This window comes from Chitinibacter bivalviorum, from assembly GCF_013403565.1.
GTDB lineage: Bacteria > Pseudomonadota > Gammaproteobacteria > Burkholderiales > Chitinibacteraceae > Chitinibacter > Chitinibacter bivalviorum.
Genome location: NZ_CP058627.1, coordinates 2,131,564 through 2,362,249 on the forward strand (window position 1 = coordinate 2,131,564; position 230,686 = coordinate 2,362,249).

Sequence of the window (230,686 nt, forward strand, 5' to 3'; positions counted from 1 at the left end):
ATCAGCCCTGATTGATACACCACACCAACCTTACTCATTAAAATACAAATACTTAATTTAATTTTCCAATCAATAAAGCACCGTATTTCCAGACAACATTCGTCACACAAACACAAAAAAGCATCAGAAGAAAAATAACCGAATTGATATTAAACACATTAGACAAACAAGACCACACGGATATGTCGAACAACCTTTACAATGTTGCGGAGCTTTACTCATTTAGATTATTTTCAATCCTACCGCAGCCAAACATGCCGAACGATCACTTTCTACTTGTACCGGGGTTCGTTTGATTGGCTTTTGTATTTTTTCACAGGAGGCATTAATTGTAGTGGCTGCTCGACGATCTGCATACTGAAAACAAAGTTCAGGATAAAACTGCCCTTTTTTTGACAATGCGACAAAGCAACGAAGTAGCCGCAGTGGAATTGTTTTGGTAGGATTTAACCGATAATTCTCGGCAACTTCATCCAAAATTTGCTGTCGAAGATCACCATCAACCTGCGCTATTTGCTGCTTAATTACATAAACGGACGCTCTAGGAAAGCAATCAGGGATAATCAGTTCTGGATTAGCTACTTGCTGCGCTTGTAGTTGTGGTGGTTCAAATGATGGGTAATTGATGGTTATTGGTACGTCACTGATGTCCATACCCAACGTCTCAGTTGACACATCCGGATAGCCAATTTGAGGGTACGTCATTTTGTCCTCCCCAGATCAAGATGATAATAGTTAGAGGTTTGTGAACCATCCGCCCTTGTTCGTTTCTCGACACGAATTAATCCCGCGCCAGAAAGACGATTTAAAACTCGCTGAACAGATCGTTGTGAAATAGTTGCGCGGCGAGCTATATATTTTTGGGAAGGCCAACATAAACCCGACTCATCCGCTACATCCGCGAGTACCAGTAGGGTCAATTTATCGACCGGAGCCAGTGAGAGGTCAAACACAATTGACATCAACTTAACACTCATCTTGAGTATCTCCATTTAATAGTCGAGCAAGATCATCTACTCGCCAAGCCAGTCTTCCATGAATCCTAATTGGTCGGATCGGACCATTCTCATGGCAAGCCCATTTACGCAAAGTTTGCGGCCGTCGGCTGATAGAAGCCGCAGCCTCATTAGTTGGAATAGTATCCCGCCCACACGCAATCGCTTCTAGCCCTTGTGGTATATAAATTGCATTCCTTTTCATGTATAACCTCCCCCCTTAATTGAGAGTTGTTGATGGCATGTAGATGTTGCAATATTTGATTACTCACAGTTCTCTGATGTCCTCAGTTTCTTCGTCGTGTCCCCAGTTTCTTCGTCGTGTCCCTAGTTTTACTAACTCCCACAACGACAACAAAGCCATCATGCTGACTTACAGAGTTCAATCAAGTACAGCTCAAGCAAAACCCTCCAGTCAAACTTAGTCACTAAACAAAGAACATAAAAAAAAGCCACCAAATATCTATCGGTGGCTTATTGGCAATAAAACATCTTAATTTCGTATAATACTCTTATACCTAAAAAGAGTTTTCCTCAAAGATTCCATATAATATTTTCTTTCCTCTGAATTCTTTGTCCTCCAACTAACTCCATAATCAACATCTAAAGGAGCAATTAAACAGTCTGGCTCAACACCATTCTTAGCCCAATTCCTTAATCTCTCCATGACGCTTTCCGCACTTGGAACGACGCCATCTTCATTAAAAATCTGCACCGCGGCCTTGATTGCCAATTTTGTTATGGAGATAATTTTTTTGTTCTGCAATAAAATATCAAAACCTTCATTAACAACCACACCACGTACTTCGTCAAAGGTTGAAATATCAATAGCACCGCCTAATATCAATAAATAAGAGTAAAGCTCCTCTAATTTAACTTTCAGATCTTTAAATTCTACACACCTAAAAGACTTCTCTGGATTGAACTCATCGCCTTCAGCACTGATTACATAATCAGCAATCGCAAGACCATCACTTTCTATTTCCAACAAATAACATTGTGGTATTTCATATAGACCACTAAGTCTTCGATTCGATATTTCATTAATGCCATACTTATGAATTTTGTTCTCACTCAAAAGTCTTCTGTAAATAGTCGTAGAAAATCCATTACAATCGAAAAATGCACTAATCTTTATATTTCCAACAATTCCAGCACTCAGCAATTGTTTAACAGAAACATTTCGACCAGACTTCATCAAATATGCCGAAGCTTCATCTAGGCTAAAAATATATTTTTCATATGATTTATTAATCATAGATCACCTGTTCACAGTCTATTTTAGCCTGTGTCAGGATCCATTTCTCAATTACCACATGCCATTTACGAAGCAAATCCAAAGGTCTTCTCCGATAATGTTTTTCAGCAATTGCACTTGGCTTATGCCCCATAATTTGCGCAACAACTCCGGTGGGAGCTTCTACCCATTCAGCAAGTGTGCCAAAGCTCCGACGTAAACCATGCAACGTTAAATGAGGCAGCCCCGCATTTTCAAGAGCTCGATAATGCGCAGATGTTGGTTCAGTTAATTGTCCATTTGCAGAGGTTTTGCTACTAAAAACCCATCCATTTATCCGAGGCAATTGGGAAAGTATTGCTGCAAGATAAGGTGTTAATGGAATAGTCCTTGCACCTTCAACTTTGTCCCGAATAGTCAAACTATTCCATTGAAAATCGACATCGCTCCAGCGCAAGCCAACCAACTCACGTCTGCGCGCACCAGTTAGAAGCAACGCTTGCAAGTACGCGGAATGAATTGGATTACTCAAATGAATTACAGCGGAAAACCAAGCTTGCAATTGCTCGCTCTGCAAACAATCACCATCCTTTGCTTTCTTTGCAGGAACTTCTTCTTTCACTTGCCTGGCCTTGCATGCGCCAGAAGGAACCAACCCTGCATACTCTTCCATAGAGTCGCACCAATTCACAAAAACGGATAACAAACGAAATGCAAGTGCTGCCTGTGTTGGCCGAGCATCGGTCTCGGAAGCAAGCCAGGTTGAAATTTTATTGGCGCAAAGCTCGGTTAATTTTGTTTGTAATAGAGGAGCAAGGGGTCCGGGCTCGGTTAATCCTTTCCCGCGGATCTTTTTTACTCCACCTGGATGAACTACTCGTTCGTGATCCCTGATATGCCAATCGCTCCACTTTTCACGCCTAGCTGCAAGGTACTTCGGCCAAACATCACCTAGGGTAATTTCAGCTCGACTCATTTCCAATTTACGCGCAGTCTGAGCCTTTAGCTTTGAAGCTTTTTCCTCTCTTGGATCTAAACCGGCATCAATTAAAGTCTGCAATCGCCTAGCCTCAGCAATTGCATCCCCAATGCTCCAAACACTTGGCGAGCCTATTGTTAGTCGAATAGATTTACCTGTTAATAACCGACTCTCCAAGACATACTTTTTGCTACCGCCAGGTGAGGCTTTCAAGCCAAACCCAGAGCAATCCGAGCTCCAAAGAAATGCTGACGCACTATCCACCGGACAGAAAAAATCAGCCACCCTCTTTGCAGTAAATGTAACTCTCCCCTTACTAGCCATAGACGCACCGCTGTTTTTCAAAGTTATTAACCATCATATCAGTAGGCGGATAGTAGGCAAAACTAGTAAAAACAAATCAACAAAAAGGATACATCAACATGGCGGTTTAATTGATAAATAATTGATTTATATAAATATTTCAACAAAGATCAACACGAATAAACATCATTCAAATGGGATTGTGATTCCTGTTGTCGTGGGTTCGAGCCCCATCAGCCACCCCACAATAAGCACTAGCCCAGTCTTCGGACTGGGCTTTTTGCTTTTTACTGCGAAAAAATCAGCTCAGTTCCCGACTCCACATAAATACGCTCGGCATCAAAAAGATATCGAGCGAGTCTCAGCTAGGCAAATAGACTCAAATCACTGGCGTTGAAGTTACTCATCGTCGGCAATATTAAGTCTCGATCCGAATCGCTGGCGCCAAACCATTTGGCCAACTCCCATGCCAGCTGATCGGTGGCAAAGTGCGGAATAATGCGCCCCTGCCCAATATCAACCGGTCCATCAACAACGGGCTCAAGCAACGGCCCCCAGATTTTTCCGCCCTTTACCGCCCCACCCATCACCAGATGATGCCCACCCCAGCCATGGTCAGATCCATCACCGTTGGATGACAAAGTACGGCCAAATTCGGAAGCGGTGAAGGTCGTTACATTGTTTTGCACGCTCATCGCGGTCAGTGCATTTTGAAATGCCAGCAAAGCGTCATTGATGCTCTTTAGTAAAACGGGATGCTTTTGCACCAAATCATCGTGCAAATCAAAGCCACCAATTTGCACCATAAAGACTTGCCGCTGATTGCCCAGCGCACTGCGCGCCGCAATCATCCGTGCAACTGCCTTTAATTGATTACCTAGAGTGTCCGTCGGAAAGCCAGTAGCCTCGGGTATTCCTTTGTAAACATTAGCCAATGTATCTGAGGTAGATATACCCCTATTACAGATATCCGCATAGACATTCGCCATTTCATGATTTTGCTTTTGCGTCATCAGCGCCATCAGGTCATTACGAAAAGTATTGCTGCCAAAATTCCATTGGCTGCCACCCAATAGCTGCGTGGGGTTACTCCCTGTCCCAACTGCAAACGCGGAAGTTTGTTTACCACTCAAAAACACGCGTGAGCCGCCTGCCATAATGCAGGTCAAAGCTGAATTGGTATTGCTGCCCATGTATAGATCTGCAATACGACCGCCCCAACCTCGCCCCGCACCTTCCGCCGCACCCGAAAGCCAGACATTGGTTTGATCGTTGTGCGACATTAATTTTGGTGGCAATGGCACTCGATTGAATTTGTAATCATCTTTACTGGTTGGCACCACCAGCGGGCCAATATTGCTAATCACGCCCAAAGTACCAGCATCAAAATAAGGTTTTAATCCAACCCACTGCGGTGCCAGCGCCATTTGCCGACCATTAGCATCGGGCGAGCCCAGCAAGGTGGCGCTTAAACTGCTTTGGCTCACCGCCAAGGATTGGCGGATCGCGGCGTATTTGGCGTAATTGCCCGCATCGGCGGGGATTAAGACATTATGGCAATCGTTACCGCCCGCCATATAGACACAGACCAAGGCCTTGTAATCCGATGGCGCCGTTGCTGCAACGGCCTCACCCAAAATGGATAAATTGAGTGCCAGAGGGGCTGCGACACCCGCAATACCCAAAGCGCCAGCGCGTCGCAAGAACTCACGGCGAGAGAGATCATAATCCATGACTTTTCCTTATTTCAGCACTTGGGCATCAGGCGCCATCAGCACCATTAATATTGCTGCTTGTACGCGGTAGAGTAGCTTCTGCTGCAACTTCGCTGGATCAGTATCACTCACCGAAAACTTAGCCAGACTATTGTTAATCAGCAGCTTAGTCGTCGCTGATAATTGCCCAGCGGCCAAGAGCAGATTGAGATGTTCGATTAAGGCATCGAGCTGCGTCGCCATTGCGACTTCCGCACTCAAATCCAAGCTTAAGCCCGTCGTCTTAAGGTCTGAGTGATATGCTTTATTCGCATCCAGATAACTACGACGGGTAAACTGCGCCGCATCACTAAGCAAACTCTGATAAGTATTGGCCTGACTCAAAACAGTCTGCTCGCTCACAATTTGCAACTCTGGGGCGAGTTGATTGTTACTTGCCAAAGTGGTGTTGGGCGGTACATAACCAGGGCGGAAGAAATTAAAGACACTGGGCGCATCCAAAGGCCGCTGCCCAATATTATTCGCCCGAGTTAAGCGCCACTGCCCATCTGGACTGCTAAATTTGAAGGCGCGAAACAACGTCCCCACCCGCACCATAGGCTCAACAACCTTGCCCGCAAAACCATCCGCAGCAGCGGGCATTTTTCGCGCTTCAGCATCAAGCAACACCGCACAAATGACCGCCCGTAAATCGCCACGAACGCCCAAACCATTATTCGCAAAGCTGGCTGCAACCCGAGCCACATAAGCGGGAGAAGGGTTACTACACACAAAACGTTGAATCAATTGCTTGCCAATAAATGGCCCGACATTGGGGTGATTAAACAAAGTATCGAGTGCGATTTTCAAAGAACTCGGGCCATCCGTTCCGGCCGGAATGGTCACACCCAAGAATTTCTTCTCCAACAACGAATGACGCTTAGGATCATGCGACATGGGTTGACGCATCGGCTCTGCAGCAGGACTTGCGGAAGTAAAATCGAGCGGCGTAGACCAACCAGTAAACACTCTGGCCAAATTACTAACGGTCTCGATTGAATAAGTTTCCAGCGGCTGACCTGATGCATCTTTTTTAATGCTGCCGTCTGCATTAAGTTCGTACAAACCTATCGTAAAGAGCTGCATGACTTCGCGGGCATAGTTTTCATCGGGACGCCGACCCGTTTTAAGGTCTTCCTTTTGATTACCCAATGTCCCCAGCATCCGCCCCATGGGCACACTTAAAGTCACATCTTCCAAAAGTTGCCGGAAATTGCCAAAAGCCGACTTCTCCAGCAAATCCATATAGCCACACATGGCCTGCACTTTGATCGCCCCTGGAACATCTACACCCGAGTTATTGACGACAAATATTTCTGACAAAGCCAAAGCCATGCGCTGCCGTAATACATCGGGATAAGTTGCGATGCGCTTCCACAGGAGATTATCTATCTGCTCCCAAGAGACAGCGTATGAAGACGGGTCACTCGCTTTCAATGCAGTCGCTTCATCCCAGCGACTTTGTCCTTGCGGCATAGCCAATTGATCAATTAGCCATTTCTCCAAGCTTTGCGATATCACAACCTGACGATTCAAAGCATCGCCGCCAAAGCCTGCCTGCGCCAAAAATCGCGCGGCCTCTGCGTGCGACCCAACCCGAGTTTCCGTTGCCAACACCGGCAAGGGCGCAACGGCAGTTCCCGTTGATGACGTTCCCGTGCCCGCCCCTGCTCCTGATGTGCCTCCACCCCCACCACAGGCGGACAAAGCCCCAGCCGCAAGACCAAGGGCAACTAGAGTTTCACCGCTGATTGCATTAAGGCGATTTTCTTCATCCAACCCAGACAACTTTGACATAGACATCCCCGTTCCAATCGCAGGCTGCGTTCAAAATACGCCCATCTGCAAATAATTAGCAATTGATTATATTTCTCAATCCGATTGGCGGACAAAAGATAGTTTTATGAAAAAAAATGATTGTGATCCTTCCCACACACCAAGTTGAAAACACGGTGGCTGCGATAAACCGGCGCAACGCGCAAAAAGGTGATACACCACAATGCACAAGAGCAGCAAAAGCCAACGGTTTGCTATGTAGGTACGAGTTTTTATCATTCCCCCTCTTGAAATAGAGTCCCCCCGCCCCTACCATTTAGCACTCAAGAGCAAAGAGTGCTAAAAGCCCTGAGCTCCACTCAAATTCTGTACGAAGATCGTTTTTACTTAGGAGTTTTAACACCATGAAAATCCGTCCATTGCATGACCGTGTTGTGATCAAGCGCGTTGAAGCCGAAGAAAAAACTGCATCTGGCATTTTGCTGGCAGGCAGCGCAGCAGAAAAACCAGACATGGGTGAAGTGATTGCAGTTGGTGCCGGTAAAGTACTGGAAAATGGCAGCGTTCAAGCCCTGACGGTTAAAGTTGGCGACAAAGTATTGCTCGGTAAATACGCACAAAGCGTGAAAATCGACGGCGAAGAATTGGTCGTTGTACGCGAAGAAGAAATTTTCGCGATTGTTGAATAAGACCTTGAGTAATTCCTAGATTTCGGTGGTTTGAGTGCTGGTCACACCAGCCCTGCCACACCAGATGAATAAATTGGAGAATTAAGAAATGGCTGCAAAAGAAGTTCTGTTTGGCGATAGCGCCCGCGCAAAAATGGTAAACGGCGTTAATGTATTGGCTAACGCGGTTAAAGTAACTTTGGGCCCTAAAGGTCGCAACGTGGTACTGGAGCGCTCTTTTGGCGCGCCAACAATCACTAAAGACGGCGTGTCTGTTGCTAAAGAAATCGAATTGAAAGACAAATTCGAAAACATGGGCGCGCAAATGGTGAAAGAAGTTGCATCTAAAACTTCTGACATCGCGGGTGACGGCACGACCACTGCGACTGTATTAGCTCAAGCCATCGTACAAGAAGGCATGAAATACGTTGCAGCGGGCATGAACCCAATGGATCTGAAACGCGGTATCGACAAAGCCGTGGTGACTTTGGTGGGCGAGCTGAAAAACATCTCTAAACCATGCACCACGAGCAAAGAAATCGCTCAGGTTGGCTCGATCTCTGCAAATAGCGATGAAATCATCGGCGAAAAAATCGCTGCGGCAATGGATAAAGTCGGTAAAGAAGGCGTGATCACCGTTGAAGACGGCTCAGGTCTGGAAGATGAGTTGGACGTGGTTGAAGGTATGCAATTTGACCGCGGCTACTTGAGCCCATACTTCATCAACAACCCAGACAAGCAAATCGCTGCGCTGGACAACCCATTCGTGCTGTTGTTCGACAAAAAAATCAGCAACATCCGTGACTTGCTGCCAGTTCTGGAACAAGTGGCAAAAGCCGGTCGTCCATTGCTGATCATCGCTGAAGACGTGGATGGCGAAGCACTGGCTACTTTGGTAGTAAACAACATCCGCGGTATCTTGAAAACGGTTGCAGTGAAAGCCCCAGGCTTTGGCGATCGTCGTAAAGCCATGCTGGAAGACATCGCTATCCTGACCGGCGGCACAGTGATCGCTGAAGAAGTTGGCTTGTCACTCGAAAAAGCGGATCTGAGCCTGCTCGGTCAAGCTAAACGCATCGAAGTGGCCAAAGAAAACACCACCATCATCGATGGCGCTGGCCAAGAAGAAGCCATCAAAACTCGCGTTGCCATGATCCGCAAGCAAGTTGAAGAGTCAACGAGCGACTACGATCGTGAAAAACTGCAAGAGCGCGTCGCTAAATTGGCTGGCGGTGTTGCGGTAATCAAAGTGGGCGCGGCAACTGAAGTTGAAATGAAAGAGAAAAAAGCACGCGTTGAAGACGCGTTGCATGCAACTCGCGCTGCGGTAGAAGAAGGCATTGTTGCAGGCGGCGGCGTAGCCTTGCTGCGTGCTCGCTCGACTATCACTGAATTGAAAGGCGCGAATGCTGATCAAGACGCGGGTATCAAAATTGTATTGCGCGCGATCGAAGCGCCATTGCGTCAGATCGTACAAAACGCGGGCGACGAGCCAAGCGTAGTTGTAGCTAAAGTATTGGAAGGCAAAGGTAACTTCGGTTACAACGCGGCAACTGGCGAATACGGCGACATGGTTGAGATGGGTGTACTCGATCCAGCTAAAGTAACTCGTTCAGCCCTGCAACACGCAGCGTCAGTAGCGGGCTTGCTGTTGACCACCGACTGCATGATTGCTGATCTGCCAAAAGACGATGCACCAGCGATGCCAGATATGGGCGGCATGGGTGGTATGGGCGGCATGATGTAATTTGCCCTAGCGCAAACTCGACGCCACTTGCAATGCAGGTGGCGTTTTTTTTCGCTTGAACTCCTCCCTTACAATCGGTAGAGTAGATCGTCTTTTTTGAAAGTTTCCACTGAGGTTGTTGTGATATCAGCTCTGGCGGCTTTACTTGGCCCCGATACCGACATTTACCCTCATCAACTCGAAGCGCAATACCCAAGGATTTTGGACCAGATTCTGGCTTATTGGGGTAGCGAACATTTAGAGCCCTACATCTCTGAATTAGCCGTTGATGAACGCGGGGATCGCCAAGGCTTTCCTCCTGAAGTCGCGTCTGAGCTATTTAACCTCTACCGCTTTCATTGCGCCCAGCATGCGCCTGCCAGCAAAAATGAACAGGCTTGGGAGCATGTCAAAGAGCTCGGCACAGGCCTGAGTTACGGTGATATTACGGTCAGCAAAGCTGACTTTTTTTCATCGGCCGAGCGCGGCAATACGATGCGGGTGCTGATGTACCTCAAATCGGGCATCGATATTAATAGCTGCGATGAGTATGGCAAAACGCCACTGATCTGGGCTGCGACTTTTTCCCACTTGCCGCTGGTTGGCCTACTGCTATCCAGAAATGCCTCGCCAGAGGCTTGCGATCTGGGCGGTTACACCGCGCTGCACTGGGCGGCGGCCAATGGGCACGAAGAAGCGCTTGAATTACTGCTAGAACACGGAGCTAAGATCGATGCCTGCAGCAAAGTCGGGATTACCCCACTAATGCAGGCCGCCGCACGTGGGCAGCGAGGTACACTGCGCTTATTGCTGGAAGCTGGCGCACAAATCAATCTTGCAGATCAATCTGGCCAGACTGCGTTACTACATTCTTTGAAAAATAGTCACTATCGCGTTACCGAAACCCTGCTGCAACAACGCGCCAGTGTCGATGCGATCGGACCCGAGCAAAAGACGGCGCTGGCCATTGGCCTGGCTCATAGCGACCCAGCCATTAGGCAGCTTTTTACCAAGCACCGCTTTGATATTCACCTGCATTAGCCGCACTATTTTTTCATCAGGCGAATATCACGTCGCGCTTCAGCTTGCACCCAGCGTACCACTTCTTCTTCCGAACCGGGATGCAACGGGCTAATTTCCAAAGGTTTGCCATCGGCACTCATCGCTACCATCGTAAAATAGCAGCTATTGGTGTGGCGCTTGGTTTGCAAGCGAATGTCTTCCGCCACCACGCGGATGCCGATTTCCATCGAAGTGCGCCCGGTGTAATTGACGCTGGCAAGAAAATGGACGAGTTCACCCACATGGATTGGTTGCTTAAAGGTGACTTGATCCACCGACAGTGTGACGGCGTAGGCGCCAGCGTAACGACTCGCACAGGCATAGGCCACTTGATCGAGTTGCTTGAGCAAAGCACCACCATGCACTTTGCCCGAGAAATTCGCCATATCTGGCGTCATCAATACCGTCATTGCCAATTGATGCCGAGGTAAGTCACTCATATACCCTCCAGTGGTATTTTGCTATCCATCATATTATTGATATCTTTCGGGGCAATACCAATAAAAAACGGGGCTAAGCCCCGTTTTAACCACACGATGATGCCAATCATCATACGCCGGCGTTATGCGCCTGCTGATCTGCATGATAGCTAGAACGGACCATCGCGCCGACTGCAGCATGCTTAAAGCCCAGCTCATACGCGCGTTTTTCGAAGGCCTTAAATTGATCTGGATGCACATAGCGCAGTACGGGCAAGTGGCCGTTTGAAGGCTGCAAGTACTGACCAATCGTGATCATATCGATATCGTGCGCGCGCATGTCTTCCATCACTTGGTAGACTTCTTCATCCGTCTCGCCCAAGCCCACCATAATACCGGACTTCGTATTTACATGCGGGTACAGACGTTTGAATTCTTTCAGCAAATCCAGCGAGTGTTGATAATCCGAACCGGGTCGTGCTTGCTTGTAGAGGCGTGGCGCAGTTTCCAGATTGTGGTTCATTACATCCGGTAAAGCCTGCTGGAAAATATCGAGCGCAATATCCATCCGGCCACGGAAATCGGGCACCAGCACCTCGATTTGCGTCTCGGGACTTAGTTCGCGAGTTTTCTGAATGCATTCAACAAAGTGAGCAGCACCGCCGTCGCGCAAATCGTCACGATCAACCGAGGTAATCACGACGTATTTCAGTTTCAGCGCCGCAATCGTTTCGCCCAGATGGCGCGGTTCGTTTTCATCCAGTGGATTTGGGCGGCCATGGCCCACATCACAGAATGGACAACGACGGGTACAGATGTCGCCCATAATCATGAACGTCGCAGTTCCCTTGCCAAAACACTCGCCGATATTCGGGCAAGAGGCTTCTTCGCACACGGTATGCAGCTTTTGCTCACGCAGAATTTCTTTAATCTCGTAGAAGCGGCTGTTATGACTGGCGGCTTGCACGCGGATCCATTCTGGCTTTTTCAGCTTGGTTTCCAGTTGCACCACTTTGATCGGAATACGTGCGGTTTTGGCTTCACCTTTCAGTTTGACGCCGACTTCTTTCGCTGGTGCTTTAGTTTGTTCTGTCATGGTGTTCCCAATAACCGCATAGTTAATACGGTTAAAGCTTTGATTAGTTTACGACTTTGAGTTGTCGGGCAATATGGTCGGCCATTTTAACGGCTAAACTCGCGGGTGTCTCGCTGATTCCGAAATCAGCCATCCGTGTTACTTGCAAACCTTGATAACCACAGGGGTTAATCAAGTTAAATGGCGCCAAATCCATGCTGACATTGAGCGCCAAACCGTGATAGCAGCAACCATTCCGAATCCGCAATCCCAAGCTGGCAATTTTCGACTCGGTATATTCGTCTTTCACATACACACCGGGCGCATCAACTTTACCGTAGGCGCTAATCCCATGCTCAGCCAGAATACCGATCACACTGTTTTCCAGTTTACGCACCAGATCACGCACACCCAGTTTATGGCGGCGTAAGTCCAGCAACAGATAAGCCACCAGCTGGCCGGGGCCGTGATAAGTCACCTGACCACCGCGATCAATCTGTACCACTGGAATATCACTACTGGCCAGAATGTGCTCGGCTTTCCCCGCCTGGCCTTGGGTAAAGACCGGCGGGTGTTCAAGCAGCCAGAGTTCATCCACCGTCTCGGCGTTTCGCTCCGCAGTGAAACGTTGCATCGCTTGCCAAGTTGGCTCGTAATCCATTTGCCCCAATTGGCGCACGCGCAACACATGCTCAAACGGCTCAATGGGTATATCTATGAAATCAAATTCAGAAATAGTCTGCAGCGCAATACCATGCAGGGTATCTTCAATAACGCCCATTACAGAACTCGCAACACCAGCGGATGAGCCCGCAGCGCTGCATCCAGTGCGTAGACCTGATCAACATGCTCAAACGTCACCATCAAAGTCGCCGACAAGTAGCTGCCCGCGCTCGAAGCTCGGATCGTGATGTGTTCTTCCAGAAACACCGGCATCAGTTCACGCGTCACTAGCAAAACCGCTTCACGAAATTCGTGCTCGGCGATATTTTTTTGGCTGACCGCTTTGACAGGAATCAGTGCCGGAAAAGTCACCAGATCTTCGAGCTTTTGGTTAGGAATATCGATTAAAGCCATTGTTACTCCTCGCCCCGGCGCATCACCGTGGCTTTGTAATTTTGATAAAACGAAATCATTGCTTGGTAGATGGGGCCAGGAACGCCTTTTCCTACTACCCGTCCATCTAATTGGACAATCGGTAAAATCTCTTTTGACGACGAGGTCAGCCAGACCTCATCGGCATTGCGCAACATGGCCTCACTCACCTCACCCAAGACCAAAGGCAATCCATGGCTTTGGGCCAGCTCGATGACCAGCTCGTAGGTAATGCCAGCGAGCATATGCTCGCCAGTTTGCGGGGCATAAATCACGCCTTGCTGCACAATAAAAATATTGCTCGCCGCGCCTTCAATCATCAGACCATCGCGCAGCATAATCGTCTCGGCGGCACCAGCCTCTACCGCCTGTTGCTTGGCCAGCACATTGGCCAGCAGCGAAATCGCTTTGATGTCACAGCGTTGCCAGCGCAGATCGCGCGTCGTTACCGCAGCAACACCCAGCTCGTAGGCACGCGCTGGCGGTAGCTCCAAGGGGTCGGCCAAAGCAAATACAGTCGGAACTGTTTCACCCGCTGGAAATGCATGATTCCGCGGATAAGCCACACCCCTGGTGACCTGCACATACACGGATTGATCAGCAAAGCTTTGCTTGGCGACCAGATCAAGCACCAAGGCACGCCATTGCGCTTGCGTATATGGATTGCACAGCTGAATCGCGGCCAAACTATTGGTCAAACGAGCCAAATGCTCATCGAGTCGAAATGGCCGGCGTGAGTACACCGGGATCATTTCATACACCCCATCGCCAAACAAAAATCCGCGATCCATCACGGAGATATTCAGTTCGTTCAATGGCGCAAATTGGCCATTTAAATAAGCAATTAGTTGCGGTATGGGCATGCTCAGCACTCCAGTGGCAGTATTTTACTCTTTTGCTCGCTTTGCGGGCAGCGAAAAGCTTTCCTCATCACGACTATTGGCAAGCATCGTCGTTCGCGCCTATACTGAGCAGGCACTTTCAAACGACTGTTTTAATGGAGTTGTCATGACCGATTTAGCCCAACGCTTTCAAGTTGCTCAAAATGAAGTTGTCGAGCTTAATGAAGCACCCGATGTTCAAACCAAGCTGAAATTGTATGCCATGTTCAAACAAGCCAGCGAAGGTGACGTACAGGGCGAGCGCCCTTCTGCCATTCAATTTGTGGCCCAAGCCAAATACGACGCCTGGACCAAACTGGCCGGGCAAAGCAAAGAACAAGCCATGCAAGACTATGTCAATCTGGTAGAACAACTCAAAGCCAACGATGAATAATCGCTCAGCGCCAAAATACAAAAGCCACATTGAATGTGGCTTTTTTCGTTTAATAACTTGGCACGCTAATATCTGGCAATGTTAATTGCTTTTGCTCCATTAACAGCTTTTTGAAAGGCTCGGCCTGAATCGGCTTGCTAAACAAAAAGCCTTGAATCGAATCGGTCTCGCCCCGACACAAAAACTCCAACTGCGCCTCGGTTTCAACACCTTCGGCGAGTACCGACATACCCAGTGTTTTACCCAGCCCGATAATCGCCAATACAATCGCGGCATCATTGGGGTCTGAGCTGATATCACGCACAAAGCTCTGGTCCACTTTGAGTTTATCAAACGCAAAACGTTTCAAATATGAAAGGCTGGAATACCCGGTACCAAAATCATCGAGCGATAATTTAACCCCGAGCTGCTTAATACCGTGCAACATGGTCATCACGTGCTCGACTTCCTGCATCACAACCGACTCAGTGACTTCTAGCTCAAGATATTTGGCATCCAAGCCAGCAATATCGAGCGCTTCTTGGATCAACTCCAGCAAATTAGCTTGATGCAATTGCAGTGGAGAGAGATTCACTGCGACGGTAATGGGCGGCAGGCCATCGCGTTGCCATTGTGCGGCCAATTCGCAGGAGCGGCGCAACACCCAGTTGCCGAGCGGTACAATCATGCGAGACTCTTCGGCAATCGGGATAAATTTGCCCGGCGGAATCAGCCCTTGCTCAGGGTGATTCCAGCGCACCAAAGCTTCGGCACCGATGATTTTGCCGTGACTCAAACTCACTTGAGGCTGGAAATACACCTCAAACTCACCGCGCGAAAGTGCATCACGCATATTGGCTTCAATACTGAGGCGCTCGGATGCCCGCGCATTCATGTCTGCGGTGAAAAACTGATAATTATTACGGCCATTATTTTTGGCCTGATACATCGCCACATCGGCATTTTTGATCAGCTCATCGGCATCTTGACCATCATCGGGGTACACACTGATCCCGATCGAAGTCGAAGTGGCAAAATTGCCCGCCTCTAAATGAAATGCCTCACCAAAAGAGGACAAAATGCGATCCGCAACATCACCAGCGACCAGCACATTAGGCAAATCAGCCAGCACCAGTACAAATTCATCACCACCTAGGCGAGATAAAATATCTTGTTTGCCGACAATACTGCGTAAACGCGACGCTACCTGCGCCAGCACCATATCGCCAGCGGCATGACCCAACGAGTCATTAATGGTTTTGAAGCGATCCAGATCGAGAAATAGCAGCGCTAATTTGCGCTTATAACGCTCGGCCGAGGCCAAAGCCAGACGCAGCTCATCGCGTAATAAATTACGATTGGCCAAGCCCGTTACCGTATCGAAATTGGCCAACTCGGTGATTTTGTCTTGGGCTTCTTTGCGCTCGGTAATATCAGTCATCGTACCGATCAGGCGGCTTGGTTTGCCGCGCGAATCAAAATCGACAAACTTACCACGCGTCTGAAACCACAAATACTCGCCTGATTTAACCCGACGTCTGAAATCCACCGCAAATTGCGCCGAATTACCAACGTAATAATCGCGATAAGCCGACACCGCTTGCTCTCGATCGGTGGGATGCAGTTGTTCTTTCCACTTCTCAAACGTCTCGATCAGCTCACCGGGTTGATAGCCGAGCAATTTATCGTACTCAGGGCTAGTAACCGCCGTGCGGCGGCCATCAAGTGGCATATCAAACAGGCCTGTACTGGAGGCTTCGAGTGCCAAGCGCAATTGTTGCTCAGATTTAACGATGGCCTCTTCCGCCATACGCCGCTCGGAAATATCCCTGACAACGGCACAGTTATATTCCTGCCCTTTGAACAAAATGTAGTTGGAATACACTTCACTCGGGAATTCTTCCCCTGTGCGGGTGCGCAAAGTAATTTCGTCAAACAAATGACGATGATGGCGTAGACGCTGCCAAAATTTGGGCCAGGTTTCCGCTTTGAAGTTTGGGTTAATATCGCGAAAGCGCATTCCCAGTAAATCGCGTTCACCATAGCCTAGGCGCTTGCAACTCGTTGCATTAACGTAGCGAATATGACCTTGCGGGTCGAGCCACACCGCCATATCCGCGCCATTTTCAACCGCAACCTTGGTCAAATACAAATCCGCCTCGGTGCGCTCTAAACGGTGTAGTTGCTGTAACACGTAGAGCAATAAGCCCGCACCCGATAACAATAGCAATAAAGCGATGGCCACATTGACCATGGTTTCTTGCCGCCAAGGCGCCAGCACCAATTCGCGATCGATCCCGACTGAAACCCCCATCGGCCAGCCCTGTACACGCCGCCAGCCAAAAATACGCGTTACCTGATCGCTTTTACTGGTTTCGTAAAATACGCCGCTCGGGGTGTCGCGAAACACCTTGTCAAAAAAATCACGCTGCGAAATATCGCGCCCGATTTCTTCTTTAGCGACAGGAAAACGCACTAGCGAAATACCATCATCGCGGAATAATCGAATCACCAGACCGCGATTAAGATTGATCGAGTCATAAAATTGCTGGTAATAATCGGGATCAAGCCCCGCAATCAGCACGCCGGTAAATTTAGTTTGTTTATCAATCAGCCCAGTGGTAAATGGGATCGTATCGCGCATTCCGGTCGGATCGGGCTGCTGCTCGCCGATGTAATACGGTGACTGCGGGCGTGAACGTGTGGCACGGAAATATTGCAGGCTCGATAAATTATGCGGTGATACAGGATGCTGCAAATTGGAGGCGGCCAACTCACCATCGGGATACGCAAGCGCAATCGAATTCATTTGCGGATAGCGCGCCACGGTGCGCTGCATATAGGCATGCAGACAGGCGGCGTCTTTGGCGGCGACGCAGGAGTTAAACACCTCATCGCGCTCAATGCTATTGAGTGAGGATAAAGTCCCCTCCATCGTGCGGCCTACGTGCTCTTCCATCGTGCGGGCCAGCAGCAGCATTTCTTGCTCGGACTTCGCCAAGGTCTCGGAGCGACTACGCCAAATCGACTGGGCAAGAATCGCCAGTGCAATAAAACACACGCACAAAGACAAAATGACCAGCACTTTGCGGATACGACCGAATGAATATCCGGTTTCCTCCACCTGCTGGTTCAAACGATTACGAGGCACAGAGTGATTTCTCTTTTTATCAGCACAAGGACAAAGACGGCAAATGTACTCTCATTTTTATGACAAAGCGCCCTGATTGCAAGTAATGCGCTTAATTCGTCGCAAAACCAATCGCGATTTTTAATAAATGCCTTTATTTTAAGCAATGCAGTTGCAACATGCCCCAAGCGATTGCCGATCTATATAATCAGTTACTCATACAGGGCTCAATGAATATGAATTTTAATCTCTGGCTTATTTTTTTAGCGACCACATTATTTATCTCGGCGACCCCCGGCCCCAATATGCTGTTAATGCTAAGCCACGGTGTGCGTTATGGCTGGCAAGCCACTTTAGCCACGATGGCGGGCGCGATTACGGGTTTGGCCATTTTGATTGGGCTTTCAGCCCTTGGGGTCGGCGCTATTTTGGCGGCTTCAGTGACTTTATTTACCGCGCTGAAAATTGTCGGCGGGCTGTATCTGGTCTATTTGGGGGTGCAATGCTGGCGCGCAGGCGACACTTTGCGCTTGCCCACTCGTGAAGCCGATAGCGCCAAAGCCCGTTACCAGACGGGTCTGGCGGTGGCCTTATCCAACCCCAAAGCGATTTTATTTGCTGGCGCATTTTTACCGCAATTTATTGACCTTAATTTACCGCAAGGGATGCAGTGGGCTATTTTGCTCAGCTCATTTTTTGTGATCGAAGTGAGCTGGCAAATCGCCTACGCTTGGGGTGGTAATCGTCTGGCGCACTGGCTACAAGGCGCGGGGCGTATTCGCTTTTTTAATCGCAGCTGCGGTGCGGCATTCTGGCTAGTGGGTGGTATGCTGGCCTTTGCGCGTAAATAGATCCAGATACATACCCCACGTATTGCCATGAAGATATTAATTTTAAATACACCCAAAGCAATACCCAACAATAAAAAAGACCGCCGCAGCGGTCTTTTTTATTTGGTCACAGATGTTTATGCCGCAGCTTTTTTACGGCGACGGCCAAGCCATTGCACGAAGTCATCCACAAATGTGAATACCACGGGCACGACGAGCAAGGACAGGAAAGTCGAGGTAATCAAGCCACCAATCACAGCAATCGCCATTGGTGCGCGGAAACTGGCATCCACGCCCCAACCAATAGCAATCGGCAACATCCCCGCGCCCATCGCAATGGTCGTCATCACAATTGGCCGCGCCCGTTTACGACCGGCATCCATCAGCGCCTCAAAGCGGCTCATACCTTCACGACGCGCCACAATCGCGTATTCCACCAGCAAGATCGAGTTTTTGGTCGCAATCCCCATCAACATAATCAAGCCAATCAACGATGGCATCGCAAATGCACTATTGGCCACCAGCAGCGCGACAAACGCACCACCAATCGACAAGGGCAGTGCTGCCAAAATCGTCACCGGCTGCATAAAGTCGCGGAACAGCAGCACCAGCACCATATAGATACACAGCACCCCCGTCAGCATCGCCAAGCCAAAGCTGGCAAACAATTTGCCCATTTCCTCGGCGTCACCAAACTCGGCGCGCGTTACACCAGCGGGTAGATTTTTGAACGCGGGCAATTGCGCCACTTCCGCGCTCACATCACCCAAGGGGCGACCATTGAGCTCGACGTCAAAAATCACATTACGCGCTCTGTCGTAGCGACTAATCAGGCTAGGGCCACTCGAAATTTCCACATCGGCCACTTGGCCCAACATCACCTCACCGCCATTGCTCGCTGGTACGCGCAAACGCTTGATTTGCTCCAGATCGCTGCGGAATGAATCAGGCAAGCGCACCACGACGGGCACTTGGCGCTCGGGCAGATTGAGCTTGGCCAGCGCGGTATCAAAATCACCCACTGTCGCCACCCGCACCGTATCGGCAATCGCCAGCGAGGTCACGCCCATATCAGCTGCTTTAGCCATATCAGGGCGAATAATCAGCTCTGGGCGAACAAGACTGGCGCTGGATGTCACCGCACCAATCCCAGGCAAAGTGCGCAAGTCTTTTTCAGCATTCGCTGCGGCCAGCGCCAGTGCTTCAGGATCATCCGATTTGATAATCATCTGCAGCTTTTCGCCCGACTGCCCCAAGCCCACGGTCACGCGTGCGCCCGGCAAGACCGCCAAAGCATCGCGAATACTTTTCTCGATCACCGTTTTTTTCACCGGACGCTCTTCACGCGCCGCCAAGGTCAACGTCAGATTGGCCTTGTTCACGCCGCTGCTGCCGCCAGCAAACGGATCAGCCCCTGCTTTACCATCGCCAACCGCAGTGTAGATGCGGGTAATGTATTTCTGCTTTTCCAAAATATGGCGCGCCTGCTCGGCTACCGCAAACGTGTCTTTCAGCGTTGCGCCCGGTGGCAACTCGATTTTGACCAAGGTTTGCGATCGATCATCGGCCGGAACAAAGCCTTTGGGCAGTAAAGGCACCAAAGCGAGCGAGCCGATAAAAAACAAAATCGAAAATAGCGCGGTTAATTTACGGTGATTTAAGCACCATTCGGCCAAGCGCAAATACGCTTTCATCACGCGGCCTTCAGTTTCCTGATGCACTATCGGCTTGAGCAAATACGCCGCCATCATTGGCGTGAGCAATCGCGCCACCACCAAGGACGCCATCACCGCCAGCGCCGCGGTCCAGCCAAACGAGATAAAGAATTTACCCGGAATACCGCCCATAAAGGCCGTTGGCAAGAATACCGCCACCAAGGCAAACGTCGTTGCGACCACCGCCAAGCCAATTTCATCGGCGGCCTCCATCGCGGCTTGATACGGCGTTTTGCCCATCCGCAAATGGCGAACGATATTTTCAATCTCAACAATCGCATCGTCGACCAAAATCCCGACCACCAAGGCCAGTGACAGCAAGGTCACGGTATTGAGTGTAAAGCCCATCAAATACATACCGATAAAGGTCGGCAACACAGACAAAGGCAAGGCGGCAGCGGACACCAAAGTCGCACGCCAGTCGCGCAAGAAGAACCACACCACGATCACGGCCAGCAGCGCGCCTTCGTACAACAAGCCCATCGAGCCATCAAAGCCTTCTTGCACTGGCTCTGCCATGTCGTAAGCACTGGTGATTTCCAGTGCCGGATGTTCGGCTTTGAGCTTGGCCAAAGCCTTCATCACTTCCGCTTTAACGGCCGTTTCACTTGCACCACGCGAACGGGTGATTTCAAAACCCACCACCGGTTTGCCATCGAGCTGCGCAATCGAGCGGCGCTCGGCGACGGTATCTTCGATGGTGGCAATTTGATCAAGGCGCACTCGGCGACCATCGCTGAGCGAGATTTCCATTTTCGCCAGCTCGGCCACGGTTTGTACCGTCGCGATCGTGCGCAAGGCCTGCTCTGAGCCGCCCAAATCAGCACGGCCACCCGAGCCATCTTTTTGCGTGCGCGCCAATTGGCGCGAAACATCGCTGCTACTCACGCCCAAGGACGTCATGCGCTCGGGGTCGAGCTCGATCCGCACTTCGCGCGTGACACCGCCGACGCGGGCGACCTTGCCCACACCGGGTACAGAGCGCACCGCACGGGTGATTTTATTATCTACAAACCAAGACAATTGCTCTTCGTCGAGCTGCTTATCGGCCACCGTGTACACCAGAAACGGCACGCCAGAAAACTCGACTTTGCCAATCACTGGGTCTTTCATATCGGCAGGCAATTCACCGCGCACATTCGACACCGCATCGCGCACATCATCAACCGCATCGCTGATGGGTTTTTCCAGCTCGAATTCAACATTCAAGCTGACCACGCCATCGGTGATATTGCTGTACACATGCTTGACGCCTTGCAGCGCTGACACCGAGTTTTCGAGCTTGCGCGCAACTTCGGTTTCCAGCTGCGCCGGAGCAGCGCCATCGAGTACCGCGGTCACCGTGACCATCGGCAATTCGATGTCTGGGAAATCCTGCACCTTCATTTTGTGAAACGACATCAGCCCCGCCAATGACAGCAACACAAACAGCATAATGGCCGGAATCGGGTTTTTAATCGACCAAGCAGAAAAATTCATCATGAATCCTTCGCGAACATACCAACACAGGTATATCTACAGAGATATTGAATAGTAATGCCTACAGGGCAATACCCATTATTTCGTAACGACACGCACCGTATCGCCATCGGCCAAGAAGCCCGCACCGCTGGCCACCACTTGCGCATCGGGCGCAATGCCTTCGACTTCCATCATGCCTTCAGCCTGACGACCGAGCTTGACGCGCACTTGTTTGACCTTGCTGCCCGACTGCATCACAAACACATTGGCAAAACCGTCGCGCAGCAAAATGGCGCTACCTGGCAAAGTCAGCGCTTTGCCCTGACCTACCGCGATATTGCCTTTGGCAAACATGCCGGGCTTGGCAGCGCCTAGGCCGCTTTCGTCGTTTTTAATATCGACATAAACGATGACATTGCGCGTTTTGGTATCAACCGTCGGCGCAACCTGACGCACTTTACCGCTGAGCACCTTGCCAGTCGGTACTGCCAAGGAGACATCTTGCCCCACTTTAATGCGAGCGCTTTCGCTAGAGGTCACTTCAGCCTGCCATTCCAAACGGCCTTTGCGCACCAGTTTGAATAGCTCTTGCCCGGGCTGGCTCACCGAGCCCAAGGTCGCGGTGCGTGATGAGATCACACCATCATCTGGCGCGACAATGCGTGTTTGATTCATCCGCACGGTTGCGGTGGTCAGCTGCGCTTTGGCGGCCTGTACACGCGCTTGCGCCGTGCGCTCTTGGGTCATGGCCTGCGTAATTTGCTGCGCGCTGAGCGAGCCACTCGTGCCCAGTTGGCGTACACGATTGGCGTTTTCTGTCGCTTCATTGAGCGCGGCTTCCGCTTCGGCCACCGAGGCTTTGGCTTGCGCTAATTCAGCCTGCATCGTTTCATCGTTATAGCGCGCCAATACTTGGCCTTTTTTCACGACATCGCCCACTTGCGCATTCACTTCAATCAAACGCAAACCACCCACTTCGGTGCCAATTTGCGACTCTTGCCACGCCACGACATTGCCGTTGGCCGAAATATTTTGTGCCCATTCCACCGTTTTTGGCTTAATCAGCGACACGGTCAGCACAGGCTTGGCCGGCGCAGCTACGTCAGACTTGCCTTCAGATTTTTTATCTGTCGCCACGGCATAAGTGCCGACACCAGCAACGGCAAAAGCGGCCAATATCGTCACCAGAACTCGGCGGCGGTTTAAATTTGCTGGGATACGATCCAAAAAACGATTCATTACCCTACTCCAATCACGATTTAATTTTGAAAGCCCTGCGCCTGAGCGCGGCTTAATTCGACAGGGATGCTTGCAAAGCCGCTTTGGCTTGCTCGTCGAGCGGCCATTCGCCACCGACGGATTTATACAAAGCAATCCAGTTGGCCAATTGTTCACGCTGCAAAGTCACTAAGCGGGTTTCCGCTGAGAGCAAGAAGCGACGCGACACTTCCAGATCGAGCAAATTGACAGCGCCCGCTTTCCACATGGCCTCGCCCGAAGTCAGCTGTTTGCGATAGCCCGCGACTGAGCGCTGCATCGCTGCGACGCGTTTGGCGCTCGAATCGAGTTTCACCATATTTTCTTCGACTTCACGCACCGCCAAACGCACGCGGTTTTGGTAGCTCGCGACCGCTTGGTCATAACGCGCTTCGGCGGCGTCTTGCTCGGCTTTTAAGCGACCAGCATTAAAAATCGGCAATTTGATCACCGGGCCAAACGACCACGACGAGCCTGATAATTCAAGGCTGCCCGCTCTTTGCTCACCAATACTGATCGCGCCAAACAGGCTCAACGATGGCAAACGCGCCACTTCAGCCACGCCCACATCGGAGGCGGCCAGCCGCACTTGATCGGCCTGCACGCGGATATCTGGGCGCTGGGTAATCACTTCAATTGGCAAAGATTGCACGGTAAAGCCGACAGGCTGGGGCATGGCCGCTGGCTCGGAAGCCAAAATCTGCCGCACGGCAGCTTCATTCATCCCGGTGATCGCCACCAAAGCTTTCACCGCCAAGGCTTGGCCTTCTTGCATGGAGACCAAATCGGCGCTGGCGTCGGCGCTACTAGCGTCGAGCAAAGCGACATCAACGGGGCTAGCTAAACCAACGCGCTCTTTATCTTGCGTCAGTTGCAGACTGCGATTACGCGATTGCAGATCAAGCGCCACAATATCGACCATCGTTTGATATGCGCGATACATCACGTAGGCATTGGCGACTTCACCCGCGATACTCGCGCGCGCATCGTGCCATTCAGATTGACGGGCAGAAAGCTGCGCCACCAGACCTTGCTCAACCGCGCGAATCCCGCCCCACAGATCGATTTCCCACGATGCATCAAGACCCACGGAGCCATTGTTGGTCACCGAGCCGTTTTTGATCAGATTATTGTCGCTGCGCGTGGCATTGGCCGTCGCGCCCACCGTGGGCCACAAATAGGATTTGGCCGTATTGGCTTTGGCGCGCGCCTCGCGAATCCGCGCCAGCGCCAGATCCAAAGTCGGGTTTTCTAATTGCGCCGCGGCCTGGAGCTTGGCCAGCGCCGGGTCATTCCAAGATTGCCACCAGCTAGCCTGCTCGGCCAATTTTTCCGCCACCGGCGCACTAGCCTGCCAGCTCTTTTCCTTGGGTTCTAACTGGGTCGCCGTGGGTGCGGGCAGATTGACTGCACACCCAGACAACACCCCCGCCAGCATCAGCAAGGTGATCGTTAAACGAAGTCGCATAGCGCTGCGTTCCTCTTTTTTCACTCAGTAAAACCACGCCAATACATCAGCGACGATCGGCGGCGTGGTGCTTATTTTTGCTTTAGTGTGAATTATGCTATATTGACTGAACGGTTCGGTCAATACGCAGTTTAGATATTTTTTGAGACAAGATGATGAATGCAGTCAACGCCACCAGCAAACTTAACGAAAGCAAGCGCCAGCAAATCCTCGACGGTGCTCGTCAGGTTTTTATGGACAACGGCTATGCGGCCGCCAGCATGGAACGCATCGCCAAAACGGCAGGTGTCTCCAAAGGTACGCTGTACAATTATTTTGAAAATAAAGAATCGCTCTTTGTCTGCCTGATTCAAAGCGAATGCGGCAAATCCGAAGAGCTTAGCGCCCCCGTGCGTCAATATAGTGACGCGCCACCCGAACCCATCCTCAATCAAATCGGCCAACAATGGTTGATTGGCCTACTGCAACCGAATCAGCGCGCGCTCTTTCGCATCGTCTTGGCCGAATGCATGCAATTTCCCGAGCTCGGCCAAGCCATCGAGCGCAGCGGCCCGCAATTGGCGATGCAAGGCTTGGGGCAATATCTGGCGCACCTGAACCAGCGCGGCATCCTGCGCATCCCCGACATCGAGCTCGCCACCGAGCAATTTTTCGCCCTGTGCGATGCGGGCATCACGCGAAAAATGCATTTCTCGGTGAGTGAACCAACCGAAGCACAAATCATCGCGCACGTGAAAAGCGCAGTAACGGTGTTTTTGAATGGGTATCGGGTGTAGATACCTAGCAACGTATATCGCCAAGCGCATTTATTAATAAAGCCTTCATGGCAATACCTAGCGGCGTAGGGTGCAATAAGCGGAGCGCATTGCACCATCGGCGGTGGTATTTGCCTGCTACGCAGGCGGTAAATCGGCGGTTTCGCTGGGCAAACTAGAGACTTGTTGTACCTCGATGATTGCTTTGCCTGCTGCGCAGGCGGTAAACCGGCGGTTTCGCCCGCCGGACGAGCAAGGGATGGGTCTTGCCCCACTGCCGCGAAAATAAGCTAATTCTTTCATATTCAATCACTTGTAGGCTCGGTGATAGCGAGGCTTAATGCGACTTGGATTGCGTGGGGGGCCAGATCTATCGGGGCGTAATCGTTCGACTTGCTTGATTAATAAGACAATTATTTTATCGAACAAGGCACCAAACCGCTTAGGGTCACTCAACAAGCGAGGCAACTGGTGTCGCAGTTGCGAAGCGGCGTAACTTAAATTGGCATGAAATAAGGCCTGCTGCTCTGCAGGCAATGCTCGCAATGCATCTTCACAAGCTAGACTCGCCAGATTATGTAACAAAATGGCGGCATGAAACTCCTGTCGTACAGCCAGTGGGGTTTCACCACCAAATTGTTCCAGCTTTAAGCGGCACTTGAGATTGCGGAATGCCTCTTCAATTCGCCAACGACGGTGATAGAGCGCGGCAAATTCCGCGTGAGGATACTGCACTTCATTTAAGAGCGATGTGGCCAGTATTTCGATCATACCCGACTGAAGTATCACCTTAACCAGCCTGATTTTAAAGGGTTTAATGGCAATACCATGAGTATTGAAGGACTTATATTGCGCTCGATTAGGTGTAATGGTGATGACTTCGCTCATCCGATCTGAGCGCGCAAAGGCGGTGACCAGTGGATTGTAGGACGAGCTATAGAGTCGCATACAAAACGCTTGTTGGCGTTCAAGCAGCAAGGCAAACAGCCAATGCGCAGGATAGCCTCGATCAAGCACCAATAAATCGTCTTGTTTGAGGATGGGTAACTGCCGGAGCAGCAGCTCACGCTCGCTGACGCGATCGGCATCAAGATCCGCACACAGAATCAATCCAGTACTGGTTTCGCACAAGGCGGCAGCACGTGCCAAGGAATAAGGGGGCGCATTTGCGCCATCATAAACATTGAAGTGTTCAGGCTTGCGAATATCTGCATGGTTGGGCAAATACAAAGTGGTTGAGTCGGCGGCAATGATTCTCCAGCTATGCCAACGTTGAGCCAAATCGCTTGGTAAATCATGGTTGATTTGGTCGCGCAGCTCGATATAAGCAGACTCTTTGAGCTTCTTACGCGCCATTCGAAAGGCGTCGTCATTGGGTAAACGGCCATCAGGCAGATCCAAATGATCAAAGAACTGATCGACTTCGACTTGCAAAGATTGCTGAAGTCCAGCGAGCAAAATGCCCGCTACGCGTGGAAAGGTAAAAGTGGTGTTGCGAGTGAAATCTTGCGGGCGTTGACGGTGGCGGGAACGAAATTCAAGAGAATGAAGTAACTGCTGGATTTTATAGATTGATTTGGAATATAGGGAGGGTCGGATTCATAGTCTATTAGTTATATAAAACAATAAGATAACACATAATGCCATGATCGGGCGACCTGGGAAAGGCTTATTTTCGCGGCAGTGGGGTCTTGCCCCACCCCTTGCAACCCCAGCGCGCCCGATCGCCGCGAAACCCCGTCCGTCCAGCAATTGGCAAGGCGCCGCAAAACTCGCTGCGCGCTAGCGTCGCGCAGCTCAAACAGGTTGCGGCTTAAAACCTTGCCAACCGCCTCCCGAACGGCGCGTCTCCACGGGCAATCCGCCCTAATTAGAGCAGGGGTATTTCTACCAAAAACAATTCAAAATTAATCTTCAGAGCAATACCAAGGCATGTATATACACAAATCGTCGGGCGCATGATGTCCCCTGCATCAGCGCCGAGCGAGGAACAAGCGGCAAGGGGTTTCGGCGGGCTCTGTTTTGTTAAAGCCCGCCGCCTTGCCGATTGTCCGCAGCGAGGGCATCGGCGCAGCCGACGCAGATGCCGGGGTCGCCTTTCTTTGCTGACTTTCTTTGGCGAAGCAAAGAAAGTTAGTGCCGCGGCGCATAGCCGCCAACTACGATAAACTGGTGCATATCCTTCAATGTAACGAGCAATCATCGTGACACTTATTGATGTTTCTAACTTTCTCAATGCTAGTGGCTTGACCCAAGCGGTTCTGATTGGTTTTTTTGCATATCTATGCAAAGCACTGATCGAGAAATGGATTAGCAACGACACGGAAAATTACAAAGCAGATCTAGCGCGCGAAAAAACAATTTTTGAACAAGATCTTAAAAATATCTTCGAGCTTCAAATAGAAGCTTATAAATCCAGTCTGGAAAAAGAAAGAATTCGCTTACAGATATCTTATGGCGGTATTTTTGAAAAACAGGCTGAAGCCATCATCGAGTTACATAAGTTACTAATTGAAGTGGAGGCAACAATTAATGATGCCCTCTATGAAAACGACGACAATTCATCAAAGACACTTTTCTTAGAAAAACGAAATGCACTTAACAAGTTTTTAAATGAGAACCGAATAATAATCCCTGAAACCATTGACAATAAATTATATGGATTCCAGAGAACAGCTTATATTAGTGTAATGAATTACAGAACAGCACAAGATTATATTCAGCGCCAAACCACCAATCCCAACATCGTAGATCACATGATCGAAAGGCAACAAAAAGCTGAAGCAGACCGGAACAGCCTATTTGAACTTAAGGAAGAGCTAATTAAAGAAACCAGACGTTTAATGGGTATTCTTGATGAAGACATTAGCAAATAAAAAAGCGACCTTCCGGTCGCTTTTTTATTAATCAATCCAATTACATCTCTTCCAACACCGCAATCCCCAACAAACTCAACCCCGTCTTCATCGTCCGTGCCGTCAATGCCGCGATCGCCAAACGACTATCACGCACAGCGCCCTCGGCAGACAAAATCGGGCACGCTTCGTAGAAGCGTGAGAATTGCTGGGCCAAGGCAAACAGGTAGCCGCACAGTTGATGCGGCTGGCAGGCATCCGAAACCGACGCAATGATTTCGTCAAACTGCGCCAATTGCAGCGCCAGTTGTTTTTCGGCTGGCTCGGTAATGACAATCTCGGCGTTCGCGTTGTAGTCGCCGACTTTGCGGAACACCGAGGCCACGCGCGTGTAGCTGTATTGCAGATACGGCGCGGTGTTGCCTTCGAAGGCCAGCATCGTGTCCCAGTTGAAGATGTAATCGCTGGTGCGGTTTTTTGATAGATCGGCGTATTTGACTGCACCGATGCCGACCGCTTGCGCGATACTGCGGCGGGTATCTTCAGCTAGATCAGGGTTTTTGCTGCTGACCAGCGCATACGCCCGCTCAACGGCTTCGTCGAGCAATTCAACCAGTTTCACGGTATCGCCCGAGCGAGTTTTGAATGGCTTGCCGTCTTCGCCCATCATCGTGCCAAACGCGACGTGTTCGAGTGCCATGTCGCTAGGTGCGAAACCGGCTTTGCGGCTCAGCGTAAAGAGTTGCTGGAAGTGCAAGCTTTGACGCGCATCGACCACGTACACGACGCGTTTCAGGTCGAGCGTGCGGTGGCGATAGCGGATTGCAGCCAAGTCGGTGGTGGCATACAAATAGCCGCCGTCTTTTTTCTGGATAATCATGGCTTGCGGTTCGCCTTCCGGATTTTTGAATTCCGGCAGGAACACCACTTGTGCGCCTTGGCTTTCTTCGAGCAGGCCGACTGATTTCAAATCCGACACGACAACTGGCAGATCGTCGTTGTAGGCCGATTCGCCACGCACGGCAGCAAGGTCAAGACCGACGCCGAGTTTGTCGTAAACGGCTTGGCAATGGTGCATTGAGACTTCAACAAACTGCTTCCACAGTGCCAGCACTTCGGCGTCGCCGCCTTGCAGTTTCACCACATATTGACGCGCGGTATCGGCAAAGGCGGCGTCTTCGTCAAAGCGCACTTTCGATTTGCGGTAGAAGTTTTCCAGATCGGCCAATTCCAGATCGGCGTCGCCCGATTTGCGCGTTTCCACCAGATACGCGACCAACATACCGAATTGCGTGCCCCAATCGCCCACGTGATTGCAACGCTGAACGTCGTGGCCGGCGAATGACAAGACGCGCGCAATCGCGTCGCCGATGATGGTCGAGCGCAAATGGCCAACGTGCATTTCTTTGGCTAAATTGGGCGATGAATATTCAACCATCACTTTTTGGCTGGCCGGTTTGGCGATGCCCAGTGCGTCGTCATTGCGTGCGGCTGCAAGGCGCTGCGCGAGGAAAGCTGGCGCGAGGTGAATATTGATAAAGCCAGGGCCGGCGATTTCGACTTTGTCGGCGATGCCATCCAAATCGAGCGCGGCAACGACTTTGGCGGCCAGCTCGCGTGGATTGGTTTTGGCGGCTTTGGCTGCGCCCATTACGCCATTGGCTTGGAAATCGCCAAATTCAGGTTTGCTGGATGCTTGAATCACGGCGGGCGCGCCAGCAGCACCGGCGGCGGCAAGTGCGGCTTCAACGCGCTGGGAAAGTAATTGAGAAATCGTCATGGGTCTGCCTAGGGCTAATCTGCGGCGACTGCGACACCCCGGCTCATTCACAGGATGGCGGCGCCAAAAGCGCTATTGTACCTGTTTGGGCTCTATAGCTGAATCGCTTCGCGGCCAATGCCAAATTTATTCAGGGTATAGCGATAAAATTCAATAATTAAAATGATTTCATAGATATACCCCTAGGCAAAATAAAAGCACCTTGCGGTGCTTTTATAGTGAGCTTGGCCAAAGGCGCATTAATACACTACAGCGGGCTTATTTAGCCATACAACGCTGGAACTCTTGATTCGAGTTGGCGGTTCGGCGGCATTCATCTTCATAAGACTGGCTTTTATGTTTGCCATCGCAGGTACTTCAAATCTCGGCAATCGATATTTGCCATACCAAGCACACCCTCTGAAACCAGCGGGTAACTCAGCGATTGGTTTGGCCTTTGTATTTTCAGCGCAAATTAAAAATATGACTTGAAGTTATCGCGCCATACAAGCTTCAAAAGCTGAGCGTGTAGCAGATGATTTACCACAGCGTTGCTCTGCTGTTTCACGTCGATAACTGTAATTACCGTCGTTTTCACCGTATTTATATCTGCGGCAATCACGACGAACATCGAGCGACTCGAAACGATTGCAATCAAGATCGCGCTTATCGTAGCGTTTAAAATCGTTGTCGCGATAGTAACTTTTTTTGTCGCGGGAATCGCGATCGCCATGTTTATCGTATTTATTATCCGATTGATGTTTAAAGCAATTTTCCCGCGCTTGAGCATTTTTGAATTTGTAACAATCCGGTTCAGCCATGACCACTGAGGAGGCCAGCCCCAACACCGCCAACAGCACACAGATATTCTTCTTCATGTGATTCTCTCTTTTTGATATTTAGGCTTGAAGCGCAAAGCACAGCGCGGGATTCAAGCTGACAAACTTGCAAGCATTATGCCATTCAGTTTATGCCACCAATTGCAGTAAAGCGCAAAGTAATTGCTTTTTCAGCCATAAAAAAAGCGCCCGAAGGCGCTTTTTTTATGGGGCAGCGTACGCTTATTTCACCAATGCTTTCGCACGAGCAACCACGTTTTCTACCGTAAAGCCAAAGTGCTTGAACAGCAAACCTGCTGGCGCTGATTCGCCAAAGGTATCGATACCGATCACATCACCTTCGAGGCCAACGTATTTGCGCCAGAAGTCGCTCGTAGCCGCTTCAACGGCCAAGCGTGGCACGCCTGCTGGCAATACCGATGCTTTGTACGCGGCATCTTGTTTGTCGAATACATTAGTAGAAGGCATCGATACAACACGTACCGCTACGCCTGCGGCATTGAGTTCCGCAGCCGCTTTAACTGCCAGATCCACTTCCGAACCCGTCGCGATGATCACTACTTTTGGATTTGCAGCGTCAACGAGTACATAGCCGCCTTTGGCAATGTCAGCCAATTGTTGCTCAGTACGCGCTTGGAACGCGAGGTTTTGGCGAGTAAATACCAATGAAGATGGTGAAGTACGTTCGCCAATCGCCGCCGCCCAAGCCACGACCGATTCAACGGTATCAGCAGGACGCCATGTGTTCATGTTTGGGATGCAACGCAGGGTTTGCATTTGCTCTACTGGCTGGTGAGTTGGGCCGTCTTCGCCCAAGCCGATTGAGTCGTGCGTGTAAACGAAGATATTGTTCGTTTTCATCAATGCCGCCATACGCAATGCATTCAGTGCGTATTCGCAGAACATCAGGAAAGTACCGCCAAATGGACGGAAGCCACCGTGCAATACCACGCCATTCATGATCGCGCTCATACCGAATTCGCGCACACCGTAGCTGATGTGGTTGCCGCTAATTTGGCCGTTTTCTACTTTCAGGCTGGATGAGCCTTTCCAGTTGGTCAAGTTAGAGCCAGTCAAGTCAGCTGAACCGCCCAGCATTTCTGGCAATTGCGGAGCAAAAGCTTGGATCGCGTTCTGGCTTGCTTTACGGGTAGCGATGGTTTCAGCTTTAGCATTGGCTTCCGCAACCGCAGTCTTCACCATGTCTTGCCAGTTAGCTGGCAAGTCGCCTTTCATACGGCGGTTAAATTCAGCTGCTTCAGCTGGGAATTGCGCAGCGTATTTCGCAAACAAGCTATTCCACTCAGCTTCAGCCGCAGCACCAGCCGCTTTTTTATCCCAGCCAGCGTACACATCAGCAGGGATTTCGAATGGTGCGTGTGGCCAGCCAATCGCTTCGCGAGTCAATGCAATTTCCGCGTCGCCCAATGGTGCGCCGTGGCAATCGTGGCTAGCGGCTTTGTTTGGCGAGCCTTTACCGATGATCGTTTTGCAGCAGATCAGCGTTGGTTTGTTGGTTTCTGCTTTGGCAGCAGCAATCGCCGCATTCAGCGCATCAACGTCGTGGCCATCAACACCAGCAATTACGTGCCAGCCGTATGATTCAAAACGTTTTGGCGTGTCATCAGTGAACCAGCCTTCAACGTGGCCATCGATTGAAATGCCGTTGTCATCCCAGAACGCCACTAGTTTGCCCAAGCCCCAAGTACCAGCCAGTGCACACGCTTCGTGAGAGATGCCTTCCATCAAGCAGCCGTCACCCATGAAGACATAGGTGTAGTGGTCAACGATATCCAGACCTGGCTTGTTAAATTGTGACGCCAACAGTTTTTCAGCCAATGCAAAACCCACGGCATTGGTGATACCTTGACCCAGCGGGCCAGTGGTTGTTTCTACACCTGGGGTGTAGTGAACTTCTGGGTGACCAGGCGTTTTAGAATGGAATTGGCGGAAGTTTTTAACGTCTTCGATTGATACATCGTAGCCAGTGAGGTGCAGCAAGGCATATTGCAGCATTGAGCCATGGCCGTTTGACAGTACAAAACGGTCGCGGTTAGCCCAAGCTGGGTTTTGTGGGTTAAAGCGCATATTGTCGCCCCACAAAGCCAGACCGATCTCAGCCATGCCCATAGGCGCGCCTGGGTGACCTGAGTTGGCTTTTTGCACGGCATCCATTGCCAGTGCGCGAATTGCATTTGCTAAGTCAGTACGCGTTGCTGCCATCACAGTATTCCTTATCAATTGAAAACGAAGTCCTTGTCTTCCTACATTGCCTGCGCAATCGCAAAAACCCAAGGTGAATATTTGTTTTGCATTATCCCTAAGTCTGAAGCTAGGGCAAGAGGCGAACGAAAAAAAACGACACGCCCGCATTTTACCCATGCTGGCGTGTCGCTGATGTTGCTTAAGAACAAATCTGTTGCAATGCCCTGTTCCGCTTACTCAAGTACATAGCTGCCGGGCGCCGCGCACAGTTTGGCGTGTTTGCGGCTGGATAATTTGGGTTTCACTTGCGAGCCCGACACGGGGCGCAGCCATTCCACCCAATTGGTCCACCATGAGCCGGCCACTTGCGTTTGGCTAGCCAACCAATCATCGGCATTTTGCGCGGCGGCTGGCGATCCTTGCCAATAGCTGCGTTTGCATTTGGGCCCGGGCGGATTAATGATGCCGATGATGTGACCTGAGGTAGACAGGGTAAATTGCACCGGGCCTGAAACTCGCTCGACCAAAGTAAAGGTTTGCTTCCACGGCGCGATATGGTCTTCTTCAGCGCTAACCATATAGATAGGCTGCGTGATTTTACCCAAATCAATCGGCTGCCCCGCCAAAGTTAAAGCATCAGCTTGCACCAATTTATTTGACCAGTACAGCTCACGCAAATAGCTACGGTGCATTTTTTTCGGCATCCGCGTGGTATCCATATTCCAATACAGCACGTCAAACGCCATCGGCGTTTCACCGAGCAAATAATTGCTCGCCCAGTAATTCCAAATCAAGCTATTACTGCGCAGCATGCGGAAGCTCGCGGCCATGTCTTTGCCGTCGAGATAGCCTTTGCGATCCATAATTTTGTCTATGAAGTCGAGCCCGTCTTCGTCGATAAACACCTCAATATCACCCGGACGAGAAAAATCAGTCAGCGTCGTCAATAAAGTCGCAGTTTCTACCGGCACTTTCGACAGGACGCCAGCCGCTTTGGCACGATTGGCCCAAGCCAGATACGTCGTCACCAAGGTGCCGCCAATGCAGTAGCCGAGCAGGTTCACTTTGTCGCTCCCCGAAATCTCGCACGCCACATCAATGATTTGCGCGACGCCGTCGGTCAGGTAATCATCCAGACTCACCTCGGCCATGCTGCTATCGGGGTTTTTCCAGCTGGTGACAAAGACCGAGAAGCCCTGATCAACGAGAAACTTGATCATGCTTTTTTGCGGATTCAGATCCAGCACGTAATATTTATTAATCCACGGCGACACCAGCACCAGCGGCACTTTATGCACCGTGGGGGTATTGGCTTCATAATGAATCACTTCAAGGAGTTTACCGCGATACACCACGGAACCTGCGGTTGTGGCGAGATTTTCACCGACGGTAAATGCATCCAGATCGGTCATCGCAATATCGCCATTGGCCATATCGTGCATAAAATTATCGACGCCTTTGGCCAAGCTGGCGCCACGGCTTTCTAGTGCCGTCGCCAGTGCGGTTGGATTGGTCAGCAAGAAGTTGGTTGGCGCCATCGCATTGAGCATTTGGCGTAGCCAGAAAGCAGAAATACTGCGTTCCTGCTCGTCCAAGCCGGGCGTGGCGTACAGATTATTTTGCAGCCAGCGGGTATTGAGCAAATACCATTCTTTCAGGCTGTCCCAAAAGGGCGAGTCACACCAGATTGGGTCGGCAAAACGTGGGTCATCAGGGTGCGGCGGGATCACGTCGCTATCGGGCTCACCCCAGTAGCGGCGTAATGTGAAGCCCTGCAAACGCAGCAGATCATTGGCGTAGCTGGTGTAGGCTTGATAGAGCTTATCAGGATGACGCAGCCAAGCCTTTTGTGCTTTCAGTGTTGTTTCACCCAAACCGAACGGATCGAATGCTTGGCGCAATTGATGCTGCAATTGCTCAAAACGCTGGGCTTGCTCGGTATAAAACTGAGAATAAATCGTTTCTGGCATATCAATGCTCCCCGCAGGCGATATCTTTCAATCTACGCTGCGGTGCAACATTTTTCAATGCACTTTTCCCCTATTTCGCGATTTATTTCTCACGCGCAATCAAACCGTTACGCTCATTTGCGCGCGGGCGATCGCTCGCGCCATTTCGAGTCGCTCCACCGTCCCTACATCCAGCCACAAACCCGTGTGTAAAGACGCGCTGATCCGCCCCTGAGCCATTGCTGCTCGCAACAAAGGTGCCAGCTTGGCGGGCTGATGCGGCACGGTATGGGCAAATAACGCGGGGTGATAAAGCCCGATGCCGCTAAAGGTGTATTTTGTATCACCGTCGCTCAGCGCCTTACCTTCTTGCAGCGCAAAATCGCCCGCCGGATGCTGCGGGGGATTGGGCACTAGGATCAAATGCGCGAGCATGCCCTCACCCAGATTTTGCAAAGCAGGCTGGGCAAAATCAATATCGGTAAACACATCGCCGTTGACTACTAAAAACGGCACTTCGCCCAAGAATGGCAAGGCCGTCGCGATGCCACCCGCGGTTTCGAGCGCGGTATTTTCAGCAGAATATTGAATCTGCGCCCCGTAGGCTGCACCATCTTGCAGACTAGCCTCGATCTGCTCGCCCAGCCATGCATGGTTAATCACGACTTGCTCAATCCCCGCCGCGACCAGACGCTTCAAATGCCAGCCGATCAAGGGCGTGCCTGCGACGTCGAGCAAGGGCTTGGGCCTTACATCGGTAAGCGGGCGCATCCGCTCACCACGGCCTGCGGCCAGAATCATTGCTTTCATGGTAGTGATCTTTAATCTATCAATTAGCGGGTATAGGCATAAGCACTTTTAAATAAAGAGCGTTCAAACATATACCCATCAATATTAAAAACTAAAACCCGTTTCAACCGGCGTGCCGTGCAAATTGAGCAGCAAACGGCCCAACGGCGTCAGCTCGCGGTAGCGCAGGCAAATTTGGCGCACATATTCAAACACGCGGGGTTGGTCGGCCAGATATTGATCTTTGCCATCGCGGAAATTAAGTCGCGCAAAAATACCGAGAATCTTGATATGGCGCTGCACCCCCGCCCACTCGAACGCGCGGTAAAAATCGGAGAAATCCTCGTGAACTGGCAAGCCCGCATCGCGCGCCATTTCCCAGTAGCGAATAACCAAATCGAGCACAAACGCCTCGTTCCACGTGACATAAGCATCACGCAATAAGGAGACTAAGTCGTAGGCGATCGGGCCTTTGACCGCATCTTGAAAATCAATCACGCGCAAAGCAGCGTCTTTGACCATCAAATTGCGCGAATGAAAATCGCGATGCATAAACACCGTGGGCTGCTGCAACACTTCAGCCGTGATCAGCGCGCAAGCACGCTCCCAGATCGCCAGCTCTTTACCAGCCAATTCGGTTTTGAATTGCTGACCGAAATACCACTCGCGGCAAATATCTAGCTCGCGCTGAATAAAGGCGGCATCAAATGGTGGCAAGCCTTCATCAAGGGTATGCGCCTGCATTTGAACTAAATCATGGATTGCACGCAGATACCATGCCTTAGCATTCTCTTCTGTCAGCAAGCTCGCCAAAGTCACATCACCCAAGTCTTCCAGCGCCACTAAGCCTTGCGCCGCATCTTGAGCCAACACTTGTGGCACTGCCACACCTGCACCAGCCAATTGCGCCTGGCGCGCCAAAAAAGGCTGCACATCAAATTGGGCGGAGTCAAAATCCATCACAATCACGGTGTGATCGGCCCAGCTCGCACGCCAATACTGGCGAATGCTGGCATCGGCAGCAGCCACAACTAAAGCAGCGGGTGCTTCGGGTTGCCAGCTTTGCAACCAATTAGTAATTTGTTCATGACGGTTCATAAGAAGAATTACTCTCAAATCTGCTAAAATCGGTCAATTCTATCAGTTAGCTGACCAAGGCCACATGCGGGTGCATCAATCGCCACCATTTCACCTCACTATTTTAAAGCTCTCGCTGGCCGTGTTGCCTTGCTTTGTCGCTGCACAAGCCATCGCGCAAACGAGCGACCAGCCTGAGCCGCCCATCTTTATCGAATCCGATGAGGCCAGCGCACAGGCTGGGCAATATACCGAGGCCAAAGGCAATGTCGTGATCAATCGCGACACGCTGGAAGTGCATTCAGACTGGGCTAAATACAATCTGATTTCAGATACGGTGCACGCGGGCAATAAAGTCGTGATGACCAAAGATGGCGACACACTCACTGGCACACGTCTGGATATGTCGGTCGATACCCGCGAAGGTGAGCTGGAACAGGCCACTTATTTGATGGGCCAGGGTTTGGCGCGCGGCGAAGCAGTCAAAGTTTTATTTGAAGGCAAAGATAAATACCGCATCCAATCGGGGTCGATGACGACATGCACCCCCGAGCAAAACTCATGGGCGCTGCACGCGCGCGAGATGGATCTTGATTACACCCAAAATTACGGTCAGGCCTGGCATGGTTGGCTGGAATTTCAAAGTGTGCCGGTCTTTTATTACCCTTGGGTTGACTTCCCGCTCGATGGTGGCCGCAAAACCGGCTTTCTAATGCCCAATGTGGCGTACAGCAGCACCACGGGTTTGGAGCTGACTGTTCCATTTTATTGGAATATCGCGCCCAATTTTGATGCCACGATTACGCCGAGTTATTTTGGCGAGCGCGGCTTGATGCTCGGCGGCGAGTTTCGCTATTTACAACCCAGCTTTGGCGGCGTAATTCGTGCTGAAGGCATTCAAGACAAAGAAAGCGAAACCAATCGCTACAGCATTTTATTTCAGCACTCGCAGCAGCTAGCCGATCGCTTGCGCCTGGATATTAATTACCAACGTGTATCGGATGATCACTACTTTGTCGATTTTGGCGATCGACTTTCCGTGGCCTCGCAAGTCAATCTGCCGCAAGAAGCCATTTTGTCGTATAGCGGCAGCAATTGGTCGACCTATTTGCGGGCCCAGCAATATCAAACCTTGCAAAACACGAGTAGTCCAATCACCCCGCCGTACTCGCGTTTGCCACAATGGTACTTTAGCTATAACCCTGATCTTGGGGGCGGAACACAAACCAGTATCACAGGCGAATTCACCCGTTTTCGCAGCGACACACAAAATCAGGGCGATCGCAGCTGGATTTACCCGACGGTGAGTCTGCCATGGGCCAATAGCTATAGCTTTATCACGCCCAAAATTGGGGTGAATGCCACTTACTACAGCAATGAATCGGCCAGCGGGCAGGACCTTGGCACACAATCTCGCGTGCTACCGATTGCCAGTGTCAATTCGGGTTTATTCTTTGAGCGCGAAGGCACGTTACTAGGTAGCAATGTGGTGCAAACGCTTGAGCCTCAGCTCTACTACCTGTACATACCATTCAAAGATCAATCCAAACTGCCCAATTATGACTCAGGCAATACGGATTTATCATGGTCGCAATTGTTTGCCGAAAATAAATTCTCGGGTAATGACCGCATTAACGATGCAAACCAAGTTACCCTAGCTCTCAATACCCGCCTGTTTGACGATGACAGTGGTGTTGAACGGTTTTATGCTGGGATTGGTCAGCGCTTTTATTTATCGCAGCCCAAAGTCGAGCTCAATGGCACGGCGGCCAGTAGCAATCAATACAATAGCGCCTCAGACTTCCTGCTGATGATGGGTGGTAATTTACCCTACGATCTGCGCTTTAATTACACGCTGCAGCAAGATTTGAGCAACGGCACTACGCAACGTTCGGACTTGAACTTGAATTGGTCGCCCGGCGAATACAAGACCATCAATGCGCGCTATGCGGTCAATCGCTTGACTCATATTGAGCAAGGCAGCTTAAGTGGCCAATGGCCGCTGGGTGCAGGTTGGTATGGCGTTGCCAGCTATACGCATTCTTTTATCGACAATCAATCACTAGAGTCGCTCGCTGGGCTTGAATATAATGGCGGCTGCTGGGCATTGCGCCTGGCCGCGCAACGCTATGTAACGACCAATAGTGAATACAAAACCAATTACTTTATCCTGCTTGAGTTAGGTGGGCTGGCCGGTATCGGGATGAATCCGATTTCGACACTGCGTCAATCCATTCCTGGCTATGCCGATACTTACACTTCGCCCAAATTACGTTAATAGGCACCGTATGACATCTAGTCTGAAATTAGGTTTGAAATTGCGCACTCTGTTTTGCGCCATTCCTCTGCTCGCAGCCATGGTCAGCCAGCCCGTCTTGGCCGAAGTGGTGACCATTGACCGCGTGGTGGCGCTGGTGAATAAAAATGCCATCACCCAGCTTGAACTCAATCGCAAAGTAACTGCTATCAAAGCCAATCTGGAACGTCAAAAAGTAAAGTTGCCACCAGACAATGTGCTGCAGCAACAAGTCTTGGAAAAAATGATTCTGGACCAACTCCAGATCCAATATGCCGAGATGACGGGCTTGAAGGTTGACGACAAGCAACTTGAAAACGCAATTAATAATCTAGCCGAACAAAATAAGCTGACCGTCCCCGAGTTTCGCAAACGACTCGAAAGCAACAATATTCCATGGCGCCAATTTCGCGAAGAGATTCGCCAAGAAATCATCATGGCGCGCCTAAAAGAGCGTGAGATTGATTCGCGTGTTGTCGTTACCGAGTCGGAAATCAATGACTACCTCAAGCTTTCCGAGGGGAAAATGGGCATGGAATATTTGCTGGCACAAATTCAGGTCAATATTCCTGAAAACGCCAGCCCTGAAATCATTCAAGCCAAACGCGCACGCATTCAAGCGGCCCTAGAAGAAATAAACGCAGGCAAATCATTTGAAACCGTCGCGGCCAGCTACTCCAATGATCCGAACGCGACCAAAGGAGGCAATTTAGGCTGGCGCCCTGCCGGCTCACTGCCACCTGCGTTTACCAGCTTGCTCGAGAAAACCCCTATTGGCAGCATGACCGATGTCGTGCGTACACCCGTTGCCTTTCATATATTCAAATTGCTGGATAAACGCACGGAAGAGCAGCGCGTCATCATGAAGCAAACGCATGCGCGCCATATTCTGATTCGCAGCAATGAAATTGTGTCCACGGATGACGCTCGCACCAAACTCTTGCAAATCCGCGAGCGCATCATGAGCGGTCAAGACTTTGCCACCATGGCCAAATCCTATTCGGATGACATAACAGCAGCCAAAGGCGGCGATCTGGGTTGGCTTAGCCCAGGCGAAACCGTGCCGCAATTTGAAGAAGCAATGAATGCATTGCAACTCAATGAAATTAGCATGCCGGTGCAATCGCCCTTCGGTTTTCACCTTATTCAAGCGCTTGAGCGCCGTGATCAGGACGTAACAAAAGAACAAGCGCGCTTCAAAATTCGCAACGAGCTCAAACAGCGTAAAGCCGAAGAACAATACGACGACTGGTTGCGTCAATTGCGCGACCGTGCGCGCGTCGTCATTCGCCTGAAGGACGAGTAATGCAAACCACGCAGCCATTGGCAATTACCACGGGTGAGCCAGCAGGTATTGGCCCAGAAATCACAATTGCCATGGCTGCTAGCAGCATACTTCCACAGCGTATGGTGATATTGGCCGATCGCACGCTCTTGCTTGAGCGCGCGCAATGCGTCGGAGTTGCGCGTGAAATCATCGCCGCATGGCCCGATTACACGCCCGAATGTACTGCGCCCGTTTCAGTACTGCACACGCCCTTGGCAACGCCCTCCGTCGCGGGTCAACTCAATCCGGCCAACGCGGCCTATGTTCTGACTTTACTTGATCGCGCCATTGACGGCAGTACCCGTGGTGAGTTTTCCGCCATCGTGACCGCACCAATTCACAAAGGTGTGATTAACGAAGGCACTAATGGCGGGTATTTCTCTGGACATACCGAGTATCTTGCCGAAAAGACTCATACCCCACAGGTTGTCATGATGCTGGCGGGTGAATATGGCGATCAGCAGCAAATGCGCGTGGCATTGGCGACGACGCATTTGCCGCTCAAAGACGTCGCCAACGAGCTGACGACTGAATCACTGCAAACCACATTGCGCATTCTGCATGACGATCTGCAACACAAATTCGGCTTGGCTGCGCCACGGATTATTGTCGCGGGTTTAAATCCGCATGCAGGCGAATCGGGCCATATGGGGCGAGAAGAAATCGATGTGATTATTCCAGTGCTAGCGCAATTGCGCGCCGAGGGCATGAATCTGATCGGCCCACTACCAGCCGACACGCTATTTAACCCGCCCATTCTGGCGCAGGGTGACGCCGTCTTGGCGATGTATCACGATCAAGGCCTGCCCGTACTCAAATTTGCCACCTTTGGCGCAGGCATCAATATCACACTGGGTTTACCCATTATCCGTACTTCCGTCGATCACGGCACCGCCCTCAATATCGCGGGTACTGGTCAGGCCGATATCGGCAGCCTGATTGCGGCAACGAAGCTGGCGGCTCAATTAGCCGCTACCGCTCACTAAAATACGACAGCAGGACACCTTCATGGCTCATATCCCACGCAAACGCTTTGGGCAAAATTTTTTGCAAGACCAAGGCGTGATCGCCAGCATTATCAACGCGGTTGATCCACACAAAGAAGACGCGATTGTCGAGATTGGACCCGGCTTGGCGGCGCTGACGATTCCACTGATGGCGCGTGTGCCGCAACTGCACGTCGTTGAAATTGACCGTGACATCGTCACACATTTGTCGGCACGCTATAGCGCCGAGCAATTGGTGATTCACAATTGCGACGCCTTGATGTTCGACTTTGGCGCCTTAGCGCGCGAGATTGCACCTGGCGGCCGCATTAAGTTGGTCGGCAACTTGCCCTACAATATTTCAACACCGCTGCTGTTTCATCTGGCGAGCTTTGGTGACGTGATTTACGACATGCACTTTATGCTGCAAAAAGAAGTCGTCGATCGCATGGTCGCCGAGCCGGGCACTACTGATTACGGTCGCCTGTCGATCATGCTGCAATACCGCTATTTGATGGATCACATTATCGATGTGCCGCCAGAAAGCTTTGATCCTCCGCCCAAAGTGGATTCAGCCGTGGTGCGCATGGTGCCCTACGATGTATTGCCGCACCCCGCCAAAGATGAAGAACACCTGCGTAATCTGGTGCAAACCGCCTTTGCTCAGCGCCGCAAAACCATCCGCAATAATCTGAAAGGCATCGCCAACGATGACGCCTTGGCCGCCGTTGGTATTGAGCCTAGCTTGCGCCCAGAAAACATCAGCGTTGCTCAGTATGTTGCGCTTTCTAACGCCCTGGTGAAATAAGCGTGATTGACCCTAGGGTTTTCCCCGCTAGGCTTAGCAACAACTACACTGCAAAATCAAAGGCTTGATTGATGAATACGAATACCGCCATGATCCGCTTTAGCCAAGTCAATAAATGGTATGGTCGCGACCACCATGTATTAAAAAACCTCAACCTTGAAGTCAAACAAGGCGAGGTGGTCGTGCTGTGTGGGCCATCGGGCTCGGGGAAATCGACCCTGATTCGCACGATCAATCAGCTCGAAGCCATTAATGATGGTGAGATTTGGGTCGATGGCATTCAAGCCAACAATCCGAAAACCAACATCAACAAATTGCGCGAAGAAGTCGGTTTTGTATTTCAACACTTCAATCTTTACCCGCATTTGTCGGTACTCGAAAACATTACACTCGCACCGATTCAGGTCAAAAAGCAATCGGTCGAACAAGCCAATGCCAAAGCGCTGGAATTGCTTGAGCGTGTCGGTTTAGCGCACAAAAAAGACGCTTATCCGGGCAATCTGTCGGGTGGTCAGCAACAACGTGTCGCCATTGCACGCGGTTTAGCGATGAACCCTCGCGTCATGCTGTTTGACGAACCAACCAGTGCGCTAGACCCCGAAATGATCGGTGAGGTGCTGGAAGTCATGAAATCGCTGGCCGAGTCCGGCATGACGATGATGGTGGTCACGCACGAGATGGGCTTTGCGCGCGAAGTGGCCGATCGCGTGATCTTCCTAGATCAGGGTGAGATTTTGGAAGACACCGATCCAGAGGCCTTCTTTACCAGCCCGAAAACGGATCGCGCCAAACAATTCTTACGCCAAATTCTGGCGCCCATGCATCAGTAACACTAGGGTATTGATCCCAGACCCAATTCAAACAAGCTTTATAGAACAATACCCGTAGCGGGTTTGCTTCTGCTTGATGCTCGTCTACGATACTAATTGCAGATCGCAATCAGGATAGATGATGAAATCAGTATTGTTCTTGCTCTGTTTGATACTTAGCCCGCTCATTGGGGCTAGCGAAAAAATCACGATCTACAGCCAATATGATTACCCTCCATTTTGGTCTGAAGGTCATGGTTTGACTGCCGATCTCGCGCAAAAATTGACTGAGCTGAGCCAAGACAAATATCAGTTTGTCGTCGAAATCATACCCCGCAAACGGCTCGATGCCATGATGCAGTCTCCAAAATGGCAAGGCATAGTGCCCTGGGCCAACCCAAGCTGGTTTGGCGACGAACAACAAAGCCGCTTTATTTGGTCTTCGACCCTATTTATGGATGCAGATTTAGTCGTCAGTAATCAGCCCATCAATTTTGCAGGGCCAGAAAGCCTCTATGGGAAACGGCTAGGCGGCATTTTAGGGCATCGTTATATCGAGTTGGAACAGGATATTGCGGCAGGCAAAATCATCCGCGACGATGCCCCCAGCCAAAGCAATAATCTGAAAAAGTTAATGACACAGCGTGTCGATGTGGTGTTTATTCCGCATAGTAGCTGGATCGATTTGCAGCAAACGGCACCGGAGAGCATTAAGGGACTGTTTCTGGCAGCAACACCCAGAAATCGTTACGAACGTCGTTTGCTCATTAGCCCGAATAATCCGGCCCTAGCGCAATACATTAGCAAAACACTAGAGAGCATGAGCCGAGATTCAAGCTGGCAATATAAGATTAAAGCTTACAATTTTGGCGGTGCGAAATAGGCTGTGCAAACTCAGGTTTTACCCTGCAAACCCAAGCGCATCCACAGCTCAGCCACACCCGATGGCACCGGCTGGCTAAAGTAAAAGCCCTGCATATAATTCACGCCCAAGCCCTGCAAAAAGCGCACGGTTTCCAGGGTTTCAACGCCCTCAATCACCAAATCGAGCTGCAAAGCTTGCGCCATTTGCGCGATGGCCTGCATTACCCGACGGCCATCTTCGGTATGCAAGCGCTGCGAGAATGAAACATCGACTTTGAGCATTTGCGCTGGCATTTCATGCAACTGCGACAAAGACGAATAGCCAGTGCCAAAGTCGTCAATCGCCAGCACAAACCCAGCCGCACCGAGCTGGCGTAAATGCCGCATCTGACGCGCATAATCGGTGAGCGCCACGCTTTCGGTGATTTCAATAATCACATCGCTTGGCCGCAATTTAAATTGCGTCAATCGCTCAACCAAGGTCGTAACAAAGGTTGGCAAATATAGCTGACTGCGCGAGACATTGATCATCAGTTTTTGCGACAAACCCGATTCGCGCCAATCTCGCAACTTGGCAAACGATTGCAGCATAATCTGCTCAGATAATTCCTGAATCAGCCCGACTTTTTCTGCCATCGGAATAAACAACTCGGGGCTAATCCAACCGCTTTTATCATCCATCCAACGAGCCAGCGCTTCAACGGCAATGACCTCGCCAGTACGCGCATTTACTATCGGCTGATAGAAAACCTGCAAACCACCATGACGAATCGCACTCGAGAGTCGCGATTGAATCGCGACATGCTCACGACCCAGCGCCTTCAGATGCACAATATCGCTGTAGAAACACACGCTGTTACGCCCCGCGTGCTTGGCGTGGTACATCGTATGGTCAGCAGCAGAGAGCAGCTCATCGCCGCTTTCTGCATTATCGGGATAAATGGCAAAGCCCACCGACACCGTCGGCTGCGTTTCCATGCCATTTATCATGATGCTTTGCCGCGCGGCCAGGCGGAGCTGCTCGGCAATTTCAGCCAAATGCTTCTGGCTCTCCACCTCAGGAATCAGCGCGATAAATTCGTCGCCACCCCAGCGCGCCAACAAGCCATTTTCAGGCAACACTTCATTGAGCCGCTGAGCCAGCATCACCAGCAAATCATCGCCAGTTTTATGGCCAAAAGCATCATTGATTTGCTTGAAGTGGTCTAGGTCAATAAAACCCAAGGCGACCTTGCGATGTTCGCGCCGCGCTTCATCAATGGCACGATGCAATTCATTATCCAATAGCAGGCGATTAGGTAGCCGGGTCAGGCCATCGTACAGCGCCATTTGGGTGATATTTTGCTCGTTCAGGTGCGCCACCGTTACATCGCGCATCACACCACGCAAAGCAGTAACGCGTCCGTCAGGGCTAAAATGGGCAATCAGTCGCAACTCAACCCAAATAAAGTCGCCATCAGCGCGCAACAACCTAAAACGCTCGCTCGCTGGCTCTTTGGATTTCGCTTGTCGATCAATAATGTGGCTAACGAGTTTGATGTCTTCTGGATGCACCCAGCTAATCAAGGGTCGCCCAAGTTCGGCCGGCAAGTCGCGCGCTTCAATACCACGCAATTTTGACCAACCTAAAGTGGCCTCAGTCAAAACGCCGGTTGGCAATAAATCAACGATCGCTTCTTCCAATAAATTGAGCGTATCGAGCATGGTTTTTTTGCGCGCAGCATCATGCATCAGCGCCGAAATATCTTGCAGCAAGACCACGACGCTGCGTTGCTGCGCTGTGCCAACAGGCTGAACTCTGACCAACAGGCAAACATCTTGCTCGGGCAACATACAATTAAATTGCTGACTGCTCTGCCCTGCCAATATTTGCGGTAATAAACGTAGTAATTCACTCGCCAATTCATACGGCAACACCGTCGCCATCGGGCGATTGAGCATCACATCACCCGCTGGCAATGCGGGATGTCCAGACCAGACATGACGTACTATCGCTTGTGCATCCAGCTCAAACACCATGTCTTGGGTCGCCCCAACCAAGGCGCGTAAACGTTGCTGATTAGCGAGTGATTCGGCTTCCAGCTTGGCTTTACCCAGGGCTTGGGCCACATGATTAGACAACATGGCCAGCAAACGTAATGCGACAGAATCAGGCTGGCGCTCTTCGCTGTCATTCAAAAAAGCCAGAAAACCAAATAACTCGCCACCCTGCAATAAAGGAACGCACAACAAATGCCGAATCCCAACCTGAGCGAGCAACATTTGCTCGGCCAAAGGTAATTCGAGCAATGACTTATTCAGCACCATACCAACAGCAAGGGTATCTGCCAGCAAAGCATACTGATCATAATCTATAGACAGAAACGGTGCGGGGGTATATTCCAGCAGACTACAATCTTGATCCCGCCATGCAGCCACCAGCTTGGCACAACGCCCATGTTCATCATTGAGATACAAGCCAGTCATGCTGCTGCGCGATGCCTGCCCTAAGACTTGCAGCATATCAAGCAGATAGTCCGGCTCATCCGTGTGCGTGAGGATACTCACCACACTATCGAAGGCGTTGAAGTAAGTATGATAAGTGCCCAGCGCCTGCTGTTCATGCATCGCAAGGCTGGAAAAACCACTTGATTCAGAGAGCAACCCTTTTCCCCAATCCGCAAAACATCACAAGCCGAAACTGCTTCGGCGAAATCCATGGCTCAGGCGCCACAAAGCAAAACGGGAATTCAGCCTGGAATTCCCGTCTCACCACCTTACTCTTTCGCTGGAGGTGGGATCAGCACTTCGCTGTAACCACACTCTTTTTGTGGGCAAACCTTTTCGGTGCCACGACGCTTAGTGACCTTAATCGTCATGATCGGCCATTTACACTGAGGGCAGGCCTCGGCCACAGGCGGATTCCACGTCGCATATTTGCAGTCTGGATAGGTATTGCACGAATAGAACATTTTGCCGTACCGGCTCTTACGTTCAATCAAGCTACCTTTATGACATTCGGGGCATTCAATCCCAGTATCTTTGGGTTTTTCCAGCGGCTCAATGTGCTTGCACTTCGGATAGTTTGAGCAGCCAATAAATTTGCCGTAACGCCCCACCTTGATGTGCAACGCTGATTCACATTTTGGGCAAGTGCGATCTGGCACTACTTCCGGCTCGATTGGTGCGGCATTTGGATCATCACCAATATTGCGGGTGTAATCACATTCTGGATACGAGCTACAGCTAATAAAGCGGCCACGACGCCCCAGACGAATCGATAGTTTATGTTTGCCACATTTCGGGCAATCTTCATCCATCGCTTCGTGCGTCACTTCAGCACGCGATAAAGCCTGCTTTTCCTCGCATTGCTTGTGGAATTTCTTCCAGAATTCATCCAGCACCGGCACCCATTCACGCGAACCGGTTGAAATTTCATCGAGTTTATCTTCAAGCTTAGCGGTGAAATTGTAATCAACGTATTGCGTGAAATGTTCAGTCAGGAATTTATTCACCACCTCGCCAGTATCGGTCGGCGTGAAGCGCTTTTTATCCAGAATGACGTATTCACGATCTTTCAGCGTGTAAATAATCGACGCATACGTAGAAGGACGGCCAATACCAAATTCTTCTAGCGACTTCACCAAGCTCGCCTCAGTAAAGCGCGGTGGAGGCTGCGTAAAGTGTTGCTCACCGAAGATTTTCTCAACCGGTAGCGCATCGCCTTCGGTCAAGACGGGCAGACGAGCTTCATCTTCATCGTCTTCCACATCATCGGCGTCTTCCTGATACACAGCGATAAAACCGGGGAATACCAAAGTCTGGCCCGTGGCACGGAACAGATTTTCTGGCGAACCTACTGCAATATCTACTGCCACCGTGTCGAATTTCGCTGGCGTCATCTGACACGACAAGGTGCGCTTCCAGATCATTTGATAGAGCTTAAATTGCTCTGGCGACAGGAAGGTTTTAACCGACTCAGGCGTGCGCAGAATCGACGTTGGGCGAATTGCCTCGTGCGCCTCTTGCGCGTTTTTGGCTTTGTTTTTGTAGGTGATCGGGGCGTTTGGCAAATAGTCTTTGTCAAAATTAGCCGAAATATAATCGCGAATCTCAGCCAGAGCATCGTTAGATAAGGCCACCGAGTCGGTACGCATATACGTGATCAAACCGACTGTTTCACCGCCGAGATTCACACCTTCATACAGCGATTGCGCCGTGCGCATCGCCCGATCAGTGGTAAAGCCCAGTTTACGCACCGATTCCTGTTGCAAGGTTGAAGTCGTAAATGGCGCAGTCGGGCTGCGAGATTTCTTTTTCTTCTCTACCGCATGAACAACCGCTTCTTTGCCTGCCAAGCCATTCAGAATTGTGGTTTGCTCAGCTTCATTGGGAATATCAAATTGATCGAGCTTTTTGCCTTGCCAGGTCGTGAGCTTAGCGGCGACCTTGCTGCGGCCTTTTTTCGTATCAAGATGGATAGTCCAATATTCTTGCGCATTAAACGCACGAATTTCGTTTTCACGCTCGCAAATCAGGCGTAAAGCAGGGCTTTGCACTCGACCTGCAGACAAACCCGTCCGCACTTTGCGCCACAACAGCGGCGACAAGTTAAAGCCCACCAAATAATCGAGCGCACTGCGCGCTTGCTGGGCATTCACCAAGTTAAAGTCGATATCGCGTGGATTAGCGACCGCATTTAAGACCGCGGACTCGGTGATTTCATGAAACACAACGCGCTTAAATATTTTTTCTGGCTTGATTAGTTTTTTAGCTTTCAAGATTTCCAGAATGTGCCAAGAAATGGCTTCACCTTCGCGGTCCGGATCGGATGCGAGGTAGACATTATCGGCTTGCTCAACCGCTTCGCAAATGGCATCAACGTGTTTCTTATTTTTATCGATGACCTGATACTTCATTTTGAAGTCATTTTCAGGATCAACCGAACCATTTTTACGGACTAAACCGCGCACGTGACCGTAGGAAGCCAAGATCTGAAAATCTTTGCCTAAGTATTTTTGCAGTGTCTTCGCCTTAGAAGGCGACTCTACGATTAAGAGATTTGCGGGCATGGTTCCCCGTTAATTGATAATTACACAGGTTTTAACAATCTTTGGTGTGATCGGCGATGCTTAATGTAATGCAGCACCGTCACGACCAAAGAGCAGGTCTTCGATCAGGAGATTAGACAGCGCATCGCGCTTATGCCAAATCACCATCAATACAATTAATTTTATTCTCTCGCAGGTGATTTCACCCTCAGGTTCACGCCACACGCGATCTAATACTAATTCACGCTCGCCAATAGTGAGCGTTTTAGTGGCATCTAGCGCAAAAATAAACTCTGCGGCTTCATCACTAAAGCGCTCTAACTCAATCGGCAACAGGCTACGATGAGCCAAATTTAATCCGTCCAAGGCACGATACGGCGCCGCATCGAGCTGTTTGAGCTCACCTAACCACGCCAAGGCATCGTGAATATCTTCACCCTCAAAACCCGCCAACGACAGTTTTTTAGCCAATTGGGAAACATCAGGCAGGCCATCTGCGTTGTAAAACTGCTCAAAAAGGTAAGCAAGCACTTCAAGCATAATCGGGTTTACACAGCCCTCGCTAACCTTTGATAACGATTACCAGGCAAGCAAGACAACTGTCCTTCTAATTCCAAACCTAACAGAATCGCGCACAGCGCCTCGCTAGTCAAGCCAGTTCTCTCGACCAGCAAGTCAAAATCAACGGGATCCCAACCCATTTCGCCCAATACTGGATGGCTATTGTCTTCTTGATCAACCTGCTCTTTTGATGATTTTTTTGCCAGCGCAGGCACTGAAAATAACGACAATGGCGCAGATAACTCATCGAAAATATCCGCCCCAGATTCGACCAATTTGGCACCATTTTTAATCAAATAATGGCAACCTTTGGCGACAGGGGAATGTATCGAGCCCGGAATAGCAAACACCTCTCGCCCAAGATCAACCGCCTGACGCGCGGTAATTAAAGATCCGCTCCCTAAAGCGGCCTCTACCACAAGACAACCTAATCCCAGCGCCGCAATAAGACGATTTCGCCGTGGAAAATGCTCAGCCTTGGGTGGCGAGCCAATGGCTAGCTCGGACAAAATCAAACCTGCAGCGGCAAGTTGATGCGCCAAGGGGCGATTGCTCGCAGGGTAGACGCGATCTAAACCCGTCCCCACGACGGCGATACTCGATCCACGCCCCAACAATCCGCCTTGGTGAGCTGCCGCATCAATCCCGCTTGCCAGACCACTGATAATCGTGACGCCCTGCTCGGATAAGTGCTTTGCAAATGCTTGAGCATTTTGTATGCCCTGCGCGGTGGCATGGCGGCTACCCACAATCCCGAGCGCAGGGCAATCCAGTAAGGTCAAATCGCCTTTTGCATACAATACGCACGGGGGATCGGGTAAATCGAGTAATTTTTTGGGGTATCGATCATCAGCCAAGGTCAGAATTGAATGACCTTCGGCATTGAGCCAATCAACCGTAGTATCGATAAGGGCTGAGTTTTCGACCTGTGCAGCATCGACAATTGCCCGCGCCACACCTGGTGGTACATAGAGGCTTAATTGATCATAAGGCGCAGCAAAAATAGCTACGGGCTCACCCAGAGCCCGTAATAACTGAATTTGCCCTCGTGGCCCCAAGCCATTAACTAGACTCAGGCGTAACCACGGGATCAATTCATTCACATCTAGCAAGACTTACTCCGCATTCGCCGCTTCAGCCTTGATTAAATCACCCACATTGACTGGCTGGGTGCTATCAAGCACTAGACCATACGATAGATTTGGGAAAACACGATAAATAAACAAATTCGCATTTTTGATTGGCGGCGTGAGCAAATCTGGTTCAGAGCGATCTTCTTTTGTAATGGCTCGTGGCGCTTTGTAGGTAAAGAAAACAGTACCAACATCGACGCCATCCAAAGCACCTTTATTGATCGCAACCGTCATCAATGAGCCAACGTCAACAACTTCACCATAGGTCGAGGCAACTTTGCCCGTAATCGCTTGTGCTGGTAAATGTGGCGCATAATTGAGGAACGTTTTTTCTGGTGCTTTGACCATTCGATCGCCAATTTGGATTTCGCGTACCACAGAGCGCACCTGCAGCGTCGTCACATCACCAACTTTGCTTACTCGAACATCACCCAAGTAATTTACTTGCATACCCAGCACTTCTTTCGGGTTGTCTGGGTTCATGATGTCTTTGCCTTGCCGGAATACCTGCCAAGTTTCACCTGACTCAGCTTCTGGCATATTCACGGCATAAATTTGATCGCCTTGCGTATAGAGCACGCGATTATCGGGGCCAGCAGCAATACGGGGCGCGGCTTTAAATGTTGCCGCGTCCATAATCATCGGCTTGTACAAGAAGGGCTCAATTGAAGAGAGCGCAATACTTGGCGTAGCATCGCCATCTAAACTACTGATCCGAACACGTGGGCTTAACTTGCCACTACCGCCACGCCCGTCAGCTTTTGCGTTTTTCAGCAGACGCAAACGTGGCTTACCGCCTGTGCGATCAAGTACAATCACATCACCAGGGTAAATCCAATGTGGATTTTTGATCTCTTCTTTATTGAGTTGCCAAATTTCTGGCCAGCGCCACGGTTGCTTCAAGAATTTACCGGAGATACCCCACAACGTATCGCCTTTGACCACCGTGTAACTATCAGGTGCATTTTCGGCGAGTTTGAGCTCGTCGGCCAAAGCGGAACCTGCCATAAAACCGGCAACCAAAAGAAAGGATATAATTGATTTACGCATAGTGTGAGCCCGTTCTTGCCGTGATCAATGGCAAGTGAATTATCAATTCGGATAGTGGTGTAAAAACTTAACCCCTATTCAAATATCTATATGATGAATTAAGCTTTAGCAATAATCTAACGATTCTGCATCACAAACTTTTGGTCTAGCAAGCAAAGATGACAATTCTTAATATTTTGCACTACCCCGATGAGCGCTTGCACACAGTTGCTCAACCGATCACCGAATTTGATGCGGCTTTACAACGCATGATCGATGATATGGCTGAAACCATGTACGCCGCGCCAGGTATTGGCCTGGCAGCCAGTCAGGTTAATTTCCACAAGCGTTTGGTTGTCATCGATATTTCGGAAGAAAAAAACGATTTATTGGTTTTGATTAATCCGCAGATTATAGCGATGGACGGTATAACCACCTATGAAGAAGGTTGCTTATCCGTACCTGGCATTTATGAAGAAGTCGAACGTGCCCAGCACATTAAGGTAAAAGCCCTTGATCGCAACGGCCAGCCTTTTGAGCTGGAAACCGATGGTTTGCTGGCAATTTGCATTCAGCACGAACTCGATCACCTCGATGGCAAGATATTTGTCGAAAAACTCTCGCGCCTCAAACTCACACGAATTCTGCAGAAGATCAAAAAACGCAAAGCGATGTAAAAACCACAAAGCCGCATTCAATGCGGCTTTAATCCTTTCAATTTGATCGACGCCCATGGCCACTATGAAAATTATTTTTGCCGGTACACCTGACTTTGCCGCGAGCGCATTACAAGCCCTGATCGACGCAGGCCACGAAATCGCCCTCGTTTTAACGCAACCCGATCGCCCAAGTGGGCGCGGCATGAAGCTCACGGCCTCTGCCGTCAAAGAAGTGGCGCTCGCGCATCAAATTCCCGTCTATCAACCTGAAAAACTTCGCACAGAAGAACAGCAAGCTCCTCTGCAGGGTATAGGCGCAGACGTTATGGTTGTTGCGGCCTATGGCATCATACTCCCGCAAGCTGTTCTCGACTTACCCCGCTTAGGCTGCCTGAATATTCACGCGTCCTTGCTCCCACGCTGGCGCGGTGCAGCCCCAATTCAGCGCGCGATTTTGGCGGGCGATGCGGAAACGGGCATCACGATTATGCAAATGGATGCCGGTCTCGACACGGGCGATATGCTCTCAATCCACCGCACGCCGATTTTGTCGACCGACAATGCAACGACTCTGCATGACAAGCTCGCCGAACAAGGCGCACAAGCGATTGTTGCGGCACTGAATGAATTGCCTGCTTTGCAAAATGCGCGCCAAGTTCAGCCGACCGAAGGTGTGACTTATGCCGACAAATTAAAAAAAGAAGAAGCACTAATCGACTGGAATGCGAGCGCCACCGAGCTTGATCGAATGATTCGTGCCTTTAACCCCTTCCCTAGCGCCCAAACCAGCTGGCAAGGCCAAGCGCTGAAAATTTGGCAAGCATCGCTGGGCGAGGGCGCAGGTCAGCCGGGGGAAATTTTGGCCATTGAAAAAGACGCCTTGATCGTTGCTTGCGGACAAGACGCTCTACGAATTGGCGAGCTACAAAAAGCGGGCGGTAAACGACTAGGTACGCAAGCTTTTTTAAGCGGTAATACCTTGGCGGTTGGTGAAATATTCGGCCAGTAATTCTGACGAATAAATCGCGTCGGCAATAGAGCCATCACCGCTCTCACTCAAGAAAAACACTAGGTATGGCCATAAAGCCATTGAAATAATTAATACTCAAAGCAATACCCATCACAAAGATTTAATTTGGAAGCGCCATGTTACTCACGCAAACCCTCGCCTGTGAAACCGTCCACGCGGTGTTATCAGGTCAAAATTTAACCGAAGCACTGAGTACCACTTGGCGCCAAAATCCAAATATCACACCGCAACAACGCGGCGCGGTGCAAGACATTGCCTACGGCACTTTACGACATTTAGGCTTGCTTGAAGCCATCCTCAATTTACTCGCCAGCAAACCGCTCAAAGAGCTGGAATTAAAAGTTCTGCTCCTAACTTGCCTGTATCAATTGCAATTTACCCGCGCTGGTGCGCACGCCATTGTTGACCATGCCGTCAATGTTGCAGCTCAAATTGGTCAAGGAAAAGGCAAGGGCTTGGTCAATGCGGTACTGCGCAATTTCCTGCGCCAGAAAGATGAATTGGTCGCCACCGCGCAAAAAAATGAACGCGCCAAGTTCAACCACCCTAAATGGTGGATGACCGAAATGAAAAACGCCTACCCCAAGCAATGGCAACAAATTTTGCAGGCCAATAATCAACATCCGCCCATGACCTTGCGCATTAACCGCCGACACAGCGATGCAGAACACTATTTGGCGTTTTTAGCAGAAAAAGGCATTGCCGCCCGTCAGCTTGGCACTTTTAGCATCCAATTAGAAAAAGCACAGCCAGTTGATGCGCTACCGCACTTTTTTGATGGCTGGGTATCGGTGCAAGACTGGGGCGCCCAAGCAGCGGCACATTTACTTGAGGTACAAGATGGGCAACGCGTTCTGGATGCGTGCGCGGCGCCAGGCGGGAAAAGCGGACATATCCTCGAGCTCGCCGACGTCCAGCTCACTGCGTTGGATGCCGATGCAGGACGGCTTAAACGCGTAGAAGACAATCTGGCTCGCCTGCAGCAAAACGCCCGCATCATTGCCGCCGACGCGAGCAATCCAGCAGACTGGTGGGATGGTAAACAGTTTGACCGCATCTTGGCCGATGTTCCCTGCTCAGCCACTGGCGTGGCGCGTCGCCACCCTGATATTAAGTGGCTGCGTCGGCCAGAAGACTTTGCTGAATTTGCGCGTCAACAAGAAAAAATGTTGGATGCGCTTTGGCCACTCGTAGCGTCAGGCGGCAAACTGCTGTACGCTACGTGCTCTGTGTTTCCGGCAGAAAATCACCTCTCTGCGCAAGCATTTGCAGAACGTCACCCCGATGCTCGTCGCGAAGCACTGAGCAATGAACATATTCCAGCCGACCTCGCTGAAGGCCAGCTATTACCGAATTCAGAGCATGATGGCTTCTATTACGCGCTGTTCAGCAAAATCGCTTAACTGTTTAAGCAACTTTTCACTCTGGCGTCTCATTGGCGCCAGTGTGTTATTTCTATTGGCCATGCAATGCTCGGCGGCGATTAAAAACCTCAAAGCCGAGGCCGAAGTTCTGCCGCCTCGCATTGAGTTGTTCGCCCGATTCAGCGTCGGACTCAATAGCGATTTGGATGAAGCGCTCAAAAATGGCCTGACCTTGCCATTTATCTATGAATTCAAACTGACCAAGCCGCGTGCTTACGCTTGGTATCGGCAAGTAGCCGATGGGTTTGGCTCCAATGCCCAGCTCACCCACCGCCTCAGCTATCAACCCCTGACCAAACAATATCGTGTCACCGCTGGTGGCGTCGTGCGACACTTTTCGAATCTGGAAGATGCGCTAACGGCGCTGGGCATTATTCGTAACTGGTCCGTCCTTGAAGGTAGCGATATCGCAGCAGATGATTTTGGCGGACGAATTCGCTTGCGACTCGACACCTCACAACTGCCCAAAGCCTATCAAGTCAGCACCATCGGCAACGAAAATTGGCAACTCGACTCGGGTTGGAATGACATTCAATTGCGCCGATTGACCGATTTGGAGATGCTGCAGTGAAGCGCTGGCTCCTCGTTATCGGCCTGTTAGCAACCGTTTTACTTTTCTTGCTGGCAACCGCCTCGGGTAACACGTCCCATTTTTCCAATTATTACGGCCTGGTTCTTGGCCTCAATATTGCGCTGCTAATCGGTATGGCAGTCTTGGTGGGGAGCCGACTCACTAGGCTGATTAAACGCGTTAAACGCAAGGTATTTGGTTCGCGGCTGACACTGCGCATGGTACTGATGTTTGCCTTGGTCGCCGTACTCCCCGGAGCTCTGGTTTACACCCTCTCCGTACAGTTCTTAAATCGCTCGATCGAGGCTTGGTTTGACGTCCGGGTCGATAATGCACTGGATCGAGGCCTCAATCTTGGCCGCAATGCCATTGATTTTCAACTCAATGAGTTGGAGCGCAAGGCCACCGTCATCGCGTGGGATGTACACGATAATAGCGCAAGTACCCTACTCCCGCGCCTTTCCAAACTCCGCGAGCAAACTGGTGTCCAAGAAGTCACGCTATTTGATGACAACAATCAGCTCTACGCCAATATCGGCAATGAAAATGCGGGGCTCATCCCGCAACTCCCCTCGCGCGAATTAATCCGAGCCGCGCTGCGCGGCAGCTACAAAGACATCGAAAAAACCCCCGATAGTGGCTTAATGATGCGCGTCATCGTGCCCATGCCTGATGCTTCGATCGGTAATCGAACGCGCCTACTGCAACTATTACAACCCGTCCCGGCTCAATTGGCCCAAGATGCCGAGCTAGTCGAGCAGGTGCGTAGCGATTACAAGCAACTCTCCCAGTCTAGGCAGGGGCTAAAGATTATCTATAGCCTGACACTCACGATAGCCTTAACCATTGCCTTGCTAGGTGCGCTAGCACTGGCCATTTATCTATCGGATAAGCTAGCCGCTCCGCTGTCGGTACTGGCCGCGGGGACGCGCGCCGTCGCGCAGGGCGATTTTACGCAGCAACACCCCGTCATTAGCCGCGACGAGCTGGGGATATTGACGCACTCCTTTAATCGAATGACGCGACAGCTGGCCGACGCACGCGACAAACTCGAAGAAAATCAGGCCGAACAAGCCGAGGCCAAGGCTTATGTTGAAGCCATTCTGGGTTCTCTATCCGCCGGGGTATTGTCGTTTGATGAAGAATGGATGTTGCAATCCGCCAATCAAAGCGCCTTGCGTATTCTTGGTTTAGATCCAACGCGCATCCATGGCGAGCCACTTTCGCGCTGGAACGAAGCCTATCCTGCCCTCACGGCTTTTGCCGCGCATACCATACACGGTTTTTTATCCGACGAAGAAGTATGGCAACGTCAGATTGATCTGGCCGATGAAAAACGAGTCTTGCTGGTTCGCGGCACTCGCTTGACGCAAATTATCAACGGATCAGAAGACCTGCACGGCTATGTACTGGTGTTTGACGATGTTACCGAGCTACTGTCGGCACAACGCGATGCAGCGTGGGGTGAAGTCGCTCGCCGTTTGGCGCACGAGATTAAAAATCCGCTGACACCGATACAACTATCTGCTGAACGGATGGAAATCAAACTGGCCGATAAGCTGGATCAGGCGGGCGCGGAGTTCTTAACCCGCAATACGCAAACCATCATTAAGCAGGTCGCGGCACTAAAGCAAATGGTCGATGCTTTCCGTGACTATGCGCGCAAACCATCCGGCAAAAAGAAACCGCTCGACTTTATGGCACTAGTCAAAGAAGTGCTGGTTTTATATGAAGCATCCCCCGTGATGCGCGACTTTAAAGTACACGACTCCTTGATGGTCAACGGCGATGCAACCCACTTGCGACAGGTGATTCACAACCTGTTACAGAACGCACAAGACGCAATTGCCGACGCGGAGCAAAAACAGATTTGCCTTATTCTCGAAAAAGACGAAAAATGGGCACGTCTTTATATCGAAGACAGCGGCAAAGGCTTTCCGCCCGATTTATTGCCTCGCGTTTTTGAGCCGTATGTCACATCAAAAACCAAAGGCACAGGTTTGGGCTTGGCCATCGTGAAAAAAATTATTGAAGAACATCACGGGCGAGTGCAGGTGGGCAATGCCACCGGCGCTTACGTTCGGATTGAGCTGCCGCTCTGGGAGGAAAAATTAAGTGGTTAATCAAGAAATTTTGATCGTTGACGATGAAGTTGGCATTCGCGAACTCTTATCCGAGATTTTATTAGACGAGGGGTATAGCGTTGCACTGGCTGAAAATGCTGAGGCTGCACGCAAATACCGTAACCAAGCAGAGCCAAAGCTCGTTCTGCTTGATATCTGGATGCCCGACACTGATGGCGTGACGCTGCTCAAAGAATGGGCGCGCAACGGCCAGCTCACCATGCCCGTGGTGATGATGTCAGGCCATGCGACCGTTGATACGGCGGTAGAAGCAACCCGTATCGGCGCACTCGACTTCCTCGAAAAGCCAATTGGCTTGCAAAAACTATTATCGGCAGTGAAACGTGCATTTGCCCAACCGGCCAATTCAGTAAAGCCGACGCAGGGCCTGCAGAGCCTCGGCAATAGCGCGGCAATCAATGCGCTGCGCGAGGCACTTGACCAAGTTGCAAGCCAGTCCCTGCCGCTTATTTTGACCGGAGAACCTGGCTCTGGCTTTGAAGCATGCGCACGCCACTTAACCAAGTCTGGCGGCGGCTTTGTTTCGCCAAGCTCGAATGAAGAGCTCGCCCTTCCTCCTCAAGACATGCTCAATCGCGCGGCTGGCGGCACGATTTTTGTACGCGACATTGCTTGGCTCGATCGCAAAGCCCAAGTCGGTCTGCTCAATATTTTGCCAAAACTGGAAAAGCAAAAAATCCGCTTGGTTACTGCGTCAACTCGCCCACTTGATCAGCTCAATGCGCTGATCGAGCCAGAATTGATGCGTCAGCTGACCCAGATTATTGTGCCGGTGCCTTCGCTACGCGATCATGCAGAAGACATTCCTTCGCTGGCCGAAGCGCTATTAGCACAAACCGTCACAGCCAATAAACTGGGCGCACGCCGCTTTTCAAAATCGGCGTTGCAATTGCTGAGTCAGCAAGACTGGCCTGGCAATATTGATCAATTGGCCAATGTGGTGAAAAGCCTGGCTCTGACTGGGCGTGACGGCGATATCGATATTCTGCCGGTCAGCCGACTCTTGGCGCAATTATCGCCCGAATCACAAGCTGCAACCGCAGAAATCCAGCAAGCCATGCCATTGCCACAGATTGATCTGGATTTGCCATTGCGCGAAGCGCGTGATCAGTTTGAGCGCTTTTATCTGGAACGCCAGATCGAGCTCTCGAACGGCAATATGAGTCGCGTAGCTGAACGTATCGGACTGGAGCGCACGCACTTGTACCGAAAATTGAAACAATTGGGGATTCAAATGCCCCGTAAATTACGCAACCTCGAAGAAGCGTAATTCAAGCCTAACGCCGACGAAGCCTCCCATCGTCGGCGTTATGTCTTCTGCACCAATCTTTGACAGCTGGAGTGTTAATGCCCAACATCCTGATCCTCGGCGCAGGCCGGGTTGGCACTTCGGTGGCCGAACAACTGGTTCATGAAAACTACAATGTCACGATTGTTGACGACAACCCGCATAATTTACAGCCCTTAGCCGACAAACTCGATCTGCGCACCCTCGTTGGCCACGCCGCCAACCCGCTTACCTTAGAAGCGGCTGGCGCAGCAGATGCCGATTTACTGCTGGCAGTCACACCGTCAGACGAGCTCAATATGGTCGCCTGCAAAATGGCGCATATGCTGTTTAATGTGCCTACTCGGCTCGGTCGAATCCGCGATCAGGATTTACTCGCCCGTAGCCAATTATTTACCACTGACGGCTTTGCGGTCGATCACGTTATTACGCCCGCGCAAATTGTGACTGATTTACTGGCTCGACTAGTGGCTACCCCTGAGGCCTTACAGGTGCTCGATTTTGGACATGGCCGCGCCAAAATGGTCGCAGTCCGCGTTGAAGCGGGTGCGCATATGGATGGCAAAGATCTCGCGACGCTCGCGCAATACCTCGATAAAATCGACTGTCGGGTGGTCTCAATTTACCGCAAAAACAAACGCATCCCGGCAGATGGCAGCACCACACTCACGGTTGGCGATGAGGTGTTTTTTCTCGCCGCCAGCAAGCATGTCCGCGCGGTCATTCAGGAGTTGCGTGCCAGCGAACGCGCGATTAAGCGCATTACCATTTGCGGCGGCGGCAACGTAGGCTATCGCCTAGCCAAAACGCTGGAAAATGACTACCAAATTAAAATTATCGAAGTCGACCGCGAACGCGCGCAATGGCTAGCAGAGCACCTCCCCAAATGCTTAATTTTGCGCGGCGAAGCTACCGATGAAAACTTGCTCGATAACGAACAAATTGATCGCTGCGATTTGTTTTTAGCGCTCACGTCAGATGACGAAGACAATATCATGTCGTCCTTGCTCGCCAAGCAAATGGGCGCGCGCAAAGTCGTCGCGATTATCAATCGCTCGCGCTACGTCGATTTATTGCAAGGCGGCAAAATCGATGTCGCCATTTCACCCGCCCAAGCGACTATCGGCTCCTTGCTGGCGCACGTGCGCCAAGGCGATATTGTCGCCGTTCACAGCTTGCGTCGCGGCGAAGCGGAAGCCATTGAATTGATCGCACATGGTGACAAAAACAATTCGCGCGTCATCGGTCGCAAAGTCGAAGAAATCAAGCTACCGCAAGGCGCCAATCTGGCGGCCATTATTCGCGGCGAACACGTCATCATGGCGCACCATGACACGGTGATCGAAAATGAAGACCATGTGATTGTCTTTATCGACAATAAGCGCCATATTCGCGAAATCGAGCACTTATTCGCCGTAAAAATCGGGTTTTTCTAAATGACACTGACGCAACGCCTCCTTCCTACCGTCAATGTGCTGGCCCGTGTTTCGGCGCTGTTCTCGCTCTCAATCATCGTTCCTATCGTCGTGGCTTGGTTTAACCAGGATGCGGGGCTTTGGCCTTTTATTCACGCCTTGGCGGGGCTATTGGTCGTGAGCATTGGCACGATTGCGCTCACACATCGTTATAAACGCGAAATGCGCTCACGCGATGGTTTTGTCTTGGTTGTGGGCGTTTGGAGCTTACTTCCCGCCGTCGCCGCCGTACCGCTACTGCTGTTTAATCCAGCGACCAGCTTTACCGATGCCTATTTTGAAACGATGTCGGCGCTGACCACGACGGGCGCAACCGTTTTTACCGGGCTCGATCATCTACCAGCCTCGATTAACCTTTGGCGCCATCTACTCAACTGGCTAGGGGGTATGGGTATCATCGTCTTGGCAGTAGCCATCCTTCCACTATTAGGAGTGGGGGGTATGCAGCTATTCAAAGCAGAAACGCCCGGCCCGATTAAAGACGCCAAGCTCACACCGCGCATCCACGAAACAGCCCGAAATTTGTGGCTGATCTACGCCGGGCTGACCTTGCTATGTGCCCTATTATTGAAATACGTCGGCAATATGTCATGGCTCGATGCCGTCTGCCATGCCTTTGCGGCGCTTTGTCTGGGTGGCTTCTCCACGCACGATGCGAGTGTAGGTTACTTTAATTCGCCGTTAATCGAAGGCATTTTGATTGTCTTTATGCTCTTGGCCGCCACTAATTTTGCGACGCATTATTTCGCGCTATCTGGCCGCAAGCTCTCGGTCTACCTCAAAGACAGCGAATTTAAAGCCATGCTGCTACTCGTTACTGGCAGCACACTGACCTTGGCAGGCTATTTGTACTGGCAGCAGACTTACCCTGAATACCTCACCGCCCTGCGCCACGTGGCATTTAATCTAGTGTCACTGGCCACCGATTGCGGCTTTGCCAGCGTCGATTTTGGCGCATGGCCCATTTTTGTACCGCTGGTGATGCTATTTTTATCGTGTATTACCGCCTGTGCGGGCTCGACGGGCGGTGGGATTAAAATGATCCGCACCATTATTCAGGTGCGTGAAGTTGGCCGTCAGATGGTGACGCTGCTGCACCCTCAAGGCGTGCATCCATTGCGGGTCAATGGGCAAGTGATTCCCAACTCAGTGCTGTTCTCGGTGATGGGTTTTGTCTTTATCTACTTCGCCAGCATTGTCGGCCTGACCTTTATCCTACTGCTATCTGGGCTCGACTTTTTGACCAGTTTTTCCGCCGTGATTGCGTGTATCAATAATGCTGGCCCCGGCTTGGGCGAAGTGGGCCCGGCCAGTAATTTTGGCGGGCTGAACGATTTTCAGACTTGGGTTTGCAGCTTTACGATGCTGTTGGGCCGATTGGAAGTCTTCTCGGTGCTCATCCTGTTTACCCGCACCTTCTGGAAAAACTAATACGTATTGCCCTGTAGACAGCGTAAATAATTACCTACAGGGCCATACTCACCCCTCCTACTTCCCTAATATTCAAACCACAGCCCAAATTGTAAGCTAGGGTCTGTTGATTTTTGGTTCAGGTCAAAATCAGCATTAACGCGATCTGCCACAACCAAGCTTCATCTGCCCCTGATTATGGATACCTTTTTTACCGGCTTTTTACTGTCGATCTCGCTGTGCCTCGACATTGGCATCGTGAATGTCGCGATGATAGACGTTACCCTGAAATACGGCCGTAAAGCCGCGCTCTGGCTCGGCGTCGGCTCATGCTTTGGCGATTTGGTGTATGCCGTGCTGGCTTTGGCTGGAATGAGCTTTTTGCTGCAGTTTGTTTGGGTGCAGTGGCTGACCTGGCTTGGCGGCGGCTCTTTGCTACTCTGGCTCGCGTACAAAATGGCACGCGAAGCTTGGCAAGACGCTAGTCGCCCTGACACGGCTCATCCCGAGCTACCGAGCCGGCGTCATTTATTTGGCCGTGGGCTGACTTTGGCGATGGCCTCACCTTCATCCATCCTGTGGTTTGCCGCGGTGGGGGGCACTTTGATTGCCCAAGCCACCGATGGCACCTGGCTCAGTACGGCCGACTTTCTGCTGGGATTTTTCATTGGCGGCGTAGCTTGGACCACTTTTATCATCCTCGCGGCGCATCATGGCGGCAAGACACTCGGCTCGCGTTTTAAGCAAGGCTGCCACGTCGCCTCGGCGCTGCTCTACCTGTATTTTGCCGCGCTAGTGATTCGCAACGGCTATGTTGCACTGCTCAACTAGCACCCAAATGCGGACATAAAAAACCTCGCCAAGGCGAGGTTTTTTATGTGGTGAAAAATCAATCCGCCAGCTCGGTTTTGCTACGGCCACTGTTTTTGGCGCGATACAGCGCTTCATCTGCACGCAAGACCATGGCGCGGCCATTTTCATCGTCGCGCAATTGCGCGATACCGGCTGAAAATTTCACTTCAATACGTTGTGCATGATGCATATACGGCGTGCGGCCCGTCACCAAACGCAAGCGATCGATCACATACGCAGCGCCTTTGCTGTCTGTATCGACCAGCAAAATCAAAAACTCCTCTCCGCCATAGCGCACCAGAATATCCGACTCACGCAATACCGCCTTGGTCAGATTGGCCATATGCACCAAGACCTGATCACCAACCAGATGTGTAAAGCGATCATTGATGGATTTAAATTCGTCCAGATCGATCAGCACCGCCGTTAAGCGCGCATCATTGCGCTGCGCGCGTTTCACTTCACGCATCAGCAAATGATCCAGCCCTTGGCGATTGAGCGCGCCGGTCAGCGCGTCTTGCTCGAGCACTTTGCGGTTAAAGGCGAGATCTTCTTCGATATGGCGGATAGAGTCGCGAATCGTTTGCAAATCTGAATGTGACGTAGTGACCGTCGAATGTACATTGTGCGTGGTATTGATCACCACATTGAGCAAATCTTCCAGGCTGGCGTGCGTTTCTTCAGGGCTCGCTGCTTGCGAAACATGCGCTTCGCGTACTGCGTGCAAATTGCCGAGGCTCTCTTGCATCACCGTGGTTGAGCCAGACAAATTTGTCATCAAGCCATCGGTCACTTCGCCCATGTCATGTGCGGCATCGTCCAATTTATACAGCACCTGCCAAGCAAGCTGCATCTCGGTCGCCGTTTTGCTTTCTGGCGCTTTGATCGTCACGATGGCATTGTAAAACTGGGCGTAATTTTCGGGTGTTGGCGCCAAACCGCGCTCGGACAATCGTTTTAATGCAATGCGTGCAATTTCAACCGGATTAACCGGTGTTGCTGGGTTCATCTTGGACTACCTGAGTAAACGCTTATATTTAGCAGTCAATTGTAAGTGCTAGCGCAGACTGCGCCAAGCAAGTTCGCTACAATGATGCACGTTTTTATTCAATATCAATATTGCCGATTGCGCCAAGCTAGGCGGGCACTCGGCAGCTGGAAACAATATGCATATTCACATTTTGGGTATTTGCGGCACGTTCATGGGCGGCATTGCGGCACTCGCACGCGAAGCGGGTCATCAGGTCACGGGCTGCGATGCCAATGTGTATCCACCGATGTCGACCCAGCTCGAAAATCTGGGCATTGAATTGATCGAAGGCTTTGGCGCCGAGCAACTCGAACAATTGCCGAGCAAGCCCGATCTATTTGTGATTGGCAATGTGGTAAAGCGGGGTATGCCGCTAATGGAGGCGATTCTCAACGCTGGGTTGCCCTATACCTCTGGCCCACAATGGCTGGGTGAGCATTTGCTGCGCGATAAATGGGTGCTGGCTGTGGCCGGTACTCACGGCAAAACCACCACAACGTCGATGCTGGCCTGGATACTGGAAGACGCCGGTTTAGCACCCGGTTTTCTGGTCGGCGGCATTCCGGAAAACTTCGGTGTTTCCGCCCGCGCACCAGGCACACCACGCCAAGATGCCGCCAGCACGTCGCCGTTTTTTGTCATTGAAGCGGATGAATACGACACCGCATTTTTCGACAAACGCAGCAAATTTGTTCACTACCGCCCGCGCACGGCCATTTTGAACAACCTTGAATTCGATCACGCCGACATTTTTGCCGATCTAGCCGCGATCGAAACGCAGTTTCACCATCTCGTTCGCACTATCCCAGGCCAAGGCCGTGTAATTGTGAATGGCAAGGAAGACAGTCTACAACGCGTCCTCGAGCGTGGCTGCTGGTCGGAAGTTGAACACTTTGCCAAGCAGACCGGGGCAGATGGCTGGACTTTGGGTGAGATTTATAGCGACGGTTTTGATGTGCTTTTTAATGGCGAACTGCAAGGCCGTTTGGTCTGGAACTTGATGGGCGAGCACAATGCGCACAATGCGCTCGCCGCGATTGCCGCTGCACGTCATGTCGGCGTCACGCCGCAAGTGGCGATCGAGGCCTTAGGCCGTTTTGAAAACGTCAAACGTCGCATGGAAATCAAAGGCGTCGTCAATGACATCACCGTCTACGACGATTTTGCCCACCACCCAACCGCCATCACCACCACAGTTGCGGGCCTGCGCGCCAAAGTGGGCAAACAGCGCATTTTGGCCGTGCTTGAACCGCGCTCGAACACGATGAAACTGGGCACAATGAAGGCTGCGCTACCCGCCAGCTTAGCCGAAGCCGATCGCGTATTTTGCTATGGTGCCAATTTAGGCTGGGACACCGCCGAGGCACTCGCGCCTTTGGGCGACAAAGCCCAAAGCTTTACCGATTTGGATACTTTGATCGCAGCCATCGTGGTCGAAGCGCAATCAGGCGATCAGATTCTGGTGATGAGCAACGGCGGATTTGGCGGGATTCACGGCAAAATTCTTGCCGCACTTGCCTAGGGTATTGCCTTGAAGGCATTGATTTAAAATACTTTTAGACAGATACCCACAAAAAAGCCCGCAGTTGCGGGCTTTTTTCTTCCTTCGGCTGACCGCTTAGGCGTAGTAGCGTTTAGAAAACTCCAACATCCGCTCGATTGGCAAGCGCGCCGCATCCATATCAGCAGGCGTTAGGTAATCAATCACGGTACCTTGACCTGCTTGCGCGCGTTTGACCGCTTCGATGGTATTCATTTTCATGTATGGGCACGAATTACACTGGCAACCTGCGTAGATCGGCGCTTGCTCGATATTCAAATCTGGGCGAGCCAGACGCATATTGTACAAAATGCCGTCTTCAGTCGCGACGAAGATCGCGGCATCAGGCTCTTTGTCGAACGACTTAATCCAGTTCAGCATGCCCGAAGTCGAGCCAACATAATCGGCTTGCTGCAACACAGGCAGCGGGCTTTCAGGGTGAGCGATCAGGTATTTGGCCGTTTTCACTGCGGCAAACGCTTCATCAAGTGCCGCTTGATTGAATTTATCATGTACTTCACACACCGCTGACCACAGCGGCATATCGTAGCCGTGTTGGAAGTTCAAATACGCGCCCATATTGCGATCGGGCGAGAAGATTACTTTTTTACCGTCGGCGTACAGGTGAGCAATGATGTCGTCCACATTGCGGCTGGTCACAATCCAGTCGCTCAAGGCTTTGTGCTCGGCCGAGCTATTGATGTAGGACACGTGCACATGATCGGGATAAGACTCACGCCATGCCTTGAGCGCAGCCACATCGGTTTGCGTCACCAGCGAACAGGTCGAACCCGCATCCGGCAAAATCACGGTCGCATTCGGATTCAAAATCTTGGCGGTTTCAGCCATAAAGCGTACACCAGCAAACACGATGATGTCGGCATCCGCATCACGCGCAAACAGGGAAAGCTCAAGGCTATCGCCCACCTTATCGGCCATTTGCTGGATTTCGGGCTGGGTGTAATAGTGGGCAAGCGTCACAACGCGTGGCATAGGGCTATCCTCGATCAGACTAGTAAAGGCGATCTGCGTGGGCCGGCACCGACTTGATCGGGTGCAAAATTGCAGCGCACAACGCACATCGAAATCATAGGCTCGAATCTTATCACGCCCCCGCCCTGCAACTCAGCATCAAAAACGGCATTTTTAATTAAAAAATCAATCTTTAACAAAAAAGTCGTGCAGTGGCGCTTGACAGCCTGCCGCCCCTTAGCCATAATTGCGCTCCTCTGCAAATCACATCGAAATGCAGAAACGTGATGCGGGATTAGCTCAGTTGGTAGAGCGATACCTTGCCAAGGTATAGGTCGAGAGTTCGAGCCTCTTATCCCGCTCCATCACACATTGGCGTAGTACATAGCATCACAGCAGTTTGCGATGCGGGATTAGCTCAGTTGGTAGAGCGATACCTTGCCAAGGTATAGGTCGAGAGTTCGAGCCTCTTATCCCGCTCCATCACACATTGGCGTAGTACATAGCATCACAGCAGTTTGCGATGCGGGATTAGCTCAGTTGGTAGAGCGATACCTTGCCAAGGTATAGGTCGAGAGTTCGAGCCTCTTATCCCGCTCCATTAATTAAAATGCTTGCAACACCCCTGCGGGATTAGCTCAGTTGGTAGAGCGATACCTTGCCAAGGTATAGGTCGAGAGTTCGAGCCTCTTATCCCGCTCCAAATATTTCTAAGAAAGTAGTATTGATACTTTCTTTACCCCTTAAGGCGGGGTAGCAAAATGGTTATGCCGCGGATTGCAAATCCGTTTACGCCGGTTCGATTCCGGCCTCCGCCTCCAGCATTAAAGCCCAGCCAAGCTGGGCTTTTTTGTAGAGTAAGACTAGCAAGACATGCGAAAGACTGTTAATATTCGCACCCTGTGCTCGGATGGTGAAATAGGTAGACACAAGAGACTTAAAATCTCTCGCCGCAAGGTGTGCCGGTTCGATTCCGGCTCCGAGCACCATTACTAAGTTTTAAGCAGTACTAAGCAGCACTACAAACCCGCATCAAGCCTAGCTTTGCGGGTTTTTTGTTGCCCTAAACAATCCTAACTCATCCTAATCAAGACAATCTTTTTGTACCCCTTCTTGCACCCCTGCGATACGATACAGGGGTACATAGCGTTTAGAGGGGTACATCATGCCAAAGAAAGTAGCCGCCAATCAGCTTGAGCATTTGCAGCTCGTCAATGCAAAACCAAGCGAAAAAGAAACCTATCTCAACGATGGGGCTGGCCTTTGGGTGGTGATTCACGCCGATGGCGCAAAGCGTTTTCAGTATCAATTTTCAGTACTCGGTAAGCGCGGCAAAATGTGGCTGGGCTACTTCCCCGCAATCAGTCTGGCCGAGGCTCGCCAGTTGCGCGACGAACATGCGGCCATTGTCAAACAAGGCCAAGACCCGCGCATCGCTCGCAAGATTGAGAAAATCACCCAAGCAGCCACAGCAGCAACCACCTTTGAAGCCGTGGCGCGTGAATGGCATACCAAGAAGCTCAATAGCTGGAGCGAAGATCACGGCAAGAAGATCATGGAGTCTTTAGTAGCAGACGCCTTCCCGATCTTGGGCAATATGCCAATCGCTGACATCAATTCGCCGCTAGTGCTGATGACCATCAAGAAGATTGAGGCGCGTGGCGCTGTTGAAACAGCACAGCGGATATTGCAGCGCATTGGTGCTGTCATGCGCTACGCCATGCAGACAGGCCGCACACTAACCGACCCGACATATAAGCTGGCAGAAACACTCACCGCGCCAAAAGTGGTGCACCGCCCTGCCATGCCGCGCAAAGAGCTACCCGAATACTACCGACGACTAGCCGCCGAGCCATTGCACCCGCTAACCAAGAACGCCTTGGAATTGCTGGCCTATACCTTTGTTCGACCAGGTGAATTACGCGGGGCCAAGTGGGAAGAGTTTGATTTTGAGGAGGCAGAATGGCGTATACCTGCCGAACGCATGAAGATGCGAGCGCCGCATATCGTGCCGCTATCACGTCAAGCTCTGGCCGTGCTCGATGCATTGCGCCCCCACTCCAAAAGAAGTGCCTTTGTATTTCCTGCCCAGACTGATCACGAGAAACCCATGAGCGAAAACACTATGGGCTACGCCTTGGGGCGGATGGGCTACAAGGATATTCACTGCCCACACGGCTTCCGCTCGCTGGCCTCTACGGTGCTGAACGAAGAAGGCTTTGACGCTGATGTAATCGAACGCCAATTAGCTCACGCCGAAAAAAACAAAGTACGTGCTGCATATCACCGCGCCCAATACCTGAAAGAGCGCCGAGCATTAATGCAGTGGTGGGCTGATTATCTGGACAGTAAAAAACCCGGGGTAAATGTCGTGCCGTTGAATTTGAATAAAGTCGCATAAGTCAGTTTTTATCCCAATACCTTGGGTAGTAAAAAAGGGCGTATTTCATCCAAAAACCAATTTAAAGATTTTTTTAAGGTAGTAAGTACAAACGGGGTAATTTTCAGCACTTTGGTGTGCGTTTCGCTCTCTACCCTGAAAAATAGCCTTTTTAGCTCTACTCCTCTACAACCCGCATGGATGCTGGGTTTCGAGGTAGAGGATAGAAAATTGAAATCTGTGGATAACTAGACAAACTCTACTCGTAAACCCGCGTGGTTATTGGGCTGTAGAGGAGTAGAGGATAAAAAAGTAATTTTAAGCGTTTGCCGCGCCTAGATCGGCCAATCGAAAACGGGTAACCCTGACCCGCTGGCGCTGGCAATCAATACAGGGATTACGCCTAGGGGGCGTTATGAGTATTGCTAAAAAACATGCTGAGCAGACGAATAAATTTATATGCATGAGGGATTTAATCGTAGGACTGCAAAGAGGCTCAGAGGATGCAGTATCCCCTGAGCAAGTAGCCCAAGTCCTAATTCAGTACCTTGAAACAGATAAAAGCATGCCGACAATAGCAAAGAAAATTGATTGGCATGACATTGATCACACCAATCCCGCTGGGATATCAAAAGCCCGCGAGTATCTTTCAAGCGTTGCTAAACACAACACTGTGGACAGCATTCTTCACAACGAAAAAAATCAATATGGCACGGACTTCGGCTTTCTGACTGATGAAATTATTAAGTTCTTAGAAGAACAGGACATCGCATATATCCCAGCCAAAATTAAACCATTCAAGGCCGTTGCCGAACTCACCCAGCAGGAAACCATAGACCATGAATGGATTCCTGCTCACGTAAAGAGTATGCGTGTTCTCACTGCTACGCAGGCCGCATTGGCATGGGCAGGAATCGACCCAATGCAAGTATCAACTCTTCAAAAGGCTGAACATGAAAACTGGACGGGCTGGGAGGAAGCCAAGGCACGCAAAGCCGCAATCCTTCAAGGTTTAGCATTTGGCGAACTTCAGGCCATATCAGCCAAGGTTTTTATTGTTCGCAACAGCTTTGGTGACGGCGACGAAGAAGCAATTAACCCTGCAGAGATAAGTCCTGCCCATTTAGATCAGCTATATGAGGCCACTTTCAAAACCGGCGATATACTCAAATGGCTAGAAACCTCTCACGAACATCACAGCCCCCACACCCAAACAAGTACGCAGCAAGCGAACACAATTCGCGGAGACACGTTTGGCAAACTAGCTGCTGCAATTGCAGCATTCCCAGATAAATACCCTAATTACCAATCAAACGCGCCACAATCCAAGGCCATTGGAGCGTGGCTTGTCGAAAGTTTTTCGTGCGGGAATATGGGTAAAAATAACCAACTTCCAAGAGAGGCAATTGTTTTTTGCTCGATAATCAAAGAACATTTCGACCTTAAATAAAGAGTGTGACACTCCATGACAGCCCTGATTTTTCAGGGCTTTTTCATTTTCTGCCGCACAAAAATAGACAGTACATAGCAAAAGACTGACAGCAAATAATGCTGGCTGACAGTTTTCAGCCCCTGCCAATCTAGCACCGTTACTAACACGTACTAAGCGGTGCAAACATGTCAGATTCATTTATCCGTATGCCGACGCTGTCCGAGATCATCGGGCTGTCTAAAAATGCGATTTACGACCGCATGAACCCCAAAAGCCCCCGCTACGATGCCAGCTTTCCTAAGCCGGTCAAGCTTGGCTCGCACTCGATTGCGTTTCTAGAGTCCGAGGTCAAAGCGTGGATGGATGAGCGCATATCAGAACGCCAAGCGGCATAAGGGGGGCGATCATGAGTCTATTAGACTACCTCACCGGAAAGATCGACCAGAACCAAGGCGCAGCTAGAAAGATGGGCTTGCTGGATTACGCGCAGAACATGTCGAGCATGAATGACATGCCGCAGGCCATGGAGCCAGCACCAGCAATGGCTGTACCTCAACAGCAGCCCATACCGACAGTGCAGGAAGCAGCACAGGCTCAGCCAAAAACCATGTGGGATATGCTGAACGCGCCCAAGGGCAAGGATGATGCTATGCGATCAATGATGAGCAACCCCATGCTGCACATCGGCCTTGGCATTCTGGCGAACAATACAGGCAACTATGGGGCATTCGCCCCCGCTATTGGCCGTGGTGCATTGCAGGGCATGAACCAAGCGCAGGAAATGCAAAGCGCCTTTACCCGCCAAGACCTTGCAGACGCTCAGCTTAACGGCATGCGCCAGCAGCAAGATAAAACGGCACTGCGCGACAAGCTGACCGCCAATCTGGACTACACCACGCCAGAAGGCCGAAAAGCTGCGTCGGATATATTCCTTCGTCTTGGTGACCCCGAAACTGCCGACCATATCCTTAAATTTGGCCGCCCTGCTCTGGCTACTGGCATGGTTTGGGATGAAACCGAGCAAGCGCCAAAATACGACCCAAGGTACATCGAAGGGCAGGTAAAGATTGCCACAGCCAAGGCAGGTGCAAACCCGCCCAATCTGCAAGTCGTACCACCGACCACAACCACACCTGGCTACGCATTCAACCCACGTACCGGAATAGTAGAACGCATCCAAGGGCTTGATGCACGGCCAGAAGCACCGCCAAAACTGAAACCTGTTCCAGCCTCTGTGCTGCAAGCTTATACGGGGAATTCAGCGGCAATTAAGCGGATTGATGACGTTATCGCCACCATCAAGCAAAGCAACGCATCAGATCATCTGGGGATGAAAAACTATCTGCCAAGCGATTTATTGAACTACGTGGACCCTGACGGTGTGCCATTGCGCGCATCAATTGCAGATATTGGCAGCCAGATCATTCACGATCGTTCAGGCGCAGCCGTGACAGCAGCCGAATTCCCGCGACTTGCACCATTCGTACCCATTGCGACAGATAACCCCGAAACATCACTGAAAAAACTGACCGCAATGCGTGAGCGGTTGTCAGCAGAAACCGACGCTCTGACTGGGTTTTATACGCCAGACCAAGGGTTTGAAGGTATCGGAGAGCATCGCAAGCCGCCGACCGCAGCAGCACCAGCAACAACGCCAAACGCAGGAACGCCTGCACCGAATAGCCCTGCGTGGAAAGTACCAGCCGCAACGCAACAAGGCCGCGATGGTACTGCGCTACAGATCAAGCAGAACGAGTTAGCTGATCTGCAAGGTCGATTGCGAACTGCTAGCCCATCAGAAATTCCGCAGATTCAGACCGCGATCAAAGCTGTACAGCGGGAAATTAGCCGGGCAACACCAGCACCAGCAGCACAACAGCCAGCTCCCAAAACGCAACCACAGCCGCAAGCGCAGCCATTGCCCTATTTGGCTTCAGGCAAGCCCGACACGATGCGAATGAAGCATGGGCAACTATATGTCGGCAAAGATGGTTCAAAAGGCCGTTGGAATGCCAACACACGCTCAATTGATTTGGAGTAAGACGCCATGCCAAGAAGCATTAGTCTCGAAGAATTCAGCGGTACGGCCAGCAGCCCAACACCGCAAGCAGCCCCTAAACGCTCAATCTCACTGGATGAGTTCAGCGGGTATAAAGCGCCACAACCCGCGCAAAGCGCAGACATTGACCCCACCAAAGCCGACGGAGCCACCCTGAAGTTCGGCCCATGGGATACAGGGGTAAAGCTGGGCGATGGAACCTATCGCGCTTTAGCCGGGGCAGGTAAATTTTTCAACGACACCCAGCTTGGCGCGCGCCAGCTCACCGCACATGCGCTTGGCCTGCCCAGTGCCAGCAAGCTCGATGCTGAAGCAAATGACAATGCGGTGCGCGATGCGCCGCTGATGCGTACCAAGGCTGGGTTTGTCGGCAATTTGGCTGGTGGTGCAATTGCGACAGCCCCACTGGGCGCAGTTCTAGGTGGTGCTCGTGTGGTGAACGCTGCACGTACTGGCCTCATGAGTGCATTGTTAGCCCCAACTGAAACATCAGCCACACCCAGCAAAGAAGGGCTTGGCAATGGCGATTACTTTGGCAACAAGGTACTGCAAGCCGGACTAGGTGCAGGCTTGGGCGTTGTAAGTGACCGAGTCGTTAAAGGCGTAGGCAACGTAGTGCGCGGTGTCGCCGACCCTGTTGTTCAGCAGCTCAAGAATGCTGGCGTCAACATGACGGTTGGGCAGATTTTGGGCGGCTCTGCTCGTAGCATTGAAAATGGCTTAACCAGTGTGCCAATACTGGGCGACATGATCAAAGCGCGACAGGCCGACAGCATCAAAAGCTTTAATACCGGATTTATCAATCAATCACTCGCGCCCATTGGGCAAAAGCTCGATAACGGACTTTCTGGGCATGCTGCAATTGACCAGGCAGGACAAAAGCTATCAGACGCCTATGACGCCCTATTACCCAACTTGAAGGGCAAACTTGATCAGCCATTTCAGCAGCTACTCGGTACTGTGCGCCAGATGGGGCAAAGCATGCCTGCTGAACGCGCCGATCAGCTCAATCGGATTATTGCCAACGAGGTTGAGGGGCGGTTTACCAATGCAGGCTTAGCCTCTGGGGATACGCTTAAAAGCATCGAAAGCAAGCTGGGGGAAATTTACCGCCCTTATCAGCGCAGCAGTGACTATGACGTTAGAAATCTAGGCAATGCATTGTCTGAGGTGCAATCCGGTTTGCGCAGCATGATCGAGCGGAATAACCCCAGCTATCAAAACCAATTGGGGCCAATCAACCAAGGTTATGCCCAGTATCTGCGTGCGCTCAATGCCTCTGCTCGTGCCGGTACGCATGAAGGCGTTTTCACTCCTGCGCAGTCACTGGCCGCCATTAAAGCGCTCGACCCAAGCAAGAACAAAGCGGCCTATGCCAAGGGCAACGCCTTGATGCAAGACTTTGCTGGTGCTGCACAGCAGATCTTGCCTTCCAACATTCCCGATAGCGGTACGGCATTCAGGCAAGCCCTGCAAATTGGCGTAGGCGGTTTAGCTGGGCTGGGTGTTAGCGGTATATCCCCTGCCCTGACCGCCGCCACGCTGGGGCTAGGACTTGGCACAGCAGGCTACAGCCGAGTAGGACAAAGCGCCGCTTCCAAGCTGCTGCTGAGCACCCCGCTGCGCTCTGCCATTGCCAACACATTCGATCAAGCGGCCAAGCCATTTGCCGCGCCTGCAACGGTCAACAGCATCATGCCAAGCCTCATGGACATGCTGACCGAGACCGACCGCAAGAATGAACGAAAAGCCGCTAGTAAAGCCGCGCTACAAGGATTGACCCAATGAAAAACGCCCCAGCCGTTACCGACCAGAGCGCCTTAAAGCAATGTGCCAACCAAGCACAGATCAATCATAGAACCCCAAGCCAACCCACACAAGCAAAGTGCTCGACACTTTCCAAACTCGCCCAATCCGTAGATAATGGCCTTGCTGCGTTCAATAGCGCAGCCGAGATTGGCGTCTCGAACACGGTAGCGGACAAACCGCTAACAAATAGCGGCTTTTTTTCGTCCGTCAACACTACTGGTGCGTCTTCTATGGCGGGTCGTAGTGGGGGCAGCTTCGGCTGCGCCGGTTCCTATCGTGCCGGTACGCCAACCTCACTACTGACCTGCCACCCTCAATTGGCGTTGAGCGGCGGGTTACTCAAACCCACGATAGGAGGCAACCACCATGCCTAGCACTACGCACGCCCATACCCAGCAATCACCATTCGCATTTAATCCATTGCCCGAGACTCACCCGCTAGCCGCTGCATTGCCGCGCATGGTGGAAAGCTACGACCTAGAAGGACAGAAGCAAACCCGAGATCTATTCAACCAGTACACGATGGGCTGCGCTGAGGGCAATCTGGCTTATCTAGTTGCGGCCAATGCTGCCGAAGGCGACCCCGCCGAGCTGGTGCTGCGTTGCCGTGATGCAATCCTTAGCCGCCTATTTGGCGACAATCAAAGCAAAGGCAGCCTGACCCCAGAGCAAGAGCGCATTCGTGCCTACATCATCGGCCTGATGGGCGATCTTGAGAACGCATTCACGCCACCTGAAAGCGAGGTGAGCGAATGAATGCACCTCAACCAATCAACCAACAATCTGAAATAGCTGCTGCATTGTCCTACGTACCAAGCCATGACCGTGACACTTGGGTACTGATGGCAATGGCCGTTAAGTCCGAGCTGGGTGAGGCTGGCTTTGATGTCTGGGATAGCTGGAGTGCCACGGCTGAAAACTATCAATCTAAGGCCGCGAAAGCGGTCTGGAAAAGCATCGGAGCCGCTGGCAAGGTAACGATTGCCAGCTTGTTTAGCACAGCCATTCAGAACGGCTGGAAGCCTAGCAAGCCCTACACCCCGCCGACACCCGAGCAGCGCCAACAGATCGAGGCCGAGCGCCAAGCCGCACAAGCTGAGGCTGACGCACTGGCCGCACAGCAACGCGCTGAAGCATCGGCCAAAGCCAAGCAACGCTGGGAAGAAGCCAGCACGATCAATGCCGCTCACCCGTATTTAATCGCCAAGGGGATTAAGCCAATCGGAGCCAAGCAGTTTTACAAAATGCTGGTTCTGCCTCTGCGTGCCAATGGCGAGATTGTGAACCTGCAATACATCAGCGAAGACGGTACTAAACGTTTCGGCACTGGTGGGCAGGTCAAAGGCACATCACTGGTGCTGGGCAAGCTGCAAGGCGCTGCTGAGGCGCTATTGTGCGAGGGATGGGCAACCGGCTGCACACTACATGAAGCGACTGGTCTGCCAGTGGTCGTGGCATGGAATGCGGGTAACTTGGCAATGATTGCCGCCAGGCTAAGTGAAGCATTGCCAGAAATGGCTTTGCGGGTGTGTGGTGATACTGATGCCAGCGGCACAGGCCAGAAGACCGCCAGTGAAGCAGCAATCGTTCACGGCATGGCGGTATGGTGCGTTCCGGTTTTCACGCCAGAGCTGATCGAGCAGCACACCGCTCAGCACGGCAAAGTCCCTTCTGACTTCAACGACCTGCATCAATTGGTTGGGCTAGATGCTGTACGAATTCAGCTTACCAATACGATTACGCACGGCGAAAAGGTAGAGGGTAGAGTTCAGCCTAAATCGGTATCTCTACCGGAAAACGAAGAAAACAACATTTCTCAAAACGTAAGCGAAAATGACTCTACTTTGCTCTACTCAGAGTCAAACAGTTCCGAAGTAGAAATTCTATCCTCTACTCCTCTACAGCCCAATAACCACGCGGGTTTCGAGGTAGAGGAAAGGCACTTATCCACAGGAAACGAAAATCTATCCTCTACCTGCAAACCCAATAACGGCGCGGGTTGTAGAGGAGTAGAGGATAAACACCCATTTTTAGGGGGTATAGCAGAAACGCACGCAAACGAGGGTGAAAAAAGCCCCAAAACGGAGGACTTTGACGAAGAAGCTTACATATTACACTTGGCCAATTTAAAGCCTCTGGCCTATGAGCGAGTACGACAAGCGGCCTCTGAAGCATTGCAGACCAGAGCGAGTGTGCTAGACAAACTGGTGAATGGCGCACGGCGCGAATTGGCTGCACAGCAGGACGATGACAACAGCGGGGTATCCATCCTGTTTGATGACGTTGAACCATGGCCTGTGCCTGTTTCCGGTGCTGCCGTGCTGGATGATGCCTTTGCGCTGATGTGCCGCTATGTCATTGCCGACAAAGAGACTATTCGAGCAGCAACGCTTTGGACCGCATTAACGTGGTTTGTCGAATACGCGACAGTAATGCCCTTGGCGCTGATTACCGCGCCTGAGAAAAACTGCGGTAAATCGACCTTGCTCAATGTGCTGGCTAAGCTCTCCAGCCGACCTATTTGGGCTTCAAACATCACCCCCGCAGCCTTATTCCGTGCTGTTGAAAAGTGGAAGCCTTCGCTGTTTATCGATGAGGCCGACACCTTTATGCGAGACAGCCCCGAGTTGGTCGGCATTATCAACAGCGGCCACACTAGAGACACTGCGTATGTGATTCGCACTGTGGGCGATGAGCACGAGCCACGGACGTTTGTAACGTGGGGCGCAAAGGCCATTAGCGGGATTGGTGCGCATGGCGTAGCCGATACGATCACCAGCCGCTCAGTCATTCTGATGATGCGCCGCAAGCTCAAAGGCGAGCGCTGCGAGAATATGCGGCACTACGACCGAGAAGCCTTTGCGATGGTAAAGCGCCAATTTGCTCGTTGGGCTGATGACAATGGCGAGAACTTCGCAACGATGCGCCCTGAGTTGGACGGATTACACAACCGCACTGCCGACAATTGGGAGCCGCTACTAGCGATTGCTGACCTTGCTGGTGGGGATTGGCCGAAACAAGCACGCTTGGCAGCGCACAAGCTCACCCATACCGAAGACGATGCGCAAAGCATCAACCAAGAGCTGCTTGGCGACATTCGTGCAGCATTTGAACGAACGCGCACCGACAAGTTGCACACCTCTGTATTGCTTGAGGAGCTTTGCAAAGACGAGGAATCGGCATGGGCCACCTATAACCGAGGCCGTCCAGTCACTGCACGGCAACTCTCAAAACGAGTCGCAGAGTTTGGCGTGAAGGCAAGGCAGCTCAAGATTGATTTTGCAAACCGCAACGGTTACGAGCTAGCCGACTTTAAGGACGCCTTTGCCCGTTATCTCAGCAATGAGCCCGTACCAGCACAAACCAGCGCAGCACGACATGAGGGTGATGACTATGAACTCTTCTGATCTTCTTGATGTACTGACCGAGGCAGGCTTATCACTGTCACTCAATGACGATGGCGCACTGAAAGTCACGCCCAAGCCAAGCCCTGAGCAGTCAGCTTTAATCCGAGCGCACAAGCCCGAGCTGGTGAAACAACTGCAAGGGGGATGGCTGCATATTGCCGATGTGCTTACCGCGGTCACTGCTGGTGCTGCACTCAAGAGCATTGGTATTGATACCGAGGTGACGCACTGGCGCTGGCAGGTCACCGGACCAGACGGGGAGTGCCGAGAGGTGCGATGCCTGCCTGAACCAACCGAGCAGGCCATGCGGGAGCGCTACCCTGATTGCAAGATTGAAGCCCTTCCCGATGATGAGCCATTACCAACCAGTGCAAATTCTGCATTAGTTGCGACAGACATCAATCTTGATGGCAGCTACGACGAACCCGACCCGCCTGAATGGGAAGGACTATCTGACATGCGCCGTTATCAGTTGCGCCGTGCTCGTGGCTACGACAATCAGCAAGCCACCAAACAAGCGCTGGCTGCGACAAAGGCGCTGGCTGAGAGTGCAATGAATGATTTGCACACCACTTTGGCCGACCAGACCCACCAGATCAAAACCCCTGCGAGATTTGTTGACGTGGGCAATTTGCCGATCGGTACGCCGTGTGTATTCAGCAAGATGGTTGGGCAGGATGAAATGACAGGAAAACGCCGGCTCGTACCGTTCGGAATGCTAAGAGAGGTGAAAAAGAATGACCCCATTTGAAAGAGATCGATTTGAGACTGCCCTGCTTCAGTATTCGGAAGCACTTGAATTACATGGTGATGAGAGTGACGAAGCAATCGAAAGCCTGATCACCGTGTTTATGTGCGCACCTCCCGAGTTTTTGGAGGGTGCGCTGGCAATTTCAAAGCATCTGCAACAACTGCCTACACCACGCGCCTTTAACGACAATAACCAGCCACTCTATGAAATTGCCGATGTTGCAAAGCTACTCAATATTGACGAAGAAAAAGCAATTGCTGCATTTCATCGACTCCACAGAGAGCAGCCACAAGAGCTGCCAGTGCATCTGGTTCAGTGAGGGATATGCGTGAAATTCAGCTCAATTCAAAGCCTGATCGGCTGGGCGTTTCAAATGGATGGCATACCGAATTGCCGTGCGCAGCAGTTCGGAGACCTTCCGCCTGGTATGTCCGAATTTTCAATTTATGACCTAAAAGTACAAGCGGCACTCGTTCTAGACAAGGTAAACAAACTGCCTTCAACAGAGCGCGCCCTTATTTGGGTATTGCACCTTCAGCGAGAAACGGAGATGCGCTATCTGGCCGACAAAACCCCGGGCAAATACGGCATACAAACCGATGTGGATTTAATTCGGAAGTGGACAACCGGCAAGGGGCATAGCTGCCGTGAAATTGGCGAAAGGCACAACATCAGTGCCACAACTGCTGGACGTTATGAGCGCAAGCTGCAAGAGCTGCTGGATGGATGGGCGTATCTGGCCTATGCGACGTTGGAGATTCAACACAGGGCAATGCTAGACGAGCTTTTTTATGGGGGAGATTAGGACTTATGCGGCAAGTACGCGCGTGCGCGCGAGAAGGTACTTTTGGCACAAGTACGCGCGCGTGCGCGAGGCGTTACTTTCCATGTACAAGGCAAGGAATACGCGGAGCAATACGCGCGCGCACGCGAGGCTAGGCACAGTGCGAAAACAGCAAGCTCTATTGGCGCACGCCTGTTAACAAATGTTGACATACCTGACACCTGAAAAAAGAGGAGTCCAAGCCCTGTAGCTTCAATCTACTGCCAGCGAAAAAACTGGCAAACAACGGGAGGGCTAAGGGTGCGCCGAATGAATAAATTGCCGTTGCTTGGAGGGGTAAAAAAAGCCCCTAGCACTTTGGTTATGTACCCCTGCTTTCACCCCTGCTAGCAAAAAATCAAACGAACAACCAAGCAAATATGCGGCTTTCAAGCCACATTGTGATAGAGGCTCCGAGCACCACCAAATACATTCAAGGGTTTAGCCGCAAGGTTAAGCCCTTTTTTGTTGCCGCAAAGATTTCCAAAACCAAGACTGCGACACAATCACGGCGCACTGCAAAGCCCCTCTCCTTCCCTTTGATTACCGCCCGCAGGCTAAATGACTAAACCTTCGTATGGCGCGGCAATGCAATGGAGATTAGCGCGGCGAGCGTGATAAATGCCGCCGAAATCCACAGGCAAGCGGTCAAGCCGGATACCTGAAAAACCCAACCCGATAGCACTGTACCGATTAGCCGCCCCATCGCATTAGCCATATAGTAAAAACCAACATCCAGCGAAGCGCCGTCTTCTTTGGCATAGCTGACGATCAGATAGCTGTGCAGCGATGAGTTAATTGCAAACAGCATACCAAACAGCAACAAGCCCCCCACCAGTATCCATTGCAAATCAATATTTGAATTGACGCCCAGCGCAATACCCGTCGTCAATAAGGCCAATGGGATTGCCCAGAGCATTGCGGCGCGTCCATCGGGTACTTTGCCCGCCTTTTTGCCCGTTAAATACGGCGCGAGCGTCTGCACGATGCCGTAACCAATCACCCAGCAGGCAAAGAATGTCCCTACCGCCCAATCGGCCCAGCCCAGCGTCGTCGCCATAAACACCGGCAGCGCCACGACAAACCATACATCGCGCGCGCCAAACAGAAACAGCCGCGCCGCCGACAGGACATTCACTGCACGGCTGCTGGAGAAAATCTCGCCAAACTTGGGTTTGTTTTTCGCCTTGCCCAAGTCGGCTTTCAAGCTTACCAAACTCGCCACCCACACCAGCAGCAATACCGCCGCCATCGCCCACATCGCGCCTTCAAAGCCCAATGCGGTGAGCAAGACCCCACCGAGGAAAAACCCGACACCTTTGAGCGCGTTTTTCGAGCCCGTTAGCAGCGCCACCCATTGATACAGCTTACCTTCGGCCGCCGCACTGCCAATAGGAACCAAGGCTTTGACGCTACTCTTCGCGCTCATTTTATTGAGATCTTTCGCAATACCCGACAGCGCCTGCGCAGCCATCACCCACGGCACGGTCAGCATTGCTGTCGGCACGGTCAGCGCCAACAGCGCAATCACTTGAAGCCCAAGACCGATATTCATCGTTTTATTCAAACCAATCCGCGCACCGAGCCAGCCACCGACCAGATTGGTGACGACGCCAAAAATCTCGTAAAACAGAAACAACAGCGCGATATTGAGCGGACTAAAGCCCAACTGATGAAAATGCAGCACCACCAGCATACGCAATGCGCCATCAGTCAAGGTGAAGGCCCAATAGTTGCCGGTGATGATTAGGTATTGGCGGACTTGGGGAGAGAGTGTGGTGAGCATTTCATTGTTCAATTTATTAGGTATTGGCTTGCATGCATAGTTTTTCATTGATTACAGAGCAATACACACAGGGTAACTCAGATCGATCGTCGCCATCAGGCCGTAAACATTGACATACCCACATTTACGCAGGGCGTGCAGATTTACCTCGCTTCGCGATATTTAGGACGACCAGTGATTCGGATAATCTCGACCAAACACTATGTTTTTTATCGTACTAACGTTAAATGCGGCTAAGTATTTGAAGGTACAAATCAAGAAAAAATACCAAACAACAAAGCCAAACAAAAACAGGAATATGAATAACGCCATTAAAAGAAAAAAGAATTTGCCGGAGTTTGGTTGATTTATGATTGGAGCGGCTGGATCAACACTAAAGAAACCAGCCAGCTCAACGCCACAATAATAACCAGCAACACCCATAAATAGAGCACTAAAAACTACGGGTAGCCAAACCAAGATCATTTGGTATCGGAGTTTTAAGTTGGAAAATGCTCGTATTTCATTTTCTCTTTTGCTTATGCTCATCTTTTTACCAGGTGTGTTGGATCAAACAATTGACAGTAATTGCGCCCTTCCCATCTCTGGGTACAGAGCTTTAGTGCATATCGCAGACAAGTGGAACCACATAATCAAGTATTCACGAATAAGGTAATACTCACTCGACCTACACTCCGATTAAGCCTTCTTTCCCAACTCAGCAGCCACATAACTCGCAAATTGATTGAGAATTGCCTGCCAGCCCTCGCGTTGTTGTTCGATCGAATGCGTCATTTCCGCATCAAAGGTCTCGCGCACTAACACGCCATCCGCTGCGGCGATAAATTCCACCTGCAAACTACGATCACCAAATTGGCATTCGATTAATTCATGCTCAACGATCTTAGTGTACGTACCCGCAAAATCAAAACCCATGCTGCCGTCTTTGGCTTCCATGCGCGACGAAAAAGCGCCGCCCACTTGCAAATCAACACTGGCCGCGGTGGTGTGCCAATCATCCGACGCCGCATTCCATTGCATGATGGCTGCTGGCGTTGTCCACGCACGCCAAACTGTTTCGATAGGTGCGGCTACTGTAGCTTCAACGGTAATTTTCATTTCAATTCCCTTAGTCATTTTTCGAGGTATTCACAGCATACCCTACGGTATTGCAGCACTAATCAGCGAGTAGGATGGGTGGAGCGAAGCGATACCCATCGATATGGATGATGGGTATCGCCAAAAATCGGCTCCACCCATCCTACTCACTGATCAGTCGACGCAGAGCTTAAACCACCCACGACTCACCCAGCGAATACGCGGTGAATTTTCTATCCAGCAAACCACAAGCACGCGCCGCGACTCGCCATGGCTCGATGTGCGGTGCAACGAGATGTTGCTGCAATGCGTTGGCGCTAGGCCACAGCTCAGAAAATCGGATCAGCCCCGGGTCAAACAGGTCTTCTGCCACATCATAGGCAATGCAGCCATCATGCTGATAGGTGGCTTCGACCAATACCTTCAAATGCGGGCGAACCAGCACCAGCTTTTCTGGCGGAAAACGCAAATAGCCGAAGACAGCAACACAGGCATCCATGATTTACTCCTGCAATTTGATTTGCGTCGAGTAATATCGCCGCAACCCAATCTACGTTGGGTATATCGCCATAGATCTTATTTAATAGAGCATTGACAATCATACCCATCGATAAATTACTAATATGCCAAACCGACCTGCTGCACCAACTCCGCCGTACGGTTCACATAACCCCACTCATTGTCGTACCACGCGTACAGCTTCAGTTGCGTGCCGTTGATCACCATCGTCGAAAGCGCGTCGATGATGCTGGAGCGGGCGTCGCCGCGGTAGTCGATCGACACCAGTGGGCGTTCTTCATAACCCAAGATGTCTTTTAAATAGGTTTCCGACGCGGCTTTCAAGAGGCCATTCACTTCTTCCACCGTCGTGGCGCGTTCTAGCTCGAATACGCAGTCGGTGAGCGAGGCGTTGGTTAACGGTACGCGCACGGCGTGGCCGTTGAGGCGTCCCTTTAGCTCGGGGAAAATCTCGGTGATCGCGGTGGCCGATCCGGTTGAAGTTGGGATCAAACTCGTGCCGCACGAACGCGCACGGCGCAGATCTTTGTGTGGCGCGTCGATGATGGTTTGGGTATTGGTCAAGTCGTGAATCGTCGTCATGCTGCCGTGGCGGATGCCGAGCTGCTCGTGGATCACTTTCACCACCGGCGCGAGGCAGTTGGTGGTGCAGCTGGCGGCGGTGACGATGCGGTGAATGCTTGGGTCGAACAAATGATGGTTCACGCCGACGACAACATTCAGTACACCTGCCTCTTTGACCGGCGCGGTAACAACAACGCGTTTGACGCCTTGATCGAGGTAGGCTTGCAGCAAGGCGGTGGTGCGCATTTTGCCTGAGGCTTCAATCACCACGTCGCAACCCGACCAATCGGTATCACCAATCGCGGTATTTCGGCTGGTTTTGATGCGCTGATTCCCGATGATGATGTCATCACCCTCAGTCGTGGCTTCATGCGCCCAGCGGCCATGCACTGAATCGAAATTGAGCAAATGCGCCAGTGTGGCGGTATCGCCGGCCGGATCGTTAATCTGCACGAATTCAACCTCTGGCCAGCCCCAAGCTGCGCGCAGTGTTAAACGCCCCATGCGGCCAAAGCCGTTAATCCCTACTTTGATGCTCATGCTTATTCCTGAGTTTGAGTCTGGCCAATATCGGCCACATGTTGTTTGAGTGCGAGATGGTCTAGTTTCTCGAAAGGCAGCGCCACCAGTAAATCCAGACGGTGGCGCAACTGGATAAGCGTTTGATTAAAACTATGCTGGCGCTCGGCTTCATCACCCTCTTGCCCTGGGTGCGGCATGCTCCAATGCGCGATCGTGGGTACGCCCGGCCACGGCGGGCAAGTTTCGCCAGCGGCCTTGTCGCACAGCGTAAACACCAAATCCATGTGCGGCGCATCGGGAGCGGTAAATTCACTCCAGCTTTTGCTACGCAGATTGGCAGTACTGATTCCGGCATGCTCCAGCGCCGCCAGTGCCATTGGGTGCACCGTGCCACTAGGTTGACTACCCGCACTAAAGGCACGGAAAACGCCATAGCCAATTTGATTCAGCATGGCTTCGGCCATCTGGCTGCGCGCCGAGTTTTCGGTGCAAATGAATAGCACGTTGTAGAAATCTTTCATGTATCTGCCCTGTTATTTTTGCGTCATTGAGATGGATGGTAACCATACTAGTTTATTATTTCAATAATTGTTGTATAGTTGAGATATGGAACAAAAAATCGCAACGACCATTTTTGAATCTTTATCCTCTGGCGTACGCTTGGATGTGTATCGCCTATTGCTTCGGCAAGGCAAAGCGGGGCTGGTTGCGGGAGAAATCGCCAGCCAACTGAGTATTGCGCCAAGCAATTTGTCGTTTCACCTCAAATCCATGGTGCACGCCAATGTGGTAACGGTGGAACAAGAAGGCCGCTTTATGCGTTATCGCGCCAATATGTCGCTGATACTCGATTTGGTAGCCTACCTGACCGAAGAATGCTGCGAGGGCAATCTCACAGAATGCATAGACGTAGGCGATGCTAAAACTTGCTCACCATCCTCTGGCTGCTGCCCCGCTGCCGCCCCAGACTGATCATCAGGAATCACCATGAGCGTGCAATGTGAAGTGCAACAAAAAAAGGCAGCTGGCGCGCCGATGAATGTGTTCGAGCGCTACCTAACGCTGTGGGTGCTGATCTGTATCGCCCTTGGTATTGCAGCCGGGCAGTTTTTCCCCGCGCTGTTTCAATCCATTGGCCGCATGGAAATCGCCAAGGTTAATCTGCCCGTCGGCTTGTTAATCTGGATCATGATTATCCCCATGCTGGTGAAAATCGATTTTTCAGCCTTGCATGAGGTGCGCCAGCATGTGCGCGGCATTGGCATTACCTTATTTGTGAGCTGGCTCATCAATCCGTTTGCAATGGCTTTTTTTGCGTGGCTCTTTATTCGGCACGTCTTTGCCCAATATCTACCTGCCGAGCAGATTGATTCCTATATTGCAGGGCTGATTTTGCTCGCCGGAGCGCCGTGCACGGCAATGGTGTTTGTCTGGAGCAAGCTGAGCAATGGCGACCCATTATTCACGCTGACCCAAGTGGCGCTCAACGACACGATCATGATCTTTGCCTACGCGCCTTTGGTGGCTTTTTTGATGGGCATTTCAGCCATTATCGTGCCGTGGGATACGCTGATCACGTCGGTGCTGATGTATTTTTTGGTGCCGGTGATCATTGCACAGGGCTTAAGAAAAATATGGCTAAAAAAAGGGCGCACGGCCTTTGATGCCATCATGGCGAAAATCGGCCCGTGGTCGATTTCTGCGCTGCTGCTAACGCTGATTTTGCTGTTTGCATTTCAAGGCGAGGCCATTTTGCAGCAGCCACTCGTGATCGCGTTGCTGGCGATGCCGATTTTGGCGCAGGTATTGCTCAGCTCTAGTCTGGGCTACGCCTTAAATCGCGCGGCGGGGGTCAAACACAATATTGCCTGCCCTTCGGTCTTGATCAGCGCATCAAATTTCTTTGAGCTCGCGGTCGCAGCGGCGATTGCCTTATTTGGCTTTCACTCAGGCGCAGCGCTGGCCACCGTCGTCGGGGTACTCATTGAAGTCCCCCTTATGTTATTGGTGGTCAATGCCTTAAATCGCAGCAAAAACTGGTATGAACGCACGGCTTAATAATTTGCATTACATACCTCACTACTAACTCAGTAATTAGAATGAATCAGGATTTTCCCAGCATGAATCAGCACCCATTTGACGCACTCGCCCTGCCCGCTGGTGGCACTGTTTTATTTACCCCATGCCCAGGCAGCAAAGAAGCAGACTTGGCAACGTCGGTAGCGCAACTGCAGCAAGCTGGCGCGTCGGCCATCATTACCCTAATGCCCAGCCATGAGCTCAGTGCTGAAGGCGTCGCGACATTGCCGCAAGTCTGCGCCGCAGCAGGTTTGCAATGGTTTCATTTCCCGATTGAAGATGATTCAGCACCGCAGGCGGAGTTTGAAACCGCATGGCAGGCAGCCCAAACGCAAGTATTGGCTTTGCTGGCAGCAGGCGCGACGATCGCCGTGCATTGCAAAGGCGGCTCGGGGCGCACCGGACTGATGATTGCGCTGATCATGCGCGCACAAAATACGCCATTAGCGACGGCAGTTGAGTTAGTGCAAAACATTCGCCCCAAATCACTGCGCATCCCTGCGCACATGTCTTATTTGGCCAAGGCCTAAACATGAAAAAGCCCAGCAATGCTGGGCTTGAACTCTAAACCTGCAAACAATCTGGCGGGGCGAATTGGATCAAGATTCGGCGGCTTTTTGCCTTGCGTAATAAAATTGGCCATTACGGATCGTGGCTTCGAGCAAGCGCCGTCCGTAGCCGACTTCCAACCCAGCGGCGCGATCGGCCTCGCCAAAGGTCAGCACCAGATCAGCGCCATCGGGAATTTGCGCAACCAGCGCGGTGAGCTCCAGCCAGTCTTCGAGTGAATTGGAATAAGTGATCATTTGAAGCACCTCCTTCTTGAGTATCTCGCACAGCGTGTGGAATAACTAAGACGACAGCAGCTCAAAGAACAAACAGCAAATGGTGTGATGCACGCCCAGCAATGCATCTACTTTGCTGGCCTATATCAGGCTTATCGAACAATTTTCAGATTAGTTGAGTGCAGACCAGCTGCACGCAAAATCGAGTATATCGGGGCAGATTGCGTTCAAAATGAAGAATTGGTGACAGCAGCGGTGGCCGCATCAAGCGCCCAGAAATTGCTCAACGCCGCGATTGGCCAATTGATCGGCGCGCTCATTACCCGGATTACCCGCGTGGCCTTTGACCCAGCGCCATTGCACCTGATGACGAGCCACTTGCTCATCGAGCGCCTTCCACAGGTCTTCGTTTTTCACTGGTTTTTTATCCGCAGTTTTCCAGCCATTACGCTTCCAGCCGTGGATCCACGTTTCGATGCCGTTTTTAACATATTGCGAATCGGTATGGATTGTCACTTCACAGCTGCGGGTTAAGGTTTTCAGCGCCGAGATCACGGCGAGCAATTCCATTCGGTTATTGGTGGTGTGGGCTTCGCCGCCGAACAGATCTTTTTCATGCGCGCCGTAGCGCAAAAAAGCGCCCCAGCCGCCAGGCCCCGGGTTGCCTTTACAGGCGCCGTCGGTATAAATCTCAACCATAATGCAATTCACCAATTTAATTTAATAGGTCACACGATGCACCGTCACATCTTGCTGTTTCTTTTGCTCTGTAGCGCCCATATCGCCAGCGCCAGCCCTTTTTGCCCGTGGAAGCTACCGGGCCCTGATGCGAAAAATGATCGCTTTATCAACCTGACCGTCGTGCAATTTATCAATCAGAGCGATGAGGAATTACAAATCAGCTACGGCGGCGGCAATTTGGGTAGCGGGCATGATATTCGGATTCCGACCAAAAATCGTGAGGAAGGGACAAAAATCCTCAAAAGCATGCTGGAAACCGCCAAGCAGTGCGACAAATAACAGGGGTATAGCTACGAAAACCAATTAATTAATTGATTACATAGCAATACCCACGATATTATTTGCAACGATCTTTTTCTGCCTGCAAGCGGATTTTTTCTACCGCCGCTGCGGCGCTGCGCGCAGGGATGGCGATATGATGCCAATCAGGTTCGATCACATTCATGCCGCGCACGCGTTTGACGACCTCTACGCAATACACGCCGCCACCCGCTGGCCAGAATTTATCGCCAGCCCGCTCTAGAAAACGACTTTTATCCAACCAGCCTTTGCGTTGCAGCGGGGGACGATAGCAGAGAAAAGCGCCGTTCAAGAGCTGCAAATCAAGCAAGGCCAGCCAGTCTTTGAGCCGATGCGGTGCCACAAAATGGCTTTGCCACGGCACTTCATCCGCTTTAAGCCGCCGCAAGCCCCATAAGCTCCACGGATTAAACCCCGTAATTAGCAAACGACCTTCGGGCATCAGCACGCGCTCGGCCTCGCGCAATACCGCGTGGGGGTCGCCGGCAAAATCCAGCGTATGCGGCAGCACCAGCAAATCGAGGCTTTGCTCGGAAAAAGGCAGCGCCTCGGGCATGCATTTAATTTGCGTGCCCGCCGCTTGCCCGGCAAAAGCGCGCCACGGCATACGATTGGCGCGCAGGCAATCGAGCTGCGGCAATTCTAACTGCATCGCTTTATAGCCAAAGATGTCGCACACTTTGGCATCAAACCACGCCGCTTCCGAATCGCGCAGATATTGGCCTAGCGGAGTCGCCAGCCAAGCGGCAAAATGATCTACTGCAGCATTCATAGGCTTGTTGCACCTTATCGAATCAGGCGGAGAAACAGCAATGCTCAACATCAGCGCCATACCAATTTACGAAGATAATTATATCTGGGTTTTGCATCAGGGCAGCAAAGCGATTGCTGTTGACCCCGGTGAGGCAGCGCCACTGCAAGCTTGGCTGCGTCAGCATCAATGCACGCTGGAAGGGGTTTTAATCACCCATCACCATGGCGATCACACTGGCGGGCTCCACGCGCTGGTACATGCAGACCTGCCCATTTACGGCCCTGCAGCCATTGCCCATATCAATAGACCCTTGCAAGGCGGAGAAAGTTTGACGCTACTGGGGGAAAATTTCACCGTATTCGCCACGCCCGGCCATACGCTGGATCATTTGAGCTACTACGGTGCTGGCGCGCTCTTTTGTGGTGACACGCTATTTTCAGCCGGATGCGGACGATTATTTGAAGGAACGGCGGCGCAGATGTTTGCCAGCTTGCAGCAATTGGCCAGTCTACCGAGCGAAACCAAGCTGTGCTGCACGCATGAATATACGCTCAGCAATTTGCGCTTTGCGCTGGCGGTGGAGCCCAATAATCGCGCGCTGCAAACCCGCTACGACCAAGTCTGCGCTCTGCGTGCGGCAGGCCAAATGAGCTTGCCCAGTACGCTGGCTATCGAGTTGGCGAGCAATCCGTTTTTGCGCTGCGAACAAGCCGAAGTCGTCGCCGCCGCCCGCGCGCACAACGCCAATATCGCAAACGCCGTTGATACCTTTGCCGCACTGCGACAATGGAAGGATCATTTTCGCTAAACTAAATGAAATTTAATCTAAGCCACAAGCGGGGCAAACTGCGGAATATTCAGCAAAAAATCTCAATAAATCAAAGATTTTAACCGCCTAACCGATTTCTAGCTAAACGCTGATTGACACAGTCGGAAAGCGACCATTACTATCGCAAAATTCAGAATAATTTCAGGGACTGGGCCAATGAAGCTCCGCCTGTGCGCTACTCTCTTTACCGCCTTCCTCTCACTACCAGCGTTGGCCATCGAATCTGGCAAGCTCGACTACGAATTACACAGTATTACCCCTCCGCTCTCAGCCAATACCCAGGCCGTCATTGATCAGTTGTTTAGTGAGGCCAACCCGCTGATCGAGCGTGATTTATGGGTGCGAGTGCGCAACGGCTTTGCGATTCCCGATATTGATAGCCCGCTGGTAACAAAGTGGGAAAATTACTATTCCAGCCGCCCCGATTATTTAAATCGCATTATCGAGCGCAGTAATCGCTATCTCTATTATGTGGTCGGTGAGGTTGAGCGCCGCAATATGCCGATGGAGTTTGCGCTATTGCCGATGATTGAATCGGCTTACAACCCACGTGCAGAATCCCCCGCTAAAGCGGCGGGTATGTGGCAATTTATTCCCGACACCGGCAAACGTTATGGTCTTGAGCGCACGATGTGGTACGACGGGCGCCGCGATGTGGTTGCCGCCACCGATGCCGCACTGAGCTATTTGCAAGACATCCACGGCATGTTTGACGATTGGCAACTGGCGCTGGCGTCATACAACTGGGGTGAAAACGCCGTAAAACGCGCCATCGACAAAAACATTGCTGCGGGCTTACCCACGGCCTTTGTCGATCTGAAAATGCCCGATGAGACGCGCAATTACGTCCCCAAATTGCTGGCCATTCGCAACATCATTGCCGACCCAGCAGCCTATGGCGTCAAACTATCTGCGATCCCGAATCAGCCCTATTTTGCTACCTTGCAACCGGGCAAGCACATGGATGTGTCGGTCGCCGCCAAGCTGGCAGGCATTAGTGTTGATGAATTACTGAAGCTCAACCCCGGCTTTATCCGGCCGGTGATTGCGCATAAAGATGAACGCAAACTCGTACTCCCCGTCGCGCAAGTCCCTGTTTTCGAGCGCAACTTAGCCGCCTATGATCAGCCGCTGTTAAATTGGCAGCCATATGTCACCAAACATGGTGATCGCGTTGAGGATTTGGCGAGCACGTTTGGCATTAGCGAAGATCAGCTACGCGACATCAATGACATTGGCAGCAAAGAGCGCGTGGCTGCGGGCAAAATGATCTTGGTGCCTAAAGTCGCGGGCATTGATATTTCTGAGCGCCAAACGCTGGCTGCGCTGCATGAAAACCGCAACGGTGAAGCCATTGATACCGGTGAAAAAGACACGCCTAAGCCTGTGATCAAAGTCGCACGTGATGGCAGTCATGGCCGTGAGCATAAGGTGGCCAAAGGCGATACGCTGTTTAATATCGCCAAACGCTATGATTTGAGCGTAGCGGAATTGAAAGCGATGAATAACCTCAAGGGCAATCAAGTGGCCTTGGGTGAATCGCTCACCGTTGGCAATGCCAGCAATGCGCCCAAGTCGTACGTGGTCAAACGTGGTGATACGCTGGCGTCGATTGCGAAAAAACTCAATATCGATCTGTATGAGCTGAAAAAATCCAATCGCAAACCCATCTCACCGGGGATGATCTTGGTAATGAACTAATCAGCAGCACGATCTAAATGAGCGCCGTTAATGTTGCAATTAACGGCGTTTTTTTATCAAGGGTATAGGTATGAAATCGTTTTCCAGCCTAATCTATAGCTGGATACTTGCCGATGTATTGTAGGATTAGGTACTGATCGTAAAGAGGAATGCCATGCTGCGCTGGACATTATTTATCCTCGGCCTTGCTTTTGGCTGGAGCACCTTTGAGCTCAAAGCTGGCCTGATTGTGGGCATCGTGGGCTTTTTGATTGGACGCTGGTTTGAAGAACGCAGCAGCCAACCGGCCACTCCGCAGCGCCAAGTGCCCAATCTGGCGCAAGAAGTCGCCCAACTCAAGCAAAGGATAAATCGGCTGGAAGATGAAGTCCGCGCGCTGCGCACGGCCGCAAATCCCAACTCGAATTCCACCTTGAATCCAGCCGCCGCTGCCGAAGCCGTTGAAATAGAAACCGTAGCCAGCACCTCATCCACATCGATACCCCCCACCACACAGCCCGCACTAAGCGATGCCGGTTTTCAAGTGGGCACTCAGCCTGCGCCCGCGCGTCGTGTTACACGCCCAGTACTGCCACCGACGGCCAAACCATCGCCGCTCTTTGCCTTGATCGCCGAGGGCTGGAACGCTGCGCAGGCATGGTTATTTGGCGGCAATACCGTCGTGCGGCTGGGGATGATTATTCTATTTTTTGGCGTGAGCTTTTTGCTGAAGTTTGCCGCCGACAACCAAATGCTGCCAATTCAAGCCCGACTGGCGGGCTTATCATTGGGCGCGGCGCTGCTGTTTGCAACCGGCTGGCGACTACGCGCGGCGCGGCGTAGTTATGCGCTGATTATGCAAGGCGGTGCGCTGGGCTTATTGTATTTCACGATTTACGGCGCCATGAAGCTCTATCATTTGTTGCCGACGACCTTGGCTTTTGGCCTCTTGGCTTTGCTCGGCGTCGCCGCCGCCCTATTGGCGATTCGACAAGACGCCAGCTCACTGGCGGTGATGGGGATTTGCGGCGGATTTATGGCGCCGATTCTCACTAGCGACGGCAGCGGCAATCATGTACTGCTATTTAGCTATTTTGCCCTGCTCAATGCCGGTATTTTTGGTATTGCTTGGTTTAAGGCTTGGCGCTCGCTCAATTTACTTGGGTTTATCTTTACCTATGCCATCGCTACGACATGGGGCGTGCTGGATTACCGCAGCGAATTGCGCGCCAGCACACAGCCGTTTGTGGTGATTTTCTGGCTCTTTTATGCGGGAATTAGCGCTTTATACGCACTCAAACGAAGTCATTCAGTCCGCTCCATCGTTGATGGCACGCTGGTTTTTGGCACGCCCATCATCACGCTGGCGCTGCAATCTCAACTCATGAGCGGGGTTGAATATGGCATGTGCTACAGCGCCTTGATCGGCGCGCTGGGCTATTTTGCATTGGCTGGCTATTTACAGCACCGACGCGATGCAACGCTGCAGCTGTTTATCGATGCGCAAATTGCGATTGGCGTTTTGCTCGCTACGCTGGCGATTCCATTGGCGTTTGACGGTAATGTGACCGCAGCCATGTGGGCCGTGGAAGGCGCAGCCGTGCTTTGGGTCAGCCTACGGCAAGAACGTCGCCTTGCGATGAGTTTTGGGCTGTTTTTACAATTCGCTGCGGGCATCGCGGTATTGAGCGAGAGCGACTATTACACCAGCACGCCTTTTCTCAACGGCGTGTATTTCGCCGACTTGCTGATCGCGCTGGCCGGGCTGTTTTGCGCGTGGCAATTGCATGAAAAACAAAAAGACTGGCCGTTAAAACCTCGCTTGATCCAGCTCGGCTGGGTCGTGGGCGCGTGGGGGCTATTGTGGTTGGTCAAAGCCAATCTGGATGAGGTCGAGCGATTTTTCTCGTTCGAGGTCTTGCAGAATGCGCAAATCTTACTGGCGATCTTTGTCGCTGTCACGGCTCAGCAATTGGCGTTGCGCAAGATTTGGCGTCAGGTGCAAATCCTCGCGCTGGCATTCGCGCCGTTTTTGCTCTTGCTTGCACTCACGCAATATTTCCATCTGAATCACTTTTTTGATTTATGGGCCTGGCCGTTTGCTTTGATTGCCCTGTTTGCCCTGCTCTATCAGCAAGATCGTCACCATGACACCCACGCTGAATGGCAGCATACCGCGGCCGCATGGCTAAGCTGGGGTATGTTCATCGATGAATTATCCTACTGGATCGGCAGAAACATACATACAGGGGTATCTGATCTAGCCATATTTGCCATTGTGATGAGCACCGCGCTGGCAGCGATCAAATATTTGCCGTGGCCGGTGAAAGCCCACCGCAGAGCGTATTGGCTATTTGGCACTGCACCCGTCGCCTTACTACTGCTGCTCTGGGGTTTTTATACCGCCTTGTCGGGAGGTGACTCGGGCTGGCCAGTATTGAATGCACTCGATTTGGCACAGATCGCGGCGCTGGCAGCGCTGGCCTTCTGGGGCAAAGCGGCCGTACGGATAGCAAACCGCCCCATGCCGTCGGCGGGCTATGCAACTTTGGGCGCGGCCTGCTTTGTTTGGCTCAATGCCATGCTACTGCGCACGATCCACCACCAGCGCGATATTGATTACACGCTAGATGCGCTGGTGCAATCGACCGTGGTGCAAATGAGTTTATCGATTTTCTGGACCATTATTGCCTTGGCGCTGATGTTGGTGGCCACTCGCAAATACTGGCGCATCCTCTGGCTCGTGGGCGCGGCCTTGCTGGCCATCGTGGTGGGTAAATTATTCCTGCTCGATCTATCGCATATTAGCGGCATCGAGCGGATTGCATCCTTTATGGGCGTAGGTTTATTGCTGTTACTGATAGGCTATCTAGCACCGATTCCGCCCCAACAGCACGATGAAAACCAGCATCAAGACGGCCAAGACTGACAAAAAACCAACCTAGCTCAACAATTAGCGAAATGCATAATTACGCAAAAAGAAAGAAAGCGTAAGATCGCAAGCTTGAATATGCTTGCAATAAAAACCAAAGGCAAAAGTAATGAATCGATATTGGCATGGCAATGGAAAAACATTCGCGCAAACGAGCGTAGCGATACTAAGCACTGCAGTATTAGTCGGCTGCGGTGGTGGCGGCAGCACCACGCTTGCAGGCAGTAGCACACCAGCGCCGTCGAGCACGCCCAGTGCAAGCCAAATGTGTGCGGCCAATAACCCCTATCGCCATGATGTTGCCGATCACCAAATTGGCACGTTGAATGACGAGAAAAGCTGGGTCAAAAACTATGTGAATGACGCCTACCTGTGGTATCAAGACATCCCAGCGGTCGACGCCAATGCCAGCAAATACAGCGACAACAACGATGTGTATGGCTCGCTGGATAATTATTTCCAAGCACTGAAATCACCACTCATCACCGCCAGCGGTGCCAAGAAAGATAAATTCAGCTTCACTTACCCGACTAAAAAATGGCAGCAGCTATTTGCTTCGGGCGGCGGCTTTGGCTACGGGATTCAATGGAAACAAAGCCGCACCACTGCGCCATGGCAATTGCAAGTCGCCTACGTCACGCCCAACTCGCCCGCCGAAAAGGCCGGCATTCAGCGTGGTGACACGCTCAAAATGATAGACGGACTGATCGTTGATGGCAGCAATCCGGCATTGCAAGAGCAAGTGGATGCACTATTAAGCCCGAGTAATTCAATCGCACATAATTTAGTCATCACGCGTACTGGCAGTAGCGATCGCACTGTCTCGCTCTCGGCAGACAATATCAGCCTCACGCCGGTCTTGCTGAGCAAAACCTTTAGCAATAACAATAGCCAGATCGCTTACTTGGTCTTTAACGAGCATATTGCAACTGCCGAACAAGGCTTAAATACGGCCATAGCGCAATTTAAGTCGGCCAATGTTGACACACTGGTACTCGATTTGCGTTACAACGGCGGTGGTTATCTGTATATCGCCAGCATGTTGAGCTATATGATCGCGGGCCCAGCGGCCACAACCAATAAAATCTTTGAGCAATCGGTGTACAACAATAAACGCGCAGCCGAAACCACCAAAGATAAAGTGGGCTTTATCAATACGTCGTGCCTGCCTGATGCGTCGGGTTATTGCACAAAATACGAAGCGCTGCCGACGTTGAACCTGAAAAAAGTCTTCATCCTCACCAGCGCCAGCACTTGCTCGGCGAGTGAATCGATTATCAATGGTTTGCGCGGTGTTGATGTGGATGTCCAAATCATTGGTAACACCACCTGCGGCAAGCCTTATGGCTTCTACGGGAAATCCAATTGCGGCATTTCTTATTTCCCGATGGAATTCCAAGGCTTTAATAACAAAGGCTTTGGCGACTTTGCCGATGGTTTTACGCCGACGTGTCAGGCCAATGATGATTTAAGCAAACCATTGGGCGATATAACTGAAGGCATGCTGGCTGCGGCACTGTATCGCAACGCGAATCCAAGCGCTTGCCTAACGAGCAACAACGCCTTGAATTTGAATCCGCAGGATAAAGGCAAATTGCTGCGTCCGACTGTGCTGGAAAATAAATTCTGGAATACGCCATGAGATTGTTGCACGCCGGTTGGAGTGCACTATTGCTTGGCTTGCTCACCGCTTGCGCAGGACCGCAAGCGGCGCATTTAACGAGGACAAACTCGCAACAATGCGTGGCGCAAATTGAGGCATTTGTTGCGCAGCAAACTGGGCAAAACGTCAGCCTTAACCCTGCGGCGCTTCAAAACTCCGATGTATTGCTACTAGAGCCCAGCAATGCACTTAAAGGCAGCGGTAAAGTCAAAGACAAGCCCTTGAGCTTTACACTGCGCAAGCACAAATCGGAATGTTGGATTGAAGACTTGGCGAATAAAACATTGCAAACCTTGCCCGATTGCAGCTGTGAAAAACTCTGATTCCAAATCATGCCGCAATAAAAAAAAACGCCCCGTGGGGCGTCAGGCTGCAAACAAAGTGAAAATCACATTTTTCAAGTCTCGGCAAAGCCGAGCCTAAGTAATAAGGTATTGTTTGCAGCCTTTATGTTTTATTCCCGCCCCTCCCGTCCCCTCCTTGAGGGGAGCCTCGCTTCGCGACTAGGATTTGTCATCAATCTGACACCTGAAAGGGGCTTGCGGCTTCAACTCATTAACGCGGCGGCGAAGTCCGTGTTGGATTAAGCTCACGATCCACCTCTTTCCAGCGCGCGTGATGCTCGCGGATCAAATGAATCGCGTCTTCAACCGTATCCACCACAATCGGAATCTGCATATCGACGGGGCTCGCCAAACCGGCCTCGTTGCTCACCATATAGTGCTGCGCCCAATCGACCAGCTCGTGCCACATTTCGCCGACCAAAATCAGCGGCGTGTCATAGAGCTTGCGAACTTGCAGCAATTGCCAAACCATCGACAATTCCAGCAGCGTACCGATTCCGCCCGAGGTTACGATGAATGCATTCGAGCGCAAAATAAAATGGTGCAAACGCGAGAAGAACGTCTTGTGCTCAAACACGCGGCCGACAAAGTCGTTCACATTTTGCTCGAAATCCAGATCGATGCGAATGCCGACCGATGCTTCGGGCTTATTCGGCGCGCCTTGGCTAGCGCCTTCATTGGCCGCCTGCATCAAGCCCGGGCCACCACCGGTGACAATATGGCAACCCATTGCCGCCAATTGCGCCGCCAACTGTTTCACTGCCTCATAGCGCGGGGTGTTTTCTTCGATCCGCGCCGAACCAAAGATCGTAACGTGATAATCGGGTGTATGCGCGGGGCGCAGGCGCGATAAATCATCGACCGCATCCCACAACTTCAAGACGGCGGAGCCGACAATATCGAGCGCTTCGTCGTCGTCGATGACGCCGATTGGCTTGTTGTTTGGATTAATCATAATTGCCCCTTTTATCTTTTTATTGTCGAGTGCGACACTGTCAGCTTAGGCCGAAAATAGCCCGCTTGTATAGTAGGCAGATTCAACCGGTCGTCGCAACACGCGTTTGTTGAACAGATTTCAGATACTCATTCAGTGCTTCGATAGGTGTTTTCCAACCGAGTGTTTTTCGGGGCCGGGTGTTTAGTGTATTGGCTACAGCTTGAATCTCTTGGGCACTCCATCGCGATAAGTCAGTGCCTTTCGGGAAATATTGTCGCAAAAGACCATTCGTATTCTCGTTTGTGCCGCGCTGCCATGGACTGTGAGGGTCGGCAAAGAAGACCTTTACTCCTGACTCAATAGTAAAGCGGGCGTGATCTGATAACTCTTTCCCTCGATCCCAAGTTAATGATCGCCACAATTGTGCAGGTAGGCTAGTCACTGTCTTCTTCAGTGCATTGGCCATGGTGACGGCTCCATAGCCGGCAAGTGCGGGGCCGTTCTTCACTCGCGGAGTCAGCCCATAGCCCTCCTCGCGAGGCAGATGTACGAGCATGGTGTATCGAGTTGATCGCTCGACCAACGTCCCTATCGCGGATCGGTTCAAACCAATGATCAAGTCTCCCTCCCAGTGCCCTGGTAGCGCACGACCCTCCACCTCAGCAGGGCGATTAGAGATCATAACGTCTTCGCTAACATGTGCCCACGCTTTGGCCTGCGCTCTGGCTCTCGGTATACGCAACGCCCGCCCTGTACGCAGGCAACTCACCAGATCACGCTTGAGAGCTCCTCGACCCTGTATGTAGAGCGCCTGATATATGGCTTCGTGGGAGATTCTCATAGATTCGTCACCCGGGAAGTCGATTTGAAGCCGGTTGGCAATCTGCTCAGGCGACCAACCATTGACCCATTTACGGTCACCGCGATGCGGTTTATTTCGTCCCTTGAACGGCGCCTGTCTAGGCCCTGCAATCTCAAGGCCATCAGCATTATGAACCTTGCCCTCCAAGCGCTCTTGCACGTAGTGGCGCAATGGCAGATTAGTCACCAGTTTCGCTGGCTTCGGTCTTTTAGCCGCCAGTTCCGCCTTCCACTGCGCGACTGAAGCACGATATTCGAGTCGGCCACTACGAGTTGCTGCGTTACGAGTTAACTCCCGAGACACTGTCGACGGACTTCGCCCAAGGCGGCGAGCAATCTCACGCACACCAACACTTTGCGCTTGGAGCAGTCCAATTTCTTCTCGCTCAGCGAATGATAAGTATCTTCCTGATATGTGGTTAGACATAAACAATGGCATCCCGCCGCGATAACGGAACCAGCGTGTTCCTACTGCTTGCGATACGCCAACGGCCTCCGCTGCCTTTTCGCTTGTGATTCCGGTAGCAATCTGTTCCCAAAATAACCGCTCCGTTTCTCGGCGAAGTGATGGCGCGCCTGGCGAGCGCATCGCACCACGCCCCGTCAACTTCAGCATCCACCCTGCAGGTCGTCCCATTATACACCTCCATAATAATACGGTGTTGCGACGACCGGTTGAATCTGCCGTATTTGCCGTGATCAAAATAGCAGCATGTGAATATTCAATTTCTAAGTCGCTAGATTGATTACGCTAAAATAAGTTTCCTGCTGCCTACACACGCCATCATGCCAGACAAAAACACCCCACTGCTTCGTCAGCAATGCCTCATCAATGGCCAATGGCTGATCAGCGACACCACTTTTCCAGTTCACAATCCGGCCAATGGCGAACTGATTGCTCACGTCCCCAAGCTGGGGGAGTCTGCCACACAGAGCGCTATTGATGCGGCCAACGCCGCCCTGCCAGCCTGGCGCGCCAAATCGGGCAAGGAGCGCAGCCAAATCTTGCGACGCTGGTTTGAGCTCATCATGCAGCATCAAGAAGACCTTGCGCAGCTAATGACCGCCGAGCAAGGCAAGCCTTTGACCGAGTCGCGCGGTGAAATCGCCTATGCCGCGAGTTTTATCGAATGGTTCGGCGAAGAGGCTAAGCGCATTTACGGCGATGTGATGTCACACCCCAATGCAGGCCAGCGCATCATGACGCTCAAGCAGCCCATCGGCGTGTGCGCAGCCATTACGCCGTGGAATTTTCCAGCGGCGATGATCACGCGCAAAGTCGGCCCCGCGCTGGCTGCGGGTTGCACCATCATCGTCAAACCCGCCTCGCAAACGCCGCTAACCGCTTTGGCACTCGGTGAATTGGCACAACAAGCCGGAATTCCGGCGGGCGTACTGAATATCATCACAGGATCGGGGCGCGAGATTGGCGACGTCCTCGCCGCCAGCCCAATTGTGCGCAAAATCTCATTCACTGGCTCAACCGAAACCGGCCGCGCACTGATGGCCGCCTGCGCACCGACGATTAAAAAACTCTCGCTGGAGCTCGGCGGCAATGCGCCGTTTATTGTTTTTGCTGATGCCGACCTCGATGCGGCCGTCGCGGGTGCCATCGCGAGCAAATTTCGCAACGCCGGGCAGACCTGCGTGTGCGCCAATCGATTTTTGATCGCCAGCGAGGTTTACGATGAATTCGCGACCAAATTCACCAAGGCAATTGGCAATCTCAACGTCGGGTATGGCGATCAAAGCCATACCCAGATTGGCCCACTGATCGATACCCAAGCCATTGAAAAAGTCGAAGCGCATATTGCCGACGCACTCGCGCGCGGCGCTCACATCAGATTGGGCGGAGCTAGGCATGCATTAGGCGGCACATTTTTTACGCCCACCCTCCTCACCGAAGTGCCGCCCGCAGCGCTCATCAACCATGAAGAAACCTTCGGCCCCGTCGCTGCGCTTGTGCGATTTGAACATGAAGCCGAAGCAATTGCGCTAGCCAACAACACCGAATACGGGCTGGCAGCCTATCTCTACACGCGTGATCTGGCACGAACTTTCCGCGTTGCCGAGGCGATTGAAGCGGGAATGGTTGGCATCAACACAGGCCTGATCAGCAACGAGGTCGCACCCTTTGGCGGCATCAAGCAATCGGGCATGGGGCGCGAAGGCTCGAAATATGGCATTGAGGAATATTCAACGCTCAAATATCTATGCCTATAGTAGGTATATCAATCAAATCTTTTCCAAATAACACCTTCAAAGCAATACCCCAAGGGGACGTTTCATGTGAGTTTACCGTAGCCGCGGCAAGTTTTTCGCCACGCAAAAGAAAAGGCCGATAACTCGGCCTTTTCTTTGATTCGTAACCCCGCGGATCAGGTTTTAAATTTCCCCATGCTTTTGAGCATTTGCTGCGCGACATCAGAGAGCATTTCTGCCGAAGCATTGATTTCCTCCATCGAAGCGCTGGTTTCTTCTGACATTTGAGCGATGCGCTCGATCCGCTGCGCCACATCGATCCCCGCGTGACGTTGCTCACCCAAGGAAGAGGCAATTTGTGAAACGGAATGCAGGATTTTTTCGACGCCCTCATTCGCTTCTGTCATGGACTCCACCGCTTCACCAGAGATGGTGACGACATTTTCTACCGTCGCACTACTGCCATGCATGCTGCTGACCGCCGAATTGGCATCGGCTCGAACAACGTTAATCATTTCACTAATTTCACGCGCTGAATTCGTCGTACGCTCGGCCAATTTGCGCACTTCGTCGGCCACCACGGCAAAACCGCGGCCTTGCTCGCCCGCGCGCGCAGCTTCAATCGCGGCATTGAGCGCCAACAGATTGGTTTGATCGGCGACTTCTTTAATGACATTGGTGATTGAGTCAATCTGCTGAATACGCGCAGAGAGCGCATCAATTTGACCGGCGCTCTGACCGACTGCTTGGTGTACGGTATGTACCATGTCCATTGATTTGCCGACAATGCTTGCACTTTGCCGGGCATTGCCGCTGGCGGCGTTGGCATTGTTTTGCGCCTCATTGGCATTGTGTGCCACTTGATCAATGCTAACGCTTAATTCTTCGACCGATGCGGCCGCACCTGACGTTGCCTCTACTTGCTGAGTGACACTGGAGGCCACTTCGCTCGACGATTGCGCCAATTGCACCGCGGCGGAAGCCACCTGATCGGCATTATTGCTAATCGACCGAACTGTGTCGCGCAAGCTGACCTGCATTTTTTGTAAATTGCCCAGCATCGTTTCAATTTCATCACTGCCATTTACTTCAATATTGGCGCGTAAATTACCTGCGGCAATTTCATCCAGCGCCCGATTGGCGCGCCCCATGCCATTGCTCAAGCCTTTGATAATAACCATCGCGATAGCGAGAAATACACCTGCGATCAGTACGGTGAGGATCAGCAAGGTATTGCGGATATGCGCCACAATCACATCGCTGTCGTCGTAGGCTGTTTTAGCCAATTTTTCATTAATATGGACGATTTTGCTCAAGATATCGTCAGCGACCTGGAATTTGGGGAAGGTTTGCTCTTGGTAGACTTTCATTGCCGATTCATTGTCGTGTGCATAGCTGGCCTCCATGACAATTTTGCGCGATGCCACATATTGCGGCCATGCTTCATCAAAGGCTTTGAGTTGCTCGACTTCTTCGGGTGTTAATTGGGTTTTGCGATATTTATCCAGCAGCTCATGCATGGCTTTTTCTTCTTCGGCCATTCTGGCTGCGATTTTGTCCATGTCGGCATTCTGATCTGCGATGATGTAGCGCAGCAGGCCACGATTGTTATAAATCGCCTGCATATTGGCATTAGCGACATCTTTAATGGGCACCAGATTGTTGTCGTACATGCTGTTGAGCATGTCATTGACTTGCGATGTGGCAGCGATGCCGCGCCAGCTAATAAATAAAGCGCTCGCTATCGCCAGAACAACTAAAGCTGCCAATTTGACCGAGTATTTGATATTGCTGAACATGATGTTTCATCCCAATAGATTCATCGAGGCGTTATAAATCCATACTTCATATAGGGGTTTTAGTGCCTACACACACCTGAAATCAAATATTTATTCATTATTTTTCTTACATAGATCAGGGATACGTGGCGAAAAAATGAGCAAAAAAAACCGCACCGGCATAAAGCACAGTGCGGCAGAGGATGGAGACGGTAATACCTGATCGCTAGGCGACCAAGGTCAAAATCGGGGGTTTGTATTTTTGCTGCATTTTTTCGAGCGGCATCGGTTTGATTTTGTCGGCCATGCCTGAGCAGCCAAAATCAACATAGCGCGCACGGCAAACGGCACTCATTGCGCTAATGGCCGGCTTCAAATACTGGCGAGGGTCGAAATCGGCCGGGTTTTCGGCAAAATGTTTACGGATCGCCGCGGTCATCGCCAGGCGCAAGTCAGTATCGATATTGATTTTGCGCACCCCCCAGCGAATAGCGCGCTGGATTTCCTCAATCGGCACGCCCCAAGTTGGCTTGAGATCACCGCCGTACTTGCGGATCATATCGAGCAAATCTTGCGGCACGCTGGAGCTGCCATGCATCACCAGATGGGTATTGGGAATCGTGTCGTGAATGGCTTTCACGCGCTCGATGTCGAGCACCGCGCCGGTCGGTGGTGCAGAAAATTTATACGCGCCATGGCTAGTGCCAATCGCGATGGCCAAGGCATCAACGTGCGTGGCTTCGACAAATTCTTTGGCTTGCCAAGGATCAGTGAGCATTTCTGCGTGGCTTAGTGTCCGATTTGCGCCAACGCCATCTTCAGCCTCGCCCATGCCAGTATCGAGCCGGCCCAGACAGCCAATTTCACCTTCGACTGAAACACCACAAGCATGCGCCATGCGTACCACTTCTTGCGTGACCGCGATGTTGTATTCGTAGCTACTCGGGGTTTTGCCATCGTCGAGCAGCGAGCCATCCATCATGACGCTGCTAAAGCCATGCTTAATCGCCGTGAGGCACACCGAAGGGCTCGTGCCATGATCTTGGTGCATCACAATCGGTAAATGCGGGAAACTGGCCAAAGCGCCTTCGATCAACTGCTTGAGAAACAGCTCGCCAGCATATTTGCGCGCACCTGCACTGGCCTGCAGGATAACTGGGCTACGTGTGGCATCGGCGGCCTGCAAAATGGCCTGCACTTGCTCCAGATTATTGACGTTAAAGGCAGGAACGCCATAACCATGGTCGGCGGCGTGATCGAGAACTTGGCGAAGCGATACAAGTGGCATGCGTTTTTCCCTTATGCTGCGTTGCGACATGACCCCACTGTAAACAGGGCTTAGCCGCAACTCAAATAAGGGATTTCAGCATTGGTAAAACACCTGAAACCAATTGATTTTAATAAGTAATACCAATTATATTGTTCGCGCAGCATAGGTTGACGTTTGCTTGATGCTCGCAGTGCAAACATCAACCCATTTCGGGCATCACGATTTATTTCGGGAGTGCCGCTTTGATTAACAGCTCTAATTGCTCTGGCGACACATCGGGCGCAAAACCTGCGCCACCCATGCCATCCGCTTTAAATATAATCGGCACAGCAAATTGCTTGCCGCAGGCCTGACCGATCCAGATTTCCTGCCACTGACCGCGAATCATTTTGTATTGCTTGGGTTTATCAAGCTGCAGCGTGAGATATTCGCCGCCCGTCACGGGCTTGCCGATTTTGAAATCGACAGGTTTGATGTTTTCATCCAGACACGATGCTTTAACAGCCTGCTGCGCGAAGGCTTCACCAATCACGGGGTCGCGCAAAACATCACGGCGCAAATTGAGCGGTACTAGGCTTTGCCCCATTTCGCTGGCCTTGGCCCAACTTTCTTTATTGCATTTGCGATACCAGTTCGCCCGCTCAGTACCGCCGAATGCAATCACCGCATTATCCAAATCCATACATACCGCCTCAACGGCGGGTTGGAAATTTTGCAAGGCAGCTTTGTAAACCAGCTCGGCTGCATAACGCTCGTTTTCACGCTCGCTCAGTGGGCGCTGCGCCAACTCCTTAAAGCGCACCAGATTGAGCTGGCCATCCGATGATTTCAGCCCAACAACGGCTTCGCTCTGCAACATCCCCGCCAGAATAAACTGCGCTTCGGGCATGTTTTTATTAACGAGGGGTTTGAGTATGTCGCGGGCCGCGTTGAGGTCTTTCTCCGTACCTTGACCATTGGCGTACATTTGGGCGAGCAAAAGACGCTCGACATCGGTGGCTGTACCATCTTTGACATCCGCTTTGGCGGCGGCAAAAGCCAGCGTGTAATCTTTTTTATCGATAGCGCTTTGCACTAGCGCTTCACCCGCATGGGCAAAACCGGTACACAGCAGGCATAGGGCAAGCGTTTTATTGATCAGGCGATTCACAGCAGTCTCCATCCAATGATTTGGCTTATTGTGCTGTGTATCTTACTGTAGTCGGGCTGATTCGACTACGGATCTGCTCACACCCCAATTGCAGCAAGTAGCGTGGTAATTTTTGCGTGGCTCTGTCAATTCCCTGCAAGACTGCATATCATTGCAAAATCAATCTTCAAGGCGATGTTATGAGCCCGGCGCCCGCGCTTTTTCGCAATAAAAACTTTATTTTGCTCTGGCTGGCTTCCATTGTGGGCAATTTTGCGCTGGCGATCGCCATGCTGGCCGAAACTTGGTATGTAGTCAAAACGCTGGGCGCGAAAGAGCAGCTCGGCCTAGTGATGATTGCAGGCTCGGTGCCACGGATTGCGCTAATGGCCGTGGGCGGCGTCTTAGCGGATCGTATGCGCCGCAGCCGGATTATTCTGGTTTCACTCGGTGCGCGGGTTGTCATGCTGTTTGCGCTGGTCGGCTTACTGGCGCTTGGCCGACTTGATATCTGGGCATTAACGATTTTTGCCTTTCTGTATGGCTCGAGCGATGCTTTCTTTTGGCCCGCGCGCGATGCGCTGACACCTGCGATCGTGCCCGAGCACGATCTCACCCGCGCTAACTCGATCATGCTGACGACCAATCAAGTCGGATTGGTCTTTGGCCCAGTGCTCGGTGGTGTACTTCTCGCGACACTGAGTTATGAAGCTATTTTCAGCCTCACCGGCTTGATGCTGCTACTGGCGACGATCTGTATTGGCTTTATTAATGAGCCACTGATCGTTGCGGCTAAAAAGGCAGGCAGCTCGATGCTGAGCGAGCTCAAAGAAGGCGTGCAATATGCGATCAAAACGCCGGTATTGCGTGCGATGATGCTGATTTATGCCGCCGCTAATTTGCTGTTCATGGGGCCGCTGGGGCTGGGTATCCCGATTATTGTGACCGAAAATCTCAACGGCCAGCCAGCTACGCTGTCATTTTTGCAAAGCGCATTTGCTGCCGGCATGGTACTTGGCGGTGTATTGTTGACCTTGTACCCGCCAAGCAAAAAACGCCTATTGATGATTACGGTGATTATCGCGCTCGAAGGCGTATTGCTTGCTTTGATTGCCCATACGCACTGGATCTGGCTGGCAGTTGGGATTCAGGCGCTGATTGGGCTGGGCGTAGCGGGCAATAATGTGCCGATGATGTCGATCATTCAGCAGTATTCTGATCGCGACAAAATTGGCCGGGTAATGAGTTTGAATAGCATGGCCTCGATGGGGCTCTCGCCCATTTCGTATGCGCTAGTCACTGGTTTATTGTCACTGCATATTTCGATTGGCGTGATTATGCCGATCTTCGGCCTGACCATGGCCGCGCTGATGGTGGTGCTCACACTGCAAATGCGGGTAATCCGCGAGGCTGATTGACATGATCTTCGGCGGCACGACCTGCGCTTAATCGAGAGCGCCACGCAATTGAGCGAATACATTATTGGATCTAGATTGCAATGATCCAGCGTTGCTCGGCGAATAGGTGATACATGCAATGGCGTCCAAACCACAACGCTATATGCGGGGAAGAATTCGAGCAAAAGTGAAACGACAGGCTTAACCCTGCGGCCTATTAAACAAGGCGATTGTCGCATTTTTTATGCAATATTCATGAAAAGACAGCATTCTCAAAAGACAGCCAACACATTGATTTTATTTAACTATTCGATTAAAAATGCGACATTCGTGAAATCACGCTAGTTGCAAACACCTAATTGTCATCTGCGCAGGCATAGTGGACTCCGTGTTGAAGGAGTCTCACGATGAAAGCGCAAAACTTTGTACTGGCGGTATTAGCCTTTGCGGCGTTTGCCCTACTGGCATTCGTGCCGCTACTAGCCCACTCGGCCAGCATTGAGGTCAAAGTCTGGCAAGGCGGCGCCAAGGCCGCGCATACCATTGCCCATGATGATTACTGCGGCTGGGGCACCACCGGCATTGAAGACACAGCCATCCCAATTTTGAATGCACGTGGGCTAAAAGCCAGCCTTGGCCTGATTGCGGGCAACTGTAAAGATGCGCAATGGGCAACGCTGAAAGAGCGCGTAAAACAAGGCCACGAACTCTTCAATCACACACTCACCCACGTTGGCATGCTCGAAGCGGGCACGCTTGCGCCCATCGGCGGCTGGGATAACGTCAAAGAAGTCGTCAACGCGCAGCAACTGGTGCAAAGCAAGCTAGGCTACACGATGCATTTTATTGCCTTCCCCAGCGATTTAGTCACGCCCGAAGCCAAAGCATTTGTCGAAGCGCAGCCCGATATTTTGGGCGCACGCGCCGCCAAAGATATTTACGACGGCAGCAATGCTGGCCTAAATGATCCGGAATGGTTTAAGCCAATGTTTGTGAAATGGGATGGCTATTGGCGCGATGGTAAGTGGTCACTCTACAAACCGAAAGACGGCAATATCCTGATCCAGCACGTCGATGCCGCCCTGCAATACGGCGCGTGGAGCTATCGCACCATGCACGGCGTCGCTGATGCGTCTTGGGAATCCGTACCCGTCGATCAATACACTGCCTACGCCGATTATCTCGCCGCCAAAGTCAAATCGGGCGAGCTATGGGTAGCTGGGCCGACCGACATTATTCGTTACATCGTCACCCGAGAGCACTGCAAACTCAAATTGGAAGGCAATGTGATTAAGCTAGTGCAATCCAATGATCTGTGTAAACGCTACGCCAGTGCCGTCACCGTGGATGTTGAGTTGGCTAATGGTCAGAAAGGCTTATTTAGCCAAAATTCAACACCATTAGCCGCGCAAAAACTCGAAAATGGTCATTATCGAATCAATATGAATCCGGCAGTTGGTGATGTGACTATTCGCTAATTTAGACACAGAACAAGCCATTTAATCATTAACTAAATATCGTTGTCGCACTACGAATGCCGACATCGATTTACTACCGAGCAATCGCCTCGATGTGCGCAAGGGAGTCATTAAAGCCAAGTATGGGGTGGCGATGACTCCAACAATACCCATGGCCAATGAGCAAATGGGAACAAAAACAAAAAGGATGGAGATCTCATGAAGTTTCATTTAAGCGCATTACCCGCAGCCATTGCGGTCATTTCTGCAAGTGCATTTGCAGCACCAGCATGGAACAGCACCACCGTCTATTTGGGTGGTGAAGTCGTGACCTATGCCGGCAAAGACTACAAAGCGAAATGGTGGACTCAAAACAATATCCCTGGCGCTGAGCAATGGGGCCCGTGGGAATTACAAAATACAGTAGTCACACCAACTACCGCACCAACGGCTATTCCAACTATTGCACCGACTGCCGCACCGACTGCTGCACCAACTGCCGTTCCAACTGCTGCACCAACTGCTGCACCAACTGCTGCACCAACTGCTGCACCAACTGCTGCTCCGACTGCCGCACCGACTACCGTTCCAACTGTGGCCCCGACGATTGCTCCAACTGCCGCTCCGACGGCTACGCCCAACGTCAGCGCCACACCCGCACCAGCAGCGGATGCGTGGAATGCCAATATGACTTATACCGCAGGAAAACGCGTCAGCTACAATGGCCGCGCCTATGAAGCGAAGTGGTATACCGTCGGTGATGTACCATCCCAATCAGGTGCCTATGGTGTTTGGAAAGATTTAGGTCCAATTGCCACGCCAGCCCCTACAGCCATACCAACTGCCACCCCGAGCAGCAAACCCGCTGTCAGCACGAGCATCAGTAGTATTCAAGCCAGTACTTGGAAAAACGGCGCTAAAGCGGCGTATTCAATGATGCATGATGATTTATGTGCTTGGGTGACTGATGGTCAAATCGATTATGCCGCGCCAGCCCTCAAAGCACGTGGGCTCACCTCATCTTTCGGCATGATCACAGGCAGCTCTTGCGGCGCCAAGCACTGGGCGGCGGCGCAGCAATTTCTAAATGATGGCCATGAAATTTTCAGCCACACCCGCAACCATTCAGATGCCAATAGCGCACTGTGGGATACCGCAGGCGAAATCAGTGGCTCTAGCGATGACATCGCGGCGCATTTGAATGGCTACCGCCCGACATTCTTTGCTTGGCCATCTGGCGTGGCCGCAGATCTACCACTGGCTTACTTGCGCACCGCTCCGGGCTATATCGGTGGGCGTGCGGCAAATCGCGTCGATCCAAACGGCATGGTGATTTACGATGGCCATATTACGGGCATTAATACCCCAACCACACCTGATGCATATCAAATCCGTTCGGAAGTTTTCACCCTGAGTGCCCAATATTCAGAATACGAAACACAAGTCAAAGCGGGTGGCGACCTGCTTAATCTACATCTCGAAGCAGGTATCAATAAGCAGGGCTGGGCAGTGATGACTATGCACGGTGTGAATGACACCTCATGGAATAGCGTGCCATTACAACAATTCACCAATCACTTGGATGTGGTCAAAGCCAAGGTCGATGCCGGCCTACTTTGGGTCGCTGGCCCTAGCGAAGTATTGAAATACACTTATGCACGCGAAGCCTGCAAACCGGTACTCAATAACAATCAAAGCGCCCTTACATTTGATACCAGCTCACCCGATTGCGTGAAAAATGCAACGCCGCTGACTTTGAAAATCAGCAAACCCGCGACCGTTGGGCAATTCTATGTCGAACAAGCCGGTCAAGCAGTGGCCATTAAACCGCTTGGCAATTATCCGATCTGGAGTGCCGGACAGGCTATCCCTGCGGTCAATTACGATTACCTGATTACCGTCAATCCATTAGGGGGTGCGGTCAGCTTTATGCTGAAATAAACAGTGACGGCCAAGCGCTGTCGATTGGGCTTGGCCAAGCAAAAAAGCTGAACGTATATCAGCAAAGATCAATATTAATAAGACTTACCGGGCAATACCTATAAAAGCAAAACCATTCAGCCTTGATGCCGGAGCAAGCTGAATAACTGCAGTACTCAAATAAAACAGGATGGAGAGACCTATGCAACAACAATACCAAGGTGCGCAAAAAGCACTGATATTGAGCTTGGCCGCGACAGGTATGCTGTCGCTGGCCAGCGGTGCGTTTGCCGCGCCCACTTGCTCGCAAAGCATCTGGAGCGAAGGCAAAACCTACACCGTCAATACCGTGGTCGCCTACAGTGGCCACAACTACACCGCACTGACGACGCACACCGCCTACGTCGGCGCAAATTGGAATCCCGCCGCGACGCCCACATTGTGGAAAGACGCGGGGGTTTGCGATTTTAATGATGTCGCCCCTACCCCAACACCGGTGCCGACACCCGCCATCACCGCAAGTCCTACTCCAGTGGTCACAGCAAGCCCAACGCCGACCCCAGTTGTGACGGCCAGCCCTAGCCCTACGCCCGTGGTAACCGCGAGCCCAGCGCCAACAGCAATTCCATACTTGACACCAAACCCAACGCCGAGCGCCAACACGTGGGTTAGCTCAACGGCCTACACCGCAGGACAGCGCGTGGTGTATAACGGCCACCAGTTTGAAGCCAAATGGTGGACGCAAGGCCAAGCACCGTCGACGACCGATCAGTGGGGGCCGTGGAAAGATTTGGGCGTCATCGCGGCAATGACACCAACACCCGCACCTACAGCAACGCCAAAACCTACGCCAACACAGACCGATTGCGCTTGTGCAACCCCGACTCCAACCCCAAGTCCAACATCGAACAAGACCGCCGTCATTGGTGCGGTACAAACGACAACTTGGAAAAACGGTGCCAAAGGTGCGTATTCATTGGTGCACGATGACTATTGCTCAATGCCGATCGCGACAGACCCGTACATCAAAATCATTGATCCGGAGCTGAGCAAACGGGGCCTCACCGCTGGGTTTGGCATGATTACCGGCAGCTGTTCTGAGCAACACTGGGCGGCAGCCAAAGACTTCATCGCCCACGGCCACGAGATTGTCAGCCATAGCCGTAATCACCCCGATCCATACATCAGCGATGCAGCGCTTGAAGATCAACTCAATGGCTCAGCCGCGGATATTGCCGCCAAATTAAATGACTACAAAGCCAGCTATTTTGTGTGGCCGAGCGATGCAGCTTCGACGGTGGCCACCGATTTCCTGAAAAACAAAACCAATTACCTCGGCGGACGCGCTTCTCATCTGGTTGCCAACGGCACTGTGGATTACACCACGATGCCAGCGGGCGTGAATGCGGCCAACTTTGACAATCCATTCCGCATCAAATGGGATCTATTTACTGTCGATGGTAAATGGTCACTCTACCCGATGGGCAGCGAAATTCTGAATCTGCACATCGATGCCGCGATTAACCAAGGCGCTTGGACAACACGCACCATGCACAGCGTGGATACGGGCTACTGGGAAACCGCACCATTGGCGCGCTATCAGGCTCACCTCGACTACGCCAAAGCGAAGGTCGATGCCGGCGAGTTGTGGATGGATACGCCCAGCAACGTGATCAAATACCGCTATGCGCGTGAATTCTGCAAAGTGATGCTGCCGGCCGTCATAGGCAATAACACCATTGCATTCGACACCAGTGCAGCGGAATGCCAGAAATACGCGACGCCCATTACCTTACAGGTTACGGCATTGCTGCAAGGCGGCGGTTTGACTGCGATTCAGGCGGGCAAAGCATTGCCAGTCAAAGCAGGCCCAAACAATAGCTACTTTGTCACGGCAGACCCACTGTCCGGCGCGGTGAGCTTCGCTTACTTTATGCCGTAAAACCTTCCCCGCCCCGTTTTGGGAGCAAAATGGGGCAGCGCAAGCCTTCCGCTTGAGCTTTGACTCCCCACCCGCCAGAGCCTTCTGACGCGTGGGGATTTTTTCATTACCCAGAGCATGTTAAGCTGCCGCCCTTGTGAGATAAAAGCCATTGGGCGAAGTTTGCCGATTTAGGCTGGATTTAGAGGTTTTGTGGTTACCATTAAGAAACGCAACGTCATTACCGTCACCGATCTGGGCCGCACCGAAACTTGGGTGAAGTTTTATAACGGCCTGTGTGATGATTGTGTCGGCAGCTGCTGTACGATGCCAGTGGAAGTCAAGATTGTTGATTTGATTCGCTTGGGGGTGGTCGATGAATTTGATGCGGTAGAGCCCGCGAAAAACATCGCCAAACGACTGATGAAAGCGCGCATCATCGAGCATTTTAATTTCAAAAACGAAATTTATACGCTCGCCCGCCGCAGTAATAATGACTGTATTTATCTGGACGCCAACACCCGCCGCTGTACCGTGTATGAAAACCGCCCCAATACCTGTCGCAAACATCCGCAAGTAGGCCCACGCCCCGGCTTTTGCGCCTACAACCAAAAAAGATAGGGTATAGCTGCAAAGACCAATTTATAATTAGCCTTTATTGCTATACCCAACTAGTCTAGCCCTTCGCAGGAATTCCCCAGTCATCTTCTTTTTCAGCTTCTAGCTTTTCATTGGCCTGATTAGATTCGTAACGACGATGGCTTGCTGACGCCAATGCAGCTTCAAATTGGGCGCGCTGCTCGTCTGACATATCCAGCTTGAGTACTTCCAATGTGCTCGCAGCCTGATATGAAGTCAGCGCATCTACACTTTGCAAAGCCTCCAATAATGGGTCCAGTTTGCTAGCACTAATCGTGGTCATAAGCTTATCTTTTAAGAAGAAAACAGGACATCGGAATGACGCCAACTTCGATCGTACCAAACCTTCCCAGTGATAAGCTCTATCGCGGCCAAGGTGATTAAAACAACTCGTCAGAGCCACACTCTACTTGCGTTTGTGGCAAAGTATCAAAAAACACCATCTTGTTTCGCCCGCCTTCTTTAGCGGCATACAAAGCCTGGTCTGCACGCCCCAGCGTGATACTCAGCACTTCATAAGGGCGAATATCGGTAATACCGCCACTGATCGTGACCTGACCGATTTGTGGAAACTGATGCTGCTCGACTTTTTTCCGAAAACGCTCTAGCGCCAAGATTGCGCCCTCACGGGTTTGTGGCCCCAGAATGATGACAAACTCTTCACCACCAAATCGGAATAAACGGTCATTCGCGCGAAAACAACTCCGCATTAATTGCGCCATGATCAGCAACACTTCATCGCCGTATAAATGGCCCAATTTATCGTTTATGCGTTTGAAATGGTCGATATCGAGTACTACGAGGAAATAATACGCCATACCGTTTTCTTGGCGGCGGCCCGCTTGTAATGGCTGTACGCCGGGCAAATTTTGCAAAGCAGTTACAATTTTGAAGAATTGCCGCTCCAGCGTTTTACGATTGAGCAGGCCAGTCAAGGTATCCGTTTCGCCATAATCCAGCAGCGCGATATGATTCTCATAGATACGAGCCATGCCTTGCAGCATTCGAAAATCGGAGGGAACGAGGCCTTTGCCCAAGTTCAAATCGAGCAGCGCATAAACTTCGTTTTGCCGATGCAAACCGAGAATGACTCGGTTGCCATTGGCTGCGACTTGTAATGAGCTTTCCGACACCAGAGCGCCATGCAATAAAGGGTCGATTTCGGGTGCGGTGCCATTTTGCTGGGCATTTAAGCCTTCAGCGGAATGCTGTCGAATCCCGTTTTCATCAAACTCGACCAAGAGCCCAAGCCGATGCTGCTTGCCCGTGGCAAGAGTGCGATAAAAACGCAGTGAAACGACGGGCAGCATTTCAAAAAAAGTCAGGCACAAACTCACCGCCAAATCGTCGCGATCAATCAGCCCAGTGAATTCCGCCAAGGAATGAACAAGGTCTTGTGGAGTTTTGGAATTAAGCGGCATGATGTGGAGACTTAGAATGCTGATGAGTTGTCAAATTAGTCAACCCAAACCCATGCTGCAACTTGAATCTTAAACTCTGGCTATCTAAGCGGGTTCCGCCGCAGAAAACCATTGCGGATAGACCTGGCGTAAACGAGATAAATACTGCCGAGAAACCGGAATCATTTCCGAGCCAATTTGCAACTCCCAAGTATCGCGAGCACGTTTTTTTATACCCTGCACCTTTTTCGGATTCACCAGGTAGGAGCGATGCACTTGCAATAACACGCCCTCATCAAAATACAGGCGAATCGCCCGCAAACGCAGCGTGATATAGCTTGGCGCGACCAGGTCTTGCGCAAAAATGGCGCTATAGCCTTTATCGGCGCGGATAAACAGCAATTTATCGCGTCGTGAAGCGATCTCGTACAGCTCAGATAAAAGCTGCGGCTGCTTGCCCAGCTCATACAGCGACCGGCGCACGATGCGCACTTGCTCAATCACACTGCGGTAATACAGCTGATCATCTTCACTGAGCGCACCCTTAAACTGCAGATTGAGCTGGTAATCATCCAGCACGGCATGAAGCTGGCTGGCTGGCGCGATCGGTTCCGCCGAAACTGGGCTCGCGGCCTCATCATCGTCCAGTTGCTGCACTTCAGCCTGGCGAATCAATGGATCGTCGGCCAGAAAGCCCAAAGTCACTTCCAACATTTTTTCCAGACTGCGCTGCTCAGATAAACGCTGCGTCAACATACTCAGCGCCGCAATGCGCTGCCCGCCAAGCTGGGCGGGTAGATTGGACAGTGGCGATGGCGTGCTTGATTCAGCACCATGCACAGGCAGGGGCTGCGTTGATTGAGGTAGTACTCCTACTTCATCATTGCTGGCAGCGATCCGCGCTGTAGTTGCTGCGGTTTGAGGCTGCAAAGGCTCGATCTGCCACGCAATGCGATCGGCCACTTCCGCCCATTGCGGCAGCGGCCACTGTTGCACGGCATTGCTGGCAGGCGCAGCCAAGCTCAATTGGCGCAACTGCCCTAATTGGCTTGGTAAATCATCGATGATGCCTTTAATGCAGCGCAATTGAGATAGCTCGATCTCTTGCTGCTGGCGGCGACGATGGCGAATCAGCCCCCAGCTCACTAGCGCCAAGACGCTCAAACCGACGACAACCCCAGCCAAAAGCTCGACCCACACCGGATGATACCGCCACCACAGTCGCAAATCATTTTGATACGCGCGCAGTGGATTGGCGGCAATTTCGGTCTGTCGCAGCAAACTCTGCGCGCTGGCATCGCTGGTGATTTCCCACAAAGCCACGCCCAGCAAATGCCGCGCCCGGGCATAATTGAGTTTACTGGCCAAAGCACGCGGCGTTTCGACGCTGATAAATTGCTGCAAGCTGGGGCTGTAATAAGTGCTGGCCTGCGCTGCCTCATCCCAATGCTGGGCAAAACCATTGCCCAGCTGCAAAGCCGCGATTTCATCCTGACCAAAAATACCCGTCGCACCTGTTTGCTCGTTATCCCACGAGCCCATGCTCACACCATGGTGAATTTGACCCAAGCCATTTTGCTCGGAAGCCACACCATTAAAGCTCACACCCTGTGTTGGAATCAACAAGGCTAATTTCGCCAATGGCAGACCATTTCTTTCTAGGGTATTGACTGCAGAATCAATGCTCAATTGGCCTTGATCGCTATACAGCGGAGATTTATGCCCTGTCGCCTTACTCCACGCGCCAACAAAATCGGTCGCCAGCAACATCGCATAGTCGATTTTTGGCGCCAGCTCCGTCCAAGGCACGGCGGAAATCTGCTCGTTCAGGACGCCCGCCGTCACGCCAATAATCAGCTCAGGCTTAGCCGCGCGCAGCTCAGTGACAAAGCGCAACAAATTAGCGCCATCTTTCACGCTCGCCGCATTGCCCTCACGCCCGTGGCCGCCGGGATAACGCCAGTCGATCTCGATACCGTCAAAGCCATGTTGCTGCAAAAACAAAACGGTCGACTGCACGGCTTGAAGACGCAAAGCGGGGTCAGCAAAAATCGTTGAAAAATCAGCCGAATAATTCCAGCCACCGACGGCCAATACGGTTTTGAGCTGTGGATGCTGCGCTTTGAGTGATTTGAGCAGCGCATAATTACCGCGCAACATACTGCCATCAGGCTGAGTATAGGTTTTATTCAGATCTGCAAACACATCGCCCGCCAGCAATTGGCCGTCGGGAGCAAAATGCGCAAAGGCGTAGGTGAGCTGATCGAGCCTAGAGAGCGGCAAATCAGCCATCGCTTTGGTTTGGCTATAGCTCACCCAGAATGGGTAATAGGCGATCACTGGTGATTTAGCCTGCGCCGACCCCGCCGACAGCAGCACCAGCGCGAGTAAACATAAGAACTTGCGCATTTCATTCCCCCAATCTGCGATCTAACGTCGCGATTTAAGTAATTAGACAAAAGTTTTAGCCCGAGGCTACCTCGTCACGCGAGGCACACGCGACGCTCAGTACAAGTCGTACGGCGAGGCGAAGTAACGAAGCGAGGGAACTTTTGGTTTACTATTTTGGGGCTTAGCTTACAAGCTTATCCGTCCAGTCGCCATGAAATACCGTCTACGCTCGCCGAACGGGAGCCAGACTGTGGCAAATTGTCACTGGCATGATAACTAAACACCAGTGAGTACTTCGTTTGCGTCGTGCTATTGCGGCTGGCCGCGTGGAAAGTGCGCGCGTCAAACAGCACCACATCGCCCGCAGCAAGCGTCGGAAACTCAGCTTTGGCGACCCAAGGCGCGGCGGAGGGATGCTGGGGCAGCAGAAATTCGCGCTCATCAAACGCGGCATCGGGAAAACTCGCCAGATGCGAGCCAACAATAAAACCCAGCCCGCCATTGGCTGGCGATTCATCGCCCAGCGCCAGCCAGCTCGACACCAATTCTGGGCGCGCAAAACGCCAATAGCGCACATCGCGGTGCCACAGCGTATCGCTACTAAAACTCGGCTGTTTGGTCATCAGGCTATTGTGATGCGCCTGCGTCAGCGTGATCTCGCGGCTGCCGAGCAATTGAGCGATCAATTGCAGCAACGATTGCTGCCCCGCCCATTCCATAAACACCGCAGCGCGCGTCGCCATCCCGCGCAAACGACGGATTGTTGCAGCGCCCTGCGCATCGCTCGATTTGGGTGCACCGGGGTAACCCAGCTCAGCTTCCAACTCCAGCGGCGGCAAACGTAATTCAAGCTGACGCATCGACTCAGCGCGTATCGCAGCGACTTGTTCAGCCGGCGCAAAGCTACGCAACACCACCACGCCATCGCGCGCAAACACCTGCGCAATCGCATTCACATCGCCAAAATCGGAAAAAGAAGTAATCGCCACAATCATCAATCCACAAGTCAGAGGCTGATTGTACTGCAATGACCCAATTAAGCCCATTCACGCCTATTTTCTGGCTTTGCACCATGCAGAAAAAGCATGCCGAACAAGGATTAGCTGATTTAGCTATGGCTGCTCAAAGTTTTTGGTGTGGCTCTCGGTGATTTTTTGCAAGCTACCATCATTGATGATGGCTGCTAAGGCTTGCTTCAACTGCGCAATACTACTTGGCGACGTAGTCTTGCTGCACCCTAAGTACAGATCTGCACTGTGGAACACAAAAATGGGTTTAATTTTCTCGGGATCTGCGCCAATCGACTTGGCAATAATTTTTGCGGTGTAAAGGCCACCCGCCATAATATCAATATGACCCGCATAGAGCTTTTTCATCGATTGCTCTTCTTCTGTAGCCAGATCGAGTTTAAACCCCAAATTTTCCAGAAATTGAACCTTCCCATCTTTGCGCTGCCCACCAACTACATATTTTCGGGCCTCATCGAGGTTGGCCAGTTTGAGATTGCGTTCTCTGAGCGCAAACAGAGTCCATTTATTTTGAGCTAAAGGGCCGATCCAAATAAAGTCATCTTCACGAACCGGCAGCCGTGCCAAGCTAAATATGCAAGTGTCAGGCGTGGTTTGGGCTGAGCTCAAAGCACGCGCCCAAGGATATTGCACATAACTGTACCGTAATGGAGTGCGGCGCAGCAGCGCATCCACAATATCGACCACCATTCCAATCGGCTTACCATTTTCTAAATCGTTATAGGGAGGGTTATTGCCGACAAGTAGCGTTAATTCCGCGCTGTGTCCCACAGCGCTGACCCCAACCAGCACAGTCAGCAACATTGCTTTTATTCGCAACGACAATCGCGACATCACCCCCCCCCCCAGACTCAAGCGATATTCTTGTATTTTTTATAGCCAATCATGGCTTAATTACCGAAAGAATTTCGACGCCAACACACGCCAAATTGCCATTTTGCATCGCGATCACGAGATCAGTGACAGTGCGCGAGACAACGACCGAGACACCCCTCCCCTAATCCAAAAACACTGCATCACGTATCGCCATGCCTCACAAATGACAGATCACCGCCATTTGCGCGAAGGAGTTGCAAACGGCGCGTCTCCACGGGCAATCCGTTCTAATGAATGACAGGGGTATATCAAGCAAGACCAATGAAATATTCAACTTCAGAGCAAAACCAAGGCAGGTATATATCGCGATGATTGGTCTGGGGCTTGAATTCCCGTGTAGAGAAAACCGCAGCGAGGAGGGAGACAAACAGTTTTATCGTTTGGCTCACGACGAAGCAAGGGCAGCGCGGAGCGCTTTTCGCCCGGGTCGCCTTTGGGGTGCAGGGGGCTTTGGCGAAGCAAAGCCCCCTGCCTGTCAGCGCGGCGGAACGCGCACCAAAAACATCGTGCCGTAGGCACTGAAAATCATTACAATCTTTGAAATAAAATGGGCTGCAATCGGCCAGTAGCAGTCATAATCATACGGGTGAGCGCTATGAGGCCAGTTAATGTTGATGAATGGTTAAATGAAATACTCTCTAGGGATGCAATGACGTTTGAGGAGGCATACTGGAGAGAAAGGCCACCAGCGAATGAAGCTGTGCCAAGAATACTTCAGGCACTAACTGCCCCTTTAGACTCATATACAAGAGGTAAGCTCATAGAACTTCTGGGGGAGTGTGAAGATTTATCCGTGCTCCATGTTCTCGAAAAAGAGCTATTAAGCCCTGATGAATCCATGCAATTCTGGGCAAGCTTAAGTATCGATGCACTCAATAGTCTTGCCCCGTGGCAGAAAAGTTCAAAGTAACTATAGTCACCGAGTATGTCATTCCGGCCAAGCCCTTCGGCGCAGATGAATTCGTAGGTTGGCGTCTACAATTCAAAACGGCCAACGACTGCTTTGGGTCCAGGCTGTGTAAAAACACATAAACACTCGACCGGTATAATTCTTGGAACTCTCCGCCAAGGATGATTCTATGCCCAGATTCATTGTAGGTGAAAGCAGAACCCAAACATTGCTGCTGCCTGAATGCTTGGAAGATTATATCAGCGCGGACAACCCCGTCCGGGTCGTTGACCAGTTCGTTGAATACCTAGATTTAAAGGCACTCGGTTTCGATGGGGTTGAGCCAGAAGCCACTGGCCGCCCAGCCTACCATCCCAGCACGATGCTCAAGCTGTATATCTACGGTTACCTCAACAGAATCCAATCTAGCCGTCGCTTGGAACGTGAAGCCCACCGGAATCTAGAGCTGATTTGGCTCACCGGTCGCTTAATGCCCGACTTTAAAACCATCGCCAATTTCCGCAAAGATAATGGGCCAGCGATTTGCAAGGTTTGCGGGCAGTTTGTCCAGTTATGTCGGCAACTCAGTTTATTTAGCAACGCCATTGTGGCAATTGATGGCAGCAAGTTCAAAGCCGTTAATCATCGCGACCGCAACTACACCAGCAACAAACTCGCGAAGCAACGGGAGCAAATCGAAGCGAACATTGCAAGTTACCTGCGGGAGATGGAAATTGCAGACCGGCAACAGCCCGATATTGCAGAAGCCAAGGTCGCTCGCTTGCAGGACAAGTTGGCGCGACTGAAGTCGCAGATGGCCCGCCTGGATGAGGTCGAGGCTCAACTCGCCAAGACGCCAGACAAACAGATTTCACTCACCGACCCAGATGCCCGTTCCATGGCGACCAGCGGCCGTGGCAGTGGTGTTGTGGGTTATAACGTGCAAACCGTTGTCGATGCCAAGCACCATTTAATTATTGCGCATCAGGTCACCAATCAAGGGCATGACCGTACGCAGCTGGCCAATATGGCCCAACAAGCCAAAGCAGTCCTCGCACAAGAAACAATAGAGGTGGTCGTAGACCGAGGTTATTACAACGGTGATGAAATACTGGCGTGTGAACAGGCGGGCATTACGGTTTTGGTGCCGAAACCGCAAACCTCAGGTGCTAAAGCAGATGGGCGCTTTGGCAAAGATGAATTCCACTATGACCCAGCTCGTGATGAATATGTCTGCCCAGGCAATAGCCGACTAATTCATCGTTTTGTGAGCTTGGAAGCTGGGCGCTATATGAGCCGGTATTGGAGTTCTGACTGCCCACGTTGCCCGCTCAAGACCAGATGTACACCGAGTGATTACCGGCGCGTGAGTCGCTGGGAGCATGAGGCCGTACTGGAAAAAGCGCAGCAGCGATTGGAATTGCAACCAGATGCAATGCGTGTTCGACGGCAGACCGTTGAACATCCCTTTGGGACGCTAAAAGCCTGGATGGGGGCAACGCATTTCCTAATGAAGACCTTGAAGCACGTCAGTACAGAGATGAGTTTGCATATACTCGCGTATAACATGAAGCGAGTTATGAACATAATGGGAAATCAAGCAATGTTGGTGGCAATGAAGGGCTGAAAGGCCTTTTAATTGCTGTTTTTAGTGGTGTTATTCATGAAGTTTTACGTTTACTTCAAGCAACACGCGCGTGATTCAAATTGGTTAGGCAAAATAACCCACGTCGGTCTTGGCGTTTTTACACAGCCTGGGTCGAAACCCGCCAAAATTAAACCCCGCCTTCGCGGGGTTTAATTTTTAAGCTCAACAGTTTCCCTTTTTATCACATTCAATCCGCCGGCAACATAATCACCGCTTGCAGCCCGCCTTCATGATGATTATTCAGCACCAGCTCGCCGCCGTGGGCTTGGATGATGTTGCGGGCGATGCCGAGTCCAAGGCCGTGGCCGTGGCTATTGCTGTGGCGGCCGTGCTCAAGGCGCACATAGGGGTCAAACAGCGTTTCGAGCGCGTCGTCGGGGACGCCGGGGCCGTGATCGCGGATTACGATGACGCGCTTGCCGACGCCTTCAAACACGCTGATTTCGGCGCTGTGGCCGTAATACAGCGCATTATCGAGCAGATTACCAATTGCGCGTTTGAGCGCCAGCGGCTTGCCGTGCACGCGCAGACCGCAGCGGGTGAAGGCGACTTCATGCCCGGCCAAGCGCGCGTCGCGCACCATGCGGCCGAGCATGGCATCCAGACTGATCGAGGTGTGATTTTCGTGGATGTCGCTGTCTTTCACACTTTGCAGCGCGCCCTTCACCATCATGTCGAGCTCGTCGAGGTCTTCGTGAAATTCGGCGCGCGCCGCATCGTCGTCGAGCATTTCGGTGCGTAGTTTGAGCCGCGTAATCGGCGTGCGCAAATCGTGGCTAATGGCGGTAAAGAGCTTTTCGCGGTCTTCCAGATAACGCACGATGCGCTCGCGCATCGCGGCAAAAGCTTGCGCGGTGCGCACAAATTCGACGCTGCCAGTTTCGGGCAGAATCGGCGACTCACCTTTACCAAAAGCCTCGGCGGCATTCGATAACGCGGCGAGCGGGCCGGTAATCCAGCGCGCGACCACCCAGCTCAACAGCAAGACCGTCAGCAAAGTGGCAAATTGCAGCACCCAACGCTCCAGCGGCAGTGGGTTGCTGTTATCCAGAAAAAAAGGATCGGGCATTAGCGTGGCCAGATACAGCCATTGACCCTGCTCGATTTGCGCCTGTATCACCAGCACCGGCGCGGGGCGCGGCTGGATCAGCAGCGTGTCTTTGATCCAGTGATCGGGCAGCTCGGCGATGCGCGTGCCGTCGTTGGCGACGGTCAGCTCCTCGGGCCACGAAAAATCAACTTTCAAATCGAGCAATTGCGGTAGCTGGGCACTTAATTGATGACGTATCTGCTCTATCACCAAATTAGATAACGGCTTGGGAGCAATACTATGCAGATGTATTTCACTATCGTTGGTGCTAATAAAAAACCGCGTCCCGCCCATTTCACGCATTTGCTCAATCACCAAATGGCGGAAATTGGGCGGCAAGGTTTGGAAATACTGAATGGCGCTGGCCGCCCCCGAGGCGACATGCGAGGAGGCCTGACTGACTTCTTGCTCGGACTTACCCTTGAGGTATGAGGCCCAAATCAAGTTTCCGATTAGCTGTGAGGCCAATACCCCCAGCGTCATCACCAATAAAAAGCGTGCCAGCAAGCTAGCAGGCAGTAGCCGCTCAAACCAGTTCGGCGCCCGGCGCCCCGCCCAACGCCCCAAAAAACTATGCATCAGCGCGTTGCGCACGGGGGCCCAAGCACGTTGCCACACATTTGGCGCAGCCTGATTCAGCGGATCGGGCTCGTGCGGAATGGGGTAAAGCGAGGTATCAGGCATTACTCAGGCTAACCTCAGCGGAGAGTACATAGCCCGCACCGCGCACGGTTTTGATCAAACTTGGCTGCTTGCCGTTATCCGACAGGCGCTGGCGCAAGCGGCTGACCTGCACATCGAGCGAGCGATCGAGCGGGCCAATATCGCGGCCACGCGTTTCTTCGGCCAATTGGCTACGGTCGAGAATTTGCCCCGGATGCTCGAGGAAGAATTTCAGTAATTGAAAATCCAGCCCAGTCAGTTTGACCGAGTCGCCGCTGGGCGAATGCAAGGTGCGCTCGACGCTATCGAGCGTAAAGCCCACAAAACGGTAATACCGCCCGCCAGTGTTGACGGTATCCAAGCCGGCACGGCGATGGATGGCCTTGATGCGCGCCAAGAGTTCGCGCGGATTGTAGGGTTTGGCGATGTAATCATCGGCGCCCAGCTCCAGCCCCACAATGCGATCCGTATCATCGGAGCTGGCAGTCAGCATAATAATCGGCACATTGCATTGCTTACGTACGGTCTGGCACAGGATAAAGCCGTCGGTATCGGGCAGCATCACATCCAAAATCACCAGACTCAGCTCATCACGAAACCGCTCGAATTCCAGATTAAAGCTCTCGCCATCGTGCGCGAGCAGCACTTCATATTGATTACGCTCCAGATAGGCTTTCAGCAGCATGCGGGTTTTCTGGTCGTCATCAACAATCAATATTTTGCGGGTCATTCTGTAATTCCTTCTTGTACATTCAGTGCACGCACCATGGCCGACATGCGTTGCTGAGTGTCTTGCACCGACATGGTGTCGTCTAAATAAAATTTCTGAATCTGCGCCACGATCGCGTCTTTAAATTTCTCATCGGCCGCCATGCGGTGCACGAGGCTAGGCGCTTGAAACACCGCGCCGCGATTAAATGTTTGCCACGAATTGGCCGCGCAACGGTCGAGCGCCTTGACTGCATTCGCATCCAGATCGCGGCGCACCGGCACCGAGCCTTTAAGGCGGTTATAGCCTTGCTGCACCACAGGCGAAACCATCAATTGCGCCATTTTTTCTTGGGCATTTTGTTGCGAGTAGTCGCCAGTGAACATCACCAAGGTATCAATACTGTACAGGTGGAAACCCTCGGTATTGGGGACTGTGGTACAGGCAAAATCGCTGTCGATTTTTTGCCCCATACTCAACAATTCACCCTTCATCCAGTCGCCCATCACCACCATGCCGACCTGACCATTGGCCAATTGCTGCGCGATATCAGTCCACGACTGTTCACGTGGCGGCTTGCTGGTGTAAGCGCGCATTTGACGCAAACGCGTTAAGGCGCGCTCAAAACGCGCATCGAGGTAGGCTTTGGCATTACGTGTTTCAAAGACTTCCCGATAAAACGTCGGCCCGCCTTCAGCCAGCAGCAGCGTTTCAAATAAAGTCGCCACTTGCCACGCTTCGCTACTTTGCCCCAATGGCGTCACGCCCGCCGCCGCCAGACGCAAAGCCACACGCTTAAAGTCGTCCATGGTTTTGGGCTCGGATAAGCCCAGTTGGCGAAACAGCTTGGCGTTGTAATACAGATTATTAATCCGGTGCACGCCCAAGGGCGCAGCGACCGTGTGATTGCGATGCATCAGCAGGCGCGACACCGTCGGCGAGAGCTGCTTTTGCCAGTTGTTGTTTTTCGCCACGGTATCGAGCTCGAGAATCAGCCCGAGCTCAGCCCACTCCGCAATCGCCGGGCCGATCAATTGCGCCACGGCCGGCTGTTTGCCAGCCAGAACGCGGCTTTTCAAGACGCGCATCGCACCAATGCCACCGCCACCGGGGATCGCCGCATCGTGCCAATCAATGTTTTCTTCTAATAACTTGGTTTGCAAAAAACGTGCCGCACCGCGCTCGCTGGCGGAAGTCCACCAATGCAGAACGTCGATTGATTCGGCAGCCTGTACTCCCGCGCTCATCAGCATGGCAAGTAGTGCAATTTTTGCTTTGTATTCAAACACCTGTTGTGAACTCCACCAAGACGGGCAACTATAACGTAAGCAAGCGGACAAAATTGTAATAAATGATTGCAGACTCTTGCTAAACCCTAACACAGCTTGCGGCTTTGCCAATTAGTAAAGTCCGCTATTTTTCTAGCTTGCGCCAGAGGCGCGCGAGCTCGCACGTTACATTATGTAATTGAGAAACAGAATCAACACCGACAAAAATTAACATCTAGTCATTTATTATCAAGTACTTAGCATTTGCAACGCGATTTAATCGCACAAAATAGTGTCACATATTGCAGCGTGATAATTTACTTGCACCGTAACGCAGAGTACGGCAACGACATGGCCAGACATCCATCGAGCTGGTCTTCACTGAGGATATTCGAGCATGCAAGCATTTAAATTATCAGCGCGCGGCGCAGTTTTAGCCGCTTTACTTGTCGCAGGCGCAGCCCAAGCGGGCACTGTAACGATTGAATCTTGGCGCGTTGACGATAAAACGCTGTGGGAAGAAGTCTTGATCCCTGCGTTCCAAAAGAAAAACCCCGGCATTCAGGTTAAATTCGCGCCAACGGCACCGACAGAATACGATTCATCACTGACCGCGCGTTTAACTGGCGGCACTGCGGGTGATCTGATTACTTGCCGCCCATTTGATAAATCACTCGATTTATTCAAAAAAGGCCAGCTCGAAAAACTCGACGGCAAAGCGGGCATGGAAAACTTCCCTGCTTCTGCCAAAGTAGCTTGGCAAACCGATGATGGCAAAGACACTTACTGTATGCCAATGGCTTCGGTGATCCACGGTTTCTTCTACAACAAAAAGATTTTCAAAGATTTGAACCTGAAAGAGCCAAAAACTCAGGCTGAATTCTTTGCGGTATTGGAAGCATTGAAAAAAGGCGGCAAAACGCCAATCGCCTTGGGCACTGCTGATCAATGGGAATCGAATCAGATCGTTTTCACCAATATCGGCCCTAACTACTGGAAAGGCGAAGAAGGCCGCAAAGCTTTGATCGCGGGTAAAGCCAAATTTACCGATCCACAATTTGTAGCGGCTTGGGATCAAATAAGCAAATGGACGCCTTATTTGAGCAAAGGCGCGTCAGCACAAACTTATGCTGATAGCCAAAACTTGTTCGCGATGGGCAAAGCCGGTATCTACCCAGCGGGCTCGTGGGATATCGCTTACTTTAACCAGCAAGGTTTGGATTTCGGCGCATTCCCACCACCCGTGGCCAAAGCGGGTGACAAATGCCAGATTTCGGATCACACCGACATCGGTATGGGCGTAAATCCAAAAGCGAAAAACAAAGCGGACGCGTATAAATTCCTGACTTGGTTGGGCTCACAAGAGTTTGCTGACCTCTACACCAACAAAGTGACCGGCTTCTTCTCACTCTCGAATCACCTGATCAGCGTAAAAGACCCAGTGGCCAAGCAAATGATCGACTGGCGCAAAACCTGCGGTTCAACAATTCGCCTGAATGCGCAAATCATGAACCGTGGCGAGCCAGCGATGGAAAACGAGTTGTGGAATGTGAGCTCGCAGGTCTTGAACGGCAAAATGGCACCCAAAGACGCAGCAGCACAAATCCAGACTGGTTTTGCTAAATGGTACAAACCGCAGCAAAAATAAGACTCTGATTTAGTTCGCTACATCAGGTCTTACATGGGTATTGCTTTGCAGATCATAAATCTGAATAAACACAAGGCAATACCCATTCTATTTCCTCCTCTCGCAATCGACTGTTGTGAGCTTCGGTTGGCGGGGCGGCCCGCTTTCGCCAACCTTTTTTACACTTATCGCTGACGGCTTGCCGTCGGCCGATGCCTGAAATCCAGAGCTTGCCCACCCGCAAGTGGTTGGCGTGCGCGCCAAGCACTGGATTTGTTTTACTTGGGAGCGCCTGCGATGAAACGCATGCCTTGGCATATCGCCGTCTTCTTAGCCCCTGCGGTGCTAATTTACTCTGTGTTTAGCGCGATGCCGCTACTCGACACCTTGCGACTTGGTTTTTTCACCACCAATGATGCAGGCCATTACTCGTTTGTCGGGCTGGCGAACTACAGCACCATCCTGACCGATCCGGCTTGGTCGGCTTCGTTCTGGAATGCAATGTGGAATAACTGCAAGTTTTTCGTGATCCATTTGCTGATTCAAAACCCGATTGGGCTGCTGCTGGCCACCTTGCTGTCGCTGAAAAATCTCAAAGGGGCGCGTCACTATCGCACGATGATTTTCCTGCCGACGCTGCTATCTGTGGTGATCATCGGCTTTATCTGGCAATTGATTCTGTCGCCGCTGTGGGGCGTGTCGGAAGGCCTGATGGGAAAAATCGGCTTGGCAGATTATTTCGCACCGTGGCTAGGGCAAGAAAGTAGCGCGCTGATTACGCTGGCGCTGATTTCGGTGTGGCAGTTTGTCGGTATCCCGATGATGCTGATTTACGCCGCCCTGCTGGCCGTGCCCGAAGACATCGTTGAAGCGGCGCACGTGGAAGGCGCATCGGCGTGGCGTATTTTCTGGGAAATCAAACTGCCGCTGATTTTGCCTACTTTGGGCTTAGTCACGATTCTGACCTTCGTCGGCAACTTCAATGCCTTCGATTTGATTTACTCGGTCAAAGGCGCGATCGCGGGGCCAAACTACAGCACCGATATTCTGGGCACGCTGTTTTACCGCACTTTCTTTGGCTACCAAAGCCAGATCGGCAGCCCAACCATGGGCGCGGCGGTCGCAACGCTGATGTTCCTCGTCATCCTCGCCGGGGTCGGTACGTATTTCTATTTTGTTCAGCGCAAGCTAACGCGTTACGAGCTTTAAGGAGCGCGCCATGAGAAAACATCAAAAACATAAAATCACCAAACCACTTTCAGCCGCGGGCGTGCACTTGATGCTCGGCGGCTACACGCTGATTGCGTTGTTTCCGATTATTCTGATTTTGATTAACGCGCTGAAAAGCCGCTCAGGGATTTTTGACGACCCGCTGGCGCTACCGAATGCCGAAACCTTCTTTCTGGGCGGCTTCGAAAAGGTCATCGCCAAATCGCATTTTCTGACTTATTTCGGCAATAGCCTCACCGTGACACTGGTGTCACTGGCGCTGATTTTGCTGTTTGGCGCGATGGCGGCTTGGGCGTTGGCCGAGTACAAATTCCGTGGCAATCGCCTGCTGGCGCTGTATATGGCGATCGGCATTATGGTGCCGATTCGCCTCGGCACGGTGTCGATTCTGGAGCTCGTCGTTAAACTTGACCTGATCAACACGCTGACCGCGCTGGTGCTCGTTTACACCGCGCAAGGCTTGCCGCTGGCGATCATGATTTTGAGCGAATTTATTGCGCAGATTCCGAAAGAGCTCAAAGAAGCGGCGCGCTGCGATGGCGTTGGCGAATTTAAGATTTTCTTCCAAATCATCTTGCCGCTGATTCGCCCCGCAGTGGCCACCGTCGCGGTGTTTACGATGATTCCGGTTTGGAATGATCTGTGGTTCCCGCTGATCTTGGCGCCATCGGAAGAAACGCAAACCGTCACATTGGGCGTGCAGCAATTTATCGGTCAATACGTCACCGACTGGAATTCAGTTCTCGCCAGCCTAAGTCTGGCGGTGATTCCGGTGCTGATCATGTACACGATTTTCTCGCGGCAATTGATTCGAGGGCTGACTTCGGGCGCGGTGAAATAAAAATGGGCTTAATCCATTTTATCGCGAAGCACGCTGTTGGGGCTGGGGCTTAAACCCCGTGTTGCGAAAACCGCGGCGAGGAGGGAGACAAACAGTTTCATCGTTTGGCTCACGACGAAGCAAGGGCAGCGCGGAGCGCTTTTCGCCCGGGTCGCCTTCTCTTGCTTACTTCTCTTGGCTACGCAAGAGAAGTAAGTCCCCGTCGCGGATTGCGACTGTAAAACAGCGTGCCGAAGGCACTGAACAGACAAATATGACATGCAGGCAATACCAATATGGGTATTGCCCTCAAGAACAAATAGAAATTGACCTATCTGGCTATACCCAGAAGGACGCAAAAGGAGTACGCACATGGCAACGGTAAAACTCAATAACCTTTCCAAATCCTACGACGGCAAAGCCAAGGTTTTGGATGGCATCAATCTCGATATCAAACACGGCGAATTCGTGGTGCTGGTTGGCCCATCGGGCTGCGGCAAATCGACGCTCTTGCGCATGTTGTGCGGCTTGGAGTCGATCACCGGCGGCGAGCTGTCTATTGGCGATGCGGTCGTAAATGACTTGCCACCAGCCGAGCGCGGCATTGCGATGGTGTTCCAAAGCTATGCGCTGTACCCGCATATGAGCGTGTATAAAAACATGGCTTTTGGCCTGAAAATCGCTGGTGAAGACAAAGCGCAAATTGATGTTCGCATCAAAAACGCCGCCAAAATTCTGAAAATCGACCATCTGCTCGAACGCCTGCCGCGCGAATTGTCGGGTGGCCAGCGTCAGCGGGTGGCGATTGGCCGTGCGATTGTGCGTGAACCGAAGTTATTCCTGTTTGACGAGCCATTGTCCAATCTGGATGCCGCTTTACGCGTACAGACGCGCCTTGAAATCGCCAAACTGCACCGCGATCTGAATGCGACGATGGTCTACGTGACGCACGATCAAGTCGAAGCGATGACTTTGGGCGACAAGATCGTCGTGATGCACGACGGGCATATCCAGCAAGCAGGCACACCGCTGGAGCTTTACCAGCAGCCCGCCAATTTATTCGTCGCGACCTTTATCGGCTCGCCAAAAATGAATTTGCTCAAAGGCCGCGTCAGCGCAATCGATGCCGAAGGCGTGCATATTGTGCTCAAAGGTGGGCAGGAAATCCGCGCGACCGTCGACAGCGGCAGCGTCCAAGTGAATGACGATGTCACCGTCGGCATCCGCGCCGAGCATTTGCTCGAAGGTCACGGCGGCAGCGAAAAGTTTAGCGGCAAGGTTAATCTGGTTGAACATCTGGGCGAGGCCAACTACCTGTATCTAACCTTGGCCGATGGCAGCGATATTGTCGTGCGCGGCGATGGCGAACGCGATGTGCCGCTTGGCAGCAGCATTGAAATTAGCGCCACCAGCCAAGCCTTTCACGTCTTTGATCAGAACGGACAAGCACTGCGCCGCCTGAAACCCGGCAATATGAAAAGCGCCAAACACGCGCAAACGAGCAACGCCGCGTAATTGAGCAAGGGCGGACGTAATACGCCCTTTTTATCTGGGGAAAATGTGCCAAGCTGTAAATATCTGCTTGGCACATTTAAAACATGGACTACGCCCCTATTCCCGCTGCAATGGCATCTGTACTCGCTCAGATCGAAGCGATTCGTCATGAGCAGCCGACCCAAGCGCGCACCCTGTGTGAAGAGCTCATTGTCAGTGCCCGTGAGCTACGCGAGCCCTTGGCCCAAATCATCGCGACCGAAATTTACGGCCAACTCATGGATCATGAGGGGCGCATTCTCGAAGCGCGCGATCTGCTGTTTGAAGCCACCCAGCAGGCGATGTCTTTTCATGATACCAGCCACGAAGCACGATTGCTCGAAACCATTGCCCGTAGCTATTACAGTTGCGGCGACTATCGCCCCGCCCTGCAATACTGGGCGCGCTGCGTCGAACTCACCGAAAACGCCAATACCGAAGCCAAAACCTGGATGCTGGCCAAAGTCGGCTTGGGGCAAATTTATGATGCCCTAGGCGATCCACAATCAGCCGTCACCCTGCACCAAGCCGCCGCTGAGCGGATTAACGAAGATTACGACGCCTATCTGGATGCCAAAATTCTGATCAATCTGGGGGTGAATTTAATCAAATGCTTGCGCGCTGCAGACGCACGCGAAGTGCTCACCAAAGCACTCAATATCTGCCTTGAGCATCATTACAATGATTACGCAGCGGAAGCGCTACTGCGGCTAGCCGAAATCAATTTAAATCAGCAAGCCGCTCAAGCTGCACTCGCCCAACTCGAACAAGCCCTAGAGTTGGCCCGCGTAGTGCGTTATCGCTGGGGCGAGGCCAATATTTTAGGGGCTATGGCTGACGCCCACGCTCAAAATGGCGAATGGCAAAAAGCGCTCGATTTGGCGCATATTGGGCAAGATATTGCGCAGGAAAATGGCTTTTTGCATATATTGGCACGCCTTTACCTTGCCGCCGCCCGCTATGCCGAATCCGTCTACAACGCGCCGCTGGCCTTGGCCGAGCTGAAAGCGGGCTATGAATGCCAACAAAAAATACTCTCTAACGCGGCGCCAGAGCAAAAACAAGAGCTTGAGCAAAAAACCGGGCTGCGCCCGAGCCAGCATAAATTACTCATTGATTTATCCAACCAGCCTGAAATAGAACGCGGCAGACTCGACGATGCGCTCAATGCGATAACCCGCGAAGGTAGCCTGATTATTAGTTGTTCACGAGTGAGTTTTTGGCAACTCGATGAAAGCAAGCAAAAGCTGAGCTGCTTAAAGCTATTTGACACTGCGAGTGGTGAATATATCGCCGCCCCACCGCCCTTGAGCAGCCAAAATTATCCGGGCTTTTTCAATTGGCTACAGCAGGCCAACCCGCTGATTGCGCATGATGCAGTTCATCATTTCCAAGCGTGGGAGCTGAGTGAAGACTATCTCAAACCCAATAAAATTGTTTCTTTTATGGCTTTTCCGATCCGCTCCAGCGGCTTTATCAATGGCGTGCTGATGTTTGATCAACAATTTGCGCAACGCAACTGGACGCCAGATGATGTGCAACATGGCAGCCAAATTGGCGATATTACGACTCGCGCCATCGCCAATAATGAGCGCAGGGCATTTCAGCATGAAATCCATATGCTCAATGCCAAGCTACAGGAAAACAATGACGATCTTGAAGAGCGCGTCGAACATCGCACTCGTGAATTAGCACGGCGTAATCAGGAATTGCAGGTCGCGATGGAAAAGCTCGTCCAATCAGAAAAACTAGCGGCCTTGGGCAGCTTGGTGGCAGGCATCGCCCACGAGCTCAACACCCCATTGGGGGCTGCATTAACGTCGGCCTCCGTGCTATCGGGCAATAGCCAAGATTTACAAAATAAACTCGAAGCCAATAGCCTGAAAAAAACCGAGTTGCTGGATTTTATTCAAATTGCGATGTCGGCCAGCGGCTTAATCGAACGCAATTTGCATCGCGCCAGCGATTTGGTGGGCCACTTTAAACAAGTCGCGGTCGATACCGCTAGCTCGCGGCGGCGTGAATTTGATTTGGCAGAGACAATCAACGAAGTCGTGGTGATGTTGCAGCCCCAATTGAAAGTAACGCAACACCGCGTTGAACACCAGATACCGCCCAAGATATTGCTCGACAGCTATCCGGGGCCACTGGAGCAAGTGCTGAGCAATCTAATCCTCAATAGTCTGCTACATGCTTTTGAGCATATTGAAGCGGGGCGCATGCAGCTGCGCTACGAGGCGATCGATGAGCGAATGATTCGGATTATTTATGAGGACAATGGGGCGGGCATGAGCGCCGAAGTGCAAAAACATGTTTTCGACCCATTTTTTACCACCAAATTAGGCAAAGGTGGCAGCGGGCTAGGCTTGTATATTGTGTATAACCTCGTCAACGGCGTATTGGGAGGCGATTTAAAACTGGAAAGCGTTCCCAATCAATACACCCGCTTTATTATTACCATCCCCAAAATTGCACCGATCAATGAAATGACTATGCTCTAGGGCGTGCTGACATTGGCGTGCTGACATTTATTTGTACTGAAAACGGACCGGCACTTCAACTTCGCTCTCGATACCCACTTTACCGCGCCGGGCAGGCTCGAAGGTCCATGACTCCAGAATTGTCGTGCAGGCGGCACGATCAAGCGCAGCAAAACCAGTGCTTTTGCTCATCTGGGCTTTCAGCGGTTTGCCTTGCGCGCTCACTTTCACCAGCACAATCCCGCTCCCCGCTTCGCCACGTTGCCGTGAAATCAGTGGCATCTCGATTTCAGGATTATGCAAATACGCAGCGCGAAAATTCGCACTCTGCACCGCCTCTTCATCGCCCGCCGCCTGAGTTTTGGCGCTAGATGGTGTGCTTGGCGACGATGCTTTACTCGAAATGCTGTTGAGCGGAGCTGGCTGGGGCTGAGCTAAAGACAAAATAGGTTCGGCATCGACTTGTTTATGCGCCAGCACAGGCGTGGCCTGCTTTAGATTCGGGGCTAATTTCTGATCGGCGAGTTTCGGTGCGGGAGGCATTTTTGGCTTGGCCTGCGCTGGCATGACTTTTTTGGCTGGATCTTGCGTGCGCGGATTCGCCGCCAGATGAACTGGCGCATTGGCCGTGGGCGGCGCGAGCACGACCGACAAATCTAGCGCAGGCGTCGCATTCCCCGAGCTTAAGCCGGAGCCAAACCATACCGCCATCACGTGCAGTACGATCGACAAAGCCAAAATACCCAGCCAACGCAACTTGCTATTCATTGCTCAATCCAGCACCTCAATTTTTACAATCAAATTCAATTTCAGTCGTCCGCCTTACAGCAGAGTTTTTACAGCCTGCTACAGTGAATTAATTCATTACGGGCTGAAACCATGACCTACACCATGTTAATCGTCGATGATAGCCGCGTATCGCGCCTGATGATTCGCACCCTTGTCGCAACACAACGCCCGCACTGGCACTTTCTCGAAGCCAGCAATACCCAAGAAGCCATTGACCATGCAATCCGTGAATCGATTCAACTCGCCGCAATGGATCTCAACACCAGCAGCATCGATGGTTTTGAAGCCGCCCGTCAACTGCATGCCCTGCAAGACGACACTAAAATTGTCTTACTCACGGCCAATGTTGAGCAAAGTGTCCGCGAACGAGCACAGCATGCGCAATTGCATTTCATCGGCAAACCTGTGACCGAACAAACCGTGGCCGATATGCTTGCGATTGCCGAAGGCTAGTCTTGCTGCATTTTACCCCGCTCCAACAAGATGCGATCGGCGAAATGCTCAACATCAACGTCGCTCAAGCAGGCGCAAGCATGAGCCAGATGTGAATGAGGGAGTGCGGCTGTCAGCCCCCGCCCTTCAGTTTTACGCCTTTGATCTCGTTTGCACACTGCAAACCCGGTGCAATGTCATGCGCCGACTCTATGATGTGATTGCCCTTTACGCACTAGCCGACTGCAAAGATACGGGCTAACGCTGTTCTTTGCCAAACAAAATGGCCGCAATCAAATCCGCGACAGCCTGAACCCAAGCAAACCGGGCATGAAGTAGCGCTAGCTCTCACGCCCGATTCAACGCCCCAACGCTTTATGGACGCAGCACTTTACGCCGCCGCAGCAAACACAAACCCATCACCGCCAGCACCACATTCAAGGCCGCAAAGCTGGCGAGGATCACATCGCGACTGGTTTTACCCAACCCGTCCAGCCAGTGCCATTTGTGTAAATTGGCAAAGAGATAGCCTTCAAAGCGATCTGCATTTTCCACTCGGCTTGAAAATGCCCCCGTTGCAGCCTCGACATACCAGCTCGATTGCGCCGCATTGGCCAGATCAACTCGGTACACCGGCAAGCGTTTTTGGAAAAAACCATATTCGCCGCCAAACGTCGTGATCAGCGTCACCGACTTCACCGCCTCCGCCGTCAGCGCCAAGCCCGCCGTGGCACCTACCAATTGCACCGCGTGTTTTTCGGCCACGCCCGGCTGCGCGATACCGTGCTCATTGACATACTCGGGCAGCGCAGACTTTGGCGTTGCGGCATGATGTTGATGCCCACCCGAGGTATTCGTCGTAGCATCTTTCCTAGCCTTATCTACTAGCCAATACCCAACACCATCAACATTAACCGCAGTGAGTGAACGCCACTGCCCTCCGATATGATGCAAAGCGGGCAACTCGGCCAAGGGCGCTGGCGCCGCGACCTGAGGTACCGGCCTTTGTAGCCACAGATGGGTCAAACCCGATGCGGTAATCACGATGCCAGCCACGCCAACGGTCACCCCCAATCCGCGATGCAGACGACGCAGCTTGGCTTGGCTCGCTTTCAAAGTTTGCTTGCGCCAGCGGATGACATACATCGCCAAGCCGCCGCCCATACTCAGCAAAGCGACGCCGAGCAGGGCCGTGATCCCAAACAATTTGACCGGCTCGCTCGCCCAGCTCCAGGTATGTAAGCTGGAAAACAGCGGCATCAAGGTGCGCTTGGTACGATCAGATAAGCTCGCCAAGCGCGCGCCTTCGGTGTCGACAAACGCCACCATGCCGTCATCCCGCGCAAATTCAACACGCCAAACGGGCAGGATTTTATTGATCGACGGATAACTGCGGCTAAATGCCGTAACCAGCTCCATCCTGCGCAGCGCACTATGCTGATCACCAACTAAAGCGCGCGCCAATCGCTCGGCCTCCAGCTGATCAGCCAGTGGCAAAGCAGCGCCCGTACGAGCATCAAACCAACGCCCTTGCGCTTCACCAACCAGCCCAATCCGCCACGCCGGCACGTTACCCAACATCCGCAAGCGGACTGATTGCAACTTGGCCTGCGGTAACGCCAATGTGTCAACGGGTACGGGCATGAGTCCGACGGGCAGCGCTGCCGGCGCAGGGAGTGGCTGCACCGCAGGCGTCAGCGCGGACATAATCGGATGCAATACGCCGGTGAGCCCCCAAAAAAGCACCGCAACCCCCGCCACCCACGCCAGCTTTTGATGCCAACGATTGAGCCAGCCCAGTACTGCGTTTGCATTGCGTTGAACAGGGCGCGATGCGGCAATGCTGAGATCTTCGCGCTTCATTTGGCTGCTCCTTTGCCATCAAAGGCATAGCTCATACCGAACACAAACGTACGCGGCGCGCCGACGCTGTAGCTATCTTGCGTATTGCCATTGTGCAAGCCTTGCCCCTTATAGCTCGACGAAGCGATTTCGGCATAATGCGAATTCGCCAAATTGAGCACCTGAGCCCATAAAGTCCAGGCTTTGTATTGATACTCCCCTCGCAGATTAAATAGGGTATAGCCCTCATATTGAACAGTATTAGGGCTATCCATCCAATACGGCCCTAGGTATGCTGTTTCTAATGCAATCCTCGCCCCCTGAATCGGCTGATAAGCGATTTCCAGCGTACCCTGCCAATTGGGCGCGGCGGGAATATCTTTACCGGCGTAATTTTCCAGCGGTGATGGCTGATATTGCACATAAGAGTGGCGGGCATATTGACCGGCTAGGCGCACACTCCAAGCAGTCGTTGCCTGCCAATTTGCGCCTAATTCCACACCTTCATGCAAAGTCTTACCTGCGTTACGCGGGAAAGACTTGCCCGGCTCGATGCTGTAATTGACCAATTCATCCTGACCATTCAGCCGATACACCGCCGCATTCAGATTCAAATCTTGATTTGGCTGCCAGCGCGTTCCGAATTCAAACTGATCAAATGTGGCCGATTTCAAATCAGGTACGACCGCGCTGCTATAGAGCGTACTGATATCAGGTGGCGTAAAACCCTGGCTATAGCCGCCATACATAAATAACTCAGGGCTAGCTTGCCAGGTCAGATTGATTTTCGGCGAGGAACTCGCAAAGGTTTGCGTTTGTGACGGCGCACCGGTAATCAAAGATGGCTTCAAGTAATTGGTGTAGTCATATTTGACGCCGTCATAACGCAGCCCTGCGCTCAAACCCAAACCATGATCAAATTGGTAACTTGCATCCGCATACAGTGCCTGATTACTCAAATCAACATGGTAATCGCGGCGTACTGCGCCCGTTTTGTACGACAGATATTTGCCCGTTTTGGGGTCACGCTTGATCAAGAGCGCCGTTTCACCCTGATCATTTGGGCTCTCTTCCAGCAAACCACCGACAAGCAATTTAAAATTGCCCCATTGTTGGCGATGAAATGCGCTCAATCCCAAAGAGGTAAAGCTGTTTTCTGTCGTTCGCCCCGCAGCGCTATCTGGGCCGAGATTGAATATCAGATAACTCGGTAATTGGTTTGTGCTGTTATTTCGGTAATACACAGTCGCGCTAGTAAAACCACCGCGATTGAATTGCCCCTCTATCCCCGTACTGGCGCGCAAGGCCTCGACATCGCGATAGGTAAAGGTCTGATACGAAAAGCCGGGCCGGGTATTGAAATCAGTTTCATTGAGCGTACCGGGCATATCGGTATTGAGTTTGGAATACGTCAGCGTCGTTTTCCACAAGGCTGAATCAGAAAGCCAATGGTCAAGCCGTGCGGTCAGGCTGACTTTGTCCATTTCATTGTAGTCTTGCCAGCTCGCACCGCGATCCGCGTAATAGCCTGCAATACGTAAGCCCGTATCACCCCATGAATCTGATGCAGCAAGGTCTACACGTCGATACCCTTGATCACTCGCTTGGATTGACGTCGAGAAATACGGATTCGAACTCGGTGCGGCCGTTGTGAAATTCACCGCCCCGCCCACGGCATTACTGCCATACAAGCTCGAAGCCGGCCCTCGCACTACTTCAATGCCATTGTTACCCGCTAAATTAATTTCATACAGCGCATTGTGATTAAAAATACCTACCGGACGAATCGGGATACCATCTTCTAAATATTGATACACCGCCGAATACGACATCGGCTGTCGGATCGACATATTGTGCTGTTCATTGCCCAGGTTCGTCATATGAACGCCTGGAATCTGATCTAACACTTGGCCAATAAAGGTTGGCCTGAGCTGATCAATCTGCTGCTCATTGACCTTGCCAATAGAGATGGGCGCTTGATTAAGCGGAGTCTCTTCTCGTGTCGCGGTGACAACGACCTCTTCAAGGCGAGTCACTTCGTTGGCGTACACGGGGGATGAAATTGCGGCGAGCACCGCGCAGACGAGCGGGCGCAACGTCCAATCTTGTATTGAATCCATTTTCTTTCCTTGACTACCCAGCAGGCGCAGCAACGCGCGCCATATCTCGGGCATAAACACGGCTCACCAAAGCAATCGTGGCGAGCAATCTAGCGCGGCATTACACCGCTGTAGCAATCAAGAAAATAAAGGCGGCCCGCGCGGTGGCGGTGGAATGGCATACGAAAGCGGAGAAAAGTATTCCTGCCACTGTGGCATCAAGACATGGCTCAGCAATGCCGCAATTGGCAAAGCGATCAGTGCAGGTGGCGGAGCGATGGCCTGTAAACCCGCCACTGCACACAAGGAACACTTGACGATGATTTTGGCGTCACTACCGTCTTGCGCACCGGCTGGGGAAGCCTGCAATGGCGCCTTGCCTTTCCCACACCAAGCCAGTGATACACCCGCATCCATCGCAGCCACATGCACAAATGGCAGCAATAGCTGTGCGAGCATCGCCAGCAAAGCTAGCCACACGGCAAATTTAGGCAAGGGGAAAGAAAAGGAGCGTAACAAACAAAAGGCACCGAGGAAAATTGGCGCCGATTATAACTGAAAAATCCCAAATGTCATGATAGACACAGACTAGGTATATCCCTAAGAACCTTATAGGTTGTGAGCTAAATCGCAATACATGAATATTATTTCTGCGCGCATAGCGCAAAGCAAAAAGCCCAGCTCGATTGAGCTGGGCTTTCTTTAGGGGAGTCTGGCAATGACCTACTTTCACACGGGCTATCCGCACTATCATCGGCGCTGAGGCGTTTCACTGTCCTGTTCGGGATGGGAAGGAGTGGGACCACCTCGCTATGGTCACCAGACAAAACTGGGTGAGTCACTGTTCTTTCAAACAATCACTCGAAATAGAAGAAGTCTTAACAATCAGTTGACTCGCTACACTCATCAACTGATCTCATATCTCTTAACTTGTATTGGGTCGATTATACCATCAGCCGCTTAACGCGTCTCAGGTTATAGGATCAAGCCTCACGGGCAATTAGTATCGGTTAGCTTAACGCATTACTGCGCTTCCACACCCGACCTATCAACGTCCTGGTCTCGAACGATCCTTTAGAGGTCTTAAAGACCTAGGGAAGTCTCATCTTGAGGCTAGTTTCGCGCTTAGATGCTTTCAGCGCTTATCTATTCCCGACTTAGCTACCCGGCAATGCCACTGGCGTGACAACCGGTACACCAGAGGTCAGTCCACTCCGGTCCTCTCGTACTAGGAGCAGCCCCCCTCAAACTTCCAACGCCCACTGCAGATAGGGACCAAACTGTCTCACGACGTTTTGAACCCAGCTCACGTACCACTTTAAATGGCGAACAGCCATACCCTTGGGACCGGCTACAGCCCCAGGATGTGATGAGCCGACATCGAGGTGCCAAACTCCGCCGTCGATGTGAACTCTTGGGCGGAATCAGCCTGTTATCCCCGGAGTACCTTTTATCCGTTGAGCGATGGCCCTTCCATTCAGAACCACCGGATCACTATGTCCTGCTTTCGCACCTGCTCGACTTGTCGGTCTCGCAGTTAAGCCGCCTTTTGCCATTACACTATCAGTACGATGTCCGACCGTACCTAGGCGACCTTCGAGCTCCTCCGTTACAATTTGGGAGGAGACCGCCCCAGTCAAACTGCCTACCATGCACGGTCCCCGATCCGGATAACGGACCAAGGTTAGAACCTCAAAGGGGTCAGGGTGGTATTTCAAGGACGGCTCCACTGAAACTAGCGTTCCAGCTTCAAAGCCTCCCACCTATCCTACACAAACCACTTCAAAGTCCAATGCAAAGCTACAGTAAAGGTTCACGGGGTCTTTCCGTCTAGCAGCGGGGAGATTGCATCTTCACAAACACTTCAACTTCGCTGAGTCTCGGGAGGAGACAGTAGGGCCATCGTTACGCCATTCGTGCGGGTCGGAACTTACCCGACAAGGAATTTCGCTACCTTAGGACCGTTATAGTTACGGCCGCCGTTTACTGGGACTTCAATCAAGAGCTTGCACCCCATCATTTAATCTTCCAGCACCGGGCAGGCGTCACACCGTATACATCCACTTTCGTGTTAGCACAGTGCTGTGTTTTTGATAAACAGTCGCAGCCCTCATTTCTCTGCGGCCTCATTGGGCTCCGGTTGTACACCTTCACCTACTAGAGGCACACCTTCTCCCGAAGTTACGGTGTCAATTTGCCGAGTTCCTTCTCCCGAGTTCTCTCAAGCACCTTAGAATACTCTTCCTACCCACCTGTGTCGGTTTGCGGTACGGTTCAATATAAGCTGAAGCTTAGTGGCTTTTCTTGGAAGCAGGGTATCGCTCACTTCGTCTACAAGTAGACTCGTCATCACGCCTCAGTGTTAAAGCAGCCCGGATTTGCCTAAGCCACACACCTACACGCTTAAACCAACTCTTCCAACCGTTGGCTGAGGTAACCTTCTCCGTCCCCACATCGCACTTATACCAAGTACAGGAATATTAACCTGTTTCCCATCGACTACGCATTTCTGCCTCGCCTTAGGGGCCGACTCACCCTGCGCCGATGAACGTTGCGCAGGAAACCTTGGGTTTTCGGTGAGGGGGCTTTTCACCCCCTTTATCGCTACTCATGTCAGCATTCGCACTTCTGATACCTCCAGCATCCTTCTCAAGACACCTTCACAGGCTTACAGAACGCTCCTCTACCATATGTACATCGTACATATCCGCGTCTTCGGTTATCAATTTGAGCCCCGTTACATCTTCCGCGCAGGACGACTCGACCAGTGAGCTATTACGCTTTCTTTAAATGATGGCTGCTTCTAAGCCAACATCCTGGCTGTCTATGCCTTCCCACCTCGTTTTCCACTTAATTGATCATTTGGGACCTTAGACGGCGGTCTGGGTTGTTTCCCTCTTGTCCCAGGACGTTAGCACCCCAGGACTGTCTCCCATGCTCGCACTTGACGGTATTCAGAGTTTGCCATGGTTTGGTAAGTCGCGATGACCCCCTAGCCATAACAGTGCTTTACCCCCGTCAGTGATACATGAGGCACTACCTAAATAGTTTTCGAGGAGAACCAGCTATTTCCAAGTTTGTTTAGCCTTTCACCCCTATCCACAGCTCATCCCCTAACTTTGCAACGTTAGTGGGTTCGGACCTCCAGTGCGTGTTACCGCACCTTCATCCTGGCCATGGATAGATCACTTGGTTTCGGGTCTACGCCCAGCAACTATGCGCCCTATTCGGACTCGGTTTCCCTACGCCTCCCCTATTTGGTTAAGCTTGCTACTGAACGTAAGTCGCTGACCCATTATACAAAAGGTACGCAGTCACGGAACAAGTCCGCTCCCACTGTTTGTATGCATCCGGTTTCAGGTTCTATTTCACTCCCCTCCCGGGGTTCTTTTCGCCTTTCCCTCACGGTACTGGTTCACTATCGGTCGATGATGAGTATTTAGCCTTGGAGGATGGTCCCCCCATCTTCAAACAGGATTTCTCGTGTCCCGCCCTACTTGTCGTACGCTTAGTACCACAATTGTGTTTTCATATACGGGGCTATCACCCACTATGGCCGGACTTTCCATTCCGTTCTATTAACACGACTGCTATCACGTACAGGCTCTTCCCATTTCGCTCGCCACTACTTTGGGAATCTCGGTTGATTTCTTTTCCTGCGGTTACTTAGATGTTTCAGTTCACCGCGTTCGCTTCACATGACCTATGTATTCAGTCAAGGATGACCCAAAAGGGCCGGGTTTCCCCATTCGGAAATCGTGGGATCAAAGCACTTTGCCAGCTCCCCCACGCTTATCGCAGGCTATCACGTCCTTCGTCGCCTATCATCGCCAAGGCATCCACCAGATGCACTTATTCGCTTGATCCTATAACCTCAAACACGTTTTACCGTACTCTTGGTCAGAGTTTCGTATTTACGACTTGTTGAATAGTTTCTCACGCTATTCAACGGCTGACTTTTACATCAGCAGATACAATCAACCCAATTTATTACTGTAAAAACAAGTCACCCTGTTTTCACATTGTTTAATTAGGAGATATTACTTCTTCTATTTTGTTAAAGAACGATACAGATGTCTTTCGACATTCCGATTTAAGAAACCAGAACAAAATCAACAACCCGAACCCAAACTACCGATCCGTCTATTGACTGAATTCTAAATTCTTGACAGTGACTTTTTTGCTGCGCCACTGCTTTCACAGTGCTCGCCGCAAGGCGTGGTGGAGGATGACGGGATCGAACCGACGACCCCCTGCTTGCAAAGCAGGTGCTCTCCCAACTGAGCTAATCCCCCAATCTGGCATTACTAAGCTGTTTCCACTTACAGGTAAGTGGTGGGTCAAGCTGGAATCGAACCAGCGACCCCCGCCTTATCAAGACGGTGCTCTAACCGACTGAGCTACTGACCCAGCTTTTGTCTTCACTAGATCAACCCTAACTTCGAGATTACCTTAGATAATCTACGCCGCCAGAGCGACTGACCCAGCTTCCAACCAAGTCCGTAACCCTGAGATCAATTGCTTCATCTCGCAGTTACTTTCTCTGTATCTTCAAATTCTACAGCCGATGAGTGTGAGTACTTGACCCGCAGGTCTTTCTCTTGAAAGGAGGTGATCCAGCCGCAGGTTCCCCTACGGCTACCTTGTTACGACTTCACCCCAGTCATGAATCCCACCGTGGTAAGCGGCCTCCTTGCGGTTAGCCTACCTACTTCTGGTGAAACCCACTCCCATGGTGTGACGGGCGGTGTGTACAAGGCCCGGGAACGTATTCACCGCGACATGCTGATCCGCGATTACTAGCGATTCCGACTTCATGCACTCGAGTTGCAGAGTGCAATCCGGACTACGATCGGTTTTGTGAGATTGGCACCCCCTCGCGGGTTAGCGACCCTCTGTACCGACCATTGTATGACGTGTGAAGCCCTGGTCATAAGGGCCATGAGGACTTGACGTCATCCCCACCTTCCTCCGGTTTGTCACCGGCAGTCCCATTAAAGTGCTCAACTGAATGGTAGCAACTAATGGCAAGGGTTGCGCTCGTTGCGGGACTTAACCCAACATCTCACGACACGAGCTGACGACAGCCATGCAGCACCTGTGTTACGGTTCCCGAAGGCACTCCTCTATCTCTAAAGGATTCCGTACATGTCAAGACCAGGTAAGGTTTTTCGCGTTGCATCGAATTAATCCACATCATCCACCGCTTGTGCGGGCCCCCGTCAATTCCTTTGAGTTTTAGTCTTGCGACCGTACTCCCCAGGCGGTCAACTTCACGCGTTAGCTGCGTTACTAAGCTCCGAAAAGCCCAACAACTAGTTGACATCGTTTAGGGCGTGGACTACCAGGGTATCTAATCCTGTTTGCTCCCCACGCTTTCGTGCATGAGTGTCAGTATCAGCCCAGGGGGTTGCCTTCGCCATCGGTGTTCCTCCACATCTCTACGCATTTCACTGCTACACGTGGAATTCCACCCCCCTCTGCCGTACTCTAGTTAGCCAGTTCACAATGCAATTCCCAAGTTGAGCTCGGGGATTTCACATCGTGCTTAACAAACCACCTGCGCACGCTTTACGCCCAGTAATTCCGATTAACGCTTGGACCCTACGTATTACCGCGGCTGCTGGCACGTAGTTAGCCGGTCCTTATTCTTCTGGTACTCTCATCCCCGGTGGGTATTAGCCACAAGGATTTGCTCCCAGACAAAAGCGCTTTACAACCCGAAGGCCTTCTTCACGCACGCGGCATTGCTGGATCAGGCTTGCGCCCATTGTCCAAGATTCCCCACTGCTGCCTCCCGTAGGAGTCTGGACCGTGTCTCAGTTCCAGTGTGGCGGATCGTCCTCTAAGACCCGCTACTGATCGTCGCCTTGGTGAGCCTTTACCTCACCAACTAGCTAATCAGCCATCGGCCGCTCCAATAACAAGAGGTCTTGCGATCCCCCTCTTTCCCCCGTAGGGCGTATGCGGTATTAGCTATCCTTTCGGATAGTTATCCCCCATTACTGGGTACGTTCCGATGTATTACTCACCCGTTCGCCACTCGCCACCAGACCGAAGTCCGTGCTGCCGTTCGACTTGCATGTGTAAAGCATGCCGCCAGCGTTCAATCTGAGCCAGGATCAAACTCTTTCGTTTAATCGCTATGCTATTTTTACTACTTGGCTTGTACTTCAATACTCAAAAGAACATCCGAGTTTGAACCGAAGTTCAGACTACAAATATTACTTTTTCAATTGAGTGCAAGCACTTGTTTCGACTTACGAATCAAGCACTCACACTCATCGGCTGTATATTGTTAAAGATCGTTGCTGGGATCGCTTCGTTTCGTTGCGTCATCAGCAGAGAGGCCGAACTATACCCACCGACTCGAAACCCGTCAACACCCATCGATAAAGAAAAGCGAAGAAAGGCGCTAAGTGGTTGATCTGAATAGGAACGAGATTTGAAACATTTTTGCCGCAAACGCAAAAAGCACGTTCGCAGCACCAGCGAATTCAGCCGAAAAGAGTGAAAAAGAAGCAAAGGCGCAGTAGAAAAAGCACAAAAAACATGAAAACAGCGAAATCAACACCCCGAAAAGCACACAGCCCGCTGGCGCGGGCTGTGTTTTTACTTAATTACATTCAAACTGAGCTTAATTAGTCTTTAGCTGCCTTCTCTCGATTTCCACCAGCAATCATCTTGTACTCAAACAAACGACATTCGAGCGGGCCATTAAACAGGACCGTGCGCTTCGATGCTTTTAGCCGCATATGTTTGGGCATATCCAGATCAGCAGTGAGGAAGTAGGCATTCCAACCTGCGAAGCGTTGCTTTAATACAGTCGCCCATTGTGGATATAAGGTAGCCAAATGTTCTTTTTCATCCATCCGAGCGCCATATGGTGGATTGCACACCCAAACGCCCGACTCCGCAGGGGGTTTAGCATCGAGCACATTCAATTGTTTCAATTGAATCGCGCCCTCCAAACCTGCCGCCGCGATATTGGCTTTTGCATGAATCAATACCGTACTTGATACATCCGAGCCTGAAATCAGATTATTGCTACTCAGCTCTTTTGCCTTGGCTTCAGTGCGGACTGCTTGCCAGAAATTATCGTCAAACATCCGCATTTGTTGGAACGCGAACGAACGGCGAATGCCTGGTGCGATATTGCGCGCGATCATCGCCGCTTCAATCAAGAAAGTGCCCGAACCACACATTGGATCGTAAAAAGCCTGCTCTGGCGTCCAGCCGCTGAGCGACAAAATCCCTGCAGCCAGATTTTCACGCACTGGTGCATCGCCCGTTTCAACACGATAGCCGCGCTTAAACAGAGCCTCGCCCGAGGTGTCGAGATACAGCGTTGCCATTTTGTCGGATAAATACAGATGAATCCGCATATCCGGCTCTTTGGTGTCGACACTAGGGCGATTGCCGCACTTCAAGCGAAAACGATCGCAAACGCCGTCTTTCACCTTCAACGCAATGAAGTCAAGACTACGCAACGGTGAGCGCACCGCCGTTACCGTCACTTTAATCGTATTTTCAACTGCGAAAATATCAGCCCATTCGGTATCGCGCGCCATGCGGAAAATATCGTCTTCCGTGCGATATGGTTTTTCAACCAGCTTCCACAAAATACGGCTCGCTACGCGCGAATACAGATTCGCCTTATACATCACCGTCCACGGCCCTGCGAAGGCCACGCCACCGTCGGTGACTTTGACCTTCTTAGCGCCCTGCGCCAACAATTCTTGTTCCAGAATCGGCTCTAAGCCACGCGGACATGGGGCGAAAAATTCAAATATTTGGAGCACAGGCTTCTTCTTTTAAAATCTAAACGGTTTCGATCACTTTACCCGCATCAAGCTGCTTTTGCTCGGTACGGCGACGGGTTTGCATGATCAATGGCGCCCAAGTTTCGCCCGGACGTTTTTTACGTGTCGTCAGCGTCAGCTCGGAAGGCCCATAAACATTGGTGTTGTGCGTTAATGGCGTCGTAATTAAATATTGCGCCTGCGTCGCCTTCAGGAAAGCGCCAACACGATCAATATTGAAAATATCCAAATGGGCAAATGGCTCATCGATGAATACAAAGCCCGATGGATTGCTATCGTCCATCATCAAACCGATCAGCAAGATCAGCGACTTCATCACCTGCTGACCACCCGAAGCCTCGCCATCATTCAAGCCCATCATGCCTTTCTGGTCGAAATTGAAACGCGCAGTCAGACCGGCTTGGGCCAATACGACGTCATCGTTTTCCAGATGCGGCATATCGAGCTCAACGTCGATCCCCGCCAAATCGCCGAGGCCTTTGATATTGCGGCCATAAGCACGAACGGTAGCGCGCAGCTTATTGATGTAGGCGGCACGTGCTTCTTCGGTCAGCTGGCCAGTACGCTCGACTTCTTGGCGGTGACCTTGTGATTCGTCTTCCAGCGCTTCGTAATCAGCGACCAATTTATCGCGACGCTGGATGATGGTTTCGTCTTTCTCCCAATGGGCTTGCGTTAATTGCTCTTGCTGGCGCTCGATGATGTGACGCACTTCGGTGACGCTACGATATTCCTCTTTGAGTTGCACCAATACATTCGGCAACAACCACGCCGGCAATGCTTTGTCTTTCAGCACGCGTATCGCACCGAGTTGGCGGCTAATTTCATTGCGTTGACGCGTAATTTGCGCCTGCAACTCGTCCACCGCACGACGGAATTGATCGCGTTCGATTTCGATTTTTTGCGCAGCAAGGCGTAAATCGGCACGACTTTCGCGCGAACCTTCCAGCGAGGCTTGCGCAGCGGCCAATTCAGCGCCCAAACGTTGCACTTCGGCTTGCTCAGCCGGGAAGCGTTCGGCTGCAGCGACAAATTCAGCCTGACGCGAGGCCAGTTGCAGCACCGCCTGCATGCCCATCAACTGCACGGTAATCGATTGAATATCGCGCTGTACGCTGGCGAAATCGGTTTCCTGATCCAAAATCTGATCATTCAAGGCTTTCAAGCGCACCGCAATATCATTCAGACGCGAATGACGCGCAGCCTCACCAAAGGCATATTCACGGGTATCGACCCCAATGAAACGCGCACCGCGGCGTTCACGGTAATACCCCTCTTTGGTAATCCAGTCACTACTGATACGGCTGCCAGCTTCGACCGATTTCACGCGCTGAATACCATTAAGCTGACGACTCAACCATGCTGGTACCGGCGCTTTGAAATCGATGATTTCCAGAATCGAGCCCAAATTGGCGCGTGGCGCTGGCTCGCGTTCAGACACAATAAAGTGGCGATAACGCAAACGCTCGCCCACTTCCCAAGCACGTTGTTTATCCGCTTCACGTTGCAGCAAAATCAAATGACGCGACGGTGCGAGCAAAGCCTCGACCGCATCCTGCCACGCCGGATCTTTCACTTCGCAAATTTCGGTTAGCAGTTGATGCGGAATACCCGCCTCATCGAGCGCGGCGCGCATCTGGCGCACAAATTCTGGCGACGGCGCTTTACCGGCTTGTAGCGCAAATTGCGCCTCGGACAATTGCTGGCGCTCGTCGCGCGCATTTTTCAGCGCGAGTTTTTTCTCGGTTTCGAGTACTTTCAGATCAGCCAGTTTATCGTTCAGGCCAATCGCGTCAGCGCCGTGCTCGCGCTCGGCAAGTTCACGCAGCTTTTCGCCTTCGCGGATCACACGCTCAGTATCACGGGCGGCGTCGCGCACTTCCTGAAACTTGGCAAACATCGCATCGTAATCGGCTTTGCTTTGTTGCTCGCCATTGAGTGTTTGATTCGCCGCCAGTTGCGCCACCGCTAAACGCTTATCGAGCTGAATCAAATCACTGCGTTTATGCCAGAGATTACGACGGTTTTGCTTAAATTGGCCAATGTAATTGCGCAGCGTGTCTTGCGCCTCGGCCACTTGCAGCGCGGGAATCACTTCATTTTCGAGGCGAACCGTATCCGTGCCGAGCGAGCACCATTCCAAATAGGAGCTGGCGCGCAGGCGGAAACGCTCGACATCCAAACCCAATTGCGACAATTGCTGCTGCATTTTGTCGAGCTCGCCTTCGGCCTCGCGCAAACGCACTTTGGCTTCTTGGTAATGGTCGAGCACTTCCTTATCGCCAAAGACCTGAAACACCAGATCGAGCAATGCCTTGGGGGAGTATTCGCATAGCTTGTCGGTATCACCTTGCTCCAAGGCCAATACCTCGGCAATTGCTGGCGTCAAACCGGCTTGTTCAAGGCGACGACGATAATCGCCCACTCCGAGCCATTGCAAAGTCGTCTCAGTTTGACCATCGAGCTGCGCATCGCCTTCGGCAATCGCGTACTGACGCACCCAGTCACCACCCTGCTTTTTTATCCGGCAAAACAGCGTAACCGTCTCAGAGGCAAGCGGGAAAAATAGATATGGAAAAAAACCACCACCACTACGGCGTGGATTACTCACCACGGCGCGCAACCAAGCGATGTTTTCTTTGTTATTGCGCACATAGCGCTTGTAATCGCGACGACCCGAACATTTGAGCGCCAGCATCGTACGCAAAGCATCGAGCAAAGTCGTTTTACCAGAGCCATTTGGCCCCACTACGGTCACAATCTGCGCATCGAGCGGAACTGAAATCCGTTGCCAGAAATCCCAGTGCACCATTTCCAAAGTTTTAATCTGGAACATTAGTTCACCTCCGCATCAGCCGCGATTTTGGTATCGGTCAATTTCAAAATATCCGCCAGCGCACCATTGATAATGCGCGGCGCGAGCTTGGCATAATCAATCATCAAATCGAGCATTGGGCCTTCATAAATCATCCGATTGCGGCGTACGACAAAACCGAGCTTAGACAGCTGCCCCAGATTGGTCGTAAAACGCATTTTACCGCCGAGCACTTTGCCAAAATCAGCGTACAGTGCGTCTTCCGACACCCCCAAAGCCACACCTTCTCCGTGCTCGATGGGTTTTTCCGCACCAAACAAATCGCCCTGCTCTTCATTGCCCGCTTCAACACGCGCAATCTGGCGTTCGCGTTTAGGCAAAATAATCAGCGCCCACACGACGACCAACAAGGCGATACCATCGCGCGGCAAGCCCATATTGTTCGACAGCCAATTTTCGCCCTCGCCAAACACCCATTCTTCCATATGCGGCTGCAGCGCCACGGCAATGTGTTCGGCGTAGGGGTTTTCCAGCAGTTGCAAACCACATTCGGCCAAGCGATGCTCAAGCGACTCGCGAAATGCTTCGTCAATCAAGGCGCGGCGCGCGAGTGGGTCTTTGCGTAACACAAAACGTTGCGCCAGCAGACGCGCAACCAAAATATTCAGGGCTTGATCCATTTTCTATCAGCCTATTTTTTCAGTGGAGTAAGTCGGCCATGACTAATACTGGCGACTTCTGGATGATCGGGTTCAAACAATTCAGCACTTGCTTCAAGGCGTAGCGGGATTTTAACAATATCGGCGACGACACTTTTTTCCAGCGCGGCTTCAGCGTCGCCCAACAAGGAGAGCAAAGAGAGGCGATACGCAGTTTCGTTATACGTCGGCGCAATCACCGCTTCAGGCAGATCACCGCCAAGGCCATTGGCCACCAAGCGATTCAAATCGTCGAATAAAGACTCCGCCAGCATCAGACGCTCGGCTTCAACTTCGCCGACGACTTGCGCGGCAGCGCCAGCGGGCATCTCGCTGACAATATTGATCGGGCGCTCGCGCTCACAAATCTCATATTCAGCCACGTCGAGCAAAATATCTGACACGACAAAATGCGGCTCGGGATGGAACAAGATCAAGTCGCGACCAAGGCCGGCCAATTTTTCCTGCGTTTGCTGACGTAACCAATCGGCGACATTGGTCGTCGACAAGCCTGATTGCCCCAAATGCACGCGCTGCGAAGCCAGCTCGGAAAGCCGACGATGGAACACCGACGTTAGCCGCAACATACGCGCTTGTGCCAAAGCGATTGACTGCGCAATTTGATACACGCGCTGATCGGTCCCTTCATCGGTCAAGACGGTACGAATCACATCCGTGCCTTTTTCGACCCATTGCCACACTTTTTCGAGCTTTTCACGTGCGGCACGGATTTGGAATTCAGATTGCGATTCCAGTGCGGCTTCAAAATCCGCGTACAGCTCGTTCAAGCGCGCCAGCAAATTGAGCATCACTTCATTGGAAACCTGGCCCAGCGATTGGCCCGCAGCGACCTGCGAAGTCAGATAACCGAGCTCAGCATCGCCCTCAGCAAACTGCATCATCGTGCCCATTGCCGCCAAGGCAACACGACCCGCCTCAGACATGGCATACAGCTGCTCGTCGCTATCCCAGACTAGCAAGCCGTTATCACGCAAGCGTTTCAATACCGTGTCGAGTTTCACCTGATTGATGTAGGCGAAATGCGATTGCAAATCGGCTGGCGCCCAGCGCGGCGCGTCGGCGCGCGCGCCAATTTCACGTAATACGATCAGACGCACAAAAACCTCGTCCTCACCGCCGCGAAACAAGGTGATAAACGCATCAATATAAGTACGCGCACGCAGCAATTGTGCCATTTGTGGCAATTCGTGCGGCACAAAACCGGGCTGAAAAAAATCGGAGAATAAGTTTTCGTCTTGCATGGAGATGACAAAAATCAGGAAGCAGCAAGACTAAAGGCAAATGAGGCGAAAAACAATGCCTTTAGTAGGAAGTGGTACAAGCATACAATCGATGCAGCAGTACGCGCTAAAACGCAGCCACATCAACAAAGGGTATCTAGCCGAAATCCTTTCTATAAAAGGAAGACAGAAAGATACCCACCCATCAATTACTCAATATCAGTGCCTGCAGCCAAAGCTGCTGCACGCGCAGCCAACAGAGCTTCTTGCTCCGCAGCCAAACGCGCCGCAGCATCTTCTTCCTGCTGCTTAGCCAATTTCTTTGCTTGCTCCAGATAATCGGCAATCGCATACGTCAAATCGCGACAACCTTCGCCGGTCAGACCTGCAATCACGAAATAACGTGGCTTAGCGGGATCGAATGCGGCGTATTCATCGTACTCGCCCGCTTCCCAACCGTAGGCTTTCAGGAAAGCCTGAACACGTTCTTCGCGCTCATCTTCTGGGATCATGTCAACTTTATTGAGCACCAACCAGCGCGGCTTGTTGTACAACTCTTCGTCGTATTTGCGCAGCTCTTCAACAATCGCGTTGGCTTCCGCCACCGGATCAACACCTTCATCAAACGGCGCCAAATCAACGAGGTGCAATAAAATACCCGTGCGCTGTAAATGCTTCAGGAAACGATGGCCCAAACCAGCACCGTCTGCCGCACCTTCAATCAAACCCGGCACGTCGGCAATCACAAAACTGCGGTTTTCGTCGATCCGCACCACACCCAAATTCGGGTGCAAGGTCGTAAATGGATAATCCGCCACTTTTGGCTTGGCCGCAGAAACGGCGCGGATAAAGGTCGACTTGCCCGCGTTCGGCATACCGAGCAAGCCAATATCTGCCAATACTTTCAATTCCAACTTCAATTCACGACGCTCGCCTTCTGCGCCCGGCGTAGTTTGACGCGGTGCGCGGTTGGTCGATGATTTGAAATGCAAATTTCCAAAACCGCCTTGGCCGCCTTTGGCAATCGGCAAGCGCTCGCCGTTTTTGGTCAAGTCGGCAATCAGCTCACCGGTTTCAGCATCGGTAATGGTCGTGCCGATGGGCATGCGCAATTCAATATCATCGCCTCCTTTGCCGTAGCAATCCGCACCGCGACCGCCTTCCCCGTCTTTGGCTTTGTATTTGCGCACAAAACGGTAATCAACCAGCGTATTGATGTCTTCATCGGCAATCGCCCACACCGTACCGCCTTTACCGCCGTCGCCACCATCCGGGCCGCCGCGCGGTACGAATTTTTCACGGCGCATACTGGCCGAGCCATTACCGCCCTTGCCGCCGATTACTTCAATTTTTGCTTCATCAATAAATTTCATATCCACTCCTACTTGGGTATCGCTATGGAAGCGAAGGGATTTACCGCATGGGTGGCAATACCCGCCATCAATGGGGTAAATCCTCTGGCCTGCAAACTGCAAAACCCACAAAGAAAAAAAGCCCCATCACTAGGATAGGGCTTTCAAAGCAAACCGGAAAGAAGCTTAAGCTTCTTCGCCAGTGTAAGGCAGTACAGTTACAGTGCGACGCTTCAGAGCGCCTTTCACTGCGAATTGTACGTAGCCATCAACTTTAGCAAACAGAGTGTGATCTTTGCCCATACCAACATTGTCACCAGCGTGGAATTCAGTACCACGTTGACGAACAATGATAGAACCAGCAGGAATCAATTCACCACCGTAAACTTTGATACCCAAGCGTTTGGCTTCTGAATCGCGACCGTTACGCGAACTACCACCAGCTTTCTTATGTGCCATGGTTCAGCTCCTTAATTACTTAACGATTTCGTCAATGCGAATTTCAGTGTAGTTCTGGCGATGGCCAGCACGACGCATGTAGTGTTTACGGCGACGCATTTTGAAAATGCGAACCTTGTCACCACGACCTTGAGAAATAACAGTTGCCTTGATGGAAGCGCCGGCAACCACAGGGGCACCAATCACAACCGCATCACCGTCTGCCACCATCAATACTTCATTCAGTACGATTTGGCTGTCGATGTCTGCAGATATCTGTTCTACTTTAAGTTTTTCGCCGATAGCAACTTTGTACTGCTTGCCACCAGTTTTTACGACTGCATACATAACAAGCTCCTAAGAGTTTGACCCAACGCGCCGCGGACTATTCACACCGGCACGTCTCCCCAAAATTGGGAATCGAGCATCTTAAGAGCTTGTGCGAATAAAGTCAAGGACTTACCACACCAAAGCCGCAAGAAAACCAGCCAAGATGGGCGAGTCGGCCGGTTTTCTGCTAATATCACGCGATTATTGTTTAACGGGCCGCCAAAGTTATTCACACGGCAGCCCTCAAACCCAAAGGGCAAACCCAGCGTGTCGATGCAGTTTGTAAAGTCGGTCGTAGATGCCGACATGGCCATCATGGACAACGTCATTCGTGACCGCCTCTATTCCGATGTCGTTTTAGTGCGCCAAGTTGCCGAGTACATCGTCGCATCCGGCGGTAAACGTCTACGCCCGATGATTACCCTCCTCTCGGCACAAGCCCTTGGCTATCAAGGCAAGCACCATCACGAGCTCGCTGCAGTGATCGAATTCATTCACACCGCAACACTGCTACACGATGATGTAGTCGATGAATCCAGCCTGCGCCGCGGCCGCGACACAGCCAACGCACTCTTTGGCAACGCAGCCAGTGTCTTGGTCGGCGACTTTCTATACAGCCGCGCCTTTCAAATGATGGTGAACTGCGGCTCGATGCGCATTATGGAAGTCCTCTCCGACGCCACTAACGTCATCGCCGAAGGCGAAGTACTGCAACTCATGAACATCGGCAACATCGATATCGATGAAGCCGACTATCTCAAAGTCATTCGCTACAAAACCGCCAAGCTATTTGAAGCAGCATCCCGCCTCGGCGCCATCCTGGCTGAGCGCAACGCAGACACCGAAGACGCACTTGCGCGCTACGGCATGCATCTGGGCACAGCCTTCCAAATTATTGACGACGTACTCGACTACAGCGGCAAACAAGAAGAAATTGGCAAATCGCTCGGCGACGACCTTGCCGAAGGCAAACCAACCCTACCGCTGATTTACGTCATGCGCCACGGCCAAGCCGAGGCCGCAGCCACCGTCAAAGATGCACTCGAGCACGCCAAGCGTGAAAATTTTGACGCCGTACTCGCTGCCGTACAACAATCAGGCGCCCTAGAATACGCGCGCGAAGTGGCCAAAAAAGAAGCGCAACTGGCAAAAGACTGCCTCAAGAACATCACCAACAACCCATACACCCAAGCGCTCGAAGCACTCGCAACCCTCGCCATTGATCGCAACAGCTAATCAAACAAAAATTCTACGCAATAAAAAACCCCAACTTCTCACGAAGGCGGGGTTTTTTATTTCGGGCAATTGCCGCAAAATTAAGCAGCTGGAGTAGCCACTTTGCGCGCCGGCAATTTTTCCTTGATACGTGCAGATTTACCTGAACGATCACGGAGGTAATACAGTTTAGCGCGACGAACGTCACCACGGCGTTTAACTTCAACAGAAGCAACCAGTGGAGAGTAAGTCTGGAATGTACGCTCAACGCCAGTACCAGAAGAAATTTTGCGAACGATGAAGTTGCTGTTCAGACCACGGTTACGCTTAGAAATAACCACGCCTTCGTAAGCCTGCAGACGTTCACGTGTACCTTCCTTAACCTTTACCGATACGACAACAGTGTCGCCTGGCGCAAAGTCAGGAATAGTTTTACCCAAACGGGCGATTTCTTCTTGCTCGAGTTGTTGAATCAAGTTCATTTTAATACTCCATATGAGGCTTGTACCTTCTGCCGCGCACCTAGGTTTGCGGTACCGCCGAATTTTCAGTTTTAAATTCAGCCAGAAGACGAGTCTCTTCTTTAGATAACTGACGTTGCTGCAACAAATCAGGACGGCGTAACCAAGTACGACCGAGCGACTGCTTCAAGCGCCAGCGCCTTATTGCGGCATGGTTCCCCGAAAGCAAAACTTCCGGCACCGCCATGTCGCGATAAACTTCAGGACGGGTGTAATGCGGGCAATCCAACAACCCGTCCACAAACGAATCCTCTACCGCGCTCGCCGCCGTATTTAACACCCCCGGCAACAAACGGGACACGGCATCAATGACGATCATTGCGGGCAGTTCACCACCCGACAACACATAATCACCCACCGAGATTTCTTCATCGACGTGCGAGGCAATCACTCGCTCGTCCACCCCCTCATAACGCCCACACAACAAAACCAGCGCCGACTTCTGCGCCAACTCTACTGCTTTTTGATGCGTCAACGGTGCACCCTGAGGGGACATATACACCGTATAAGGCTGCAAGCCAGACGCCAATTGGCGTTGCTTGCTATACCCAATAGCCGCATCCAGTGGTGCCGGCAACATCACCATCCCCGGGCCACCACCGAACGGCCTATCATCCACACGATGATAGTTATCGGTCGTAAAATCCCGCGGATTACAAGTTTCAACCCCAATCAAGCCCAATTCAACTGCACGACGCGTTACGCCATGCGCCGTAATTGCGGCAAACATCTCGGGAAACAAGGTCACCACATCAAACTGCATGCCACTTTGAGATACATGGCTTTTAGGCTCAGACATCAAATAGCCTGGATTAAAAATCCAGCCCCCAATCCACACGCATTACACGCGCTTCAAGATCAACATCCAAAACCACGTGCCCAACAAAAGGCACCAAACGCTCTTCGTCACCATCTTTAACGACAATTACATCGTTAGCGCCAGTTTCGAACAGCTTATCAATTACACCAAGGCGTTCACCCTGCGCATTCACCACTTCCAAACCGATCAAATCAGCCCAGTAGTATTCACCCTCTTCAGGCTCAGGCATTTCACTGCGCGGCACAGCGATCTCGCAACCTTTTAATGCAAAGGCCACATCCCGATCGTTCACCCCCTGCAGCTTAGCACCCAGCTTTTTCGGCTGAACATGTGCATCCGCAACCTGATACGATTTCCACTGACCATTCTTACCTAACCACCATGTTTTGTAGTCAAGCAAACTATCCGCATAATGCGTATCAGCAATTAAACTAACCCACCCCTGAATGCCAAAAGCCCCGCTAATGTAGCCCATCACCACCAGATCTTCTGGCACCGTGTGTTGAGCATCCACCGACGAGGCTTTAAAATTTTTCACCACGGAAAAATTAGGCCGCTACTTTTTGCTGTTTGATCAAACGAGCAACAGTATCAGAAGGCTGAGCACCAACACCCAACCAGTAGTTCAGGCGATCAGCAACAAAGCGCAATTCTTCAGCAGCACCAGAAGCTTGTGGATTGTAAAAACCAACGCGCTCGATGAAACGACCATCGCGGCGGTTGCGAGAATCAGTCACTACAACGTTGTAGAACGGGCGATCTTTTGAGCCACCGCGAGCAAGACGAATCACGACCATAATAAAACCCAATATTGGTAAATAAAAATAAGCTCGCAATCATGCCAGAATTCCCCAGCCGCTGCAAGAAAAAATACAAACCCGTCGCACGAACGGCAATTACATCCCTGGCATTAAGCCCTTGAGGCCACGCATCATTTTCATCATGCCGCCACCGGAAAACTGCTTCATCATCTTCTGCGTCTGCTCAAACTGCTTCAACAAGCGATTAACCTCTTGCACCGTAACACCAGCACCTGCAGCAATGCGGCGCTTGCGACTGGCCTTTAGCAATTCAGGCTTACGGCGCTCCAAGGGGGTCATTGAATTAATAATGCCTTCGATCCGCGTCACAGCCTTGTCGGTCACCTGACTATCAGCCATCGCGCTCAACTGGCCCGGCAATTTATCCATTAACGCCGACATGCCACCCATTTTTTTCATTTGCTGAATCTGGGTTTTGAAGTCTTCCAAGTCAAAGCCCTTACCCGACTTGACCTTCTTCATCATTTTCAGGGCTTCGGCCTCATCAACCGTATTTTGCACATCCTCAATCAAGGACAGCACGTCACCCATACCCAACACACGACTCGCCATCCGATCTGGATGGAACGGCTCTAGCCCTGTTAATTTCTCGCCCGTACCCAAGAATTTAATCGGCTTACCCGTTACATGACGCACCGATAGCGCCGCACCGCCGCGCGAGTCGCCATCCATTTTGGTCAAAACAATACCCGTCAGTGGCAACGCTTCATTAAAAGCCTGGGCAGTATTGACCGCATCCTGACCTTGCATCGCATCGACAACAAACAAAGTCTCAACAGGCTTCACCGAAGCGTGCAGGGATTTAATTTCCTGCATCATTGCCTCATCAATCGCCAAACGACCCGCCGTATCGACAATCAATACATCAAAGAAATGACGCTTAGCATGATCAATGGCTGCGTTCGCAATATCCACCGGCTTTTGCGTTACATCCGATGGATACCACTCGACCTGTAGCTGCCCCGCCAACGTCTTCAGCTGCTCAATCGCAGCAGGCCGATAAACGTCAGTAGAGACTAGCAGTACTTTTTTCTTTTGTGACTCTTTGAGTAACTTAGCCAACTTACCCGAGGTCGTTGTTTTACCCGCCCCCTGCAAGCCCGCCATCAAAATCACAGCTGGCGGCTGGGCAGCCAAATTAAGCGCATCGTTTTGCGCGCCCATTAATTTGGTTAATTCTTCATACACAACCCCGATCACAGCCTGACCCGGCGTCAAACTACCCACAACCTCTTTACCTTCTGCACGCAACTTCACATCAGCAATAAATTGCTTCACCGCCGGCAATGCGACATCCGCCTCAAGGAGCGCCATACGCACTTCGCGCAACGCATCTTTAATATTGTCTTCGGTAAGGCGCGAATGCCCCCGTAAAGTTTTAACGACACCACCTAAACGACCCGACAAATTTTCAAACATGCAACGATTCCTTGAGCGAGAGCTGCCGCTGCAGCGACCACTCTGTTAGACTTAATTACTTTCTATTTTACCTCAATTGCCGTGCTGACTCTGCTTGCGCCGCTTTCTTTATTCATTTACCTGCTACTCGGCTGGCATTTTTGCCAAACACGACTCGCAGGCAAACGCGCGCTCCCAGAAAAAGCCAGCCGCCTCTTACTGGCAATCGGCATCATTTGCCACGGCATCGCTATAACGCACGGCGCACTCCAAGCCAACCCCAACTTTGGCGCCGCCGAAGCACTCTCGCTTACCGCGTGGCTTGCCATCATGATTTACTGCGTAGGCCAGCTCAAATTAAAGCTCGACGGATTAGAGCCACCGCTATTTGCCTTTGCCGCCAGCTTTGTTGCGCTATCGCTGATACTTCCAGCTGGCCACGCCATCACATACAGCCAAAACAGCTTAAGCAGAGCACATTTTTTACTTGCCATGCTCGCGCAAAGTTTTTTATTTGTAGCAGCGGGGATCGCCATTTTAATGCGACTCACCGACAACACCCTGCACCACCATGCCGGCAAGCTACTCGCAAGAACACTCCCTCCTCTGCTCACGCTAGAGCGCCTACTTTTTAGCGCCATTGGGGTAGGGTTTCTACTCCTCACATTAGCTCTTACTGCGGGATCAATCCTCAATTGGCAACAGCACGGTCAGCTCGCCCAGTTGTCGCATAAAACAATTTTCGCATTATCCTCATGGCTACTATTTGCAAGCTTGCTTCTTGGTCACAAAATCAAGGGCTGGCGAGGGCGTTTTGCGGCCAACTGGACTCTAACTGCATTTAGCATTCTATTTCTTGGCTACATCGGCTCACGTATTGTCCTTGAGGCCATATTAGGAAAGGCCTAGCAAGACATACCCCACAACACCCTACCCCCACACCCTTCAAATCTATTAGCCAGAGGCGTGCAAGCAACATTTCACAGCAAATGAGCGCCCGCACACCGCGACTTTCCTCGACATCTGCTAGACTAGAAAAGATATTAAATTTTGATCACACGCACATCTAGGCAAACCCAAGCCTAATATTGCGTCAGGTCTGAGCCCAATTGGAGTGATTTTTTTGTTATGAGCACCCCGCAAATTTCTGGTCTCGCACGCTTACTCGTGCAGCATGGCCGACTGAGCGATGCAGATGCCGAAGCACTGCAAGCGAGCGCCAACACAAATAAAACCACTTTTATTGAGCAATTAACTCAAAGCAAAAAGCTATCGGCACGGGATGTCGCAGAGTTCTCATCTCAAACGTTTGGCTACCCTCTGCTCGACATCGATCGAATTGACTCCAGCTATTTGCCGCAAGGTGTAATCGACAATAACGTTATGCGCGCCCAGCGCATTGTTCCGCTATTCAAACGCGGTACAAAACTTTTCATCGGCATTTCAGATATCACCAATCTGGAAGCAGTTGAAAAAGTTCGCTTCCAAACCAACGCGCAAGTCGAACCGATTATCGTTGAAGACAACAAGCTCATCGTTCTCATCAATAGAACAATTGATGCCACAGGTGCCAACCTGAAAGAAATGGACCTCGAAGATGTGGAGCTTGCACTCGACGGCGGCGACCCCGAACCAACAGCGGCTGAAACTCAAATGGGGCAAGATATTGACGATGCCCCCATTGTTAAATATCTGCAAAAAATCTTGATGGATGCCATCAATGGCGGCGCATCCGACATTCACTTTGAGCCGTACGAAAAATTCTACCGGATTCGTTTTCGCATCGACGGGGTACTCCGCGAAATCGCCCAGCCGCCATTAGCAATCAAAGAGAAAATATCATCCCGCATCAAGGTCATTTCGAAGCTCGACATTTCAGAAAAGCGCATTCCACAAGATGGACGCATGAAATTAGTCCTGTCTAAATCGCGAGCTATTGATTTCCGGGTCTCCACCCTGCCGACCATGCATGGTGAAAAAATTGTAATGCGGATTTTGGATCCTTCATCCGCAACGCTCGGCATTGATGCTCTCGGCTACGATCCAGATCAAAAAGCCATTATCCTTGAAGCAATTCAGCGCCCGTATGGCATGGTCTTAGTGACAGGCCCGACCGGCTCAGGCAAAACCGTATCGCTTTACACATGCCTTAATTTACTCAATAAGCCAGATATCAATATCGCAACGGCGGAAGACCCATGCGAGATTAACTTGCCGGGCATCAACCAGGTCAATGTAAATGACAAAGCGGGGCTAACGTTCTCTGCCGCACTCAAGGCCTTCCTGCGTCAAGACCCCGACATCATTATGGTCGGCGAGATTCGCGACCTAGAAACCGCCGATATCGCAATTAAAGCTGCGCAAACGGGCCACATGGTGTTTTCAACACTCCACACCAATGATGCCCCAACCACATTAACGCGAATGCTCAATATGGGCATCCAGCCGTTCAATATTGCTTCATCGGTCATTCTAATTACCGCTCAGCGCCTAGCTCGCCGTCTATGCAGTTGCAAAAAACACATTGACCTTCCAAATCAGGCCTTAATCGACGCAGGCTTTACCCAAGAAGACTTGGATGGCACATGGCAGCCGTACGGCCCCGTCGGCTGCGAAATATGCAAAGACACTGGCTACAAAGGTCGTGTTGGTATTTACCAAGTTATGCCGATTACAGATGAAATCAACCGACTAATCATGAACCATGGCAATGCCATTGATATTGCTGATCAGGCTCGCAAAGAAGGCGTACTAAGCCTTCGTGAAGCAGGACTTCGAAAAGTTAAACAAGGCCTCACCTCACTTGAAGAAGTGATGGCCGTTACAAATGTATAAGAGGGATTGAGCCATGGCCGTAAAACCCAAAAGCCCCGCAGTAAAAGATTCAACTTTTCGCTGGGAAGGCAAAGACCGCACCGGCAAAGTAGTTAAAGGTGAAATGCGTGCTGTCAGCGAATCCATCGTAAAAAGCACTTTACGTCGCCAAGGGATCAACGTCACGAGCGTAAAAAAAGTACGTCTCGGTGCTGGCCGCAAGATCACAGAACTCGACATCACGATGTTTACTCGACAATTGGCCACTATGTTGAAGTCAGGCGTACCGCTCCTTACTGCATTCGATATCGTTGCAAAGGGGCACAGCAATCCTTCCGTCACAAAATTACTGATGGAAATAAAAACCGACATCGAAACAGGCTCTTCTTTAACCCAAGCCTTCAGAAAACATCCAAATCAATTCGATAGCCTCTATTGCAACTTGGTACAAGCTGGTGAACAAGCGGGTATTTTGGACGCTTTGCTGGCTCGACTTGCCACCTACAAAGAAAAAATCTTAGCCGTTAAGAAAAAAATCAAATCGGCCATGTTTTACCCAACGGCCATTATTGTCGCTGCTTTCGTCATTACCGCCGTGATTATGATTTTTGTAATTCCAGCATTTAAGGAGCTCTTCTCGAGTTTTGGTGCCGATCTACCAGGGCCAACCTTATTAGTCATGAATATCTCCGATATTTTTGTAACTTACTGGTACATCATTTTTGGCAGCATCTTCGGCGGCATCTATCTATTCATGAAAGCTTGGAAAAAGTCGGAAAAGATCCAATTTGCCATGGACCGATTAATCTTAAAATTACCAGTCCTTGGTGAGATTGTCCGCAACGCAACCATCGCACGCTGGAGTCGTACCTTATCAACAATGTTTGCAGCGGGGGTACCGTTAGTGGAGTCACTTGAATCTGTTGGAGGCGCTGCCGGCAATATTGTTTACAAACAAGCAACACAACGGATTCAATCCGAAGTTAGCACGGGAACAAGCCTTACTGCCGCAATGCAAAATGCCACCGTTTTCCCGAATATGGTATTGCAAATGGTATCCATCGGCGAAGAATCGGGCTCACTCGATGCCATGCTCAGCAAAGTAGCCGACTACTTTGAAGAAGAAGTAGATAACGCAGTCGAAGCCCTATCCAGCCTCATGGAACCCATTATTATGGTAGTATTGGGCACCTTAATTGGTGGTCTGGTTATTGCCATGTACCTCCCCATTTTCAAAATGGGCGCAGCGGTGGGCGGCTAAATAGATGATTGAGGTTTTTAATTCCAATTACTTGTTAATTGGATTCACTGCGGTACTTGGCTTAATGATTGGTAGCTTTTTGAATGTCGTCATTCATCGGCTACCTCTCATGCTAGAAAAAGAATTTCGCTTAGAGTGTCAAACACTCTTAAATCCCGAACTAGACGAAACGAATCGCCCTTCAACATACAATTTAGCGACACCTCGTTCGGCATGCCCTACCTGTGGGCATCAAATCAAAGCGATTGAAAACATCCCTATACTAAGCTGGTTGGCATTGAAAGGGCGATGCAGTCAATGCCACAGCAAGATTAGTGCTCGTTACCCATGCGTCGAATTCGCAACGGCCGCCATATCCGCGGGGCTTGCCATCCATTTTGGGCCAAGCCTACAACTATTAGGCGCTTTGGCATTCGCATGGTGTCTCGTTGCACTAATCATGATTGATGCCGACACCTACCTACTACCCGATAGCATTACATTACCTCTACTCTGGTTGGGCCTATTACTTAACACCCAAGGGATTTACACCTCACTACCTAGCGCAGTATATGGTGCAACATTCGGATATCTCTCACTTTGGAGCATATACTGGCTATTCAAGCTAGCAACAGGCAAAGAAGGCATGGGGTATGGTGACTTTAAACTTTTAGCAGCCCTTGGTGCGTGGCTTGGTTTTGCCATGCTACCAATCATTATCCTACTGTCTTCATTAGCTGGCGCCATCTTAGGCATCATTATGGTGGCAGGTAGTCAACGCGGCTGGAATAAACCCATGCCTTTCGGCCCCTATCTTGGTATTGCAGGCATGATTGCAATGGTATGGGGCAAAGAAATCACATTGATGCTGTACGGATATTGATGACTATTGTTGGACTTACAGGTGGGATAGGCAGCGGAAAAAGCACCGTTGCGCAATATTTAAAAGAACTTGGCAGCACCATTATTGATGCGGATTTAATTGCGCATGAGTTAACTCGCAAAGATCAAAAAGCAACGGCAGAGATCGTCAAATTATTTGGAAATGGATGTTTGACAGAAGAAGGACATTTAGACCGCTCCTTTCTACGCAGACAGATCCACGAACATCCTGCTGATAAGCTTAAATTAGAATCGCTACTGCATCCGATGATTTTAAACGAGTGCAAACAGCAACTTAAGCACGCAAAATCGAAAACTCCGTACCATGTACTCATGGCCCCTTTATTGCTTGAAGTTCCAGACTTCAAAAATTTATGCCAAACGATTATTGTAGTATCAGTTGATCGTGAGAAACAAATCACACGCGTAATGAATCGCAACAACTTCAATGAAAATGAAGTGCTTGCCATCATGAAAAACCAACTGAGCGACGAAGAACGTAAACAACAAGCTGACTACTTGATTTACAATAACGGCACATTAAACGAACTACATGAAGAAGTAGCAAAACTAGACCAGAAACTCAAAAGTGCACCATTAAAATAAACGAGTCGGATCTTTAGTTCTGCACTTTCTGCAAATTGCACTATTTTTTAGGTTTGAGCATTGTGATTAGTTACGAATTTCCAATCAACGAGCGCATTAGAACTCTACTCCGCCTTGAAGAGTTATATATACGCACTAGCAAGTTGGTGGCCCGTGATGATGCCTTAGATCATCACATGGCACTACTTGGGATTTTTGAGATCATGGAAGTGGCTAGTCGTGCGGATTTAAAATCAGACCTACTTCAAGAACTTGAACGTCAACGACAAACCTTAGCCGCACTAAGGAACAATCCGCACATCTCGGAAGATGCGCTCGATCTAGTGTTGAATGAAATCGAAAATACCCATACCAGTCTCCTCGACATGACAGGAAAATTTGGACAGTACTTAAGAGAAAACGAATGGCTGATGGCGATCAAACAGCGTATCTCGATTCCAGGTGGAGTGTGTGAATTTGACCTTCCCTCGTATCATTACTGGAGAAAGCAAGCAGCCGAACGCCGCAGACTCGATTTAGAACGGTGGCTAACGCCATTATTACCAATAAAAAATGGGTTAGATATTGTTCTTAAGTTATTGCGCGACTCAGCGAAAGCTAACAACTTCATAGCTAAACAAGGTAGTTTTCAACAAATGTCCGGTGGCAAAGTAGTACAGCTACTAAAAGTTACATTACCAAGCGATTTACCAGCCGTGCCAGAGTTATCAGCAAACAGATATGCAATTAACATCCGGTTTATAGTCCCTTCTACTAGCGGAGAGCGCGCTAAAGTAATCGAGTCAGATATCAACTTTACGCTGAGCTATTGCAACCTATAATGAGTGACACCTTAAAACAACAAGTGAAATGCCCTCAATGCGGGTGTTTGAACACTTATTCACCAACAAACCCTTCACGCCCCTTCTGCTCTGAGCGATGCAAACTTATAGATTTAGGGCAATGGGCCAACGAAAACTACCGTATAGCAGAAGAAACTCAATCAATAGATATAAATACACTGTCTCAGTAGTCCACTAGCAAGAAGTAGCAATCTTATTTTCATATTTATTTCATAGCTCCGTCACATCGTGCAAGTAACTTAGGGAAATCGAACTGGAGGTTTCCACATGCACGAACACGTTTTGACGCACACAAATAGCAAATCAAATCACTCACTTTCAGTCTCAATCGCTAAAACCAAATCAGAAATTAAAGCGGCACAAGCCTTGCGCTACAGAGTCTTTGCCGAAGAAATGGGCGCAAAATTAAGCACAAAGGAGCCCGGACTCGATCAAGACTTATTTGATAAGTATTGCGACCATCTGATTGCACAAGATAATTTGACAGGTGAAGTTATTGGTACCTATCGTATTTTGCCTCCACACAAAGCCAGAAAAGTTGGCAGCTACTATTCTGATACTGAATTTGATTTGACCCGATTACAACACATCAGATCGCAGCTAGTAGAATTGGGACGTACATGCGTGCACCCAGATTATCGAACGGGCTCAACGATAGCATTGCTCTGGAGTGGTTTAACCCAGTATATGGTAAAAAATAATTACCAATATATGATGGGCTGCGCTTCAGTTTCTCTAAATGATGGTGGACACACAGCTGCAAGTCTATATCGTAAAATAGCAAAAAAAGCTATGGCTCCTGTTGAATGGCGAGTATTTCCACGCTGCCCATTACCGATTTCAGCTTTAGACGAAAAAATTGAAATCGAAACACCAGCACTAATTAAAGGTTATTTGCGTGCTGGAGCTTTAGTTTGCGGTGAGCCCGCGTGGGATCCAGACTTCAATACTGCGGACTTCTTGATGTTACTGCCCACACAAAACATCAACAATCGTTACGCCAAACATTTCGCCCGGTAAAAAACCTTAAGTCAACCACTAAATCCTATGAACATCAGACCAGCACTTACGGCTATCCAGCTTATTTTGCACATTGTAAAAGGACTACTGATCATAACCTTTGGTTTTCCAAACAAAAATTGCGAACAAAAAAACAAAGCCACACAGCTATGGTCAGAGCAGTTAGCTGCAATTTTGAAGATTAGAATATGCATATCGGGAGAATTACCAAACTACAGACCTAAGAATCAAATGATTGTGGCAAATCATATATCCTGGTTTGATATTTTTGGAATTAACACAATCCATGCCGCACGCTTTATTGCAAAATCCGATGTAGAAGAGTGGCCAATCATTAATAGACTATGTAAAGCCGCAGGAACTTTTTTTATAAATCGAAACAAAATTAAAGATGCAAAACGAGTGAACATACAAATAACCAAGGCATTATTAGCGGGTGATATTACTGCATTTTTTCCGGAAGGCACTACAACAAATGGCAAAGAGATTAATCCGTTTAAGTCATCACTTCTACAGCCAGCAATCTCAAGCAATGGTTCAATTCAACCAATTTATCTAAATTATACGGATAGGTACAATAAACATACTGACATTGCAGCATACACACAAGAAACCACACTAGTTGGCTCGATATGGAAGATAATTAGAGCAGATGGAATAAAAATGCATATTGATATACTACCATCCATCAAAACTAACAACTTAAGTCGAACCGAACTATCCGAACTCACTACAACTTCAGTACAAAATGCCCATGAGAACTTCAAATCTCAATACTTTGATATGTATGTGATGACTGTACCTGATAAATTTGCAGATCGGACAAACGAACAGCAGACAATTGCCCACCCCACACAGCACCAGTGTCTAAACCAATAAGATTAGACGCCTTATAAAGCCCTAATGCCGACCAATGCCCAAAAATAACAGTTGAATCGCAAGCCTTCCGTTTCAAACTGAACCACGGAGTCAAAGATTCAGGTGCCCCTATCAGCTCACCTTTATATTTAAAATCCAATCCTTCACTTGTACAAAAGCGCATTCTCGTAAATGCATTAATAGTGAATCTAAAACTTTCAGCTTCATCAAGCTCATTAGACCAAGCAATCGGCTTATTACCGTACATTAAAGAGAACCAACTTTTCTTATCAGCACCAGAATATTTTATTCGCGCAGATTCTGCTAGTTTAAGGGCCTTCTTAATACCCCATCCCGGATACAACCCTGCATGAACAATATAATTACCTTCAATTTCTAACATTAAAGGTTGCTGAGACAGCCAACATAATAAGACAGATGCGTCTGAAGATTGTAAAACTTCATTAATTGTATCGCCATCTTTCAGGCTACTAATACCCAGCCAACAAGCTAACAAATGTAAATCATGGTTCCCTAGTACTGTCGATGCACAATGACGATTTTGGTATACCCACTGCAATACCCGCAAGGAAGCTGGTCCCCGATTCACTAAATCACCGACAAAAATAATTCGATCGCAGTCTGTATTAAAATTAATTACATCCATGAGTCGTGATAACTCATCAAAACATCCTTGCACATCACCAACCACATAAGTTGCCATTACAGAACCTAAAACATTTCAAATAATGATTAATAAAATGATGAACAAAAAAAAACCGACTCTAGGTCGGTTTTTTTAATCATTCAACAGATATTACTCTGCTGACTCAGCAACTACTTCTTCTGGGCGATCAACAAGTTCAACGTATGCCATAGGAGCATTATCGCCAACTCGGAAACCGCACTTCAGAATACGCAAATAACCACCATTACGAGCAGTATAGCGTGGGCCAAGTACATCAAACAATTTAACTACAATGTCACGATCACGTGTACGAGAAAAAGCCAAACGGCGATTAGCCAGTGATGGTTTTTTACCCAAAGTAATCAATGGCTCTGCCACACGGCGTAATTCTTTAGCCTTTGGCAGGGTAGTTTTGATAACTTCATGCTTCAACAAGGCATTCGCCAAGTTACGAAGCATCGCAAGACGATGACTTGTCGTACGATTTAATTTACGATTAGAAAGACGATGACGCATTTGTCAATTCCTTTGCTAGTACCAGCTTATGGCTTGTCTAAGCCAGCTGGTGGCCAGTTTTCAAGGCGCATGCCAAGGCTAAGCCCTTTCGAAGCGAGCACTTCTTTGATCTCATTGAGTGATTTGCGACCTAAATTAGGAGCTTTTAACAACTCTGTTTCGGTACGCTGAATCAGATCACCAATATAATAGATGTTTTCCGCTTTTAGACAATTTGCAGAACGAACAGTCAACTCAAGATCATCTACCGGACGAAGCAGGATAGGATCAATTGTAACCTGCGGCTCTACAACTTTTTCTTCTTGCGTACCTTCCAAATCAGCAAAAACACCGAGTTGGTCGATCAACATACGAGCTGCTTGGCGAACTGCTTCATCTGGCTCAATTACGCCATTGGTTTCAATGTCGATAATCAAACGATCAAGATCAGTACGTTGCTCTACACGAGCGCTTTCTACTTGGTAGCTAACACGGCGAATTGGGCTGAATGAAGCATCCAGAATAATCGTACCGATGGTACGTCCCTCTTCTTTATTAACGCGAGAAGGTGCAGGCTGATAGCCACGACCTTTCTCAACGGTAATATCCATGCTTAACTTACCACCTGCAGACAGATGTGCAATCACATGATCAGGGTTAATCACCTCAACATCATGTGGCAACTGAATGTCGGAAGCCTTGACGACACCCTCACCCTCTTTTGAAAGAGTAAGTGTGACAGAGTCCCGACCATGCAGTTTCAGCACAACACCTTTAAGGTTCAACAGGATATCGACAACGTCTTCCTGCACGCCATCCAACGCGGAATATTCGTGAACAACACCATCAATTTTAACTTCTGTTGGCGCAAAACCCGCCATAGAAGATAAAAGAATTCGGCGTAGTGCATTACCGAGAGTATGGCCATAACCGCGCTCAAACGGCTCCATAACGACTTTCGCGTGTGCTTGAGCCAGAGCTTGCACATCGATGATGCGCGGTTTGAGCAACTCGTTTGCATTGATTTGCATAAGTCAGTATCCCTTGCCAACCGGTTCAGGTTATTACTTGGAGTAGAATTCAACTACTAACGATTCATTGATATCGCTAGACAGATCTGAACGCTCTGGCATGTTCTTAAACACACCTTCCATTTTTTTAGAATCAACCTGTACCCAGCTTGGGAAGCCAATGCCTTCAGCTAAGCTCAACGCTTCCTGAATACGTACTTGCTTCTTAGCTTTTTCACGTACAGCAACAACATCACCAGCTTTCACTTGGAAAGAAGGAATGTTTACAACGTTACCGTTAACAGTGATAGCCTTGTGGGAAACGAGTTGACGAGATTCGGAACGAGTAGAACCGTATCCCATACGATATACAACGTTATCAAGACGAGACTCAAGCAATTTCAAGAGGTTTTCACCAGTCGAACCTTTGCGACGAGCTGCTTCTTCAAAATAACGGCGGAACTGACGTTCCAATACGCCGTAAATGCGACGGATCTTTTGCTTTTCACGCAGGTGAACGCCATAGTCCGACAGACGCATATTCTTTTTAGCGCCATGCTGGCCTGGGGCTTGTTCCAGCTTGCACTTGCTGTCGAGCGAACGACGTGCGCTTTTCAAGAACAGATCCGTGCCTTCGCGGCGTGCAAGTTTGCACTTGGGTCCAATATAACGAGCCATTTCTTACTCCAGAATTAGATACGACGCTTCTTCGCAGGACGGCAGCCGTTGTGCGGAACAGGCGTCACATCCGAGATACTGGTGATCTTGAAACCGAGTGCGTTCAAAGCACGCACAGCAGATTCACGACCAGGGCCCGGACCCTTGATGCGTACTTCTAGGTTCTTAACACCATATTCTTGGGCAACTTTACCAGCTGCTTCTGCTGCAACCTGTGCGGCAAAAGGTGTACTTTTACGAGAGCCTTTAAAACCAGCACCGCCCGAGGTAGCCCAAGATAAAGCATTGCCTTGGCGATCAGTGATGGTAATGATCGTGTTATTGAAAGAAGCGTGAACGTGCACGATTCCTTCTGACACGCTCTTTTTGACTTTCTTACGTACACGAGCTGTGTTTGCTTTAGCCATAATTTATGTCCTTAATTACTTCTTGCCAGCGATAGACTTACGTGGACCCTTGCGAGTACGTGCGTTAGTCTTAGTACGCTGACCGCGAACTGGCAGGCCTTTGCGGTGACGGAAACCACGATAGCAGCCAAGGTCCATAAGACGCTTGATGCTCATGGTTACTTCACGACGCAGATCACCTTCGATGGTGAATTTACCTACTTCGTCACGTAGTTTTTCAAGTTCAACATCACTGAGATCTTTTACTTTCTTGCTAGGCTCAATTGCAGTAGTAGCACAAATCGCTTTAGCGCGAGTTTGACCAATACCGTAAATAGCCTGAAGACCGATCACAGTATGCTGATGATTAGGTATGTTAACCCCAGCAATACGGGCCATACTTCTTACCCCAGGTTAAAAAGTGGTGGATTTTAACACCAATAGCCGATTGACTCAATCAGCCTTGACGCTGCTTGTGCCGTGGGTCAGTACAAATTACACGCACAACACGGTTGCGACGAATAATTTTGCAGTTACGGCAGATTTTCTTGACCGATGCTTGAACTCTCATGGTCTATCCTTTGAAAACAAAGTAAAATCCCAGCCAAAAAAAAGACTGGAATACGTTGCAATCACTGTTAATGTCGCGAGCACCCAAACCACAAGAGCTAGCAAACTCCAGCAAAGTCCGCAAATATAACACAAACGAACAAACTAAGAAACAAAAAACAGCAACCACACGTCAGTAAAAATGAGAGACCTAAATTTTTATTAGATCTCTCAAACAAAAATTGTTACACAGATAAAACTGCGAATAACAAATAAAACTAACCTTTGAAGTTCGCCTTTTTAAGCAAACCTTCATACTGATGGGACAGGACATACGACTGCATCTGAGCCATGAAATCCATAGTAACCACAACCAAAATCAGTAATGAAGTGCCACCAAAGTAGAATGGAACATTCCATTTAAGAATCAAAAATTCTGGAATCAAACACACAAAAGCGATGTAAATAGCACCGATCAAAGTTAATTTCATGATCAACTTCTCGATGTACCGAGCCGTATGATCACCAGGACGATACCCAGGAATCATTGCTCCGCTTTTCTTCAGGTTATCAGCAGTCTCACGCGGATTAAACACCAAAGCTGTGTAGAAATAACAGAAGAAAATAATAGCAGCCGCATAGAAAAGTACGTAGAGAGGCTGACCTGGGTGAAGTTTATCACCGATAGATTTCAACCAAGAAAAGTGCTGACTATTCCCTGTCCACGACAAAACTGTTGCAGGAAAGAGAATAATCGATGATGCGAAAATTGGAGGTATCACCCCAGCCATATTAATCTTGAGCGGGAGAAATGAACTCTGAGCCTGCATCAAGCGGTTGCCAACTTGACGCTTAGCATATTGTACTGGAACCTTACGTTGCCCGCGCTCAACAAACACCACCGCGGCAGTTAGGAGAACAACACCAACAAAAAGGAAAATAACAAGCAGTATCGGCAAGGCGCCTTGATTAGTAAGCGACAAAGTCTTACCAATAGCGGAAGGCACACCCGATGCAATACCTGCACAAATAATGATGGAAATGCCATTACCTAAACCACGCTCGGTGATTTGCTCACCCAGCCACATCAAAAACATAGTCCCAGTCACTAATGAAACCATAGTAACTGCAACAAATAAACCTTGATCCATCACCACCAAATTTGGCTGACGGAATAGCATCATTGCAATACCGAAGCTCTGAGCCGATGCGAGCAAAACGGTAAAGTAGCGGGTATATTGAGTCAACTTACGTCGACCCGCCTCACCTTCTTTTTTCAACTGTTTAAGATTAGGCAGAACTTCACCGGCAAGCTGAATGATAATCGAAGCCGAAATGTACGGCATGATACCAATAGCAAAAACAGTGAAGCGCGACAAAGCACCACCTGAAAACATATTAAACATGTTTAACAGGCCAGTTTGCGATGACTGGAACAAGTTCGCCAATTCCACAGGATTAATCCCAGGAACAGGAATGTGAGCACCGATACGGTAAACAATCAGTGCACCAACAACAAACCAAATACGTTTTTTTAGATCAGCAAACTTAGATGCTGAACCAGCCAATGCGGGATTTGCCACGTTCTGCCTTAACCTTTAATAATTATTACTCGCCAACAGAACCACCAGCAGCTTCAATTGCAGCCTTAGCGCCTTTAGTAGCCAAAACACCCTTAAGTGTTACAGCTTTTTCAATCGCACCAGACAATACAACTTTGCAGCTGATTGAGTGTTGAGAAATTAAACCAGCCTGAACTAAGCTAAGCATATCAATTTCAGAGATAGGCAACGCTTGTAATTCAGAAAGTGTAACTTCAGCATTTTTACCTTGAGCCAAAGATTTGAAACCACGCTTAGGCAAACGGCGTTGCAAAGGCATTTGACCGCCTTCGAAACCTACCTTATGAAAACCACCAGCGCGTGATTTTTGACCTTTGTGACCACGACCACATGTTTTACCAAGGCCAGAGCCAATACCACGACCAACACGCTTGCTTGAATGCTTTGCGCCAACGCCTGGAGTTAAAGTATTAAGTTCCATTTTAACCCTCAACCTTCAGCAAGTAGCTGATCTTGTTAACCATACCACGGTTTTCTGGTGTATCGATAACCACAGCAGAGCTATTAGTTTTACGAAGACCCAAACCACGTGCGCAGGCTTTGTGAGACTCAAGACGACCAATTAGGCTTTTTACCAAAGTCACCTTAATTGTTTTAACGTCGCTCATTGTGCACCCCCAAGAATCTCTTCAACTGATTTACCACGTTTAGCAGCAATCTCAGCTGGTGTATGCAACTTAGACAAACCGTCTAAAGTAGCACGCACAATATTGTATGGGTTAGTAGAGCCATGGCATTTGGCAGTAATGTTATGAATACCCATTACTTCAAATACTGCACGCATCGGGCCGCCAGCAATAATACCAGTACCTTCAGGTGCGGGCTGCATAAACACAGTTGTAGCACCATGCTTACCAAAAACAGTGTGCTGAACAGTACCGTTACGCAGGCTTACTTTAACCATTTTGCGACGAGCTTCTTCCATCGCTTTTTGTACAGCTACTGGCACTTCCTTAGATTTGCCCTTACCCATACCAACGCCACCATCACCATCACCAACGACAGTAAGAGCAGCAAAACCAAGGATACGACCGCCTTTAACGACTTTGGTAACGCGATTCACGCTTACCATCTTCTCCCGAAGGCCGTCCTGACGATCTTCCATTTCGTTCTTAGCCATTATTTGAACTCCAAACTCAATTAGAAGACGAGGCCAGCTTCACGAGCCGCATCAGCCAGTGCTTTAACACGGCCGTGGTATTGGAAACCTGAGCGATCGAAAGCTACGTTTTGAACACCAGCTGCTTTTGCCTTTTCAGCAATCAGCTTACCTACAGCCACTGCACTTGCAACATTGCCGCCGTTCTTAACTTCAGAACGCAGAGCCGCTTCAAGTGTATTAGCAGAAGCCAAAACTTTACTCCCAGTCTCATCAATGATCTGAGCGTAAATATGGCTATTGGTACGGTGCACAGACAAGCGCACGACCTTGAGCTCCGCAATCTTGGCACGGGTTTTACGTGCACGGCGAAGTCTGCTTTGATTCTTATCCATAATTCAGCCTCGATTACTTCTTCTTGGTTTCTTTGATAACAACCACTTCGTCAGAATAACGTACACCCTTGCCTTTATATGGCTCAGGAGAACGGTAAGCGCGAATCTCGGCTGCAACTTGACCTAGAAGTTGTTTATCGGCACCCTTCAGGATGATCTCAGTTTGAGACGGAGTCTCGCACTTGATACCCACGGGCATTTGATGTGCAACTGGATGAGAAAAACCCAATGACAGATTCAGCACATCGCCTTGAGCTTGAGCACGGTAACCAACACCAACCAGTGTCAATTTACGCTCAAAGCCTTTGTTAACACCATTTACCATGTTGTTAACTAAAGCGCGCAAAGTACCAGACATTGAACGAGCAAATTTGCTATTGCCATTGGCAGCAAAAGTAACCGAACCGTCTTTAACTTCAACAGCTACGTCAGCAACAACTGGATGAGTAAGAGTACCCTGAGGACCCTTAACTTCGATTTTACCTTGGCCGAGTTTAACTTCGACACCAGCCGGAATTGCAACCGGATTTTTAGCTACGCGAGACATTGTGACACCTCATCAAGCAACGATGCACAGCAACTCACCACCAATACCATTGGCGCGTGCTTTGCGGTCGGTCATCACACCCTTGGAAGTGGACAAGATTGCCACGCCAAGACCATTCATCACACTTGGGATATCGCTAGTACTGCGATAGTCACGCAAGCCTGGTTTTGAAATACGGTCAAGGCGCTCAATTACTGGGCGTCCAGCGTAGTACTTCAATTCAATCGTCAGCACCGGCTTAACTTCACCAGTAACCAAGAACGATTCAACATAACCTTCTTCGTGTAAAACTTTTGCAATCGCTACCTTCAATTTAGAAGAAGGCATTACTACCGAAGCTTTATCAGCACGCTGCGCGTTACGGATGCGAGTCAGCATATCGGCGATAGGATCATGCATTGCCATGTTATTTCTCTCCTATTACCAGCTTGCTTTAACAAGACCCGGAATCTCACCCTTAAAGGCGAGATCACGCAACTTGCTACGGCCAAGACCGAACTTACGGAACACACCACGTGAACGACCAGTCAATTTGCAACGATTGTGCAAACGAACAGGTGAAGAATTACGTGGCAGTTGCTGGAGTTTCAAACGAGCTTGGAATTGATCTTCCTCACTCGCATTTTGATCATTAATAATGACCAAGAGCTTTTCACGCTTAGCAGCAAATTTTGCAACTACAGCAGCGCGTTTAGCTTCACGATTAATCAGTGCAAGTTTTGCCATGATCGCCTCAATTCTTGAACGGGAACTTAAAGGCTGCGAGCAAAGCGCGAGCTTCCTCATCAGTCTTAGCCGTAGTCGTAATGGTAATATTCATGCCACGCAGAGCATCAATCTTATCGTACTCAATTTCCGGGAAAATGATTTGTTCTTTAACGCCCATGTTGAAGTTACCACGGCCGTCAAAAGATTTACCACCAATACCACGGAAGTCACGCACACGCGGGAGTGCGATCGTAACCAAACGATCCAAGAATTCATACATGCGTTCACGACGCAAAGTCACCTTACAACCTACTGGGTAACCATCACGAATCTTAAAGCCTGCAATAGACTTTTTAGACTTCGTAACCACTGGTTTCTGACCTGCAATTTTTTGCATGTCACCAACCGCGAATTCCATAACTTTTTTATCTGCAACTGCTTCGCCAACACCCATGTTAATGGTGATTTTTTCAATGCGAGGCACCTGCATTACAGATTTGTAGCCGAATTGTTTAACCAACTCAGGAACGATCTTGCTTTCATATACTTCTTGAAAACGAGCCATTGTAATTCCCCTTAGCCGCCAACTACTTCGCCACTAGACTTAAACACGCGAACTTTCTTGCCATCTTCAAGAGTCTTGAAGCCAACACGATCAGCCTTGCCAGTCTTAGCATTGAAAATAGCAACATTAGATACGTGAACTGGCATAGTCAGCTCAACAATACCACCTTGTACGCCACGCATTGGATTTGGCTTTTGGTGTTTTTTTACTACGTTAACACCCTCAACCACAACACGCTCAGTAGCAGGCAGTGCGCGAACAACAGTACCGCGCTTACCTTTATCTTTGCCAGTGAGAACAACAACTTCATCGCCTTTGCGAATCTTATTCATACCGGATTCCTCTTATAGAACTTCAGGCGCAAGAGATACAATCTTCATAAAGCGCTCGGTACGCAATTCACGCGTAACTGGCCCGAAGATGCGAGTACCAATTGGCTCAAGCTTCGCATTAAGAAGAACTGCCGCATTGCCGTCGAACTTAATCAACGCGCCATCAGCACGACGAACACCCTTGGCAGTACGAACCACCACAGCATTATAAACGTCGCCTTTTTTCACACGACCACGTGGAGCCGCATCTTTGATGCTCACCTTGATGATGTCACCAACCGATGCATAACGACGCTTAGAGCCACCCAACACTTTAATGCACATAACAGAACGCGCACCAGTATTGTCAGCAACCTCAAGCTTTGATTGCATTTGAATCATTTATCACAAACCTCCAACTTAATCCGCCTAAATTAGCCTGGTTCAACCAGGTGCCCGGATGAACCGAGCCAAGAGCGGCCAGTTTTGGATCCCGAAGGGAAAACACGCATCGAACACAAAGGAACAATACGCAAGGAAAACGGGCATTCTACACAAGATAGAATGCCCGCGCAAGCAACATTGACAACTAATTATAAAATTAGATGACGCGTGCTTTTTCTACCAATCCAGTAACAGCCCAAGACTTAGTCTTAGACAAAGGACGGCACTCTTCGATCGTCACAACATCGCCTTCGCCATATTGATTCGCTTCATCGTGCGCATGGTATTTTTTAGATTGACGAACCATTTTTCCGTAAAGCGGATGTTTAACCAAACGCTCAACCAAAACAGTTACTGTCTTATCCATTTTGTTGCTAACCACTCGACCAGTCAGCGTACGCTTGAGTTTAGCTTCGCTCATATTAGGCAGCCTTCTGAGTGAGAACGGTAAGAACGCGCGCAATATCTTTGCGCACACGCTTGAGTTCGCTAGTGTTAGCCAATTGGCCCGTCGCATGCTGCATGCGAAGGCTAAACTTGGCTTTCAGCAGCGCCGTCAATTCGCTTTTCAGCTCTTCAACGGATTTCTGTTGTAGTTCAGCAGCTTTCATCATTGCCCCACTTGGCGAGATACCACGGTTACCGCAAAAGGAAGCTTAGCTGAAGCCAAACGGAAGGCCTCACGAGCAATCTCTTCTGATACACCGTTCAATTCATACAAAACTTTACCAGGCTGAATTTCAGCTACGTAGTAGTCAGGAGAACCCTTACCCCCACCCATACGAACTTCAGCTGGTTTAGTTGAAATTGGCTTATCTGGAAACACACGAATCCACACACGACCACCACGTTTGATATAGCGAGTAATAGCACGGCGGGCAGATTCAATTTGACGAGCAGTCAAACGACCACGGCTAGTTGCCTTCAGACCGAACTCGCCGAATGCAACTGTGTTACCGCGGGTAGCGATACCTGTATTGCGGCCCTTTTGGACCTTACGGAATTTAAGTCTAGTTGGCTGCAGCATTGCGTGGCCCCTTACGTGGTTTCTTCTGAGTTTCTACTGGCTCAGCGGCTGATTTCTCACCCGGTTTAACATCGCCCTTATAAACCCAAACTTTTACACCGATAATGCCGTAGGTAGTCTTCGCTTCAGACGTTGCATAGTCGATATCTGCACGCAGAGTATGCAAAGGAACACGACCTTCACGATACCATTCTGTACGAGCAATCTCGATACCATTCAAACGACCAGAAGACATGATCTTGATACCCTGCGCACCGAGGCGCATAGCATTTTGCATTGCACGCTTCATAGCACGACGGAACATTACACGCTTCTCAAGTTGAGCAGTGATGCTGTCAGCGATAATCTGAGCATCAATCTCTGGCTTGCGAACTTCTTCAATATTTACATGAACTGGCACATTCAAGATTTTTTGCAATTGAGATTTCAATTGCTCAATATCTTCGCCTTTTTTACCAATAACCACACCTGGACGTGCAGAATAAATAGTAACTTTGGCGTTTTTAGCTGGACGCTCAATAACTACGCGACTAACAGCAGCACCAACGAGTTTTTTCTTCAAAAACTCACGCACCTCGATGTCTTCATTCAACATCTTCGCGAAATTAGTGCTGTTAGCGTACCAGCGTGAAGACCAATTCTTAGTTACAGGTAAACGAAAACCTGTAGGATGAATTTTCTGACCCATGAGTCGCTCCTTAATCGCCAACAGTGAGAGTAATGTGGCAAGTTTGCTTCTCAATACGATTGCCACGACCTTTAGCGCGCGCAGCAAAACGTTTCAAAGAAGGACCTTTGTCCACATAAATCGTTTTCACTTTGAGTGTGTCGATATCGGCACCTTCATTGTGCTCGGCATTGGCGATAGCCGACTCAAGAACCTTCTTAATTAAAACTGCACCCTTTTTAGGGCAGAAGGCCAGAATATTCAGCGCCTGCTCTACGGGCTTGCCACGAACGAGGTCTGCGACAAGACGCGCTTTTTGAGCTGAGAGGCGAGTGTTGCTTAGTACAGCAGATACTTGCATTTCTTCACCTTATCGCTTGGATTTTTTGTCCGCGGCATGACCTTTAAAAGTACGGGTCAGAGCAAACTCACCCAACTTATGGCCAACCATGTTTTCATTCACATACACAGGAATGTGCTGTTTGCCGTTATGCACAGCAATAGTCAAGCCAACAAAATCTGGCAAGATAGTAGAACGACGCGACCAAGTTTTCACTGGACGCTTATCGTTGTTAGCACGTGTTGTTTCGACTTTCTTCAGCAAGTGCAGGTCAACGAATGGACCTTTTTTCACGGAACGTGCCATGTTGCATTACCCCTTGTTCGCGAAACGACGGCGCACAATCATATTGTTCGTGCGCTTGTTACGACGAGTGCGATAGCCCTTAGTAGGTTGACCCCATGGACTAACTGGTACGCGACCTTCGCCTGTACGACCTTCACCACCACCGTGTGGGTGATCAACAGGGTTCATAGCAGTACCACGAACCGTCGGACGAATACCCAACCAACGTTTAGCACCGGCTTTACCGTACGAACGCAAGCTATGCTCACCGTTACCAACTTCACCGATCGTTGCACGGCAATCTACGTGCACCTTGCGGATCTCACCAGAACGCAAACGAAGCTGAGCATAAGCACCTTCGCGAGCCAACAGCTGTACACTAGTACCAGCTGAGCGAGCGATCTGAGCACCTTTACCTGGCTGCAATTCGATACAATGGATTGTTGAACCCACTGGAATATTGCGAATAGGCAGAGTATTACCCACTTTGATTGGAGCATCTGAACCAGATACAACAGTCATACCAGCAGACAAACCCTTAGGAGCAATAATGTAGCTACGCTCACCATCGGCATAACACAACAAAGCGATATTAGCAGTACGATTTGGGTCGTATTCCAGGCGCTCAACTTTAGCAACGATACCGTCTTTGTTACGACGGAAGTCAATCAGACGATAATGCTGCTTATGACCACCACCGATGTGACGAGTCGTGATGTGACCATTATTGTTACGGCCGCCTGTTTTAGACTTTTTCACCAACAAAGGAGCGTATGGCGCACCTTTATGGAGGTCCGGACTAACAACTTTAACAACCGCGCGGCGACCTGGGGATGTCGGTTTTACTTTAACCAAAGCCATTTCTCAGTCTCCTTATTGCGCAGAAGCCAAGTCAATTTCCTGACCGGCAACCAAGCTAACGTAGGCTTTCTTCCAATCTTTACGACGACCCGCAGTGCGGCCGAAACGCTTAGACTTACCCTTAACGTTAATTGTTGTTACAGCATCTACTTTTACCTTGAACAAAAGTTCAACCGCAGCTTTAATTTCAGCTTTAGTAGCATCAGTAGATACGCGAAATACAACCTGCTCAGATTTCTCGGCCAGCATTGTGCTCTTTTCAGAAACAACAGGCGCCAAAATCACTTGCAACAGGCGATTTTCTGCGAATTTGATCATGCGAACATCTCCTCAAACGCCTGAAGAGCCTCACGTGTCAAGACTACTTTCTTGAAACGCACCAAGCTAACTGGATCAGCTTGCGCCGGCTCAAGCACGAGAACGTGCGGCAGATTGCGCGAAGCGAGATACAGATTCTCATCCAACTCTTTAGTTACGATCAGCACGTTATCCAATTGCATTTCAGCCAATTTCTGAGCGAAAGCTTTGGTTTTAGGCGCATCAAGAACAAAAGAATCAACCACAACCAAACGATCTTCACGCACCAATTGCGACAAGATAGTCGCAATACCAGCACGGTACATTTTGCGGTTAACTTTTTGTGAGAAATTCTCATCTGGGCTATTTGGGAATGTTTTACCACCACCACGCCACAATGGAGAAGAAGACATACCAGCACGAGCACGGCCAGTACCTTTCTGACGCCACGGTTTTTTCGTAGTGTGTTTTACATCAGTACGATCTTTTTGTGCACGATTACCGCTACGCGCATTGGCAAAGTAAGCAGTAACTACTTGATGCACAAGAGCTTCGTTAAATTCGCGACCAAACAAAGAATCCGAACCAGCAACAGCCGCTTGAGCCTCGCCTTTAAGATTTACAGATTTAAGTTCCATTACGCACCCACCTTCACGCCCGGACGAACGATAACTTGATTGCCCTTAGAACCTGGTACACCACCCTTAACCAGCAGCAATTGACGCTCAGCGTCAACACGCACGATTTCCAGGTTTTGAACGGTACGCTTAACATTACCCAACTGACCAGCCATGCGCTTACCTGGGAATACACGACCAGGATCTTGCGCCATACCGATAGAACCAGCAGAGCGATGAGACAAAGAGTTACCGTGCGAAGCACGATTAGAGGCAAAGTGGTAGCGCTTGATAACACCAGCCCAACCCTTACCTTGTGTTGTACCGGTCACATCAACGATCTGACCAACACTAAACAACTCAACCGACAGTGCATCACCAGCTTTCAGGCCAGCAATTTTATCTGCTGACAAACGGAACTCAACGAGACCCTCACCAGCTTCAACACCTGCAGCAGCAAAATGACCTGCTTCTGCTTTATTTACGCGACTAGCTTTTTTAGCGCCGAAAGTAACTTGAACAGCTGAATAGCCATCCACTTCCTGCGTTTTGATTTGCGTGACGCGGTTTGCAGCCATGTCCAACACCGTCACTGGAATGGAAACACCATCCTCAGCGAAGACGCGAGTCATGCCGACTTTGCGACCTACAAGACCTAAGCTCATAGTTATTCCCTTTATCAAGGGCCAGTTACGATTGACTGGCTATGACCATTAAAAAATAAAACGGACTTGCCATTACGAAATGGCAAGTCCGCGATACTATCACATAATTTCTTTTTACTGCAAGCACTTAGCCTGCAAAAGAATTAGTTTAGTTTGATTTCAACATCAACGCCAGCTGGCAAGTCCAACTTCATCAACGCATCAACTGTTTTATCAGTTGGATCAACGATATCCATCATGCGCAAATGCGTGCGGATTTCGAACTGATCACGTGACGTTTTGTTAACGTGTGGAGAACGCAACACGTCAAAACGTTCGATTTTAGTTGGCAAAGGTACCGGCCCTTTAACAACTGCACCCGTGCGTTTAGCAGTTTCAACAATCTCTTGAGCCGAACGATCGATCAAAGAGTAGTCAAAAGCTTTTAAACGGATGCGGATTTTTTGGTTTTGCATTGTGAGTCCCTATTATTCGATGACTTTAGCTACAACGCCCGCACCAACGGTACGGCCACCTTCACGAATCGCAAAGCGCAAACCTTGCTCCATCGCGATCGGGCAAATCAACGTTACAGTGATTGACACGTTGTCGCCTGGCATAACCATTTCTGTACCTTCTGGCAACTGGATCGCACCAGTTACGTCCGTAGTACGGAAGTAGAACTGTGGACGGTAGTTGCTAAAGAATGGCGTATGACGACCACCTTCTTCTTTCGACAGAACGTAGATTTCTGACGTGAATTTAGTGTGTGGTGTGATTGAGCCTGGTTTAGCCAATACTTGACCACGCTGAACGTCTTCACGCTTAGTACCGCGCAACAACGCACCAATGTTGTCACCTGCTTGACCTTGATCCAGCAATTTGCGGAACATTTCAACGCCAGTACAAGTAGTTTTGATGGTTGGAACGATACCAACGATCTCAATCTCTTCACCAACCTTAACGATACCGCGCTCTACACGACCAGTTACTACAGTACCACGACCAGAGATAGAGAATACGTCCTCTACTGGCATCAGGAATGTACCGTCAACTGCGCGCTCTGGCAGAGGAATGTAAGTATCCAACGCATCAGCCAAGCGGAAGATTGCTGGCTCGCCGTATTCGCCTTGATCACCTTCCAGTGCAGCACGAGCTGAACCAGTAATGATTGGAGTGTCATCACCTGGGAAGTCGTATTTAGACAACAGGTCACGAACTTCCATTTCTACCAATTCGAGCAACTCAGCATCATCAACCAAGTCAGCTTTGTTCATGAATACGATGATGTATGGAACGCCAACCTGACGAGACAACAAGATGTGCTCGCGAGTTTGTGGCATAGGACCATCAGCAGCAGAAACAACCAATACCGCGCCGTCCATCTGAGCCGCACCGGTAATCATGTTTTTTACATAATCCGCGTGACCTGGGCAATCTACGTGAGCGTAGTGGCGAGTTTCAGTTTCGTATTCAACGTGCGCAGTATTAATAGTAATACCACGTGCTTTTTCTTCTGGAGCGCTATCGATCTGTGAGTAGTCTTTAGCTTCGCCACCGAATTTGCGAGACAAGATTGTCGTGATCGCAGCAGTCAGAGTGGTTTTACCATGGTCAACGTGACCGATTGTACCAACGTTAACGTGCGGTTTTGTCCGCGTAAACTTTTCTTTAGCCATTCTTAAATATCCTTAAAATTATTTCTTAGCCATGATTGCATCAGCAATATGCTTAGGAGCGATTGAGTAGTGCTTGAATTCCATTGAGTATGTTGCGCGACCTTGCGACATAGAACGCAGAGTAGTCGAATAACCAAACATCTCAGACAATGGAACTTCGGCTTTTACCATCTTGCCGCCAGCAGGATTGTCGTCCATACCTTGCAAGATACCGCGACGAGATGAGATATCACCCATAATGTCGCCCATGTAGTCTTCTGGAGTCTCGATTTCAACAGCCATCATTGGCTCAAGAATTACCGGACCCGCACGACGCATAGCTTCTTTAAATGCCAAAGAGCCAGCCAACTCAAACGCAATTTGCGAAGAGTCAACATCATGGTAAGAACCGAATGTCAAACGTACTTTCACGTCAACAACAGGGAAGCCAGCCAACACGCCTGATTTCAGGGTATTTTGAATACCCTTATCAACTGACGGGATAAATTCACGAGGAATTACACCACCCTTGATTTCGTCGTGGAAGCTATAACCATTACCTTCACCTGCTGGCTCGATAGTGATCGTACAATCGCCGTACTGACCTTTACCGCCAGACTGCTTAGCATGCTTACCTTGCACATCAGCGGCGATTTGCGTAATCGTTTCACGGTAAGCAACCTGTGGTGCACCCACATTAGCCTCAACGCCAAACTCACGCTTCATACGGTCAACCAAGATCTCAAGGTGCAATTCACCCATACCAGACATAATTGTCTGGCCCGTCTCTTCATCAGTACGCACACGGAAAGAAGGATCTTCTTTAGCCAAGCGACCCAATGCCAGACCCATCTTCTCTTGGTCAGCCTTTGTTTTTGGCTCAACCGCAACGTGAATTACTGGCTCAGGGAATACCATGCGCTCCAAGATGATTGGATTAGCTGGATCACACAAAGTCTCACCAGTCGTCACATCTTTCAGACCAATAGCAGCAGCGATGTCGCCTGCGCGCACCTCTTCGATCTCTTTACGATCGTTTGCATGCATTTGCACGATACGACCGATACGTTCTTTTTTATCTTTAACAGAGTTAAGAACGGAATCGCCAGAATTCAACACACCCGAATAAACCCGGAAGAAGGTCAACTGACCAACATATGGGTCATTCATCAATTTGAATGCAAGCGCAGAGAATGGAGCGTCGTCCGAAGCTGGGCGAGTAGCCTCTTGCTCACGATCATCAACACCCTTCACATCATCAATATCAAGCGGTGACGGCAAGAATTCGATCACTGCATCCAGCATGCGCTGAACACCTTTATTCTTAAAGGCCGAACCACACAATACAGGCTGAATTTCGCACGCCAAAGTACGCGTACGCAGTGCGCCAATAATCTCTTCTTCTGACAATGCGCCAGTTTCGAGATATTTATTCATTAGGTCTTCACTTGCTTCAGCAGCAGTTTCAACCATTTTTTCGCGCCATTCTTGCGCAACCGAAACCAGATCCGCAGGGATGTCGCCATACTCAAACTTCATACCTTGAGACGCTTCATCCCAGATAATCGCTTTCATTTTGAGCAGGTCAACAACACCCTCAAACTTGTCTTCTGCACCAATAGGTACAACAACAGGTACTGGGTTAGCTTTCAAGCGAATTTTCATTTGCTCGACGGCACGGAAGAAGTTGGCACCTGAACGGTCCATCTTATTCACAAACGCCAAACGCGGAACGTTGTATTTGTTTGCTTGACGCCATACAGTTTCCGACTGAGGCTGAACACCGCCTACAGCACAATAAACCATACAAGCCCCATCAAGCACACGCATTGAACGCTCTACTTCAATCGTAAAGTCAACGTGTCCTGGGGTATCAATAATATTTACCAAGTGCTCCTGGAACTGCATACCCATACCTTTCCAGTATGTCGTAGTTGCAGCAGAAGTAATGGTAATACCACGCTCTTGCTCTTGTTCCATCCAGTCCATAGTGGCGGCGCCATCATGAACTTCACCGATTTTATGATTTACACCGGTGTAGAACAAAATACGTTCAGTCGTAGTAGTCTTACCAGCATCAATGTGAGCAGAGATACCGATATTACGGTAACGCTCAATAGGGGTCTTACGTGCCACGGCTCAATCCTTATTAGGAATACGCAATTAGAAACGGAAGTGAGCAAACGCTTTGTTTGCATCAGCCATACGATGTACTTCATCGCGTTTTTTCATCGCGCCGCCACGACCTTCAGCAGCGTCAAGAAGCTCACCAGCCAGACGCAGGTCCATCGATTTTTCACCACGTTTACGAGCCGCTTCGCGGACCCAACGCATCGCCAATGCCAGACGACGGCTAGGACGTACTTCTACTGGTACCTGGTAGTTGGCACCACCGACACGGCGGCTTTTAACCTCTACAGCTGGCTTAACATTGCCAATTGCAGTGTTGAAAATTTCTACAGCATCTTTACCAGTCTTTTTCTCGATCTGGGCCAATGCACCATAAACGATACGTTCTGCAACAGCTTTTTTGCCGTCCAGCATTACAACGTTCATGAATTTCGCGAGTTCTGTGCTACCGAATTTTGGATCCGGCAAGACGTCGCGTTTCGGTACTTCTCTGCGTCTTGGCATAATTTACTTCCTTAATGTGACATTCAGTTGGGGACTCACCCCTGGGACGCCCAAAGGGACGGCCACTTACTTGACAGCTTTTGCTCTGCGCTGCCGCACAGACTGCACCAATTACGCCTTAGGACGTTTAGCACCGTACTTAGAGCGAGATTGCTTACGATTTTTAACGCCAGCCAAGTCAAGAGAGCCGCGTACGCAGTGATAGCGAACACCTGGCAAATCTTTTACACGACCGCCGCGCAACAACACAACACTGTGCTCTTGCAGGTTATGGCCTTCACCACCGATGTACGAAATCACTTCGAAACCGTTGGTCAAGCGAACTTTACAAACTTTACGCAGGGCAGAGTTTGGTTTTTTAGGAGTAGTTGTATATACGCGAGTACATACACCACGTTTTTGCGGGCACGCTTCAAGAGCCGGTACTTTGCTCTTAAAAGTTTCCGCAACACGGCCTTTACGGACGAGTTGGTTGATAGTTGGCATTGTTTTAACATCCTACCACGTTAAAAAAAACCAGCCTGAACACCAGGCTTGGCTATTTGTTTCCACAATGGAAACACTGCGGCAAGCGAAAACTCGCTTGCCGCAGCAAAAGACTTTGAATTATAAGGACTTTGAAGTCATTCAGTCAATGCTTACCGACGAAAGTCGGTAAGCACTTTGAATTACTCCGCCGCCTCACCTGCCGATTCAGCAAAAACTTCAGCCGCAACTTCCGCAAATGGCATCAAAGCTTCTACTTTGCTCTGCAAACGTTTGCGATTTTTGTGGTAAGCCAAGCCTGTACCAGCTGGAATCAAGCGGCCAACAATCACGTTCTCTTTCAAGCCACGCAGATCATCGATCTTGCCCATAATTGCCGCTTCAGTCAGAACGCGCGTTGTTTCCTGGAACGATGCCGCAGAAATAAACGAATCAGTCGACAACGATGCTTTAGTAATACCCAGCAAGATATTGTCAAACTTAGCCAATTCTTTACCTTCAGCAGCCAATTTATCGTTGGCAATCAATACTTCAGCGCGCTCTACTTGCTCAGCCAAGATGAAATCAGAATCACCAGCATCTGAAATCACAACACGACGAAGCATCTGACGAACAATTACTTCAATGTGTTTGTCATTAATCTTTACGCCCTGCAAGCGATAAACCTCTTGCACTTCATGAACGATGTAACGTGCCAGAGCCTCAATGCCTTGCAAACGCAAGATATCATGCGGATCAATTGGGCCATCCACAATCGTTTCACCACGATTAACAACTTGACCATCGTGCACCATCACATGCTTATCTTTAGAAATCAGATATTCATGCGCCGCACCTTCAAGATCGGTCAAGATCAAGCGCTGCTTACCTTTAGTGTCTTTACCAAAGCTTGCAGTACCTGTGACTTCAGCCAACATACCTGCATCTTTTGGTGAGCGAGCTTCAAACAGCTCAGCAACACGTGGCAGACCACCGGTAATATCGCGAGTTTTAGCTGATTCTTGTGGAATACGAGCCAACACATCACCGACACCAACTTGCTGGCCATCTTTCACTGTAATAATCGAGCCAACTTGGAAGGAAATCGTCACTGGTGTATCAGTACCAGCCAATTTCATTTCATTACCAAATTCATCGATCAACTTAACAAGTGGGCGCAAACCTTTGCTTGAAGTCACTTTTGCTTTAGAAGCAATAACCACCAAAGTAGACAAGCCCGTTACATCATCGACTTGTTTAACAACGGTCATACCTTCTTCAACGTTTTCGAACTTCACAGTACCAGAGTACTCAGTAATGATCGGACGTGAGTGAGGATCCCAAGTACCCAACACAGCACCGGCCTTAATTACATCGCCATCTTTTACTGCCAGCGTTGCACCATATGGCACTTTATGCGTTTCGCGCTCGCGACCGTTATCATCCAATACCATGACTTCAGCAGAACGAGCGATTACAACTGGCTCGCCTTTGGCATTGGTTACATAACGCATATTCGAGCTATAAGCGATATTACCGCTTGATTTAGCTTCAACTTGATTTGCAGCAGCAGCACGAGATGCGGCACCACCGATGTGGAACGTACGCATTGTCAGCTGGGTACCAGGCTCACCGATTGACTGAGCCGCAATAACACCAACTGCTTCACCGCTATTCACCAAGTGACCACGACCCAAGTCACGGCCATAACATTTCGCACATAGACCGTAGCGAGTTTCGCACGACAGCGGTGTACGAACAACGACTTCATCCACACCACGCAGCTCGATTTCATCAACCGCATCTTCATCAAGCAGCGCGCCAACTTCGAACAGCGTTTCTTGTGTAGATGGATCAACGACATCTTTAACTACTACGCGACCCAAGATACGCTCGCGCAAGGCTTCAACTACGTCACCACCTTGTACGACGGCTTTCATTGCCACACCGTTTTTGGTGCCGCAATCATCTTCAGTCACAACCAAATCTTGAGTTACATCGACTAAACGACGTGTCAGATAACCAGAGTTTGCTGTTTTCAGTGCCGTATCCGCCAAACCTTTACGCGCACCGTGTGTTGAGATGAAGTACTGGAGTACTGTCAAACCTTCACGGAAGTTCGTCGTAATTGGCATCTCAATAATCGAGCCGTCTGGCTTAGCCATCAGACCACGCATACCTGCCAGCTGACGGATCTGAGCTGCAGAACCACGCGCACCTGAGTCAGCCATCATGTAAATTGAGTTGAACGACTCTTGCTCATCTTGCTTGCCGTTTGCATCGGTTACTGGCTCTTTACCCAGTTGATCCATCATCGCCTTAGCGATTTGATCACCAGCACGACCCCAGATATCGACAACCTTGTTGTAACGTTCGCCTTGAGTTACCAGACCCGAGCTGTATTGCTGCTCGATCTCTTTCACTTCAGACTGAGCTGCTGCGAGCAATTCAACTTTTTTCGCAGGAACCAACATGTCGTCAACGCAAATCGAAATACCACCACGAGTCGAATACGAGAAACCGGTGTACATCAATTGATCCGCGAATACGACGGTATCTTTCAAACCGCAACGGCGGAATGAAGCATTAATCAATTTACCAATTTCTTTTTTCTTCAGTGACTTGTCGATGTGTGAGAACGCCAAGCCTTTGGGCAAGATCTCAGACAAGATCGCGCGACCAACAGTCGTATCGCGACGCACCAATTTGCTTTCCCACTCGCCAGCTTCATTTTTGAACCACTCTTTCAAGCGGATAGAAACGCGGGTTTGCAGCGTTACGTCTTTATTTGCGTAAGCACGCAAAGCTTCTGATACGTCAGAGAAAATAGTCAAACGCTGACCATCATCATTCAGGCGCTCACCTTTGGCGTACTTCGCTTCGCGGGTCATGTAATACAGACCCAATACGATATCCTGCGAAGGAACGATAATTGGCTCGCCATTGGCTGGAGCCAATACGTTATTTGACGCCAACATCAGAGTACGCGCTTCCATTTGCGCTTCCAGCGACAATGGAACGTGCACGGCCATTTGGTCACCGTCGAAGTCGGCATTGAATGCCGCACAAACGAGTGGGTGCAACTGAATTGCCTTACCTTCAATCAAGGTCGGTTCAAACGCTTGAATACCCAAGCGGTGCAGCGTTGGCGCACGATTGAGCAGTACTGGATGCTCACGAATTACATCTTCCAAGATATCCCAAACTACAGGCTCTTGGCTTTCAACCATTTTCTTCGCGGCTTTAATCGTGGTTGCCAAGCCCATCACTTCCAATTTATGGAAAATGAATGGTTTGAACAATTCCAGCGCCATCAACTTTGGCAGACCGCACTGATGCAGACGCAAAGTAGGACCTACGGTAATCACCGAACGACCTGAGTAATCGACACGTTTACCCAACAAGTTCTGACGGAAACGACCACCCTTACCTTTGATCATGTCAGCCAAAGATTTCAGTGGGCGTTTGTTAGCACCAGTCATCGCTTTACCGCGACGGCCATTGTCAAGCAATGAGTCAACCGCTTCTTGCAACATGCGTTTTTCATTGCGAACAATGATTTCAGGCGCACGCAACTCCAACAAACGCTTCAAGCGGTTGTTACGGTTAATCACTCGGCGATACAGATCGTTCAAGTCAGAAGTCGCGAAACGACCACCATCCAGCGGCACCAATGGGCGCAATTCTGGTGGCAATACTGGCAGCACTTCCAGAATCATCCACTCAGGTTTAATACCTGAACGCTCAAACGCTTCCAAAACCTTCAAGCGTTTAGCAATTTTCTTGATCTTGGTTTCAGAACCAGTCGTATCGAGCTCTGAGCGCAAGCGACTGATCTCTTGATCCACATCCATGGATTTGAGCAATTCACGAACTGCCTCAGCACCCATCATGGCCACAAATTCATCACCGTATTCTTCGACTTTCGCGAAGTAATCTTCTTCGGTGAGCAACTGGCCACGTTGCAGCGGAGTCATACCTGGTTCGATCACGATAAACGCTTCGAAGTACAATACGCGCTCGATATCGCGCAACGCGATATCCAATACCATACCCAAACGAGATGGCAGTGATTTCAAGAACCAGATGTGCGCCACTGGGCTAGCCAGCTCAATGTGACCCATGCGTTCGCGACGGACTTTTGACAAAGTCACTTCAACGCCACATTTTTCACAAATTACGCCACGGTGTTTCAGACGTTTGTACTTACCGCACAAACATTCGTAATCTTTAATTGGGCCAAAAATACGAGCACAAAATAGACCATCACGCTCAGGCTTGAACGTACGATAGTTGATGGTTTCTGGCTTCTTCACTTCGCCAAAAGACCAAGAACGGATTTTCTCAGGCGATGCGAGCCCGATTTTAATCGCGTCAAATTCTTCGTCTTGTGCGACTTGCTTGAAGAGTTCGAGTAAGCCTTTCATTCCAATATTCTCCAGTGAGGGCAATCAGGGTATTAGCCGCAAGGCCAAACATAAGCTAGCCTGCAGCCCTATACCTCACAGCAATCAATAGGTTTCCAGATCGATATCGATACCGAGCGAGCGGATTTCCTTAACCAATACATTGAATGATTCTGGCATGCCAGCATCAATGCGGTGATCACCCTTCACAATGTTTTCGTATACTTTGGTACGACCATTCACGTCGTCGGACTTCACAGTCAACATCTCTTGCAAGGTGTACGCTGCGCCGTAAGCTTCCAGTGCCCAAACCTCCATCTCACCGAAACGCTGACCACCGAACTGAGCCTTACCGCCCAATGGCTGCTGCGTTACCAGAGAGTATGGACCTGTTGAACGTGCATGCATCTTGTCATCCACCAAGTGGTGAAGTTTCAAGTAATGCATCACACCAACGGTCACTTTACGTTCGAACGGCTCACCTGTACGGCCATCAAACAATTGCATTTGCGTTTTGCTTGAGTTGAAATTCAATTGCTGCGTACGAGCGTCTGCATCTGGGTAGGCCAAATCCAACATTTCGCGGATTTCGCTCTCTTTTGCACCGTCAAATACCGGACTTGCAAAAGTCATACCCGTGCTCAAACCTTTGGCCAAATTCAATACTTCGTGGTCTTCCAGAGAAGCGATATCTTCTGACTTACCATTGGTATTGTAGATTTTCTCCAAATACTCACGCACGACTGCGGTGTTTTGCTGCTCGCGCAACATGGCATTGATGCGTTGACCAATCCCTTTCGCAGCCCAACCCAAGTGAACCTCAAGAATCTGACCGATGTTCATACGTGAAGGTACACCCAGCGGATTCAATACGATATCCACTGGCGTGCCATCTGCCATGTGCGGCAAATCTTCAACTGGCAAGATTTTTGAAACTACACCCTTATTACCGTGACGACCGGCCATCTTATCGCCTGGCTGCAAGCGACGTTTAACAGCAACGTACACCTTAACCATTTTGATAACGCCTGGTGGCAACTCATCACCTTGAGTCAGTTTGCGTTTTTTATCTTCAAAACGCAGCTCGAACTCAGCTTTAGTTTGAGCGATCAGGTCTTTATTAGCTTCCAGCTGACGTGCGCTTTCTTCGTCAGACAAGCGAATATCAAACCAGTCATGCTTGCTTGGCAAATCAGCCAAATATGCAGAAGTCAGCTCAGTACCCTTAGCCAGTTTTTTCGGACCGCCATTGGCTACTTTGCCAACCAGCATGTCTTCAATACGTTTGAACAAGTCAGCTTCAACGATACGCAACTGGTCATTCAAGTCTTGACGGTAGCGACGCAACTGTTCATCGATAATTGCTTGAGCACGTTTATCGCGCTCGATGCCTTCACGAGTAAAGACTTGAACGTCGATAACAGTACCGGTCATACCTGAAGGTACGCGCAATGATGTGTCTTTAACGTCAGACGCTTTTTCACCGAAGATGGCGCGCAGCAGTTTTTCTTCTGGCGTCAGCTGTGTTTCGCCTTTAGGCGTTACTTTACCAACCAGAACATCACCAGCTTCAACTTCTGCACCGATGTATACAACACCAGAATCATCCAAACGACCAAGCATGCGCTCTGACAAGTTTGAAATATCAGGTGTAATTTCTTCAGGACCAAGCTTCGTGTCACGTGCCATCACATTCAACTCTTCGATGTGAATCGAAGTGTAACGATCATCAGCAATGACCTTCTCGGAAATCAGAATCGAATCCTCGAAGTTGTAACCATTCCATGGCATGAAGGCGATGGTCATGTTTTGACCTAGCGCCAACTCACCCAAGTCAGTCGAAGCGCCGTCGGCAACAACGTCGCCCTTCGCGATCAAATCACCTTTTACAACGATTGGGCGCTGGTTGGTGTTGGTATTCTGATTTGAACGAGTGAATTTAACCAAGTTGTAGATATCTACACCGGCTTCACCTGCAATCACCTCGTCGTTATTCACACGAACAACGATACGGGTTGCATCAACGTAATCCACCACGCCGCCACGCAGCGCAGTTACCGCAGTACCCGAGTCAGTTGCACACGTGCGCTCGATCCCTGTACCGACAAATGGCTTCTCTGCACGCAAGCAAGGTACCGCTTGACGCTGCATGTTGGCGCCCATCAATGCGCGGTTGGCGTCATCGTGCTCAAGGAATGGAATCAACGATGCGGCAACAGAAACGATCTGGCTCGGCGCCACGTCCATAAACTGAACGCGATCTGGCGTCGCAACGATGGTCTCACCCGCTTCGCGGCAAGTTACCAATTCATCAACGAGGTTGTTCGCTTCGTCAGTTTGGGCATTAGCCTGAGCGATCACATATTTGCCTTCTTGAATCGCAGACAAATACTCGATTTCGCTCGTTACTTTGCCATCTACCACTTTACGGTATGGCGTCTCGAGGAAACCATACTCATTGGTACGCGCGTAGCATGACAATGAGTTGATCAAACCAATGTTTGGACCCTCTGGCGTTTCAATCGGACAAACACGACCATAGTGCGTTGGGTGTACGTCACGAACCTCAAAGCCTGCGCGTTCACGAGTCAAACCGCCTGGCCCCAAGGCTGAAACACGACGTTTGTGCGTAATTTCAGACAATGGATTGGTTTGATCCATAAACTGTGACAATTGAGATGAGCCGAAGAACTCTTTCACTGCGGCAGACACTGGCTTCGCATTGATCAAGTCATGCGGCATCAAATTGTCAGATTCAGCTTGTGACAGACGCTCTTTCACTGCGCGCTCAACACGTACCAGACCCGCGCGGAATTGGTTCTCTGCCAACTCACCGACTGAACGTACACGACGGTTACCCAAGTGATCGATATCGTCCACTTCGCCACGGCTATTGCGCAACTCAAGCAAGATGCCGATTACCGCTATGATGTCTTCAGTCGACAAGATGCCTGGGCCAGTAATGCCTTTTGAACCTACGCGCTCGTAGAAACGACGCTGCCAGCCCGGTGCTTTTTCTTCCAAACGATCTGGATAAGCACGGCTGTTGAACTTCATACGACCCACTGCAGACAAATCGTAGCGATCTTCTGAGAAGAACAAGCCGTTGAACAATGCTTGAACAGCATCTTCAGTAGGCGGCTCGCCTGGACGCATCATGCGATAGATCGCAACGCGGGCTTGCCATTGGTCTTGCGTATCATCGGTACGCAAAGTCGAAGAAATGAAGCCACCTTGGTCGAGGTCATTGATGTACAACGTCGTGATTTCTTTCACTTCGTTGGCATCCAACTTCACCAGCAAGTCTTCGGTAATTTCTTCATTGGCTTTAGCAACCACTTCGCCCGTTTCTGGGCTGATGACGTCTTTCGCTAAAACGCGGCCATAGGTGTAATCAAGCGGAACTTGAACACGGGTCATGCCGGAATTATTGATATCGCGAATCGTTTTCGCAGTAATACGCTTGTCTTTTTGTGCCAGTACTTTGCCATCGTCAGCAACGATGTCAAATTTAGCCACTTCACCGCGCAAGCGGTCAGACTGCAATTCCCAGAACACGCCATCTTCAGTGAGGAAGAAGGTATCTGTATCAAAGAATTCAGCCAGAATCTGTTCAGGCGTATACCCCAAGGCTTTAAGCAAAATCGATACTGGCATTTTGCGGCGACGGTCGATACGGAAGAACAACAAATCTTTTGGATCGAACTCGAAATCCAACCATGAACCACGGTAAGGAATAATACGAGCCGAGAACAATAATTTGCCTGAGCTATGGGTTTTACCCTTGTCATGCTCAAAGAACACACCCGGAGAGCGGTGCAACTGAGACACGATTACACGCTCCGTACCGTTAATTACGAACGAGCCGTTACGAGTCATCAACGGAATTTCACCGAAGTACACGTCCTGCTCTTTCACTTCCTTGATCGTTGGTTTTGAGGATTCACGATCCATAATCACCAAACGAACACGGGCACGCAAAGGAGCCGCAAACGTGATACCACGTTGCTGACACTCTTTCACATCAAAGGCAGGTTCACCCAATGAATAATGCACAAATTCGAGGCGTGCGTATTCATTGTGAGAAACAATCGGGAAAATTGAGTTAAACGCAGCCTGCAAACCAATTTCACGGCGCGCCTCGATAGGCACACCTAGTTGCAGGTATTCGGAATAAGAGTCGATCTGAGTAGCCAACAGAAACGGCACTTCAAGGACACTTGCCCGCTTCGCAAAACTCTTGCGAATGCGTTTCTTCTCAGTGAACGAGTATTTCATACTCATAAACTCTCCATGGGTGGGGCGCAATGGACAAACCGCAAAACGCCCGCTAACAATAAGTTGTGAGCGGTTTCTGGTTTGTCTGCTGCTAATTCTAGACTTACTTGCAAAGATTTTCTGTAAGCAAGCCGCAGTATACAAACGCAAAAGGGCAGACGGATTGCTCCGTCTGCCTGTACTACTTAACTAACTAAAGATTACTTAACTTCAGCAGTTGCACCAGCTTCGATCAATTTCTTAGCGATTGCATCAGCGTCAGCTTTAGAAACGCCTTCTTTAACTGGTTTTGGAGCGCCGTCAACCAAGTCTTTAGCTTCTTTCAAGCCCAGACCAGTAACTTCGCGTACAACTTTAATCACGCCAACTTTCTGAGCGCCAGCGCCAGTCAAGATAACGTCGAATTCAGTTTTTTCTTCTGCAGCAGCAGCAGCGCCACCAGCAGCTGGGCCAGCAACGGCAACAGCAGCAGCAGAAACACCAAATTTCTCTTCGAATGCTTTAACCAAGTCATTCAATTCCAAAACAGTCAATGAACCTACTGCGTCAAGGATATCTTCTTTAGATACGGCCATTTGTTAATACTCCTGAAAATCTTATCTGAAAATTACAATTTAGATACGAAAAATTAAGCTTCTGTCGCTTCTGCTGGAGCCGCTTCGGCTGCAGGAGCGGCTGAGCCCTCGCCTTTCTTCTCTGCCAAAGCTGCCAAGCCGCGGACAAAGCCAGCAACTGGAGCTTGCATAACGTAGAGAAGTTTCGAGAGCAATTCTTCGCGGCCTGGTACAGACGCCAAGGCAGCAACTGCTGCAGCATCCATAACTTTGCCATCATAAGAACCCGCTTTCAGAACGATTTTGTCGTCTTTTTTCGCGAATGTGTGCAGCAACTTAGCAGCAGCAACTGGGTCTTCGGAAATACCGTAAACCAAAGGACCGACCATTTGGTCAGCCAATTCGGCAAACGGAGTTCCTTGTACCGCACGACGCGCCAACGTGTTTTTCAAAACACGCAGGTACACGCCTGACTCACGCGCTTGTTTGCGCAGTTCAGTCATGCTGGAAACCTCGATACCACGATATTCAGCGATCACGATGGTTTGAGCGTTTGCAACTACTGCTGCAATCTCAGCCACTACCGCTTTTTTGTCGTCAAGATTTAGACTCAAGGTCAACCTCCATTAGTTAAGTTCAGCGCACTCACGTACGCCACCCAATCAAACGGCGACCAATATTCAGGAGACTTTTGCCAAACTAGATTTAGCGAGAAGCCTGCATTGGGAGCACCGTCTGCGTAGGCTGGTGTTTGGGCACCTAGATTAAGCCAGCTCGAAAGCTGGCGCCTACGGTCTTTGACTATCTGGAGTGCAAGCACTCCAGCCCAAAGTCAGATTACAGGACGGACGAAGTGTCTACGCGAACACCCAAGCCCATCGTGCTTGAAACTGCGATTTTCTTGAAGTACACGCCTTTTGAGCTTGCTGGTTTTGCTTTTTGCAAAGCATCAACCAACGCAGCCAAGTTCTCGCGCAGATCAGCAGCTTCAAAAGAAGCGCGACCCAGAGTAGCGTGAACGATACCACCTTTGTCAGTACGGTATTGAACCTGACCAGCTTTAGCATTTTTAACCGCTTCAGCTACGTTAGGAGTAACAGTACCTACTTTCGGGTTTGGCATCAGGCCACGTGGACCCAAGATTTGACCCAACTGACCAACGATACGCATAGCATCTGGAGACGCGATTACCACGTCAAAATCCATATTGCCAGCTTTAACTTGTTCAGCTAAATCTTCAAAACCAACGATGTCAGCGCCAGCAGCTTTAGCCGCTTCAGCGTTAGCACCTTGTGTAAACACAGCTACGCGAACTGATTTACCAGTACCTTTTGGCAATACAACTGCACCGCGAACCACTTGGTCCGATTTACGTGGATCTACGCCCAAATTGAACGAAACGTCGATAGATTCGTTAAATTTTGCAGTAGCCGCGCCTTTTACCAGTGCGATTGCTTCTTCGATTGCGTACAGTTTGTTGTTATCAACAGTTGCGCGCAATGCAGCAAGACGTTTAGAAACCTTAGCCATTTACACGCCCTCCACTTCAATACCAATGGAACGAGCTGAACCAGCGATAATGCGTACAGCTGCGTCCAAATCGCTACCAGTCAAATCAGCTTGCTTGGTTTTTACGATTTCTTCGAGCTGAGCACGAGTCACTTTACCTACTTTGTCGGTATGTGGACGTGCAGAACCTTTAGTAATGCCAGCCGCTTTTTTCAGCAAGATAGTTGCTGGGGGCGATTTCATTACGAAAGTGAATGATTTATCTGCAAACGCAGTAATCACTACTGGAATTGGCAAACCTGGCTCAACGCCTTGGGTTGCAGCGTTAAACGCTTTACAAAATTCCATAATATTCAAGCCGCGCTGACCCAAAGCTGGACCAATTGGAGGCGATGGGTTTGCTTTACCAGCTGGCACTTGCAGCTTGATGTAGCCAATAATCTTCTTTGCCACAGTACTACTCCTTAAAATGGGTCAAACGCCAATTCGAAAATCGGCTCCCCTACCATAAACACCCTTTCAGGCATCTTTGCTAACGCAGATTAGGTTTTTTCAACCTGCGAGAATTCCAAATCTACCGGTGTTGCACGACCGAAAATTGAAACCGTTACTTTCAAACGATTTTTGTCGTAATCAACATCTTGAACAGTGGCACTGAAATCTGCGAATGGACCATCGGTAACACGTAAAGTCTCACCAACTTCAAACAGGATCTTATGACGAGGTTTCTCAACCCCCTCTTGAACCTGCTGCATCATCCGCTCAACTTCTTTCACTGGAATCGGCATAGGTTTCGTACCCGAACCACCGATAAAGCCAGTCACTTTAGGCGTGCTTTTTACCAAATGCCAGCTATCGTCCGTCATATCCATTTCAACAAACACATAACCTGGATAGAACTTGCGCTCTGTCAGCGCCTTACGACCCGCTTTAACTTCCATCACTTCTTCAACCGGAACCAAGATCTGACCAAACAGATGCCCCATTTCCAATCGATCGATTTTTTCAAGCAGCGCTTTTTGTACGCTCTTTTCAAAACCTGAATACGCGTGAACTACATACCAACGCATTGCCATGCCTGATTCTCCGACTGATTAACCGCGACCAAGCACGATATCGTAAAACAACCAAGCCAAGCCAGAATCAACCACCCACATGAACAAGGCCAATACAGCAACAAACAAGAACACAACGCCAGTCACCTGCCATGTTTCTTTCTTGCTTGGCCAAACCACCTTTTGAGCTTCTTTGATCGAGTCACGCGCATAGTCAACGAATGCACGACCCGTTTCACTAAACCACATCACCGCGCCTGCAGCAGCCAAACCAGCCACTACCGCGAGAGAACCCACAAAAGACTGCCCAGCAGGCACCATATAAAACCCAGCAACACCTAAAGCCACTAAGGCCAGCGCTGCCATTACTTTCAGTCGTTCTATGCTTTGCATTACTTTCTGGCGACCCATAAAACAAAGCCGCCCCAAATTAGATTTGGAACGGCTCCGCTGATAATGTGGCAGGCGAGGAGGGCTTCGAACCCGCAACCCCCGGTTTTGGAGACCGGTACTCTACCAATTGAGCTACTCGCCTGGGGAGAGGACAGAACTATAAACTAGTTTTGCCCAATTTGCAACTTTTTATTCAATAACTTTTGCTACAACGCCCGCACCAACGGTACGGCCACCTTCACGAATCGCAAAGCGCAAACCTTGCTCCATCGCGATCGGGCAAATCAACGTTACAGTGATTGACACGTTGTCGCCTGGCATAACCATTTCTGTACCTTCTGGCAACTGGATCGCACCAGTTACGTCCGTAGTACGGAAGTAGAACTGTGGACGGTAGTTGCTAAAGAATGGCGTATGACGACCACCTTCTTCTTTCGACAGAACGTAGATTTCTGACGTGAATTTAGTGTGTGGTGTGATTGAGCCTGGTTTAGCCAATACTTGACCACGCTGAACGTCTTCACGCTTAGTACCGCGCAACAACGCACCAATGTTGTCACCTGCTTGACCTTGGTCCAGCAATTTGCGGAACATTTCAACGCCAGTACAAGTAGTTTTGATGGTTGGAACGATACCAACGATCTCAATCTCTTCACCAACCTTAACGATACCGCGCTCTACACGACCAGTTACTACAGTACCACGACCAGAGATAGAGAATACGTCCTCTACTGGCATCAGGAATGTACCGTCAACTGCGCGCTCTGGCAGAGGAATGTAAGTATCCAACGCATCAGCCAAGCGGAAGATTGCTGGCTCGCCGTATTCGCCTTGATCACCTTCCAGTGCAGCACGAGCTGAACCAGTAATGATTGGAGTGTCATCACCTGGGAAGTCGTATTTAGACAACAGGTCACGAACTTCCATTTCTACCAATTCGAGCAACTCAGCATCATCAACCAAGTCAGCTTTGTTCATGAATACGATGATGTATGGAACGCCAACCTGACGAGACAACAAGATGTGCTCGCGAGTTTGTGGCATAGGACCATCAGCAGCAGAAACAACCAATACCGCGCCGTCCATCTGAGCCGCACCGGTAATCATGTTTTTTACATAATCCGCGTGACCTGGGCAATCTACGTGAGCGTAGTGGCGAGTTTCAGTTTCGTATTCAACGTGCGCAGTATTAATAGTAATACCACGTGCTTTTTCTTCTGGAGCGCTATCGATCTGTGAGTAGTCTTTAGCTTCGCCACCGAATTTGCGAGACAAGATTGTCGTGATCGCAGCAGTCAGAGTGGTTTTGCCATGGTCAACGTGACCGATTGTACCAACGTTAACGTGCGGTTTTGTCCGCGTAAACTTTTCCTTAGCCATCGCTTTATTTCCTTCTCGAGAACTTGAAATAACAGAATAATGACACTGCGAAATGGTGCTGATGGGGGGAATTGAACCCCCGACCTCTCCCTTACCAAGGGAGTGCTCTACCCCTGAGCTACATCAGCAAATATTTCTGGAGCGGGTGAAGGGAATCGAACCCTCGTCGTAAGCTTGGAAGGCTTCTGCTCTACCATTGAGCTACACCCGCGGCTTAATACTTTAAATTCGTTTCTACCAAAACCCGCTACGCTAGGTGTTTGGTGGGGGGAGAAGGATTCGAACCTTCGAAGGCTGAGCCGCCGGATTTACAGTCCGGACCCGTTGACCGCTGGGGTAATCCCCCCCTTTAGAGACCCGCATTATGGAGATGAAGATTCATGCCGTCAAATATTTTCATCGCCACAATGTCGATCTTTGCGTACTTTTCGAATAAATCGTTAATTTAACTAAACTATTTACCGCAAAATCTCAGCTCATTTTTTTGCTCGAGGCCGCAAATAGATAGAAACCGAACAAAATCATCGGCAAACTAAGCCACTGCCCCATCGAAAAATTCATCGCCAACAACCCCAAAAAGTCATCTGGTTCACGCGCGAATTCCGCCACAAAACGGAACACGCCATACCCGATTAGAAATGCCGCCGAGATCTGACCTGTTTTGCGTGGTTTTGCCGAGTAGAGCCACAAGATCAAAAATAACGCGACGCCTTCGAGCGCAAATTGATACAACTGTGAAGGGTGGCGCGGCAATCCATCTTGCGCCTGCGGAAACACCATTGCCCACGGCATAGTGGCATCCGTTACACGCCCCCACAGCTCACCATTAATGAAATTTCCAATGCGACCTGCAGCCAAGCCAAGTGGAACCAACGGCGCTATAAAATCGGTAACTTGAAAGAAGCTACGGTTTGTTTTCCGGCCGAACAAATACATTGCAACCAACACACCAAGGAAACCACCGTGAAAAGCCATTCCGCCTTCCCATACCTTGATAATGTCTAGTGGGTGAGATAGATAAAAGCTCGGTTTATAAAACAGCACATAACCCAATCGGCCACCCAATATCACCCCGAGAACACCGTAAAAGAGCAGATCATCCATTTCCTCTACACGCCAACCAGCAGGATTGCCCTTACGTATACGCCAGCGACCCAAGAGCAAAAACAATACAAAGCCGATCAGGTACATCAAACCATACCAATGCAAGCCAAAAGAGCCGATATGGATCGCAACGGGGTCGAACTGCGGATGAACTAACATAGCAATCTGCTTTCAAATGAAAAAGGTGGTGGCGATTATAGCTGCCTCTCCCGTTAATTTCTCACCATAAGCACAAATAACAATTTACTTAGTCGGAGCCTTCTGACAGCCAAGCGCCTTTTTTTTCGTTACAATTGCCATACAGTTTCAGCCACTTAGAGAAAAATCATGCCTGTATATCGCTCCCGCACCACCACTCATGGCCGCAATATGGCCGGCGCCCGCGCTCTTTGGCGCGCAACCGGCATGAAAGACGGTGATTTTGACAAGCCCATCATCGCCATCTGCAACTCATTTACGCAATTTGTACCCGGCCATGTCCACCTACAAAATCTTGGCCAACTGGTTGCACGGGAAGTTGAAAAAGCTGGCGGTGTCGCCAAAGAATTCAACACCATCGCCGTTGACGATGGTATCGCCATGGGCCATGGCGGCATGTTGTATTCATTACCAAGTCGCGACCTGATTGCCGACTCAGTTGAATACATGGTAAATGCGCATTGCGCTGATGCGATTGTCTGCATCTCAAACTGCGACAAAATCACCCCTGGCATGCTGATGGCTTCTTTGCGCCTGAATATTCCGGTGATTTTTGTCTCTGGCGGCCCCATGGAAGCGGGCAAAGTCAATTGGCAAGGCGAAACTCGTAAGCTCGACTTGGTTGATGCCATGGTGGAAGCGGCCAATCCGAACGTATCAGACGAAGAAGTGGCCGCCGTTGAGCGCAGCGCCTGCCCAACCTGTGGCTCATGCTCTGGTATGTTTACTGCCAACTCGATGAATTGCCTGACTGAAGCACTCGGCCTGTCATTACCTGGCAACGGCTCTTTGCTCGCCACGCACGGCGATCGCAAACAATTGTTCCTGCAAGCGGGTCGTACCATCGTTGAGCTGGCCAAACGTTATTACGAGCAAGACGACGAATCGGTCTTGCCACGCAATATCGCCACCTTTGAAGCCTTTGAAAACGCCATCGCCCTCGACATCGCGATGGGCGGCTCAACCAATACCGTACTGCATTTACTCGCCGCCGCACACGAAGCCGGCGTTGATTTCAAAATGCAAGACATTGACCGCATGAGCCGCAAAGTGCCTTGCCTGTCCAAAGTTGCGCCCGCCACGCAGAAATACCACATGGAAGACGTACACCGTGCAGGCGGCGTCATCGGTATTTTGGCCGAGCTTGACCGCGCCGGCTTAATTCACCGCGACGTACCCACCGTGCACGCCAAGACTCTGGGCGAAGGCTTGGATCAATGGGATATCGTTAAAAACTCGCCCGATAGCCTGGCCCACCTACTCTTCCGCGCAGCACCTGGCGGCGTAGCAACGACAATTGCCTTTAGCCAAAGCATGCGCTGGCCAGAGCTTGATCTTGACCGCGCTAATGGTTGCATCCGCAACAAAGAAAACGCCTATTCGCAAGACGGTGGCATTGCCGTCCTCTACGGCAACATCGCGGAACGCGGTTGTATCGTTAAAACCGCTGGCGTCGACGATTCAATTCTGAAGTTCACTGGCCGCGTACGTATTTTTGAAAGCCAAGACGATGCAGTTGCAGGCATTCTGGACGACCAGATTGTGGCAGGCGATGTGGTGTTGATCCGCTACGAAGGCCCGAAAGGCGGCCCAGGCATGCAAGAAATGCTCTACCCCACCTCTTACCTCAAATCAAAAGGTCTTGGTAAAGCTTGCGCGCTCCTCACCGACGGTCGCTTCTCAGGCGGCACATCGGGTCTTTCTATTGGCCACGTTTCACCCGAAGCCGCCGAAGGCGGTGCGATTGGCTTGGCACAGGAAGGCGACACACTGGAAATCGACATCCCTAACCGCACCATCAATTTGCTCGTCAGCGACGAAGAACTCGCTGCACGCCGCATTGCGATGGACGCCAAAGGCAAAGACGCCTGGAAGCCCGTTGATCGTCAGCGCATCGTGAGCGCTGCGCTGCGTGCCTACGCTGCGATGACGACCAGCGCCGACACCGGCGCGGTGCGCGACGTATCTCAGGTAGAGCGCAAAGACTAAGGCTATTGATTAGCCAGCAAGCAAAAGCGGCCTACGGGCCGCTTTTTTATTACAAGGGGTATAGGCTTGAAAACAATATCAAGCATAGCCTTGCACACAATACCCATCTACACCCATTGCTATTCTACAAATTACAGGCAATAAAAAACCCAGCCTAAGCTGGGTTCTGAGCATCAGAGTCTGTAGTAAATTACAGAGGCTGAATGTTTGAAGCTTGTTGGCCTTTAGGGCCGTTAGTCACTTCAAAGCTAACTTTCTGGCCTTCTTGCAGTGATTTGAAACCGCTAGAAGTGATTGCTGAGAAGTGGGCAAACAAGTCTTCGCCACCTTGATCAGGAGTAATGAAACCGAAGCCTTTTGCATCGTTGAACCACTTAACTGTACCAGTTGCCATCTTTAATTTACCTTAAACTATAAAATTGAGCAGTCGCTCAAGAACTACATCATACACAAGTATGCTAATAAAAAGTGGCAAATATGCACACCGTCGGCCATTTAAATCGTAAAAGCAGCCAAAACCCTAATAAACATTGGCTTTTCGAAAAATAATAAAACGCTGAACGGTTGTTTTCTGCGTAAAAAGCTAGAAAAAAAGCGGAAAACCACAAAATTAAATCAGCAAAAATGTCATTCTGAACGCCAAAAAATTGTCATTTCGGAGAAAGAAATGCAATTCGTCGGCTAAATTTCACTTCGCAATCTTGTTGCCGATAAGTAGCTCAGCACGTAGCCGAGGCAATGATCATGACAACCATCCCCAGCAGCAGCCTTAACACCAATGTATTCACGCCAGCGCCAAGCAATGCCCCGCCGATGATTGCTGCCAAGCGAGATGCAATTAGCGCAGCCGAACCTCGTGCCATAGAAAAGCGCGTGGCCCAGCTGCAAAAAGATACCCTGCAGATGGCGCAAGATTTTTTAGGTCAATTTGCGAATCAACTGTTTGGCGATGCAGCCAAAGGGATGCAGGTCAGCCTTGATCAGATTGAGCTCTCAAGTAGCAGCGAAGCCGCCATGTGCTTATCGCATAGTCAAAACGGCGTGAGCGACACCCGTAGCGCGGCTTTTAGCCTCAAGGACAGCAGTAGCTTCACTGGGCACGGCACCATGACCACTGCAGATGGCCGGCAATTTGAATTTGAACTCACGGTCAATTATGAGTCGCTACAAGAAGCAAGGTATACACAGCAAAGCAATATCAGCCAAAGCACCAACAGCAATACCCCAAAAAATATTGCTTATAACGGGACTGGCGATGAGTTACTCAGCAACATCAGCGCCGAACCTGTTGCACTTTCCTTCCAAGCCAAACAGCAAGGCGAACAAGACAATCAGAGCATAGGCGGCAATATGATATTGAAACTACTCAAACTCGCCGGTGGCGATCGCTACTACGACTGGTTTGGTGCGCAGGCCGGTAAAGTGGATCAGCAAGCCTGAGTGCAGACAAAAAAGCCATCCGCTGCGGATGGCTTTTGATACGTTCAAGCGAGGACTCTTTATTTACTAATCGCCGCAGTCGCGATTAAATCATCAAGCAAGCGCATCACCGTCGAACCACTCATCTCAAAAGGATTAAACTCTGCACGCGCGGAATACTTCAGCAGCACACAGGCGTTGACCTTCGATAAATTCACCTGCCCCATCGTCCAGCCCGAAAAGTGCCGCTCAACGATTTCTTCAAAATGCAGCAGCTCTACTTTTTCATGCCGTGGGTCACGCACAATTACGTTATACAGCGACGACACGGCAGATCGACTACCTTCCAGCACTTGCACAAACATCCCGCCGCTGTAACACAACACGCCCGTCACGCCAATTGCGGGGTTATTTTGTCGCGAACTGCGCAAAATAGCGTCCAACAACTCAGCATTTACATCCCCAGCGGCACGGCTGGCGTAAATCAAGCGAACAAGCATGTCTGACCTCTTTAGCGTTTATTGTTAATCAGTGACAAAAACTCAAGCCGTAAATGCGTGTCTTTCAGGAAGATGCCACGCATCACACTATTAATCATCTTGGAATCCGAATCTTTGACGCCGCGCCAATGCATGCAGAAATGATCCGCTTCCATCACAATCGCCAAACCATCTGGATTGACTTTGCTTTGCAGCAAATCGGCCATTTGCGTCACGGCTTCTTCCTGAATTTGTGGGCGTGACATCACCCATTCAGCCAAGCGCGCATATTTTGACAGGCCAATCAAGTTGGAATGTTGATTTGGCAGAATACCAATCCACAATTTACCAATAATCGGGCAGAAGTGATGTGAACACGCGCTACGCACGGTAATCGGCCCCACAATCATCAATTCATTCAGATGCTCAACATTGGGAAACTCGGTAACCGGCGGCTGCGCCACATATCGACCACGAAATACTTCATTCAGATACATCTTGGCCACGCGACGCGCGGTATCTTGCGTGTTGTGATCGTTTTCAGTATCGATCACCAGACTTTGCAGCACACCCACCATTTTTTCTTGCACTTCATCGAGCAATTCGGCCATTTCGCCGTCTTCGATAAAGTCAGCAATATTATCGTTGGCATGGAAACGACGTTGCGCCTGATGCAGACGATAACGGATACGCTGCGAAACGGGGGTGGTCGTAGGAACTTTAGAATCAGACTGACTCACGATTTAATCCTTGGTTTAACACGCGGCAAATGGTGCACGCCTCGATGATCAAGGCTGGGTGCAAAGCAAAACGGCTACTCATCAGTAGCGTATCACAAACTGCACACCTTGCTACGTCAAAATCACCGCCATAAATTGCGGGCAATAAAAAAGCCCGCTCGATTGAGCGGGCTTTTAAATTCTGTGGTGGCCAATCGCGGAATCGAACCACGGACACGCGGATTTTCAATCCGCTGCTCTACCAACTGAGCTAATTGGCCACTTTTCTCACCGACGTCGGCCAGCGAGAAGCGGAATTAAACACCAGCACGCGCGCCGCGTCAAACCTTTCTTAGGTTTATTGGGCGGTAAAAATGGATTATTCATATAGATTACTGTTTTTATTCAGATAATATCTGCGAACATTTTGGGCGAGACGGTGTCAAACTCAGCGAAATTAAATTATCCTCGCGAGAAAACATGGATGCAATTTGGTGGGTATTGAGTATTGGCCTGATGTTACTGGGTATTGCGGGGATTATTTTACCCCTCCTGCCCTCCATGCCACTGGTGTTTGCCGGTATGTTGATTTTGGCCTGGCAGCAAGATTTTCAAACGGTCAGTGTCTATACCGTTATCGCGCTGGGTGTCATGGCCATTATCGCCAGTTTGCTCGACTATCTTGCGGGCGCACTGGGGGCCAAGGCAGCGGGCGCCAGCAAACAGGCGGTTTGGGGCGCGACTGCAGGCGCATTGCTCGGGATTTTGGCGGGGCCATTCGGCTTGATTTTCGGGCCTTTGATTGGCGCGGCGACAGGGGAATTTTATGCGAGCCGCCAGCTCTGGCAATCGGGTAAGGTCGGGCTGGCAAGCTGGATCGGCATGATCCTCGGGGCGATCGCCAAGATTGCCATTGTCTTTGCGATGCTCGGTGTGTTCTGGTTGGCGTATTGGATTTAAATTCAAAGGGTATATTCAGCAAGATAAATCAAATAAATATCTTGCTGCACATACCCCTACTCGATCCAGCGCCTCGACCAGAAATACAAACCCAGACCCGAACCCAATAACCCCATCAGCGCCAGCACAATAAAGTAGCCATATTGCCAGTGTAGCTCGGGCATGTTGTCAAAGTTCATGCCGTAGATCCCTGCGATCAAGGTCAGCGGACTAAAGATAATCGTAAACACGGTCAGCGTACGCATTTGCGTATTCATGTTTTGCGATTGCAGCGAAAGGTAAATATCCTGCAACCCCGAGACGACATCACGCAATGCCTCGACACTCTCGATCAATTGCACAGTGTGGTCGTACACATCGCGTAGATAGAGCTGCGTTTCATCTTTGAAAAAATCGGCATCATCACGCTGCAAAATATTAATCACCTCTCGCAGCGGCCAAAGACCGCGCTTTAAGGCCTGCATTGAGCGCCGCAAATATTGCACTTCCTGCATCTGTTGTGGGTCCAGCGACTCGATGATTTCGTCTTCCAGATTATCCACGCGCTCACCGACTTGCTCGAGCACGGCAAAGTAGCGATCAACGACTTTATCCAGCAGCGCATAGACGAGGTAATCGGTGCCAAACTTGCGCAATTGCGATTCACCATTGCGCAGAGATTCACGGATCGCTTCAAACGTGCCAGTTGGTTTTTCCTGAAACGTCAGTAGGAAGTTATGCCCCACCACCAAACTGATTTGCTCGGAATCGACCACGCCGTCGTCGTCGAGCTTCATCAGGCGAGCGGTAATAAACAAATAGCCGGGATAGGTTTCAACCTTGGGGCGCTGCTGTGTATTAAGGATGTCTTCGAGCACCAATGGGTGCAAACGAAAACGTCGCCCAATCAATTTCAGCAACTCGGTATCACCTAGACCATGCAAATTGAGCCAGTAGTTGCCAAAGGTCGGCTTAAATTCGCGACCTTGCTCCAGAGCGGTAAATTTAGTCTCGATAAATTCGCCAGAATTGGCGCCAAACTCAATCAGCGTGGCCAAGGTCGGCGCCGCTTCGTGCGCGCCTACGTATTGCAAAAATCCAGGTGCGGCACCCGCTTTGCTGGCCTTTAGATGCGCTTTTACGCGGCGGGGATGGTCTGTACTGCGAGCGTCACGCCGACGTTTTGCCATGCCGTGATTTCCTCATTTAAAGCAAATGCAGTCAGCGGGTGCGACGCCAGCCACTGCTCGTCTATCGTCAATAAATAACCTTCATGGTGATGTACCAAGTCACACCAAGGCGGCGTTTCATCGAGCCGCGCCCGATAAAACAGCACCGCCAGACGCAGGGCCAAGATCGCATCCCACTCGGCATCATTGATGACATCAGCATCCAGCTTGGTCAGGCTACCGGCGTGCGCCAAGACCAGACGCGAGAGCCAAACTTGTTCGCGACGTGAAAAACCCGGCATATCGGCGTGCTGCAAGATGTAGGCCGAATGTTTGTGATAACTCGAATGCGCGATCGAGCGCCCCACTTCGTGCAAACTGGCCGCCATATTCAGGTGCCGCACCAGCACGGCATCTTCTGGCGCAGCTTCACCGCGCAGGCTTTCAAACAATTGCTCAGTCATCGCCATCACGCGATTGGCTTGCAGGCCATCCACATGGTATCGGCGCTGGAAAAAATCAACGGTGCGATCACGCACATCGTATTGCGTTTGACGCTGCATCAAGTCGTACAGCACGCCATCGCGCAGCGCGCCGTAGGTGATATTCATCCGCTCGATCCCGAGCATATCAAACGCCGCCTGCATAATGGCAAAGCCGCCCGCCAAGACTGGGCGTCTGTCATCACGCAAGCCATTGAGTGAAATCTTATCGATATGCCCCGCTTGTAGCATGATTTCGCGCAAGGCAGCCATGCCGCCTCGGGTGATACCCAGGGGGGATAAGTCGTTCAACTCCAATATATCCGCCAGCGAGCGGGCAGTACCCGACGTACCGATCGCCCGTTGCCATTCGCTGGTATGAAAATCAGGCACTAGCGGCAAGAAAGCGCCGCGCGCAGCCAACTCGGCTGTTTCGAGTCGTTCGCGCGTGATAATACCGTCGGGGAAGTAACGCATACTCCAGCCAACGCAGCCGAGCTGAATACTTTCGGTGCGAAACGAGCGGTATTGGCTACCGATAATCAGCTCCGTCGAGCCTCCGCCAATATCGACGACCAGACGCCGTTCGCGCGTACTGGGCAAGCTATGCGCCGCACCAATATAAATCAGCCTAGCCTCTTCGCGGCCAGCAATAATCTCAATGGGAAAACCTAGCGCAGCTTCGGCAGCCGGTAAAAATTGGGCTGAATTGCGCGCAATACGAAATGTATTGGTCGCCACGGCGCGAACACACTGCGGCGGCAAGCCAGCTAAACGCTCGCCAAAACGCGATAAAGCGGTAATCAGCTCATCGATGGCCTCTTGGCTTAAGCAGCCGCTGGCATCAAGGCCAGCGCCAAGACGAACCGTTTCTTTGAGTGAATCCAAGGGAAATAGCGAGCCTTCCACCACCCGCGCAACTTGCAGGCGAAAACTATTCGAGCCCAGATCAACGGCGGCGATCACCGAGTTATCGCTCATTTTTTTGGAAAACTCCCTGAATTTCAGTCCAGATTGAATTTCTATGCATGGTGCCGTCAATTTACCGTAATCGACGAAAAAATAATATGAAAAAAGGGGCGAAACAACTCGCCCCTTTTTTGCTTGACAGAGATTAATTGCGCTTATGACTTGGCAATTGAATCAACTTCTTCCTGGGTTTTATGGCGTACGTCTTGGCCTTTGACCAGATACACGACGTGCTCAGCCACATTCACCGCCAAATCGCCAATGCGCTCGATCGCTTTGGCAATCCACAGAATATCCATCGTCAAGGTGATAGAACGTGGGTCTTCCATCATCACGGTGATCAATTGACGTTGCAGACCACGGTATTCTTGATCCAGCTGGCTGTCTGAGCGTTTCACTTCAGAGGCGGTGGCCGAATCGAGGCGTGCAAATGAGTCGAGCGCACGCGCCAACATATCCAAGGCCAAATTGGCGATGTGATTTAATTCTTGGAAATTAGGCACTTGCAATTTGCCCGCGTCGAAAATGTTTTTCGCGCGCGTGCAGATTTTGTGCGCTTTATCGCCAATGCGTTCCAGATCTTCCACTGACTTAATCACGGTCATCACCAGACGCAAATCCGATGCCGCAGGCTGGCGGCGCGCGATCATGTGCACACACATATCATCGAGCTGAACGTGCATGTCATTGACTTTCTGTTCTTGCTCAATCACTTGATTGATGATCGACAGATCGCCAGTCGCCAAAGCCTTCATCGACAATCGTACTTGCTCTTCGACCAGACCGGCCATACCCAAAACTTGCGAACGAATCGCATCAAGGTCAGCGTCAAATTGTTTTGAAATATGTTCGGCCATGCGCAATTACTCCAGTGTATTTAATCAACGCACCTTAGCAGTACATTATTACCGCAATGTTTCATCTCGGTGCAAAGGGGTGCTATCTTTGCACCGCAGGGCGCTATTGTAGAGCCAGATCGCTTATTTGATGGTTTTTACGCCATTGGCCGTGCCTAGCAGCAACACATCAGCGCGACGGTGCGCGAAGATACCGTTCGTCACCACGCCGACGATTTGGTTCAATTTTGACTCCAAATCATTCGCTTGAGTGATTTGCAAACCGTGCACGTCGATGATGATGTTGCCATTGTCGGTAATCACACCTTCGCGGTACGCAGGGTGGCCGCCGAGCTTGACGATTTCACGCGCAACGTAGGAGCGCGCCATTGGAATGACTTCCACTGGCAATGGGAAATTACCCAAAATATCGACCAATTTTGATTCATCCGCGATGCAGATAAATTTATCGGCCACAGCGGCGACGATTTTTTCCCGCGTCAGCGCTGCGCCGCCGCCTTTGATCATTTGCAATTGATGATTAATTTCATCCGCGCCATCGACATACACGGGCAATTCATCAACCGTATTGAGCTCGTACACAGGAATACCGTGGGATTTCAGACGCGCTACGCTGGCTTCAGATGAAGACACTGCGCCTTTGATCCGACCTTTAATTTCCGCCAGTGCATCAATAAAGTAGTTTGCCGTCGAACCTGTACCAACCCCGACAATGCAGTCATCAGGAATGTAGGCAATGGCAGCACGGCCAACCGCTTCTTTCAATTCATTTTGAGTCATGGCAGCTCCTAAATAGGTCAAATTGGATTACACAGTGAATGCGTAATAGTACACCGTAGTACGCCACTCAGATTGTGAGTTATTTCAATCGTCCGCAGCTTGCCACGCATCAAGAAGCAACCATTCAGTCGCATCCCGCAGCTCACACTCAGCCCAAATCCTTGGCACGCAACACCACCTACGCTGGGTATAAGCTAAAAATCAAAGCCAAATAATCATTTCATAGCGATACCCATTAGAAGTATTCGCTGACTCGCCGTGCACAGATTGTGATGCCGAACTTTGGCCTTAACTGTCGCTACTGCGCCCAGCAGTGACTCGATATACTGCAACACCGTTCCCCTTCGAGTTCACGATGAATTCAGGCCTACTCTCCGCCGCACTCGCTTATTTAATCTGGGGCCTGTTTCCGCTCTATTTCAAAGTGCTGCAATTTTTGCCTGCGGGCGAAATTGTCTTGCATCGCATCGTTTGGGCTTTGCTGTTTTTATTGGGTATCTTGACCTGGCGCGGCCAATGGCAGTGGTTGGCGCAATTAAAAAATCGGCGACTCGTCGCAGGCTTTGCCCTTAGCGCTGTCCTACTGTCAATCAACTGGTTTGTGTATATTTGGGCCGCCAATTCGGGCCGCGTGGTCGATGCCAGCCTTGGTTATTTCATCAATCCGCTGATTAATGTACTGCTCGGCGTACTGGTCTTGCATGAGCGGCTGCGCACGATGCAATGGGTCTGCATTGCCATCGCAGGCGCTGGGGTTGCCTGGCTGACCGTCTCATCAGGGCAATTACCTTGGGTGGCGCTCACCGTCGCGACGACCTTTGGCATTTACGGCTTATTGCGCAAAACTGCGCATCTGGGCGCGCTAGAAGGATTAACGCTAGAAACCGCCTTGCTGTTTCCACTCGCAGTGGCAGGTTTAGTGTATCTGAGCTTGAATGGCGAGAATGGCTTTAGCCATACCTCAACAGGTATGCAGATCACCATCATGCTATCCGGGCCAATCACGGCAATACCCCTACTACTCTTTGCGGCAGCAGCGCGAAAAATCACCATGGTGCAATTGGGCCTGATGCAGTATCTCGGCCCCTCGGTGCAACTAATCTTGGCGATTTGGCTCTGGCATGAGCCCTTTGGGATCGATCGGAGGATCGGCTTTGGTTTGATCTGGCTGGCACTCATCTTGTTTAGCGCCGAAGGTTACCTCAAGCACCGCGCGACTTATAAGCTCGCCAAATAAGCGCGAATACCATCGAGCAGCATTTGCACTGCGATCGCGGTCAAGATCAAGCCCATCAGCCGCTCGAAGGCGGTTGTCACTTGCTCGCCCAAGACTTGGCTGATTTTCTCGGAGAAAGCCAAAGTGAAAGCACACACCAGCATGGTAAGCGCCAGCGCCGCGATCCACACCCAGATTCGCTCCGGATCGCGCGAGACCAGTAGCAGCACGGTCGCTAAAGCCGACGGCCCCGCCAGCAAGGGAATCGCCAGCGGCACAATATAAGGCTCGCCCTGCTGCGTATCGCCAAACACCCCGTCAGGATGCGGAAACACCATCCGCAGCGCAATCAAAAACAGAATCACGCCGCCCGCAATACCGAGCGAGGTTTGCGATAAATGCATTAATTCTAGAAATTGCCGCCCAAAGACCATAAACAGCAGCAAGATAATAAAGGCGACACTGACCTCGCGCACGATCATGCGCCAGCGTCGCTCGGGCGGAACTTGCTTCATCAAAGAAACAAACAAGGGAATGCCGCCCAGCGGGTCGGTCACCAGCAGCAGCAAGACAAATGCAGAGAGAAAAGTTGGGCTATCCATCAACGCAGTTTAGCTAAGCCCACTGTACTGTCATATGCGGGAAAACGCCCAGCTTGAACGGCTAGGCGTCTGATACATAGGAATTAGGAGAAATCCCGCGCCAAGCAGCGCACGCGACTGCGTGCCAGCAATTGAGTAATTTGCTTCGCATGAACCGCAGTGACTTTGACGGGAATAGCTTGCTCGTTTTGCAGTACGTAGTTGTAATGCGGCAGGCTGGCTGATACATCACCACATTGCTCGTACCAGGTGATGAGGGCCTGGCTGCAGCGCAGTAACAGCGGCGCAAGATTGGCCATTTTGGCCAATTGATGCGCGTCTTCGAGAACTTGCCCAGTTTGGCCATCGCCCATTTTAAGCAGCGTTTCACTCAAGGCCGTCAGCGCATGGGCTTTACCCCATAAATTATCATTTTGCTCGCTGAGCTGATACGCCGTCTCAAGCTCAAGCTTGGCTTGTGCGTAATGCCCCTGCTGCGCATGCACACGACCACGGAAATAGACCACCTCGGCCGACCAGATTTTATTGCTAATGGTGGTTTCGAGTAGTTTTTCTGCCTCTGCAATGCATTGCAAAGTATAGCTATAACGCCCCAAGCGATAGGCATCACTAGCCACATTGAGCAGCGCCTCTCCTTTGCGCTCGTCATGGTTGAGTCGACGCGCCATTTCCAGCGCCAACTCATTAAACTGCAAAGCCGACTCCATATCGCCAAAGCCAATGTAGACCTGGCCAACACCGAGATAGACGCGGATACACAATTCTCTATCGTTGATCTTGCGGGCAATTTGTAGGGCATTAGACCAGTGATCGAGCGCACGCATCGGCTCACCACTGAGCAAATGCGATGTGCCAAGCAGGATCATCGCCTCAGTTTCATCGCGCGCTCGTTTGGCCGCGCGAAAACCTTCAATCGCCGAACTAAAGGCCATTTGCGCTTTATCGTGCTCACTGATGTGCTGCCATGCGTGCCCCATAACCGCGCTGGCCAAGGCGGTAAGATAAACATCGCCCTTGACCGATTTGAGCAACTCTAGGGCCACCAAGGGCGAAGGCGGTGAGCCGCAATGCGCCTCTTTGGCAATCGTTTGCAACTCCAGAATTAAACGGTCTCTCTCTGACATTACAAGGTGCCATCCCAACAAATATGATTACTTTCTTTTCGTTGCGCCAAAAATAGCGCCAAATTGGCACGCAATTGAAATACATCGCGCGCTTCACCCGCCTGATACATTGCGCCACCCACACTGATACTGAGTGGCTCAGGCAAGTAGACTTGCTCGAGTTGGCTGATTTTTCGCTGGACCTTGGCGATCATCTCGTCGAGCTGAGATGGATGTTTGCCCAAAGTCACCAACTCAAATGCGCCGCTACTTGACGTGACCAAGACTGCATCGCTCGGCGCTTCGCTTTGCAATACCTGAGCAATCTGCACATAAATCAACATGGCAGACTCTTTCCCCAGCACCTCGCTGATGCTGGCGTAAAAATCAATCCCGATACTGAGTAAGGCCAGCGATACGCCAGCGGCAGCCTGTTCGAGCAAGCCTTCCCAGCGCATGGTGAGGTAGCGCGAATGGTAAAGCCCAGTGATGTCATCCCTAAACCCTACTGCTTCGAGCTGCTGCACCTGCTGATGCTGAACTTCGTTTTTCTCACGCAGTAGTTCAATCTCGATTTCACTGGTGATTTGCTGCAATTTATACTCGATCATCGCCAAACGACGCGGCTTCGATGGCAAAGCAGCACTGACGGCCGGCAGCGCTAGGGCTTGCCTAAAATACACTGCCGCCTCTTGATCACGCCCCAAAGTTTGGCAGGCCCGACCCAATTCAATCGCCATTTGGCGCGCCTCTGCAATGAGTAGCGGTAAATGCTGATTGGCAATATCGATTGCCCAACTGAGTTGCTCGCCACCGATTTCTGGGCTTTTTGCAAACAGTTTGAGCAAGGCCAAACTACAGTGTGCGATCGCCATCGCGTCATTCTGGTACAACTTAATGGCCAATATCAGTGCTTGCTGTGCCAGCGCTAGCTCACCCAACTCACTTTGAAGCTGGCTGATCAGCTCTTGCAATACGGGGCATAAACGCACATTGGGAAACTGCAAGGCACGCTGTAGAGCCTGTTTGGCCATTTCAGCTTGTTCCAGCGCGAGCAAATCAAGACCGATTTGCAATTGCAACAAACTGTGCTGATAGTCACCAAGCTGGGTGACCATATAGGCGTGCTGATGCACCGCCAAAGCACGCTCGGCTTGATTGGCTTTGCGCAGTAACTCGCCTATCTTGGCCCAGTACAGCACTTCATCACTCAAATCTTGCGCACTTTCCAGACCAGCTAACCATGCTTTCATCGCGGCACTGTACTGACCTTGCCGTTCAAATTGCTGCCCTGAACTCAACCATTGTTGCTGATCCACGCTGCACCTATTTTTTCATCATAAAAAAAGCCCCGTAAACGGGGCTTCAGGCTGCTGACTAGGAAAACATCTCGCTGTTCAAGCCTCGGCAAAGCCGAGCCTAGCACGCAAATATGAATACTTGCAGCCTTGATGTTCTATTCCCACCCCTACCGTCCCCTCCCTGAGGGGAAACCTCGCTTCGCGAGCTGGGTTTGTCATTAATAAAAAAGCCCCGCTCGCGGGGCTTTTTTACACAGCTTCGATTACCACTCGCCCAAGTAGGCAAGTATACCCTCTGCTGCATTACGTCCTTCATACACTGCTCGCACAACGAGATCAGCGCCACGTACTTGGTCACCACCCGCGAAAATTTTCGGGTTTGACGTCTGATGTTTGAACGTTTGCTTTTCAGCTGCAATCGTACGACCCCAGTCGTCGGTTTTCACGCCTTGCGCGTCAAACCAGCTTTCTGGCTCAGCCGAGAAACCAAATGCTACGATCACGTGATCGCATTCAAGTACGCGCTCTGAACCCGCTACCAATTCTGGACGGCGACGGCCTTTCTCATCCGGCGCACCCAATTGCGTTGAAACCAAAGTCAGCGCGAGGCTGCCGTCAGCATTCTTTTCAATTTTCACAGGCTGGCTGTTCCAAGCGAATTCAACGCCTTCTTCTTTGGCATTGGCAACTTCGCGTTTTGAGCCTGGCATGTTTTCTTCGTCACGACGGTAAGCACAGATCACGCTGGCTGCACCTTGGCGAATTGACGTACGGTTGCAATCCATTGCGGTGTCGCCACCACCCAGCACCACAACGCGTTTGCCTTGCATCGATACAAAGGCTTCGCCTTCGAGTGTACCCATGCTGTTGCGCACGTTATTGATCAGGAATGGCAAGGCTTCGAGCACGCCAGGCAAATCTTCGCCAGCGATACCGCCTTTCATGTATTTGTATGCACCCATGCCCATGAATACGGCATCGTATTCAGCCAGCAGGGTTTCGATGCTCACGTCTTTACCGATTTCGGTTTTCAGACGGAATTCAACGCCCATTTCTTCCATGATTTTGCGACGGGTCGCGATCACTTCTTTTTCGAGTTTGAATTCTGGAATACCAAAAGTCAGCAAGCCGCCGATTTCTTCGTAGCGATCGAATACGACTGGCGTTACTCCGTTGCGCACCAAGATATCTGCGCAGCCCAAACCAGCTGGACCAGCGCCAATCACGGCAACTTTCTTACCAGTCTGAATCACACCAGACATATCTGGGCGCCAGCCGGCTTTGAATGCTTCATCGGTGATGTATTTTTCCACCGAACCAATCGATACGGCACCCGCATCCACTTGGTTGAGCGTACACGCACCTTCACACAGACGATCTTGCGGGCAAACGCGGCCGCAGATTTCTGGCAATGAGTTGGTTTTGTGGCTCAATTCAGCCGCTTCAAACAGCTTGCCTTCGTCCACCAGCTTGAGCCAGTGCGGGATGTGGTTGTGCACTGGGCACTCCCACGAGCAGTATGGATTACCACAGGACAGGCAACGACCAGCTTGTTCGCCAGATGTTACTTTATCCAATGGGCTGTAGATTTCTTTAAATACGAACTTGCGCTTTTCAACGGCGACTTTATCGCCCGGGTTGCGCGCAATATTCAGAAACTGAAACACGTCTGACATGGGTATAAACCTCAATGCGAATCAGATTGCGACTTACGGGCATATACCCTGCACATCTAAATCAAAACTTATTCTGTCGTGGGCAGCATCGCCGCCCACCACCTCACACACTTAGTCTTTCAACAAGGCATCGAGCTTGGCCACTTTTGGTTTCACCAACCAGAAGTAATCCACAGCTTCATCGAAGTTCGCCAACAACTCAGCGGCTTTGCTTGAACCCGTCAGCGCTGCGTGCGCAGCGATCTTGTCTTTCAAGAAAGCGCGGATTGCGCCGTAGGCTTCGCCATTGATCAGATTCGTGTCGATCAATTCATTGTTGTAGCGATACGCGAATTTTTGGTTTGGATCGTAAACCAGCGCAAAACCACCAGTCATACCCGCGCCGAAGTTGTAGCCGGTTTCACCCAGCACCACCACGCAGCCGCCAGTCATGTATTCACAACCGTGATCGCCCACGCCTTCCACAATCGCTGTCGCGCCGGAGTTACGCACCGCGAAACGTTCACCCGCCATACCGGCTGCGAACAACTCGCCACCAGTAGCACCATACAAACACGTGTTACCAACAATGGTGGCTTCGTGCGAAGCAAACTCGCTACCTTTTGGTGGGTAGATCACGACTTTACCGCCGTTCATACCTTTACCAACGTAGTCATTGGCATCACCGGCCAACTCGATCGTCAGACCTTTAGCATTCCAAACACCGAGCGATTGACCCGCAGAGCCGTTCAGTTTGATGTGCAATGAGCCATCAGCCAGACCCGCTGCGCCGTGCGCTTTAGCGATCTCGCCTGACAGACGCGCACCGATCGAGCGGTGAATATTGCGTACATCGTATTCAAAGCTTTGTTTGGTGCCCGCTTTAATACCTGCCAATGCATCGCGCACCATTTCTTCCGCCAACTCGCCCTTGTCGAAAGACGGGTTGCTCGCTTCAACGCAGAAGCGTGGTACTGAATCTGGTGTTGTACCTTGGCTCAACAGCGCGCTCATCGCGAGTTTCTTCTGTTTCTCAGTCGCGCCTTCAATCAGGCCGAGCAATTCGGTACGACCAACCAAGTCTTCAAACTTGCGAATACCCAAGCTCGCCATCAATTCGCGCGTTTCTTGCGCGATGAAGGTGAAGTAATTCACGACCATTTCTGGCAAACCGATGAAGTACTTACTACGCAGTTTGATTTCTTGCGTTGCCACGCCAGTCGCGCAGTTGTTCAAGTGGCAAATCCGCAGGAATTTACAACCCAGCGCCACCATCGGGCCAGTACCAAAGCCGAAGCTCTCTGCACCCATGATCGCGGCCTTCACCACATCCAGACCGGTTTTCAAACCACCGTCAGCTTGAACGCGAACGCGGCCGCGCAGACCATTGGCGCGCAATACTTGCTGCGCTTCGGTCAAGCCCAACTCGAACGGCGAACCTGCGTATTTCACAGATGCCAGAGGCGACGCAGCCGTACCGCCGTCGTAACCAGAAATCGTGATTAAGTCAGCGTAAGCTTTCGCAACACCGGCAGCGATCGTACCCACGCCAGGTTCGGCAACCAACTTGACCGAAACTAGGGCAGCAGGGTTGACCTGTTTCAAGTCAAAAATCAACTGAGCCAAATCTTCAATCGAGTAAATATCGTGATGCGGCGGTGGCGAAATCAAGCTAATGCCTGGTTTGCTGTGACGCAGTTTTGCGATCAATGGCGATACTTTATCGCCTGGCAACTGACCACCTTCACCCGGTTTCGCGCCTTGAGCTACTTTAATCTGCAGCACTTCAGCATTCACGAGGTAGTGCGGCGTTACGCCGAAACGACCTGAAGCCACCTGCTTGATTTTCGACATTTTCGGTGTGCCGTAGCGAGCTTCATCCTCACCACCTTCACCCGAGTTCGAGCGCGCGCCCAAACGGTGCATACCTTCAGCCAAGGCTTCGTGCGCTTCTGGGCTCAAGGCACCAAGAGACATACCGGCTGAGTCAAAACGCTTCACGATGCTTTCCAGCGGCTCAACTTCGTCAATCGAAATTGCTTTAGCTGGGTCGATTTGCAGCGCCATCAAGTCGCGCAACATTGCGACAGGGCGTTTGTTCACTAGATCAGCGTATTGTTTGTAGGCTTTGTAATCGCCGTTTTGCACGGCCTTTTGCAGCGCCATCACCACGTCTGGATTGTAAGCGTGGTATTCCTCGCCGAACACATACTTGAGCAAACCACCTTGCGCCAATGGACGCATTGGGTTGAATGCCAGCTTGTTCAATTTCGCTTGGTCTTCTTGGAAATCAGCGAAGTTAGCACCAGAAATGCGCGACACCGTGCCAGTTAAACACAGATCGATCACTTCTTCGCCGATACCCACGCCTTCAAACAACTGCGAGCCGCGATAAGAAGCAACGGTCGAAATACCCATCTTCGACAAGATCTTCATCAGACCTTTATTGATACCTTTGCGGAAATTGTTCGCCGCTTTTTCGAGCGTTGACTCGATTTGACCCATGTCGATCAATTCTTTGATCGTCTGGTAAGCGAGGTACGGAACAACCGCCGTCGCGCCGTAGCCGATCAAACACGCAAAGTGGTGTGGATCGCGCGTCGTTGCGGTTTCAACGATGATATTGGTTTTGCAACGCAAGCCGGCATTGATCAGCGCATGGTGAACGGCGCCAACAGCAAACAGCGCCGGAATCGGCATGCGGCCTTTGGCGATGTTTTTGTCCGACAACACGACAATCACCGTGCCTTCTTTCACACTAGCAAGCACGTCAGCTGTCAATTTCTCAATTGCCGCTTTCAACGTCGTACCAGCATCAAAACAGATTTCGAAACGCGCTGATTTGAAGTCTGGGTCAGACTGGCCAACGATGGCGTCGAATTTATCGGTCGACAATACCGGTGAAGTCACTTCCAAACGTTTCGCGTGGCTTGGGCCGTCTTCAAACAGATTACGTTCTGGACCGAAGCACGTGTTCAGCGACATCACAATCGCTTCACGGATCGGGTCGATCGGTGGATTCGTTACTTGCGCGAATTGCTGGCGCAGGTAATCAAATGGCGAACGTACTTTCTCGCTCAATACAGCCATTGGGGTGTCATCACCCATCGAGCCGATGGCTTCTTGGCCATCCGCAGCCAAGACGCGCAAGATTTGGTCGCGTTCTTCAAACGTCAACTGGAATTGTTTCTGGTAGGTCAATAGGGTTGCCTTATCCATTTCTTCCAGTGGCTTGTTGTCTTCCGCCATTTCCAAGTGCGTTGCATGCTCTTTGAGCCACGCACGGTAAGGCTGAGCTGATTTGAGGCTGTTATCGATGGTTTCGGTATCGATAAACTCGCCGGTTTTCAGGTTAACGGCAACGATTTGACCTGGTTTTACGCGGCCTTTTTTCACCACGTCTTCAGGTTTGTAACCCCAAACGCCAATTTCAGACGCAATCGTGATGTGGCGATCTTTGGTAATCACATAACGCGCTGGACGCAGGCCATTACGGTCAAGCGCACAACCGGCGTAGTCGCCAGCCGCCCAAACGATACCGGCTGGGCCATCCCATGGCTCCATGTGCAGCGAGTTGTATTCGTAGAAAGCGCGCAGGTCGCGATCATTGCTATCGACGTTTTGCCAAGCTGGTGGCACGAGCAAACGGAAGGCGCGGAATACGTCTACGCCGCCGAGCACCAGGCTTTCCAGCATATTGTCCAAACTCATCGAGTCTGAACCATTGGTTTGTACGATAGGGCGGATCGCGTCCATATCCAGCTTGTCGCTATCCATGATCGCTTCACGCGCTTTAGCCCACGCGCGGTTTCCCGTCAGCGTGTTGATCTCGCCGTTGTGCGCGAGGAAACGGAATGGCTGAGCTAATTTCCATTGTGGCCAAGTATTGGTCGAGAAACGTTGGTGGTACACCGCCATACTTGAACCGAAACGCTCGTCTTTCAGATCGAGGTAGAACACCGGCAAGTTTTCTGGGGTTACCAAGCCTTTGTATGACATCACGTACGGGTTCAGCGTCGGGATGTAGAAATCTTTGTCGCCTGCGTTGGCTTTTTCAGCCAAGCGACGCGCTTGATAGAGTTTGCGGGCAAATTCGATTTCAGCCAAACCAGCTGGGGCATTGACGAAAATCTGCTTGATCGATGGCAGTGAGGCCATTGCCGCCTCGCCCAGCGCATCCAGATTCACAGGGACGTCACGCACACCGGCTACAATCAGGCCTTGGCTTTCTACTGCGGAAACCAGATTCGCAATGGATTGCGCACAGGTATTGGCATCAAGACCAGCAAATACGAGGCCTGCAGTGAATTGCTCAGCCAGGGTATAGCCATTATCTTGCGCTACGGCTTGCAAAAAGCCAGTTGGCTTGCGAAACAACAACCCGCAGCCATCACCTGATTTGCCATCGGCTGCAACCGCACCGCGGTGGGTCAAACAGGCCAGAGAATTAATCGCAGTCGATACCAGCCAATGCGACGGTTTATCATCCATCTGCGCGATCAAACCGAAGCCGCAGCTATCTTGCTCGAACTGCGGGCGGTACAACGTACCTTCTAACCAGCTTTGTCTATCCATCACAACGGAACCCTTAAAAGCCAAAAAACAAACCCACTAGGGATTGACCCTAGTCAAGCGAAAGGGCTTGATTCTAGCTTTTAAGAGTGCTAAACGCAACCCAAGCGCTGCGCCGAAGGACAATCGGGGATATCCCTGAAAGGCGCAATGGCAAACACTTCACGCAAAGTAAGCTCGATTTAATTGCGCATTAATAATCAGGGCGATTTTGGCATCCACTAAACCGCATTAACAAAGTTTAAGTCTTGCCACCCAGCTCGACTCATACAATATGGCTTTGCAAACCAGCCGCGGAGCCCAAAATGCGACAAGACGAACAACACCTGCGCTTTTTAGCCGAGCACTTACTCAATTCGGGCGTCAGTGATATTGGCGAACGAGAGCGCAACGCGCTGATGCGCATTTCACGCCGCCTACAGGCCAATCGCGCGCAAGATGAAATCCCCGTCGAAGGCGTCACTTTTGGCGAACGCCTTGCCGATCGCGTCGCAGAATTTGGCGGCTCGTGGACATTTATCAGCATTTTTGGCGCATTTCTGGTCGGTTGGGCCATTCTCAACACCGACATTCTGCGCAACCACGCCTTTGACCCCTACCCCTATGTGTTTCTGAATCTGATTTTATCGATGCTGGCCTCGGTGCAAGCGCCACTCATTTTGATGTCACAAAACCGCCAAGCCGCACGTGATCGCTTAACGATGATTCGCGATTTTGAAGTCAACCTCAAAGCCGAAGCGGCGGTACAGGCGCTCAATCAGCGCGTGGAGCATCTGACGTGGAATATCCTGTCGGATTTGAACGAAGTCAAAAACCAGCTTAAAGCGCAACCCGCTGCGCAAGACACAGAAAGCCCAGCAAAATAAAAACCCCGCATTCGTCACATCACGAAGACGGGGTTTGAATTGCGTCAATATAATTGACGTTTAGCGTTTTTTAGACGCCTCGCTACGCTCAATGGCAATCGCAATTAAGTAATGCACAATATCGCGATCATGCCCGATGATCTCGACGCAAGCATGGCGTAGGCGATCGACCAGATATTGCTCCGGCGAATCGATCACGCGCTTAAAGCGGTTGTATTTGAATTTTGAATCACCCACGATTTCTTCCAGCTGCGCCAAACGCTCGGGCTGATTATTACGCAAGCGATAGAGCTTACTTTTGGCCGCCACTTTGCGGTCGTGATTCGGACGCAAGATAACGTGCCAGTCTGCGGGTACTTCGGGGTTTACTTGCTCGGTCATCTTTAATCCTTCGTCATCCAGCCATTTCAATCTGTCGATTATACGGGCAATTGCGCCGTACACCTTAGCAATAAAAAAGCCGGCTAGACCGCCGGCTTTTTTACAGTGCGTAAAACTAGCGGCTTATCGCGGCAAAGTACTGCTCCCCATCAGGAAAGCATCAACCTCACGCGCTGCCTGACGGCCTTCGCGAATTGCCCATACCACAAGCGATTGACCACGGCGTACGTCACCCGCAGCAAACACTTTGGCGACGCTGGTTTGGTAGCAACCCACGCCGTCAGTGCTCGCTTTAGCATTGCCGCGCGCGTCTTTTTCAACGCCGAAGCTATCGAGCAAGCTGGCTACTGGATTGGTAAAGCCCATCGCCAGGAACACTAGGTCAGCTTTGAGCTCAAATTCGCTACCGACAACCGGAGTTGGCTTGCCATCCACCCAATCGAGGCGCACCAGTTTCACCGCTTTCAGTACGCCATTTTCGCCGACAAACTCTTGCGTTTGCACCGCGAAATCGCGCTCAACGCCTTCTTCGTGGCTGCTCGACGTGCGCAGCTTCACTGGCCAGTATGGCCAAACGATGGATTTATTTTCCTGCTCGGGCGGCATCGGCATCAGTTCTAGCTGAGTCACGCTCGCTGCGCCGTGGCGGTTGCTGGTGCCTACGCAATCACTACCGGTATCACCACCACCGATCACAACCACATGCTTGTCTTTCGCATTGATCGGGTTAGCCGCACCGCCGACGTTTTGCTTGTTTTGCGCGATCAGCAATTCCAGCGCGAAATGCACGCCTTTGAGTTCACGACCCGGCACCTGCAAATCGCGCGGCACTTCGGCACCACCGGCCAATATCACAGCATCGAATGCTGCTTCGAGCTCGGCAGGCGTAACAACGGTTTTCGCGTCATTCACGATACCCTTGGGTATATCGCTAGAGCCAATTACCGTATTGGTTTTGAAAGCAATACCCTCGAATTGCATTTGCTCCAAGCGACGATCGATCACTTCTGCTTCGAGTTTGAAATCGGGGATGCCGTAGCGTAACAAACCTCCGACCGCGTCGTTTTTCTCAAACACGGTCACACTATGGCCCACGCGAGCGAGCTGCTGTGCAGCGGCCAGACCCGCAGGGCCAGAGCCAACAATGGCAACCTTCTTGCCCGTTTTGACTTTGGCAGGCTGTGGCACGACCCAACCGTTATCCCATGCTTTGTCGATGATCGCGCGCTCGATCGATTTAATCCCCACTGGATCAGCATTAATGCCCAAGGTACAGGCCGCTTCACACGGCGCAGGACACACGCGCCCCGTAAATTCGGGGAAGTTATTGGTCGAATGCAATACCGTCAGCGCGTTTTGCCAGTCTTGCTGGTAAACCAGATCGTTAAAATCAGGGATCACATTATTCACTGGGCAGCCGTTATTGCAGAATGGAATACCGCAATCCATGCAGCGCGCGCCTTGCAATTTGGCCGCATCATCGCTCAGTGCAGGCACAAACTCGCGATAGTGAGTCAGGCGCTGCGCCACTGGCTCGTAGCTGTCTTTGACACGCTCGATTTCTAGAAAACCTGTTGGCTTACCCATTATGCGATCTCCTTCTGCGCTGCGGCGTTCACGGTATTTGCTGCAGCCATTTCCTTCAATGCACGGCGATATTCGTTCGGGAATACTTTGACGAAAGCAGCGCGTCTGGCAGACCAATTCGCAAGAATCTCGGCCGCGCGCACACTACCCGTTAAGGCGGCGTGTTTTTCGATCAAGGCTTTGAGCTGAACTTCGTCGGCCACACCATTGTGGAATGGTTGCTCTTGGGCCTCAGCTAGCAACACACTTTCGAGTGCCACTTGCGCCATATTGCAACGACCTGCAAACACGCCTTCTGGGTCGAAAACGTAGGCGATACCACCTGACATGCCCGCAGCGAAGTTGCGGCCAGTATTGCCCAGCACCACCACCGTACCGCCGGTCATGTATTCGCAACCGTGATCGCCCAGGCCCTCTACCACTGCTGTTGCGCCTGAATTGCGCACCGCAAAACGCTCACCGCCAACACCAGCAAAGAACGCCTCACCGGCAATCGCACCGAACAGCACGGTATTGCCGACGATGATGTTTTCCCACGTTTTACCAACGAAGCTCGCATTTGGGCGTATCACAATTCGACCACCCGACAGGCCTTTACCGACGTAATCGTTGCCTTCGCCTGTCAGCGTGATCGTGATACCCCGGGCGAGAAATGCCCCGAAACTCTGTCCTGCTGTGCCCTGCAGTGCGATACGTAGCGTATCTTCTGGCAAGCCAGCATGGCCATAACGGCGCGCCACTTCACCCGAGAGCATCGCACCAACGGTACGGTTGATGTTTTTCACCGGCAGGCTGATTTGCGTCACTTCGCCACGCTCAAGTGCAGGTGCGGCTTGCGCAATCAACTCTTGGTCAAGTGCTTTGACCAATCCATGATCTTGCACCTCGGCATGCAGGCGCGGTACATCGGCGGCGACTTTAGGCTGGAAGAAGATTTTGCTGAAATCCAGACCCTTGGCTTTCCAATGTTCAACGCCGGCTTGTTTGTCGAGCAGATCAGAACGGCCAATCAAATCGTCAAACTTGCGAATACCCATTTCGGCCATGATCTGGCGCGCTTCTTCAGCAACGAAGAAGAAGTAATTCACCACATGCTCAGGCTGGCCTGAGAAGCGCTGACGCAATACTGGGTCTTGCGTTGCCACACCCACGGGGCAGGTATTGAGGTGACACTTGCGCATCATGATACAACCCTCAACCACCAGCGGCGCAGTCGCAAACCCGAACTCGTCGGCACCGAGCAAAGCGCCAATGACAACGTCGCGACCAGTTTTCATTTGACCATCGACCTGCACGCGGATCCGACCGCGCAGCTTATTCAGCACCAGCGTTTGCTGCGTTTCTGCCAAGCCCAATTCCCACGGCCCGCCCGCATGTTTAATCGACGATTGTGGTGAAGCGCCCGTACCGCCGTCATGACCAGCAATCACCAAGTGATCGGCTTTGGCTTTCGAAACACCGGCAGCCACAGTACCTACACCGACTTCGGCAACTAGCTTGACCGAAATTGAGGCAACAGGATTGACGTTTTTCAGATCGTGAATCAGTTGCGCCAAATCTTCGATCGAGTAAATATCGTGGTGAGGTGGCGGTGAAATCAAGCCAACACCGGGCACCGAGTGACGCAACTTACCGATGTATTCCGAAACCTTATGGCCAGGCAGCTGACCACCCTCGCCCGGTTTCGCGCCTTGCGCCATCTTAATCTGGATTTGATCAGCGTTAACTAGGTACTCAGTCGTTACACCAAAGCGGCCTGATGCAACCTGCTTGATCGCCGAGCGCAGGCTATCGCCTTCTTTGAACGTATAGTCGCGCTCAATGCGGTTTTTACCGATCACTTCCGATAGTGTTTGACCCGCTTGCAGTGGCTTGAAACGCGTTGCGTCTTCACCGCCTTCACCGGTATTTGATTTGCCGCCAATGCGGTTCATTGCAATCGCCAGCGTTGAATGCGCTTCAGTCGAGATTGAACCCAGCGACATCGCGCCAGTGGCAAAGCGTTTGACGATTTCTGCGGCCGACTCAACTTCTTCCAGCGGCACTGGTGCACCAGCGGCTTTAATTTCAAACAAGCCGCGCAGCGTCAGGTGACGTTTGCTCTGATCATTAATCAGCGCCGCGTATTCTTTGTACGTTGAGTACGAATTGCTGCGCGTGGCGTGTTGCAATTTAGCGATTGAATCGGGCGTCCACAAGTGATCTTCACCGCGAGTACGGAAGGCATATTCACCGCCTGCGTCGAGCATATTGGCCAGCACTGGATCGCTGCCAAACGCCGCGGTATGCAAGCGCACGGCTTCTTCGGCCACTTCAAATAGCCCGATACCCTCTACATTGCTGGCAGTACCGGTGAAGTATTTCTTCACAAAGGCCTTTTGCAGGCCGATCGCTTCGAAAATCTGCGCGCCGGTGTAGGACATGTAAGTCGAAATACCCATTTTCGACATCACTTTCAGCAAGCCTTTGCCGACGCCTTTAATAAAGTTTTTCTGGTATTTGCTGGCAAGTTCTGCGTCGCCCTCGGCCAAATCTGCGAGTGTCGCAAGAGTTAAGTATGGATACACCGCTTCGGCGCCATAACCACCGAGCAATGCAAAGTGGTGCGTTTCACGTGCAGAGCCAGTTTCAACCACCAAACCGGTGCTGGTACGCAGACCGCGTTTTACCAAGTGCTGATGCACCGCCGACGTGGCCAGCAGTGCAGGAATTGCCACATGCTCGGCATCCATCTTGCGATCGGACACGATCAGGATATTCGCGCCCGATTTCACTGCGTCTTCAGCTTCTGCCACGAGTGAAGCCAAACGCGCTTCAACACCGTTTTTACCCCAAGCGGCTGGGTAGCAAATATCCAGCTCGTGCGAGTAGAACTTGCCGCTAGTGTACTGACCGATATTGCGAATTTTTTCAAACTGTTTGGTGCTTAAAATCGGCTGCGCCACTTCCAGACGAATCGGTGGATTGATGTCTGTCGTGCCGAGCAGATTGGGTTTGGGGCCGATGAAAGACACCAGCGACATCACCATATCTTCACGGATCGGATCGATCGGTGGGTTAGTCACCTGCGCGAACAACTGCTTGAAGTAGTTGTACAGCGGCTTGTCTTTGCGCGACAGCACGGTCAACGCTGCGTCATTGCCCATCGAGCCAGTGGGCTCTTCGCCATTCTTGGCCATAGGCTCCAGAATGAATTTGATGTCTTCTTGCGTATAGCCGAATGCTTGTTGTGAATCGAGCAAGTTCGCGCTTGGCAAAGCAGCGGGCACTTCCTCAGATTCAATATCATCGAGCTTCACGCGGATTTTTTCGATCCACTCACGATACGGTTTGGCATTCGACAGACTGTCTTTAAGCTCTTTGTCGTCAATAATGCGGCCTTGCTCCAAGTCGATCAGGAACATTTTGCCCGGCTGCAGACGCCATTTTTTATTGATGCGATCTTCTGAAATCGGCAATACGCCGGATTCAGACGCCATCACGACCAAATCGTCATTTGTGACGAGATAACGAGCTGGGCGCAGGCCGTTACGATCGAGCGTGGCGCCAATCTGGCGACCATCGGTAAACGCCACGGCGGCCGGGCCATCCCATGGCTCCATCATCGCGGCGTGGTATTCGTAGAAGGCGCGACGTTTTTCGTCCATTTCGCCGTTCTTTTCCCACGCTTCGGGAATCATCATCATCATCGCTTGTGCGAGTGAATAACCGCCCATCACCAAGAGCTCAAGCGCATTATCAAATGAAGCCGAATCAGATTGCCCCGGATAAATCAGCGGCCAGATTTTATCGATGTCTTTACCCAGCACTGGCGAGCTAATCGCTTTTTCGCGCGCACGAATCCAGTTCACATTACCGCGCAGCGTGTTGATCTCGCCGTTGTGCGCGATATAGCGGAATGGATGCGCCAAATCCCAAGTTGGGAAGGTATTGGTCGAGAAGCGTTGATGCACCAAGGCCAGTGCAGAGATACATGCGGGGTCTTGCAGATCGAGGTAGTACTCGCCAACCTGATCAGCCAACAGTAAACCTTTGTAGTTCACGGTGCGTGCCGAGCACGATGGAATGTAATACTCGCCGCCGTGTTTGAGTTTGAGCGCGCGAATCGCGTGTGAAGCGCGTTTGCGGATGATGTAGAGCTTGCGTTCCAGCGCGTCGGTGACCAGTACGTCGTTGCCGCGACCAATAAACAACTGACGAATCACCGGCTCAGTCGCCTTGATCAGCGGCGACATCGGCATCTCACGATTGACCGGCACATCACGCCAACCTAACACGACTTGTTTTTCTGCGCGGGCAGCGCGCTCGATCTCTTCTTCACACGCGGCACGAGCTGCTGGCTCTTGCGGCAGGAAACACATTGCAACGCCATAGTCACCGACCGGAGGCAGCACAATACCCTGGGTAAGCATCTCTCTGCGCAGCAGTGCATCCGGAATCTGGATCAAGATACCCGCACCATCGCCAGCCAGCGCATCCGCACCGACCGCACCGCGATGGTCGATATTTTTCAGAATTAATAAGCCTTGCTCGATAATGCTATGGCTTTTTTGACCTTTGATGTGGGCTACAAAGCCCACACCACAGGCATCGTGTTCGTTCGCCGGGTCATACATGCCCTGCTGTTCTGGTCGCTGTTCTAACATCCGCTCGTTTCCTCTCTGCAGTCACAACACATATCCTCGATGGATACGTCACTTGCAACACTATCGTCAGTAGAAAAGCAGTTTGCCAGAAAGTTGGGAAGTCAATTGGGGAAATTCACGAAAATTTAATCCAAGTCAGAGCCGACTTAGAGCGTATTCACAATCTAGCGAGCTAGAGCGAGGCAAGGCAAAAACGACGGAGAAGCGGAGTTTACACAATGTAAACGAGCATTCGGACGGCGTTTTTAACGCCGAATCGTTTGAGCGCAGCAGATTGTGAACACGTTCTGACAAGAAAGTCAGCTCTAGCGCTGCTTAAGCCAGCCAGTCACGATGGGGCAAGAAATCGGTATACAAGGCCGCTTCTGGACTACCTGCGTCTGGATGATAGTCGTAGCGCCAATTGGCGATCGGTGGCATCGACATCAAGATAGACTCAGTACGCCCGCCCGATTGCAGGCCAAACAGCGTACCGCGATCCCAAACCAGATTAAATTCCACATACCGACCGCGACGGTAGCCTTGCCAATCGCGCTCGCGCGCACCGTATTCGCAATCTTTGCGGCGCTCGACAATCGGCACATAGGCTTTCAGAAAGGCGTCGCCCACCGACTGCAACATCGCCAGCGAGCCATCAAAACCCAGCTCGGAAAAGTCGTCAAAGAAAATACCACCCACACCGCGCGCTTCATTGCGATGTTTGAGGAAGAAGTATTTATCGCACCAGTCTTTGAATTTGGGGTACAACTCGCCACCAAACGGATCAAGCGCGTCTTTGCAGCTTTGGTGGAAATGTTTGGCATCTTCATGATGCCCATAATAAGGGGTCAGATCCATCCCACCACCAAACCAGAAAATTGGCTTCGCCTGCTGGGCTGCATCTGCGTTGGCTTCGTTAGCCTCTCCTTGCAATACCGTTTCGTATTGCTGCGTCGTGGCCGCCTCGCCGCCTTGATTCGCCTCAGCATGCTTTGCCAATTCGGCTTCGGATGGCTTAGCAATAAAGAAACGCACATTCATATGTACGGTCGGGATGTAGGGGTTGCGCGGGTGCACCACCAAAGATACCCCCATCGCTTCCCAAGCGCGACCAGCCAGCTCTGGACGGTGCGCGCTCGCGGACGGCGGCAGTTTGTCGCCCATCACATGCGAGAAATTCACACCACCGCGCTCGAACAAATTGCCATCTTCGATCAAACGGCTGATCCCGCCGCCGCCTTCAGGACGTTGCCAACTATCGGTGCGAAAACACTGTCCATCCAGTGTTTCTAGCGTCGCGACGATATTTTGTTGTAGCGTCAGTAAGTAATCTTTTACCGCAGTAATATTCATGCCAAGCTCCCATCCAATCATCGCATCATACCTGCGCTTTTTTAGCGCGGCCAATTCGCTGTTACAAAAATTAATTTGCGCGGTATCGGCCTGCAATTGAGCGCCAAATTCTCTTTGCCATGCATACCTACAGCACACTGAAAACTAGCCGCTTTTTGCATTTGCCTATTTTTTAATCAAGCGGTACAATCCGCGCCTTCCCAAGATTCCCCAAATTTCCAGCCATGCAGATTGGCCCGTATCAGCTAAAAAATAATCTGATCGTCGCGCCGATGGCTGGGGTGACAGATCGCCCGTTCCGCCAACTGTGTAAACGCTTTGGTGCGGGTCATGCTGTATCGGAAATGATCACCAGCGATCAATCGCTGCGCGCTGCGAAAAAATCACTCAATCGCGCCAATTTTGATGGCGAGCTCGCACCGATTTCGGCGCAAATTGCGGGCTCCGACCCCGCCGCGTTGGCGACTGCCGCACGTTATCAGGTGGCCAATGGCGCGCAGATTATCGACATCAATATGGGCTGCCCAGTCAAAAAGGTCTGCAATAAGCTCGCCGGCTCGGCCTTATTGCAAGACGAAAAGCTCGTCGGCGAGATTCTTGATGCCGTGGTCGATGCGGTCGATGTACCCGTTACGCTCAAAACCCGCCTTGGCTTTGCCAATGGTGCAGAAAACATCATCCGTGTGGCCCAACGCGCCGAGCAAGCAGGCATTGCTGCGCTGGCGATTCACGGTCGCACCCGTGAAGACATGTATAACGGCAATGCGCGTTACGAGCTGATTCGTGACGTGAAAAATGCAATTTCAATTCCAGTCATTGCCAATGGCGACATCGATAGCCCGCAAAAAGCGGCGCATGTGCTCAAAGCCACTGGCGCTGATGCAATTATGATCGGCCGCGCCGCGCAAGGCCGCCCGTGGATTTTCCGCGAAATCGCGCATTACCTCGCCACGGGTGAAGAACTCCCCGCCCCCGAGGTCGTCGAGATTCGCGATGTACTCCTAGGGCACTTAGACGATTTGTACGCTTTTTACGGCGAATATTCGGGCTGCCGCATCGCGCGCAAACACATCGCTTGGTACACCAAGGGTTTGCACGGCAGTAATGAATTTCGGCAGGCGATGTATGCCGAGGACAGCACCGCGGGGCAAGCAGCATTTACCCGCCAGTTTTTTGACCATTTGCTGCAGTTTGGCGAACGGTTGCAGTACCAAGACGCAATTGAAGCGCAATAAGTAACTGGCCAGATGTTTGCACGCAAGGCGCGGTAACACGGCGTGCAAGCTTTTGCCTTCCTACTTAACAAAAACAAAAATAGGAAGTTTTATGAATGTATCAACCGATGTGATTGCAATCGCGATTAAAGAATCGCTGGCGCAATACTTCAATGATCTTGACGGTGAACCGCCAAGTGCACTGTACGAAATGGTACTGGGCCGGATGGAAAAGCCATTATTGATCGAAGTACTGGAACGGGTTGGGGGTAATCAGACCCAAGCCGCAGAAATGCTGGGCATTAACCGCAATACCCTGCGCAAGAAATTACAAACCTACGATTTACTTTAATTAGTAAATTGCCTTTTTTAGAGTAGTTTGATCTTTTTAGGAAAGACGATGAGCAAAATCACTCGTGCGCTGATTAGCGTATCTGACAAAACTGGTGTTCTTGAATTCGCCCAAGCGCTCGCAGCGCAAGGCGTTGAAATTCTGTCGACTGGCGGTACCGCCAAATTGTTCGCCGACAACGGCGTTCCGGTGATCGAAGTAGCCGATTACACTGGCTTTCCAGAAATGCTTGATGGCCGAGTGAAAACGCTGCATCCAAAAATCCACGGCGGCATCTTGGGTCGTCGCGACCTCGATAGCCATGTTGATACGATGAAAGAACATGGCATCGGCAATATCGATTTGGTGTGCGTGAATCTGTACCCATTCGAAGCCACGATCGCCAAACCAAACTGCAGCTACGAAGATGCAATCGAAAACATCGATATTGGCGGCCCAGCGATGGTGCGCTCTGCAGCGAAAAACCACGCTCACGTGGCCATCGTGACCGATGCCGCTGATTACGCGACCTTGATCGCTGAAATGCAAGCCAACGACGGCGGCCTGAGCCTGAACACCCGCAAAAACTTGGCGAAAAAAGCCTTCAGCCACACCGCAGCCTACGATGGCGCGATTTCGAACTACCTGACCGCATTGACTGCCGACGGTGAAAAAGCAGCTTACCCAACTCGTTTGAACTTGCAATTCGAAAAAGTGCAAGACATGCGCTACGGTGAAAACCCACACCAGTCCGCCGCATTCTACCGCGACCTTGACCCAGCTGCCGGCAGCTTGGCCAACTACAAGCAATACCAAGGCAAAGAGCTTTCGTACAACAATATCGCTGACTCAGATGCAGCGTGGGAATGCGTGAAGCAGTTTGAAGAGCCAGCCTGTGTGATCGTAAAACACGCCAACCCTTGCGGCGTTGCAGTAGCAAAAGACACTTACACTGCGTACCGCATGGCGTTTGCGACTGATACCACCAGCGCATTTGGTGGCATTATTGCTTTCAACAAGGTCGTTGACGTTGACACAATCGAAGCGGTTTCAGCGCAATTCCTCGAAGTATTGATCGCCCCGGGCTACACGCCAGAAGCTCTGGCACTGGTTGCGAAAAAACAAAACGTGCGCGTACTGGAAGTTGCCATCGAAAGCGGCGAAAACCGTTTCGACTTGAAACGTGTTGGCGGCGGTTTGTTGGTACAAACGCCAGACGTGCACGCTTTGACTTTGGCCGACTTGAAAATCGTCACCAAATTGCAGCCAAATGATCAGCAATTGAAAGACTTGCTGTTCGCGTGGAACGTAGCGAAATTTGTGAAATCCAACGCGATTGTATTCTGCGGCAAAGGCCAGACCCTCGGCATTGGCGCGGGCCAGATGAGCCGTGTAGATTCAACCAAAATCGCTGCAATCAAAGCGCGCAGCGCAGGCCTGGAATTGCGTGGCTCGGTGGCGGCGTCTGACGCCTTCTTCCCATTCCGCGACGGCGTGGATGTGATTGCTGAAAACGGTGTATCGGCGATCATCCAACCAGGCGGCTCTTTGCGCGATGAAGAAGTGATTGCAGCGGCGGATGAGCATGGTATTGCGATGGTGATGACGGGTATTCGTCACTTCCGTCACTAATTATTTGGGGCTATGAAGCACGCTAGCTTTGTCGCTGCATGCCTTGTGCACTCTACGTACACGTCGCCACTGGCTTCGCGCTAACGTGCTTCTCGCTCCCAAATAAACTTGCTAAGACATGGGCGAGCCTTTTGATGCGGTATTTCGTGTACTCGATGTACACGTCGTACTCGATGTACACGTCGCAATCCGATTCCTTGTCCATTCGCATCTCGCTCGCTCAGTGCTTTGCTACTGCGATCAGATTGGGTTGCGGCACTTCGCAGCTCGCGCAAGGCTTTAAATGGAAGTAGATGCCCACCTCAAAGCCCGATTCATTCGGGCTTTGAAATTTAATACCGTGGTTTAACTCAGCTTGCTGTCGTTTACGTTATGTCACTCGAATTTCAAGTCGGCTGTAGTAAACTAGGTGTTATTGGCAATCTCTACCTATACCTACGGAAGGTATATCCATGAAATCCAGTTCTAATCTAGATTTCATGGATATACATTCACTGGATTTATACATGCTAAAAAAACTTTGGGCATTAATTGCGCTCCTTACCGTCTTTTCCTTTCCAGCTAAAGCAGTCGATTGCGAGAGCTGGGTGTGGGGTCTGGACACGGCCTGTTCGCACATCAAAGGCACTTGGAACGAAGGCACAGGTGGCTTGTATTTGTCAGGATACGCTTGGCACAATCGCGCGACCTACGATGCAGACAAAATCGACAGCTACAATGAATTTGCCTACGGTGGCGGCCTCGGTTTTCACCGCCCGATTGGCAATCGCAATGAAGAAATGATTTACGCGCTAGCCTTTGCAGACTCACACAAAAACATCGAGGGCCACGTCGGTTATGCCTATATGTGGTACTGGGATGTCGCAGGTCCACTCCGAGCCGGCGCTGGCTGGACTGCAGGCCTGTTTACCCGTGCTGATATTGGCAACAATATTCCCCTGCCATTTGCCTTGCCTATGTTTGGCATCAAATACGATAAAACCAATATTTTTGCGACATATTTACCGGGCGGCAAAAACAACGGCAATGTGCTGTTTATTTTTACCCGTTTTGATTATTAAAAACTGTGAGGCTTAAGGTATGAGGCGATTTCCGATACGCCGCCTCCCTTAGTCTTACTCCTGATGGAGTTGGTATGAATATCCTTGTGATTGGCTCAGGTGGCCGTGAACATGCGCTGGCATGGAAGCTGTCTCAATCTGAACGTGCGGCCAAAGTCTTTGTTGCACCCGGTAATGCCGGCACGGCCCTCGACAAAAACTTGACGAATGTCGACATCACCGACATCCCCGCACTGATCGAGTTTGCCAAAGCTGAACACGTACAACTCACCGTCGTGGGCCCAGAAGCACCGTTATCACAAGGCGTCGTGGATGCTTTCCGCGCTGCTGGCTTGAAAATCTTTGGCCCAACCAAAGCAGGTGCACAGCTCGAATCATCAAAAGACTTTGCCAAAGCCTTTATGATGCGTCACAACATCCCAACCGCCGAATATCAAACATTCGCCGATGCCGGCGAGGCGCATGAATACATCAAACGCAAAGGCGCGCCGATTGTGATCAAAGCCGACGGCTTGGCGGCGGGTAAAGGCGTTGTGGTTGCGATGACTTTG

Annotated in this window: 205 protein-coding genes, 13 tRNA genes and 3 rRNA genes (1 of these 221 cut by a window edge); 84 read left to right on the plus strand and 137 right to left on the minus strand. The window is 50.8% G+C overall.

Annotation, left to right across the window (positions count from 1 at the left end):
* Positions 1-222 precede the first annotated feature (222 nt).
* From HQ393_RS10075 to HQ393_RS10090, 4 genes are all read right to left on the minus strand, one after another.
* Positions 223-705 (minus strand): hypothetical protein, encoded by a 483-nt coding sequence (locus HQ393_RS10075; protein ID WP_179355074.1) that lies wholly within the window; start codon positions 703-705, stop codon positions 223-225.
* On the minus strand, positions 702-992 hold the full coding sequence (locus HQ393_RS18050) for a helix-turn-helix domain-containing protein (protein ID WP_369076715.1): 291 nt from the start codon (positions 990-992) through the stop codon (positions 702-704). Before HQ393_RS18050 ends, HQ393_RS10075 begins: the two co-directional genes overlap by 4 nt.
* A gap of 496 nt (positions 993-1,488) precedes the next feature.
* On the minus strand, positions 1,489-2,253 hold the full coding sequence (locus HQ393_RS10085; protein ID WP_179355076.1) for a hypothetical protein: 765 nt from the start codon (positions 2,251-2,253) through the stop codon (positions 1,489-1,491).
* A complete protein-coding gene (locus HQ393_RS10090) occupies positions 2,246-3,424 on the minus strand; it encodes a tyrosine-type recombinase/integrase (RefSeq protein WP_438833108.1) in 1,179 nt (392 codons plus the stop codon). The genes HQ393_RS10085 and HQ393_RS10090 overlap by 8 nt, the downstream gene beginning before the upstream one ends.
* Here HQ393_RS10090 and HQ393_RS18115 point away from each other — a divergent pair.
* The gene (locus tag HQ393_RS18115; RefSeq protein ID WP_438833127.1) at positions 3,321-3,656 is read left to right on the plus strand and encodes a hypothetical protein; all 336 of its coding nucleotides are present in this window, start codon (positions 3,321-3,323) and stop codon (positions 3,654-3,656) included. The genes HQ393_RS10090 and HQ393_RS18115 overlap by 104 nt on opposite strands.
* Positions 3,657-3,879: 223 nt before the next feature.
* Here HQ393_RS18115 and HQ393_RS10095 read toward each other — a convergent pair whose 3' ends face one another.
* Both HQ393_RS10095 and HQ393_RS10100 read right to left on the minus strand, forming a co-directional pair.
* The gene (locus HQ393_RS10095) at positions 3,880-5,247 is read right to left on the minus strand and encodes a DUF1501 domain-containing protein (RefSeq protein ID WP_179355077.1); all 1,368 of its coding nucleotides are present in this window, start codon (positions 5,245-5,247) and stop codon (positions 3,880-3,882) included.
* Positions 5,248-5,256: 9 nt separating this feature from the next.
* The gene (locus HQ393_RS10100) at positions 5,257-7,065 is read right to left on the minus strand and encodes a DUF1800 domain-containing protein (protein WP_179355078.1); all 1,809 of its coding nucleotides are present in this window, start codon (positions 7,063-7,065) and stop codon (positions 5,257-5,259) included.
* A gap of 383 nt (positions 7,066-7,448) precedes the next feature.
* Between HQ393_RS10100 and HQ393_RS10105 the strand changes: the two genes are divergently transcribed.
* The 3 genes from HQ393_RS10105 to HQ393_RS10115 all read left to right on the plus strand — a co-directional run bounded on the left by HQ393_RS10105 (position 7,449) and on the right by HQ393_RS10115 (position 10,479).
* Complete coding sequence (locus HQ393_RS10105) at positions 7,449-7,733, plus strand: co-chaperone GroES (RefSeq protein WP_157314216.1); 285 nt, start codon at positions 7,449-7,451, stop codon at positions 7,731-7,733.
* Between the two features lie 88 nt (positions 7,734-7,821).
* Entirely contained in the window at positions 7,822-9,459 is a 1,638-nt protein-coding gene (groL, locus tag HQ393_RS10110; RefSeq protein WP_179355079.1) for a chaperonin GroEL, read from the plus strand.
* Between the two features lie 120 nt (positions 9,460-9,579).
* Positions 9,580-10,479, plus strand: coding sequence for an ankyrin repeat domain-containing protein (locus HQ393_RS10115; RefSeq protein ID WP_179355080.1), 900 nt, complete (start codon positions 9,580-9,582; stop codon positions 10,477-10,479).
* A 5-nt stretch (positions 10,480-10,484) separates the two neighbouring features.
* Here HQ393_RS10115 and HQ393_RS10120 read toward each other — a convergent pair whose 3' ends face one another.
* The 5 genes from HQ393_RS10120 to HQ393_RS10140 form a co-directional block, all read right to left on the minus strand.
* On the minus strand, positions 10,485-10,940 hold the full coding sequence (locus HQ393_RS10120) for an acyl-CoA thioesterase (protein WP_179355081.1): 456 nt from the start codon (positions 10,938-10,940) through the stop codon (positions 10,485-10,487).
* A 109-nt stretch (positions 10,941-11,049) separates the two neighbouring features.
* On the minus strand, positions 11,050-12,015 hold the full coding sequence (gene lipA, locus HQ393_RS10125; RefSeq protein ID WP_179355082.1) for a lipoyl synthase: 966 nt from the start codon (positions 12,013-12,015) through the stop codon (positions 11,050-11,052).
* Between the two features lie 43 nt (positions 12,016-12,058).
* Entirely contained in the window at positions 12,059-12,679 is a 621-nt protein-coding gene (lipB, locus tag HQ393_RS10130; RefSeq protein WP_218871420.1) for a lipoyl(octanoyl) transferase LipB, read from the minus strand.
* Positions 12,680-12,774: 95 nt separating this feature from the next.
* Entirely contained in the window at positions 12,775-13,071 is a 297-nt protein-coding gene (locus HQ393_RS10135) for a YbeD family protein (RefSeq protein WP_179355084.1), read from the minus strand.
* Positions 13,072-13,073: 2 nt separating this feature from the next.
* Entirely contained in the window at positions 13,074-13,952 is an 879-nt protein-coding gene (locus tag HQ393_RS10140; RefSeq protein ID WP_179355085.1) for a D-amino acid aminotransferase, read from the minus strand.
* Between the two features lie 145 nt (positions 13,953-14,097).
* Here HQ393_RS10140 and HQ393_RS10145 point away from each other — a divergent pair, with 145 nt between their 5' ends.
* A complete protein-coding gene (locus tag HQ393_RS10145) occupies positions 14,098-14,364 on the plus strand; it encodes an acyl-CoA-binding protein (RefSeq protein WP_179355086.1) in 267 nt (88 codons plus the stop codon).
* A 49-nt stretch (positions 14,365-14,413) separates the two neighbouring features.
* Here HQ393_RS10145 and HQ393_RS10150 read toward each other — a convergent pair whose 3' ends face one another.
* Positions 14,414-17,494, minus strand: a complete 3,081-nt coding sequence (locus tag HQ393_RS10150) for a bifunctional diguanylate cyclase/phosphodiesterase (RefSeq protein WP_179355087.1) — start codon at positions 17,492-17,494, stop codon at positions 14,414-14,416.
* A gap of 158 nt (positions 17,495-17,652) precedes the next feature.
* Here HQ393_RS10150 and HQ393_RS10155 point away from each other — a divergent pair, with 158 nt between their 5' ends.
* Positions 17,653-18,324, plus strand: a complete 672-nt coding sequence (locus HQ393_RS10155; protein WP_246307876.1) for a LysE family translocator — start codon at positions 17,653-17,655, stop codon at positions 18,322-18,324.
* 116 nt (positions 18,325-18,440) lie between these two features.
* On the opposite strand, the gene HQ393_RS10160 is transcribed toward HQ393_RS10155, so the two are convergent.
* The 3 genes from HQ393_RS10160 to HQ393_RS10170 all read right to left on the minus strand — a co-directional run bounded on the left by HQ393_RS10160 (position 18,441) and on the right by HQ393_RS10170 (position 24,204).
* A complete protein-coding gene (locus HQ393_RS10160) occupies positions 18,441-21,500 on the minus strand; it encodes an efflux RND transporter permease subunit (RefSeq protein ID WP_246307877.1) in 3,060 nt (1,019 codons plus the stop codon).
* Between the two features lie 75 nt (positions 21,501-21,575).
* Positions 21,576-22,718: an efflux RND transporter periplasmic adaptor subunit gene (locus HQ393_RS10165; RefSeq protein ID WP_179355088.1), complete on the minus strand. Its 1,143-nt coding sequence runs from the start codon at positions 22,716-22,718 to the stop codon at positions 21,576-21,578.
* Positions 22,719-22,770: 52 nt separating this feature from the next.
* Positions 22,771-24,204 (minus strand): efflux transporter outer membrane subunit, encoded by a 1,434-nt coding sequence (locus HQ393_RS10170; protein WP_179355089.1) that lies wholly within the window; start codon positions 24,202-24,204, stop codon positions 22,771-22,773.
* Between the two features lie 152 nt (positions 24,205-24,356).
* Here HQ393_RS10170 and HQ393_RS10175 point away from each other — a divergent pair, with 152 nt between their 5' ends.
* Positions 24,357-24,980, plus strand: coding sequence for a TetR/AcrR family transcriptional regulator (locus HQ393_RS10175; protein WP_179355090.1), 624 nt, complete (start codon positions 24,357-24,359; stop codon positions 24,978-24,980).
* Positions 24,981-25,097: 117 nt separating this feature from the next.
* On the opposite strand, the gene HQ393_RS10180 is transcribed toward HQ393_RS10175, so the two are convergent.
* Positions 25,098-25,262 (minus strand): hypothetical protein, encoded by a 165-nt coding sequence (locus HQ393_RS10180; RefSeq protein WP_179355091.1) that lies wholly within the window; start codon positions 25,260-25,262, stop codon positions 25,098-25,100.
* Between the two features lie 6 nt (positions 25,263-25,268).
* Complete coding sequence (locus HQ393_RS10185; RefSeq protein ID WP_179358367.1) at positions 25,269-26,558, minus strand: IS4 family transposase; 1,290 nt, start codon at positions 26,556-26,558, stop codon at positions 25,269-25,271.
* Positions 26,559-27,163: 605 nt separating this feature from the next.
* On the opposite strand from HQ393_RS10185, the gene HQ393_RS10190 reads away from it, so the two are divergent.
* The gene (locus HQ393_RS10190; RefSeq protein WP_179355092.1) at positions 27,164-27,835 is read left to right on the plus strand and encodes a hypothetical protein; all 672 of its coding nucleotides are present in this window, start codon (positions 27,164-27,166) and stop codon (positions 27,833-27,835) included.
* A gap of 40 nt (positions 27,836-27,875) precedes the next feature.
* On the opposite strand, the gene argS is transcribed toward HQ393_RS10190, so the two are convergent.
* The 6 genes from argS to HQ393_RS10220 form a co-directional block, all read right to left on the minus strand.
* Positions 27,876-29,594: an arginine--tRNA ligase gene (argS, locus tag HQ393_RS10195; protein WP_179355093.1), complete on the minus strand. Its 1,719-nt coding sequence runs from the start codon at positions 29,592-29,594 to the stop codon at positions 27,876-27,878.
* 473 nt (positions 29,595-30,067) lie between these two features.
* The gene (locus HQ393_RS10200; RefSeq protein WP_179355094.1) at positions 30,068-30,451 is read right to left on the minus strand and encodes a hypothetical protein; all 384 of its coding nucleotides are present in this window, start codon (positions 30,449-30,451) and stop codon (positions 30,068-30,070) included.
* 183 nt (positions 30,452-30,634) lie between these two features.
* Entirely contained in the window at positions 30,635-32,635 is a 2,001-nt protein-coding gene (gene tkt, locus HQ393_RS10205) for a transketolase (protein ID WP_179355095.1), read from the minus strand.
* A 215-nt stretch (positions 32,636-32,850) separates the two neighbouring features.
* Positions 32,851-34,587, minus strand: a complete 1,737-nt coding sequence (locus tag HQ393_RS10210) for a PHA/PHB synthase family protein (RefSeq protein WP_179355096.1) — start codon at positions 34,585-34,587, stop codon at positions 32,851-32,853.
* A gap of 99 nt (positions 34,588-34,686) precedes the next feature.
* On the minus strand, positions 34,687-35,376 hold the full coding sequence (gene murU, locus HQ393_RS10215; protein WP_179355097.1) for an N-acetylmuramate alpha-1-phosphate uridylyltransferase MurU: 690 nt from the start codon (positions 35,374-35,376) through the stop codon (positions 34,687-34,689).
* 84 nt (positions 35,377-35,460) lie between these two features.
* The gene (locus HQ393_RS10220) at positions 35,461-36,453 is read right to left on the minus strand and encodes an aminoglycoside phosphotransferase family protein (protein WP_179355098.1); all 993 of its coding nucleotides are present in this window, start codon (positions 36,451-36,453) and stop codon (positions 35,461-35,463) included.
* A gap of 64 nt (positions 36,454-36,517) precedes the next feature.
* Here HQ393_RS10220 and HQ393_RS10225 point away from each other — a divergent pair, with 64 nt between their 5' ends.
* The 6 genes from HQ393_RS10225 (at position 36,518) to HQ393_RS10250 (ending at position 43,541) form a co-directional block, all read left to right on the plus strand.
* Positions 36,518-38,710, plus strand: a complete 2,193-nt coding sequence (locus HQ393_RS10225; protein WP_179355099.1) for an LPS-assembly protein LptD — start codon at positions 36,518-36,520, stop codon at positions 38,708-38,710.
* Positions 38,711-38,720: 10 nt separating this feature from the next.
* A complete protein-coding gene (locus tag HQ393_RS10230; RefSeq protein WP_179355100.1) occupies positions 38,721-40,034 on the plus strand; it encodes a peptidylprolyl isomerase in 1,314 nt (437 codons plus the stop codon).
* The gene (gene pdxA, locus HQ393_RS10235; protein WP_179355101.1) at positions 40,034-41,041 is read left to right on the plus strand and encodes a 4-hydroxythreonine-4-phosphate dehydrogenase PdxA; all 1,008 of its coding nucleotides are present in this window, start codon (positions 40,034-40,036) and stop codon (positions 41,039-41,041) included. The genes HQ393_RS10230 and pdxA overlap by 1 nt, the downstream gene beginning before the upstream one ends.
* Before the next feature lie 22 nt (positions 41,042-41,063).
* A complete protein-coding gene (rsmA, locus tag HQ393_RS10240) occupies positions 41,064-41,849 on the plus strand; it encodes a 16S rRNA (adenine(1518)-N(6)/adenine(1519)-N(6))-dimethyltransferase RsmA (RefSeq protein ID WP_179355102.1) in 786 nt (261 codons plus the stop codon).
* A gap of 89 nt (positions 41,850-41,938) precedes the next feature.
* On the plus strand, positions 41,939-42,679 hold the full coding sequence (locus HQ393_RS10245) for an amino acid ABC transporter ATP-binding protein (protein ID WP_179358473.1): 741 nt from the start codon (positions 41,939-41,941) through the stop codon (positions 42,677-42,679).
* 118 nt (positions 42,680-42,797) lie between these two features.
* Positions 42,798-43,541 carry a substrate-binding periplasmic protein gene (locus HQ393_RS10250; RefSeq protein ID WP_179355103.1) on the plus strand — a complete coding sequence of 248 codons (744 nt, stop codon included), beginning with the start codon at positions 42,798-42,800 and terminating at the stop codon, positions 43,539-43,541.
* Positions 43,542-43,552: 11 nt separating this feature from the next.
* On the opposite strand, the gene HQ393_RS10255 is transcribed toward HQ393_RS10250, so the two are convergent.
* From HQ393_RS10255 to HQ393_RS10275, 5 genes are all read right to left on the minus strand, one after another.
* Complete coding sequence (locus tag HQ393_RS10255) at positions 43,553-46,165, minus strand: sensor domain-containing phosphodiesterase (RefSeq protein WP_179355104.1); 2,613 nt, start codon at positions 46,163-46,165, stop codon at positions 43,553-43,555.
* A 113-nt stretch (positions 46,166-46,278) separates the two neighbouring features.
* A complete protein-coding gene (gene topA, locus HQ393_RS10260; protein ID WP_179355105.1) occupies positions 46,279-48,573 on the minus strand; it encodes a type I DNA topoisomerase in 2,295 nt (764 codons plus the stop codon).
* 60 nt (positions 48,574-48,633) lie between these two features.
* Positions 48,634-49,092 (minus strand): DUF494 family protein, encoded by a 459-nt coding sequence (locus HQ393_RS10265; RefSeq protein WP_179355106.1) that lies wholly within the window; start codon positions 49,090-49,092, stop codon positions 48,634-48,636.
* Between the two features lie 8 nt (positions 49,093-49,100).
* A complete protein-coding gene (gene dprA / locus HQ393_RS10270; protein WP_246308007.1) occupies positions 49,101-50,216 on the minus strand; it encodes a DNA-processing protein DprA in 1,116 nt (371 codons plus the stop codon).
* 12 nt (positions 50,217-50,228) lie between these two features.
* Positions 50,229-51,254 carry a LysM peptidoglycan-binding domain-containing protein gene (locus HQ393_RS10275; protein ID WP_179355108.1) on the minus strand — a complete coding sequence of 342 codons (1,026 nt, stop codon included), beginning with the start codon at positions 51,252-51,254 and terminating at the stop codon, positions 50,229-50,231.
* 200 nt (positions 51,255-51,454) lie between these two features.
* Here HQ393_RS10275 and def point away from each other — a divergent pair, with 200 nt between their 5' ends.
* From def to HQ393_RS10320, 9 genes are all read left to right on the plus strand, one after another.
* Positions 51,455-51,952, plus strand: coding sequence for a peptide deformylase (def, locus tag HQ393_RS10280; RefSeq protein WP_179355109.1), 498 nt, complete (start codon positions 51,455-51,457; stop codon positions 51,950-51,952).
* Between the two features lie 64 nt (positions 51,953-52,016).
* Entirely contained in the window at positions 52,017-52,943 is a 927-nt protein-coding gene (fmt, locus tag HQ393_RS10285) for a methionyl-tRNA formyltransferase (RefSeq protein WP_179358474.1), read from the plus strand.
* Positions 52,944-53,080: 137 nt separating this feature from the next.
* Complete coding sequence (gene rsmB, locus HQ393_RS10290; RefSeq protein ID WP_179355110.1) at positions 53,081-54,367, plus strand: 16S rRNA (cytosine(967)-C(5))-methyltransferase RsmB; 1,287 nt, start codon at positions 53,081-53,083, stop codon at positions 54,365-54,367.
* A 43-nt stretch (positions 54,368-54,410) separates the two neighbouring features.
* Positions 54,411-54,959, plus strand: coding sequence for a DUF4390 domain-containing protein (locus HQ393_RS10295; protein WP_179355111.1), 549 nt, complete (start codon positions 54,411-54,413; stop codon positions 54,957-54,959).
* The gene (locus tag HQ393_RS10300; RefSeq protein WP_179355112.1) at positions 54,956-57,082 is read left to right on the plus strand and encodes a sensor histidine kinase; all 2,127 of its coding nucleotides are present in this window, start codon (positions 54,956-54,958) and stop codon (positions 57,080-57,082) included. Before HQ393_RS10295 ends, HQ393_RS10300 begins: the two co-directional genes overlap by 4 nt.
* Complete coding sequence (locus HQ393_RS10305) at positions 57,075-58,373, plus strand: sigma-54-dependent transcriptional regulator (protein ID WP_179355113.1); 1,299 nt, start codon at positions 57,075-57,077, stop codon at positions 58,371-58,373. Before HQ393_RS10300 ends, HQ393_RS10305 begins: the two co-directional genes overlap by 8 nt.
* Before the next feature lie 77 nt (positions 58,374-58,450).
* Complete coding sequence (gene trkA / locus HQ393_RS10310) at positions 58,451-59,827, plus strand: Trk system potassium transporter TrkA (protein ID WP_179355114.1); 1,377 nt, start codon at positions 58,451-58,453, stop codon at positions 59,825-59,827.
* Positions 59,828-61,297 (plus strand): TrkH family potassium uptake protein, encoded by a 1,470-nt coding sequence (locus HQ393_RS10315; RefSeq protein WP_179355115.1) that lies wholly within the window; start codon positions 59,828-59,830, stop codon positions 61,295-61,297. It begins immediately after the preceding gene.
* 177 nt (positions 61,298-61,474) lie between these two features.
* The gene (locus tag HQ393_RS10320) at positions 61,475-62,107 is read left to right on the plus strand and encodes a LysE family translocator (RefSeq protein ID WP_179355116.1); all 633 of its coding nucleotides are present in this window, start codon (positions 61,475-61,477) and stop codon (positions 62,105-62,107) included.
* Positions 62,108-62,165: 58 nt separating this feature from the next.
* Here the strand turns inward: HQ393_RS10320 and HQ393_RS10325 are convergent, their stop codons facing one another.
* On the minus strand, positions 62,166-63,137 hold the full coding sequence (locus HQ393_RS10325) for a GGDEF domain-containing protein (protein ID WP_179355117.1): 972 nt from the start codon (positions 63,135-63,137) through the stop codon (positions 62,166-62,168).
* A 157-nt stretch (positions 63,138-63,294) separates the two neighbouring features.
* Here HQ393_RS10325 and mpl point away from each other — a divergent pair, with 157 nt between their 5' ends.
* Positions 63,295-64,680: a UDP-N-acetylmuramate:L-alanyl-gamma-D-glutamyl-meso-diaminopimelate ligase gene (mpl, locus tag HQ393_RS10330; RefSeq protein WP_179355118.1), complete on the plus strand. Its 1,386-nt coding sequence runs from the start codon at positions 63,295-63,297 to the stop codon at positions 64,678-64,680.
* 96 nt (positions 64,681-64,776) lie between these two features.
* Here the strand turns inward: mpl and nadA are convergent, their stop codons facing one another.
* The gene (gene nadA / locus HQ393_RS10335) at positions 64,777-65,691 is read right to left on the minus strand and encodes a quinolinate synthase NadA (protein ID WP_179355119.1); all 915 of its coding nucleotides are present in this window, start codon (positions 65,689-65,691) and stop codon (positions 64,777-64,779) included.
* Between the two features lie 268 nt (positions 65,692-65,959).
* On the opposite strand from nadA, the gene HQ393_RS10340 reads away from it, so the two are divergent.
* The 17 genes from HQ393_RS10340 to HQ393_RS10420 all read left to right on the plus strand — a co-directional run bounded on the left by HQ393_RS10340 (position 65,960) and on the right by HQ393_RS10420 (position 78,313).
* Positions 65,960-66,035 (plus strand) — tRNA-Gly (locus HQ393_RS10340).
* A gap of 42 nt (positions 66,036-66,077) precedes the next feature.
* A tRNA-Gly gene (locus HQ393_RS10345) sits at positions 66,078-66,153 on the plus strand.
* A gap of 42 nt (positions 66,154-66,195) precedes the next feature.
* Positions 66,196-66,271 (plus strand) — tRNA-Gly (locus HQ393_RS10350).
* Positions 66,272-66,297: 26 nt separating this feature from the next.
* A tRNA-Gly gene (locus HQ393_RS10355) sits at positions 66,298-66,373 on the plus strand.
* A gap of 44 nt (positions 66,374-66,417) precedes the next feature.
* Positions 66,418-66,491, plus strand: a tRNA-Cys gene (locus HQ393_RS10360).
* An 83-nt stretch (positions 66,492-66,574) separates the two neighbouring features.
* A tRNA-Leu gene (locus HQ393_RS10365) sits at positions 66,575-66,659 on the plus strand.
* Positions 66,660-66,835: 176 nt separating this feature from the next.
* Complete coding sequence (locus tag HQ393_RS10370) at positions 66,836-68,071, plus strand: tyrosine-type recombinase/integrase (RefSeq protein WP_179355120.1); 1,236 nt, start codon at positions 66,836-66,838, stop codon at positions 68,069-68,071.
* Positions 68,072-68,465: 394 nt separating this feature from the next.
* Positions 68,466-69,500, plus strand: a complete 1,035-nt coding sequence (locus HQ393_RS10375) for a hypothetical protein (protein ID WP_179355121.1) — start codon at positions 68,466-68,468, stop codon at positions 69,498-69,500.
* Between the two features lie 167 nt (positions 69,501-69,667).
* A complete protein-coding gene (locus HQ393_RS10380) occupies positions 69,668-69,877 on the plus strand; it encodes a helix-turn-helix transcriptional regulator (RefSeq protein ID WP_179355122.1) in 210 nt (69 codons plus the stop codon).
* A gap of 11 nt (positions 69,878-69,888) precedes the next feature.
* Positions 69,889-71,523 carry a hypothetical protein gene (locus HQ393_RS10385; RefSeq protein ID WP_179355123.1) on the plus strand — a complete coding sequence of 545 codons (1,635 nt, stop codon included), beginning with the start codon at positions 69,889-69,891 and terminating at the stop codon, positions 71,521-71,523.
* Positions 71,524-71,529: 6 nt separating this feature from the next.
* Positions 71,530-73,329 (plus strand): hypothetical protein, encoded by a 1,800-nt coding sequence (locus HQ393_RS10390; RefSeq protein WP_179355124.1) that lies wholly within the window; start codon positions 71,530-71,532, stop codon positions 73,327-73,329.
* Positions 73,326-73,724, plus strand: coding sequence for a hypothetical protein (locus HQ393_RS10395; RefSeq protein WP_179355125.1), 399 nt, complete (start codon positions 73,326-73,328; stop codon positions 73,722-73,724). Before HQ393_RS10390 ends, HQ393_RS10395 begins: the two co-directional genes overlap by 4 nt.
* Complete coding sequence (locus HQ393_RS10400) at positions 73,717-74,106, plus strand: hypothetical protein (protein ID WP_179355126.1); 390 nt, start codon at positions 73,717-73,719, stop codon at positions 74,104-74,106. The genes HQ393_RS10395 and HQ393_RS10400 overlap by 8 nt, the downstream gene beginning before the upstream one ends.
* On the plus strand, positions 74,103-76,757 hold the full coding sequence (locus HQ393_RS10405; RefSeq protein WP_179355127.1) for a DUF3631 domain-containing protein: 2,655 nt from the start codon (positions 74,103-74,105) through the stop codon (positions 76,755-76,757). Before HQ393_RS10400 ends, HQ393_RS10405 begins: the two co-directional genes overlap by 4 nt.
* Positions 76,744-77,508, plus strand: coding sequence for a hypothetical protein (locus tag HQ393_RS10410; RefSeq protein WP_179355128.1), 765 nt, complete (start codon positions 76,744-76,746; stop codon positions 77,506-77,508). Before HQ393_RS10405 ends, HQ393_RS10410 begins: the two co-directional genes overlap by 14 nt.
* Positions 77,495-77,827 carry a hypothetical protein gene (locus HQ393_RS10415; protein WP_179355129.1) on the plus strand — a complete coding sequence of 111 codons (333 nt, stop codon included), beginning with the start codon at positions 77,495-77,497 and terminating at the stop codon, positions 77,825-77,827. Before HQ393_RS10410 ends, HQ393_RS10415 begins: the two co-directional genes overlap by 14 nt.
* Before the next feature lie 9 nt (positions 77,828-77,836).
* Positions 77,837-78,313 carry a hypothetical protein gene (locus HQ393_RS10420; protein ID WP_179355130.1) on the plus strand — a complete coding sequence of 159 codons (477 nt, stop codon included), beginning with the start codon at positions 77,837-77,839 and terminating at the stop codon, positions 78,311-78,313.
* 583 nt (positions 78,314-78,896) lie between these two features.
* Here the strand turns inward: HQ393_RS10420 and arsJ are convergent.
* The 6 genes from arsJ to HQ393_RS10450 form a co-directional block, all read right to left on the minus strand.
* Entirely contained in the window at positions 78,897-80,117 is a 1,221-nt protein-coding gene (arsJ, locus tag HQ393_RS10425; RefSeq protein ID WP_179355131.1) for an organoarsenical effux MFS transporter ArsJ, read from the minus strand.
* Between the two features lie 162 nt (positions 80,118-80,279).
* Positions 80,280-80,645, minus strand: coding sequence for a hypothetical protein (locus HQ393_RS10430; protein ID WP_179355132.1), 366 nt, complete (start codon positions 80,643-80,645; stop codon positions 80,280-80,282).
* Positions 80,646-80,795: 150 nt separating this feature from the next.
* Positions 80,796-81,215 (minus strand): SRPBCC family protein, encoded by a 420-nt coding sequence (locus HQ393_RS10435; protein WP_179355133.1) that lies wholly within the window; start codon positions 81,213-81,215, stop codon positions 80,796-80,798.
* Between the two features lie 169 nt (positions 81,216-81,384).
* Positions 81,385-81,693, minus strand: coding sequence for a putative quinol monooxygenase (locus HQ393_RS10440; RefSeq protein WP_179355134.1), 309 nt, complete (start codon positions 81,691-81,693; stop codon positions 81,385-81,387).
* Between the two features lie 119 nt (positions 81,694-81,812).
* On the minus strand, positions 81,813-82,817 hold the full coding sequence (locus tag HQ393_RS10445; protein ID WP_179355135.1) for an ArsJ-associated glyceraldehyde-3-phosphate dehydrogenase: 1,005 nt from the start codon (positions 82,815-82,817) through the stop codon (positions 81,813-81,815).
* A gap of 2 nt (positions 82,818-82,819) precedes the next feature.
* Entirely contained in the window at positions 82,820-83,320 is a 501-nt protein-coding gene (locus tag HQ393_RS10450) for an arsenate reductase ArsC (protein WP_179355136.1), read from the minus strand.
* Between the two features lie 85 nt (positions 83,321-83,405).
* On the opposite strand from HQ393_RS10450, the gene HQ393_RS10455 reads away from it, so the two are divergent.
* From HQ393_RS10455 to HQ393_RS10465, 3 genes are all read left to right on the plus strand, one after another.
* A complete protein-coding gene (locus HQ393_RS10455; RefSeq protein ID WP_179355137.1) occupies positions 83,406-83,771 on the plus strand; it encodes an ArsR/SmtB family transcription factor in 366 nt (121 codons plus the stop codon).
* 15 nt (positions 83,772-83,786) lie between these two features.
* Positions 83,787-84,857 (plus strand): ACR3 family arsenite efflux transporter, encoded by a 1,071-nt coding sequence (arsB, locus tag HQ393_RS10460; RefSeq protein ID WP_179355138.1) that lies wholly within the window; start codon positions 83,787-83,789, stop codon positions 84,855-84,857.
* A gap of 62 nt (positions 84,858-84,919) precedes the next feature.
* Positions 84,920-85,408 (plus strand): phosphatase domain-containing putative toxin, encoded by a 489-nt coding sequence (locus HQ393_RS10465; protein ID WP_179355139.1) that lies wholly within the window; start codon positions 84,920-84,922, stop codon positions 85,406-85,408.
* Positions 85,409-85,477: 69 nt separating this feature from the next.
* Here the strand turns inward: HQ393_RS10465 and HQ393_RS10470 are convergent, their stop codons facing one another.
* Positions 85,478-85,684, minus strand: coding sequence for a hypothetical protein (locus HQ393_RS10470; RefSeq protein ID WP_179355140.1), 207 nt, complete (start codon positions 85,682-85,684; stop codon positions 85,478-85,480).
* Positions 85,685-85,927: 243 nt separating this feature from the next.
* Positions 85,928-86,362, minus strand: a complete 435-nt coding sequence (rnhA, locus tag HQ393_RS10475) for a ribonuclease HI (protein WP_179355141.1) — start codon at positions 86,360-86,362, stop codon at positions 85,928-85,930.
* A 36-nt stretch (positions 86,363-86,398) separates the two neighbouring features.
* Here rnhA and HQ393_RS10480 point away from each other — a divergent pair, with 36 nt between their 5' ends.
* Entirely contained in the window at positions 86,399-86,683 is a 285-nt protein-coding gene (locus tag HQ393_RS10480; RefSeq protein ID WP_179355142.1) for a hypothetical protein, read from the plus strand.
* 58 nt (positions 86,684-86,741) lie between these two features.
* On the opposite strand, the gene HQ393_RS10485 is transcribed toward HQ393_RS10480, so the two are convergent.
* Positions 86,742-87,476 carry a class I SAM-dependent methyltransferase gene (locus tag HQ393_RS10485; protein WP_179355143.1) on the minus strand — a complete coding sequence of 245 codons (735 nt, stop codon included), beginning with the start codon at positions 87,474-87,476 and terminating at the stop codon, positions 86,742-86,744.
* Between the two features lie 40 nt (positions 87,477-87,516).
* Here HQ393_RS10485 and gloB point away from each other — a divergent pair, with 40 nt between their 5' ends.
* The 5 genes from gloB (at position 87,517) to HQ393_RS10510 (ending at position 94,885) form a co-directional block, all read left to right on the plus strand.
* Positions 87,517-88,266: a hydroxyacylglutathione hydrolase gene (gloB, locus tag HQ393_RS10490; protein ID WP_179355144.1), complete on the plus strand. Its 750-nt coding sequence runs from the start codon at positions 87,517-87,519 to the stop codon at positions 88,264-88,266.
* Between the two features lie 177 nt (positions 88,267-88,443).
* Positions 88,444-89,988 (plus strand): LysM peptidoglycan-binding domain-containing protein, encoded by a 1,545-nt coding sequence (locus HQ393_RS10495; RefSeq protein ID WP_179355145.1) that lies wholly within the window; start codon positions 88,444-88,446, stop codon positions 89,986-89,988.
* A gap of 154 nt (positions 89,989-90,142) precedes the next feature.
* Positions 90,143-92,896: a DUF2339 domain-containing protein gene (locus HQ393_RS10500; RefSeq protein WP_179355146.1), complete on the plus strand. Its 2,754-nt coding sequence runs from the start codon at positions 90,143-90,145 to the stop codon at positions 92,894-92,896.
* Between the two features lie 112 nt (positions 92,897-93,008).
* On the plus strand, positions 93,009-94,541 hold the full coding sequence (locus HQ393_RS10505) for a S41 family peptidase (RefSeq protein WP_179355147.1): 1,533 nt from the start codon (positions 93,009-93,011) through the stop codon (positions 94,539-94,541).
* Positions 94,538-94,885, plus strand: coding sequence for a hypothetical protein (locus HQ393_RS10510; protein ID WP_179355148.1), 348 nt, complete (start codon positions 94,538-94,540; stop codon positions 94,883-94,885). The genes HQ393_RS10505 and HQ393_RS10510 overlap by 4 nt, the downstream gene beginning before the upstream one ends.
* A gap of 232 nt (positions 94,886-95,117) precedes the next feature.
* Here the strand turns inward: HQ393_RS10510 and HQ393_RS10515 are convergent, their stop codons facing one another.
* Both HQ393_RS10515 and HQ393_RS10520 read right to left on the minus strand, forming a co-directional pair.
* Positions 95,118-95,861, minus strand: coding sequence for an LOG family protein (locus HQ393_RS10515; protein WP_179355149.1), 744 nt, complete (start codon positions 95,859-95,861; stop codon positions 95,118-95,120).
* An 82-nt stretch (positions 95,862-95,943) separates the two neighbouring features.
* Entirely contained in the window at positions 95,944-97,320 is a 1,377-nt protein-coding gene (locus HQ393_RS10520; RefSeq protein ID WP_179355150.1) for an IS30 family transposase, read from the minus strand.
* Positions 97,321-97,490: 170 nt separating this feature from the next.
* On the opposite strand from HQ393_RS10520, the gene HQ393_RS10525 reads away from it, so the two are divergent.
* Positions 97,491-98,927, plus strand: a complete 1,437-nt coding sequence (locus tag HQ393_RS10525) for an NAD-dependent succinate-semialdehyde dehydrogenase (protein ID WP_179355151.1) — start codon at positions 97,491-97,493, stop codon at positions 98,925-98,927.
* 155 nt (positions 98,928-99,082) lie between these two features.
* Here HQ393_RS10525 and HQ393_RS10530 read toward each other — a convergent pair whose 3' ends face one another.
* The 3 genes from HQ393_RS10530 to HQ393_RS10540 form a co-directional block, all read right to left on the minus strand.
* Positions 99,083-100,705 (minus strand): methyl-accepting chemotaxis protein, encoded by a 1,623-nt coding sequence (locus HQ393_RS10530; RefSeq protein ID WP_179355152.1) that lies wholly within the window; start codon positions 100,703-100,705, stop codon positions 99,083-99,085.
* Positions 100,706-100,910: 205 nt separating this feature from the next.
* A complete protein-coding gene (gene fba / locus HQ393_RS10535; RefSeq protein WP_179355153.1) occupies positions 100,911-101,972 on the minus strand; it encodes a class II fructose-bisphosphate aldolase in 1,062 nt (353 codons plus the stop codon).
* Positions 101,973-102,177: 205 nt separating this feature from the next.
* Positions 102,178-103,104 (minus strand): SEL1-like repeat protein, encoded by a 927-nt coding sequence (locus tag HQ393_RS10540; RefSeq protein WP_179355154.1) that lies wholly within the window; start codon positions 103,102-103,104, stop codon positions 102,178-102,180.
* Between the two features lie 179 nt (positions 103,105-103,283).
* On the opposite strand from HQ393_RS10540, the gene HQ393_RS10545 reads away from it, so the two are divergent.
* From HQ393_RS10545 to HQ393_RS10565, 5 genes are all read left to right on the plus strand, one after another.
* Positions 103,284-104,501: an MFS transporter gene (locus tag HQ393_RS10545; RefSeq protein ID WP_179355155.1), complete on the plus strand. Its 1,218-nt coding sequence runs from the start codon at positions 103,284-103,286 to the stop codon at positions 104,499-104,501.
* Between the two features lie 386 nt (positions 104,502-104,887).
* The gene (locus HQ393_RS10550; RefSeq protein WP_179355156.1) at positions 104,888-105,958 is read left to right on the plus strand and encodes a polysaccharide deacetylase family protein; all 1,071 of its coding nucleotides are present in this window, start codon (positions 104,888-104,890) and stop codon (positions 105,956-105,958) included.
* A gap of 198 nt (positions 105,959-106,156) precedes the next feature.
* A complete protein-coding gene (locus tag HQ393_RS17920) occupies positions 106,157-107,878 on the plus strand; it encodes a carbohydrate-binding protein (protein ID WP_179355157.1) in 1,722 nt (573 codons plus the stop codon).
* A 181-nt stretch (positions 107,879-108,059) separates the two neighbouring features.
* Positions 108,060-109,799 (plus strand): carbohydrate-binding protein, encoded by a 1,740-nt coding sequence (locus HQ393_RS17925; RefSeq protein WP_179355158.1) that lies wholly within the window; start codon positions 108,060-108,062, stop codon positions 109,797-109,799.
* Between the two features lie 192 nt (positions 109,800-109,991).
* Entirely contained in the window at positions 109,992-110,399 is a 408-nt protein-coding gene (locus HQ393_RS10565; protein ID WP_246307878.1) for a YkgJ family cysteine cluster protein, read from the plus strand.
* Between the two features lie 55 nt (positions 110,400-110,454).
* Here the strand turns inward: HQ393_RS10565 and HQ393_RS10570 are convergent, their stop codons facing one another.
* The 5 genes from HQ393_RS10570 to HQ393_RS10590 form a co-directional block, all read right to left on the minus strand.
* Positions 110,455-110,700, minus strand: a complete 246-nt coding sequence (locus HQ393_RS10570) for a hypothetical protein (protein ID WP_179355159.1) — start codon at positions 110,698-110,700, stop codon at positions 110,455-110,457.
* 97 nt (positions 110,701-110,797) lie between these two features.
* Entirely contained in the window at positions 110,798-111,838 is a 1,041-nt protein-coding gene (locus HQ393_RS10575) for a GGDEF domain-containing protein (RefSeq protein ID WP_179355160.1), read from the minus strand.
* A gap of 84 nt (positions 111,839-111,922) precedes the next feature.
* Positions 111,923-114,226 (minus strand): glycosyl hydrolase family 18 protein, encoded by a 2,304-nt coding sequence (locus HQ393_RS10580; RefSeq protein WP_179355161.1) that lies wholly within the window; start codon positions 114,224-114,226, stop codon positions 111,923-111,925.
* Between the two features lie 176 nt (positions 114,227-114,402).
* Positions 114,403-115,197, minus strand: coding sequence for a phytanoyl-CoA dioxygenase family protein (locus HQ393_RS10585; protein WP_179355162.1), 795 nt, complete (start codon positions 115,195-115,197; stop codon positions 114,403-114,405).
* Between the two features lie 123 nt (positions 115,198-115,320).
* Entirely contained in the window at positions 115,321-116,070 is a 750-nt protein-coding gene (locus tag HQ393_RS10590) for a substrate-binding periplasmic protein (RefSeq protein ID WP_179355163.1), read from the minus strand.
* Between the two features lie 637 nt (positions 116,071-116,707).
* On the opposite strand from HQ393_RS10590, the gene HQ393_RS10595 reads away from it, so the two are divergent.
* Positions 116,708-117,022 carry a hypothetical protein gene (locus HQ393_RS10595; RefSeq protein WP_179355164.1) on the plus strand — a complete coding sequence of 105 codons (315 nt, stop codon included), beginning with the start codon at positions 116,708-116,710 and terminating at the stop codon, positions 117,020-117,022.
* A gap of 169 nt (positions 117,023-117,191) precedes the next feature.
* A complete protein-coding gene (locus HQ393_RS10600; protein WP_179354970.1) occupies positions 117,192-118,628 on the plus strand; it encodes an IS1182 family transposase in 1,437 nt (478 codons plus the stop codon).
* Between the two features lie 208 nt (positions 118,629-118,836).
* On the opposite strand, the gene HQ393_RS10605 is transcribed toward HQ393_RS10600, so the two are convergent.
* From HQ393_RS10605 to HQ393_RS10615, 3 genes are read right to left on the minus strand one after another with little or no spacing between them, the layout of a single operon-like run.
* Positions 118,837-120,423: an ATP-binding protein gene (locus HQ393_RS10605; protein ID WP_246307879.1), complete on the minus strand. Its 1,587-nt coding sequence runs from the start codon at positions 120,421-120,423 to the stop codon at positions 118,837-118,839.
* Positions 120,416-121,132 carry a response regulator gene (locus tag HQ393_RS10610; RefSeq protein WP_179355165.1) on the minus strand — a complete coding sequence of 239 codons (717 nt, stop codon included), beginning with the start codon at positions 121,130-121,132 and terminating at the stop codon, positions 120,416-120,418. Before HQ393_RS10610 ends, HQ393_RS10605 begins: the two co-directional genes overlap by 8 nt.
* Entirely contained in the window at positions 121,129-122,400 is a 1,272-nt protein-coding gene (locus HQ393_RS10615) for an ABC transporter substrate-binding protein (RefSeq protein ID WP_246307880.1), read from the minus strand. Before HQ393_RS10615 ends, HQ393_RS10610 begins: the two co-directional genes overlap by 4 nt.
* Before the next feature lie 376 nt (positions 122,401-122,776).
* Between HQ393_RS10615 and HQ393_RS10620 the strand changes: the two genes are divergently transcribed.
* The 5 genes from HQ393_RS10620 to HQ393_RS10640 all read left to right on the plus strand — a co-directional run bounded on the left by HQ393_RS10620 (position 122,777) and on the right by HQ393_RS10640 (position 130,090).
* On the plus strand, positions 122,777-124,027 hold the full coding sequence (locus HQ393_RS10620; protein ID WP_179355166.1) for an ABC transporter substrate-binding protein: 1,251 nt from the start codon (positions 122,777-122,779) through the stop codon (positions 124,025-124,027).
* Positions 124,028-124,303: 276 nt separating this feature from the next.
* On the plus strand, positions 124,304-125,215 hold the full coding sequence (locus HQ393_RS10625) for a carbohydrate ABC transporter permease (RefSeq protein WP_179355167.1): 912 nt from the start codon (positions 124,304-124,306) through the stop codon (positions 125,213-125,215).
* A gap of 10 nt (positions 125,216-125,225) precedes the next feature.
* On the plus strand, positions 125,226-126,077 hold the full coding sequence (locus HQ393_RS10630; protein WP_179355168.1) for a carbohydrate ABC transporter permease: 852 nt from the start codon (positions 125,226-125,228) through the stop codon (positions 126,075-126,077).
* 351 nt (positions 126,078-126,428) lie between these two features.
* Positions 126,429-127,571, plus strand: a complete 1,143-nt coding sequence (locus HQ393_RS10635; protein WP_179355169.1) for an ABC transporter ATP-binding protein — start codon at positions 126,429-126,431, stop codon at positions 127,569-127,571.
* Between the two features lie 83 nt (positions 127,572-127,654).
* On the plus strand, positions 127,655-130,090 hold the full coding sequence (locus HQ393_RS10640) for a sensor histidine kinase (RefSeq protein ID WP_179355170.1): 2,436 nt from the start codon (positions 127,655-127,657) through the stop codon (positions 130,088-130,090).
* Between the two features lie 27 nt (positions 130,091-130,117).
* Here HQ393_RS10640 and HQ393_RS10645 read toward each other — a convergent pair whose 3' ends face one another.
* On the minus strand, positions 130,118-130,837 hold the full coding sequence (locus HQ393_RS10645; protein ID WP_179355171.1) for an energy transducer TonB: 720 nt from the start codon (positions 130,835-130,837) through the stop codon (positions 130,118-130,120).
* A gap of 111 nt (positions 130,838-130,948) precedes the next feature.
* On the opposite strand from HQ393_RS10645, the gene HQ393_RS10650 reads away from it, so the two are divergent.
* Complete coding sequence (locus HQ393_RS10650) at positions 130,949-131,311, plus strand: response regulator (RefSeq protein ID WP_179355172.1); 363 nt, start codon at positions 130,949-130,951, stop codon at positions 131,309-131,311.
* 354 nt (positions 131,312-131,665) lie between these two features.
* On the opposite strand, the gene HQ393_RS10655 is transcribed toward HQ393_RS10650, so the two are convergent.
* The 15 genes from HQ393_RS10655 to rplU all read right to left on the minus strand — a co-directional run bounded on the left by HQ393_RS10655 (position 131,666) and on the right by rplU (position 149,946).
* Entirely contained in the window at positions 131,666-133,153 is a 1,488-nt protein-coding gene (locus HQ393_RS10655; protein ID WP_179355173.1) for a hypothetical protein, read from the minus strand.
* Positions 133,150-135,252: a TonB-dependent receptor gene (locus HQ393_RS10660; protein ID WP_179355174.1), complete on the minus strand. Its 2,103-nt coding sequence runs from the start codon at positions 135,250-135,252 to the stop codon at positions 133,150-133,152. Before HQ393_RS10660 ends, HQ393_RS10655 begins: the two co-directional genes overlap by 4 nt.
* Before the next feature lie 117 nt (positions 135,253-135,369).
* Positions 135,370-135,750, minus strand: a complete 381-nt coding sequence (locus HQ393_RS10665) for a DUF2946 family protein (RefSeq protein ID WP_179355175.1) — start codon at positions 135,748-135,750, stop codon at positions 135,370-135,372.
* A gap of 191 nt (positions 135,751-135,941) precedes the next feature.
* Positions 135,942-136,055, minus strand: a 5S ribosomal RNA gene (gene rrf / locus HQ393_RS10670).
* A gap of 155 nt (positions 136,056-136,210) precedes the next feature.
* Positions 136,211-139,097: ribosomal RNA gene (locus HQ393_RS10675) — 23S ribosomal RNA — on the minus strand.
* 353 nt (positions 139,098-139,450) lie between these two features.
* A tRNA-Ala gene (locus tag HQ393_RS10680) sits at positions 139,451-139,526 on the minus strand.
* Positions 139,527-139,564: 38 nt separating this feature from the next.
* A tRNA-Ile gene (locus tag HQ393_RS10685) sits at positions 139,565-139,641 on the minus strand.
* A 194-nt stretch (positions 139,642-139,835) separates the two neighbouring features.
* Positions 139,836-141,369 (minus strand): 16S ribosomal RNA (locus tag HQ393_RS10690).
* The 16S, 23S and 5S rRNA genes sit together here with 2 tRNA genes alongside, the layout of an rRNA operon.
* Before the next feature lie 503 nt (positions 141,370-141,872).
* Complete coding sequence (locus HQ393_RS10695) at positions 141,873-143,033, minus strand: THUMP domain-containing class I SAM-dependent RNA methyltransferase (protein WP_179355176.1); 1,161 nt, start codon at positions 143,031-143,033, stop codon at positions 141,873-141,875.
* Positions 143,034-143,052: 19 nt separating this feature from the next.
* Positions 143,053-145,890 (minus strand): ATP-binding protein, encoded by a 2,838-nt coding sequence (locus HQ393_RS10700; protein ID WP_179355177.1) that lies wholly within the window; start codon positions 145,888-145,890, stop codon positions 143,053-143,055.
* Positions 145,890-146,549: a hypothetical protein gene (locus HQ393_RS10705; protein WP_179355178.1), complete on the minus strand. Its 660-nt coding sequence runs from the start codon at positions 146,547-146,549 to the stop codon at positions 145,890-145,892. Before HQ393_RS10705 ends, HQ393_RS10700 begins: the two co-directional genes overlap by 1 nt.
* Before the next feature lie 11 nt (positions 146,550-146,560).
* The gene (locus HQ393_RS10710) at positions 146,561-147,829 is read right to left on the minus strand and encodes a hypothetical protein (RefSeq protein ID WP_179355179.1); all 1,269 of its coding nucleotides are present in this window, start codon (positions 147,827-147,829) and stop codon (positions 146,561-146,563) included.
* A 188-nt stretch (positions 147,830-148,017) separates the two neighbouring features.
* Complete coding sequence (gene obgE, locus HQ393_RS10715; RefSeq protein ID WP_179355180.1) at positions 148,018-149,181, minus strand: GTPase ObgE; 1,164 nt, start codon at positions 149,179-149,181, stop codon at positions 148,018-148,020.
* A gap of 165 nt (positions 149,182-149,346) precedes the next feature.
* On the minus strand, positions 149,347-149,619 hold the full coding sequence (rpmA, locus tag HQ393_RS10720) for a 50S ribosomal protein L27 (protein WP_028448431.1): 273 nt from the start codon (positions 149,617-149,619) through the stop codon (positions 149,347-149,349).
* Positions 149,620-149,634: 15 nt separating this feature from the next.
* Positions 149,635-149,946: a 50S ribosomal protein L21 gene (rplU, locus tag HQ393_RS10725; protein WP_179355181.1), complete on the minus strand. Its 312-nt coding sequence runs from the start codon at positions 149,944-149,946 to the stop codon at positions 149,635-149,637.
* Between the two features lie 255 nt (positions 149,947-150,201).
* On the opposite strand from rplU, the gene HQ393_RS10730 reads away from it, so the two are divergent.
* Positions 150,202-151,164 (plus strand): polyprenyl synthetase family protein, encoded by a 963-nt coding sequence (locus HQ393_RS10730; RefSeq protein ID WP_246308010.1) that lies wholly within the window; start codon positions 150,202-150,204, stop codon positions 151,162-151,164.
* Between the two features lie 80 nt (positions 151,165-151,244).
* On the opposite strand, the gene rplS is transcribed toward HQ393_RS10730, so the two are convergent.
* The 5 genes from rplS to ffh form a co-directional block, all read right to left on the minus strand.
* Positions 151,245-151,625 (minus strand): 50S ribosomal protein L19, encoded by a 381-nt coding sequence (gene rplS, locus HQ393_RS10735; protein ID WP_179355182.1) that lies wholly within the window; start codon positions 151,623-151,625, stop codon positions 151,245-151,247.
* Between the two features lie 40 nt (positions 151,626-151,665).
* Positions 151,666-152,427: a tRNA (guanosine(37)-N1)-methyltransferase TrmD gene (gene trmD, locus HQ393_RS10740; protein ID WP_179358479.1), complete on the minus strand. Its 762-nt coding sequence runs from the start codon at positions 152,425-152,427 to the stop codon at positions 151,666-151,668.
* 49 nt (positions 152,428-152,476) lie between these two features.
* Positions 152,477-153,022, minus strand: coding sequence for a ribosome maturation factor RimM (gene rimM / locus HQ393_RS10745; protein WP_308419946.1), 546 nt, complete (start codon positions 153,020-153,022; stop codon positions 152,477-152,479).
* Positions 153,023-153,032: 10 nt separating this feature from the next.
* Entirely contained in the window at positions 153,033-153,281 is a 249-nt protein-coding gene (rpsP, locus tag HQ393_RS10750) for a 30S ribosomal protein S16 (protein ID WP_179355183.1), read from the minus strand.
* A 99-nt stretch (positions 153,282-153,380) separates the two neighbouring features.
* Positions 153,381-154,724, minus strand: a complete 1,344-nt coding sequence (ffh, locus tag HQ393_RS10755; protein ID WP_179355184.1) for a signal recognition particle protein — start codon at positions 154,722-154,724, stop codon at positions 153,381-153,383.
* An 81-nt stretch (positions 154,725-154,805) separates the two neighbouring features.
* Between ffh and HQ393_RS10760 the strand changes: the two genes are divergently transcribed.
* The 9 genes from HQ393_RS10760 (at position 154,806) to HQ393_RS10800 (ending at position 162,986) form a co-directional block, all read left to right on the plus strand.
* The gene (locus HQ393_RS10760) at positions 154,806-155,612 is read left to right on the plus strand and encodes a cytochrome C assembly family protein (RefSeq protein WP_179355185.1); all 807 of its coding nucleotides are present in this window, start codon (positions 154,806-154,808) and stop codon (positions 155,610-155,612) included.
* A gap of 219 nt (positions 155,613-155,831) precedes the next feature.
* Complete coding sequence (gene pilB, locus HQ393_RS10765; protein ID WP_179355186.1) at positions 155,832-157,538, plus strand: type IV-A pilus assembly ATPase PilB; 1,707 nt, start codon at positions 155,832-155,834, stop codon at positions 157,536-157,538.
* A gap of 13 nt (positions 157,539-157,551) precedes the next feature.
* Positions 157,552-158,778, plus strand: coding sequence for a type II secretion system F family protein (locus HQ393_RS10770; RefSeq protein WP_179355187.1), 1,227 nt, complete (start codon positions 157,552-157,554; stop codon positions 158,776-158,778).
* A 4-nt stretch (positions 158,779-158,782) separates the two neighbouring features.
* Complete coding sequence (locus tag HQ393_RS10775) at positions 158,783-159,640, plus strand: prepilin peptidase (protein WP_179355188.1); 858 nt, start codon at positions 158,783-158,785, stop codon at positions 159,638-159,640.
* Positions 159,640-160,245, plus strand: coding sequence for a dephospho-CoA kinase (gene coaE, locus HQ393_RS10780; protein WP_179355189.1), 606 nt, complete (start codon positions 159,640-159,642; stop codon positions 160,243-160,245). Before HQ393_RS10775 ends, coaE begins: the two co-directional genes overlap by 1 nt.
* 62 nt (positions 160,246-160,307) lie before the next feature.
* Positions 160,308-161,066 carry a cell division protein ZapD gene (gene zapD, locus HQ393_RS10785; protein WP_179355190.1) on the plus strand — a complete coding sequence of 253 codons (759 nt, stop codon included), beginning with the start codon at positions 160,308-160,310 and terminating at the stop codon, positions 161,064-161,066.
* Complete coding sequence (locus tag HQ393_RS10790) at positions 161,066-161,257, plus strand: DNA gyrase inhibitor YacG (protein WP_179355191.1); 192 nt, start codon at positions 161,066-161,068, stop codon at positions 161,255-161,257. Before zapD ends, HQ393_RS10790 begins: the two co-directional genes overlap by 1 nt.
* Before the next feature lie 97 nt (positions 161,258-161,354).
* Positions 161,355-162,107: a GNAT family N-acetyltransferase gene (locus HQ393_RS10795; protein ID WP_179355192.1), complete on the plus strand. Its 753-nt coding sequence runs from the start codon at positions 161,355-161,357 to the stop codon at positions 162,105-162,107.
* Between the two features lie 27 nt (positions 162,108-162,134).
* Entirely contained in the window at positions 162,135-162,986 is an 852-nt protein-coding gene (locus tag HQ393_RS10800) for a lysophospholipid acyltransferase family protein (RefSeq protein WP_179355193.1), read from the plus strand.
* On the opposite strand, the gene HQ393_RS10805 is transcribed toward HQ393_RS10800, so the two are convergent.
* The 47 genes from HQ393_RS10805 to lgt form a co-directional block, all read right to left on the minus strand.
* Positions 162,871-163,689, minus strand: a complete 819-nt coding sequence (locus HQ393_RS10805) for a symmetrical bis(5'-nucleosyl)-tetraphosphatase (RefSeq protein WP_179355194.1) — start codon at positions 163,687-163,689, stop codon at positions 162,871-162,873. The two genes, HQ393_RS10800 and HQ393_RS10805, sit on opposite strands and share 116 nt — an antisense overlap.
* Before the next feature lie 93 nt (positions 163,690-163,782).
* Positions 163,783-164,169 (minus strand): 50S ribosomal protein L17, encoded by a 387-nt coding sequence (gene rplQ, locus HQ393_RS10810; RefSeq protein WP_179355195.1) that lies wholly within the window; start codon positions 164,167-164,169, stop codon positions 163,783-163,785.
* A 26-nt stretch (positions 164,170-164,195) separates the two neighbouring features.
* Positions 164,196-165,179 carry a DNA-directed RNA polymerase subunit alpha gene (locus HQ393_RS10815; protein WP_179355196.1) on the minus strand — a complete coding sequence of 328 codons (984 nt, stop codon included), beginning with the start codon at positions 165,177-165,179 and terminating at the stop codon, positions 164,196-164,198.
* 33 nt (positions 165,180-165,212) lie between these two features.
* The gene (gene rpsD, locus HQ393_RS10820) at positions 165,213-165,836 is read right to left on the minus strand and encodes a 30S ribosomal protein S4 (RefSeq protein ID WP_179355197.1); all 624 of its coding nucleotides are present in this window, start codon (positions 165,834-165,836) and stop codon (positions 165,213-165,215) included.
* 14 nt (positions 165,837-165,850) lie between these two features.
* Positions 165,851-166,243: a 30S ribosomal protein S11 gene (rpsK, locus tag HQ393_RS10825; protein WP_179355198.1), complete on the minus strand. Its 393-nt coding sequence runs from the start codon at positions 166,241-166,243 to the stop codon at positions 165,851-165,853.
* A gap of 15 nt (positions 166,244-166,258) precedes the next feature.
* Positions 166,259-166,621: a 30S ribosomal protein S13 gene (rpsM, locus tag HQ393_RS10830; RefSeq protein WP_179355199.1), complete on the minus strand. Its 363-nt coding sequence runs from the start codon at positions 166,619-166,621 to the stop codon at positions 166,259-166,261.
* 58 nt (positions 166,622-166,679) lie between these two features.
* On the minus strand, positions 166,680-166,793 hold the full coding sequence (gene rpmJ / locus HQ393_RS10835) for a 50S ribosomal protein L36 (protein WP_018748524.1): 114 nt from the start codon (positions 166,791-166,793) through the stop codon (positions 166,680-166,682).
* 256 nt (positions 166,794-167,049) lie between these two features.
* Positions 167,050-168,354 (minus strand): preprotein translocase subunit SecY, encoded by a 1,305-nt coding sequence (gene secY / locus HQ393_RS10840; protein WP_179355200.1) that lies wholly within the window; start codon positions 168,352-168,354, stop codon positions 167,050-167,052.
* Between the two features lie 25 nt (positions 168,355-168,379).
* Complete coding sequence (gene rplO, locus HQ393_RS10845; protein ID WP_179355201.1) at positions 168,380-168,814, minus strand: 50S ribosomal protein L15; 435 nt, start codon at positions 168,812-168,814, stop codon at positions 168,380-168,382.
* 1 nt (position 168,815) lies between these two features.
* Entirely contained in the window at positions 168,816-169,001 is a 186-nt protein-coding gene (rpmD, locus tag HQ393_RS10850; RefSeq protein ID WP_157670825.1) for a 50S ribosomal protein L30, read from the minus strand.
* Positions 168,998-169,513, minus strand: coding sequence for a 30S ribosomal protein S5 (gene rpsE, locus HQ393_RS10855; RefSeq protein WP_179355202.1), 516 nt, complete (start codon positions 169,511-169,513; stop codon positions 168,998-169,000). Before rpsE ends, rpmD begins: the two co-directional genes overlap by 4 nt.
* Positions 169,514-169,533: 20 nt before the next feature.
* Positions 169,534-169,887 carry a 50S ribosomal protein L18 gene (gene rplR / locus HQ393_RS10860; protein ID WP_157670828.1) on the minus strand — a complete coding sequence of 118 codons (354 nt, stop codon included), beginning with the start codon at positions 169,885-169,887 and terminating at the stop codon, positions 169,534-169,536.
* A gap of 13 nt (positions 169,888-169,900) precedes the next feature.
* Positions 169,901-170,434, minus strand: coding sequence for a 50S ribosomal protein L6 (rplF, locus tag HQ393_RS10865; RefSeq protein ID WP_179355203.1), 534 nt, complete (start codon positions 170,432-170,434; stop codon positions 169,901-169,903).
* 12 nt (positions 170,435-170,446) lie between these two features.
* A complete protein-coding gene (gene rpsH / locus HQ393_RS10870) occupies positions 170,447-170,839 on the minus strand; it encodes a 30S ribosomal protein S8 (protein ID WP_179355204.1) in 393 nt (130 codons plus the stop codon).
* A 15-nt stretch (positions 170,840-170,854) separates the two neighbouring features.
* Positions 170,855-171,160 carry a 30S ribosomal protein S14 gene (gene rpsN / locus HQ393_RS10875; protein ID WP_179355205.1) on the minus strand — a complete coding sequence of 102 codons (306 nt, stop codon included), beginning with the start codon at positions 171,158-171,160 and terminating at the stop codon, positions 170,855-170,857.
* 7 nt (positions 171,161-171,167) lie between these two features.
* Positions 171,168-171,707 carry a 50S ribosomal protein L5 gene (gene rplE, locus HQ393_RS10880; RefSeq protein WP_179355206.1) on the minus strand — a complete coding sequence of 180 codons (540 nt, stop codon included), beginning with the start codon at positions 171,705-171,707 and terminating at the stop codon, positions 171,168-171,170.
* A gap of 11 nt (positions 171,708-171,718) precedes the next feature.
* Complete coding sequence (gene rplX / locus HQ393_RS10885) at positions 171,719-172,039, minus strand: 50S ribosomal protein L24 (RefSeq protein WP_179355207.1); 321 nt, start codon at positions 172,037-172,039, stop codon at positions 171,719-171,721.
* Between the two features lie 12 nt (positions 172,040-172,051).
* Positions 172,052-172,420: a 50S ribosomal protein L14 gene (gene rplN, locus HQ393_RS10890; RefSeq protein WP_157670834.1), complete on the minus strand. Its 369-nt coding sequence runs from the start codon at positions 172,418-172,420 to the stop codon at positions 172,052-172,054.
* Between the two features lie 199 nt (positions 172,421-172,619).
* Positions 172,620-172,883, minus strand: coding sequence for a 30S ribosomal protein S17 (rpsQ, locus tag HQ393_RS10895; RefSeq protein ID WP_179355208.1), 264 nt, complete (start codon positions 172,881-172,883; stop codon positions 172,620-172,622).
* A 1-nt stretch (position 172,884) separates the two neighbouring features.
* Entirely contained in the window at positions 172,885-173,073 is a 189-nt protein-coding gene (rpmC, locus tag HQ393_RS10900; protein WP_179358481.1) for a 50S ribosomal protein L29, read from the minus strand.
* Positions 173,073-173,489 (minus strand): 50S ribosomal protein L16, encoded by a 417-nt coding sequence (gene rplP / locus HQ393_RS10905; RefSeq protein ID WP_179355209.1) that lies wholly within the window; start codon positions 173,487-173,489, stop codon positions 173,073-173,075. Before rplP ends, rpmC begins: the two co-directional genes overlap by 1 nt.
* Positions 173,473-174,177, minus strand: a complete 705-nt coding sequence (rpsC, locus tag HQ393_RS10910; protein WP_179355210.1) for a 30S ribosomal protein S3 — start codon at positions 174,175-174,177, stop codon at positions 173,473-173,475. The genes rplP and rpsC overlap by 17 nt, the downstream gene beginning before the upstream one ends.
* A gap of 10 nt (positions 174,178-174,187) precedes the next feature.
* Positions 174,188-174,517: a 50S ribosomal protein L22 gene (gene rplV, locus HQ393_RS10915; RefSeq protein ID WP_179355211.1), complete on the minus strand. Its 330-nt coding sequence runs from the start codon at positions 174,515-174,517 to the stop codon at positions 174,188-174,190.
* Positions 174,518-174,526: 9 nt separating this feature from the next.
* A complete protein-coding gene (gene rpsS, locus HQ393_RS10920) occupies positions 174,527-174,802 on the minus strand; it encodes a 30S ribosomal protein S19 (RefSeq protein ID WP_157670839.1) in 276 nt (91 codons plus the stop codon).
* A gap of 6 nt (positions 174,803-174,808) precedes the next feature.
* Entirely contained in the window at positions 174,809-175,642 is an 834-nt protein-coding gene (rplB, locus tag HQ393_RS10925; protein ID WP_179355212.1) for a 50S ribosomal protein L2, read from the minus strand.
* Positions 175,643-175,654: 12 nt separating this feature from the next.
* Entirely contained in the window at positions 175,655-175,957 is a 303-nt protein-coding gene (gene rplW, locus HQ393_RS10930; protein WP_218871426.1) for a 50S ribosomal protein L23, read from the minus strand.
* On the minus strand, positions 175,957-176,577 hold the full coding sequence (gene rplD / locus HQ393_RS10935; RefSeq protein ID WP_179355214.1) for a 50S ribosomal protein L4: 621 nt from the start codon (positions 176,575-176,577) through the stop codon (positions 175,957-175,959). Before rplD ends, rplW begins: the two co-directional genes overlap by 1 nt.
* Entirely contained in the window at positions 176,577-177,221 is a 645-nt protein-coding gene (gene rplC / locus HQ393_RS10940) for a 50S ribosomal protein L3 (protein ID WP_179355215.1), read from the minus strand. Before rplC ends, rplD begins: the two co-directional genes overlap by 1 nt.
* A gap of 143 nt (positions 177,222-177,364) precedes the next feature.
* The gene (rpsJ, locus tag HQ393_RS10945) at positions 177,365-177,676 is read right to left on the minus strand and encodes a 30S ribosomal protein S10 (RefSeq protein ID WP_179355216.1); all 312 of its coding nucleotides are present in this window, start codon (positions 177,674-177,676) and stop codon (positions 177,365-177,367) included.
* Positions 177,677-177,688: 12 nt separating this feature from the next.
* On the minus strand, positions 177,689-178,879 hold the full coding sequence (gene tuf, locus HQ393_RS10950; RefSeq protein ID WP_179355217.1) for an elongation factor Tu: 1,191 nt from the start codon (positions 178,877-178,879) through the stop codon (positions 177,689-177,691).
* An 18-nt stretch (positions 178,880-178,897) separates the two neighbouring features.
* A complete protein-coding gene (fusA, locus tag HQ393_RS10955; protein WP_179355218.1) occupies positions 178,898-180,994 on the minus strand; it encodes an elongation factor G in 2,097 nt (698 codons plus the stop codon).
* 27 nt (positions 180,995-181,021) lie between these two features.
* Positions 181,022-181,492, minus strand: a complete 471-nt coding sequence (gene rpsG, locus HQ393_RS10960) for a 30S ribosomal protein S7 (protein WP_157670999.1) — start codon at positions 181,490-181,492, stop codon at positions 181,022-181,024.
* A gap of 111 nt (positions 181,493-181,603) precedes the next feature.
* The gene (gene rpsL / locus HQ393_RS10965; protein WP_179355219.1) at positions 181,604-181,978 is read right to left on the minus strand and encodes a 30S ribosomal protein S12; all 375 of its coding nucleotides are present in this window, start codon (positions 181,976-181,978) and stop codon (positions 181,604-181,606) included.
* A gap of 182 nt (positions 181,979-182,160) precedes the next feature.
* Complete coding sequence (gene rpoC / locus HQ393_RS10970; RefSeq protein WP_179355220.1) at positions 182,161-186,384, minus strand: DNA-directed RNA polymerase subunit beta'; 4,224 nt, start codon at positions 186,382-186,384, stop codon at positions 182,161-182,163.
* An 84-nt stretch (positions 186,385-186,468) separates the two neighbouring features.
* Complete coding sequence (gene rpoB, locus HQ393_RS10975) at positions 186,469-190,641, minus strand: DNA-directed RNA polymerase subunit beta (protein ID WP_179358482.1); 4,173 nt, start codon at positions 190,639-190,641, stop codon at positions 186,469-186,471.
* Positions 190,642-190,841: 200 nt separating this feature from the next.
* Positions 190,842-191,216 carry a 50S ribosomal protein L7/L12 gene (gene rplL / locus HQ393_RS10980; RefSeq protein WP_179355221.1) on the minus strand — a complete coding sequence of 125 codons (375 nt, stop codon included), beginning with the start codon at positions 191,214-191,216 and terminating at the stop codon, positions 190,842-190,844.
* A 53-nt stretch (positions 191,217-191,269) separates the two neighbouring features.
* A complete protein-coding gene (gene rplJ, locus HQ393_RS10985; protein WP_179355222.1) occupies positions 191,270-191,809 on the minus strand; it encodes a 50S ribosomal protein L10 in 540 nt (179 codons plus the stop codon).
* 223 nt (positions 191,810-192,032) lie between these two features.
* Complete coding sequence (gene rplA / locus HQ393_RS10990) at positions 192,033-192,725, minus strand: 50S ribosomal protein L1 (RefSeq protein ID WP_179355223.1); 693 nt, start codon at positions 192,723-192,725, stop codon at positions 192,033-192,035.
* Positions 192,726-193,157 carry a 50S ribosomal protein L11 gene (gene rplK, locus HQ393_RS10995; RefSeq protein WP_179355224.1) on the minus strand — a complete coding sequence of 144 codons (432 nt, stop codon included), beginning with the start codon at positions 193,155-193,157 and terminating at the stop codon, positions 192,726-192,728.
* A gap of 89 nt (positions 193,158-193,246) precedes the next feature.
* Positions 193,247-193,780 carry a transcription termination/antitermination protein NusG gene (gene nusG / locus HQ393_RS11000; RefSeq protein WP_179355225.1) on the minus strand — a complete coding sequence of 178 codons (534 nt, stop codon included), beginning with the start codon at positions 193,778-193,780 and terminating at the stop codon, positions 193,247-193,249.
* 18 nt (positions 193,781-193,798) lie between these two features.
* Positions 193,799-194,170: a preprotein translocase subunit SecE gene (gene secE, locus HQ393_RS11005; protein ID WP_246307881.1), complete on the minus strand. Its 372-nt coding sequence runs from the start codon at positions 194,168-194,170 to the stop codon at positions 193,799-193,801.
* 48 nt (positions 194,171-194,218) lie between these two features.
* Positions 194,219-194,294 (minus strand) — tRNA-Trp (locus HQ393_RS11010).
* Positions 194,295-194,341: 47 nt separating this feature from the next.
* Entirely contained in the window at positions 194,342-195,532 is a 1,191-nt protein-coding gene (gene tuf / locus HQ393_RS11015) for an elongation factor Tu (protein WP_179355217.1), read from the minus strand.
* Between the two features lie 53 nt (positions 195,533-195,585).
* Positions 195,586-195,660: transfer RNA gene (locus HQ393_RS11020), tRNA-Thr, on the minus strand.
* Positions 195,661-195,669: 9 nt separating this feature from the next.
* Positions 195,670-195,743, minus strand: a tRNA-Gly gene (locus HQ393_RS11025).
* A gap of 50 nt (positions 195,744-195,793) precedes the next feature.
* A tRNA-Tyr gene (locus HQ393_RS11030) sits at positions 195,794-195,879 on the minus strand.
* A gap of 124 nt (positions 195,880-196,003) precedes the next feature.
* Positions 196,004-196,795, minus strand: a complete 792-nt coding sequence (lgt, locus tag HQ393_RS11035; RefSeq protein ID WP_179355226.1) for a prolipoprotein diacylglyceryl transferase — start codon at positions 196,793-196,795, stop codon at positions 196,004-196,006.
* A 168-nt stretch (positions 196,796-196,963) separates the two neighbouring features.
* On the opposite strand from lgt, the gene ilvD reads away from it, so the two are divergent.
* Positions 196,964-198,823 carry a dihydroxy-acid dehydratase gene (ilvD, locus tag HQ393_RS11040; protein WP_179355227.1) on the plus strand — a complete coding sequence of 620 codons (1,860 nt, stop codon included), beginning with the start codon at positions 196,964-196,966 and terminating at the stop codon, positions 198,821-198,823.
* A gap of 190 nt (positions 198,824-199,013) precedes the next feature.
* Here the strand turns inward: ilvD and HQ393_RS11045 are convergent, their stop codons facing one another.
* Positions 199,014-199,217 (minus strand): cold-shock protein, encoded by a 204-nt coding sequence (locus HQ393_RS11045; protein ID WP_179355228.1) that lies wholly within the window; start codon positions 199,215-199,217, stop codon positions 199,014-199,016.
* A 350-nt stretch (positions 199,218-199,567) separates the two neighbouring features.
* Here HQ393_RS11045 and HQ393_RS11050 point away from each other — a divergent pair, with 350 nt between their 5' ends.
* Positions 199,568-200,263 (plus strand): hypothetical protein, encoded by a 696-nt coding sequence (locus HQ393_RS11050; protein ID WP_179355229.1) that lies wholly within the window; start codon positions 199,568-199,570, stop codon positions 200,261-200,263.
* A gap of 59 nt (positions 200,264-200,322) precedes the next feature.
* Here the strand turns inward: HQ393_RS11050 and HQ393_RS11055 are convergent, their stop codons facing one another.
* The 3 genes from HQ393_RS11055 to HQ393_RS11065 all read right to left on the minus strand — a co-directional run bounded on the left by HQ393_RS11055 (position 200,323) and on the right by HQ393_RS11065 (position 201,721).
* Positions 200,323-200,742 carry a BLUF domain-containing protein gene (locus HQ393_RS11055; protein ID WP_179355230.1) on the minus strand — a complete coding sequence of 140 codons (420 nt, stop codon included), beginning with the start codon at positions 200,740-200,742 and terminating at the stop codon, positions 200,323-200,325.
* An 11-nt stretch (positions 200,743-200,753) separates the two neighbouring features.
* Positions 200,754-201,461 (minus strand): GTP cyclohydrolase I, encoded by a 708-nt coding sequence (gene folE, locus HQ393_RS11060; protein ID WP_246307882.1) that lies wholly within the window; start codon positions 201,459-201,461, stop codon positions 200,754-200,756.
* Positions 201,462-201,645: 184 nt separating this feature from the next.
* Positions 201,646-201,721, minus strand: a tRNA-Phe gene (locus tag HQ393_RS11065).
* A 199-nt stretch (positions 201,722-201,920) separates the two neighbouring features.
* Here HQ393_RS11065 and HQ393_RS11070 point away from each other — a divergent pair.
* Entirely contained in the window at positions 201,921-202,400 is a 480-nt protein-coding gene (locus tag HQ393_RS11070; RefSeq protein WP_179355231.1) for a DUF456 domain-containing protein, read from the plus strand.
* A gap of 56 nt (positions 202,401-202,456) precedes the next feature.
* Here HQ393_RS11070 and corA read toward each other — a convergent pair whose 3' ends face one another.
* The 4 genes from corA to rpiA form a co-directional block, all read right to left on the minus strand.
* On the minus strand, positions 202,457-203,569 hold the full coding sequence (gene corA / locus HQ393_RS11075) for a magnesium/cobalt transporter CorA (protein ID WP_179355232.1): 1,113 nt from the start codon (positions 203,567-203,569) through the stop codon (positions 202,457-202,459).
* Positions 203,518-205,011 (minus strand): exopolyphosphatase, encoded by a 1,494-nt coding sequence (gene ppx / locus HQ393_RS11080; RefSeq protein WP_179355233.1) that lies wholly within the window; start codon positions 205,009-205,011, stop codon positions 203,518-203,520. The genes corA and ppx overlap by 52 nt, the downstream gene beginning before the upstream one ends.
* 143 nt (positions 205,012-205,154) lie before the next feature.
* Positions 205,155-205,856: a phosphate signaling complex protein PhoU gene (gene phoU, locus HQ393_RS11085; protein ID WP_179355234.1), complete on the minus strand. Its 702-nt coding sequence runs from the start codon at positions 205,854-205,856 to the stop codon at positions 205,155-205,157.
* Between the two features lie 123 nt (positions 205,857-205,979).
* Entirely contained in the window at positions 205,980-206,636 is a 657-nt protein-coding gene (gene rpiA, locus HQ393_RS11090; protein WP_179355235.1) for a ribose-5-phosphate isomerase RpiA, read from the minus strand.
* Positions 206,637-206,991: 355 nt separating this feature from the next.
* Here rpiA and rarD point away from each other — a divergent pair, with 355 nt between their 5' ends.
* On the plus strand, positions 206,992-207,873 hold the full coding sequence (gene rarD, locus HQ393_RS11095; RefSeq protein WP_179355236.1) for an EamA family transporter RarD: 882 nt from the start codon (positions 206,992-206,994) through the stop codon (positions 207,871-207,873).
* On the opposite strand, the gene HQ393_RS11100 is transcribed toward rarD, so the two are convergent.
* From HQ393_RS11100 to gltB (HQ393_RS11120), 5 genes are all read right to left on the minus strand, one after another.
* On the minus strand, positions 207,855-208,454 hold the full coding sequence (locus HQ393_RS11100; RefSeq protein WP_179355237.1) for a MarC family protein: 600 nt from the start codon (positions 208,452-208,454) through the stop codon (positions 207,855-207,857). The genes rarD and HQ393_RS11100 overlap by 19 nt on opposite strands.
* A gap of 83 nt (positions 208,455-208,537) precedes the next feature.
* The gene (locus tag HQ393_RS11105; RefSeq protein WP_179355238.1) at positions 208,538-209,578 is read right to left on the minus strand and encodes a tetratricopeptide repeat protein; all 1,041 of its coding nucleotides are present in this window, start codon (positions 209,576-209,578) and stop codon (positions 208,538-208,540) included.
* Entirely contained in the window at positions 209,578-210,876 is a 1,299-nt protein-coding gene (locus HQ393_RS11110; RefSeq protein WP_179355239.1) for a diguanylate cyclase domain-containing protein, read from the minus strand. The genes HQ393_RS11105 and HQ393_RS11110 overlap by 1 nt, the downstream gene beginning before the upstream one ends.
* A gap of 245 nt (positions 210,877-211,121) precedes the next feature.
* Positions 211,122-212,534: an FAD-dependent oxidoreductase gene (locus HQ393_RS11115; RefSeq protein WP_179355240.1), complete on the minus strand. Its 1,413-nt coding sequence runs from the start codon at positions 212,532-212,534 to the stop codon at positions 211,122-211,124.
* A 111-nt stretch (positions 212,535-212,645) separates the two neighbouring features.
* Positions 212,646-217,088, minus strand: a complete 4,443-nt coding sequence (gltB, locus tag HQ393_RS11120; protein ID WP_179355241.1) for a glutamate synthase large subunit — start codon at positions 217,086-217,088, stop codon at positions 212,646-212,648.
* Between the two features lie 302 nt (positions 217,089-217,390).
* Between gltB (HQ393_RS11120) and HQ393_RS11125 the strand changes: the two genes are divergently transcribed.
* Positions 217,391-217,951, plus strand: coding sequence for a DUF1003 domain-containing protein (locus HQ393_RS11125; protein ID WP_179355242.1), 561 nt, complete (start codon positions 217,391-217,393; stop codon positions 217,949-217,951).
* Positions 217,952-218,011: 60 nt separating this feature from the next.
* Here the strand turns inward: HQ393_RS11125 and HQ393_RS11130 are convergent, their stop codons facing one another.
* From HQ393_RS11130 to hemF, 4 genes are all read right to left on the minus strand, one after another.
* A complete protein-coding gene (locus tag HQ393_RS11130; protein WP_179355243.1) occupies positions 218,012-218,332 on the minus strand; it encodes a hypothetical protein in 321 nt (106 codons plus the stop codon).
* A gap of 123 nt (positions 218,333-218,455) precedes the next feature.
* Positions 218,456-219,919, minus strand: a complete 1,464-nt coding sequence (locus HQ393_RS11135) for a glutamate synthase subunit beta (protein ID WP_179355244.1) — start codon at positions 219,917-219,919, stop codon at positions 218,456-218,458.
* Positions 219,919-224,565, minus strand: a complete 4,647-nt coding sequence (gene gltB, locus HQ393_RS11140; protein WP_179355245.1) for a glutamate synthase large subunit — start codon at positions 224,563-224,565, stop codon at positions 219,919-219,921. Before gltB (HQ393_RS11140) ends, HQ393_RS11135 begins: the two co-directional genes overlap by 1 nt.
* A 315-nt stretch (positions 224,566-224,880) precedes the next feature.
* Positions 224,881-225,897: an oxygen-dependent coproporphyrinogen oxidase gene (gene hemF / locus HQ393_RS11145; protein ID WP_179355246.1), complete on the minus strand. Its 1,017-nt coding sequence runs from the start codon at positions 225,895-225,897 to the stop codon at positions 224,881-224,883.
* A gap of 224 nt (positions 225,898-226,121) precedes the next feature.
* On the opposite strand from hemF, the gene dusB reads away from it, so the two are divergent.
* The 5 genes from dusB to purD all read left to right on the plus strand — a co-directional run.
* On the plus strand, positions 226,122-227,132 hold the full coding sequence (gene dusB / locus HQ393_RS11150; protein WP_179355247.1) for a tRNA dihydrouridine synthase DusB: 1,011 nt from the start codon (positions 226,122-226,124) through the stop codon (positions 227,130-227,132).
* 91 nt (positions 227,133-227,223) lie between these two features.
* Complete coding sequence (locus HQ393_RS11155) at positions 227,224-227,463, plus strand: helix-turn-helix domain-containing protein (protein WP_179355248.1); 240 nt, start codon at positions 227,224-227,226, stop codon at positions 227,461-227,463.
* Positions 227,464-227,511: 48 nt separating this feature from the next.
* Positions 227,512-229,074 (plus strand): bifunctional phosphoribosylaminoimidazolecarboxamide formyltransferase/IMP cyclohydrolase, encoded by a 1,563-nt coding sequence (gene purH, locus HQ393_RS11160; protein WP_179355249.1) that lies wholly within the window; start codon positions 227,512-227,514, stop codon positions 229,072-229,074.
* Positions 229,075-229,580: 506 nt separating this feature from the next.
* Positions 229,581-230,135, plus strand: coding sequence for a lipid IV(A) palmitoyltransferase PagP (gene pagP, locus HQ393_RS11165; RefSeq protein ID WP_179355250.1), 555 nt, complete (start codon positions 229,581-229,583; stop codon positions 230,133-230,135).
* A 74-nt stretch (positions 230,136-230,209) separates the two neighbouring features.
* Positions 230,210-230,686, plus strand: the 5' end (the start) of a protein-coding gene (gene purD / locus HQ393_RS11170) for a phosphoribosylamine--glycine ligase (protein WP_179355251.1). Its footprint extends 798 nt past the window's final position; 477 of the gene's 1,275 nt are visible here — the first part of the coding sequence; its start codon is at positions 230,210-230,212; its stop codon lies off the right edge, out of view.

Excerpts from the sequence above, each read along its gene's own strand:
- dusB (WP_179355247.1), top strand. The coding sequence starts at position 226,122 with ATGCAGATTGGCCCGTATCAGCTAAAAAATAATCTGATCGTCGCGCCG.
- HQ393_RS10625 (WP_179355167.1), top strand. The coding sequence starts at position 124,304 with ATGAAACGCATGCCTTGGCATATCGCCGTCTTCTTAGCCCCTGCGGTG.
- rpiA (WP_179355235.1), bottom strand. The coding sequence starts at position 206,636 with ATGACTCAAAATGAATTGAAAGAAGCGGTTGGCCGTGCTGCCATTGCC.
- HQ393_RS10105 (WP_157314216.1), top strand. The coding sequence starts at position 7,449 with ATGAAAATCCGTCCATTGCATGACCGTGTTGTGATCAAGCGCGTTGAA.
- trmD (WP_179358479.1), bottom strand. The coding sequence starts at position 152,427 with ATGCAGTTTGATGTGGTGACCTTGTTTCCCGAGATGTTTGCCGCAATT.
- HQ393_RS10575 (WP_179355160.1), bottom strand. The coding sequence starts at position 111,838 with ATGCCGCTTAATTCCAAAACTCCACAAGACCTTGTTCATTCCTTGGCG.
- HQ393_RS10595 (WP_179355164.1), top strand. The coding sequence starts at position 116,708 with ATGAGGCCAGTTAATGTTGATGAATGGTTAAATGAAATACTCTCTAGG.
- HQ393_RS10450 (WP_179355136.1), bottom strand. The coding sequence starts at position 83,320 with ATGAAAGATTTCTACAACGTGCTATTCATTTGCACCGAAAACTCGGCG.
- topA (WP_179355105.1), bottom strand. The coding sequence starts at position 48,573 with ATGCCCGCAAATCTCTTAATCGTAGAGTCGCCTTCTAAGGCGAAGACA.
- rpmD (WP_157670825.1), bottom strand. The coding sequence starts at position 169,001 with ATGAGCGACGTTAAAACAATTAAGGTGACTTTGGTAAAAAGCCTAATT.
- gltB (WP_179355245.1), bottom strand. The coding sequence starts at position 224,565 with ATGTTAGAACAGCGACCAGAACAGCAGGGCATGTATGACCCGGCGAAC.
- HQ393_RS10085 (WP_179355076.1), bottom strand. The coding sequence starts at position 2,253 with ATGATTAATAAATCATATGAAAAATATATTTTTAGCCTAGATGAAGCT.
- rpsQ (WP_179355208.1), bottom strand. The coding sequence starts at position 172,883 with ATGAGCGAAGCTAAACTCAAGCGTACGCTGACTGGTCGAGTGGTTAGC.
- HQ393_RS10790 (WP_179355191.1), top strand. The coding sequence starts at position 161,066 with ATGAGTGACACCTTAAAACAACAAGTGAAATGCCCTCAATGCGGGTGT.
- HQ393_RS10795 (WP_179355192.1), top strand. The coding sequence starts at position 161,355 with ATGCACGAACACGTTTTGACGCACACAAATAGCAAATCAAATCACTCA.
- rsmB (WP_179355110.1), top strand. The coding sequence starts at position 53,081 with ATGTTACTCACGCAAACCCTCGCCTGTGAAACCGTCCACGCGGTGTTA.
- rplE (WP_179355206.1), bottom strand. The coding sequence starts at position 171,707 with ATGGCTCGTTTTCAAGAAGTATATGAAAGCAAGATCGTTCCTGAGTTG.
- rplA (WP_179355223.1), bottom strand. The coding sequence starts at position 192,725 with ATGGCTAAGGTTTCTAAACGTCTTGCTGCATTGCGCGCAACTGTTGAT.
- HQ393_RS10145 (WP_179355086.1), top strand. The coding sequence starts at position 14,098 with ATGACCGATTTAGCCCAACGCTTTCAAGTTGCTCAAAATGAAGTTGTC.
- arsJ (WP_179355131.1), bottom strand. The coding sequence starts at position 80,117 with ATGCTCACCACACTCTCTCCCCAAGTCCGCCAATACCTAATCATCACC.
- HQ393_RS10520 (WP_179355150.1), bottom strand. The coding sequence starts at position 97,320 with ATGCTGAAGTTGACGGGGCGTGGTGCGATGCGCTCGCCAGGCGCGCCA.
- HQ393_RS10445 (WP_179355135.1), bottom strand. The coding sequence starts at position 82,817 with ATGAGCATCAAAGTAGGGATTAACGGCTTTGGCCGCATGGGGCGTTTA.
- fba (WP_179355153.1), bottom strand. The coding sequence starts at position 101,972 with ATGCCACTTGTATCGCTTCGCCAAGTTCTCGATCACGCCGCCGACCAT.
- HQ393_RS10395 (WP_179355125.1), top strand. The coding sequence starts at position 73,326 with ATGAAAAACGCCCCAGCCGTTACCGACCAGAGCGCCTTAAAGCAATGT.
- HQ393_RS10620 (WP_179355166.1), top strand. The coding sequence starts at position 122,777 with ATGCAAGCATTTAAATTATCAGCGCGCGGCGCAGTTTTAGCCGCTTTA.
- ffh (WP_179355184.1), bottom strand. The coding sequence starts at position 154,724 with ATGTTTGAAAATTTGTCGGGTCGTTTAGGTGGTGTCGTTAAAACTTTA.
- HQ393_RS10630 (WP_179355168.1), top strand. The coding sequence starts at position 125,226 with ATGAGAAAACATCAAAAACATAAAATCACCAAACCACTTTCAGCCGCG.
- HQ393_RS10655 (WP_179355173.1), bottom strand. The coding sequence starts at position 133,153 with ATGAAGCGCGAAGATCTCAGCATTGCCGCATCGCGCCCTGTTCAACGC.
- HQ393_RS10710 (WP_179355179.1), bottom strand. The coding sequence starts at position 147,829 with ATGCAAGACGAAAACTTATTCTCCGATTTTTTTCAGCCCGGTTTTGTG.
- HQ393_RS11100 (WP_179355237.1), bottom strand. The coding sequence starts at position 208,454 with ATGGATAGCCCAACTTTTCTCTCTGCATTTGTCTTGCTGCTGCTGGTG.
- HQ393_RS10470 (WP_179355140.1), bottom strand. The coding sequence starts at position 85,684 with ATGATCACTTATTCCAATTCACTCGAAGACTGGCTGGAGCTCACCGCG.
- rplR (WP_157670828.1), bottom strand. The coding sequence starts at position 169,887 with ATGGATAAGAATCAAAGCAGACTTCGCCGTGCACGTAAAACCCGTGCC.
- murU (WP_179355097.1), bottom strand. The coding sequence starts at position 35,376 with ATGAAAGCAATGATTCTGGCCGCAGGCCGTGGTGAGCGGATGCGCCCG.
- obgE (WP_179355180.1), bottom strand. The coding sequence starts at position 149,181 with ATGAAATTTATTGATGAAGCAAAAATTGAAGTAATCGGCGGCAAGGGC.
- HQ393_RS10770 (WP_179355187.1), top strand. The coding sequence starts at position 157,552 with ATGGCCGTAAAACCCAAAAGCCCCGCAGTAAAAGATTCAACTTTTCGC.
- rpmA (WP_028448431.1), bottom strand. The coding sequence starts at position 149,619 with ATGGCACATAAGAAAGCTGGTGGTAGTTCGCGTAACGGTCGCGATTCA.
- rarD (WP_179355236.1), top strand. The coding sequence starts at position 206,992 with ATGAATTCAGGCCTACTCTCCGCCGCACTCGCTTATTTAATCTGGGGC.
- HQ393_RS10160 (WP_246307877.1), bottom strand. The coding sequence starts at position 21,500 with ATGATGAATTTTTCTGCTTGGTCGATTAAAAACCCGATTCCGGCCATT.
- nadA (WP_179355119.1), bottom strand. The coding sequence starts at position 65,691 with ATGCCACGCGTTGTGACGCTTGCCCACTATTACACCCAGCCCGAAATC.
- HQ393_RS10155 (WP_246307876.1), top strand. The coding sequence starts at position 17,653 with ATGCCCCAAGCGATTGCCGATCTATATAATCAGTTACTCATACAGGGC.
- rpsH (WP_179355204.1), bottom strand. The coding sequence starts at position 170,839 with ATGGCAATGCATGATCCTATCGCCGATATGCTGACTCGCATCCGTAAC.
- rplP (WP_179355209.1), bottom strand. The coding sequence starts at position 173,489 with ATGCTGCAGCCAACTAGACTTAAATTCCGTAAGGTCCAAAAGGGCCGC.
- tuf (WP_179355217.1), bottom strand. The coding sequence starts at position 195,532 with ATGGCTAAGGAAAAGTTTACGCGGACAAAACCGCACGTTAACGTTGGT.
- HQ393_RS10095 (WP_179355077.1), bottom strand. The coding sequence starts at position 5,247 with ATGGATTATGATCTCTCTCGCCGTGAGTTCTTGCGACGCGCTGGCGCT.
- HQ393_RS10165 (WP_179355088.1), bottom strand. The coding sequence starts at position 22,718 with ATGAATCGTTTTTTGGATCGTATCCCAGCAAATTTAAACCGCCGCCGA.
- HQ393_RS10390 (WP_179355124.1), top strand. The coding sequence starts at position 71,530 with ATGCCAAGAAGCATTAGTCTCGAAGAATTCAGCGGTACGGCCAGCAGC.
- HQ393_RS10430 (WP_179355132.1), bottom strand. The coding sequence starts at position 80,645 with ATGAGCATAAGCAAAAGAGAAAATGAAATACGAGCATTTTCCAACTTA.
- HQ393_RS11045 (WP_179355228.1), bottom strand. The coding sequence starts at position 199,217 with ATGGCAACTGGTACAGTTAAGTGGTTCAACGATGCAAAAGGCTTCGGT.
- HQ393_RS10315 (WP_179355115.1), top strand. The coding sequence starts at position 59,828 with ATGACACTGACGCAACGCCTCCTTCCTACCGTCAATGTGCTGGCCCGT.
- HQ393_RS10325 (WP_179355117.1), bottom strand. The coding sequence starts at position 63,137 with ATGAACCCAGCAACACCGGTTAATCCGGTTGAAATTGCACGCATTGCA.
- HQ393_RS10385 (WP_179355123.1), top strand. The coding sequence starts at position 69,889 with ATGAGTCTATTAGACTACCTCACCGGAAAGATCGACCAGAACCAAGGC.
- HQ393_RS10320 (WP_179355116.1), top strand. The coding sequence starts at position 61,475 with ATGGATACCTTTTTTACCGGCTTTTTACTGTCGATCTCGCTGTGCCTC.
- HQ393_RS10075 (WP_179355074.1), bottom strand. The coding sequence starts at position 705 with ATGACGTACCCTCAAATTGGCTATCCGGATGTGTCAACTGAGACGTTG.
- HQ393_RS10245 (WP_179358473.1), top strand. The coding sequence starts at position 41,939 with ATGATCCGCTTTAGCCAAGTCAATAAATGGTATGGTCGCGACCACCAT.
- gltB (WP_179355241.1), bottom strand. The coding sequence starts at position 217,088 with ATGGATAGACAAAGCTGGTTAGAAGGTACGTTGTACCGCCCGCAGTTC.
- HQ393_RS10730 (WP_246308010.1), top strand. The coding sequence starts at position 150,202 with ATGCAGTTTGTAAAGTCGGTCGTAGATGCCGACATGGCCATCATGGAC.
- HQ393_RS10265 (WP_179355106.1), bottom strand. The coding sequence starts at position 49,092 with ATGCTTGAAGTGCTTGCTTACCTTTTTGAGCAGTTTTACAACGCAGAT.
- rpsN (WP_179355205.1), bottom strand. The coding sequence starts at position 171,160 with ATGGCAAAACTTGCACTGATTAATCGTGAAGCTAAACGCGCTGCTGTA.
- corA (WP_179355232.1), bottom strand. The coding sequence starts at position 203,569 with ATGGCAAAACGTCGGCGTGACGCTCGCAGTACAGACCATCCCCGCCGC.
- HQ393_RS10405 (WP_179355127.1), top strand. The coding sequence starts at position 74,103 with ATGAATGCACCTCAACCAATCAACCAACAATCTGAAATAGCTGCTGCA.
- HQ393_RS10465 (WP_179355139.1), top strand. The coding sequence starts at position 84,920 with ATGAATCAGCACCCATTTGACGCACTCGCCCTGCCCGCTGGTGGCACT.
- rpsC (WP_179355210.1), bottom strand. The coding sequence starts at position 174,177 with ATGGGTCAGAAAATTCATCCTACAGGTTTTCGTTTACCTGTAACTAAG.
- coaE (WP_179355189.1), top strand. The coding sequence starts at position 159,640 with ATGACTATTGTTGGACTTACAGGTGGGATAGGCAGCGGAAAAAGCACC.
- HQ393_RS10500 (WP_179355146.1), top strand. The coding sequence starts at position 90,143 with ATGCTGCGCTGGACATTATTTATCCTCGGCCTTGCTTTTGGCTGGAGC.
- HQ393_RS11125 (WP_179355242.1), top strand. The coding sequence starts at position 217,391 with ATGCGACAAGACGAACAACACCTGCGCTTTTTAGCCGAGCACTTACTC.
- gloB (WP_179355144.1), top strand. The coding sequence starts at position 87,517 with ATGCTCAACATCAGCGCCATACCAATTTACGAAGATAATTATATCTGG.
- nusG (WP_179355225.1), bottom strand. The coding sequence starts at position 193,780 with ATGGCAATGCGTTGGTATGTAGTTCACGCGTATTCAGGTTTTGAAAAG.
- rplF (WP_179355203.1), bottom strand. The coding sequence starts at position 170,434 with ATGTCTCGCGTAGCTAAAAATCCGGTTGCAATTCCGGCTGGTGTCGAA.
- mpl (WP_179355118.1), top strand. The coding sequence starts at position 63,295 with ATGCATATTCACATTTTGGGTATTTGCGGCACGTTCATGGGCGGCATT.
- trkA (WP_179355114.1), top strand. The coding sequence starts at position 58,451 with ATGCCCAACATCCTGATCCTCGGCGCAGGCCGGGTTGGCACTTCGGTG.
- rpsE (WP_179355202.1), bottom strand. The coding sequence starts at position 169,513 with ATGGCTAAGAACGAAATGGAAGATCGTCAGGACGGCCTTCGGGAGAAG.
- rpmJ (WP_018748524.1), bottom strand. The coding sequence starts at position 166,793 with ATGAGAGTTCAAGCATCGGTCAAGAAAATCTGCCGTAACTGCAAAATT.
- HQ393_RS17920 (WP_179355157.1), top strand. The coding sequence starts at position 106,157 with ATGAAGTTTCATTTAAGCGCATTACCCGCAGCCATTGCGGTCATTTCT.
- HQ393_RS10455 (WP_179355137.1), top strand. The coding sequence starts at position 83,406 with ATGGAACAAAAAATCGCAACGACCATTTTTGAATCTTTATCCTCTGGC.
- HQ393_RS11155 (WP_179355248.1), top strand. The coding sequence starts at position 227,224 with ATGAATGTATCAACCGATGTGATTGCAATCGCGATTAAAGAATCGCTG.
- secE (WP_246307881.1), bottom strand. The coding sequence starts at position 194,170 with ATGGGTCGCCAGAAAGTAATGCAAAGCATAGAACGACTGAAAGTAATG.
- HQ393_RS10700 (WP_179355177.1), bottom strand. The coding sequence starts at position 145,890 with ATGTTCCAGATTAAAACTTTGGAAATGGTGCACTGGGATTTCTGGCAA.
- rplU (WP_179355181.1), bottom strand. The coding sequence starts at position 149,946 with ATGTATGCAGTCGTAAAAACTGGTGGCAAGCAGTACAAAGTTGCTATC.
- HQ393_RS10400 (WP_179355126.1), top strand. The coding sequence starts at position 73,717 with ATGCCTAGCACTACGCACGCCCATACCCAGCAATCACCATTCGCATTT.
- rpsJ (WP_179355216.1), bottom strand. The coding sequence starts at position 177,676 with ATGCAAAACCAAAAAATCCGCATCCGTTTAAAAGCTTTTGACTACTCT.
- rpsK (WP_179355198.1), bottom strand. The coding sequence starts at position 166,243 with ATGGCTAAAGCAAACACAGCTCGTGTACGTAAGAAAGTCAAAAAGAGC.
- HQ393_RS18050 (WP_369076715.1), bottom strand. The coding sequence starts at position 992 with ATGGAGATACTCAAGATGAGTGTTAAGTTGATGTCAATTGTGTTTGAC.
- rpsS (WP_157670839.1), bottom strand. The coding sequence starts at position 174,802 with ATGGCACGTTCCGTGAAAAAAGGTCCATTCGTTGACCTGCACTTGCTG.
- rplV (WP_179355211.1), bottom strand. The coding sequence starts at position 174,517 with ATGCAAGTATCTGCTGTACTAAGCAACACTCGCCTCTCAGCTCAAAAA.
- fmt (WP_179358474.1), top strand. The coding sequence starts at position 52,017 with ATGAAAATTATTTTTGCCGGTACACCTGACTTTGCCGCGAGCGCATTA.
- groL (WP_179355079.1), top strand. The coding sequence starts at position 7,822 with ATGGCTGCAAAAGAAGTTCTGTTTGGCGATAGCGCCCGCGCAAAAATG.
- HQ393_RS10210 (WP_179355096.1), bottom strand. The coding sequence starts at position 34,587 with ATGCCAGAAACGATTTATTCTCAGTTTTATACCGAGCAAGCCCAGCGT.
- phoU (WP_179355234.1), bottom strand. The coding sequence starts at position 205,856 with ATGGCCGAACATATTTCAAAACAATTTGACGCTGACCTTGATGCGATT.
- pdxA (WP_179355101.1), top strand. The coding sequence starts at position 40,034 with ATGCAAACCACGCAGCCATTGGCAATTACCACGGGTGAGCCAGCAGGT.
- HQ393_RS10775 (WP_179355188.1), top strand. The coding sequence starts at position 158,783 with ATGATTGAGGTTTTTAATTCCAATTACTTGTTAATTGGATTCACTGCG.
- HQ393_RS10380 (WP_179355122.1), top strand. The coding sequence starts at position 69,668 with ATGTCAGATTCATTTATCCGTATGCCGACGCTGTCCGAGATCATCGGG.
- tkt (WP_179355095.1), bottom strand. The coding sequence starts at position 32,635 with ATGGCAGCAACGCGTACTGACTTAGCAAATGCAATTCGCGCACTGGCA.
- HQ393_RS10610 (WP_179355165.1), bottom strand. The coding sequence starts at position 121,132 with ATGACCCGCAAAATATTGATTGTTGATGACGACCAGAAAACCCGCATG.
- HQ393_RS18115 (WP_438833127.1), top strand. The coding sequence starts at position 3,321 with ATGCTCCAAACACTTGGCGAGCCTATTGTTAGTCGAATAGATTTACCT.
- HQ393_RS10220 (WP_179355098.1), bottom strand. The coding sequence starts at position 36,453 with ATGAACCGTCATGAACAAATTACTAATTGGTTGCAAAGCTGGCAACCC.
- rpmC (WP_179358481.1), bottom strand. The coding sequence starts at position 173,073 with ATGAAAGCTGCTGAACTACAACAGAAATCCGTTGAAGAGCTGAAAAGC.
- rplN (WP_157670834.1), bottom strand. The coding sequence starts at position 172,420 with ATGATTCAAATGCAATCAAAGCTTGAGGTTGCTGACAATACTGGTGCG.
- HQ393_RS10800 (WP_179355193.1), top strand. The coding sequence starts at position 162,135 with ATGAACATCAGACCAGCACTTACGGCTATCCAGCTTATTTTGCACATT.
- HQ393_RS10230 (WP_179355100.1), top strand. The coding sequence starts at position 38,721 with ATGACATCTAGTCTGAAATTAGGTTTGAAATTGCGCACTCTGTTTTGC.
- HQ393_RS10120 (WP_179355081.1), bottom strand. The coding sequence starts at position 10,940 with ATGAGTGACTTACCTCGGCATCAATTGGCAATGACGGTATTGATGACG.
- rpoB (WP_179358482.1), bottom strand. The coding sequence starts at position 190,641 with ATGAAATACTCGTTCACTGAGAAGAAACGCATTCGCAAGAGTTTTGCG.
- HQ393_RS10225 (WP_179355099.1), top strand. The coding sequence starts at position 36,518 with ATGCGGGTGCATCAATCGCCACCATTTCACCTCACTATTTTAAAGCTC.
- HQ393_RS10590 (WP_179355163.1), bottom strand. The coding sequence starts at position 116,070 with ATGTCGCGATTGTCGTTGCGAATAAAAGCAATGTTGCTGACTGTGCTG.
- HQ393_RS11070 (WP_179355231.1), top strand. The coding sequence starts at position 201,921 with ATGGATGCAATTTGGTGGGTATTGAGTATTGGCCTGATGTTACTGGGT.
- ilvD (WP_179355227.1), top strand. The coding sequence starts at position 196,964 with ATGCCTGTATATCGCTCCCGCACCACCACTCATGGCCGCAATATGGCC.
- ppx (WP_179355233.1), bottom strand. The coding sequence starts at position 205,011 with ATGAGCGATAACTCGGTGATCGCCGCCGTTGATCTGGGCTCGAATAGT.
- rpsM (WP_179355199.1), bottom strand. The coding sequence starts at position 166,621 with ATGGCCCGTATTGCTGGGGTTAACATACCTAATCATCAGCATACTGTG.
- HQ393_RS11105 (WP_179355238.1), bottom strand. The coding sequence starts at position 209,578 with ATGTCAGAGAGAGACCGTTTAATTCTGGAGTTGCAAACGATTGCCAAA.
- rplB (WP_179355212.1), bottom strand. The coding sequence starts at position 175,642 with ATGGCTTTGGTTAAAGTAAAACCGACATCCCCAGGTCGCCGCGCGGTT.
- rplD (WP_179355214.1), bottom strand. The coding sequence starts at position 176,577 with ATGGAACTTAAATCTGTAAATCTTAAAGGCGAGGCTCAAGCGGCTGTT.
- tuf (WP_179355217.1), bottom strand. The coding sequence starts at position 178,879 with ATGGCTAAAGAAAAGTTTACGCGGACAAAACCGCACGTTAACGTTGGT.
- HQ393_RS11115 (WP_179355240.1), bottom strand. The coding sequence starts at position 212,534 with ATGTCAGACGTGTTTCAGTTTCTGAATATTGCGCGCAACCCGGGCGAT.
- HQ393_RS10550 (WP_179355156.1), top strand. The coding sequence starts at position 104,888 with ATGAAAGCGCAAAACTTTGTACTGGCGGTATTAGCCTTTGCGGCGTTT.
- rplX (WP_179355207.1), bottom strand. The coding sequence starts at position 172,039 with ATGAATAAGATTCGCAAAGGCGATGAAGTTGTTGTTCTCACTGGCAAA.
- argS (WP_179355093.1), bottom strand. The coding sequence starts at position 29,594 with ATGACGATTTCTCAATTACTTTCCCAGCGCGTTGAAGCCGCACTTGCC.
- rplO (WP_179355201.1), bottom strand. The coding sequence starts at position 168,814 with ATGGAACTTAATACTTTAACTCCAGGCGTTGGCGCAAAGCATTCAAGC.
- rpsL (WP_179355219.1), bottom strand. The coding sequence starts at position 181,978 with ATGCCAACTATCAACCAACTCGTCCGTAAAGGCCGTGTTGCGGAAACT.
- HQ393_RS10370 (WP_179355120.1), top strand. The coding sequence starts at position 66,836 with ATGCCAAAGAAAGTAGCCGCCAATCAGCTTGAGCATTTGCAGCTCGTC.
- HQ393_RS10605 (WP_246307879.1), bottom strand. The coding sequence starts at position 120,423 with ATGCCTGATACCTCGCTTTACCCCATTCCGCACGAGCCCGATCCGCTG.
- HQ393_RS11050 (WP_179355229.1), top strand. The coding sequence starts at position 199,568 with ATGACAACCATCCCCAGCAGCAGCCTTAACACCAATGTATTCACGCCA.
- HQ393_RS10510 (WP_179355148.1), top strand. The coding sequence starts at position 94,538 with ATGAGATTGTTGCACGCCGGTTGGAGTGCACTATTGCTTGGCTTGCTC.
- HQ393_RS10100 (WP_179355078.1), bottom strand. The coding sequence starts at position 7,065 with ATGTCAAAGTTGTCTGGGTTGGATGAAGAAAATCGCCTTAATGCAATC.
- HQ393_RS10580 (WP_179355161.1), bottom strand. The coding sequence starts at position 114,226 with ATGCGCAAGTTCTTATGTTTACTCGCGCTGGTGCTGCTGTCGGCGGGG.
- HQ393_RS10135 (WP_179355084.1), bottom strand. The coding sequence starts at position 13,071 with ATGGCTTTAATCGATATTCCTAACCAAAAGCTCGAAGATCTGGTGACT.
- HQ393_RS10480 (WP_179355142.1), top strand. The coding sequence starts at position 86,399 with ATGCACCGTCACATCTTGCTGTTTCTTTTGCTCTGTAGCGCCCATATC.
- HQ393_RS10600 (WP_179354970.1), top strand. The coding sequence starts at position 117,192 with ATGCCCAGATTCATTGTAGGTGAAAGCAGAACCCAAACATTGCTGCTG.
- pilB (WP_179355186.1), top strand. The coding sequence starts at position 155,832 with ATGAGCACCCCGCAAATTTCTGGTCTCGCACGCTTACTCGTGCAGCAT.
- rplS (WP_179355182.1), bottom strand. The coding sequence starts at position 151,625 with ATGAACTTGATTCAACAACTCGAGCAAGAAGAAATCGCCCGTTTGGGT.
- hemF (WP_179355246.1), bottom strand. The coding sequence starts at position 225,897 with ATGAATATTACTGCGGTAAAAGATTACTTACTGACGCTACAACAAAAT.
- HQ393_RS10250 (WP_179355103.1), top strand. The coding sequence starts at position 42,798 with ATGATGAAATCAGTATTGTTCTTGCTCTGTTTGATACTTAGCCCGCTC.
- HQ393_RS11055 (WP_179355230.1), bottom strand. The coding sequence starts at position 200,742 with ATGCTTGTTCGCTTGATTTACGCCAGCCGTGCCGCTGGGGATGTAAAT.
- lipA (WP_179355082.1), bottom strand. The coding sequence starts at position 12,015 with ATGACAGAACAAACTAAAGCACCAGCGAAAGAAGTCGGCGTCAAACTG.
- HQ393_RS10505 (WP_179355147.1), top strand. The coding sequence starts at position 93,009 with ATGAATCGATATTGGCATGGCAATGGAAAAACATTCGCGCAAACGAGC.
- purH (WP_179355249.1), top strand. The coding sequence starts at position 227,512 with ATGAGCAAAATCACTCGTGCGCTGATTAGCGTATCTGACAAAACTGGT.
- HQ393_RS10375 (WP_179355121.1), top strand. The coding sequence starts at position 68,466 with ATGAGTATTGCTAAAAAACATGCTGAGCAGACGAATAAATTTATATGC.
- rnhA (WP_179355141.1), bottom strand. The coding sequence starts at position 86,362 with ATGGTTGAGATTTATACCGACGGCGCCTGTAAAGGCAACCCGGGGCCT.
- rsmA (WP_179355102.1), top strand. The coding sequence starts at position 41,064 with ATGGCTCATATCCCACGCAAACGCTTTGGGCAAAATTTTTTGCAAGAC.
- HQ393_RS10435 (WP_179355133.1), bottom strand. The coding sequence starts at position 81,215 with ATGAAAATTACCGTTGAAGCTACAGTAGCCGCACCTATCGAAACAGTT.
- rpsG (WP_157670999.1), bottom strand. The coding sequence starts at position 181,492 with ATGCCAAGACGCAGAGAAGTACCGAAACGCGACGTCTTGCCGGATCCA.
- rpsD (WP_179355197.1), bottom strand. The coding sequence starts at position 165,836 with ATGGCTCGTTATATTGGACCCAAGTGCAAACTTGCACGCCGCGAAGGC.
- HQ393_RS10650 (WP_179355172.1), top strand. The coding sequence starts at position 130,949 with ATGACCTACACCATGTTAATCGTCGATGATAGCCGCGTATCGCGCCTG.
- HQ393_RS17925 (WP_179355158.1), top strand. The coding sequence starts at position 108,060 with ATGCAACAACAATACCAAGGTGCGCAAAAAGCACTGATATTGAGCTTG.
- HQ393_RS10415 (WP_179355129.1), top strand. The coding sequence starts at position 77,495 with ATGACCCCATTTGAAAGAGATCGATTTGAGACTGCCCTGCTTCAGTAT.
- HQ393_RS10440 (WP_179355134.1), bottom strand. The coding sequence starts at position 81,693 with ATGGATGCCTGTGTTGCTGTCTTCGGCTATTTGCGTTTTCCGCCAGAA.
- HQ393_RS11135 (WP_179355244.1), bottom strand. The coding sequence starts at position 219,919 with ATGGGTAAGCCAACAGGTTTTCTAGAAATCGAGCGTGTCAAAGACAGC.
- rpsP (WP_179355183.1), bottom strand. The coding sequence starts at position 153,281 with ATGGTCGTGATTCGTCTTGCTCGCGGTGGCTCAAAAGATCGCCCGTTC.
- HQ393_RS10545 (WP_179355155.1), top strand. The coding sequence starts at position 103,284 with ATGAGCCCGGCGCCCGCGCTTTTTCGCAATAAAAACTTTATTTTGCTC.
- HQ393_RS10275 (WP_179355108.1), bottom strand. The coding sequence starts at position 51,254 with ATGGCAGGTTCCGCTTTGGCCGACGAGCTCAAACTCGCCGAAAATGCA.
- HQ393_RS10660 (WP_179355174.1), bottom strand. The coding sequence starts at position 135,252 with ATGGATTCAATACAAGATTGGACGTTGCGCCCGCTCGTCTGCGCGGTG.
- rplC (WP_179355215.1), bottom strand. The coding sequence starts at position 177,221 with ATGAGCTTAGGTCTTGTAGGTCGCAAAGTCGGCATGACTCGCGTCTTC.
- HQ393_RS10170 (WP_179355089.1), bottom strand. The coding sequence starts at position 24,204 with ATGCGACTTCGTTTAACGATCACCTTGCTGATGCTGGCGGGGGTGTTG.
- HQ393_RS11130 (WP_179355243.1), bottom strand. The coding sequence starts at position 218,332 with ATGACCGAGCAAGTAAACCCCGAAGTACCCGCAGACTGGCACGTTATC.
- HQ393_RS10805 (WP_179355194.1), bottom strand. The coding sequence starts at position 163,689 with ATGGCAACTTATGTGGTTGGTGATGTGCAAGGATGTTTTGATGAGTTA.
- HQ393_RS10200 (WP_179355094.1), bottom strand. The coding sequence starts at position 30,451 with ATGAAGAAGAATATCTGTGTGCTGTTGGCGGTGTTGGGGCTGGCCTCC.
- HQ393_RS10140 (WP_179355085.1), bottom strand. The coding sequence starts at position 13,952 with ATGCCCATACCGCAACTAATTGCTTATTTAAATGGCCAATTTGCGCCA.
- pagP (WP_179355250.1), top strand. The coding sequence starts at position 229,581 with ATGCTAAAAAAACTTTGGGCATTAATTGCGCTCCTTACCGTCTTTTCC.
- arsB (WP_179355138.1), top strand. The coding sequence starts at position 83,787 with ATGAGCGTGCAATGTGAAGTGCAACAAAAAAAGGCAGCTGGCGCGCCG.
- HQ393_RS10485 (WP_179355143.1), bottom strand. The coding sequence starts at position 87,476 with ATGAATGCTGCAGTAGATCATTTTGCCGCTTGGCTGGCGACTCCGCTA.
- HQ393_RS10530 (WP_179355152.1), bottom strand. The coding sequence starts at position 100,705 with ATGTTCAGCAATATCAAATACTCGGTCAAATTGGCAGCTTTAGTTGTT.
- HQ393_RS10180 (WP_179355091.1), bottom strand. The coding sequence starts at position 25,262 with ATGAAAGAATTAGCTTATTTTCGCGGCAGTGGGGCAAGACCCATCCCT.
- def (WP_179355109.1), top strand. The coding sequence starts at position 51,455 with ATGACAATTCTTAATATTTTGCACTACCCCGATGAGCGCTTGCACACA.
- HQ393_RS10495 (WP_179355145.1), top strand. The coding sequence starts at position 88,444 with ATGAAGCTCCGCCTGTGCGCTACTCTCTTTACCGCCTTCCTCTCACTA.
- rpoC (WP_179355220.1), bottom strand. The coding sequence starts at position 186,384 with ATGAAAGGCTTACTCGAACTCTTCAAGCAAGTCGCACAAGACGAAGAA.
- HQ393_RS10645 (WP_179355171.1), bottom strand. The coding sequence starts at position 130,837 with ATGAATAGCAAGTTGCGTTGGCTGGGTATTTTGGCTTTGTCGATCGTA.
- HQ393_RS10705 (WP_179355178.1), bottom strand. The coding sequence starts at position 146,549 with ATGGATCAAGCCCTGAATATTTTGGTTGCGCGTCTGCTGGCGCAACGT.
- HQ393_RS10815 (WP_179355196.1), bottom strand. The coding sequence starts at position 165,179 with ATGCAAATCAATGCAAACGAGTTGCTCAAACCGCGCATCATCGATGTG.
- rplL (WP_179355221.1), bottom strand. The coding sequence starts at position 191,216 with ATGGCCGTATCTAAAGAAGATATCCTTGACGCAGTAGGTTCATTGACT.
- HQ393_RS10410 (WP_179355128.1), top strand. The coding sequence starts at position 76,744 with ATGAACTCTTCTGATCTTCTTGATGTACTGACCGAGGCAGGCTTATCA.
- rplQ (WP_179355195.1), bottom strand. The coding sequence starts at position 164,169 with ATGCGTCATCGTCTTTCTAATCGTAAATTAAATCGTACGACAAGTCAT.
- HQ393_RS10175 (WP_179355090.1), top strand. The coding sequence starts at position 24,357 with ATGATGAATGCAGTCAACGCCACCAGCAAACTTAACGAAAGCAAGCGC.
- HQ393_RS10525 (WP_179355151.1), top strand. The coding sequence starts at position 97,491 with ATGCCAGACAAAAACACCCCACTGCTTCGTCAGCAATGCCTCATCAAT.
- HQ393_RS10640 (WP_179355170.1), top strand. The coding sequence starts at position 127,655 with ATGGACTACGCCCCTATTCCCGCTGCAATGGCATCTGTACTCGCTCAG.
- HQ393_RS10515 (WP_179355149.1), bottom strand. The coding sequence starts at position 95,861 with ATGATTAATCCAAACAACAAGCCAATCGGCGTCATCGACGACGACGAA.
- HQ393_RS10570 (WP_179355159.1), bottom strand. The coding sequence starts at position 110,700 with ATGACCACGATTAGTGCTAGCAAACTGGACCCATTATTGGAGGCTTTG.
- HQ393_RS10635 (WP_179355169.1), top strand. The coding sequence starts at position 126,429 with ATGGCAACGGTAAAACTCAATAACCTTTCCAAATCCTACGACGGCAAA.
- lgt (WP_179355226.1), bottom strand. The coding sequence starts at position 196,795 with ATGTTAGTTCATCCGCAGTTCGACCCCGTTGCGATCCATATCGGCTCT.